The organism is Ruegeria lacuscaerulensis, assembly GCF_013033355.1.
Lineage (GTDB): Bacteria > Pseudomonadota > Alphaproteobacteria > Rhodobacterales > Rhodobacteraceae > Ruegeria > Ruegeria lacuscaerulensis_A.
Genome location: NZ_WQDY01000003.1, coordinates 57,672 through 281,088 on the forward strand (window position 1 = coordinate 57,672; position 223,417 = coordinate 281,088).

Below are 223,417 nucleotides of genomic sequence, written 5' to 3' on the forward strand. Positions count from 1 at the left end.
ATGGGCGTCGGCCAGAAGCCGGGCGGCCTCACCCTGCGGATGAACCATTTGGTCAAAGGCTTGCGCCACCCATTCACCTTTGGCCATCCCCGCCATTTCCGCGGCCATGATGACACCGCTGCCCAGTGGCTTGGTCAGGATCAAGGCGTCTTGCGTGCGGGCGCCGGACAGAGTGATCGGATCGCGCTCGCACAGCCCTGTCAACGTGAAGCCGATGGTCATTTCATCCCCCATCGAGCTGTGTCCGCCAACGATCTCGGCGCCGGCCTGTCGCATCACATCATCGGCGGTCGCCAGGATCTCGGCCATCGTGCGGTGCTGCAGGTCAGCAGACATACGAGGCAGAATAAGCGTTGCCGTCGCAGCCTGCGGCGCGGCCCCCATCGCCCAGATATCCCCCAACGCGTGAACCGCAGCTATACGGGTCATCATTGCCGGATCATCGGTCACAGCCCGCAGGTGATCCGAGGTCATCACCTGGCGCGTGCCACCGGTTGTTAGAACTGCGGCGTCGTCGCCGGGCAGCGATAAGACGTCTGGCCTTTCCGATCGGGGCAGCGCCGACAGGGCAGACCGCAATGCGCCACGGCCAACCTTGGCTCCACAACCACCGCACATGGGTTTGTTACCAGCGGTTTCGGCAAGTCCAGCCGCGTGCTGTGCCGGTAGAGCAGTCTGTGCCATTTCAGGCAGGTTGCGGAATTTGTTCATAAAAGACTGGTCGATGTGGTTTTTCCAACGCCACATCAACGGGCCGCTGAACGATGTTCCCAACCTCTCCCCCAGTGCGGATTTTCCGCCCAACGAGATTAGTTTCAAATAGTCTTTTTGGGGTGCATAGCGGCGCATTTTTCCGGCCCCAAGCGCGGCTCGGAGGTTCTTGAACAGGATTGGCGCCTCGCGGACTGCATAAACACCTGCCTTGGGACGGGGGTTTTCGGACAGATGGGCGCAATCCCCGGCCGCAAAAATAGCCGGATCGCTGGATTGCAACTGGCCGTTTACGGAAATAAATCCGTCTTGCAGATCAAGCTCTGTGTCGGCGACCCAGCTGTAAGGGCGTGCGCCTGCTGCGCCGGTTACGAAACCTGCGGGAACTATGCGCCCATCTTTCAGTGCGACATGATCGTTTGTGATCCTGTCGATTTCGGCGCCTTCAATCACGTCGACGCCAAGCTCATCCATGGTACGGCGGATAGTGGCGGCGGCCTTTTCCCCAGTCGCGGTCAGAGCTTTCGCATTGTCGATCAGGGTGACCTGCGCCGTTCGACCTTTGGCCTTTAGGGCGTGGGCCATTGCCATGACCAGTTCTACCCCTGCGACGCCGCCTCCGATCACGGTAACAGCGGCAGGGCCAGTGCCGTCCAGATAGGCCGCCCATTGTGCAGCAAAGGGGCCAAGCGGTTTCGCGGGGATGGCGTGTTCGGCAAAACCGGGCAGTGTCGGCATGTCAGAGGTGATCCCCACATTCACCGACGCCACATCGAACGCGACCGGAGGACGTCCGGGGACATGGACGGTACGGTTTTTGCTGTCGATGCCCTGAACGGCCCCCAATATAACTCGCGCGCCTGCGAAACGGGCCAGTTTAACAAGATCGATATCCAGTTCCCAACGCTCATAGTGACCGGCGACAAACCCCGGCAGCATGCCGGAATATGGCGCAGTCGGGCCGGGGTTGATCACGGTGACGCGCGCGCCGGGCAGGGGGTTCATCCCCCACATGCGCAGTAGCAGCGCATGCGTGTGGCCTCCGCCAATGAGAACCAGATCACGGGTCAGGGGCAGCGGAGGCATGTGCATGGTTATCAGGTCTTGCTGTGGTCCGGGACGTCTTCGACCTGTTCGACCGCGTGGGTGGCCCAAAGCTCATCCTCGCCAGCATCCGGCAGATCGTCAGGCTTTTCATGGCGGTGAATATGCCATTTGGCAATGAACAGGGCCGTGATCGGGGCAGTCAGGAACAAAAACAGAGTGATCAGCAGTTCATGAAGGGACAGCTTGCCTTCCAGAAGTACCGAGTGGCAGATTGAGGCCAGCAAAACGCCGCCCACCCCCAAAGTGGTCGCCTTGGTCGGTGCGTGCAGGCGCGACATCGGGTCTTTTAACTTGATCATCCCAAACGAGCCGACAAATCCAAAGATGCCCGAGATAACCAGAAAGAAGGCGATCAACAGTTCGAAAATGAATGTCATTCCGCCCTCATTCAATAATGTTGCCGCGCAGCATAAAGCGTGCGTAGGCCACGGTTGAGACAAAGCCGAGCATGGCGATGATCATGGCGGCTTCGAAAAAGATCTCGGTGCCGAGATACAGGCCGTAAAGCACAATCAAAGCGATCGTATTGATCACCATCGTATCCAAGGCCAGAACCCGGGTACCCACGCCATCAGCAGTGATGATCCGCCAAAGACACATCATGATTGCGGCCCCGAAACAGACAAAGGCAAATTGTATCGCCAAGTCGATCATTCGAAAATCTCCTTCAGCCGCCGCTCGTAACGTTGTTTGATCTGGTCGCGAACCGCGTCCGGGTCTGGCGCATCCAGGCAATGAACCAGAAGACAGTGACCCTGAGCGGACAGGTCGCTGCTGACGGTTCCTGGGGTCATCGTGATGGTGCCGGCCAGCACAGTGATCGCTTCGGGTGTGCGCAACTCCAGCGGGACACTGATCCAGCACGGTTTCCGGTCCGCGTCACGTTTAAACAGGATGATCATGGCCACTGTGACGTTGGCAACAACGATATCCCACAGCACAATCAGCATATATTCTGCGATCATTGGCCAGTTGCGCAGTTTCGGGCGGTCGGGCCAATAAGGTTGCGTGATGAAGGGGATAATAATTCCCAACAGCAGGCCAAACACGACCGAGTTCAACGAACCCGTGTTGGCAAGTAACACCCAGACGACCGTCAGCAGAAACGTCAGGTGCGGGTGGGGGAAAATCCGGCGCAGAAGTCTGATCATTCTTCTCCTCCCAATACAGCTGAGATGTAGGCGTCAGGCGTGTAAAGCTGCTCGGCCGTTTTCGTGGCATAGGTCAGGGCAGGGCCGGCAAAAAGGGTAAGCAGAACCAAACCCAAAACCAGCCCGAAAACCGAGGTCAGAGCAAGAGCAGGATTGGGTTCGGGGGCTGGCTGCTCGGCCACGTCACCCTGGCTGCCATCGCCGATATGCTGCGCGTCGTGGCTTTTCCAGAAGATCAGCGTCCCGGCACGGGCCAGTCCGACAATCGTCACGAAGGACCCGATCAGCACGACGGCCCAGATGGCGTTTGCGTCCGGTGCGCCCCGTGCTGCGTCCAGTACCAGCAGCTTGCCGATAAACCCGGACAAGGGCGGCATGCCCGCCAACGCAATCGCACCGACGAAGAACAGGGCCGAGACCAGCCCGCTTTGCGGCATTGGGGCGGTCGGGGCGATCGCCCCGCCGCGACGTTCGACGACCAGATCGGCCACAAGGAACATCAGGGCGGTTGCCAGTGTCGAGTGATATACGTAGTAGAGAGCCGCGCCAGTAGCCGCTTCGGTGAACAACGAGATAGCGACCAGCAGCGTCCCCATTGAGGCGATGGCGCAGAAGGCCACCATCCGGGCGATGTGCTGCGCGCCAAGGATACCAATCGCTCCGATGGCCAGCGTCACCAGTGCGGCGGGTTGCAACCATGTCCCGACCAGGCCCTGCGTGGCTTCGACCTCGGGGCCAAAGCCAAGCGTATACATCCTCAGGATCGAATAGGCCCCGACTTTGGTCATGATCGCAAACAAGGCCGCGACCGGCAGTGGCGCGTTGGCATAGCTGGCGGGCAGCCAGAAATGCAGGGGCAGAACAGCGGCTTTGATACAGAAGACCAGCAACAGCAGCACCGCGCCCACACGCAGCAGAGCAGTATCCTCGGCAGGCAATTCCGCAACGCGCACCGCCATATCCGCCATGTTCAGCGTGCCTGTCACCGCATAAAGCGTGCCCAGCGCGAACAGGAACAGGGTCGAGCCCAGCAGGTTATAGGCGACGTATTGCACCCCCGCCTTAAGGCGAACCGCGCCGCCGCCATGGGTCATCAGGCCATAGGACGCGATCAGAAGGACCTCGAAGAACACGAAAAGGTTGAAAGCATCACCCGTCAGGAAAGCGCCACACACACCCATGAGCTGAAAGTGAAACAACGCGTGAAAATGCTTGCCCCTGTCGTCCCAACCTGAGGCGATGGCATATAGCACGATAGGCAAGGCCAGCAGCGCGGTCAGCAGGACCATCATGGCTGACAGCCTATCCAGCACAAGAACGATACCGAAGGGTGCAGGCCAATTGCCCAGTTCATAAACCTGGATATCACCGCCTGCAGCTTGCGCCGTGATGGTCAGAGCGATCCCCAGCAGGCCCACCACACCAGCGACCGAGAAGATGCGCTGCAGGTCAAGGTGGTAGCGCAGGACCATGATAATGAATGGGGCCAGGATCGCGGGCAGGACGATCGGCGCTACGATCCAGTGGTTCATGCGTCATCTCCTGCCGCGTCGGTATTGTCTTGCGCGTTCATGTCGATGTGGTCATTACGCGCCGACAGATAGGCGGATAACGAGATCATCACGATCACCGCTGTCATGCCAAAAGAAATGACGATTGCCGTCAACACCAGCGCTTGCGGCAGCGGATCGGTGTAAGGGACATCTTCGTATTTGTTCAGCACCGCAGGCGCGTTCAGCGCCAACCGACCAGTGGCAAACAGAAACACGTTCACTGCATAGGTGATCAGCGACAGGCCCAGAATAACCGGGAATGTACGACGGCGCAGGATCAGGAAAATCCCGGCAGTGGTCATGACGCCTACGGCAGAGGCAACCAGCGCTTCCATCAGACCTGCTCCTTCTCTTGTTCTTCTTCTGGCGGATCGTCACGCAGCGGGTTGATATCCATTGGGAATTCCTGCGCCATACCCGGCTGCCACGCAAAACGAGACAGGCTGTCCAGTGCCAGCATGACCGCACCCAAAACCGCCAGGAAAACGCCCGTATCGAACAGGATTGCTGTTGCCCATTCGAACTCTTCGAGCGGGGGCCAGTGAATATAGCCGAAGTCGCTGGTCAGGAACGGCCGTTCATTGAACCAGGCGCCGATGCCTGTTGCCGCAGCGATCAGAACACCCCAACCGATTGTGCCGTGGTAGTAGAACCGCTGACGCTCGATCGCCCAAGTATAGCCGCTGGCCATGTACTGCATCAGGAAGGCGATTGCCACGATCAGGCCGGCGATGAACCCTCCACCAGGCTGGTTGTGACCGCGGAAAAAGATGTAGGCACCCACCATCAGGGCAATGGGCATCATCATACGCGTCACCACCACCATCATCAAAGGATGTGAATCCCCGGATTGAGGCCAGTGCGGCTTGCGGTTCAGCAGATAGGCCCGAACGTTGGTCGCCAGAACGGATTCCGTCAGCGCAAAGATGATCAAAGCGGCAATGCCCAGCACGATGATCTCTCCGAACGTATCAAACCCTCGGAAGTCCACGAGGATCACGTTGACCACATTGGTTCCCCCGCCACCCTTGTAGGAATTGGCCAGATGGAACTCTGAGATCGCGGGAAAGGCAAAGTCCCTCAGCATCAGTGCATAGACCAGAGCGCCTGTACCGATCCCGGCCCCGACCGAGATTGCTGCATCGCGCCACCGCCGCGCCGCGCTGCTGTCCCATGGTGTGTCCGTGGGCAGGAAGTTCAGGGACAACAAAAGCAGGATCATTGTCACCACTTCAACCGAGATCTGAGTCAGCGCAAGGTCGGGTGCCGACAGATAGTTGAACGCCATCGAAACAATCAGGCCAACGACGCCGATCAGAACCAGCGACAGCAGGCGGTTGCGGTGGAACCACATGATAGCCAGTGTCGCGGCGACCAGACAGATCCAGCCGACGACCGGAATGATCTCAAGCTTCAGCGGTTCGCGGGTGACCGGACCGATCGTGCCTGTGGCATAGGCATAATATCCCAAACCCACTGTGAACACGATCAGGATCATGGCATAGCGACTGATCACGCCATTATGCAGCGAATCCGTGATCCGGCGGCTAAGCGCAGTCATCGCTGCGATCACAGCTTCAAAGATCACCTTGGCCTCGGGGCGGGGCAGGGCGTTCCAAAGGCTTTCCGCCCGGCGATGCTGCGACAGCAGGAACAAGCCGCCCAGCGTTGCGACGACTGACATGTAAAGCGCAGGCGTGAATCCGTGCCACAGCTTGAGCGAATAGTAAGGCAGTTTTTCGCCGCCAATCACCGCGCTGGAAACCACGGCGACCAGAGGGCCAACAATCGCTGCGGAATACAGGCCGATCAGAACGACCAAAACAATCAAAAACGCAGGGGCCAGCCAAAGACCTACAGGTGGATCATGCGGATGCGCAGGATAGTCGTCGCGTTTTGGACCCAGGAACACATGGCTGACAAAGCGGAAGGAGTAGGCTGCCGAAAACAGCGCCGCCAGAAGGGCCAGCCCAGGCACCAGGTAGTGCGAATGCAGCCAGGTGGTGTGGACGGTTTCCTCCAGCATCATTTCTTTCGACAGGAAACCGTTCAACGGTGGCAGACCGGCCATAGACAGGGCCGCTATGGTGCCAATCGTGAAAGTGATTGGCATCAGGTGACGCAACCCGCCCAGCCGCTTTACGTCGCGCGTACCAGTTTCATGATCGACGATCCCGGCGGTCATGAACAGCGCGGCTTTGAACGTGGCGTGGTTGATGATGTGGAATACGGCAGCCACGGCAGCAAATTTGGTGCCAAAGCCCAGTAGCATGGTGATCAGACCCAGATGCGACACGGTCGAAAAGGCCAGCAATGCCTTTAGGTCATCCTTGAACAGCGCAATCACCGCGCCCATCAGCATCGTCACCAGCCCGGTGGTGGCCACGATATAGAACCACGCATCGGTCCCGGCCAGAACCGGCCACATCCGCGCCATCAGGAACAGCCCCGCCTTAACCATCGTGGCCGAGTGCAGATAGGCCGAAACAGGCGTCGGGGCGGCCATCGCGTGGGGCAGCCAGAAATGGAACGGGAACTGCGCCGATTTGGTGAAACACCCCAGAAGGATCAGGATCAACGCCGGCAGGTAATAGGGTGAGGCTTGGATCAACTCTTTGTTCTGAAGGATCACGCTCAGGTCATACGACCCGACGATATTGCCCAAAATCAGCATCCCGGCGATCATCGCCAGACCGCCCGAACCGGTGACAGCTAATGCCATTCGTGCGCCCTGACGGCCTTCGGGCAGATGTTTCCAATAACCGATCAAAAGGAATGAGCTTAAAGATGTAAGCTCCCAGAAGATAAGCAAAAGAAGAATGTTGTCGGAGAGGACGATTCCGACCATCGCGCCCTGAAACAGCAGCAGATAGGTGTAGAACTGACCCATTGGGTCCTCACGCGAGAGATAGAACCGCGCATAGAGAATGATCAGCAGACCAATGCCAAGAATCAGCAGAGCAAACAGGAAACCAAGCCCATCCAGCATGAAATTCGCGTTCAGGCCCAGAAGGGGTATCCAATCGAACCGAGCGGTTACGACATCCCCGCGCATAACAGACGGAATGTGGATCAGCAGACCAGCAAGGGCCAGAAACGTGGTCAAACCCGCGGCCGAGGCTGCTGCATTTCGTCCTGCCCTGATCAGCAGGGCTGGAAACACAGCGCCGAGAAAGGGAAGGGCCGCGATGAGGAATAGGGACAAGTGCGATACTCCGGTCTTGGCGGTCAATGTATTACTGTTTTTGTAAGGGAAATTTTTCGACTGTCCAGCTATTGCAAGTTTTTCACTTCGTTCTAGGGGCGCAATCAAATGCATTTTTTGAAAAAATCTCTGACAAGAACTTGATCCCTACTCGCAAATTCTGCGCGGAATTGACTGTCTCTGTGTGATAGAACGTCGAAGACCGTTCAGGAGGGTCGGACGTGACAGACAAAACAGTCAAAAACCGCAGGTGGGTATTGGTTGGCGGTGGTGCGCTCGTCGCCACCGGTTTCGCAATCCGGGAATACCGGTTGATCCCGCCTAGCTATGCTGGCGGACATCTCAGTGTCGAAGCCGCGCACCAGCAAGCCCTGTCTGGCGACATTTTACTGCTGGATATCCGAACGCCGCGGGAATGGCAGGCGACGGGCGTGGGCGAAGGGGCCTATCCGCTTGACATGCGTCGTGACGATTTCGTTGTAGCGCTGGATCAATTGACCGACGGGAACAAGAACGCGCCGGTTGCGCTGATTTGCGCGCGCGGAGTGCGGTCTGCGCGGCTCAGCAACAGGCTCAGCGAGGCGGGGTTCACCAATATTATCGACGTGTCGGAAGGTATGTTGGGCTCCGCAGCCGGGCCGGGTTGGGTACGTACGGGGCTGCCCGTCGGCGCATATCACGAGGCAGGCCAATGATCCGCGCTGTCGCGATGGCGGTGGCCGCTGTATTTGCGGGGCAGGCCAGTTATGCCGCTTGCGCGGATCAGGATGGGGCGTGTCAGACCGACTCGGGTGCGTATCACATCGAACTGCCCAAAGCAGACAACCCACCTCTGGTCGTGTTTCTGCACGGGTACGGGGGCAGCGGTACTGGCACCATGAAGAACCGCAGCATGGTCGAGCCCCTGCTTGCACGGGGATATGCGGTGATGGCGCCCGAAGGGTTGGAACGACCAAGCCGCCCCGGAATCAAAAGCTGGAATTTCTATCCCGGTTTCGGTGACCGGGACGAGACCGCCTTTCTGACCGAAGTGGTAGATGACGCTGCCGAACGATTTGGTATCGACAGGGACCGCGTAATTTTGGGCGGATTCTCGGCTGGCGGGTTCATGGTCAATTATCTGGCTTGCGATGCACCCGAGACGTTTTCGGCCTACGTGCCCGTGTCAGGCGGGTTCTGGCGGCCGCATCCTGAAACTTGCGAAGGTCCGGTGCGCCTGTTCCATACCCATGGCTGGATTGACAATGTGGTGCCGCTGGAAGGGCGGCTGCTGGGTGGGGGCCGGTTCCATCAGGGCGATATCTTTGCTGGGCTGGAAATCTGGCGCTTGGCCAATGGCTGCGTTGATACCAAACCCAGCGGTTTTTCGACCACGGGCCCCTTTATGCGCCGCTATTGGAGCGGTTGTGCAGATGGCAGCGCGCTGGAATTTGCGTTGTTCCCAGGTGGACATACCGTACCTAAAGGCTGGGCCGATATGATGGTGGATTGGTACGAGGGCTTGCCCGGCGGATGATCACTCTGCCGGGGTCATCACGCCTTTGCCCTCGATCACGCGCTTCAACTCGTCTCTGTGACGGCGGGCAGACCGGGTGATCGCGGGTTCCTTGACGTCTTCTCTCATCCCGACCATGCGGCGCGCGGATGCAGAAGATACGCCGCTGAGCGCGGACAATGGGATCGCAAAGGCCAGGCTGATCGCAATCGGGGCCAGCCAGATGGAAACCAGGCCCGACAGAATGCCCACGCTCAACGCGATGCCACTTATCGTTTCCAGTGCGTGACACAGGACCAACGTGCGCAAGCCATAGCTGCCGCCATCGCGCGTTTGCGGAGACCACCCCTTTTGAACACCGAAGGCGGTGCGGAAGACGGCAATCATCTGCTGTACCATAAGGATGGGTGCATAAAGGATTGACAGCACAACTTCGGCAAGAAACGAGGTAATGAATTTCAAGCCACCACCGAACTCGGCATAGCGCACACCGCTTAGCGGCAAGGCAAGAACGCCCAGTACCTTGGGGGCCAGCAACATGGCATACATCACCAGAATGATAAGCACATGGCGGGTTTCCGACATCTCGGGCCATTGCGGGAACAGAGGGTTGTCGGGGCTAAAGTAATAAAGGACCGACGCGTCCTCACCCTGACCGATCAGCGCCCACATCACCAGCAGGGCAAACCACAGCGGCGACATCAGATAACCGACTGCGCCGTGGAACATGTGGAAGCGGGACACCGCGCGGAACCCGGTCGAGCCCAGCAATTTCAGGTGTTGCAGGTTGCCCTGACACCAGCGCCGATCCCTCAGTGCGTGGTCGATCAGCGTAGGGGGCGTCTCTTCATACGACCCACGAATACGGGGTAGAAAGCGCACGGCCCATCCGGCACGGCGCAGCAGGCCTGCTTCGACGAAATCGTGGCTCATGATCAGCTTTTCGTGACCATTAAAGGCGCGCAGTTTGGGCAGGCCCGCGCTTGAGGCAAAGGCGCGCGTGCGGATGATGGCGTTGTGGCCCCAATAATTGCCTTCTTGCCCGCACCAACGGGCCAGTCCTTCGGCAAAGGCGATGCCGTACACGCCGTTGGCAAATTGTTGCATCCGGGCAAAGACCGATTGCGCGCCGATCAGCTGCGGATAGCTCTGGATCAGACCGGCTCCGGGGTCGCGTGCCAAAGCGTCGGTCAGGCGGGTGATGGCACGACCGGTCATCAGACTGTCAGCATCCAGCACCAGCATGGCGTCCCAATCAGCCCCCCAGCGGCTGACCCAATCGGCGATATTGCCCACTTTGCGGTCAGTGTTTTCAGGACGACGGCGGTAATACAGCTCAAGACCCGGCGCTAGGGTCGTGCGCAGCGCCTCGACACTGGCCTGTTCCTGCGCCGCGATCTCGGGGTCGCGCGTGTCGGACAGGATGAACATGGCATAGTGATGCTGACCACCGCGCTTACTCAGATCCTCCAGCATGGTGCGGGCATTGCCCAGCACGTTCCACGGCACCTCGTTGTAGACGGGCATCAAGAGCGCCACGCGCAGGGGCTGAGGGCGGCCTTCGCGTTTGGGCTGTTCCTGCCGCGATAGGGACACCATGCCCAGCAGCACGGTGCAGACCGTGAAAGAAATCCAGAAGAAGTTAAACGAGATCAACGTCAGCAGGATGCCTTCGATCAGGTTGATCCCTTCGGCCCCGAACCAGTCGGACATCACCCAAAGCAGCCCCAGAGTGGCCGCCATCGCAGGCGAAAAGGCCAGCGCACGCCAGAACCCGGCCGAGGCGCGCTTGCCATTCGGCACTTGCGCATCCCGAAACCCGGCGCTGAAATCCTGCGCGGGCATCGCCAGAGGGGCCTCGGGCGGCATGATATGCAGATCGCGGCTCATGTGGTCCAACGGTAGAGCCAAACCTCAGAGGCGGGCTGTTTGTCCTTCAGAAGCTGCGCGCGCAGCTCTACGTGGTTCCGCTCGCCCGGCTGAAACGAGAAGGCCAGCCGCAAGCCGCCGGTATCGGGGTTGCGTTGCAGCACGCCGTCCGAGGTTTCGGCATGGGGCGAGTCAACAAAGATGGTCATCGCATCGGGGTCATCGAACAGGTCCGAGGCCTCAAAATCGATCACTGCCAGACGTCCTTCGCCGAAGGTATTGTCGCCCATCGCGGTGTTGATCACGCGTGGCATGGGCGTGCGCTGGGGTTCTTCGCCCCAGATCAAACGATAGGATATGTCGATCTGGCTGCCGGCGGCATAGGGCTCGGCCGGGCGCCAATAGGCGACAATGTTGTCATAGATCTCCTGATCCGCCGGAATCTCGACCAGCGTCACGGTGCCTTTACCCCAATCGCCCTTGGGTTCGACCCACAGGCCGGGGCGCTTGTGGTAATTCGCCTCAAGATCCGCATAGTCCGAGAACTTGCGTTTGCGCTGCATCAGGCCAAAGCCCCGTGGGTTCGTATCCACGAACGACGAAATCTGCAGGCGGGTGGGATTGGCCAAAGGCCGCCACAGCACCTCACCGGCGCCATTGCGAACCATCAAGCCATCGCTGTCATGAACGGCGGGGCGGAAGTCGTCAAACCGGCTGTGGTTGGTCTGGTCGAACAGGAACATCGAGGTGCCGGGCGCGATGCCCACATGGGGCAGCTCTTCGCGGGGGAAGAGCGTTGCTTCGACATCCATGATGCAGTCGGCCCCGGCGGTGACGTTGAACCGATAGGCCCCGGTCACGCTGGGGCTGTCCATCAGCGCATGCACGACCATGTTTCGCTGGCCGGGTTTGGGGCGTTCCAGCCAGAAGCGGATAAACTCCGGGAACTCCTCCCCATCCGGATCGCCGGTTTTCAGGGCCAGACCACGCGCGGACAGCCCGTAAACCTCGTGCAGACCAATGGCGCGGAAATAGCTGGCGCCTTGCCAGACGCAGAACTCATCGGTCTTACCGGGGCGGTGCATTTCGGTGCGCAGGCGCAGGCCCGAGAACCCCAGCGTGTCGTCGATGGGCAGGGTCGGCACATCTTCGGATTTGTCGAACATCGACAGATCGAACGTCACCGGGGTGGTCATACCGTCCTCGACCGTTGAAACCTTAACAGTGCGCGGGAAATACAGGCCTGGCGTAAAGAAATCTACGTTGAACGGCGTCTGGGTTTCATACCACAGCGCACGGTCCAGCCGGAACCGGATCGAGCGATACTGTTGATACGTCAAGTCCTGCCATTCCTGCGGAACCATTTCACGCTCGGCATAGGGTTGGCTGGCCAGTTCACGGGCCAGTGCGATCACGTCATTGCGGTCAAAGGGGACCTCGCCACCGGCAGCAAATGTGGTCGGAGCGAAAGCAAGCGCCGAAGTTGAGGCCAAAAAAGCGCGACGTGTGAAATTCATTTTTTTGACTTCCAGGGCTGTGACTTGAACCAACCGGCCAGATAGGCCACGCCGATGATCATGGCAAAGCCAATCATGTTGGCGATGAAGACGCTGGCAACATCCCGCCCACTCAGGTCCAACCCAACGCCGATCAGGCGCGCTGCTGCCATGGAAAAGACGAAGACCGCCAAGGATTGCTGCCCGACCTTGGTGATGACGGTCAGCAGGAACTCCCAAACTTTCGCGGCTGCACCCTGACCGGTTGCGATCAGGCGATGGCCATGCTCACCCGCGACGACCCAGCCCAGATAGGCCAGTGAGAGGAAGTGAACATAGCGCAGCAGGCCAAACTCGGTCTTGCCCCGCAGTTCCGAGGTCAAGGGCCAGCCCTTGCGCAGCACGGCACCCAATTCCGGCGCGGCATTGTTGATCCAGGTGAAGACCTTCCACGATCCAAACGGGGCCGACAGGATCAGGAACAGTACGGCAGCCCAGATCAGGGTTTTCGATACAGGGGGGGCAGGGATCCACCCGCGCATGAAGGCAAAGCCGGTAAAGAACAGCAACTGCCAGCCGAAGGGGTTGAAGAACCACTGACGGTCTGACCAAGGCTCGGCTGGCAGGGCCAGCGCACCGGTTTGTGCCACCAGCCAAATCGCAATCGACGTGGCGGCCACGGCCCAGAACCCGATGCGATACAGGCCCATGTAAACAGGCATCAGCGCCAGAACCACCAGATACATCGGTAGGATGTCAAAGTAGTTCGGCACATAGGTCAACGTGAACAGACCGACCATCTGTGGCGCAGGATCGTTGAAGAAGTGCTGGAGGTTCAGTGAGGAAATGTATGTTTTCTCGAAGAAACCTGTCTGGTCCAGCGCCGCCATCGACATGGCCACAAAGAAGAACAGGCAGATATGCGCCCAGTAGACCTGCCAGATGCGGAACGCCACGCGAGCCGTCCCCATCCACCAACCCTTGTGTGCAAAAGCCCCGCCGAACGCAATGGCCGAGGCCATGCCCGAGCAGAACACGAAAATCTCGGTTGCATCTGAATAACCGAACCGCGCCGGAATCCATCTGGCCCAAGGGTCGTTCGGGATGTGTGCGATCAGGATGATGAACATCGCGATGCCGCGATAGAAATCCAGCCGCGGGTCGCGCACGCGGGCAGGGGCGGCTGCTTGGGCCGCCACAGGCGCAAAATCAGAAGCGGGCGATGCTGTCGCCATACGTGTTCTGTCCTTCTTTGGTCTTTTTATTTTTGTTATTCAGCCGGAACGCTTTGTGCATCCCGGTCATCGCGTGCCGCGTCGATCAATGCGCGGCGCGCAAGGGCGTAATTGTCCTCGCCACCGGCCCGTTTTGCGCGGCGATCATCTAGGATGCGCTCGACCGCATCCAGACGCCCGGCGCGCAGGCCGGAATCAATTGTGATGCGCTCGAATACATCACGTTGCGCGTGACTGCCACCTGCCATCTGCATTCCGTCACGTGCCGTCGAAAGGAAATCAAAGGCTTGGCCGTATAGGCCGTCGCCAAAGGCTTCCAACCCCTTAGCTGCCGCGATGCCCGGATCGGACATTCGGATCGGGGTGTCGCCCTGATTGCGTTGGGCGTCTTTCTGGATGCGTTTCAGCATCTTTCCGGTTGCTTCGTCCCGGTTATCGCCAGTCAGAGCCAGCAAATAGTGCAGGTCGGCAAAGATCAGGCAGCCGTCTTCGGTGCGATTGGCGCTCAGGTCAGCCAGTTCTTCCCAGCGATTGCCGACGTTTACGCCCTCAAGTTCCAGACGGGACAACAACGAGGTCGCGTTCGAGATATCGCGGTAATCGTCGGTTTTGTCCTGACGGATGTAGTTGTCATACAACTCCATCACCTGATCGACCTGGCCCAGATCCAGGTGCATCAGCGCCTTGTGCCACCAGACGTGATAGCGGAAGTTGTTACAATGCGCCCAAGCGTCCTCGCGCCCGGCCAGCCAATCCAGACCCAGCTGTGCGTTGCCGGTCATTTCATGCACGTGGGCCACCGCGTGCAGGCCCCATGCGTCATCTGACACCATCCACAGCGCCTGACGGCCTGCAATCTCGGCTTTTTCATAGGCACCGGTTTCTTCCAGCGCGAAAGAATGGCAGCCCAACAGATATCCACGGCCCGCGTGATCAGGCTCATACGCCGGCATCACACGTTCGATCGAGCGACGCATGCCTTCGGCGTCGCCCAGAACAAAGCGGGTGGCATGGCTAAGCTTCATCGCCAGCGAGTCTTGCGGATGGGCGCGCAGGATTTCCTCGAACTTCTGAACGGCTTGCGTGGGCAGATCGGACAGATACAGCTCCAGCGCTTGTACATAAAGGCGTTCGCGTGCGGTTACCGGTTGACGCTCCATCGCGGCATTGGCGGCGGCCAGAGCTTCGACGGCGACTGGCATCATCTCGCGGCGGCCCAGCAGAACCATGAACAAACCTTTGATCGCATGGCCCAGGGCAAAATCCGGCTCAAGCTCCAAGACTTTTCCCAGATGCTGAGGCGTCACCGCCGCATGCGCCATGAACCCGAGCAGCACGCCATCCCATGCCTCGGCGCTTGCCGAATGGCTCAGGGTGTTCATCTGTCCGAAAACGTCTTGTTTCATGCTCGTGGTCCGATCCGTTGAGAATTAGTACATTATTCGACTTATCAGAGACTCTAGCGGGGTCGTATCAGTATCGACCGACCTCTCGAATTGGTGAAATGCTGTGTGTGCAAAACGTGAAAAAAACCGCCGATTCAACGGCATGTTTCAGCAACATGCCGCCGAATTAGGCATTGTGTTTCAGTCTTCAAACGGGTTTTCGGCGTTCAGAACGGCCTGAGTGTCCGCGCCAAAGGTCGGTGGAGCACTGCGATATGTTACAGGCGTTTTGGACAGTTTCAGTGGATTTCCGATCAGATTCACCTGTGCCGGGTCGGCTTGCATGGCGATCTGCATCTGCCTTGCGGCGACCTGATCGGTGGCAAAAACCTGATCCAACGTCTGCACCGGGCCCACAGGCACTTTACGCGCCTCAAGCTCGGTAATGACGGTTTCGGTGTCGTAGTTTTGTATGGCTGGGCGAAGAATCGCGTTCAACGCTTCTCGATGCGCCAGACGCGACGGGTTGGTCGCAAAACGAGGATCATCAGCCAAATCAGGCTGCCCGACGAAGTCGCAGAACCGTCTGAACTGGCTGTCATTCCCAACCGCCAGGATCACGTGCCCGTCTGCTGTCTGATACACGTCGTAGGGCACAATATTCGGGTGCCCGTTTCCGCGCCGTTGAGGGACGTTGCCAGAGGTCAGGTAATTTACGCCCTCATTGATCAGCCATGCAATTTGCGCGTCAACCAGCGCAAGGTCGATCTGCTGGCCCTCGCCTGTTTGATCCCGATGGCGTAGCGCCGCCAGAATCCCGACGGTCGCGTACATGCCGCACATCACGTCAGCGATGCCCACGCCCACTTTCATGGGCGCGCCTTCGGGGTCGCCGGTCAGAGACATGATCCCGCCGTAACCCTGTGCCATCAGGTCATATCCGGGCTTCGACGCGTTTGGTCCGTCCTGTCCGTAGCCTGAGATCGAGCAATAAACGAGGCTGGGAAACTCCTGCGACAGGGTTGCAAAATCCAGCCCGTATTTCGCCAGCCCGCCGGGTTTGAAATTCTCGATCAGGATATCGGCATGCGAGGCGAGACGTCGGATTTCCGCCTGACCCTCGGGCGTAGTTATGTCGAGCGCCACTGATTTCTTGTTGCGGTTCGCCGACATGAAATAAGCGCTCAGGTCCGATGCATTCCCGTCCGCGTCCGTCACATATGGGGGACCCCACTGGCGCGTATCATCGCCGCCGGTTGCCGGGTTTTCGATCTTGATCACGTTGGCGCCCAGATCGCCCAGCAATTGCGTGCAGGTCGGTCCTGCCAGAATGCGGGACAGGTCCAGAACCTTGATGCCCTTCAGCGGCCCCTCAGATCCGGCCATCATAGCCTCCACGGTCGATCTCGGCGGCGATGACGGTGAAACTGTCAGCCTTGACCGCCGCATCCAGCGCCGCGCGCAGTTCTTCGCGGTTGCGCACCGTGTGGCCGTTACCGCCGAACGCGCGGCCCATGGCGGCAAAGTCGTGGCGGTCGAAATCTACGCCCGTATTGCCCATCTGGCGCTGGCGCTGTTTCAGCTCGATCAGCGCAAGACTGGCATCGACAAAGACCAGAAAAATCGGATTACCTCCCATCTCGGCGGCGGTCGACAGCTCTCCGGCGACCATCAGGAACCCGGCATCACCCGAGAAGCTGATCACCGGGCGGTCGGGTTCGGCCAGCTTCAGACCAATCGCCATCGGGACCGCGCAGCCCATGGTGCACAGGGCCGAGGATTGGATCAGCCCGCGTTCCTCAGAGCAATCCCACATTTGGCTCAGCAGGATGCGATGCGCGCCGCTGTCGGCGGTCGCCAGAGTGTTGGCGGGCAGGGCAGCGCGGGTTTCGGCGATCACCGCCGCGGGCCCCCAGTCGTCATCCGTGGGAAACGCCTGCGCCAAAGCGGCTTTGACTTGCGCGGGTTCGCCACCCAGCCATGTCTTGCGCGACGGGGTGCCTTTGGCGATGGCCTCCAGCGTCTCGCCGGTATGTGCCACCAAATTCAGCCCCGCCTGATGCATGTAGTGGTCATTGGGCACAGCCGAGACGTCGATCACGCGCTTTTCCGCTGGGTCCCAGATCTCACGCCAGCCGGGGCGCATTTCGATCGGGTCATAGCCCAGACACAGCACCAAATCGGCCTGTTCGACCAGCGGAACCAGATGTTTGTCAGCCAGCGGGGAAAGGCCCGCGCCACCTAGGCACAGAGGGTGATCCTCGGGGACTACGCCCTTGGCCTTGTATGTCGTCACGAAGGGGATGTCGAAATGCTCCAGAAATGCCTGCACCACGTTGCGCGAGTCGTCATAGAGAACATCCAGCCCGACAATTGCGATGGGCCGTTCGGCCTGCGAAACCCAACGGCGGGCTTTCTCGACGCAGTCGCCCGCAGGGGATACAGAGGCAATCTTGGCGCGGCGGCGCGGTTTCACGCCCGACACGCGGGTATCCGCGACCGAGATCGGCACGTCGATATGCACGGGACCGGGGCGCGGCTGATTGGCCAACGTAACCGCCTTATCGGCAATAGTGTCTGCGCCTTTGGCGGTCAGTGTAAACGTCCCTTTGGTGATCGAGCGATAGACCTGCGCGTGATCCATCACCTGATGGGTATAGGTCAGCGCCTCATCCGCATCGACGCAGCCGGTCAGCACGATCATCGGCACCCGGTCTTGCAAGGCATTGGCGACCACGTTGATCCCGTTCATCGCACCGGGGCCAAGGGTGGCGACCAGAATGGCAGGCGCGCCATCGCGGTGATGCACGGCCTCGGCCATGAAACCGGCGGCGTTTTCATGCTTGGTCAGATGAAAGGTGATCCCGGCCTGTTCCAGCGCATCGACAAGGGTCAGAACCTCACCACCGGGCATTCCAAAGGCGTGGCGACATCCGGCCTCGTACAAACGTTGGGCCAGAAGGTCCGCTGCGCGGGGCGAGAGGTCTTGCATAAGTCATGCTCCGAAAAACTGTTTCACAGCAGATTGCGGAGGACGGCCCCAGACGCAAGGCGGATCACGCCAGTGTGACTATTTGACTGCTGTTTCAGCGACAGCTTGAAACTTGCCATCTAGTTCCTCGGCGATCTCACGTAGGGGGGCTCCGCCCTCAGAAACGTAGGGCGCGAAGACAAAACTGGGAGTCTTGTAGGACAGGGTGGCGGTGCCGTCCTCATTCTCGGTGACATAAAAGCGGATCGGTGCCTCGATCATCGCGTTCACCGAGGTTTCCAGCACGCGCACGGCGTAGTCGTTGTTGAAGGCCCCGATAACCCGATTGCCGGGGATGGTGATCCCGCGCGATGCGGCGGCCTTGGTCGGGCCTGCCTGCGTGACCACGATCAGACCATTGGCCTTGATGGCATCCTTGGTGTCGGCAACCAACGCGTCATAACTTTTGTCGGTTGCATAGCTGGCCCAGCCCGAAAGGGGCTCTTCTGCCAAAGCAGGGGTCGCTATCAGGGCTATCGCAGTCCAAAGGGCTTTCATCGGGGCCTCCTGTTACGGGGTTGAGACTGTGATGCCAGAAAGCGGGACAGGGCGCACTCACAATCTTGTGCGTTTTCCCGATTGCGCCTGTGGCCGGAAACCCCCAGAAACAGGCAAATGCCACCCGATGAGGTCCGAATTGGATCAGATGCGCCTGTTGATATGTTCGTCCTGTGCCGGTGCCCGCGATTGCGGGGCTGAGGTCAAAGCTGTCGAATTAGCCCTGACCCGCGCGGGGATTGAGGGAAGGGTTTCGGTCGATCAGCACGCCTGTTTCAGCGGATGCTCTGAACCCGTGGCCATCGCGCTGCAGGCCGATGGCGGTGCGTCATATGTGTTTTCAGGGGTCGATGTCGCTTCGGACGCCGATGATATCGTGGCGACCTGCCGGACCTATCTGGAAAGCCCCAAAGGCTGGATCGAAGACGCCCGGCCTTGCGGGCGGCTCCGGATGTGTTTGCGGGCGCGTATCCCGGCGCTTTAGTCGACCTGTAGTGTGACCGCCGCGCTGACGGGGATGTTGTCGACCATCAGCGGGCTGTGGCTGTTTGCGTTCAGAGAGACCGAGACTTCGACCTCGCCCTGCGGCAGATGGTCGATATGCATCCAGTTACCGTACAGCCGGGCCAGTTTCTCTCCATTTACGTAGACATGTGCATGCCCCTCGCCGTCGACATCGGTCTTTGAGGCATTTTGTGGTGAGAACCGAAAGTTCTGCGGCATGACATGCAGGTTCCAGCCCGCCATAGGATCGGGCGTAAGAGCGATCTCAAGCCCCGGAGCATCAGCGCCAGCAGGCAGGTTGATGGCAGTCGAATGATCGTGTGCGGCTGCCTCGGCGTGAGATGAACTGTGATGTGCAGGATCGCCATGGTCATGGCCGTCGAAAGTGACGCCATTTGCAGCCGCAACCACAAATCCTGCACCACTGCCAAAAACTATGCCGATTGCAAACAAGGCAAGTGAGCGTGCCATTTTATGTTCCTTGATGGTAGTAGATACACGCCGAGCTGGTCTCGGCATGTTCATAGGCGTGCTGGTCAGGCCGCGGCTTCGGCACGCTGGCTTTCATGTCGCCAGAAGTATCCGGCGAATGCCCCGACCAGAACCCAGGCTGCCAGTCCGATGCCAAAGGCGCGTGCGGCAAACAGCGCGCCGATCTCGGTCGGAACGGGGCCGGTGAACACGTCCGGCTCGGGCGCGCCGATCAGATGTGGGGCCAACAGCAAGGCGGCTGCGATCACATAGCTGATCAGGGTGCCGCCAAAGGCAATCAGCCACATGGCAACACCTGCTGCTGCGACCGTCGCAAACCACCAGATCTGACGCGCAGCGACATCGGCTGCTGCCACGCCGGGCACTTCTGGCGCGAGCGAGAATCCGGGTGCGAGGTGCACGGCAATGAACCCCGCAAGCCCCCACAAAACGCCGGTGCGCCCGTCAATCTTGTGGCCGTTGCCCTCAGCCACGGACATCAGCGCAATCATCATCAGTGCATAACCGGTATAGATAAGCATCGTGAAAATGACGCTCAGCGCATCGCGGAACAGGTCCGAGAACATTCCCGGCAGCTCGGGGTGAGCACTTACGACGTCACCGCCGAAATGGACCAATTCGCCTGATTCATACAGTTCCGCGTGCAGCAACACAGGTTGCACAAAGACCAACTGCAGCAAGGCGGCAATCAGCCCCGCTGCAGCACCAGCGAACAACGCGCTGGTCAGGATACGGCTTAACATGGGTTTAGTGGCAGGGGAAGCCGGTCGCGTGGCGCACATCGTGGGCTGCGTCATGCAGGGCCGCGGCCTGAACGTGGCCGGTCAGCGTGATGACGCCAAGGCCCAGAACCACAGCGAACATAACCGGCAGGATACCAACGCGTGAGGTCGAAGCGGTTGTTGCTTGAGTTGCCATTTTTAGTTCTCCTTTACCGTCGCACCCGACGGTTGGTGTTTTCATTCGTGCCTGGCAGGTCTCCTGGCTCGCGGGTCGATGCCTCTGTTCGCCTTCCCCCTGAAACTCAGGAGTGGCTGGTTGAACAGGGCTCACCGCTTACAGTCGCGGGGGCGGCTGTGGATTCGATCGCGCGCGGTCTCACCACATTCCCTCTTAGCTTGCCGGTATTGCCGACAGGACCAGACAGGTTCATTTAGCCGTTACATCTGCTGTCGCGCAATCGCCATTTGCGACGTTTTAGGTCAGATCACGCGCTTTTTGAGAAGATAAATATCCATGATCCACCCATGATCAGCGCGCGCAGTCGCTCGGATGTCCAGAATCGACTGTGCAACATCGATCAGAGGGCCGTTGATCAGGATTTCTTCAGTCATGCCCACATAAGCCCCCCACCAGATGTCATAATCTGCCATCTGAAGATGTTGGAACGAGCACTCACCATCCAACATGACCGCCACGTTTGATGCACCGTCCGGCCACCCTTCGTCGCGAATCCGCCGCCCCGTGGTCACGATGTAGGGGGCACCCAGATCGTTGATCGGAATCGCGTGGGCCGCCGTCAACGCCTGTAGCGCTGTAATGCCAGGGATCACCCGCGTCGTCGGTTGAGGGTCCAACCGCGCCGCGATTCGCAGTGAGCTGTCGTATAGCGACGGATCGCCCCAGATCAGCAGCGCCACGTGCTGTGCGCCGGGATGGGCGGCAATCGCCTCGCGCCAGCGCAGCGCAATAGTGTCGTGCCATTCGTCCACCCCGCGCAGATACCCGTCTTCCGAGCGGCGCTTGGGGATGTCGAAATAGGCGATCTGCGGCGGCGTGTCGGTCACCTGCGCAATGACCTTTTCGCGCAGCCCGGCCAGATCGGCCTTATTCTCGCCCTTGCGGGGGATCAGGATCAGGTCCGCCGAGCGGATCGCCTGCGCGCCCTGAAAGGTCACGTGGTCAGGGTTCCCGGTGCCGATGCCGATCAAGGTCAGGTCAAACATCGTCAAACTCTGCCAGCGGGCCATAAAGGATCAGCGCCGGGGCGGTGCCTATCTCGTCCGCCAGTTTTTCGGACAGCGCGCCTACAGTACTGCGATGCAGCTTTTGTTCGGGGGTCGAGACGGATTCGGCCATTAGTGCTGGCGTCTCCAGCGGCAGACCGTGGGCGTTCAGCGTTTCGACCAGCAGAGGAAAAGTCCGCTTGCCCATGAAGACGACGGTGGTCGCATCCGGGTCGGCCAAAGCGGGCAGGTTCAGGTCCTCGGGCAATTTGCCGCTGACATCATGACCAGTGACAAACTGTACTCGCCGCGCGGTCAGCCTGCGGGTCAGCGGGATGCCCGCCGCCGCCGCTGCCGCCACGGCCGAGGGGATGCCGGGTATGATCTCGTATTCGATCCCAGCCGCGCGCAGGGCCACCAGTTCTTCTTCCAGACGCCCGAACATGCCGCCATCGCCGGATTTCAACCGCACGACCCGCTGCCCGGTCAGGGCGTAATCCACCAGCAACCGGCTGACATGGTCCTGCTTGGGCGAGGGGCGGCCCGCCCGTTTGCCCACGCCTACCAGATCGGCATCGTCGCGCGCATGGGTCAGGATCGGCCCGCTGCTGAGGTCATCAAACAGCACCGCATCCGCCTTCTGCATCCGGTCCACAGCCTTCAGCGTCAACAGCTCCGGGTCGCCGGGGCCTGAGCCAATGAACGAAACAAACCCACTCATGCTGAGGCCTCCGCGATCAGGTGAAAGAACGTGCCGGTCACGTTGCCACGCACCGATCCGGTCTGCGGCCCTTCGGCCCCTTCTGCGTCAAACACACGGGCCAAAGGCGCGTCAGGTTGCTCGATGATCGAGGAATAGTGGAACTCATGTCCCCGCAGGCCCGTGCCTACGGCAAAGCCGGGCATCGGGGCCAGCAGTTCGGCGCGGCGATAGCCCAGATTGAACTTGCGCTTTTCATAGGACGTCACCAGCCCCAACAACCCCGCCATCTGATGCGAAATACCCTCTTTATCGATCAGAGCCTGTCCCAGCGCCATGTACCCCCCGCACTCTCCATGCACGGGCTTGGTCCGCGCATGTTTCCGTAGCCCCTCCTGAAAGACTGATGCAGCGGCCAGAGTGCCTGCATGCAACTCGGGATATCCACCCGGTAACCAAACCAGATCGGCATCCGCCGCAGGGGCTTCATTCGCCAACGGCGAGAACGGCAACACCTCGGCCCCTGCCGCGCGCCAGCCTTCCAACAAATGCGGATAGGTAAACGAAAACGCAGAATCACGGGCCAGCGCGATCCGTTGCGCCGGGGGCCGCGGCAGCGCGGCGGACGATGGCCCACTCGGGCCTGAGGACGCCGCCCGCTTGATCGCCTCAAGATCGACATGTTCGCGCAGAAACGCGGCATAGCCCACAATTGCGCTTTCCAGATCGGGATGTTCAACCGCCTGGATCAGGCCCAGATGCCGCTCGGGCAGGGCCAGGTCTCCACGACGGGGCAGCACGCCCAGAACCGGCAGGCCCGCGCGTTCCATTCCCAACCGCGTCAACCGCTCGTGCCGGGGGCTGGCGCAGCGGTTCAGAATCACGCCCGCAAAGGGCAGATCGGGGTTATACATCTTGAACCCCAAAGCCGTCGCCGCCGCCGATTGCGCCTGACCGCCCACATCCAGCACCAGCACCACCGGCCAGCCCATCCGTAACGCGGTTTCCGCACTGGACCCATGACCCAGTTCACCGGGCTTGGCGACGCCGTCGAACAACCCCATCGAACCCTCGGCGACCACAATATCCGCGCCCTCAGCCTGCGCTGAAATCGCGTCCAATAGAGGCTCACCCATGGCCCAGCTGTCCAGATTGAACGAGGCCCGCCCCGCCGCCGCCCGGTGAAAGGCTGGGTCGATATAATCCGGTCCGCTTTTGAAGGGTTGAACGGTCAGACCATCCTCGGCCAGCGCACGTAACAAGCCCAGCATGACCGTGGTCTTGCCCGTTCCCGAGGACGGCGCGGAAATCAAAAGGCCCGGAGGGTTAGTCATCGCGTCATTCATCCTCGGGGCTCCAACTGGACCACGGGCTGTCGGCGCTTTGCGGGCGATAGCGGCGGTCATAATCCTTGGCATACAGGCAGCTTTCGTCGAACCCTTCGCCTGCCAGCGCGGGGCCGACCATGATCAGGGCGGTGCGTGCGATGCTTTCATCCAACGCGTCTTTCAGGGTGTCCAAAGTGGCACGGATGATGCGCTCATCGGGCCAACTGGCGCGATAGACCACGGCCACCGGGCAATCAGCCCCATAGGCCGGGGTCAGGTCGGCAATGACCTTGTCCAAATTGCCGATGGACAGGTGAATGGCCAGCGTAGCGCCGGTGCGGGCGAAGTTCTCAAGCGTCTCACCCTCGGGCATCGAAGACGCGCGGCCCGGCGTGCGGGTCAGCACCACCGATTGCGCAAGGCCGGGCAGGGTCAGTTCGGTCCCCAGAGCGGCGGCCGCCGCAGCGAAAGAGGGAACGCCGGGCGTGACGCTGACCGGGATACCCATTTCTTTCAACCGGCGGATTTGCTCACCCATGGCGGACCAGACCGACAAATCGCCTGAATGCAGTCGGGCCACATCCTGTCCAGCCTTATGCGCGGCTTCGATCTCGGCCATGATCTGATCCAGATCCATCGGCGCGGTGTTGATGATCTTGGCCCCCTCGGGGCAGTGGTTCAGGATCTCTTCGGGAACCAGCGAACCCGCGTACAAACACACGGGGCAGGACGCGATGATATCGCGCCCGCGCAGGGTCAACAGGTCGGCAGCGCCCGGTCCGGCGCCGATGAAATGAACGGTCATGTCTGTCCTCCGATGGCGATGGCGCAGGTGGCCAGCCGGTCGTCTGATATCTGTCGGGGTGAAAGCAGCCGCGCGCCCAGTCCGGCGGCGGCAAGGGCGGACGCTTCGGCCACGCTGCCGGTGCCGTAACTGGCGCGGCTGCGGGGCGAGCAAGAGAGCGTGCGCTGCCCGGCCAAATCGGCGGGTGCGATGAAATGCAGGGGCAGGGCGGTTTCGGCGGCGAATTCTGCAAGCGCGGCGTGACCTTCCTTGTCCGCGACGGTCGCCAAGGCGCTGACGGGGTGGAGTGCGGCGGCAGCCGTAAAGGCCGCGCGCAGGCTGTCCGCGGTCGCGGCTGAGGAAAAGCCAAGGCCGGCGACGATCATAGCGTGACGCTCCACTGAACCACTGGATAGGCAGATTTCCAACCGCGTCGGGGGCCCAAAGGCGCAGCCTGAGCCAGTTCGATCCGCAGAAGGTCGCCGCCTAATGCGTCGTGCCATTGCGCCAGTAACGTTTCGCTTTCCAGCGTCACCGCATTAGCGACCAACCGCGTGCCTTCAGGCAGCGCATCGCGCAACCATGCCAGAAGGTTTGCGTTCAATCCGCCGCCGATAAACACCACATCGGGCAACGCAAGCCCGGTCAAGTCATCTGGGGCAGTGCCGTGGACTACACTCAGCCGATCCTGTCCCAGCGCATCCGCATTGCGGCGAATACGCTCGGCACGATCTGCGCGCGGCTCGATCGTGGTGGCCGTCAGTGTCGGATCACACATAAGCCATTCTATGCTGATCGAGCCGGTGCCACCGCCGATATCCCACAAATGCTCGCCGCGCTGTGGGGCCAGCGCAGACAGGGTCAGGGCGCGGATGGGGCGTTTGGTGATCTGTCCATCAGTCTCGAATATCTCATCCGGCTTGCCCGAAGATTTCGGCAGTGCGCGCCCATCACCCGCGACCTCTAGCGCGACGCAGACCGGGTGATCGAACCCGCCCAGCAGCGCCTCGGTCAGGGACACACTGCGGGAACGCTCACGAGGGCCGCCAAGCGCCTCCATCACATGCAGGCGGGTGTCAGCAAAACCGGTCTCGGTCAGGTAAGTCGCCAGTTCCGTCACCGCAGCCCCGTTGCGCAGCAGCAGGATAGCGCGCAGGCCCGGCGACAGGTGTGGGCGCAGCCGGGTCAGAGGGGCGGCGTGCAGGCCAAAAGTCAGTGTTGCCTCCAGCGGCCAGCCCAGCCGGGCGGCGGCCAGCGAAAACGTCGATTGGCCGGGCAGGGCAGTCCATTCCCCGGCTTCGAAATTGCGCGCGATGACAGACCCCGCGCCAAACCAGAACGGATCGCCCGAGGCCAGCACCACGGTGGGCCGCCCCCGGAACCCCGTCAGCACGGGCAGCCCGTCGGCAAAAGGCACCGGCCATTCGACCCGCTGGGCCTGGCTGTCGGGGATCAGCGACAGGTGGCGCGGCGGGCCCATGATGATTTCGGCGCGGTCCAGCACTTGACGGCTTGCAGGCGACAGGCCATCAAGCCCATCCTCACCCAGGCCCAGAACGGTCAGCCACGGAGCTTCATGCATGACACATCTCCTGATCCTTGGCGGCACCACCGAGGCCAACGCCTTGGCCAAAACCGTGGCCGAGTTGGGCATCCCAGCGACCTACTCTTATGCCGGTCGCGTCGGCAACCCGCGCCCGCAGCCGCTGCCGGTGCGCGTAGGCGGGTTCGGGGGCGTTGCCGGTCTGGCCGCCTATCTGCGCGACCATACTGTAACCCATGTGATCGACGCCACGCACCCCTTCGCCGCGCAGATGAGCGCCAACGCGGTGGCCGCCTGCCATCAAAGCGGGGTGCCGCTGGCCGCGCTGACCCGCCCGGCGTGGGTGGAAAAGGACGGAGACCATTGGCAGCACGTTCCGGATATCGACGGCGCGGTGGCCGCCCTGTCCGGTGCGCCGCAGCGGGTGTTTCTGGCCGTGGGCCGGATGCATCTTCAGGAGTTCGCCACACAGCCTCAGCATCGCTACTTGCTGAGGCTGGTCGATGAACCGGGTACTCTGCCGTTGCCTAATTGCGATGTGGTTGTTTCGCGCGGGCCGTTCACTCTGGCCGATGATCAGGCGTTGATGCAGCGTCATGAGATCCAGTTGGTCGTGTCCAAGAACGCAGGCGGCCTTGGCGCGCGCGCCAAGCTGGACGCGGCGCGGGCGCTGGGCCTGCCAGTGCTGATGATCGACCGTCCGGCCCTGCCGCAGCGGGTCGAACTGTCGAGCGTCGCTCAGGTTCTGGACTGGCTGGCTCATTCTGGCGTGAACCTCGGGGTGTAGACGATCGGCGCGCCGTCACGCTCGATCACGCGAGTGCGGGACGAGCCGACGATGACCACCGTCTGCATATCTGCCATCTCGGGTGTGGCGTCGGCCAGTGTCGAAATCCCAATGGCCTCATCCGCGCGCGATACGGCGCGGGCGAACAGGATCAGCCGTTCGGGCTCGCATTCCTCACGCAGGATTTCCAGCGTCTTTACAAAGCCTTCAGGGCGGGACTTCGAGCGCGGATTGTAAAACGCCATCGAGAAATCTGCCTGCGCGGCCAGCCGCAGGCGCTTTTCGATCAAGGACCACGGCTTGAGGTTGTCACTCAGGTTGATGGCGCAGAAATCATGCCCCATTGGCGCGCCCGCACGGGCCGACGCCGCCAACATCGCCGTAATCCCCGGCAGCACGTCAATCTGGATATTACGCCACTCGGACGGGCCATTCTCCAGCGCCTCAAACACTGCCGACGCCATTGCAAACACACCGGGATCGCCCGAGGACACAACGACCACGCGTTTGCCCTCCGCAGCCATCTGCAACGCGTGCTGCGAGCGGTCGATCTCAACCCGGTTGTCACTGGCGTGCGGCGTCAGTCCTTCGCGTTCGGCCACGCGTGCCACGTACGGAATATAGCCGACCACGTCCGTGGCCTCGGCCAAAGCAGCGGTCACCTCGGGCGTCACCAGCGCCTCATCCCCCGGTCCAAGACCGGCGATCTTGACCCAGCCGCTCATGGTCTGCGCCCCTGTCCATGCACGATGATGATCGAGAAATAGGGAGTGATGCCGTCGCAGTTTTCAGACAGCTTGCAGACGCGTTGATTGGGCATCTGGGCATATTCGACGATCCACGCCCGGTCATACAGCCCAGCCGTTTTCAGCGCGCGTTTCACTTTGTCAATATTGCGGCCGATCTTCATCACCACCAGCGCGTCGGTCTGCGCCATCTGTTGGGCCAGAACGTCTTCGGACAACGTGCCTGCCAGAACAGTCAGGATGTCATCGCCCCATGTGATCGGGTCACCTGTCGCTGTCCACGCGCCGGACATGCCAGTGATGGCAGGTACGACTTCAACATCAGTTTTATCTCGCAAGCGATTGTAAAGGTGCATGAAAGAGCCGTAGAAGAACGGATCGCCCTCGCACAGAACCACTACATCCTCGCCTTTATCAGACAGCGCCTTCAGATGCGCGGCGCAGTCTTCGTAGAACGCTGCAAGCAGTTCGTTATAGCGCGGATCGGTCAATGGGATTTCGGTCGTGACCGGGTATTCCATCGGGAATTCAACGGCGTTTTCGGGGATCATCCCATTGACGATTTTGCGCGCCTGCCCACTGCGACCGGGCTTGCGGAAAAACGCCACATGGCGCGCATTGCGCAGCAGGCGATCAGCCCGCACGCTCATCAGGTCGGGATCGCCGGGGCCGAGACCCACGCCATAGATGGTACCGCTCATTCCGCGCGGCTCGCGATGGCGTTGATGGCGGCGACGGTGATGGCGCTGCCGCCCAGACGACCCTTCACGATGCAGGACGGTACCGGCTGTGCCTCCCACAAGGCGTCTTTGGATTCGACCGCGCCGACAAAGCCCACGGGACAGCCGATGATCGCGGCGGGGCGTGGGCAGTCGGGGTCTTCCAGCATGTTCAGCAGATGGAACAGGGCAGTAGGTGCGTTTCCGATGGCGACAACGGCACCTTCAAGATGGGGACGCCACAGCTCCAGCGCGGCCGCCGAACGCGTGTTGCTCATCTCGGCGGCCAAGGGGCGCACGCGTTCGTCATGCAGTGTGCAGATAACCTCATTGTCGGCGGGCAGACGGAACCGGGTCACGCCCTCGCTGACCATGCGCGCGTCACATAGGATCGGTGCGCCGTTTTCCATTGCCGCGCGGGCGGCGGCCACAAACCCGGGCGAGAAATGCACGAACTCCTCCAGCCCCACCATGCCAGCGGCGTGGATCATGCGGACAGCGACCTGTTCTTCGTCGGCGTCGAACCGAGCCAGATCAGCCTCGGACCGGATGGTGGCAAAGCTCTCCTTATAGATCGCCGCGCCATCGGTTTCATAAGTATAGGGCATCAGGTGAAGTCCATATTCATAAGTGTTTCTTCGGTCAGGCCGGTCTGGCAGGGCTCATCCCCCGCGCGGCCTTGTTTGACAAGATCAAATCTTCCGGCATTGCCGATCAGGGTCACATCGGCCGGGCCTATGCGCGCGCATCCCTTGGCGCAGCCTGAGACATGCAGGCTGCCCGGTACGCGTGCCGCCAAAGCGCGCGCGATGTCGCGGGTTTCCACCTGTGCCTGCGGGCAATATGGCGCGCCGGGGCAGGCGTCGGTGATCATCAGCGGGTCGGTGCCATCTGTGACAAAGGCTGGGGCGGGTATCGCCGCCCCGCCCTCCAACAGGATCAACCGCCACGGGGTGACGCGTAAGGCAACGGCCCCGCTTTGCGCGATCAGGTCCTTCAGTGCGTGCGCAGGCAATTGCCCGAAGGCCGCACCATAGAGCTTTCCCGGATCGCAGGGGCCGGGTCGCAACGGAGGCCCAATAGATCCCGGAGCTGCGCCCTGCCACTCCGGTGGCAGAACCGAGACCACGCGTGACATGCGTCGCGTCTCGGGCGTGTAGGTTTGGGCGAACCATGCGGCCAGGGCGATCAGTTGGTCGATGGCCTCGGGTTCTTGGACCAAACGTCCGGTGTTTGCCCCATCGGCGCGCAAAATCAAACCCTCAGGGCGTGTTTCCAGCCGGATATCGGCTGAATTCCCAGCCAGCAGGCGCTCAGGTCCGGTGTCGATGGCAAATCCGAACTTGGCGGGCAGGGCGGGCAGTTCCGCCAGCCGGTCAATAAGCTCTTGCGCCAGCCGAGCGGTCAGGTCTCCGGCTTGGTACAGAGGTGAGACCAGAATGTTGCGGCGCACCTCGATCCCCGGCTCGGCGTCCAGCAGGTTCAGCGCGGCCAGTTCGGCCAGCAGGGATTGATGATCCGCCTCGGCCACGCCCCGCAGCTGCAGGTTGGCGCGGTTGGTCAGGTCGATGGTGCCATTGCCGAAGCGTTCCGCCAGATCACACAGACCCATGGTCTGCTCAGCTGTCAGACGGGCCAGCCGCGGCCGCACCCGGACCACCAGCCCATCGCCCGACATCATCGGACGGTGCGCGCCGGGGCACCAGCCCTGTACGACGGGAGCGCTCATCCCAGCCCCTCCAGATCCGCACGGATCGAGTTGCGGCGCGTGTTCCACAGTCCCGCCTCCAGCAAGGCGCGGAACCGGTCCTGCATGGCCTGATGGGCCTTTGGGTTGGCCTCGGCCAGAAAGGCGTCGACGTCTTCGTTGCCCAACGTGGCATCGTGGTAGAGGTCGAACAGATGCGGCGCGACTGTGCCAGATAGATGCGCGAATGAGGCCATATGATCCAGCGTCGCGGCGATCTCGGCTGCGCCCCGGAATCCGTGGCGTTGCATCCCGGCGATCCAACCCGGATTGGCGGCGCGGGCGTGGACCACGCGGCTGATCTCTTCGGGCAGGGTCCGCGCGCGCGGGGTGTCGGGGTTGGTGTTGTCCAGATGATACAGCTGCGCCGTGCCGCCTGTGATCTTTTTGGCGGCGGCAAATCCGGCTTCATGCGTGGCGTAATCATTGGCCAGTAGCAGGTCGGTCTCGGTCAAATCCTGTAGGTGGACGAAACTGTCGGCATTGGCGACGCGCTGGGTGATGCCGTCCTTGTCCTGCGCGACATGCTCGCCTTCCAACGCGTAAGAGCTGGCATCCAGCCATGCCTCGCCCGCCTGTGCGCGCGCCTCATCGGTATAGATTTCGGACAATTGCGTCATGTTCACGCCATAGCTGCCTGGGGCGGGGCCATAGACGCGGGCGGAGGGTTCCTGACCGGCATAGGGGTTCCAATCGGCCGCCTCACCGCGCGCCGACAAGGCCCGGATCGCCTGACCGTACAACGCCGAAAGCGTCGGGAACACGTCGCGGAACAGGCCCGAGACCCGCAGCGTCACGTCCAGACGCGGGCGGCTGAGGTCGGTGATCGGCAGAACCTCGATGCCCGACACCCGCTCGGACCCTTTGTCCCAGACCGGTTTCACGCCCAGCAGGTGCAGCGCCATGGCGAATTCCTCACCCGCCGTGCGCATGGTGGCCGAGCCCCAGAGGTCAACGATAAGCCCCTTGGGATAATCGCCTTCCTCTTGCAGGTGTCTCCGTACCAATTCCTCGGCCAGTTTCACCCCTTGGGTATAGGCCGCGCGCGTAGGCACGGATCGCGGGTCGGTGGTATAAAGGTTCCGCCCCGTCGGCAGCACGTCCGAGCGGCCACGATAAGGCGAGCCGGACGGTCCGGCCTCAATCCGTTTTCCGGCCAATGATTCGACTAGGGCGTTGCGTTCGGCATGAGCAGAAGGCGCGGGGTCGAAATTGCCGGTCACTTCGGGCACCCGGCCAAAGATGTGCAGACCGTCGCCGAACTGGCTCTCCTTGATGTCGCAGACAAAGCGGTCGATGCGAGTAATCGCCTCGGCGGTGCAGGTGGCCTGATCCAGCCCCAGATCGCTCTCCAGCCCGATGGCCTGTGCCTCGTCGCGGATATCCTCTTGCAGGCGGTCGCGGCGTTTGGGGTCTAGACCATCGGCGTTCGAGAACTCATCCAGTAGGGATTCCAGCCGGACCATCCGGTCGGGCGTGCCGCTTTCTTTCAGCGCGGGCGGGATGTGCCCCAGCGTGACGGCTCCGATCCGACGCTTGGCTTGCGCGGCCTCGCCGGGATCATTGACGATGAAGGGGTAGATCACGGGCAGGTCGCGGATCAGCGCCTCGGGCCAGCATGTGTTGGACAGGGCGACGGATTTTCCGGGCAGCCATTCCAGCGTGCCATGGGCTCCGATATGGATCAGCGCGTCGGCGTGCAGGCTTTTGCGCAACCACAGGTAGAAGGCGACATAGCTGTGGCGCGGGGTGCGTGACAGGTCGTGATAGTCGTCATCGCGCAGCTCGGGCGTGCCGCGCTCGGGTTGCAGTGCGACCAGAGCTTTGCCCCGGCGCAGCGCGGTGAAGTGGAAGGCACCATCCGCGAAAGCGGGATCACTCTCGGGCGCACCCCAGACGGTTTGCAGGTCGATGCGTAGCTGTTCGGGTAGGTCGGCCAGCGCGGCCTGATAGTCGGCAAGGGGCCATGCAATCCGCGCGTCCAACAGCGAGTCAGAAATTGGCTCGGCGGGGGCGGTGTCATAGCCCTCGGCCTGTAGGTCGGACAGCATTGCCTCGGCCGAGGCCAGCGCGTCCAGACCGACCGCATGGGCCATCTGCCAGTCCTTGCCGGGATAGGTGGATAGAACCAGCGCGGGCACCTGATCGGATTTGGGTTTGCCTTGCAAGTTCAGCCAGCCGGTCACACGGTCAAGGATGGCCTCGATCCGTTCCTCCTCGGCCCGGTGGGCAAAGCGGGAATATTCCAGATGCTGGTCGCGCTTGCCCGGCTCCTTGAACGAGGCGATGCCTGCTGAAATCCGCCCGTCCACCTCGGGCAGCACCACATGCATGGCGAGGTCGGCGGGCGAGAGACCGCGTTCCGCTTCGGCCCAGGCTTTGCGGCGCGAGGTGGCCAGTGCGACTTGGAAAACGGGTACATTGGCGGCGTCCAAGGGCGAGGTGCCAGATGCGCCTTTACCCGAGAAGGAGGTGGCGTTGATGATCGCGGATGGGGCCAGAGATACGATGGTGTCGCTCAGCCAGTCGGCGGCGGTGGGAGCTTTCAGCGAGGGAGCGAATAGGCCTACGGCGTCCAACCCGCGTGCGCGCAGACTGCGGATTAGGGCGGCCACGGGGGCGGTGTCGGCGGATGTCAGATAAGCGCGGTAGAAGGTGACGAGGATGCGTTTCGCATCCCCGGAAAACGCCTGTTCCGCCGGGATCACACCGCGGTCCGGGCACCATGCGCCGCATTCGGGCAAGGACTTGGCGCCCATCACCGGGCCCGCATACAGACCGGCTGCTAATGCCATCTGTGCCAAAGCGGCTTGTGCTGCAACCTCGCCACCGGTGTCGCAAAGATGCGCCAAGCGGCGCAGGGTGGAGACGGGCAGGGTCGAATAGTCATCCAGCCGCGTATCCTCGCGCCCGTCGGCGGGCAGCACGGCCACAGCAATCCCTTTGGTCTGCGCAAGCGATAGAACCTGCTGCAGTCCGTAGGACCAATAGGGCACCCCGCCAATCAGTCGGATCAGGATGCCCTTTGCGCCCTCCAACGTCTGCTCGACATAGGTGTCAACGGACAGAGGATGTTTCAGCGCCGTCAGATTGGCCAGCCGCAGGGTCGGCATCCGACCTTCGGGCCCGCCGCCACGATGCCAGCCTGCCGCGAAAGCGCCAAGGTCGCTGTCGGAAAACGACAGCACCACCAAATCCGCCGGGCTCTGGCCCAGATCGGTTGGGGTTTCGGATTCCTCTAACCCGTGGCTTTCGCGGAAGACGACGTGCATGGTTTACTCGGCAGCCTCGGTGACGCCCACGAGGATGTCGCGGATTTCAGCCTCTTTGATGTCGTCATGCTCGGCAATCACCACCAGACGCGAACGGCGCTCTTCGCCGGGCTGCCACGGACGGTCATACTGGTGACGCACCCGCGCGCCGACGGCCTGAACCAGCAGGCGCATTGGCTTGCCCTGAACAGCGGCATAGCCCTTGACGCGCAGGATGTTCAGCTCGGTGGCCAGACGTTCGATCTTGGCAACTAGGTCCAGCGGGTCGGTTTGTTCCGGCAGTTCGACGATGATGCTTTCGAAATCGTCATGTTCATGATCGTGATGACCGTCATGATGCGAAGGCCGCGCCTCCATGTCATCCTCGGCGGCAGCCTCAAGACCCAGCACGACGCGCACGTCCACAACGCCTTCGGCCACTTCGACGACCGGCAGAGGGCGCGGGGCCTCTGCGGCGATGATCTCTTTGGCTTTGGCGACACCTCCGGGGCCGGCCAGATCAGGCTTGGTCAGCAGGATGATGTCGGCGCAGGAGATCTGATCCTCGAACACCTCGGACAGAGGCGTTTCGTGGTCGATGGAATCGTCGGCCATGCGCTGGGCATCCACTGCCTCGACATTCGGCGCGAACCGGCCGGCGGCGACCGCCTCGGCATCGGCCAGCGCGATCACGCCGTCCACGGTGATTTTCGACCGAATATCGGGCCAGTCGAACGCTTTCAACAGCGGTTTCGGCAGCGCCAAACCAGATGTTTCGATCAGGATATGCTCGGGGCGCGGCTCCAGCGCCATCAGCGCCTCGATCGTGGGGATGAAATCATCGGCCACGGTGCAGCAAATGCAGCCATTGGCCAGTTCCATGATGTTTTCCGCCGGGCAATCGGGGATGGCGCAGGATTTCAGGATATCGCCGTCCACGCCGACATCGCCAAACTCGTTGACCACAACGGCCAGACGCTTGCCCTGCGGGTTCTGCATCAGGTGTCGCACCAGCGTGGTCTTGCCCGAACCCAAAAAGCCGGTGATCACAGTAACGGGGAGTTTTTCCAAAGTGGACATGTCAGGCTCCAATCGGGGGAATGCGCGAGGCGCAGTTTTTGCGGAAATGTTCGGGGCGCTCGCGCCATTTGACCAGACCGTCTTCGGTGGCCAGATACTTGGTGGCACCGTCTACGATCACGTCGACATGATCGACTTCGTTCAGGTTTTCATAAACAAAGGTCCAGCGTTCCGGCCCGCCGCGCAACACGATGGAACAGCCCTGATCGCAATTCGACAGGCATTCAACAGCCTTCAGCGCCACGCCCTCGGGCAGTTCAGCCTGTTCCAACGCCTTGTGCAGCAACGTGCCTGGGCGTTGGGCGTCATCTTCAATGGGTAGGCCGCGGCGGCAGGTGGTGCAAACCAGCAGCTCGACCGGAGCGGTTTCGGTCATGTCTCTCATCCCCCTAAATCCTCATCGTGGGGGACGGGGTTTCATGCGGGTCGTGCGTGACCCGGCACCGGAACACCCCGTCCGGTTTCAATCGCGGGTGCTGGCAGGTCTCCCGGCTTGCGGATTTCAGGGCGGTTGCCCTGTCGGATGACCCGCCTTCCCGGCCTTGCTGGCCAGTGGCTTGGGCACCCTCTCCGGTCACGGTCGCGGGGGCGGCTGCGTTTGACGGATGACCCGCTGACGCATTCCCTTTTCATCCATCTGCAGATGGACACCAACGGATCGGACATGCGGCACCGGGCAGGCCCTTGTCAAGCGAGTCGCAAACATCTTTCGCACCTCGGGTTAAAAGCGACCTGACAGCGTCGCTGGGCGGCATGACTTTGGGTGGGGCGGCATGGTGCCATGAACAAAACGACGCCAAAAAAGGAGGTGTATCGCATGAAGGTGGGCTTTATCGGCTTGGGCAATGTGGGCGGCAAACTGTCAGGGTCTTTGCTGCGCAACGGGATCGAACTGACGGTACATGATTTGAACTCTGACCTCGTCGACGGCTTCGTGTCACAGGGGGCCAAGGCCGCCGAAAGCCCGGCCCAGCTGATGCGCGATTGCGACGCGGTTATTACTTGCCTGCCATCGCCTGCCGCTTCGGACGCGGTGATGCAGGAGATGCTGCCTGAGGTCAGCCCCGGCAAAATCTGGATGGAGATGTCCACCACTGATGAAGCCGAAGTCAAGCGACTTGGCGCCCAGGTGATCGAACGCGGCGGCGCAGCGGTGGACTGTCCTGTATCGGGTGGCTGTCATCGCGCCGCGACGGGCAATATCTCGATCTTCGCGGGCTGCGACCGGGCCACATTCGAGCGCATACTGCCCTTTCTGACCACCATGGGCCGACGGGTTCTGCATACCGGTGACCTAGGGACCGCTTCGGTGTTGAAAGTGCTGACCAATTACCTCGCCACCGCCAACCTGATCACCTGCGCAGAAGCACTTGTGACCGCCAAAGCCGCCGGGATGGATCTGAACACCACATACGAGGCAATCAAGATCTCATCCGGGACATCCTTCGTGCATGAAACCGAAAGCCAAGTCATTCTGAACGGCTCGCGGGACATTTCGTTCACGATGGATTTGGTGAAAAAGGACATTGGCCTGTTTCAGGATGTGGCGGACCGGGCGGGGGTGCCGCTCGAGATCAACCCGGTGATGATGCGTATCTTTGACGACGGCATCGCCCGCTATGGCGACCGAGAGTTATCACCTAATATTATCAAGCGGTTGGAAGAGGCCACCGGGCTGGATATCACGGCCCCCGGCTTCCCGTCCGAAATGGAAGACTACGAGCCGGAAGCGTCCGGATACGAGGTTATTCCTCAGGGACGTCGGGCCGAATGACGCAATTGCACTGCGCGAAAACGCTTTGCCCGGCTTGGAAAAGAGGCGGCGAGTGTTGGGCTCGCTGCCATTTTTTTAGGCCACTGAACTACCTGAACCACCGGGGCAACAGTCAATTTATGTTCGGATAAACCTAAGTATCGTCAATAGACAAACCCTAGGAAAACCTGTTCAGATACCAAGTGCCAATCATGTCGCAAGTTACGAGCTTGCATTCCCGCGAGCCGCCCGTTTTCCGTAGATCCGGTACTGCCCGCTTCGTTCATGACTGCGCGTTCAGTAGGATTTCGCCTGTTTATTTCGCGACCACAAGGTCGTGCAAGAATGTATGCCAAGTTGCTTTTTTCCAGTCGCACATCGAAAAACGCTTGTGTCTTAGTGAAAGTCAGCGTCCTTTTTTCAGATCAAAGACCGTATTTGTAACTTTCGCTTGAAAGCGGTAAGCCTAACATCAATAGGCGCACGCCAACGCGCGCAGCGTTGCCCTGAGTTCAATGGCGCACTCGGCTATCCAGATTGTCACTTATGGTTTTTAATCCATCCCGGAGGGCGTGGGCGTTGCAGAGGGCAACCCAGTAGTATTCGCTAAAGCAGCGATATTCTTAAAGATGTTCGTTTTTGTTCTATGGACGGAGGGATTGGCCACCGGGAGTAATAAACGCCATGTCTTGAGAGGGTTAGATAGGATGACAATTTCATCGTAGGTGTGCCCCACTTTGTGTCACACCCGAGCACCACAGGGCTAAGTCAATGATTTAGAATAAAATGGAGGCGAGTACCGGAATCGAACCGGTGTAGACGGATTTGCAATCCGCTGCGTCACCACTCCGCCAACTCGCCTTTTCAAGTAAAATCAAATACTTGTCGTGGTGTGACCGGCGTTTTAGCAGCTTTCGTCTGGGGCGTCCAGAGGGGTGGGCGCAAATTTCAGTCTGCTTATTTGTCACAGCAGTGCTCTTGTCCTGAATTATTGCCTGATATCGTGAGTTTGAAGGCACTGAGGCGTTGCCGGTTTCTTCTGGATATGGCACAAGCCACGCACACTAGGGAACAGAACGAGCGATCCAATGACAGATTTCGCAGCCCGTCGCCGTACAATGGTTGACACGCAAATCCGACCCTCTGACGTCACGAAATTTCCTATCATCGACGCGATGCTTACCGTCCGGCGCGAGAATTTCGTCCCGGATTCGCAGCGCGAGGCGGCGTATGTCGAGGAGCTGATCGACCTCGGGAACGGTCGCTGTATGCTTGAACCCAGAACTCTGGCTAAGATGCTGGACGTGTTGAATATTTCTAATAATGAAGCCGTGTTGGATATTGCTCCGGCCATGGGGTACTCGACAGCAATTGCAGCGCGGATGGCCGAATTGGTCGTGGCCGTGGAAGACGACGAAGACCTGGCAGCAGAGGCTCAGACCATTCTTATGGACGCAGACGCCGACAATGCCATCGTCCATGTCGGGCCGCTCGAGCAAGGCGCGACCGAGCATGGGCCATACGACGTGATCATGGTGCAAGGAGGGGTCGAGCAGATTCCGGACAGGCTGATTGATCAGTTGAAAGACCACGGTCGAATTGCGTGCGTGTTCATGGAAGGTGCACTGGGCACCGTTCGGATCGGTCATAAGTCGAATGGCCGTGTGACCTGGCGTCATGCGTTCAACGCCAATGCACCGGTTTTGGCGGCATTTTCCACAGAAAGTGTATTTTCGCTATAATTCCGTGATAGTTTTTTCTGTCGCCTTGATTAGTTGAAAACAAACACGCAAACTGTCGACAGGGCAGCGTAATTTTTGATTTGAGAGGATTTCGTGATGAGTTCCAAAGCGGGAGGTAAACTGGTCAAGGCGATGGCGCTGACGGCCGGAATTGCGCTTAGTGTTTTACCCGGGCGGTTCGCTTGGGCGGATAATCTGACGGATGCGTTCATCGGGGCATACAATACGAGCGGGTTGCTCGAGCAGAACCGGGCTTTACTGCGTGCTGCTGACGAAGACGTTGCGATTGCGCTGGCAGCTTTGCGGCCGATCATCAACTGGACTGTGCAAATCAGTCAAGACTACACTCGCTCGACTGTTGATGACGTTGTGAACCGTCAGGAACCGACTAACTTCTTTACCGGCCTGACGTTGAGCCAATTGATCTATGATGGTGGTTTTTCAGTACTGGGCAAACAGTCTGCGCAAGAAATCGTTCTGTCCACGCGTCAAAATCTGATTGATATCGAACAAGCCGTTTTGTTCCGGGCTGTGAACGCTTATCTGGATGTAGTTCTTCAAGAAGAAACCGTCCAAATTCAGTTAAACGATGTCGAAGTCTCGGCCGAAGAACTGCGTGCGTCGCAGGACCGATTTGACGTTGGTGAAGTAACTCGTACTGACGTGGCGCTGTCCGAAGCACAGCTTGCCAGTGCACAAGCAGAACTGGCGGTCGCGCGCGGTAACCTCAGCACCGCGCAGGCCGAATATGTAAACGCTGTTGGTAATGCCCCCGGCGCTACGGCGGGTCAGCCCAGTTTGCCGAGCCTTCCCAATTCAGAATCTGAGGCCATTGCTTTTGCGCAACGCAACCACCCGGCGATCCTGTCATCGCAGCACGAAGTGCGCGCTTTTGATCTGCTGGTTCAGCAGCAAAGGGCCAATTTGGGTCCGAACGTGTCGCTGAACGCCGATGCAGGTATCACCGAAAGCTTTGACAATGATGATGACCTCGAAGATGCAACGATCGCGTTGAACTTCAACCAACCTATTTACGCCGGCGGTGCGTTGGCCGCTCAGGTCCGTCGCGCTATGGCGACACGTGATGCATCCCGCGCCAACTTGCTAAACGTCCAAAAGGACATCACTCAGGGTGTTTCGGCATCTTATGCCAACTTTCAGGCTGCAGCGGCTAGTCTCCGGGCTTCGACAGAGCAGGTTCGGGCCTCGCAAGTTGCCTTTGATGGCATCCGCGAAGAAGCAACATTGGGTGCACGGACCACTCTGGACGTGCTCAATGCGCAGCAGGATCTGCTGGATGCGCAGTTGAACGAAGTTGCTTCGCGCACTGAACGGTCGCGCGCGGCATACCAGCTGCTGCAAGCGCAAGGCTTGCTTACCGCTGAACGCCTGGGTCTTGCGGTGCAGATTTATGATCCGACGCTTTACTACAATCTGGTGAAGAAAGCCCCAGCTCAGGTTAGCAGGCAGAGCAAGGATCTGGATCGCGTCCTCAAAGCATTGCGGCGTGATTAAACGCCGCGACTATCTGTTGTGAGGTTGAAAGTGTTTGGCTACACTCAATCCTGAGGAAAGAGTGGTATTCAAGAATGTCGGACAATGTCGCAAACGGGAATGTAGAGGACGTCCTGTCCTCTATTAAGCGGTTGGTAACCGAAGAAGGCCGCAAAATCCCGGATATCATGCAATCCACTCGTGCGCGTAAGCCTGGCCGGTTGGTTCTGACCGATTCCTTACGCGTAAGCGAATCCCAAGGTGATAAGGAAACTCCGTCTGATGCGAACGTATCAGGCTATGCGGCCGAGGTCTCTGTGAAGCCCATGGTTCTGCGGGCGTCCGACGCAGTGAAAGAAAACGAGCCACGCATTGAAAAGCCAACAGAACACGTAAACGATCCTGTTGAAAGCCTGAGCTCGAAGATCGAAGCGCTGGAGGCGGCGATCGCCAAGACAGAGGATCAGTGGGAACCCGACGGTGAAGGTCAAGATGCCTATGCCGGGACCTTGACTCAGTCGTTGAGTTGGCAGGCCGAGGCTGACGAAGACGAACCAGTTGCCGCTGAAGCACCGCTCGTCTCGGAAACCAAAGCCACTTTCATCCGCGATCCGAAGGTGACGGCGAAGGCTGACCCGGTGCAAGACGTTAAAACGGAGCACACACCGCTGGATGAAGACGCGCTCCGGGACTTGATCGCACAGGTGGTTCGCGAAGAACTGCAGGGCGTATTGGGTGAGCGGATCACGCGCAACGTTCGCAAACTGGTGCGGCGCGAAATCTACCGCGCGCTGGCGGAACACAAGTCCGACTAACGCTCACGCCCTGCGGGGTGTTTCGGCCAGCGAAAGCAGTCGGTCCAGGTCCATGTTCTGTTCCAAATGATCGGCCAGTGCGTCCAATGTCTTGTCGACACCGTCCTCATAGGACAGATCTGAAGTTACGCCTAGTTCCGACAAATACCGCGCGCGGAACGCATCCGATGAGAATATGCCGTGCAGGTAGCTGCCGCGGATGCGTCCGGTTGTATCAGTGGCACCTTCGGCGCGGCCTGCAACCTCGAGCCAGGCGCGCGCGCAATCGGGGCCATCCGTGCGACCCATGTGGATTTCGTATCCAGTTACCGGCTCGTGTCCCGGTAGGGCGCGCGCCGTTCGGAGTGTCACTTTTTTCTGTCCGACCATGACGGTCTCAACATTCAAAAGACCCAAACCTTCGACAGTACCGGGTCGCCCATCCACGCCCCCGGGGTCAGAGATGGTCTTGCCAAGCATCTGGTAGCCGCCGCACAGACCCAGCACATGCCCCCCGCGCCGCACATGGGCATAAAGGTCAACGTCCCAACCCTGTGCGCGGAAATAGGTCAGATCACCGATGGTGGATTTGCTGCCGGGCAAAAGCACGAGGTTCGCGTCACCGGGTAGGGGGCGACCAGCTGGAATGACCTCGACCGTGACGCCGGGCTCGGCAGACAGCGGGTCCAGATCGTCGAAGTTTGCCATGCGTTCTAGTTGCGGGACTACAACTTTGCATGCCCCACCGGTGTGAGAGCGGATGTCCATCATGTCTTCGGCGGGCAGCTTCCAGGCGTCTTGGAACCACGGCACGACGCCCAGGCATGGCCAGCCGGTACGTGCGGCGATGTCATCGCGCCCCTCGTCGAACAGGGACACATCGCCCTTGAATCGGTTCACTGCAAAGCCCTTGATCATCGTAAGGTCACCGGCATCCAGCACAGCCTGTGTACCCACAATCTGCGCGATCACGCCGCCGCGGTGAATGTCGCCGACCAGAACTACGGGTACGCCTGCAGCGCAAGCAAATCCCATATTGGCAATATCACCCTTGCGCAGGTTGGTTTCAGCCGGACTGCCTGCGCCCTCGACCAGGACAAGGTCGGCATCACCGCACAAACGGTCAAAACTTTCCAGCGCGGCGCTCAACAGCTTGGATTTGTCCTTGCGGTAGTCACCCGCCTTCATCGTGCCCGCCCTTTGACCCTGAACGATGATTTGAGCACCTGTATCGGTCTCGGGCTTCAGTAGGATCGGGTTCATGTCGGTGTGAGTTGGCCTGTTCGCAGCCCAGGCCTGCAGCGCCTGCGCACGCCCGATCTCACCTCCGTTTTCGGTTACGGCTGCGTTGTTCGACATGTTCTGCGGCTTGAACGGAGCCACTCTAAGCCCGCGCCGTGAATAAGCGCGTGCCAGGCCGGCCACGAGAACCGATTTGCCCACGTTGCTGCCAGTACCTTGAATCATGATGGCGCGAACCATGATTGATCTCCTATAACCTGACGGGCACATGACCCGATTTGACTGCAGAGGAAAAGACCGGATGAACACACCCGCCCATCTTTTGATCGGAGCCGCCCTCTTTGCCCGCCCGTCGCAAGGGCGCATTCTGCGCGCAGTGTTGATCGGATCAGTTTTGCCGGATTTGTCCCTTTACCTGATGGCTGGTGTGTCGCTGTTCGTTCTGGGTATCCCCGAGCAGGTGGTCTTCGGGCAACTGTACTATTCCGATGCATGGCAAACAGTATTCGCCATCGACAATTCGTTTCTGGTTTGGGGGTTGGCTTTAGTCGTGGCGCTGTGGGTGGGCGCGCGGCCTGTGGTCCTTGGGGCCTCGGCCGGGTTACTGCATTTGATAACCGACTTTGTATTGCATGCCGGGGATGGGCGGCCGCAGTTTTGGCCGATAAGCAACTGGGTTTTTCATAGCCCGGTCAGCTATTGGGACAGTGCCCATCATGCGCAATGGGTTGTTCCCGTCTCGATCACGGCGTGTGCGGCATCCTACGTGATACTCTGGCGGCGCGGGTTAGACGCTTCGACCAAGATGTTCTTTGGGGTGTTGCTTGGAGCGGAAATATGGGTCGCGCGGCAATGGCTGGTGTTTTTCTGAGATAGCCACTGGCCAAAAGAAAAGCGCGCTCTGCAATGCACGAGCGCGCTTTTTCTTGGAAACAGCGGCTTAGGTCAGGCGGCTTCGGCCTGCTGAGCAGCGTTACGGCGTTCGCTTTCTTCACGCGACAGTGCAACCGAGGTGCGCACACCACGGCCAACGAAATCCATTAAGCCGCTCACAACCCGTTCGTTCGGGTCGATACCGGCGCAGGACAGCACTTCGCGGCCGTCGCGCGAACGTGCCCAGCGGGCAATTTGTTCGGGGCCATTGCCATATTTCTTGTCATCGGCAATAGCATCATCCAGCGCAGCCAACACAACGGCTGCAAAAAGTTTGCGCGCACGGTTGCCTTGTTCGTTGTTAAAGGCGGTGCCGTCAACGAAATCTCTCATCTCGTTTTCCTTGTTGTTCTTGCTCTTGCATTTTCGGCGTGACGGTCCTTATGACCGATAAAGTGTGATTCGGATACAGCTAATATGCATAGTTGCGTTGCGTCATCTGCATGGCTCGCTGCACCTGCAACACAAGGTTTCGTTGTCTTGCCACGTGTTGTCCCGCCAGATATAGGAAGCGCAACTGACGCATCAACCGTTTGTGAAGGATTTATGTCATGCCCAAGATAAATGGGAACGAAATTCGCCCCGGCAATGTGCTTGAGCATAATGACGGTCTTTGGGCCGCTGTCAAAGTTGATCACGTAAAGCCCGGAAAAGGCGGCGCTTTTGCTCAGGTCGAACTGCGCAACCTGCGCAACGGGTCGAAACTGAACGAACGGTTCCGCTCGGCGGACAAGGTGGAGCGGGTGCGGCTGGAACAGAAGGATCAGCAGTTCCTCTACGAATCCGACGGGATGCTGGTGTTCATGGACTCCGAGACCTATGAGCAGATCGAACTGCCATCGGACCTGTTGGGTGAGCGTCGCCCTTTTCTGCAGGACGGCATGACAATTGTTGTCGAGTTCTACGAATCCGAGGCGCTGAACGCCTCGTTGCCCCAAAAGGTGACCTGCAAGATCGTTGAAACCGAACCGGTCGTAAAAGGTCAGACCGCGGCGAACTCGTTCAAGCCGGCCATTCTGGACAATGGCATCAAGGTCATGGTTCCCCCCTTTGTTGGTCAGGATGAGATGATCGTGGTGAACACTGAGACCATGGAATATTCCGAACGCGCCTGATCCGCGTTGAAATCACCAAGAGGCCGCGTCAGCAACGATACGCGGCCTTTTTTATGTGCGGCGCTTGATGCGGCGGTATTGCTCGGGGTTGGGGCCGAACAGTTCCAACATCAGCTCATACTTGATGCGGTTGGCGCTGACCTGTCGGTAGAAGGCGATCAGAAACGCGGTCGGTCCCTGTATCCGGGCCAACCCGCTTGTCGCAGCGACCACAGTGCCAACATCTGTGCGGCCTTCTAGGACCAGCCAGCCACCCAGCATCAATATGCCAACAGTACCTGCGCCATTGATGACGCTCAGCAGGAATTTGGCGGATAGTTTCCAGATGAACATTTTGCGCCGAGTTTCATAGATTGAATCGAATTCAGTCTCGATCTCGCGCGAGGTTTCCTCGATCTGCTCAGTGGTCAGTCGGTCGGTTGCATTGCGCAGGATGCGGACTCGTTCGGCGACAAAGACGTTCACCTTGCGCTGTGAAACCAGCACGATGACGATCTGCGGAACGATCATCGAGAACGCGATCAGCCCCAGCCCCGGTTGCGTCGATGAGATATAGCCGATCACGCTGATCAACGTCCCGATCTGCACGACGGGGTCAGAAAAGGCACCACCTGCGAATTTGCCAAGCTCTTCGGCCTCGGCGGAAATGGCGGTGGTCATGGTGCCCTTACGCACATCTTCGCCGGTTTCATTCAGATCGGCCGAACGCAACAACAGCCGTTGGCGGATCAGGCGGACCATGTCTTCGCCCAGTGTTCCGGCGCGGTAACCCAGAACCCATTTCAGGCCGAGGCTTAGCAGAATGACCGCCATCATACCGGCCCCTAGCCGTAACAGGCGGTCAGCCTTCACATCTTCGGTTGTAAGGTGATTGATAATGTCGCGCTGAAATTCAAGCGGTACAGCCGCCAAAGCGGCCACGGCGATCGAAAGAATGATAAGGATGATCTGCCGTCCGGCACTGGCACGCCAGATTGCCCTATATAGTTTGAACATGCCCGCACCCGTCTTGTGACCTGCCCGTATTGTGACAGGGCCAGGGTAGGGGGTGCAATCTATACGCGCTGTGCCGCAGTTCAGCCGTGCCGCTTGCGCAACAATTCAATCGCTTAGACCAACGTTGGCCAGATCGGCCTGCATATCCCCTGTGGCGCGATCCAGTCGCAGATAGGCAATTCCGGCGCCGCCAGATTGGGTGAACAAGGTTCCCACTGGCTTGCCGTTTGCAAAGATTTCAGTCCCGACCGGGGCGCTTCTATCTACCGTCACGCGGCGCAGTCCCTTGCGCAGCTCGGTTTTGTGCTTCATCCGAGCTGTAACCTCTTGCCCGACATAGCAGCCTTTCTTGAAATCGACACCGTTCAGCAGTTCGAACCCGGATTCAAGGATATAGCTGTCCGACGTCAGTTCGATTCCTGTTTCCGGGATGCAATGGCGAACGCGGATGTCATCCCAATCGGAGCCGTCATCACTTTCGGGAGCTGCGGTGTAGGCCCGCCAGCCCATGTCAACGTGACGCGGATCAGGTAAGGCACCTTGTGGTGCCGGGCCGGTGCCTCGCTGCAGGTTCAGCCCACTTTCCTTGATGGTGACGTCTGCACGCAGCTTGTACATCCCAAGACGTTTGACCAGCCCTTCGGCCAAAATCTCGGCCACATCCAGCAGAACAGCATCGTCCTCGCGTTTGAGGAAGAAATCGGCAAGATATTTGCCTTGCGGAGTCAAAAGCGCAGCATAGACCAGGCCATCCTCAAGCCCGCCGATGTCATTTGTCACCAGCCCTTGCAGAAAACTGTCAGTGTCTGCGCCGCTTAGGCGCAGGATGCGGCGATTGGGCATGGGGGTATCCTCGTGCTTTCCCTCGGTCCCGTGATATAGGAGTTCGCGCCGACAAGACCAGAGGGTAATCCACGTGCCAGCACCGATCTCGATTGTCATTCCGACTTTGAACGCGGCTGAGACCTTGCCTGCGACCCTTCAGGCATTGATGGAAGGACTGCACACCGGGCTGATCCGCGAATTGATCGTTACGGATGGCGGATCCACCGACCAAACTCTGGAGATTGCGGATGAGGCCGGGGCCGAGATCGTCACCGGCGCCGCGTCGCGTGGCGGGCAGTTGCGTCGCGGGTGCAAACAGGCGAGAGGCGAGTGGCTGCTGGTTCTGCATGCCGACACGGTTCTCGAGGATGGTTGGACCAAAGCTGTCGGCGATCACCTTCGATCAGGCAAGCCAGCGGTTTTCCGACTGGCGTTTCGCGCTGTGGGATTTGCGCCCGGTTGGGTTGCTGGATGGGCCAATCTGCGCAGCCGGGTGTTGGGGTTACCCTATGGGGATCAGGGGCTGCTGATCCCGCGACGGACTTATGAACAGGCCGGAGGGTTCCCGGATCAACCCCTCATGGAAGACGTTGCACTTATGCGCCGGGTGCGGGGCGTCGCGTTATTGCCTTCTCGTGCGTTTACGAGCGCGGATCGATACCAGAAGGCGGGGTGGATGCGCCGAGGGGCGCGGAATCTGTGGACTCTGTTGCGGTATTTTCTGGGGGCAGATCCTGCAAAACTGGCGCGGGCGTATCGGCGCTGAAGGCAGTGCGCAATTCTACGATCGACTTGCCCAATCGGAACGGGGCGGCGAAGCTGACAAGGCACAAAGCGATAATCTGCAGCACCAGGATATGTGCGTTGGCCTGCAGGTATTCCCATTCGTCCTTCAGCTTTCCGACTTGCGCAATCAGATCCTCATAGCTTCGGGCAAGGATCAGATAGTCACCGGCAATCGCAGGCACCTTGCGGCGCATATTGTCGATGGCAATCTGGGTCTTGTCGTCTACGGTCGTAAAAACCAGAAATTGGTCGATATCAAAAGCGTTGGCCTTTGCGGCCATCGCGCGTGCGTCGTCCATATCGTCTTTTGCCTGACGTCCGAATAGGAAGTGCAGGCCTTGCAGCGGCGCGACTTCGTTGGTCACGGCGATAAACAGGGGCAGGTCAGCGTTGCTGGCGGTTGAGGCCGATAGGAACTCCACCTTTTCGCACAGAACGCCAATGTCATCATCATAGGCTGGGTCGCAAAACCGCAGGCGAAAGCGGGCAGCGTCCCGGTCAAAGGCCAGGGTTGCGGCATAGGCTACGTCGATCTGCCGGTCCAACCGAGAACTGTCGGCGGTGTAAAGACCGGCCAAAACGGCAACCAACGCACCGATACCGCCCAACACGACCCAGACCAGATCGGCCAGTTTCCACGCCCGATGCCCCGCAGGTTTGCGGAACAGAAACCCGGTGCCCACGAGTCCGACCAGAAAGAACAGGATCAGAAGCGGCAGTTGGTTATCGGCGATAAAGCTCATGCCCATAAAGTGAACGCGCGGCCCCCAAGTGGCAACACTGATCACGGGCAGTTGTAAATTATAGCAATTTCAGATGTTAAGAACCCGAGCTTTGGCCGAATTTACGGAACAGCTTGGTGCGGTCAAAGGCGGCCTCAAGCTCGTCGGTGCGGTTCTTGACTGAGTCCCAAAGGCGTTCCTGAACCTCGGCGATGGCGCATTCCATCAGTGTCAGGATCGACGCCATCGAATCCCAAGCGGACGGCACCGCGATCCGTGCGGCAAAGGTATGTTTGGCCAGCCGGTGAATGGGGGAACGCCACTGGTCTGTGAACAGCACAATCTCGGCCCCGCGTTCCTGGCAGAGCTGACCGATCAACATGGTCGAGTTTTCATATCGTCGCACGTCCAGCGCGATCAGGACATCATCTTTGCGTACATCCAGCAGATCATGGGTCCACGACGCAGCCACCGGTAGCATTCGGACGTCGGGACGGATCATTTGCAAATGCAGGTACAGGTACTGCGCCATTGTACCCGTGATGCGCCCCCCAGTGATGAAAATGCGCCGATCGGGATCAGATAACAGGTTGCAAAAACTGTCGAATTCTTCCGGGTCAACCTCATCAATCGTGCGCTTTTGATTGGCGAGGGATTGCTGGGAGTAGCGGTTGAGTATGTGTTCCTCGGGCAAGTCGTTTTGCCAGACGTCGCGCTTGGCGATGGGCCCCGAGATCATCTCTTTCACTTCGCCCCGCAGGGCGGCCTGAAATTGCGGATAGCCGTCAAATCCGGTCTTTTGCAACATCCGCGCAACTGTGGTGGTCGAAACCGACGCGGTGCTGGCCAGTTCGGTAATGCTGCCCAGCCCGGCCATTGGATAGTCATCCAGCAGAACACTGACCAGTTGCCGTTCAGAAGGCGTCATCTTGTCCCGATGGGCCAGCAGCCTGTCCGTCACCCGCACTGAACGATCCTCCTGTATGCGACAAAGGCATAATGTGAATAATTTTTCATCAAGATCAAGTGTGGAGAAAATTATACAGGAAAATTATTGACAGGTGATCGGGCTGTGTGGAAATTTTTCCGCAATGAGGATTTTGGGAATCGCAGGGCAGTAGGTTGGATTTCGGAACAGTCGTTCACACGGATATGGCAGACGGTGCGCCAAAGGTCGTTCTTGTCTGCGAGCACGCGTCGAACCGGATCCCGGCGTTTCTGGGGGATATGGGGCTAAATGCTGAGGCACGTGAAAGCCACATCGCATGGGATCCCGGAGCTTTGGCGGTGGCCAAGCGGATGTCGGTGCAAATGGCCGCACCGCTGGTACATGGTGGTGTGTCGCGGTTGGTCTATGATTGCAACCGGCCGCCCGAGGCAAAAGGCGCTATGCCGTCGCGCAGTGAAGATATCGACATACCCGCAAATACTCGGATGACGCAGGATCAACGGCAGGCGCGGATTGAGGGCGTCTACGAACCATTTCGCCAAGCCCTCTCCAAGCTGATCTTGCAGCACCGGGGAACGCTTGAGCTGATGGTGACGGTCCATAGTTTCACTCCGGTCTATTTGGGCAAGCGCCGACAGGTCGAACTGGGTATCCTGCACGGCGCCGATGACCGGTTTGCAGCAGCGATGATGGCGCATAAGGCGGTTGAAAACCCTTATGTTACCATGTTGAACGAGCCATACTCGGCCGCTGATGGTGTTGCACACACTCTGGATGCGCAGGCTTTGCCGAATGGTTTGTTGAACGTGATGATCGAGGTTCGAAACGATCTGATCCGCACGTCCGAGCAGCAAAATGCGGTGGCGGGCTGCCTTGTTCCTTGGATATCGCGAACCCTTTCGGGGTTTGAAGAAAGGGCGGCAGAATGATCCGGGCCATGCGCGTATATGTCCGTGTTGTTGACGCCGTCAATTACAGGATCGGACGGGTGATGATGTGGGGTCTGTTCGTTATGATGGGCATCCTGCTGTGGTCGTCGGTCTCGAAAACCTTCTTCCTGCCATCGCTATGGACCTTGGAAATGGCGCAGTTTGCCATGGTGACCTATTACATCATGGGCGGGCCGTATTCGATCCAGCTGGGCTCGAACGTGCGGATGGACCTGTTCTATCACAACTGGAGCCACAAGAAAAAAGCGTGGTTCGACGCCTTCACCGTTCTGCTGTTGATCCTGTATTTGGGCGTGCTGTTTTACGGTGGGCTGGGGTCCACCGCCTATAGCCTTGGATATTGGGGGGATTCCCCGATCTCGTACTTCACTGGTTTGTTGACCGGCAGTGAAGAGATCGGGCGGCTAGAACGCTCGTCCACCGCATGGCGGCCTTACATCTGGCCGATCAAGGCGATCATGGTGCTGGGCTTCTTCCTGATGCTGCTGCAGGCAATTTCGGAATTTTTCAAAGACATTGCCCGGATCAACGGGCAGGAAATCGGGGTCGCTCGAGCATGAGCCAGGAATACATCGCCATTTTCATGTTCGCGTCGATGATGCTTATGCTGTTCACCGGTCAGCGCGTCTTTGGCGCGATCGGAGCGGTCGCCACCATAGCCGCGCTGGCCCTGTGGGGTACGGGCGGGCAGGACATCACATTCTCGGCCGCGATGAAGCTGATGAAGTGGTATCCGCTGCTGACGCTACCGATGTTCATTTTCATGGGCTACGTGCTGTCGGAAAGCCGTCTGGCCGATGACCTGTACCGGATGTTCCATGTCTGGATGGGTCCGGTGAATGGCGGGCTCGCGATTGGCACGATTGGCCTGATGGTGCTGGTATCGGCCATGAACGGGCTGAGCGTCGCGGGGATGGCCATTGGCGCGACCATTGCGCTGCCGGAACTGCTGCGGCGGGGCTATGACAAGACGATGGTCACGGGTGTCATTCAGGCGGGGTCCAGCCTGGGCATCCTTGTACCGCCCTCGGTCGTGCTGGTTCTCTATGCGATGATTGCGCGGCAACCGGTGGGGCAACTGTGGCTGGCGGGGATCGTGCCGGGGCTGCTGATGGCGGGTATGTTCATCCTCTATATCTGGATCCGTTGTCGCATTCAGCCCGAGCTTGGCCCCGCGATGAAAGACGCCCATGAAGTGCCACGCGCGGAAAAGCTGCGGCTGCTAGGCGCGGGCGCACTGCCGCTGATCATCTTTGCCGCTATGATGGTGCCCTTTGTGAATGGCTGGACCTCGCTGGTGGAAAGTTCGGCCATCGGGGCGCTGACGGCGCTGGTGGTGTCAGTCGTGAAACGCCGCATGACGTGGAAGATTTTCGAAGACTGCACCAAGCAGACACTGGCGATTTCGTGCATGTTTATGTGGATCATCCTTGCGGCTCTTGGCTTTGGCGCGGTGTTCGACGGGCTGGGTGCGGTGAAAGCCATCGACAACCTGTTCACCGAACAGCTTGGCCTGTCGCCCTGGGTGATCCTGATCCTGATGCAGCTCAGCTTTATCGTCATGGGTACGTTTCTGGACGACACAGCAATGCTGGTCATCGTGGCGCCGCTCTATGTGCCTTTGGTGGGCGTGCTCGGATTTGACCTGATCTGGTACGGGGTGCTTTATACGATCACCACCCAGATCGCCTATATGACGCCGCCCTTCGGCTATAACCTGTTCCTGATGCGCGCGATGGCCCCGCCCGAGATCACGCTGCGCGACATCTATCGCTCGATCTTCCCGTTCGTGGCGGTGATGGTGCTGGCGCTGACGATAATCATGATCTTCCCGGAACTGGCCCTGTGGCTGCCCGGATATGTCTACGGAAATTAACAAGAATGCCCGCTCAAGAGGCACGCAAACCTGCAACAGAGAGGAAATGACATGACAACAAGACGTAAGTTTCTGAAAACAGCCGGGGTCGGCGTTGCCGCTGCCCCTCTGGCCGCGCCGGCATTGGCGCAAAGCACGATCACATGGCGGATGCAGACCTATGCCGGTCCTGCGCTGGCTGCTCACGTGATCGACCCCGCGATCGAGATGTTCAACAAGATCGCTGGTGACCGGATGCAGATCGAGCTGTTCTATGCTGATCAGCTGGTTCCCACCGGAGAACTGTTCCGCGCCATGCAGAAGGGCACGATTGATGCGGTTCAGTCAGATGACGACTCGATGGCTTCGCCCACCGATGTGACCGTGTTCGGCGGCTATTTCCCATTTGCCTCGCGCTACTCGCTGGACGTGCCGGTGCTGTTCAACCAATACGGCTTGAACGAGATCTGGGATGAGGAATATTCCAAGGTCGGCGTCAAGCACATCAGCGCGGGTGCTTGGGATCCGTGCCACTTTGCCACCAAAGATCCGATCAACAGCCTGGCCGACCTGCAGGGCAAGCGCGTCTTCACCTTCCCGACAGCGGGCCGCTTCCTGTCGCAGTTCGGTGTTGTGCCAGTCACTCTGCCGTGGGAAGACATCGAGGTCGCAGTGCAAACCGGCGAGTTGGACGGCATCGCGTGGTCGGGCATCACCGAGGACTACACCGTGGGTTGGGCCGATGTGACCAACTATTTCCTGACGAACAATATCTCGGGTGCATGGGCCGGGTCGTTCTTTGCCAATATGGACCGCTGGAACGAGCTGCCCGAAGACCTGCAGACTCTGTTCCGCGTTTGCTGTGACCAGTCGCACTACTATCGTCAGTGGTGGTATTGGGGTGGCGAGGCCAGCCTGCGTGTCAATGGCGACAAGATGCAGCTGACCACGATCCCCGATGAAGAATGGGCGCAGGTCGAAGAGGCTGCCGTTGCCTTCTGGGATGAGATCGCGGCTGAATCTGAAACCAAGGCCAAGGTTGTCGAGATATTCAAGCAGTATAACGCCGACATGCTCAAGGCCGGACGGCCTTATCGCTACGGCTAAATTCCATACAATTTCGGCGCGCGGCCTCGGTCGCGTGCCGGTATTGGACCTCTGGACCCCCGATCCCTGATGCTACGCTTGCCTCTGAAACAGACAAGAACATTCTGGTCGCGCGTTGGCGTGAACCGGGCGAGGGGGGTATAGGCCAATGGCGATAGCTGGGTTCCTGATCGAGATTTTTGCGGCGACCATGTTGCTGCTGTTTGCGGTGCGGCTGGTCCGTACGGGCATCGAAAGACGTTTTGGCGCATTGTTCCAGTCGCTGCTGACGCGTCATTCCAACACGTTTGTTGCCGGTGGCGCCGGCATGGTTCTGGCAACGATCCTGCAAAGCTCGGCTGCGGTTACAGTTTTGCTGACCGGTTTTGCTGCGGCAGGCATGGTCAGCTTTGGCCTTGCATTGGCCGGGGTGCTGGGCGCGGATCTGGGTGCAGCGCTTGTCATTCAGGTTCTGTCTTATGATCTGGGCTGGCTGCAGCCCGTGCTGTTGGCGCTGGGCGGGTGGCTGTATCTCAAGTCCGACCGCGCCAATGTGCGGCTGATCGGGCGTATTGTTCTGGGCATCGCGTTCATTCTGGTTTCATTGCAGTTCTTGCGCGATGCGGTTGATCCGATCCGCGAGAGCGCCTTTTTGCCCGCCATCGCGGGCTATCTGGAAAGCGACTATTTCAGCGCCTTTATCGTGGGCGCGGTACTGGCCTTTGTCATGCACAGTTCGGTTGCGACGATCCTGATGTGCGTGACACTGGTTCAGATCGGAGCTATCCCTTTTGCTGCCGGGCTGTCGCTGGTTCTTGGGGCCAATCTGGGCTCGGCCTTTATTCCGATCTGGCTGACCCGTGACCTGACCGTTTCCGCGCGTCGTATTCCACTGGCCAACCTTCTGCTACGTGGCAGCGCGGCGCTGGTGATGCTGATTGTGGTCAACGTGACCGGCACGCATCAGACGTTGATGGTCGCGGGGGCAGGGCAGTCGTTGATCCTGGCTCATATCGGATTCAACCTCGCCGTTTTTGTGCTGGCCACAGGGTTCGTGAAGTGGATGGAGCGACCGATGGCGCTGCTGCTGCCCGAGCCCGAGGTTAAGGCGCACGCGATGGACCACTTCTCGGACGCGCTTAGCCCACTGAAAGATCCCAGCGCTTCGGGGGCGAATGTTGCGATGTCCTCGGTCCGGCATGAGCTGTTGCAGATGGTCACACAGGTTGAGCGCATGTTCCGCCCGGTTCTGGATATCTATGAGCAGGATGACAGCGATGCGATCTCGGCCCTGTGGCAGCAGGATGAGAGGGTGAACGCGCAGCTGACCGAAATCCGACGCTTTGTTGCCCGACTGCCGCGCCAGAACATGAACAAAGCGCAGATCAAGGCGGCGCGCGGCCTGGTCGAATACGCGATCCGGCTTGAGGCGGCGGGCGACGTGGTGTCGAACCGCATGACCCGAAGTGCGCAGATCAAACACACCGAACGCACCGATTTTTCGGCACAGGGCTGGAAGGAACTCAAGGATTTGCACGCGGCGGTGCTGGCCAGTTTCTCTCTGGCTCGTCATGTGCTGCTGGTGGATGACATGGATTGCGCCCGCCGTCTGGTGCTTGACAAAGCCGAGGTTAAGCGCCTGTCGCGGAACAGCCGAAAGGCGCATTTGAAGCGGCTTGAGAGGGGGCAGACCGAAAGCTTTGCCTCAAGTGATCTACATCTTGAGACGTTGCGCGCCATGCGCGACCTGCACGGGCATATCGCCGCCATCGCCTATCCGATCCTCTACCAAAGCGGGCAGGTGCTGGAGACACGCCTGGTGATGGAAATGGATAACGAAACGGTCGAGGACTAAGGCCTAGGGCAAGAGCTTGGGACAACAGTCCCGGAAAGTGACAAAGGATGAACGGGATGGGCAATGAAGCACGTTTGAACGACCTGAAAACCAAGGTCGAAGCCGGTGAGGTCGATACCGTGCTGGTCTGCATGGTCGACATGCAGGGGCGTCTGATGGGTAAGCGGTTCCACGCGGGGCATTTCGTGGCCGGTGCGTGGGAAGAAACCCATTGCTGCAACTACCTGCTGGCAACCGATCTCGAGATGGCGACGCCCGATGGCTATGCCGCAACCAGCTGGGAACGCGGATACGGCGACTATGTGATGAAGCCTGACCTAAGCACTCTGCGCCCGGTTCCGTGGCTTGAGGGCACCGCCATGGTGATGTGCGATGTGTTGGATCACCATACGCATGAGGAAGTGCCCCACGCACCTCGGTCCATCCTGAAAAAGCAGGTGAACCGGCTGAAGGCCATGGGCTATGACGCCATGTGCGCCACCGAGCTGGAGTTTTTCCTGTTCGAGAAGAGCTTTGACCAGATCCGCAAGGAAGGGTTTCGCGATCTGGAGCCGATCTCGGGCTATAACGAAGACTATCACATCCTGCAGACCACCAAGGAAGAGCATGTGATGCGCCCGATCCGCAACCATCTGTGGAACGCGGGGATTCCGGTCGAGAACTCGAAAGGTGAGGCTGAGACCGGGCAGGAAGAGCTAAACATCAAATACGCCCCCGCGATGGAGACGGCCGAGTATCACTCGATCGCCAAGAACGCGGTGAAAGAGATTGCCTGGCAGCACGGCCACGCGGCGACGTTCCTGCCGAAATGGCATCATGAGAAAGTCGGCAGCTCGTCCCACGTGCATCAGTCGCTTTGGGCGGACGGGGTGCCAGCCTTTTTTGATGAAAAAGATCCGCTGGGCATGTCCGGTATCATGAAAAGCTATATGGCGGGTTTGCTGAAATACGCCGCTGATTACACCTATTTTATGGCCCCCTATATCAACAGCTATAAGCGGTTCATGAAGGGTACTTTTGCGCCGACGCGGATCATCTGGTCGGTGGACAATCGCACGGCGGGGTTCCGTCTCTGCGGCGATGGCACCAAGGCGGTTCGGGTGGAGTGCCGGATTCCGGGTTCGGACATGAACCCCTATTTGGCGATGGCCGGGATGCTGGCTGCAGGGATTGCCGGGATCGAGGAAGCGCTGGAATTGCAGCCTCCGACACAGGGCGACGTCTACCAGGGGGAAACGGGCATGATCCCCGGCAATCTGGGTGCGGCGCGGGATGCGTTGCATGGGTCGGCCATGTTGCGCGCGGCTCTGGGGGATGACGTGGTCGATCACTACGCCCGCGCGGCAGAGGTCGAGATTGAAGAGTTCGAGCGTGTGGTGACCGATTGGGAAATTGCGCGCGGGTTTGAGCGGGCTTAGCGGTGGAAGCGAGGGGCCAGCCCCTCGCGCTCCCCGAGGTATTTTTGGCCAGATGAAGCAGGGATCCTGTTTCTTTCGGAAATGGAGTGAAGATGGGGCAGATGTTGAAATGTGTCTCGCCGATTGATGGATCGGTTTATGCAGAGCGTGAAGTGCTGTCGGCAGAAGCGGCTTTCAAGTCCGCCGCGCGGGCGCGTGCGGCGCAGGCGGAATGGGCGGCGCGCCCATTGCAGGAGCGGGTTGATCTTGTGATGGCAGGTGTGGCTGCTGTGGGTGCGATGAATGATGAGATCGTGCCCGAGCTTGCGCATATGATGGGTCGTCCGGTGCGCTATGGTGGTGAGTTCGGCGGGTTCAATGAGCGTGCCAGTTATATGGCCGAGATTGCCGCAGACGCTCTGGCCGATATCGCGGTGGGTGAGGACGAGACGTTCGAACGCTATATCAAGCGTATCCCGCATGGCGTCGTTTTTGTGGTGGCTCCGTGGAACTATCCTTACATGACGGCGATCAACACGGTCGCACCTGCGTTGATTGCGGGCAACGCGGTAGTGTTGAAACATGCCACACAGACTCTGTTGGTAGGCGAACGTATGGCGCAGGTGTTCCATGCGGCAGGAGTGCCCGAGGACGTGTTCCAGAACGTGTTCCTCAGCCATGACGTGACCAATGATCTGATCGCGGGCAAGGCGTTTGACTTTGTGAACTTCACCGGCTCGGTCGGTGGCGGGCAGGCGATGGAACGCGCGGCTGCGGGCACCTTTACCGGTGTCGGTACCGAGCTGGGCGGCAAGGATCCGGGCTATGTGATGGAGGATGCCGATCTGGATGCGGCGGTCGATACTCTGATCGACGGGGCCATGTTCAATTCGGGCCAGTGCTGCTGCGGGATCGAACGGATTTATGTGCATGAGAGCCTCTATGACGCCTTCGTCGCCAAGGCCGTTGAGGTGGTGAGAGGTTATAAGCTGGGCAACCCGCTGGACGCCGAGACGACGATTGGTCCGATGGCCAATATCCGCTTTGCCGATGAGGTGCGCGCGCAAATTTCTGAGGCGGTCGCGGCAGGTGCCGTCGCTCATATCGAGACCTCCGCCGAGGACGATGGCGGTGCCTACCTGACGCCGCAGATCCTGACCAATGTCAGCCATGACATGCGCGTGATGCGGGATGAGAGCTTTGGCCCGGTTGTGGGCATCATGAAAGTGTCCTCGGACGAAGAAGCCATCGCGCTGATGAATGACAGCGAATTTGGCCTGACTGCCAGCCTCTGGACTCGCGATGTGGATCGTGCGGCGCAGGTGGGCGATCAGATCGAGACCGGCACCGTGTTCATGAACCGTGCTGACTATTTGGACCCGGGCCTGTGCTGGACCGGCTGCAAGAATACCGGGCGCGGAGGCGGATTGTCGGTCATCGGCTACCACAACCTCACACGTCCCAAATCCTACCATCTGAAAAAGGTGACATCATGAGCCTTGTTGGAAACTGGTCTTACCCGACCGCGATCAAATTCGGCGCTGGCCGGATCAAGGAATTGCCCGAGGCCTGCGCGGCTGCTGGGATGAAACGCCCTCTGCTGGTGACCGACAAGGGGTTGGCCGATCTGCCGATCACCACGGCCACTCTGGATATCCTCGAGGCCGCAGGGCTGGGACGAGGGCTGTTCAGCGAAGTAGACCCGAACCCCAATGAAAAGAACCTCGAAGCCGGGGTTGCCGCCTATAATGTGGGTGACCATGACGGGGTGATTGCCTTTGGTGGCGGTTCGGGGCTGGATCTTGGCAAAATGGTTGCCTTTATGTGCGGCCAGACCCGCCCTGTTTGGGATTTTGAGGATATCGGCGACTGGTGGACTCGCGCGGATGCCGACGCCATCGCACCGATCATTGCCGTGCCGACCACCGCCGGGACGGGGTCCGAGGTGGGGCGCGCCAGCGTCATCACCAACTCGGAAACGCACGCGAAGAAGATCATCTTCCACCCCAAGGTGCTGCCAACGGTCGTGATCTGCGACCCCGAGCTGACCGCCGGGATGCCTAAGTTCATTACCGCCGGCACCGGTCTGGACGCGTTTGCGCATTGCGTCGAGGCGTTCAGCAGCCCGCATTATCACCCCATGTCGCAAGGCATCGCGCTGGAGGGGATGCGGCTGGTCAAGGACTACCTGCCGCGCGCCTATGCTGACGGCACCGATATCGAGGCCCGCGCCCAGATGATGAGCGCAGCGGCAATGGGGGCGACGGCGTTCCAAAAGGGCCTCGGCGCGATCCACGCGATGAGCCATCCGATTGGCGCGGTGTTCAACACCCATCACGGCACCACCAACGCGGTCTGCATGCCCGCCGTGCTGGACTTCAATGCGCCCGCCATCGCCGACCGGCTCCAGCAGGCCGCGGCCTATTTGGGCATAGAAGGCGGCTTTGACGGCTTCCGCGCTTTTGTGCAGGAGTTCAACGACAGCTTTGCCATCCCGCGCAAACTCTCTGATCTGGGCGTGACCGAAGCGTCGATCCCTGAACTGGTCAAAGGCGCGATCACCGACCCGTCCTGTGGCGGCAACCCGATTGAACTGACCGAAGACAACCTGACCGCGCTGTTCAAAGCCGCGCTGTAACAGGGTTGCAGACCCGCTCCCTCACCTCGCATACTGTGTGCAGGTGAGGGAGATTTTCATGACCAAAGAGATTGTTCTGATCCACGGGGCCTTTGCCGGGCCGTGGTGTATGGAGGATTACGCGGGCTTCTTCCGCGCGCGCGGCTGGACGGTTCACACCCCTGCGCTGCGCTACCATGGCGGCGACCCTAAGGCCGAGCCCGATCCCGGCCTGACCGACACCAGCGTCATGGACTACGCCGATGACATCGCCGCATTCGTGCAGGGGCTGGACAGCAAGCCAGTGCTGCTCGGCCACGCCATCGCGGGGGTTGTGGCGCAGCAGGTGGCGTCTCGCGGGCTGGCCAGTGCCATTGTTCTGATCAACCCGAACGCTGCCTGGGGGACGTTGCCTGAAACCGATGATGAGCGCGCCGTGCCGCGTGCGCTGATGGAGGGAGGGGCATTCTGGAAACAGCCCATGCGGGTTGATTTCGACCTGATGGCGCCCTTTGCGCTGAATAAAATGCCCGAAGCGCAGCAGCATGAGGTGTTCGACCAACTCGGCCCCGAAAGCGGGCGAGTGATGTTCGAGATGTTCTTTTGGATGTTCGACGACCACCACGCGATGAAGGTGGATATCGACAAGGTCGACTGTCCCGTCCTGATCGTTTCCGGCACCGAGGACCGGGCCGTGAACCCCAACACCTGCCGCGCGTTGGCGAAACTCTACGGCGACCGCGCAACCTTTCTACCCGCCGAGAACCACGCGCATTTTCTGTTTATGGAGCCCGGCTGGGAAGGACCGGCCGGACAGATCGCGGATTGGCTGGATCAGACGCCGGGTGTCACCGACTGATCTGAAAGCTGCTTTGGGGTTTCCAGCTGAGTGAGCCGTCGTCGTTCTTGACACAGCGCAGCAGGTGCTCTTCACGGGTACTGATCGTGTCGGTCACAGTATTGTCGCCGAAGATCACGACAAAAGCGTCCTGTGAATAGGCCATGCCTGCGTAATAGCAAAACCGGGTTTCAGCCCCGTCAGGGATCGGGGATGCGGTGGTCAGGGTTTGCTGCGCGGTCACTTGGCTGGCCAGCAGGGCCAGCGCCAGCCCAAGGGTTACTGTCTTCATGTCGTCCTCCCGTTGATAAATCAGTTGGTCAGATGGGTCGTGGACGCTCGGGAACCTCAAATGTCGTTCTTGAATGACGGGTTGAGAGTAAGTGTGAACGAGATCAACGGGTTAGGCAAGGGGGCGTATTACTATAGTATTGTTGGCTTGCACCCGACGCCCTACTCTTGTGAACTTTTAGAACTGCCGAGGGATTTTCTTGGAATGGAAAAAGCTGACGCTGCGCTTGAGTAAATCAATATCGGCTTCATCCTTTTGTTTGTGTATCATTCGATGACAAGTCGGACAAAGCACTAGGAAGTCCTCTGGAATTTGATACCTGCGCGTCTCACCTTCTGACAGCTCTCTGATGGGCTTTGTATGGTGCACATCCAGCGGAATGTTCTTAATTGGACCTTCGTAGCGATAATGCTCAATTGGCTCTAAACCGCATCCTTCGCATTTCAGCCCGCGACGCTCCAATACGCGCACTCTTACGTTTTTTGCGCGCTCAATTCGCCTTGAAAGAATGTATCTCCTAGTTTCAAGGATATCTGTAGTTCCAGCTTCCTCCATCATGGTGTCGACAGGCGTTCTGCCTCCTCGGTCTACAAGAGCCTTGTAAGCCGCTAACATCACTTCAAGATCTTCATAGAATTGCTGGGGATCAATTGCATCTGCCTGATAGACTTTTCCGAACGCATGCCCCGCAACATATCCTGTTGGAAGATTTTCGCTCGAACCGAGATCAATGGGTCAGCAGAAAATTTTTCGGAAAACTCAGGAACCCGCTCCGTCAAGTCGACAGCTCGACGAGCCAGAATTTTCCGCCCTTTATCGTTTTCTCCGAATTCTCGGTAAACCTCTGTTGTGCCCTGATTTAGCGAAAGAACGATCTCTTCAGTTTGTGCATTAATCAAGTAAACGACATAAAACCCACGTGTCGCAGTGTCCGTAATGAGTGGATCAAAGAATGCTAGCCAAGGTACCGCCGCCCAACGAGATTGGCCGACGCTCGCCTTTACCTCGACTTCGTATGGCAGAAACAAAAGTCGCTTTTTGGCTTCTATTGCAATGTCGTGTCGAACGAAGTTTCCGAATTCACTTCCTGAAAAATTTTTTGACCGTTCAAATACGTAGTCACGCGCAAGTCGCGACAAATACTCATGAAGCATTTAGGTTACTCAAACATCCAACTCCTCCACGAACCGCGCGTTCTCCTGAATATATTGGAACCGCAGTTCGGGTTTCTTACCCATCAGACGCTCGACCAGATCGCCGGTCTCGCCGGGTTCGTCCTCGTCAATCGTAACGCGGATCAGTTTGCGCGAGGCCGGGTCCATCGTAGTTTCTTTCAGGTCCTTGGCGTCCATTTCGCCCAGACCCTTGAAGCGTGAGACGTCGATTTTGCCCTTGCCGCCCAGGCCTTTTTCCAGCCACTCGTCACGCTCGGCCTCGTCCAGACAATAGACGCGTTTGGCGCCTTGGGTCAGGCGGTACAGAGGCGGGCAGGCCAGATACAGGTGGCCTGCGTCGATCATCGGCCGCATCTGGGTGAAAAAGAAGGTCATCAGCAGGGATGCGATATGCGCGCCGTCCACATCCGCGTCGGTCATGATGATGATCTTGTCATAGCGCAGGTCGTCGACGTTGAACTTGGTGCCAAGGCCGACACCCAGCGCCTGCGTCAGGTCGTTGATCTCGGCATTTGTGCCCAGCTTGGAACTGGCCGCGCCCAGAACGTTCAGGATCTTGCCGCGCAGGGGCAGCAGGGCCTGCGTTTTGCGGTCACGCCCCATTTTGGCCGAGCCACCGGCCGAGTCGCCCTCGACGATGAATAATTCGGTGCCGTCGCGTGTTGAACTACTACAGTCCACCAGCTTGCCGGGAAGACGAAGTTTTTTAGTGGCGGATTTACGTTGTGTCTCTTTCTCGGCTCGTCGGCGCAGACGCTCCTCGGCTCGGAGTATCACAAAGTCGAGGATCGCGCCGGCAGATTTCGTGTCCGCGGCCAGCCAGTTATCGAAATGGTCGCGGACCGAATTCTCAACCAGCCGCTGCGCCTCGACCGTGGCCAGACGGTCTTTGGTCTGACCCACAAACTCCGGTTCGCGGATAAAGCAGGACACCAGCGCGCAGCCGCCGGTGATCAGGTCTTCGCGGGTGATCTGCGCGGCTTTCTTGTTGTTGATCAGCTCACCATAAGCCTTGATCCCCTTGAGGATCGCGGCCCAGAATCCCGCCACGTGTGTGCCGCCTTCGGGGGTGGGGACGGTGTTACAGTAGGATTGGATGAACCCATCGCGCGAAGGTGTCCAGTTGATCGCCCATTCGACCTTGCCCGGTGTCCCGAACTTCTCGGTGAAGTCCACGGTGCCTGCAAAGGGCTGCTCGGCATAGGTGGATGAGCCATTCATCGTCTCTTTGAGGTAATCAGACAGGCCGCCGGGGAAGTGGAACGTGGCCTCGGTCGGGGTTTCGCCGTCGTCGATGGCGGATTTCCAGCGGATTTCCACGCCTGAGAACAGATAGGCCTTGGACCGGATGGACTTGAACAACCGCGCCGGTTTGAACTTGTGGTGGCCAAAGATTTCGGCATCGGCGTGGAATGTCACGGTGGTGCCGCGACGATTGGGGGCCGCACCGATTTTCTCGACCGGTCCCAAGGGGATACCGCGCGAGAACCGTTGTTCGAACAGCGTCTTGTCCCGCGCCACCTGCACGACCATCGAGTCCGACAGGGCGTTCACCACCGAGGCACCAACCCCATGCAGACCGCCCGAGGTCTGATAGGCCTTGCCCGAGAATTTACCACCCGCGTGCAGGGTACACAGAATGACTTCAAGCGCGGATTTGTCCGGGAATTTCGGATGTGGATCAATTGGGATACCGCGCCCGTTGTCGCGCACGGTCAGGGCGTAATCTGCGTGCAGCTCGACCTCGATCCGGTTGGCGTGACCGGCGACCGCCTCGTCCATCGAGTTGTCGAGGATTTCGGCCACCATGTGATGCAGCGCGCGCTCATCCGTGCCGCCGATATACATGCCGGGGCGTTTGCGAACGGGTTCCAGCCCTTCAAGCACCTCGATCGAGGAGGCGTCATAGGTGGAAGTCGCTTCAGGCGTCAACAGATCGTCGGGCATCGGTGCTGCTCTTGTTTTTGAGTTTTATCCATTATGGCAGGTGATGTGGTCCGGGGGAAGAGGGGCGCGAAGTGTTGTAGAAAAATGCGAGGATCACGCGGGTTTTCGCATATGGCCTGTTTTCGACTAAGATGGGGGCAGTTTGTATTTTTCATCAACTAGGGACAATTGGATGACCGCAAATTCCGCAGAGTTTATTGGTGACATTCCGACATATTATGACACTGGTCTTGGACCAAATATTTTCGTCGATTACGCACAACACTTGGTCGAGACATGTTGCAGCGAACCCGCTAGCGAAGTGGTCGAACTTGCAGCCGGAACCGGCATAGTCAGCAGAATGCTCCGAGATCAGTTGCCTGCAGCAGCAAACCTGCTGGTCACTGATTTGAACGCGCCGATGTTGGATGTTGCCAAGACTAAGTTTTCTAGCTCGGAAAACGTTCGTTTTGACGTTGTCAACGCGATGGAACTGCCATTCGAAACACCAAAGTTCGATTTGATGGTCTGTCAGTTTGGCGTGATGTTTTTTCCCGACAAAGTCGCCTCGTTCCGTGAGGCCGCGAGAGTGCTGAAACCCCGAGGGCGTTACGTTTTTAATGTCTGGAGTTCTATGGCTGAAAACCCGGTTTCGCAGATGGCTCAGGACGTTGTTGCGCAGGTCTTCCCGGACGACCCTCCGGGCTTTTACCAAGTTCCGTTTCACTACGGAGACCCGCAGGCCGTATTGGCTGACTTGTCCGCCGCCGGTTGGCACAATGTGACATTCCAGACGATACGGTTGAGTAAAAAGATCCTGGATCCCGCGGCATTCTCGCGCGCTTTGGTGTTCGGAAACCCTTTGGTGGACGAAATAAAAGAGCGCGGCGGTGCCGATCCCGAGGAGGTCGCGGTGGAAATGGCAAAGGCATTGGATCAGCGATTTGGTTCAGAGGACATGGTGATGCCCTTGTCGGCCACGACTTTTGTCGGACAAATGGATTAACCCCACCTTTGAAATCGAAGCTTGCCTCCTGGGGCGTCGCCGGTAACAACTCAATCTGTGATAGACGCGACCAAAATCGTAAGGAAGTGGAATGAGTTGGATCAAGACGGTGCCCTTCGAGCAGGCAACAGGTCGATTGAAGAAACTGTATGAACGGGTCACCGGGCCGGGGAACAACGTTGATAACATCATGACGGTGCATTCCCTGCGCCCGCATTCGATGGAAGGCCACATGGCGTTGTACAAAAACGTGTTGCACCATTCGGCCAACACCATTCCGAAATGGTTTCTCGAGGTTCTGGGCGTCTGGGTCAGTTCGTTGAATCGTTGTGGATACTGTGTCGAGCATCACTTCAGTGGTCTACAGCGTTTGCTGGACGATCCTGCACGCGCAGAAGCTATTCTTGCAGCGATTGAGGCCAAAGCGCCAGATACTGCCCCTTTGGATGCCGCGCAGGTCGCGGCGATGCATTATGCGCGCATGTTGACTCAGGCTCCGGCGGATATGACGGAAGCAGATATCGACGCGTTACGCGCGGCAGGGTGGGATGACGGCCAGATACTCGAGATTAATCAGGTCTGCGCCTATTTCTCGTATGCCAACCGCACTGTTCTGGGGCTGGGGTGCGACACCGATGGGGATGTTTTGGGACTATCGCCCAACAACTCCGAGGACCCGGCGGATTGGGGGCATCGCTAGGCCGTCAGGCACCGCTCCAGTCCACAATTGCCTGTGCCATTGCGTCAGGTCGTTGGTGATGCAGCCAGTGATCGGCACCGGGAATGTCGACACGCTTCAGGTCGGGTGCAAAGGTTTCGAGCCCAGAGGTCGCCTCTGGCAGCAGCGCTTTGTCTTCCGGTCCCCAAAGAAGCAGATGCGAGCATCGGACCATCAGGCGCTCTACCGGCAACTCGGGCAGGTCCGTCAAAGGCTCGCCCGGTTTGGCCACCACCAAAGGAGAAGCGCGATACCAGTTCAACATAGCGTTCAACCGACCGGGCCGGGCCCATTCGGTGCGATAGTCTTGCATCTGATGATCAGACAACCAATCCAACCCCATGCCGTATCTGAAGAAACGTTCAAGCAGGGCGAAGTTATTGGCTGAAAAACGATCGGCTGCGTCCTCGGCGCGCAGGTCATTGATATATTGCGAGGCTGCGGACTGCGCGCCTCCTGCCGCCATGGCGCGCTGAAACGGAACCGGATGAACTCCGTTCGCGATGATCAGGCGGTCGACCAGTTCGGGCCGAAACATAGCCAGACCATAAGCCACCGAAGCCCCCCAATCGTGACCCAGAACCGTTACGGGCCCGCCCTGCGTTTCGATCAGTGCGGCCATGTCCGTCACCAGGTTGGACAGGGTGTAGTGGCCAACGCTTTCCGGCACCCAGCTTTGCCCGTATCCGCGCTGATCGGGCGCAACACAATGGTAGTGCGGGGCGAGGTACGGTGCCAGATCGGCCCATGCGCCGCCATATTCTGGAAACCCGTGCAGCATCAGCAGCGTGGGCAAATTGGGATCACCCCAGCTGCGTAGAAAAAACGGCTGACCGTTGAGTGTGACAAACCTGCTGTTCATGGGACTAACCCTATGGTCTGAAATCGAAATACAGAGCACCTAAGATACAGTAATTTGACACCAATCAAAGCGCGAAGTGCCGGTCCCTGTTAGCCTTTCATGTAACAAGCTTAGCAAGGAGAAACTGAATGGAAACAGCGGCACAGATAGAAAAGACAGAAACGCCCGTTACTGTGGTGCCCGCCTCTGCAGCGCCCAGTCCCGAGAAAATTCGTCTGACCTTTGAAAGCGGCAAATACCCCTATGGTCGCAAAATGGCGCGCAGGACGTATGAGGCGCAAAAGGCCGAGTTGCAGGCCGAGTTGCTGAAGGTTCAGCTGTGGGCGCAAGAGACGGGTCAGCGGTTTGTGTTGTTGTTTGAAGGCCGCGACGCTGCTGGAAAGGGTGGTACGATCAAACGGTTCATGGAGCACCTGAACCCGCGTCAGGCCCGTGTGGTCGCGTTGAACAAACCCACCTGGGAAGAAAAGGGTCAGTGGTATTACCAGCGCTATATTCAGGAACTGCCGACCGTGGGCGAAATGGTGTTTTATGACCGCTCCTGGTACAACCGCGCGGGTGTTGAGCGGGTGATGGGCTTTTGTTCGCCCAATGAGTATCTGGAGTTCATGCGCCAGACCCCGGATTTTGAGAGGATGCTGGTGCGCTCGGGCATTCAGCTATACAAATACTGGTTCTCGGTCACGCAGGAAGAGCAACAGCGCCGGTTCAAAAGCCGTGAAACCGACCCGCTTAAACAGTGGAAATTGTCGCCGATCGACAAGGCGAGCCTTAGCAAGTGGGACGACTACACCGAGGCGAAAGAGGCGATGTTCTTCTACACCGACACGGCCGATGCGCCCTGGACGATCATCAAGTCCAACGACAAGAAACGTGCCCGTCTGAACACGATGCGCCACTTCCTGTCGACGCTGGACTATCCCGGTAAGAACCATGACATCGTAAGCGATCCGGATCCGCTGATCGTCGGGCAGGCACATCACGTGATCCATCGGTCCGAGCACATACTGGGTACGTCTCTGCATCCGGACGCTTGAAAGGGCCATTCGAAGCTGATTACCGGCTCTTGATTGAGAGTCTCACCTTGAAATTTCGTTGATCTGGTCTTGTCCCGGCTTCTGGCCGGGCATAAGGCTGGGGCAATGAATAAGGTGATGACATATCGCGGCCACTTCCGGGCCATCGCCGTGCTCGGCCTGCCGTTGGTGGGCGGGCATCTGGCGCAGTTCGCGATCGGCTTGACCGATACAATCATGCTGGGCTGGTACGGGGTCGAGGCTTTGGCTGCTGTAACCTTGGCCAGCAGCTACTATTTCGTGCTGTTTCTGTTCGGGGCCGGGTTCGGCTGGGCCGTTATGCCTATCGTCGCCACGGCCGCTGCGGAAGAGGACGAGACGAGTATTCGCCGCTCGACCCGCATGGGGTTGTGGCTGTCACTGATCTATGCGGCTCTTATGATGCCGTTGCTATGGTGGTCCTACCCGATCCTGATTGCTTTGGATCAAGACCCTGATGTTGCGCGAACGGCTTCCCAGTACCTGCGGGTCGCAGGGTGGGGCCTGTTCCCGGCGCTTATCGTGATGGTCTTGAAGTCTTATCTGGCCGCGTTGGAACGGACCCAGATCGTTCTTTGGATCACGGTAACAGCCGCCGTGGTCAACGGCCTAACTAACTATGCGCTGATCTTCGGGAACTGGGGCGCGCCCGAGATGGGCGTGATCGGCGCCGCCGTCGCCTCGGTGGTTACACAGATCGTTTCGCTGGTCTTTGTGGTGATCTATGCGGTGCGTGTCTTGCCCGAACACAGCCTGTTTCAGCGTTTCTGGCGCCCGGATTGGGAGTTCTTCTTCAGCGTCCTGCGTCTGGGCGTGCCCATCGGATTGACTACTCTGGCCGAGGTTAGCTTGTTTGCGATGTCCGCGATCATGATGGGGTGGCTGGGTCAGGTGCCGCTGGCGGCGCACGGGATCGCGCTGAATTTGGCCTCGGCCACGTTCATGGTGCATCTGGGCCTGTCGAACGCAGCCACGATCCGAGCGGGTAATGCGCTGGGCCGCAAGGACCGGGCGCATCTGGAAAAAGGCGCGATTGCCGTAACGGGCATGTCTTTGGTGATGTCGGTGCTGACGGTCATCCTGTTCCTGACCTGCGCCGAGCCGTTGATCTCGTTGTTTATGGAAACAGACGATCCGCAGCGGGGGGAAATCCTGTTGATTGGCACCGGGTTGCTGGCCATGGCGGCCCTGTTCCAACTGGTGGATGGCGCGCAGGTGATTGCGCTGGGCCTGTTGCGTGGTTTGCAGGACGCCAAAGTGCCGATGGTAATGGCAGGGCTTAGCTATTGGGTCGTGGGCATTCCAGCGTCGTATTACTTTGGCTTTGTCCGGGGGATGGACGGAATTGGAGTCTGGCTGGGTCTTGTTCTGGGGCTGGCTTGTGCGGCGGTGCTTCTGATGGCACGGTTCTGGATGCGATCGGTTCGGTCTGTGCCGGTGGCGGCTTAGCCCTTGCTGAGTCGATCCGCCTTTTTGCGCACGAGGACGCTGCGCAGGTCATGCATGGCCATCAACAATCTGTCGGTCACATCCTCAAGCTGATCATCGGTCGCCTTTGACTGTGCCCATTGAGTCGTCAGGTTCAGGTAATCCACGGCCCGGTGGATATCATCCATGTCGCGCTGGGCCAGCAAGGCCTTGCGCGCCTCCATCCAGCGCGCGATTTCGGCTTGGTCGGCTTCGGTCAGGGTGCGCTGGCCTTGCGGTTTGACCTCGCCATTTCGGATGTTGATGACGGCGATCTGGTCCATCTCGATCCGTTGCTGGCGGTTTTCCGTGTCGATCCGGAATACCGCAGCTCCATTCTCGCGGATACGGAAATAGTATTCGGGCAGTTCAGTCGCCATACGGCCTCCGGGCTCAGGTCAGTGCAGCGCAGAAATTTTGGATGCGGGTGCAAGCCTCGGTCAGCGCCTCATCCGATGTAGCATAGCTGACACGGAAATTCGGAGACAAGCCAAACGCGGCACCAAAAACAACGGCAACGTCAGCCTCTTCCAGCAACGCTGTGGCAAATGCCTCATCCGATGCGATCACGGTACCCGCCGGGGTTGTTTTTCCGATCAGCCCCGCGATCGAAGGATAGACGTAAAAAGCACCTTCGGGCGTGGGGCAGGTGATGCCGTCGATCTGGTTCAGCATCTTCACCACAAGATCGCGGCGTCGTTTGAATGTCTCGGCATTGGGGGCCAGAAAATCCTGCGTGCCGTTCAGCGCCTCGACCGCAGCCCATTGGCTGACCGAACATGGGTTCGAGGTCGATTGCGATTGGATCTTGCGCATCGCTGCGATCAACTCGGCCGGGCCTGCGGCATACCCGATCCGCCAGCCGGTCATGGCATAGGCTTTGGACACACCGTTACAGGTTAGTGTGCGCTCATACAGGCCGGGTTCGACCTCAGCCGGAGTGCAAAATTCGAACCCGTCATAGGCGAGATGTTCATACATATCATCAGACATGATCCAAACATGCGGATGGCGCATCAGGACATCGGTTAACGCCTTTAGCTCGGCCCGGCTGTAACCCGCACCAGTAGGGTTGGACGGAGAGTTGAAGATGAACCACTTGGTGTTCGGCGTGATCGCGGCCTCAAGCTGTTCGGCCGTCAGCTTGAACTGGTTTTCCAACGTTGTTTCCACCACGACCGGCGTACCGCCTGCCAGCAGAACCATATCTGGATAGCTGACCCAGTAGGGGGCGGGGATGATCACTTCATCTCCGTCGTTCATGGTGGCCATCAAGGCGTTATACAGCGTCTGCTTTCCGCCGGTACCTACCGAGATCTGGGCGGGCGAATAGTCCAACCCGTGATCACGTTTCATTTTGGCACAAGCCGCCTGTTTCAACTCGGGGATGCCATCGGGCGCGGTGTATTTCGTTTTCCCCGCGGCAATGGCGGCGACAGCCGCGTCCTTGATGTTCTGCGGCGTGTCGAAATCGGGTTCGCCCGCGCTCAGCCCGATGACGTCGCGCCCTGCGGCCTTCAATTCGGCGGCTTTCGCTGTCATTGCGATGGTCGGTGATGGTTTTACGCGTGACAGTGTCGCAGACAGGAAACTCATGATCGGCCTCGGTTTGTATGTTCAACCTGTCTGTCATAGGGTGCGCCCGAATGACGATCAAGCGATATGCACAGTGGAATTGGAGACGCGAATGAACGACGAAAGCGACTGGTACGGCCCGGAATCAGCAACTTTTGGCGACCGGCTGGCAGGCGCGCGTGAAGCGGCAGGTATGACGCAATCGCAGCTTGCGCGGCGGCTTGGCGTCAAGAAGGCCACGATCGTCGCTTGGGAAAACGACCTGTCTGAGCCGCGCGCCAACCGTTTGTCGATGATGGCTGGAATGATCAACGTCTCGATCATGTGGCTTTTGACTGGAGAGGGTGACGGTATGGATGCCCCGGTTGAAGTGGTGGAAAACGCGCCTGAGCTTGTTGAAGTCGTGACCGAGTTGCGCGCCATCCGTGGCGAGATGCGGGCCAGCGCCGAACGGGCCGCAAAGTTGGAGAAACGCGTGCGCCTGATGTTGGAGCGAAATCAATGACCGAGCCGCGTGACGTTCAGATCAAGCGATTGAAAATGCGCTCCATGCGCCGGGGGATTAAGGAAATGGACCTGATCCTGCAGGCGTATGCCGAACGCAATTTGGCGGCGATGGACAGTGCGGGGTTGGAAACCTATGACGCGCTGCTGCACGAAAATGATCAGGACCTGTATCAATGGGTGACCGGGCAGGTCGCCGCCCCAGAGCGGTTCGGGGATCTGATAACTGATATCGCGCAAACATTTCAAAAATAAAGAAAAAGACGGTTTAACCGAATTTTCGGTTTTTCGATTCATTCTGCCTGAAACAGCGCGAATGAATCGGAGGATCGGATGAGTATGGAAATGCAGGTCTCCGCGCACGGGGCCAAGGGCTTCATGACCAGTTATCTTGAGGCGCTGGCCCTTGTCGAACGGCTGCACCGTTTGCTTCTGGACGTCATCAAGGACGAGTTCGAACGTGTCGGCGTACTTGAAATCAACGCGGTTCAGGCATTGCTGCTTTTCAACATCGGCGATCATGAAGTCACGGCAGGTGAGCTGAAAAGCCGGGGATACTACCAGGGCAGTAATGTCAGCTATAACCTGAAAAAGCTGGTTGAGATGGGCTATATGCACCACCAGCGTTGCGAGATTGACCGCCGCTCGGTCCGTGTGCGTCTGACGCCGCGTGGACGTGAAATTCGTGACACTGTGTCCGAGCTGTTCGCGCGCCATGCCGATGGTTTGCAGTCACGTGGCGTCTTGGGGCTTGAGGGTATCGAGGACATCACCACCTCTCTCCGGCGGGTTGAGCGCTATTGGACGGACCAGATCCGCTACATTTACTGATCAGGGTCGAGTGTGTGGCCCGGCGTCGGACAGGACCAAGCCCTCAAGCTCGCGGATTAGCTTGCGGGCCATCGCATCCTCATAAGCTTCGCATCCGACGGCAACCTCGACAAAGGCGTCGGGGCCTAGAATAACCCAAGCATTGTAGTAAGCGGATAACTCACTAATCTGTACGTCGCGCTTGTCCCCGACATTGGCGTCATCGGGGCCGATCACTAAGCCGTTGATAGTGATTCCGCCCGCTTGCAGTGCTTGTTTCACCTCGCGGGGGTGAGGGCCAATGTTGTGCTTTCCGTCGCCAGAAAGGTCCAGCGTTTGCTTCCAGCACTCGGGCTGTTGGGACAGTAATTCAGCCCCAAACAGCATTGCCGATCCAACTGCTGTCCCCTGAGGCGCCGAGCTGCGCGTTACCGAGTTTAACAGGTTTGAAATGCCAGCTAGTTGTTCGTCGGATCGGATTTCTGTCCAGTCCAGCAGCATGCGCTGATGACTGGCCTCACTCCATTCGAATACGGCGAGCCGCACCGCAGGGCCAAGGCCCGAAAGAAGCAGTTGCTTGACCTTGGGTTGTTGCAGGGCAGCGGCCAGACCACCGAGTTGCAACCTGTATTCGGCGCTATCGACCGAGCCAGAGACATCCAGACCCAATGCAAGGGCCTGTCTGCACTCAGACAGGGCGGGTGTTCCCAAAAAGGCTGCGACAGCGGCAAGGTACCGGATCATTTTGGCGCATCACCGGACAAAGCGCCGATTTGCAGGCCCTGCAATTCCCTCTCAAGCTTCCGGCGCATGGCGCGTTCGAAGTCCTCAAACCCTTGCGCCACTTCAAGAAACGCGCCCGGGCCATGCAGGACATTGTTCTCGAAAAACGGGATAAGGAACAGCTCGCCTTCGAAATCAGCAGCGTTGATGACCAGCCCGTTTACCACGACGTCCTGAAACGGAAAGTGGCGGTAGGCCGAATCCGGCCCGTACCCGTCATTGTTCGACCCATCACCAGACAGATCAATGGTCTGGAAAAGGCAGGGCGGGGCTTGCTGCATCAGTGTCGCGCCAAAAGCCAACGCATATCCCATCGCCGTGGCCGATCCGCTGCCGGAACGAACTGATTGCTGGATCGTCTTGGCTGCAGCCAGCAAATCCGCCCGTGTACGGATCATCGACCAGTTCAGAATGACGCGCTGCGTGCTGCGCCCGCTCCATTCATAGACCGCAAGCGCAACGGGCATTGGCGATGAGAAAAACGCCTCGGTCACTTCAGGCGCGACAAGAGCCGCGGCCAGGCCCTGCCTTTGCAGTGTGTCTTCTGTGGCGTCTACCGAGGTCGATATGTCCATCGCCAAGGCTAGCGCCAGTCGGCAGGTCTCGGCCCGCAAGGGGCTGGCCAATACGGCCAAGCCCAAGGTTGCCAGCCAGCGGATCACCAATGACCGGTACTCTCCATGCTGGCCCAGGGTTCGGCGGGGTCCAGCGCGTCGCCATTTTGCAGCAGCTCGACCGAAATGTTGTCTGGCGAGCGCACAAACGCCATGCGCCCGTCACGCGGTGGCCGGTTGATCACGACGCCATTATCTTGAAGCAGTTGGCACATTTCGTAGATATTATCGACCCCGTAGGCCAAATGACCGAAATGGCGGCTATCGCCAGGTAATCCGTCGTCGCCATCCCAGTTATATGTCAGCTCGATCGGACGATCTTCTTGCCCCGGAGGCGCCATGAAGATCAGCGAAAACCGTCCCTGTTCACTGTCATACCGGCGGGTTTCTTGCAGCCCCAGCAGTTCGTAAAACGCCATGGATTTCTCAAGATCTTTCACACGGACCATGGTGTGGAGGTATGTCAGCCCCATTGCGGTTTCCTTTTTTGTTCAGGTGATGCCATGCACCTTAGCGCGCTAACGTAGTCTGTCGAGGGGCGCAGCGGACACAATTTAGAGTTTGCGCAAGTTAGCGCACATATCGCGGTTCCTGTCGTGGTTTTGCCGATATATAGTGGTCTGCGACTCATTCGCTGGAAAGGAAATTTCATGCCGCTGTCCTCTGACCAACTGACCGAGATCGAAGCGCAACGGGCGCAATCGTATCAAACGCGTCGTGTTGTTGCCCCGGGGATGGAGGATCACCTGTACACCGCGCATCAGGTTCTGGACCACGGTTTTGTGCGTGTGATCGACTATATGGGCGACGACGCGGCGATTTGTCAGGCTGCCCGTGTGTCCTATGGCAAGGGTACCAAATCCGTACAGAATGATGAGGGCCTGATCCGTTACCTGATGCGTCACTGGCACTCGACCCCTTTTGAAATGTGCGAGATCAAGCTGCATGTGAAACTGCCCGTCTTTGTGGCGCGGCAATGGATCCGGCATCGGACGGCGAATGTGAACGAATACTCGGCACGCTATTCTATCCTGGACCGCGAGTTCTATATCCCCGCGCCCGACCATGTGGCGGCGCAGTCCGAGGTGAACAACCAGGGCCGGGGCGACGCGCTGCAGGGGGAAGAAGCCGCGCGCGTTCTTGAGATGCTCAAGGCAGACAGTGCCCGGTGCTATGACAATTACGAGGCGATGATCAGTCAGGATGGTCAGCAGGGTCTGGCACGTGAACTGGCGCGGATGAACCTTCCGGCGAATATCTACACTCAATGGTACTGGAAGGTGGACCTGCACAATCTGTTCCACTTCCTGCGGCTGCGAGCGGACCCCCACGCGCAATATGAAATCCGGGTATATGCGGACACGATGTGCAAAATCGTCGCCGACTGGGTTCCTTTCGCTTACAAGGCGTTTGAAGATTACCGTCTGGGCGCGGTGAATCTGTCGGCGCAGATGGTCGACAGCCTGCGGCGGATGCTGGCCGGAGAGGCCGTGACGCAAGAAACTTCGGGCATGACCGCCCGCGAATGGCGCGAGTTCGAAGCGGTCATTCGCGAAAATTAAACGCATATCGTTTGTCTATACGTTTTGTCGTGAAGCTGTTACATTGGCTTCATGACATGTCTTTCTTACATCCGATTTGCATGCCTCTTTTGCTTGCTTGGCGGCCCGGTTTTCGCCAAGTCTCCGATTGCCGAGGTATTGTGTGAACCGACATCCCGAATGCACGAAAAGCTTGAACGTCAGTTCGGCTCGCAGCGCGCGGCCACCGGGGTGCGCAGTCCCGAACAAATCATGGAAGTCTGGACTAGCGAGAAAGGTGATTGGACGATGGTTGTCACTTATTCGACCGGCACGTCCTGCATCGTTGCGATGGGTCAAGACTGGTTCACGCACGCCGACGCAGATCCGGCGCGCGGTTAACATTGGTCGAACCATAATTGGTCAACGGCCGGAAATTGGCCGTTGCCCTGCTTTGTCTTCCCGTCGGGAGGGGGCCTTACAACGGTTTCAAATCGGCGGCCATCTGGCGACCGTCGCGTCCGTCCTGCAATTCGTATGAGACTTTCTGATTGTCTGCGAGCCCGGTCAGACCTGACCGTTCAACAGCCGAGATATGTACAAATACGTCCTTGCCACCTTCATCGGGGGCAATAAACCCATAGCCTTTAGTGGTATTAAACCATTTCACGGTGCCAGTTGGCATTTCCCGTGTCTCCTTCTACTTACACGTTGTCCCACAAATTGGTGGGGGAAGTGATTGACGCCACCGCCTTTCATCACCGCCGCGCCCACACGCTTCGGCCCGAATTGCGCATTTCGTCTTTTTCAACATTGCACGGTGAAGTAAAAAATCAAGAATTACCGGAACACCTTGGCGAATTTGCCTAAAATTCACACAAGCACAGGAAGCCCCCTAAAATGCGCCTATATGGACTAAAGAACTGTGATACCTGCCGTAAGGCACTGAAATCATTGGGAGGTGTTGATTTTGTCGACGTGCGAGCGGATGGGGTGCCCGAAATAGTGCTGTCACAGGCATTTACACAATTCGGCGAGGCTTTGCTCAACACCCGGTCCACGACATGGCGGGGCCTAAGCGAAGACGAGCGCGCGCGGGCACCGTTGGAGCTGTTGCACGATCATCCGACCTTGATGAAACGTCCTTTGATCGAGCGTGACGGGCAGTTTTTTCTTGGTTGGACGGCGGCGACGAAGGCTGCTCTTGGCGTCGACTGAGCGGATGCTTATCTGCAAAGGCGCAAGCAAGAGGGCGAAAGATGCGTAACGCAGCGATGATTTTGGGTGTGATTGCCGGGCTAATCGGCATGTTGGTCGGTTTTGTCGGCTATGGATATGTCGAACTGATCGACCGGTTCGGAGAGATCGACGGCCTTGCCGAGCAGGTCGACAACGCGCAGCTTATCCAGGCTATGTCGATCCTGGCACCTTTGCTGGCGATTGCCGGAGGGGCTATGGCCAAGGCGAGGGCATTGATTGGCGGGGCATTGTTGCTAATTTCAGCCGGCGGCATGTATTACGCGTTTGGGTTCAATGCCTTTACCATGTTCCCGGTTGCATTTGCCGGGGTGGCAGGGGCCCTTGGGCTGGCCGCAGGTAAACCGGACGAGCCCAAGGCGCATTTCTAAATCACTTTAGACGCAAGATGCGGTCTATTGAAATGGGGCCTGCACCGTTGATCACGATGACCAGGAACAGGAAAGTCCACATGACGCGTTGGTCCATCAAGGTGATGGCATTGTCGAACAGCCCACCCAGTTTCACACCGTGACCGGCGACATCAACGATGGTTTGAACCCATACGAAGCCGATCATGGCCAGGGCTGCGACGCGGGTGAGTAGACCGACCAGCAGCAATGCCGGCAGAACAAACTCGGCCACGGTGCCTAAAAAGATCACGATACGCTGGAAGAAGGTCATCTGGGTGACGTCATACAAAACGGCTTCAGCCGCTTTGGGGAAGATCTGGCCAAAGGCACCGGCTGACGCCGAGAAGATCGACCCGTCAATCTTCAGAGTGGCCGAATTCCAGTAGTAAACAAGCAATACAGCAACAAAAACAAGCCGTGCCAGGGTCGGTGTCAGCCAGTTGGCCGAGCTGTCCAGCCGTCCCAGGACATTGTTGTGAAGAGAGATCAGGGCAGTCATTGTGCCAGCCTTTCGATAGTCACAGAAGTAATGACGCCACCTTGAAGCAGAGGCGCCAGAGTGGCCCCAAGGTCAAACTCGGGGGTGGTAGCGGATACGCTTTCGAATGCTTGACCGATCGTATGACCAGTCTGCATCTTAGATATCCAATCTGCGCCGCCTGCAGGCAGCAGATGCGGCGCGGGATCAAATTCGGGGCGGGTAACCAGCACGTCTTCAGCACCGGGCTGGGGTTTGGGGGCGTCGTCTATGGTGTTGAACCGCCACAAAGAGAATATTGGCCACTCAGAGCGGACCACCTGCATTGATGGTGCGAATTCCAGCTTGGCCCGCATGACCTGTTCTGGGTCCACAGCCAGTGCATCACCCGGTGCAGGCGTGCTGTCCGCCGCGTGGTAGGAGCGACGCAGGGCCAGTTCCAACCGGGCAACGTCGGGCAAATATCCCAGGTGCGAAAGCTGCTCCATTCCCGCTAGAAATTCAGGGAACGCTTCGCCGTAGAACATCATCATCGGCGTCGTCGGGGGATGCTGGCGTAGGAAAATTCCCGACAGACCATCCATGTTCTGAGCGCCTAACAGCTTCGCGATTACCGGGAAGGCCTGATGCATTGCTTCGGTCAGGGACACCGCAACATTGTTGCGATAAACGCTGAACCGTCGGCCTGCCGGTTGGGCGCTTGCATCCACCAACCCCTCTGGAACCGCCTCAGACGGGTTCAAAAGGGCAGTGTGAAAGGTGGATTGAGACACGCTCATGCCGGGATGCGGTCCAATGCCGCTTGTGCCCGGTCAGCCTCGGCTCGAAGAACAGGCCAGTCGGGAACATCTGTATCCCATTCGATCAGGACCGGTTTCGGGCCCGATCTTTCCAGCACGTAGTCCAGCAAGGCCCAGACGGGGTCCACGACCTCGCGCCCGTGGCTGTCGATCAGCAGGGGGCGACCGTGGTCGTCCTCGTCTTCGTCGTGGCCGCCTAGATGAATTTCGCCAACTTTTTCCAGTGGATAGGCGTCAACATAGCTCTGTGGTGAAAAGTCCAGATTGGTGGCCGAGACGAAAACGTTGTTCACGTCTAGCAAAAGGCCGCAGCCAGTGCGGCGCGAGATTTCGCGCAGGAAGTCAGGCTCGGACCACGTACTTTCCTCAAACGCCAGATAACTGGAAGGGTTTTCCAGTAGCATCTGCCGCCCGACAACCTCTTGCACCTGATCGATGTGCTCGCAAATCCGGGCAAGTGTTGCGTCAGTATAGGGCAGAGGCAACAGGTCGTTCAGGAAGTGGCTGTCATGGGTTGACCACGCCAGATGCTCGGAGAAACTGGCTGGGTTCAGCCAGCCGACCAGATGTTTCAGACGGGCCAGATGATCGGGGTCCAATGGGCCTTCGCCGCCAATGGACAGGCCGACACCGTGCACAGAAACAGGAAACTGTTCCGACAGGTGGCGCAGCTGCGCCAGCGGGCGTCCGCCATCGCCCATGTAATTCTCGGCATGGATTTCCAGCCATGCCACCGGATGCGCGTGATCCAGAATCTGTTGAAAATGCTGGGGTTTGTATCCGACACCCGGCGCTGCGGGCAGTCTGTTTGATCGAATAGCGTGGTCCAGCATTACAATAGTCTCCGGTTCGCGACAAAGAGGCGGGCGACAAGGCCCGCCCCTTCGGTTTTCCTAAGCGCGGGCTTATGCCGGCAGGTCGCGGTCCAGCGGCTCGAGCGAGCCTTTGCGGTCCGAACCGTCTGCGGTCTGGGGCAGCTCGATATCGGCGCAGGTGCCTGCGTCGACCAGCGTCCATGCGTTACCCTGATAATCAACGGTCGAAGTACCGGCGCAGGTGGTGCCGGGGCCTGCTGCGCAATCGTTTTCACCTGCCAGCGAAACGCCATAGCACTTTTCTTTGGCTTGGGCGGTTGCGGTGGTGGCGGCACCGGATACGGCGGCTGCGACTGCGGTTGCGATAACCAGGGATTTAGCGGTGTTCGACATCTCGGTAATCCTTTTGATGACTGCGTATGTCCGTGTTTGACACCAACAAAGGTAGTAGCTTGCGGGGCAGAGTTGAATTCACGAGCCCGTGTCTCACAACCCCGTCAGGCACTGTCATGCCCTATTGCAAGTTAACACATTGTTTTTGAAATCTAAAAAGGAAAATATTTCAACCCGGCCCCTATCTTGGGGCCGGATCAGCGGCGAATTTTCACCGAATGTTACAGCAGATCGGGCGGAGTTGCCGACTTGGAAAGTTCAATTGTTACAGCCTCAAGTGATTGAACCTGTGTTTGTTTCTCACCCAGACGGCGAACGCTGACGGTGCGTTCCTCAACTTCACGGTGTCCGATGGCCAGAATGACAGGCACTTTGCCGACTGAATGCTCGCGAACCTTGTAGTTGATTTTCTCGTTGCGAATGTCGGCCTCGGCCCGGACACCAGCGGCGCGCAGGGTTTCGACCACTTCATTGACGTAGTCATCCGCCTCGGAGGTGATCGAGGCGACAACCACCTGACGCGGGGCGAGCCAGAAGGGCAGTTTGCCTGCGTGCTCTTCGATCAGAATGCCGATGAAACGCTCGAACGATCCCAGTGTTGCCCGGTGCAGCATGAAGGGGAGATGTTTTGCGCCATCTGCGCCGATAAAGCTGGCATCCAGACGCTCGGGCAGGTTGGGGTCAACCTGCAGCGTGCCGCATTGCCACGTCCGCCCGATCGCGTCGGTCAGGGTGAATTCCAGTTTGGGTCCGTAAAACGCGCCTTCGCCTTCGAGGATCTCATAGTCGTACCCGGCCGCCTTGCAGGCATCACCAAGGGCCTTTTCCACCAGATCCCAGCTTTCATCCGACCCGATGCGCTTTTCCGGGCGGGTGGATAGTTTAATCGTCCAGTCGTGGAAGCCCAGATCGGCATAGACCTTGGATAGGAAGGCAATGAACTTTGCGGTCTCGGATTCGATCTGATCCTCGGCACAGAAGATATGGCCGTCATCCTGCGTAAAGCCGCGCACCCGCATGATCCCGTGCAGCGCGCCCGAGGGTTCATAACGTGCGCAAGACCCGAACTCGGCCATGCGTAGCGGCAGGTCGCGATAGGATTTCAGACCCTGATTGAACACCTGCACGTGGCAGGGGCAGTTCATCGGCTTCAGCGCGTTGATCGCCTTTTCGCGGGCGTGATCTTCGTCAACCTCGACGATGAACATGTTTTCCTGGTATTTGTCCCAGTGGCCCGAGGCCTCCCACAGTTTGCGGTCAACAACCTGAGGCGTGTTCACCTCGACATAGCCGTCCCGTTCCTGCATCCGGCGCATATAGTCCTGAAGGGTGGTGTAGATTTTCCAGCCATTCGGATGCCAGAAGATCTGGCCGGGGGCCTCTTCCTGCATGTGGAACAGGTTCATCTCGCGACCCAGCTTGCGGTGGTCGCGCTTGGCGGCCTCTTCCAGCATATGCAGGTGCGCTTTCAGCTTTTCCTTGCCGGTGAAAGCCACGCCATAGATGCGTTGCAACATCGCGCGGTCGCTGTCGCCGCGCCAGTAAGCACCAGCGATGGACATCAGTTTGAACGCATCGCCGGGCAGCTGGCCGGTGTGCTGCAGGTGTGGGCCACGGCACAGGTCCTGCCAGTGGCCGTGCCAATACATGCGCAGCGGCTCATCGCCCGGAATGGATTCGATCAGCTCGACCTTATAGGGCTCGTTATTGGCTTTGTAGAATTCGATCGCGCGGTCGCGGTCCCAGACCTCGGTGGTGACGGGGTCGCGCTTGTTGATGATCTCTTTCATCTTTTTCTCGATGAGGCCGAGATCTTCGGGCGTGAACGGCTCTTCACGGTCAAAGTCATAATACCAGCCATTGTCGATGACGGGGCCGATGGTGACTTTGGTGGCGGGCCAGATTTCTTGCACGGCACGCGCCATCACATGCGCCAGATCGTGGCGGATCAGCTCATTGGCCTGTTCCTCATCCTTCATAGTATGGATGGCGATTTGTGCGTCGGCCTCAATAGGCCATTGCAAATCCCAATGCTTGCCGTCGACCGTGGCCGAGATTGCCTTTTTGGCCAGCGAGGTCGAGATATCGGCTGCCACCTGCGCAGGTGTGATGCCTGCGTCATAGGATCGTGCATTGCCATCGGGGAAGGTGAGTGAGACGGATTTTGAATCCAAGGCCATGTTGGCTCTCCTCGTCGGTTTGGCGCCCACTGAACGCCCGGTTGCGGGTTATTTGCGTTTGGCTGCTTTGGCAGGTGGGTGCGCGTGTGTCAAGTGTTGGAGCGAGGGGCGCTGCCCCTCGCGCTCCCCGGGATATTTTTAGCCAGATGAAGGGCGGATCGGGGAATTGCACTTGGGGGTGCGGCGTGCATGATGCAGGGAAGGCAAAGAGGGTTTTATGGCAGTGGCTGAATTTCTGGACACCGCGCAGGGGCGGCGGTTGGCGTATCACAAAAGCGAGGGGGCGGGGCCTACGGTCGTTTTTCTGGGTGGGCTCAAGTCGGATATGGAGGGCACCAAGGCGGTGTATCTTGAGGCTTGGGCGCAGGCGCGCGGGCAGGCGTTTTTACGGTTCGATTACTCTGGGCACGGGGAAAGTTCCGGCACGTTTGAAGAGGGCTGCATTGGGGACTGGCATGAGGATACAGTTGCAGCGATTGAGGCGCTGACCGAAGGGTCCTTGGTCGTTGTGGGATCGTCGATGGGCGGATGGCAGGCGTTACTGTTGGCAAAAGCGATGCCGGAACGGATCGCCGGGATGGTCACAATCGCTGCTGCGCCGGATTTTACCGAGGAAGGGTATTGGGCCTCGTTCAGTGATGAGCAGAAGGCAGCGCTGGAGACGGTGGGGCACGTGGAACTGCCTTCGGACTACATGGAGCCTTACGTCATTACCAAGCGGATGATTGAGGACGGACGGCAAAGGCTGGTCTTGCGCGCAGCGCTGAATTTGCCCTTCCCAGTTCGGTTTTTGCAAGGCACTGCCGATACTGCCGTGTCCACTGAAACTGCAGTTCGTCTGCTGGAGCACGCCGACGGGCCGGATATGAGGCTATTGCTGGTCAAAGACGCCGACCATCGATTTTCGGATGGCCCTTGTCTTGAGCTGATCGAACAGGCGGTACTTGACGTGATGCCATCACAATGAAGCGCGCATTGGTTTGGACTGGTCTGCTATTAGTCGCAGTAGGTGTTGGGACCTATTGGTTTGGTCCACGCGAACCGGTGGAACTCAACCCCACATTCGAGTCACGCAAGTTCGGGGAAGGTGTTCAGGTCTATTTCGAAAGCACAGAATCGGCATATGACGATATCGTACCCGGCGTCGAAAAGCGCGTGATCTGGCAGGACGGTTTCAAAGAGCAGCGCACACCTGTTTCCATTTTGTATCTCCATGGGTTTTCAGCTTCATCCGAGGAAATCCGCCCGGTCCCTGATATGGTGGCCGATGCGCTTGGGGCCAATCTGGTTTTCACGCGGCTTCAAGGTCATGGCCGCAGTGGCGAGGCTATGGCTGAGGGCACGGCCTCGGGTTGGATGCAGGATGTCGCCGAAGCATTGGCCGCAGCCCGCGCCGTTGGGGATAAGGTTGTAGTGATCTCAACCTCAACCGGCGGGACACTTGCAGCAGCAGCAGCGGTAAACCCTGAGTTAAGCCAGGATGTAGCGGGGATGGTATTCGTGTCACCGAATTTCGGTGTGAATGCGCCCGGGGCTTGGATTCCTGGTTTGCCATGGGCGCGAAGCTGGTTGCCTCTGTTGATGGGTGAAACCCGTGATGTCTCGGGGCCGGACGAAGAAAAGAACACTTATTGGTCAGCGTCCTATCCTTGGGAAGCAGTGGTTCCCATGACTGTATTGGTGGATGTGGTCTATGCGCTTGATTTTTCGGATGCGCAGGTGCCGGCATTATTCTGGTTCTCGGATGACGATCAGGTGGTGCGCCCTGATCTAACCCACAAAGTTGCGCAAGCCTGGGGCGGACCCGCTGTGGTCGAACTGGTGACTATGGGCCCCGAGGATGATCCCGCATCGCATGTCATAGCCGGACGCCTGATGTCGCCGGGGCAAACCGATGCGACCGTATCGGGTATTCTGGTATGGCTTAAAACTTTGGGGGTCGAATAACCATGCGAACACCGGGCAGCATGTGGAGCCTTGAGGCGTTGGGCCGCGTGCGACTGTCCAAACATTTCTACATGCGCGATTTCCTGTATTCCGAGATCGGGAATTTCCATGAAAAACAAAACCTTCCCGATAACCCCAACCTTGCCATAGAAACAGGTCAAGCCCTGTGCCAAACCTTGCTGGATCCTTTAGAGGAAACCTTTGGGCGTGTCGCCGTACGCTCGGGCTATCGGTCGCCGTCGCTGAACCGGTTCGGCAATGAAAACCGGCTGAATTGCGCGCGCAACGACAATCCATTGGAGTGCCACATCTGGGATCGGGGCGAAGGGGACACGCGCATAGCGGGGGCTTCGATCGTGATTCCTTGGTTTGCTGATCAGTATGACGCAGGCCGGGACTGGCGGGATCTGGCGTGGTGGATGCACGATCATCTGGACTATTCCGAGATATGGTTTTTTCCCAAACTCTGCGCGTTTAATTTGGTCTGGAGGCCGATGCCCCACAAGCGGATCGACAGTTATATTGCGCCGCGCGGATGCCTGTTGCGACCCGGCGCCGAGCCTGCAGAAAATCAGCATCGACGGCGCGCACGCTATGCAGATTTTCCGCCGTTCAAAGGGATCGCTTATCCCTGAACTTTTGCTTGCCCAGTTCAACAAAACTACGCATCTTACGGAAAACGTAACACAAAGTGGTCGATTTCAAGGAGGCCCTGTGTGATTGAACCGTTGGTATTTCTGCCCGGGTTTATGTGTGATGCAAGGTTGTTCGGCGCCCAGATTTTGCAGATTTCTGGTGCTCGTGCTGTGACGGTTGCCCCGGTATCGGGCGGCGAGCGGATCGAGGAAATAGCCTCGGGGTTGTTGGACCAGTTGCCACATCGCTTTGCGCTCTGCGGGTTTAACATGGGCGGGGTCGTTGCTTTGGAACTTGTCCGTAGGGCTCCTGACCGGGTGACGCGTTTGTGTCTGATGTCTACCGACGCACAGGCCGATACACCCCAGATTGCTGCTGACCGAGAGGAGTTGATCGTAGGGGCCAAATCAGGCCGGTTCGAAGAGGTCATGCAGCGCTTGATTGGAACGGAGACGCTTGCTCCGGGGCCGGGGCGCGTACCGATTTTGAACGAGGTTATGGCCATGGCAAAGGATCAGGGGCCAGAGCTGTTTGAACGGCAGATGCGGGCGCTGCAGAGGCGCACGGATCAGCAACCTGCGCTTAGGCATATAAACGTGCCGACACTGATCATTTGCGGGGCACATGATCAGCTTACGCCAGTCAAGCGGCACCGGTTTATGGCCGAGATGATCCCTAGCGCCGAACTGAAGATTATGGAAGACGCAGGGCACTTGCCCCCTCTAGAGACGCCCGCAGAAGTCACGCAAGCGCTGGAAGAATGGCTGAATATTAGAGTCGGGTTGCCTTACTTATAAAGTGCTGAACGTTCAGCCTTGGTTAGGATAACAGGGGTTCTGATCGGATCACCCGTGCCGATGTCAAAAAACGGAGTGTGCTTCCAGCTTCCTGTCAAAAGAGACTTGAGTACCCGTGAGACAAGCCCGAAAGCCGCGTATCCCAGCTTTTCATGCTCTTGTTTGCCGCCGGGATTGGGAACAAAGCCACGTGTGGTGATAGGGCCGAGGGCGGATGTATCCAACATGCGCGCGACAATGAATCCTGCGAATGGGAATTTCGCTGTGCGTGACGTGGTGGCCAATGGGGCATCACAACAACTGGCGTACCAGCGCAGCATTCCTTTTGGGCTGAGTTGCATCAATGCCAATTGTTCGGCACCGGTTTCGATACGAACTTCTTCGGGCAACATCTGCAGAACTTCGACCGGCCCGGGCGCTGGATCGGGTTGGTTGAAATAGAGCTGGGCCGCGCGGCAGTCGTTGCAATAGCAAACGACATGTGTCGAAGACCTTATACCTGCCGCGGTAATATGACCGCGCAGACAACCACACGAACAGGCAAAGGCTGTATCCACTGCCTTTGCCTTACGCATCTTGGTCAGGCGACTTTGTTTTTATTTGCCGGGCGACGTTGAGGCTTGCGCGTGTTGGCGTTCATGAAATCGATAACCAACGGACGAATATTGTCGCGCCAGCTTCGCCCTGCGAAGATGCCGTAGTGGCCAGCGCCGGGCTCGACGTGGCTGGCTTTTTTCGAAGCGGGCAGGCCGGTGCAAAGTTCAAGCGCTGCGATACACTGGCCAGGCGCAGAGATATCGTCATTCGCGCCTTCAACCGTTTTAACTGCTACGTCAGTGATCTTGCCGATATCTACTTTGTGTCCCGCTACAATGAATTCGTTCTTTGCAATTTCACGGTTCTTAAAGATGCGCTCCACGGTGGACAGGTAGAACTCGGCCGTCATGTCCATCACTGCAAGGTACTCATCGTAAAAGCGGTTATGTGCGTCATGGTCCGACGCCTCACCGCGCATGACGCGCTGAATTTGGTCCGAGAACGCCTTGGAGTGGCGATCCCCATTCATCGACATGAATGAGGCAAGCTGCAGCAGGCCGGGATAGACCATACGCCCGACGCCTTTGTACTTGAAGCCCACGCGTTGAATCATCGTTTCTTCCAACTGCCCCATGGTCACGCGGCGGCCAAAATCGGTGACGTCAGTTGGCGTTGCATCCGGGTCCACTGGTCCTCCGATCAGCGTCAGGGTGCAGGGTTGTGCCTTTGGCTCGACTTCGGCCAAATAGGCTGTCGCGGCCAAGGTCAAAGGAGCAGGTTGGCAGACGGCAACTACATGCGTTTCAGGGCCGAGCTCCTTCATGAAATCAACAAGATATAGCGTATAGTCCTCGACATCGAACTTGCCCTCAGACACAGGGATGTCGCGCGCATTATGCCAATCGGTGACATACACTTCGCAATTTACCAGCAAGCTTTTGACTGTGGACCGCAACAGGGTGGCGTAGTGCCCGGACATGGGCGCAACCAACAGAACCTTGCGAGGTTGTTCTTTTCGTCCGTTGACGCGGATGTGGATCAGGTCACCGAAAGGACGCTCCAACACAGGCACGATGTCTACCAAATGGTCCTTACCATCTTCGCAGGTGAAGGTGCGAATGCCCCAGTCGGGTTTGACAATCATTCGCTGAAATGTCCGTTCGGTCACTTCGCCCCAGGCAGCCATCATGCTGAACGCGGGATTGGGTACCATTGCAAACAGCGGGTACGAAGCCATCGCACTTGCTGTCGCGCCCATCCATTGGTTGGTATTGCGCATGGTTTCCATCAGATCGTAGGTCATCATGTAGCGCATGGATTGGGCTCCCTATGAGTGTCAGCCTGTACGTAAGGACTTTTCGTCGCTTTGCCTTATAGTTTCCGCGACGTTATTCTGCATAGCAGAAAATAGTAGGGGGGAATTGTTAAAATGACAACAACCGAAGACCGATCGCCAGAGCTGACCGAGGAACACCTTGAACGGCTTAAAGAAAATATGAACAAAGTCGAAGCTTTGTCGAAGCGGCTGGTTGAAGTCATGGCTGGAAAAACTGCGCATTCCCCCGCGTTAGATGGCCCGAATCAAGATCTTTTTGCAAAAGCAGCAACGGCCTATATGACCGAGGCATGGCAAAATCCTGCCAAGCTGTTGGAGCATCAGATCGAGTTTTGGGGAAAGTCAGTTCTGAACTTTGCCGAAGCGCAGCAGGCTCTTGCGTCCGGAAACCCCGATGCTGCGGAACCCGGCCCGAAGGACAAGCGGTTTTCCAATCCGATGTGGGACACAAACCCCTATTTCCGCTTTGTACGTCAGCAATACCAGACAAACGCCCAAGCGATCGCTCAGGCGGTCGCATCAGTTGACGATATGCCCGAAAAAGACAAGCAACGGCTTCAGTTTTTCTCGCAGCAGATCATCGATATGATGTCCCCTACGAATTTTCTGGCCACAAATCCCGATGCCTTGGAAAAGGCGGTTGAGACCGAAGGTCAATCCTTGATTAAAGGTCTGGAGAATCTCGTCTCAGATCTCGAAGCCAACAATGGCGAGATGGTCGTACGTCTGGCCGATGACAGCGCGTTCGAGATTGGAGGCAATATTGCCACTACACCGGGTGAGGTGGTCTACCGCAATGATTTGATGGAGCTGATCCAGTACAAACCCGCGACCGAGACCGTTTTCGAAACACCGATTATTCTCTTTCCGCCTTGGATCAACAAGTTCTACATTCTGGACCTCAAGGCGCAGAACAGCCTGATCAAGTGGGTGACTGAACAAGGCTATACGCTATTCGTTGTCAGTTGGGCGAACGCGAACGCCTCCCACGCGGATATCGGGATGGGCGACTATATCGAGCAAGGCTATCTGACCGCGATTGAGCAGGTGAAACAGATCTGCAAGGTCAAGCAGGTCAACGCTGTAGGCTATTGTATTGCGGGAACGACGCTTAGCCTGACCTTGTCGCTGCTCAAACAGCGCGGGGACAAGTCGATCAAGTCGGCCACATTCTTCACCACCTTGACCGACTTCGGAGATCAGGGCGAGTTTACCCCGTTCCTCCAGAATGACTTTGTCGACGGGATCGAGGATCAGGTCGGCAAAGACGGTGTTCTCAAAGCCTGGGTGGTTGGGCGGACGATGTCTTTCCTTCGGTCCAATGACCTGATCTATGGTCCTGCAATCCGTAGTTATATGATGGGCGAAACCCCCCCGGCCTTTGATCTGTTGTTCTGGAACGGGGATGGAGCAAACCTGCCCGGTCGAATGGCAATCGAATACCTTCGGGGTCTTTGCCAAAGCAATGATTTCGTCAATGATGGGTTCGAGCTATTGGGGCATAAGCTGCATATCCGCGATGTGGATGTGCCATTGATGGCCATAACATGCGAAACGGATCACATCGCGGCATGGAAAGCCTGCTACCGTGGCGTGCAGCAGATGGGCTCGCGGTCAAAAACGTTTGTTGTCTCGCAATCCGGCCATATCGCGGGGATTGTCAATCCGCCCAGCAAGAAGAAATACGGACACTATACCAATCCCGATCTAAAGGCGGATGCCGATGATTGGATGAACGAGGCAGATTTCCATGAGGGATCGTGGTGGCCTCTTTGGGAAGCTTGGTTGAAAAAGCGTTCTGGCAAGCAAATCCCGGCGCGTGAACCGGGCGATTCGGACCATCCGTCTTTGTGTCCGGCACCCGGAAGTTATGTTTCGGTCAAGGCAACCGATTGATTTATCAGGGAACTCGAAGTTTTTGCTGCACCGCAGCAAGAAAATTCTTGCAATGCTGCGGTGCAGCAATCATATTGTCCTCAAGCTGATGAAAACCGGGGCAGGCCCGGTTCGGCAAAAAGGATTTGGACAATGGCTAAGACACAAGACTTCACCGCTGCTCTGAAAGACATCATGGGCGCGTTTCCCGTTGACACCACCGCACTGGAAGGTGCCTTCAAGTCGACCGCAACCCTGAACGAAAAACTGTCGGGTGTTGCTCTCGAAGCTGCAGAGAAATCGGCAGAAATCTCGAACAAATGGACCAAAGACACTCTGGCCAAACTGACCGAGATGTCGAAAGCAAAAGCAGAGCCTGCTGACTACGCAAAAGCCGCAACCGACTTCGCAAGCGCGTCGGCTGAAGTTGCCGCTGAAAACATGGCTGCTTTCGCTGAAATCGCGAAAAAAGTTCAGAGCGAAACTGTCGAGCTGCTGATGGCTGCCGGTAAAGACGCTGCAGAAGACGCAACTGCTGCTGTCAAGAAAGCCACCAACGAGGTGACTGCTGCTGCCAAGAAAGCAACAGCTGCCAAGTAAGTAAGGCCGCGAGGCGCACCCATCCTCCCATCTGGTGCAATCGCGTCGGGCAGGTCGAAAGACCTGCCCTTTCTTTTTGTTCTGCAGTCGCATAATCTCTGCTGCAACGCATCATCCTTGGGGAGGGTAAACGGTGTCAGAACAAGAAAAACCGTTGTTGATCAAACGCTATGCCAGCCGTCGGCTGTATAACACCGAGACCAGCGACTACGTCACGCTAGAGGATATCGCCGTGTTCATCCGCGATGGACGCGAAGTGCAGATTATCGACCTGAAGACAGGGGATGACCTGACACGCCAATATCTGTTGCAAATCATTGCGGAACACGAAAGCCGGGGCGAAAACGTTCTGCCGGTGAACGTGCTAAACGATCTGGTCCGCAGCTACATGCTACCGGGCGGGGGTATGATGCCTCAGTTCCTGCAAAGCTCGTTCGAGATGCTGCGCGAGAGCCAGTCGAAGATGATGGAAAACATGAGCGCCATGAACCCGATGTCGCAGATGCCGGGGTTCGAAGCTATGCAGGCGCAGCAACAGGCGTTTTTGAAGGCGATGACCGGTGGACTTTCGGGCAACTGGTCCGGCCCGGACAAAGAAGACCAGCCTGCGACAGAACCCAAAGAGGATCTGGACGAAATCAAGAAACAACTGGCTGAGCTGCAGCAAAAGCTATCCAAGCTGAATTGACGCGACCGGTAATGCTCTGGCTTGTTTTGGGTGTCGCATTGGCATGGTCAAGCCCTGCGCTGTCTCAAGGTGTTTATTCGGATGATTGGTCCGAGGTTTGCCGGTTGGGCAGCGCGGCCTCACTCGGTTGCGACGCCGTGCGTGAACGACAGATCCAGGACGCGACGCAAGTGCCCTGGCGCGCAGTCGGGCGGGTCAATTTTGCAGGTCGGGACCAACGATCACATTGCACTGGCACTCTGGTGGCAGAGCGTTTGGTTCTGACTGCGGCGCATTGCCTTTTCAACACGGCACGCAACCGTTGGATCCCACCCGCCAGCATACGGTTCGCAGCTGGTTATCAGCGAGGAGAAGCGGTCGCGGTCTCGGGCGTGTCGGGCTATCGGCTGCCGCCCGGGCAGGGACCAACAACATTCAACCGGCGCGCGGATCTAGACTGGGCGCTGCTGGAACTGACCGAGCCTTTTGGACAACAGATCGCACCGGTGCCTTTAGCGAAAACCGCTGCGCCCTCATCCTATCTGGTGGGCTATCCCGGCGTGCGGCCGCATGTCCTGAGCCGCACCCCGTCATGCCCGCCAACCCGCGCAGAGCAAGGAATTTTAGTGGCTATTTGCCCCGTGATGATGGGGGATTCGGGTGCGCCGCTTTTGGTGGATGGCCCGGAGGGGCCACAGGTGGCAGCCGTTCTGTCGCGTGTTGCCGCGACCGCGCAAGGGGTCACGGCGCTGTTTGTCTCGTCGGACCTTGTTGGTCCTCAAGGGAACTAGCAGCTAGGTGCCATAGACCGGAACCGGCCCGGTTACTTCACCAACCGAAGCCAGTAGGATGTCGGCGATCACGTCTAGTTCCTCACGCGTCAGACGCACGGGCAGGCGCACGTCACACGCCTTCATCAGCATGTCACGCGTCTGCGGCAGTTCAAACTGTTCCGGCAGGAACTGCCAATTCCAAAAGGCGCGAGCGTTATCCGCGCTTTGACCAAAGACCTGAACCTTGACCCCACGCGCCTCGGAGGCTTCGGCAAAGGCGCGGATCTCGTCATCGCTGAGGCCCACCAGATTGAACTGGATCGAATCCGGTGCGCGGCGCTCGGGCGACAGGGGGGCAGGGACGTCGATGAAATCCGAGCCATTCAGACGCTCGGCCACATAGTCATGATTGGCCAAGCCATCCTTGACGCGCCGCGCCAGTTCGGGGATCTGGGGTCGGATCACGGCGGCGCTGAGGTTGCTCATCCGCAGGTTATACAGCGGCAGCTTGTTCTGCCAGCGGGCAAAGGCCTGCTCCAACTCGGGCGAGTTGTCGCCGTGAGGGGTTTTGTGTTTCTTCCAGTTATGCTCATACGCGCCTGACATGATCACGGCCTGCGCCACCAGATCGGCGTCATCGGTGATCAGAATGCCACCTTCGCCCGCGTTGATCATCTTGTAGGACTGGAACGAAAAACAACCGACCTTGCCAATCGTGCCGATATTCTTGCCGTGCCATGTGGTGCCCAGCGAATGCGCCGCGTCCTCGACAACTGGAATGTCACGCGCGTTGCACAGCGCCATGATCGCGTCCATGTCGGATGTATGGCCGCGCATATGGCTGATGATGACGGCCTGAACACTGTCCAGCTTGGCCTCGAAATCGGCCATGTCGATGCGATAGTTCTCGCCCACTTCGCACAGCACCGGGATGCAATCCGCATGAACGACCGAGGACGGCACGGCCGCAAAGGTAAATCCGGGGATCAGCACCCGCGCATCCCGAGGCAGACCCAATGCCTTGAGCGACAGGAACAAAGCGGCCGAGCAGGACGATACGGCCAGCGCGTATTTCGCGCCCAAAAGGGCCGCGAATTCGCTTTCCAGAAGCGCGACCGGCGCGTCTTGCGGCGCGGTATAGCGGAACAGGTCGCCCGATTGCATCAGGGCGTCGATGGCCTCACGCGCGGCGGCAGGGATGGGTTCGGCGTCATGAACGTTAGGAGGAAGCGTCATATTTGATTTTCCCAAATTCTATCTTTGGAAAAGATAAAGCTAAAAGAACGTCAATCCAAGCCCCTACGTGACTATGCAGCAAAATTTCACTTAACTGTCGCAATCCAGAGGATAACTTCGTTCGGACCCCGGATAGCGCCTTGCATCCGTTGGGGAATCCGGGTGGCAATGGGAAAATCTAAACATTGCATTTCACGGTTCGGATTGTTCCCATCATGCTTGCTAGACTTGCTTTTTCATTGTCCATTCTCGCTCTGCCAGCTCAGGCGCAATACGTCCTGTCCGACGGAACCGAGGTCGCCCCGCTTGAGATGTTTCAGGAATGCGACGTCTGCCCCGAGATGATCGTGTTGCCGTTGGGAGAGTTCCTGATGGGCGGGCCGCCGGGTGAATCTCGTTTGAATATTCACTTGGGCGCGAATCCTATGCGGTGGGCCACTCCTGAGGATCCCTATATCGCGTACCACGAGGGCCCTGTTCATCCTGTTAAGATTGATATGCCAATTGCTATTGGTCGAAATGAAGTGACGCATGAACAGTGGATGGCGTGCGTCAATGACGGTGGCTGTGGAGGGCATGTTCCGCGCGATTGTATATTACAGCGCGATGCTGCCTGCGTAGATGTTCGGGGCAACTACCCGGTTGTTGATGTCTCTTATTCCGACGGCGTGGCTTATACAAAATGGCTCAACGACAAGATTGGCGCCGATGTGTACCGTTTGCCAAAGGAAGCAGAGTGGGAGTATGCAGCACGCGCCGGAACGCAGACCCCATTTGCTCAGGGTGAGGAAGTAACCACCGATCAAGTCAATTTCCACGGCAAACCAACCGAAGAGATGTTGGGTGTCAAGCGTCCGGAACTGGCACGGCGTGGTCATCCGGTTCGGGTTGATGATCTCGACGCCGCCAATGCGTGGGGATTGCGCCATATGTCAGGCAATGTAGTTGAGCGTACAATGTCTTGCTGGACTTCAACTCACATAGGTTCTGCGACTGTAAGTGACTATCTGCGACACGCTATGTTGCCTGCGTGTACAGACCGCGTCGGGAGAGGTGGTGCCTATTGGACCGCTATGGATTTCTCTAGGGTCGCTTCGCGCGGGCGAGTAGATGAGGACGCAAGGCTAATGGCCGCTGGGTTTCGAGTGCTACGCGATTTTTGATAGTCTGCATGACCTCAGTTAACTGGGGGCTCGATCACACCCCCAGCCGATCCCGCAAAGCAAACCACGTCATCGCCAGCACCAGCAGGGGGCTGCGCAAGGCGGGGCCTCCGGGGAAAGGTAGGGCGGGGACGCGGGCCATGGTGTCGAACCCTTCGGCCTGCCCCTGAATGGCCAGTGCCATCAATTGCCCCGCATGGGTGGCTGTTCCGACCCCGTGACCAGAATAGCCCGAGGCTGACAGGATATTGGGCGCAACCCGCGTCAGATACGGCATCCGCCGCATGGTAATCGCCAGCGTGCCGCCCCAGGCATAGTCGATTTTGACGTCGCGCAGGTGTGGAAAAATCTCGACCATTGGTTTGCGGACCTTGGCGGCAATGTCTGCCGGGAAGCGATAGCCATAGCTTTCGCCGCCGCCAAACAGCAATCTGTTATCCGCGCTAAGGCGGAAATAGTTCACCACGAATTTCGTATCGGCCACCGCCACGTCTCGGGTCAGAACACGGGCGGTATCGGTGCCCAAAGGCTCGGTCGCGGCGATAAAATTGTTGATCGGCATGACCCGCGCGGCGACTTTGCCGTTCAGGCCGCCAAGATAGCCGTTGCAGGCCAGAACGACGTGATCGGCTGTGACCTTGCCCTGTGCGGTGTGGACTATGGCGGGTGCGGTTTCCTCGACCCCCGTCACCTCGGTGCTTTCATACATCCGCACGCCTGCCTTGGCTGCTGCCTGCGCCAGACCCAGAGCATAGTTCAGCGGATGTAGATGCGCGGCACCCGTGTCCAGATAGCCGCCGCGATAGGCGGGCGAGGGGCACAGACCGTGGCTTGCGCCTTCGTCCAGCAGTTCCATCTGGTCATAGCCATAGCGGTCGGACAGATGCGCGGCGTGGTCGTGCAATTCCTGCTGCTCGCCTGCGGACAGGCCCAGAACGGCAACGCCCGGTTTCAGGTCGCAGTCAATCTGGTGCTTGGCGATCAGGGATTTGACCAGCGCCTTCGCGTCCTCGGCCAGATCCCACAGCTTCGCCGCATCGTCGTCGCCAACCAGCCGCTCAAGATCTTCCTGATCCATCCGTTGGGCGCTGCCCAATTGCCCGCCATTGCGGCCTGATGCGCCAAAGCCCACACGATGTGCCTCAAGCAGCACAACGCTGAACCCGGCCTCGGCCAGATGCAGCGCAGCGGACAGGCCGGTATAGCCGCCGCCCACCACGCAAACATCGGCCTTTTCATCACCCGCCAGCACCGGAAAGCGGTCAATCGAATTGGCCGTGGCCGCGTACCAGCTGGCCGGGTATTCAGCCTTGCGGTCGTTGGAATAAAGCAGGTTCATCGCGGATCATACGTTCAGCAGTAGATGCTCACGCTCCCACGGAGAGATGACCTGCAGGAACTCTTCATACTCGGCGCGTTTGACGATGCCATAGACGCGGGCAAACTCGGGGCCCAGAACCTCGTGCAGGGCGGTCGCTTCATCGAACAGGTCCAGAGCATTGCCCATGACCTGAGGGATATCGCCTTCGCCTTCGTAAGCGTCGCCATAGAACTGACGGCGCGGGCGTTCCTGTTGGACCAGGCCCAGATAACCGCAGGCCAGTGACAGCGCTATGCCCAGATAGGGGTTGCAGTCCATCCCGGCGATGCGGTTTTCGACGCGCCGCGCCTCGGGCCCCGACAGAGGCACACGGATGCCGGTGGTGCGGTTGTCGCGCGCCCATTCCAGATTGATCGGCGCGGCGTGATCTTTCACATAGCGGCGATACGAGTTCACATAGGGCGCCATCACAGCCAGACCCGAGGGCAGGTGGTTCTGCAACCCGGCGATGAAGTGGTAGAACGCGTCCGTCTCGCCCCCTTGTGGACCCGAGAAGATATTTTGCCCCGTCTCCATGTCGATGATCGAATGGTGGATATGCATGGCCGAGCCCGGCTCGTCCACGATCGGTTTCGCCATGAAGGTGGCAAAACAATTGTGGCGCAGCGCGGCCTCGCGGATCAGGCGTTTGAAATAAAATACCTCATCCGCCAGCTTGACCGGATTGCCGTGGCGCAAGTTGATCTCCAGCTGGCCCGCGCCGCCTTCTTGCGTAATGCCGTCAATCTCGAATCCCTGATGCTCGGCGAAATCGTAGATGTCGTCTATCACCGGGCCGAATTCGTCCACGGCCGTCATCGAGTAGGCCTGCCGCGCCGCCGCCGGACGGCCCGAGCGTCCCATCATCGGCTTGATACTTTGTGCGGGGTCGACGTTGGGGGCGACCAGAAAGAACTCCATCTCGGGCGCCACGACGGGTTTCCAGCCCTTGTCGTGATACATCTGGACCACGCGTTTCAGCACATTGCGCGGGCTAAACGGGATCGGGTTGTCATCACGGTCATAAGCGTCGTGGATCACTTGCAACGTCCAGTCGCCCGTCCACGGCGCGGCGGATGCGGTCGTGAAGTCGGGCTTAAGGATCATGTCCCGTTCGATGAACCCGTCCTCACCCGCGGCCTCGCCCCAGTCGCCGGTAATGGTCTGGTAAAAGATGCTGTCGGGCAGGTGGAAATAGCTTTGCTTGGCGAATTTCGAAGCTGGCACAGCCTTGCCACGCGCGATGCCGGGCAGGTCCGAGATAATGCATTCGACCTCGTCCAGTCGGTGGCCTTCGAAATAGCTGCGGGCTGCCTGTGGCAGTTGGTCTGTCCAGTCGGCCATCAGGCCCTCTCTTTCTTCAAAAACTCCGCCATGAACTGCCCGATTTTGGGGTTGTCGTCATTGGCGGGCAGGCGGTCAGTGGCCGCTTGCATCAATTCATCGGGGACCACGCCCTTGCCGCGTGTCTCGATCAGGCCCTGGATAAAGCTGTCACCATATTCAGGGTGGGCCTGTACGGTCCAGATCGTGTCGCCATAAGCCACCATGGCGTTGCGACAGAAATCGTTGGTACCGGTGACGCGTGCGCCGTCGGGTAGGGCGACTACCTGATCCTGATGCCACGCATTCAGCGTAACTGTTTGGCCATCAAGGTCATAGTCGGTGCGCCCAACGGCCCAGCCTCCGGTGAACTTTTCAACCTTTCCGCCCAGCGCCTGTGCGATGATCTGGTGGCCAAAGCAGACGCCAATCAGCGGCTGGCCTTTGTCGCGGATCGCGCGGATCAGATTTTCCAGCGGGGGTATCCACGCGTGATCCTCATACGCCCCATGGCGCGAGCCGGTGATGACCCAGCCGTCGGCAGAGTCTGTGCCGTCAGGGAACTGGCCGTCCACCACGTTGTAGGTCTGAAACGTAAAGCCGTTGCCGCCCAGCAGGGTACGGAACATGCCGTCATATGTGCCGAAGTCTGAACGCAGCTCATCCGGAGGGTGGCCGGTTACAAGGATGCCGATTTTCATAGGTCACCAAATTTGATCAAATTCATTCTAACGAACCAAAAGGGGCCGGGCAAGGGGGGTCAGACGGCCTCGACGTAGCTTAGCCAGTGCTCTTCTGGGGGGCGCTCGGCGAAGCGGCGGATTTCCTGCCGTTTGGTCATCGCCAGAAAGCGGATCATATCAGCGGGGAAGATACGCGCCACGTGGGGATCGGATTCGAAGGTAGTGATCGCGGCCTCCCAATCGCCGGCCAGTTGGGGCAGGCCGTCGATATCATAGGCGTTACCGGTGATCGGGGCGGGCGGGTCGGTTGCGTCCTCGATCCCGTTCATCGCAGCACCCAGAACGGCGGCCAGCATGAGGTAAGGGTTGATGTCGCCTCCGGCCACACGATGTTCAATCCGGCGGGCGGCAGGGGCGCCGCCGGGAATGCGGAGGGCGGCAGTGCGGTTCTCATAGGCCCAGCTGGCGCCGGTGGGCGCGTGGGCGCCGGGAACCAGCCGGGTATAGGAATTGCCATGCGGCGCAAAGATCAGTGTGCTGCCGGGCATCGCCGCCAGACAGCCTGCAATGGCGTAGCGCAGCGTGTCCGTCCCCTCGGGGCCTTCATTGTCAAACACATTGCGGCCCTGATCGTCTACAACCGAGAAATGCACATGCATTCCGTTGCCTGCGTCATCGGCATAGGGTTTGGACATGAACGTCGCGGTGAACCCGTGTTTGCGGGCAAGACCGCGCGTCAACACCTTGAAAAGCCATGTATCATCAGCACAGCGCATTGCGCCCTGATGGTTCAGGTTGATCTCGAACTGGCCAATACCGCTTTCGGAAATGGCGGTCTGGGCGGGAATGCCCATCGCGGCGCAGCCATCGTAAAGCTCGGTGAAAAAGGCATCGAATGCGTCCATCTCGGCCATTGACAGCACGGCCTCATCCACCAGCCTGCGCCCGGTAATGGGGTTCATCGGCGGTTGTGGCTGCGCGCCCGAGGAATCGAGCAGAGTGAATTCCAGTTCGGTCGCCGCGATCACGGACCAACCGCGCTGGGCATAGCGGTTCAGTACAGCGCTCAGCGCGTGGCGGGGGTCTCCGGCGAAGGGGGTGCCGTGGTCGTCGTACAGACACATCGGCACCAGTGCGGTGTCCACCTCAAGCCAAGGCATAGGGACCGCACCGCGATCGGTGGGTAGCAGCACACCATCGGCATCACCGGATTCAAACACCAGCGGACTGCCGTCAATATCCGCGCCCCACAGGTCCACATTCAGCGCCGAGAACGGCATCCGCACGGAGCCTTTGTCCAGCTTGTCGGAATACGAGGGCGGCACGCGTTTGCCCCGCAACTGACCGTTCAGGTCACAGGCTGCAACGCGAAAACTGTGCAAGGCGCTCAGGTCCATCGGGGGCTCCATCATTGTGGTTCCCCCGAGGTTTAGTCGACACGACGCGCCTTGTCACGAAATTTGATCAAATTAACCCGCGCCGGGTTCAGGCGGCGCGGGGCAGAGGGTCAGGCGAAGCTGACACCGTTTTCAGCCATCGGATGCTCGGCCACCAGAATGCCCGACATCGTATGGATCGCATTTGCCAGCGCCGGTGCGGACGGGGGCGTTCCGGGTTCGCCCACGCCAGTCGGCGCTTCTGCGGACGGCACGATATGCACGTCGATGGCTGCTATATCACTGATGCGCAGCGGCTCGTAATCCGGGAAGTTGGACTGATCGACCGCCCCGCTTGTCAGCGTGATCTGGTCGCGCATCACATGGCCGATGCCATAGCCTATGCCGCCTTCCATCTGCGCTTTGACCACATCGGGGTTCACCGCGATGCCGCAATCCACGGCACAGGTGACCTTTTCGATCTTGATGCCATCTTCCGGATCGCCCGATATTTCAACGACTTCAGCCGCATAAGACCCAAACGACTTATGCACTGCGATCCCCTGCGAGCGACCGGCGGGCGCATTACCCCAACCAGCCTTCTCAGCCGCCAGTTTCAGAACGGCAGCCTTGCGTTGCTGATCTGGATTGGCGCTATCGGACAGGTGGGCCAGACGGAACTCGACCGGGTCACGACCTGCGGCTTCGGCCACCAAGTCCATCATGGTTTCCATCGCATAGGCCGTATGGGTATGACCCACCGAGCGCCACCACAAAACCGTGGTCGCCTTGGGCGTGTCGGTCAGGCCAACGGCCATGCCGGGGATGGCATAGGGGCTGTCAGCCACACCTTCGACCGAGCTGTGATCGACGCCGTCATGGACCAGAACGGCCTCGAACGCGGTGCCTTTGATCACCGATTGCCCGGCGATCTGATGTTGCCAGCCTACGATATTGCCATCCGTATCCAGACCCACACGCACTTTATGGCCGAAGGCAGGACGGTAGTAACCGCTGCGAATGTCATCCTCTCGCGTCCAGACCAGTTTCACCGGGCGCGAGCGGTCTGTGACCACAAAGGCCAGCGCGGCTTCGACCTGATAATCCGCATCGGGCGTGGCGCGGCGACCGAACGAACCACCGGCCAGCATGGTCTTGATGTGGATCTTCTCGGGCGGCAGTTGGAAGATTTGCTGATAGGCCATATGCGGGCCGGTTGGCATCTGTGCACCGTCATGCAGGACGATGTCGCCCTCGGCGGTTTGTTCGATGGTGCAGTTCAACGGCTCCATCGGTGCGTGAGCCAGCAGTGGGAAGTAGAAGGTCTTTTCGACCACCTTATCCGCGCCATCGATGGCTGCTGAAACCGCTGCAACATCCGCCTTGTTCACGTTGTAGGTGGGCTCTGCATCCAGCGCGGCCATGATCTCGGACCTGATCTGATCTGAATCGCGGGTCTCCGCGCCCGACATGTCCCAATCGACCTCAAGCGCGTCGCGGGCCTGGATCGCGGCCCAGGTGTTTTCGGCATAGACCGCAACACCCGCCTGATTGGGCAGAACAGCGGCACTGATATAGCCTTTGACCTCTTTTGATGCGCTGTCATCAAAGCCAAGTGCGATTCCGCCCTTGGATTCAGGCCGCTTGATCATCGCGACCATCTGGTTCGGCAGATGCACATCCATCGCATACATCGCCTGACCGTTGCCCTTGATGGCCGAGTCCTTGCGGCGCACGGCTGCGTTGCCGATTAGGCGGAACTCGGACGGGTCTTTCAGGCGCGGCTCGGCCGGCGCTTCTAGCTGCGCAGCGGCCGCCACGAACTCCGCAATCGGAGCGGATTTGTCACCGGCCTTGACGATGCCTTCCTCGATGGTAATGCCCGATGCGTCCACGCCCCAACTTTGGGCGGCGGCCTTGATCAGCATCTCGCGTGCGGCAGCACCGGCCTGACGATATTGCAGCCAGGAATTCGCCATCGCGGTCGATCCGCCTGTACCCTGGAACGGGCCGAACAGCAGGTTGTTATAGACATTCGGGTCCGACGGCGCAAATTCATATTCGATCTGATCCATGGTCAGGCCGATTTCCTCGGCGATCAGCGTCGGCAGGCCGGTGGCCGGGCCCTGACCCTTTTCGAAATGCTTTACGATGGCCGTCACGGTGCCATCCGCGTCGATTTTCACGAATGGGTTGAATTGAGCGGTCTCGGACGAAGCCGCAGCCAATACGCCATCGGGGCGGGCACCGACCAGCAGCACGGCACCGGCAGCAGCGGCACCTTTCAGAAATCCACGGCGAGAGGTGTTGATGGTCATGGATCAGGCCTCCAGAATCTCGGATGCGCGCTGGACGCCGGCGCGGATGCGTTGATAGGTAGCACAGCGACAGGCGTTGCCATACATGTACTCGTCGATTTCCTCGGCCGAGGGCTTGGGGTTTTCGGACAACAGCCCGACAGCCGACATAACTTGACCCGACTGGCAATAGCCGCACTGAACCACGTCCAGTTCGACCCAGGCTTGCTGGACTGCGGCGCCGATTTTGTCGTCGCCCACGGCCTCGATCGTGGTGATCTCGGCATCTTCGACGTCTTCGATGTAAGTTTGGCACGACCGCACGGGCTCGCCGTTCAGATGCACGGTGCAGGCCCCGCAGGACGCAACGCCGCAGCCGAATTTGGTTCCGGTCAGCTTAAGCTCATCCCGGATCACCCAAAGCAGGGGGGTGCCGGGCTCGGCGTCGACCGTGTGGGTCTGGCCGTTCAGTTTCAAGGTCAGTGACATGAGGGGGGATACTCCATGTTGGGCTGGCTACCTGAATCGGTAAACTTGCGGGTTTACCATAAGTGACGTTTTCAATCGTGTAAACCCGTGGGTTTACCTAGTGTTTGACCTTGTCATGTCAATGGGACTATAGCTTTCAGACATGAACGAATGCAGCGCGCCGAATGCGGCCAAACACGCTCAGATCATCGAGGCTGCGGTGGCCGAGTTCCAGGAAAAGGGGTTCGCCGCCGCCAGCATGGACCGTGTTTCCGCCCGCGCCGAAGTGTCCAAGCGGACGCTGTATAAGTATTTCGAAAGCAAGGAAAACCTGTTTCGCTCTATTGTGGTCGAGCTATCAAACCGCTTTGCCGGTGTACTGGATATCCGCTATGAAAAAGGCCGTGATATCCGGGAGCAACTGATCGAACTGGCATGGGCCGAAGGGCGCATCCTGATGTTGCCCGAGGTGATGGCGATGTCGCGTATGGTGATCAGCGAAACTTTGCGCAACCCCGATCTGGCGGCAGCGGCGCAGGGCAAACTGGATAAGACTGCGATATTTGTGTCGATGCTGAAGGACGCGGCAGAAGACGGGCAGTTGCGGATAGACGACCCTCAAAGTGCGGGGCAGGAGTTCATCGGGTTGATCAAGGCCAAGGCATTCTGGCCGATGGTCTTCACTGGCAGCGTCCTGAGTGAGGCCGAAATGACGGCTACGATTGACAGCAGTGTTGAGATGATACTTAGCCGTTATGGCATTTGACCCGCCTTTGCTGTCCGCTTGGATGGCTTTGCCTGTGGCGTTTATGGTCTAAACAGTGCTAGACGCCCCCCTCGTAAGATGTGTTTCGAGGTAAAAGCCAGGAAAATGCCAGAGGTTCAGATCGCACATTCAAACCACGCCACAACTCGGCGGGCGGCGCGGCTCTCGGTTGCGCCGATGATGGATTGGACGGACCGTCATTGCCGGTTTCTGCATCGACTGCTGAGCGGTCAGACTTTGCTCTATACGGAAATGGTAACGGCCCCGGCGTTGGTTCGGGGTGGGGCGTTGCATCTGCTGGACTACAGCCCGCAGGAACACCCTGTGGCGTTGCAACTGGGCGGCTCGGACCCGCAAGAGCTGGCGCAAGCCGCGCGGTTGGGGTCCGAGGTAGGTTATGATGAGATCAACCTGAATTGCGGCTGCCCGTCCGACCGGGTGCAATCTGGCACGTTTGGTGCGGTGCTGATGAAAGATCCCGCGCGTGTAGCCGAATGTGTTGCGGCGATGCGCGAGGCTGTAGGCGTCGAGGTCACCGTGAAGTGCCGGATCGGAGTAGATGATCAGGATCCTGACCTCGTGCTGCCAGCGTTTCTGGATGCGATCCACACTGCGGGTTGCCAGAGGGTTACAATCCACGCACGTAAAGCGTGGCTTCAAGGGCTGAGTCCAAAGGAAAACCGCGATATCCCTCCGCTGGACTATCACTTGGTGCACTGCATGAAGGCGTTGTTTCCCGACATGCATATCTCGATCAACGGTGGAATAAATTCTTTGCAGGAGGCGCGCACGCATTTGGATGCCGGCCTTGATGGGGTAATGATCGGACGCGCTGCCTATCACCAGCCTGCAGACATCCTGGCAGGGGCAGATCCGTTGATCTTTGAGGCTGGGCAACCTGCGGACCCGTTCGAGGTGGTTCATGAGATGATGCCTTACATCGAACAACACCTTGCCAGCGGCGGGCGTTTGCATCAGATCACCCGTCATATGCTTGGGCTGTTTGCAGGGCGGCCAGGGGCGCGTGCATGGCGGCGCGTCTTGTCCGAAGGTGCCGTTCACGAGGGGGCAGGCCCAGAGGTTCTGCTGCAGGCGCTGGATCGGGTCGCGCCCGACGAGCAGGTCGAAGTGAGTTAAAAAGCGGCCAACCGGCCGATATGGGGGGGGAATGCCCGAAACGTTTTTGCTGGCCCAGATGCTGGGCCTATTGCTGGTGATCGGCGCATTGGCCGGAGTTCTGGCGGGCTTGCTAGGGGTTGGCGGCGGCATCGTATTGGTGCCTGCATTTTTCTATGCGTTTCAAACCCTTGGCTACGGCGGCCCGCAATTGATGCAATTGTGTCTGGCGACGTCTCTGGCGACCATCATCGTGACCTCGGTCCGGTCCGTGATGGCCCACAACAAAAAAGGGGCCGTAGACTGGGAAATTTTGCGCGGCTGGGGGCCGGGTATCGCAATCGGGGCAGTGATCGGAGTTACCGTGGCTTCGGCCCTACGCACCGAGGCACTGCAGGCGCTGTTCGGCATTCTAGGGATGGTGATTGGTGCTTATCTGGGTTTCGGAAAATCTGAATGGCGGCTTGGGGACGCGATGCCCAAGGGGCTCCGTCGGGCCGCTTTGTCACCAGGTGTAGGGTTTCTGTCGGTATTGATGGGGATCGGAGGCGGCAGCTTTGGTGTGCCCTTGATGAGCCTGTTCAACACGCCCATTCACCGGGCCGTTGCGACGGCAGCTGGCTTTGGGGTGATCATCGCGGTTCCGTCCGTCATCGGGTTTCTGTTTTTGAATATCGCACCTGAACACCGCCCGCCAATGACCATTGGCGCGGTGAATTTGGTGGCATTTGCGATTGTTGTGGCGATGACAATGATCACCGCCCCTTGGGGGGTTAAGCTGGCCCACGCGATGGACCCCAAACCGCTCAAACGTGTTTTTGCCGTTTTCCTGACGCTGGTGGCCCTTAACATGCTGCGCAAAGCGATGGGCCTTTGACGACGTTTTGGCATAAAGGCTGGGTAAAGTTCCCCTATGACCCCGCCGTCGCTGAATGGGTAGCACACGCTCTGCCAGCTGCTCGGGCTGCAGTCGTTGATCCGTCCCATGCCGAATGGATGGACTGTGAAGGCACATGGTTCATCGGTGTTGATGCGCTGGACAATGATGCAGAGGGCAGGGTGGGGCGATCAGGGCCGCTGCAGGGCCAGGCGCTGGAATTGGTGACCGAGCATTATGGAACTCTGCCGCTGCACAAGGGGCAGGTATCTGTGATGTATCCCGGCTACCCCAAGCCACGCCGCGGCGAAAGCGAGGCAGCCGGGCGTTACCGACGCAACCGTGATGCAGCGCATGTGGATGGGTTGCGCCCTATGGGTCCTGACCGTCGCCGCAGAGTGGACGAACCGCACGCCTGGATACTTGGCCTTCCGCTGACCGAAGTGAGCGCTGATGCTTCGCCGATGGTTTTATGGGAAGGCAGCCATAAGGTCTTGCGGGCAGCTTTCGAAAAGGCTCTGCATGGTAGACCGCGTGATACGTTGCACGAGGTAGATGTTACAGACATCTATCAGTCTGCCCGCCGCGAGGTGTTCGAGACCTGCACTCGCCTGGAATTGCCCGCCAGTCCTGGTGAAACGTATCTTTTGCACCGTCACTGCCTGCATGGGGTGGCCCCTTGGTCGGACACTGCTTCGGCTGGGCCGGATGGTCGGATGATTGCCTATTTCCGCCCGGAATTCCAAGGCGGTGTGGCCGAGTGGATCGAATCCCCGTAACCTACAGCCATGTATTGGTTAGGAGGTATGGGGTCATGATTACGGTCCACACACTCGCCGACGGAGCACAGATCGAAGTCGAGCTGTCCGGCGAAGTCACCAGCGCGGATTACAGCGATACTTTAATTCCCGCCATCGAGGCCGCGCTGATCGAACATGAAACCGTTCGATTGATGGCAATCGTTCAGCCCGAATTCAAAGGGTACGACCTGGGTGCTGCCTGGGCGGACACCAAGCTGGGCCTGAGCCATTGGCGCGGGTTCGACCGGATTGCCGTGGTGGCCGATCAGAGTTGGGTTCAGACCAGCGTGCGATTGGCGGCTCCGATTTTGCCATGTCCGGTCCAGGTTTTTGAACTGTCCGAGGTCGAAACAGCGCGTCGTTGGATCCGCGAATCCCTCGGGTCGATCCATGTGACCGATCTTGGTGGGCCATGCGTTCAGATCAGCCTGTTGGGTAAGGTTGACCCCGAAGAGTATCAAAAGGCCGAGGCGCATCTGGACCAGATGCTTGCAGGGAAAACCGGTTTTCGCCTGCTGATCGACCTGCGGGAGTTTGACGGATGGCAGGGATTGTCTGCTCTGGCTGCGCATTTCCGACTAGCACGCGGTCATATCGGGTTGCTGGACCGTGCGGCGATTGTTGGCGACAAGGCTTGGCAGCATATGGCGCAACGCGTGGCCGGTCATGTGCTGGGCACCCGAACCCAATATTTCCCGTCGGAAGATATTGAACACGCGAAAACTTGGCTGGCTGCAGGGTAACAGGCGCCATCAAGTTGGCTCGCCCTTGGGTTGACGTAAGGTAAAAACGCTCGCCTCTTATTATTTCTTGATCAGTCAGTCAAAAAAGAAATAGGGTTCAAGGGTTTTCCGGTCTTACCACGTCTGGAAACACCAATGCTGAAGCGCGCCGTTGTGGGTTGCCACTCACTCACCACTTGTCTTCGAACTTGACCCCCTCGGAGTTCAGACCAACCTGCAACGGCGCAGGCTCAGCCTGTGGCTCAGGATTTGTTCAGGCGGGCCGAACGACCGCCACGCCGTTTCGCAAGCTGCGGCTTTCGTGCGGGCAGGGCTTCCATGATCTCGGCGCGCTCGGAACTGTCCATCTTGGACCAGCGTGTGATCTCGTCGATGGTCCGATAGCAACCAGTGCAGATCCGCTCGGTCGGGTGAACGACACAAATCTGGATACAGGGGCTTTCGACCTCGTTCCGTTTCCAGACCATGTTTGTCATTGGTGTCATCCGATCCTTAGAGAAAGCGCAATCTGTCCAGCGCTCCTTGCAGAATATAGCCTGCTGCAACGTGGTCGATAACCTGTCCGCGACGTTTTCGTGTCGTATCCGCCTCGAGCAGTGCCTTTTCTGCCGCAACCGTGCTGAGGCGCTCGTCCCAGAACCCGATGGGAATTTCGGTCAAACGCATCATGTTGCGGGCAAACGCGCGCGTGGATTGGCACCTCGGACCTTCTGATCCGTCCATGTTTTTCGGCAGGCCAAGAATGACCCCTCCGATCTCGCGCTCGGCGATCAATTCCAGAAGGCGCGCAGAGTCCAGAGTGAACTTTTTGCGCCGAACGGTTTCCAAAGGGCTGGCCACACCGCGCATCCGGTCCGAGACGGCCACACCGATGGTTTTTTCGCCCAAATCCAATCCCATCAATGCGGTCATCGGTGTGAGCGAAGCGGCGAAATCCTCGAACGCGTCATGGATCATTGCGCGATCCCGGCCTGCAATGCGGCGGCGTCAATGATCTCCAACGCCTCGGCATCCCCGGCAAAGACCGCGTTTGCCTCTTGCATGATGTCGATCGCGCGCTGACCTTCACCCAAAACGCCCAGTGCACTGATCAGCCGCGCCCAGTCCTCGGGCGGTCCGCCTTCGGTCGCCAGTCGATCCGAAAGCTGGTTGACCATGCCCATGATCATCTGTTGGCGTGCTTCAGGTGTCAGGTCTGCGGCGGCTTCCACGTCTTCCTGAGACGGTCCGGACGGGGCCGGGATGTTTGGTGGGTTGAAGACACCGGCGCGGAACGCCAACTCTTCCAACTGGGCGCGCATGGCCTGTGCCCAGGGCGAGTCAGCGGGCGATGCGCGCAGCGCCTCGACCCAGATGCGATATCCGATGTCAGGACGGCCCACCTGTGTCATCATCCGTCCAAGATAGTATTGCGCGGGGCCGTTTCGGGGATCACGTTGCAAGGACTGCCGAAGTGCGTCTTCGGCTTCGGGTGATATATATCCGTTAGCGGCCAGGATCATCATTTCGGCCAGATGTGCGTAAGCATCTGCAGGAACCGCTCCACCCGAGAGCTCAATCACCCGCTGCTGCGCTTTGTATGCGGCTGCAAAATTGCCAGCATTCGCCTCGTGCTGGGCAAGCAGTACGTGCCCCTGCAAATCGTCGGGACGTTCGGCAACCGTATTGCGCAGCTGTTGCAACAGGTTGGCGTATCCTTCGTCCAGCTGCTTGGGCAAGTCAGGTAGAACTTCGGCTTCGACTTCGGCCTGGCTGGGGCGTTCGGCCCGCATTGTTTCGGCCAACTCCTTACGTAGCGACAAGGGCTGGTCCGGCAATCCGGCGGCGCCCATTTGGCGGTACATCCAAAAACCGCCGCCGATCAGGACAGCGGCAACCACGACAATAGCCACCGTATTGGCCCAGACTGGAGGGCCATCCTGTGTACCCTGCGCTTGCATCTGCGCGTCGGCAGACAGAATCCGGCGCGAGATTTCGGTCCGCACCCGTTCCGCATCGGCCTCACTGATCACACCACGTGCAAGATCACGGTCCACACCAGCCAACTGCTCGCGATAAACGCGAAGGTCAAAAGCGGCTGCGGGTTCGCGGTCTTTGCGTCCCTTCAGTATGGAATATCCAAGGAACACTGCGATCAGCAGTGCGGTCAGGATCAAGAGGGCCCAGAAAGTCATGTTAGCTCCTAAATGGCTGCCTTGACTTAGACCCGCGAGCAGTCGGAAAAAAGGGGCAAATGGCCGCGAGACGACTTCATGTCGCAATATTGAGGGCTATGTCGCAATAGTGCGCTATTACGGCGTTGGATGGCAGGGGTATACTGTCGTTACACGGCATATCTGCGCACAATCACCGAACCGGATGGATTCGCTTATGAAACACTATTCAGCCTTTGCTGTGGCGCGCGAAGCGCTGCGCTATCACACAGGATGGGAGCGCGCTTGGCGCTCGCCCGAGCCAAAGAAGAAATATGACGTGATCATCGTCGGTGCTGGCGGCCATGGACTGGCCACGGCGTATTACCTTGGAAAGAACTACGGTATCCAGAATGTCGCGGTGATCGAAAAGGGTTGGCTGGGCGGTGGCAATACCGGCCGGAACACGACCATCATCCGGTCGAACTATTTGCAGGATCCGTCGGCGGCATTGTATGAAAAGGCGCGCAGCCTGTACGAAGATCTGAGCCAGGACCTGAACTATAACGTGATGTTCAGTCCGCGTGGGGTGATCATGCTGGCGCAAACCCAGCACGAGATCCGTGGCTATCAGCGCACGGCCCATGCCAACGCGCTGCAAGGCGTGAAGACCGAATGGATCACGCCCGAGCGCGTCAAAGAGCTGGTGCCGATCATCAATCTGGACGGGCCGCGCTATCCGGTATTGGGCGGTCTTTGGCAGGAACGCGGTGGCACCGCGCGTCACGATGCGGTGGCCTGGGGTTATGCCCGTGCGTGTTCGGCTATGGGGATGGATATCATCCAGCAATGCGAAGTCACTGGCGTACGTCAGGACAATGGCCGCGTTGTCGGCGTCGACACCACCAAAGGTGCGATTGACTGTGAAAAACTAGGCATCGTGGTCGCGGGCCATTCCGGTCAACTGGCTGAGATGGCGGGCTTCCGTCTGCCGCTTGAGGCCGTAGCGCTGCAGGCGCTGGTGTCCGAGCCTATCAAACCCTGCATGGACGTGGTCGTAATGGCCAACACCGTGCATGGCTATATGTCGCAATCCGACAAGGGCGAGATGGTCATCGGTGGCGGTACCGACGCCTATAACAACTTCACCCAGCGTGGCAGTTTCCACCATATTGAGGAAACCGTGCGCGCGCTGGTCGAGACCTTCCCGATGATCTCGCGCCTGAAGATGCTGCGCCAGTGGGGCGGGATCGTGGACATGACCGGCGACCGCTCGCCTATCCTTTCGAAAACGCCGCTGCAGGGCTGTTTCATCAACGCAGGTTGGGGCACGGGTGGCTTCAAGGCCATTCCGGGTTCGGGCTGGGGGATGGCGCAACTGATGGCCACGGGCCATTCGCCGCTGACCGAAGCCTTCACGCTGGAGCGTTTTAAGGAAGGCCGTTTCATCGACGAAAGTGTCGCCGCCGGGGTGGCACACTAAGGGCTCTGCCCGAAGTGACCACAACACAGAATTCTGGTCGGCCCGAGTGTCGACCAACCGAGAAAAGGATGACCATATGCTGATCCTGAATTGCCCCTATTGCGGCGTCGATGTCGAAGAAACTGAACTGGCCGCTGGCGGCGAAGCGCATCTGAAGCGCTTTGGTCCCGGCGCGTCTGATGACGAGTTCCACGACTATCTGTTCATGCGTGAAAACCCCAAAGGTGTGCACTTTGAACGCTGGCGTCACGTGAATGGCTGTGGCAAGTGGTTCCACGCCGCGCGTGCGACCGACACGCTAGAGGTATTTGGCACCTATTCGGCCCAGACCACCGAGCCGCCCAAAGAAATCCGCGAAGCGATAACCGCCAAGCGCCCCGGCTGGACCTGGAGAGAGTTCGAATGATCCGCCCAGCCACCCGTAATTCCGCCTGCGAAAGGTCCGCAACATGAGCACCCGTCTCGCAAACCAAGGCCGGCTGATCGACCGGTCGAAACAGGTCACATTCACCTTTAACGGCACCTCAATGCAGGGCTACGACGGCGACACGCTTGCCTCGGCTCTGCTTGCCAATGATCAGATGATGATGGGCCGGTCGTTCAAATACCACCGTCCGCGCGGCGTCGTCGCGAGCGGCGCGGAAGAGCCCAACGCTCTGGTCGGCCTGGGACAGGGCAACCGGTTCGAGCCGAACCAGCGCGCCACCACGACCGAGCTGTTCAATGGCTTGACCTCGATCTCGCAGAACCACTGGCCGAATCTCGAGTTCGACATTGGTTCCGTGAACACGGCGCTGGCGCGGTTCCTGCCGGCTGGCTTCTACTACAAGACGTTCATCCATCCGAAACCGTTCTGGAAACACGTCTACGAGCCGTTCATCCGTCAGTCCGCTGGTCTGGGCAAAGCGCCCGACAAGGATAACCGCGATGCGGACACCTATGAGCACTTCTATCACTTCACCGATGTTCTGGTGATCGGCGGCGGTGTGGCAGGTCTGCAGGCTGCGAAAGTGGCAGCCGCGTCCGGTGCCAAAGTCATGCTGATCGAGCAGACCGCGCATTGGGGCGGGCGTGCTCCGGTTGATGGCGGCACGATCAATGACGAGCCTGTGGATAAGTTCGTGGAACAATTGGTTTCCGAACTCGAAACAATGGACAACGTCATGATGCGCAATCGTTGCATGGGGGCCGGGGTTTATGACCACGGTTACGTGCTGGGATATGAGCGCCTGACCGATCACAAACCGGGCACCCAAGGCCCACGTCACCGGCTGTGGCGCATCCGCGCGAAACAGGTGGTAACCGCCACCGGCGCGATCGAGCGTCCGTTGTCCTTTGCGGGCAACGATGTACCGGGCGTGATGCTGGCCTCGGCCATGCGCGACTATGTGGTGAACTGGGGCGTAACCCCCGGTGAGCGTGTGATTGTGGCCACCAATAACGACGACGCCTATCGCACCGCGATCACCCTCAAGAAAGCCGGTGTGGATGTGCTGCGCGTGGTCGATGCACGCGACACGGCTGGTCCGCTGGCGAATGAGGCGCGCGAACTTGGTATCCGCGTTGACCCCGGCAAAGCGATTGCCAAGGTCAAAGGCGGCAAGCGCGTCAAAAAGGTCGAGCTGTGCAATCAAGAAGGCATCGGCGGCGCGCGTGAAGAGGTCGAATGCGACGCGGTCGCCATGTCGGGCGGCTGGTCTCCGGTCGTTCACATGTGGTCGCATTGCGGCGGCAAGCTGATCTGGGACGAGGCGCAGGCGCATTTCCGTCCTGACCCGTCGCGACCTCCGCTTGGTGCTGATGGCGAAGGGTTCGTGCTGGCCGCGGGCTCGTCGAATGGTCCGCTGGCGCTGGGCGATGTTCTGACCGACGCGGATGCGGCGGGTAAAGCAGCGGCCAAGGCGGCCGGGTTCAAAGCGAAACGCACCAAGGCCCCGGTCGGTGAGACCACGGCCGAGGCTCCGATGGCGGCGGTCTGGCTGATGCCGGCGAATGCCGAGATCGGCTTGCGGATGAAGTCGTGGCTGGATTTCCAAAACGACGTCAAAGTCTCCGACGTTCAGCTGGCAGCGCGAGAAGGTTACGAAAGCGTCGAACACACCAAGCGTTACACCACGCTGGGCATGGCGACCGACCAAGGTAAGTTGAGCAATATCAATGGCTTGGCGATCCTTGCTGATGCCCTGGATTCGGAGATTCCGAAGGTCGGCACCACCACCTTCCGCCCGCCCTATACGCCCATCTCGCTGGCGTCGATCGGTGGCGAAGCGCGCGGTGAGGTGTTCCAGCCGATCCGCCAGACTCCGATGCATGATTGGCACGACAAGAACGGCGCTGATTGGGAGCCGGTCGGCCACTGGCGTCGGACCTATGCCTATGTCCGTCCCGGTGAATCCGTGCATGACGCGGTCAATCGCGAGGTGAAGAATACCCGTGAAAACCTCGGCCTGCTGGACGCCTCGACGTTGGGTAAGCTGATCGTCAAAGGGCCCGATGCGGGCAAGTTCCTGGACATGATGTACACTAACATGATGTCCACGCTGAAGGTCGGCAAATGCCGCTATGGCCTGATGTGTTCAGAGAACGGCTTCCTGATCGACGACGGTGTTGTCGCGCGGATCGACGAAGATACATGGCTGTGCCACACCACCACCGGCGGTGCCGAGCGTATCCATGGTCACATGGAAGAATGGCTACAGACGGAGTGGTGGGACTGGAAAGTCTATGTCGCGAACGTCACCGAGCAATACGCGCAGGTTGCTGTTGTTGGCCCCAACGCCCGCAAGGTGCTGGAGAAGCTGAACGCCCAAGCAGGCGGCGGCATGGATGTCTCGAAAGAAGCGCTGCCTTTCATGGAATGGCGTGACGGCAAGATCGGCGCGTTCGATGCGCGGGCCTACCGCATCTCGTTCTCGGGTGAACTGTCCTATGAAATCGCGGTTCCCGCGTCTCAGGGTCAGGCGTTCTGGGATGCTCTGATCGACGCGGGCAAAGAGTTCGGCGTGATGCCTTACGGCACTGAATGTCTGCACATCCTGCGGGCCGAAAAGGGCTTTATCATGATCGGGGACGAGACAGACGGCACCGTGATCCCGCAAGATCTGGGGCTACACTGGGCTCTGTCGAAAAAGAAAGAGGACTATCTGGGCAAGCGCGCCCACACGCGCAGCCATATGGCCGATCCGGACCGTTGGAAACTGGTCGGACTTGAGACTGTGGATGGTTCTGTCCTTCCCGATGGTGCCTATGCGGTGGGCGAGGGCGTCAATGCCAACGGTCAGCGCAACATGATCGGGCGCGTCACCTCGACCTATTACTCGGCCAATCTGGGCAAGGGCATCGCCATGGGCCTGATCAAGCACGGTCCTGACCGAATGGGCGAGATTGTCGAGTTTCCGGGAACCGACGGCAAAACCTACAAAGCCAAGATCGTCGATCCGATCTTTTACGATAAGGACGGGGAGAAGCAGAATGTCTGAACCCATCAGCGCACTGAACCACGCCAGTTATGACGGCATCGCCAAGGTAGCGGAATGCGGCTTGCAAGGAATGATCACCCTGCGCGGCGATCTGTCCGACAAGGTACTGGCCAAGTCCGTCAAGGACGCTACCGGGCAGAAAGTGCCCGGTCAGCGCGAGGCAAGCGTCAACGGGGATACCGGCGTGTGCTGGATGTCTCCGGACGAATTGCTGGTGCTGGTGCCCTATTCAGAGGTGAACGCCAAACTGGCGCAGATGACCGAAACGCTTAGCGGCATACATGCGCTGGCCGTGAACGTCTCGGATGCCAGGGCGGTGTTCTGCGTTTCGGGATCTTCTGCGCGTGAGGTAATGGGCAAGCTGGCTCCGGTTGATTTGTCGGCAGATGCCTTCCAGCCCGGCCAGATCCGCCGCTCGCGTTTGGCGCAGGTTGCGGGCGCGTTCTGGATGGACGACGCCGAGACCTTCCGCGTGGTTTGCTTCCGATCAGTCGCAGACTACGCGTTCAAACTGCTTAAGGTTGCGGCGCAACCGGGCAGTGAGGTTGGTGTTTACTAAGCATTTTAAAACGCTAGATTTTTGGGCTGCCGGGGAACCTGGTGGCCCTTTTTGTTGCTGCGACAGCACAGTTGTGATTGATCCGATCAGCTTGGTTCGTGACGTAAGAATGGATTTCCTTCAAGCGACACTCATTGTTAGAGTGTTGGCTGATATTATCACGTATGACGTGTGGAGTGCCGATAGTGTTCAACAGTGCTGCTAGGGTAAACGGAATTAATGATTTCACTAAGAATGATTGCGGTTTGTGCCGCATAGATCGTCTCGCCAGCTGTGGTTTTGGCTGAGACATATAAAGAAACTTTGGGGTGCACATTCGGCAAAGGCCTGGCGAATCGTCCGACACCTGAGAAAGTGGTGTTTCCAGTGGACGAATTCGGGCGTTCCGCTCTGCTGCATGAGGTCGAGATTCCGGGCATCGTAACTGGCACAGGGCCGGGCCGAATCCGACGAGATTCTCCGATCAAATTGTCGATCGCGTGGGTCGGTCAGACCTGTTTGTATGCGGCTACGGGAAGAACGTATGCAGGTAATGAATCGCGTATTGATGCAATCGATTTGAGGGATCAGGAGTTCTCGATTTCTTTGGATCGCAGAACGATGAAAGCGATTACAAAGCCTTCCACTGTATCCGCATGAGCGGCGCGCGACGGTTTTGCAAAAGGACGTTGCAAAGGTATTGGAACCCCCAAATCCTGATTTAGGAGACTAGGATTTTGAAACAGTTTTTGTATTCGATCGCGGCTGTGATGTGTACGGTGTCTGCTCAAGCGGGCATCGTGAATGATGAGTGCGAGTTACACAGCTTGGAAGCGCAAGGATGGATTCCTCCGGTTGTCTTGCTGAGTGTCGATGCTGACGCTAAGCGCGCGGGCATTCGATGGCGCAATCCGCTCTGCCAATGAGCTTGCGCGGATTGATGAAAACACACCAGCAAATGCCAAGTTGAAACTCACGCGAAAAGGCGAATACCGATTGTCATGGCGCCTTACGCCGTCCTCAAACTCTACGCGCCAATACCGTGTGTCGTATACTGCGACAGTCGACCCCGAGACGAACAAGTTAAAGATGTCGGCAAGTTTCCCGCAGGCCAATTTGGGAAACCGACCCAGTGGAATTGGGCGCTGCCAGCCGATATCCGCGCCTACCTTGTTTTAGATCTACAAGCGGCTGGGAAAAAGCCTAACCGCTTAAGACAAAAGACTGAAAACCGTTCAACGACGTTGGCGCAGTCAGGGCTTGCACCCCGACCTCTTCGCCGTTGGCATTGCGGCAAGATGGGTAAAACGACAACAAATCCGCCAGTTTGGCCATTCGATCCTGACGTGGCGCCTCGGGCAAAAGCGGCGCGTGGGTAGAAAGATAAAGCGCGGGGCGGGTCACTTTCAGAAACGGGATAAGGCTGGGCAGAACCATGTATTCTGCACCCTCGATATCCATTTTAACGAGTGACACACTGGACAGGTCGGTCGCGGCTTCGAACTGATCCCAGGCAATGGTCAGCGCATCACTGCCATGAGCCGCGTCATGCAAAAGGGAACTGGTGGAATCACCGGGTTCTCCCCTTACCGAGGCCATACGTGCAACGCCGAACCGATCCGACAGGGCTACGCCAAAGGCCGAGACGTTGCGGACGTTGTTCAAATCCATGTTCCAGGCCAGGTACCGGTAAGCTGTGGGGTCAGGCTCAAAGCACCATACATGTCGCGCGCGCCGCGCGCCGTAAAGAACGGTGGGGCCGATCCATGCACCTATATCCAAATAATCGCTTTCGGGTTTCAGATGAGCATCCAACACGGCAAAAGTCTCGGGCTCCCACAAGCCAGCAGTGGCCTTGCGCCAGAATTTCGAATGGTAGGGGTCCAGTCGAAACCGTTCTCCATTCAGACTGCCTGCATAGTATCCGCGGGCGCGGTAAAACATCTTGCGCGCCTGTGTCAGCATCGCGGACCTCCGGGTTTTCTTGTCTCTGCCCTTGACCTATGGCCGTTGCCAAAGCATTTAACCTTTGGAACCGCAACAATCATTTCAACAGGGGGCCGAGATGGCTTTTGAACTTCCTGATCTTCCTTATGCACATGACGCGCTGGCAGCCAAGGGCATGTCCGCGGAAACATTGGAATATCACCACGACCTGCACCACAAGGCCTATGTCGACAACGGCAACAAGCTGATCGCCGGAACCGAATGGGACGGCAAGTCGATGGAAGAGATCATCGTGGGCACCTATGACGCAAATGCTGTCGCCCAGAATGGTATCTTCAACAACATCAGCCAGTTGTGGAACCACAACCAGTTCTGGGAGATGATGGGCCCCGGCGATAACGCCATGCCCGGTGAGCTGGAGAAGGCTCTGGTCGAAAGCTTTGGTTCGGTTGACGAATTCAAGTCGCAGTTCAGCGCTGCAGGCGCTGGCCAGTTCGGCTCGGGCTGGGCGTGGTTGGTAAAGAACGCAGACGGCTCGCTGGCTGTCACCAAGACCGAAAACGGCGTGAACCCGTTGTGCTTTGGTCAGACCGCGTTGCTGGGTTGCGATGTGTGGGAGCATTCCTACTACATCGACTTCCGCAACAAGCGTCCGGCCTACCTGACCAACTTCCTAGACAATCTGGTCAACTGGGAAAACGTCGCCTCGCGGATGTGATCGGCTGACGGGTAGTACGTTTTTGAGGGCCTGCTTGCGTAAGTGAGCAGGCCTTTTTCTTTTGAAATTAACGGTTGCTGCAGGAGGTTGAGGAATCGGCAGCATTCTTCATTTCTATGACCACTTTGAGCCCAAAGGAGACGTTTGGATCAAGCGCAGCGAATGACTGCATCAATGGTGGTTCACGCGACTTTCCACACTAGGCAAAGACGAAATCATCAGCACTTACACCGACGACTCCTAGAAGTGTAATTTCGTTCAAGTCCAAAGCGGTGCCATCAAGGTCGATGATGGTATTACCGTTTATCTCTTGAATATCCAGCGACAAGAACTCTGTCTCGGCAATACCATACCCGGAAATATCCAGCTTATCTTTTCCCACCTCAAAATCATGGATGGTATCTAGCCCACTGTCCGGTTCAAAAACGAAACTGTCGGCTCCTCCTTGGGCCTCTTCAAAGAGAGAACCATCTCCCCAGAGGTCGTCGTTTCCAGTTCCTCCGACAATGATATCGTTACCTCCGACAGTGTCGCCGTATAGGTTCGGAGCGTCGCCTACGATCAGGTCGTCGTCTGCTCCGCCGTTCAAAACATCGTCGGAGTTCTGGCCGAAGCCAACTGCCCAATCCGTATCTCCGAACAAGTAGTCGTCACCGTCATCGCCCGAGATCGTATCATTCCCATACAGTCCGACGACCACATCGTTACCTTCACCCATTTCGGCGACATCGTCCAAGTCAGTGAGAATAACATCCTCACTGACATCGCTGCCAACAACATGAACCGGAGCCTGTTTTCCTTTGGCGGAATAAAAATCGAAGTGAGGAACATTCTCCTCGTCAGTATAAAGGTGATCTATAAAGCTATCGAAGTTCTTTTTGGACGCAAGCACGTCTAAGTAAATTACAGAGCTTTCGCTATCGTTTTTCGGTGGTTTTCGCGGCATTAGACTTCCCTCGAAGATAGAAAGGAATTGCTTCTGCCTGATCTGCCGTCGGTTCACGGTACAGCATCGGTCTGACTACGTCTACCGCCATTGATTTCGGTCGACCCGAGCTTGAGGGTTTCGCGTCCCCGCCAAAGCTCAGAATTAGCAAGTGGAATTTTGAGAGCGTGGGCTAAAGGCTTTCCTCGAATGGCACCAATGTCCGTCAACCGGACGTTCATTCGGGTAAGGCGTGCTGCCGTGCGGCCAACGGCAGCTTTGTCCCGCTCGGCAGAAATTGAATTGGTTGCACTGTGCGGCAAACTTTGATTGCCGGTTCGCATATTAGCATCTTCATCCGTTTCTGGTTCGCTAGCGTACCCATCGGTAGTTTCCCGCCGATAAATTCGAATTAATCTGAATGAGTATTGTACGGGCCCCGGTCGTCCCTAGCTATATTAGGCGGAGGGAGAGAACCGCCAATCAACTGAAAAAGCTCACGTAGCGCGCTGAAAAACCGTTGGCGCGCAAAGGGATAGCTATGTCTGTTGAACAAGGGATGGTCACATAAAACCACAACAGGAGATCACGATGGTCGCACTTTCACAGGGAACTTGGATTGTCATTGCTGACGGCGAAAAAGCACTGTTCATGGAGAACATTACGGACGCGGAAGACCCGAATTTGATGATTGTTTCCGTCGAAGAGACCGACGGGCCGGCAGGCCGACCATCGGATCGGGCTGGGCGGCGCGCGGATGCTGGTCCGAACCAGAAATCCGCAGTTGAAGAACCCAAGTGGAAAGCGCAGGCGAAGTCTCTGTTCGTGCAAGACGTCGCTAACCTGTTGAACCGAAAGGGGTTGAAGGGAGCGTATAAACGCCTTGTCCTGGTCGCCAGCCCTCATGTCCTGGGCCTTTTGCGTCGGCGTCTGCACAGCGAAGTTCTGGGCAAGGTCGTGGCCGAAGTTGACAAGACTTTGACCAACCACCCACTCCATAAGGTCGAGCAGGTTTTGATTAACCGTTTGAAGCCTGCGACTTAGGCTAAATTCCGAAAGCAGGCGACGCGCTCGCCTGCTTATCCCCTGGGGGCAGCCAACAGTGTCCGCAGATTTGCCATGGCCGTTTCCGGCCCGTCGACCCACGTAATGAAATCGCCCAGCGAAGCGTCGGCAAAGCCCTGACCGATGACCTGCTGCACCAGATCGTGCAGGGCGTCCCAATACCCGTCCACGTTCATCACCAGAATGGGTTTGTCGTGCAGGCCCAACTGGCGCCATGTCAACGCTTCGAACAGCTCGTCCAGCGATCCGGGTCCGCCGGGAAGGACGACAACCGCATCCGCATTCATGATCATGACCTTCTTACGCTCGTGCATCGTTTCGGTGATCACAAATCGGGTCAGGTCGGTCTTGCCAACCTCGCGCTGTAACAGGTGAACTGGGATGACGCCGAACGTGTCTCCTCCTGCGTCTTGTGTGGCGCGGGCGACCTCTCCCATCAGCCCCACATCTCCCGCGCCGTAGACCAGACGCCAGCCTTCTTTGGCAAGGTGCTGCCCGAATGTGCGCGCAGCCTGTGCATAGGCCGAATTAACACCATTGCGTGACCCGCAATACACACAGACGGATTTCTGGGTCATTATATAGGCTCTCCGGGGTTGTAACTGCGGTTTTGACCCCTGATAGCGGGATTGATAGATTGGCTCAACCGTCACGCAGAATGTGTGGAAGTCAAAGCATTTGCGCTGCGGAGTGAAAGGAAAAAAATGGACGCCAAGTCGGGAAGCGAAAGCACCGGTCCTGTCACCTGGGGGGTGATCATCGGGATACTGGTTCTGGTCGGGGCCGCAGGGGCCTATATGTCCGGGGTGTTTGACCAAGAGCCCGAAGGGTCGGGCGCTCAAACGGATGTGGTCGATCAGCCGGTTCAAGACACCGCAACAGAGCAAAGCGCGGCCGTGTCCGAGGGTGAAGGCAGCAAACCAAGGCCTTCGGAAAACACAGAAGCGGCTGAGACCGAGGCTCCCGCAGAGCCTAAAGCCGAAACGGCCCAAGCAGAAACTGAAGCGGCGCCCGAATTGTCACCGCCGACTCTTGATCAGATATTCGTTGAACCGGACGGGAACGCGGTTCTGTCCGGCTCGGCTGAGCCAGGTGCTTTGGTGCGCGTCCTGCTGGATGGGGAAACTCTGCACAGCTTTACGGTCGACGGCAGCGGCCAGTTTGCCGTATTCGTCACGATCCCGTTCGCCAACACCGCGCGGGGGCTTGTGTTGGAGACAGACAAAGACGATCAGCCGGTCCGGTCGGATGACTACTTGATCGCCGCCTTGCCCGAGCCCAAGGTCGAAATTGCGGCGGCTGAACCCGCTGAAGACACGCCGGCAACGCCCGAAGCGCAGGAATCCTCTTCGGCAATTGCTGAAACTGCGCAGACCGAGACGTCAGCGTCCGAGGATGATCAGGTCGCGAGCGCCAGTCAGCAGTCCGACGATGAACAGAACGAGACGAGCGCCCCGACACAGGGCGGCGAACAGCGTGACACCGCGCAAGCGGAAACCGCTCCGACCGCGGATGCTGTGCTTGACGCTCCGGAAGAGCCTGTGCAGGAAGAAACCCAAAATCAACAGGTTGCGATACTGCGTTCGGGTGAAGACGGGGTTGAGCTGGTGCAACCTGCGTCTCCGCAGGACAGCGCATCGGATCAGGTTGCACTGGACACTATCGGGTATTCTGACGCTGGTGATGTCGAGTTGACGGGCCGCGTGCCTGATGGTTCGGTGGTGCGCCTTTACCTGAACAACCGATTGGTTGCGGATTTGCCGCCAACCGATGACGGTAAGTGGCGAAGCGAGCTTGAGGGGGTCGACCCCGGTGTTTACACCCTGCGGGTGGATGAGGTCGGTACGGACGGTACCGTTGTCAGCCGTCTTGAGACGCCCTTCAAGCGTGAACCGCTAGAGGTTCTGCGTGCTGCTGATACCGCCAATGGGTCTGCCGCACCCGATGCGCCGGTCATCCGTTCGGTCACTGTTCAGGAGGGCGACACGTTGTGGGCAATCTCGCGTGATCGCTATGGGGACGGGCTTTTGTTCGTGCGTGTGTTCGAAGCCAACCGCAATGCGATTCGTGATCCTGATCTGATCTATCCAGGGCAGGTCTTCACCATTCCCGAGTAATCCTGTACCTCTGGCCCTCTTGGGTCAGGGGCCAATCTCTGACCGCAGGTTTGGTACGTGATGAGACGAGCAGCCCATATGCATTCTGAAGACATGCCCAAGGTCGACGAACGCCGTTCCGGCTGGCGAACGATCCGCAAGGTCGCTCCCTATCTATGGCCCGAGGATGAGCCATGGGTGAAACGACGTGTCGTTATCGCCATGAGTATGTTGGTTATCGCCAAGCTGATCGCTGTCTACACGCCGATCCTTTACAAGGGCGCGGTTGACAGCCTTGCCGCCGAGGGGGTGCCTCCGCTCGCACTCGGAGCCGTTGGGCTGACGGTCGCTTACGGTGTTGCGCGGATGATGACGGTGGGGTTCCAGCAGTTGCGCGATGCGGCGTTTGCACCTGTCGGTCAGCGGGCATTGCGGGCCTTGGCGCTTGAGACCTTTCAGCACATACACCAATTGTCGATGCGCTATCACGTGACCCGCCGTACCGGTGGCCTTAGCCGGATCATCGAGCGTGGCGTCAAGGGGGTCGATTTTCTACTGCGATTCCTATTGTTCTCTATCGGGCCTTTGATCCTTGAGCTGCTATTGGTTGCGATCATCCTGATGTGGTTGTTCGACGTGTGGTATCTGGTTGTGGTCGCGGTCACCATCGCGCTTTACATCTGGTTCACTTTTGCGGTCACAGAATGGCGCGTAAAATTGCGCCGTGAGATGAACGATCAGGACACCGAAGCCAACCAACGCGCCATCGATAGTCTGCTGAATTTTGAAACCGTCAAGTATTTCAATGCGGAAGAACGCGAAGCTGAGCGGTATGACGTGTCGATGAAGGCTTACGCTGGGGCCGCGCTCAAAACGGCGTACTCATTGGCTTTCCTGAATTTTGGGCAGTCCTTCCTGATTACCTGTGGGTTGATCGGGGTCATGGTGCTGGCCGCGCTGGGCGTGCAGGCTGGCACATTAACCGTGGGCGATTTCGTGATGGTGAATGCCTACATGATCCAGATTACGGTGCCTTTGAACTTTCTGGGAACGGTCTATCGTGAGATCCGGCAGGCTCTGGTTGATATGGGGCAGATGTTCGATCTGTTAGAGCAGCCGGCCGAGGTAACGGATAAGCCCAATGCGCCCGCGCTGGATGTGACCGGCGGCGAGGTGACGCTGCAGGATGTCCGGTTTGGGTATGATCCTGACCGTGAAATCCTGAAGGGCGTGTCGTTGACCGTTCCTGCGGGGCAGACTGTGGCAATCGTGGGGGCAACAGGGTCGGGTAAATCCACAATAGGGCGTCTGCTGTTTCGGTTCTATGATGTGACCGGCGGGGCATTGAAAATCGACGGGCAGGACGTAAGGGACGTGTCGCAAACCAGCCTGCATTCGGCCATCGGAGTTGTCCCGCAGGATACCGTACTGTTCAACGATACGATCCGCTACAACATCGCGTACGGCCGCAATGGTGCCACACAAGAGGATGTCGAAGCCGCCGCAAGAGCGGCGCAAATCCACGACTTTATCGTTACGTTGCCCGAAGGCTATGACACCAAGGTTGGGGAACGTGGGCTGAAACTGTCAGGCGGGGAAAAGCAGCGGGTTGGGATCGCGCGCACGTTGCTCAAGAACCCTCCGATCCTCTTGCTGGACGAAGCGACATCGGCGCTGGATACCGACACCGAGCAAGAGATCAAGGACGCGTTGGCCCAAGCTGGCAAAGGACGCACGGTGCTGACCATTGCCCATCGTCTTAGCACAATCGCCGAGTCCGATCGTATTGTTGTGTTGGAACGTGGCGAGATCATCGAACAAGGCACTCATGACGAATTGCTGCAGCGTGAAGGTCGGTACGCGCAATTGTGGAACCGGCAGCAATCGGACGCGCAAGCAGCGTAATTTTGTGCTAGACTTCGGGATATTCTCCGTAGGTGTTGGAATGCGTCAGTTTTCGTGGATATCCTTCGTTTGCGTAGCAACGCTGACATGCAGTGCAGCTTGGGCCGGAGATGACCCGATCATAGGCGTCTGGAAGACCGAGCCGGATCGCAAGAACCTGACGTCGCACATCAAGATTACCGCGTGTGGCGATGCGTTTTGCGGGCAAATCCTGTCGGCGTATGACGCGTCGGGCAAAGAGGTTCAGACGCCCAACATCGGTAAGAAACTGTTTTGGGATGTGACCAGCGAAGGCAATGGCAAATACGGAGGGGGCGAATTCTGGGTTCCCCTGATTGACGTGGATGCCGTGCCGCAGATGACGCTTGAGGGCGATACTCTGCGGGTGAATGGCTGCGAGCATCATATCTGCGCTCATCAATCCTGGACGCGCCTGTAAAGAAGCGGGGCCGGCACTGCCGACCCCGATGTATTACTCAGCGGCCCTAAGAGGTGACCCCGGTGGAGTGTCCTTGCGCGGGTCTTCGGGTTTGTCGTCCCAGATCACTTCGGCCGATTGTGCTTCAAGTGCAGCCTTGTCGGTCTCCATGTCCTGGGCGACCTGACTGGACTGACCGCTGGACGCACGGACCACAAGTTTCGCAAGCAACACTGCATAGGTCGAAACCCAGACGCGCAGGGCTAGGAATGATGGCGTGACGATCAGGGTCAGGATGGTTGCAATTCCCAAACCAAAGACCACGGCTGTTGCAAGCTGCTTCCACCACAGCGCAGTCGGGCTGTCGATGGAATAACCACCGTTGATAAAGTCCAGCGACAGGCCGAACATCATCGGGGTCAGACCTGCCATAGTGGTCAGGGTGGTTAGCAGAACCGGACGAATACGGGCCTCGGCGGTGCGGATGATCGCCTCGATCCGAGGCATGTAGCGGCTGTATTCCTGATAGGTGTCGATCAGAACAATGTTGTTGTTCACCACGATCCCGGCCAAAGCTACGATCCCTGTCCCCGTCATGATGATCGAGAAGGGTTGCTGCATAACCATCATGCCCAGCAACACACCGGTGGTCGACAGCACCACCGCCAACAGCACCAGAACCGAGTTGTAGAAGCTGTTGAATTGCGCCAACAGGATCACAAACATCAACCCCAGCGCACCCAAGAATGCATTGGCAAGGAAAGCCCCGGATTCGGCCTGTTCCTCTTGGTCGCCGGTCCATTCCCAAGAGATCGCCGGACCAAAGGGGTTCGTGTCCAGCCATTCTGTCAGCACTGCAATGCGTTCGTTGGGGTTCACCGGCGAGATCGACGCGGACCCTTCGTCGATCAACGCCTGAAGGGCGCCCACGTCTTCGGACCCAGACAGCAACACAACATCGTATTCAACACCGTTGGTGCCAGTCAGGCTGAAATCCGTTGCAGTCGTGTCTTCAGCGACCTGTCGCAGCACGGCCAACCTTGTGGAGGTACCGTCAGCGGCCTGAGTTGCAACTTTGCTGAGGCCCGGTTCCACATCCGCCTTCACATCGAAGTATCGCTGCTGGTCGACACGGTTGATCTCGGCCAGTTTTGCAACCGGCTGGCGGGTGACAAAGTTGGAAAGCGGGACCAGTCCGTCGGCTGTCCGGACTTTCAGAGTATCCAGCGTCGACAAGACGCGATCTTCATCGGGCAGACGGACACGGATCTCGATCTCTTCATCGACCGTTTCGGGGCGCATTTCCCCCAGCAAAAGGCCGCGCGTGACCAGTTGCACCATCGCCCCTACGGTCGCTACATCTGCGCCAAACCGGCCCGCTTTTGCGACGTCGACGTCAATCTGCCAGTCGATACCCGGCAGCGGCAGGGTGTCCTCGATCTTGATTAGGCCGGGAGTTTCGTCGAACATCGCCCGCGCGGCGGTCGTGGCGGCTGTCAGCTGCTCTCGGTTGTCGCCCTTGAGGCGCAGGTGCACCGGTTTGGCCGAAGCCGGGCCTTGTTCCAAGGGCAGGATCTCAACCACGATCCCTGGCAACGTCGCCAGTTCCGCGTTCAACTGATCCAGAACGAAGTCACCGTCATACTCCGGAGCGATCGTCTGGCGGTCCAAAAGGCCAAAGAGGATCGGCTCGGACAGGGTAGGGCGGTCCTCCCACGGGATAATCTCGAACTGTACGCGACCGATCGTGTCGGCCGGTGCCTGTGCGCCACCGTTGTTCTGGTTCAGCCCCCCTTCACCCGCAAACGAAAACACATTGATGACCGCAGGATGGGCACCAATGATTTGCTCGGCAGCCAGCACCATCTCGTCTTTTTCTGCCAACGAGATATTGCCCCGTGCGCGGACATAGGCCGTGGCCTGCTCTGGCTCGCTTTCGACAAAGAACTCGACCCCGCGGTTGTTATTGCCGTAGGCGAACATGACCGCCATCACCAGAATGGCAACGACGACGATGGAAACGACCGGCATGATCGGGTTGCCAACCAGAAACTTGATGAAATGCCCGAACCGAGTGTGTTCGCGCACAGTATGCACGTGCTGATCCGGAGCGCGCTCGATCTTGATCGCGCTCAGCGTGATCGACCCGGCAAAAGCTCCGAGGATGAACAGAACCGCGCCCAACAAAAGGCCACCCGCAGGAATCAGGAAGGCTGGGTTCAACATTTGCATCGCGCCCAGGAACATCAGCAGAAGGGCGGGCGGCACCATCAGGGCGCGCATGTTCCATGAGAACCGCGCACGTAGCCAGTGCGAGGCGCGGTCAAACATACGGCTCAGACGGCCCGAAACACCGCCCATGACCGGCAGGTAGATTAGGGCAACGATCAACGAGGCTGACAGAACAAAGATCAGGGTGACCGGAAGCATGCCCATGAACTCACCCGGTACACCGGGCCAGAACAGCATGGGCAGAAACGCGCACAGCGTTGTCGCGGTCGAGGACACGATAGGCCAGAACATCCGCTGGGCGGCTTCGACATAGGCGTGCATTGGCCCGACGCCGTCCTTGATGCGTTTGTCAGCATACTCCACGACAACGATCGCGCCGTCGACCAGCATGCCCACCGCAAGGATCAGACCAAACATAACGATGTTTGAGATGCTGACACCCATAACTGCAAGAAAGGCGAAACACAAAAGGAACGAGGTCGGAATGGCGAACCCGACCAGCAGGGCTGCACGTGTACCCAATGCGGCCAGCACCACGATCATAACCAGTGCAATCGCCGTCAGGACCGAGCCTTCGAGCTGGCTAACCATTGATCCGACGATGCGGCTTTGGTCGTTCGATGTGCCAAGCTGGATCGCGGCCTGCATCTCGGGCGGCCATTTGGTGCGAGCCTCGGCAATGGTCTTTTTGACGTCTTCAACCGTGTCTATCAGGTTGAAGCCCTTGCGCTTGACTACCTGCAAGGCGACGGTGGATTCGCTGTTGAACCGGGCAGTGCCTTCGCGATCCTCGAACGTATAATTGATCTGCGCCAGCTCTCCCATCGTGACGACGCGGTCACCGTTCACCTTGACCGGCAGGTCATACACGTCCTGAGCCGTTTTGAACGATGAAGGAATCTTGACCGAGAAGGTACCTTGTTCGGTTTCGACCTCACCGGCTGCAATCAGTTGGTTGTTGTTCTGGACGACGTTGATCAATTCAGCGGCCGTGACGTCATAAGCCTCAAGCCGCAACGGGTCGATGATGACCTCAAGCAGTTCGTCCCGGTTGCCCGCAATGCCGGCTTCCAGAACCGAGTCCATGGCCTCAAGATCGTCCTGCAAATCTTTGGCAACGCGCGCCATCGTGCGTTCGGGGACTGCTCCGGTCAGGTTGACGATCACGATCGGGAATTCGGAAAAGTTGATCTCGGTCAGGGAATACTGTTCGGCCCCGTCCGGAAACTCGGCCTGAGCACTGTTCATCGCGTCGCGCACATCGGCCATGATGGCTGTCTTGTCCCAGCCAAAGTCGAACTCGAGCGCGACCCCGGCATAGCTTTCTGCCGCCGTCGAGGTCATCTCTTTCAGGCCGTCCAGGTCGGCCAGCTCGGTCTCCATCGGTTTGACCAGAAGGTTCTCAGAGTCTTCGGCCGAGATCCCTGGAAACTGAACCGAAACGAACAGGGCAGGGATTTCGATGTCCGGCTCGCCTTCCTTGGGCAGGCCAACATAGGCAAAACCACCGATCACCAGCGAAATCGCGATAAAGGCCAGGACCATGCGCGCCCGGCCAGCGGCCCAACTGACGATACCGGTCATTCGGAGGGTTCCTTGTATGTAGGCTCAACCGTCACACCGCTGGTTACGAATTCCTGACCAACAACAATCACGTCAACGGTTTCGGGCAACCCACCCAACCACACGCCCTCTGACGAGTCGCGCAGCAGACTGACAGGCTTGAAGTCGACCACGTTGCCACTGCCGATCGTCCGTATGCCCACTTTTCCTTCGTGGTTCAGGGTCAGGGCCGATTGCGGCAGCAGATGCGCCTTGGCGCCTTCCGCGGCAATGCGGATATCCGCAGTCTGACCGTCGCGGATCGAAAGATCGGGGTTGGGAACGGTAACTTCAACTTCGAAGGTTCGCGTGGTTTCGTCGGCCGATCGGCTCAGAAATGTGACGCGACCGGCGACCTGCAGCCCGGTCACCAATGTTGCCGAGGCCTCGGACCCGACAATCACACGGTTGACCTCGGCTTCGGGGACAAACCCAACCAACTTGATTGGGTCCAGCTGAATCACGGTTGCACACAAAGATCCCGGTTGCATCAGACTACCCAGTTCAGCCGTATCGCTTTCCAGCAGACCGTCAAAAGGTGCCTCAATGGTCTGACGATCAATTTCGCGCCGCGCGGCTTCGACTTCGGCGATGGCGGCTTCAATGCCTGCGCGGGTCGCCTCAAGCCCCGCCTCGGCGGTCTTGATCCCTGCCTCGGCTGTGCGCATGGCCGCCTGGCTTGAAATTTTGCGTGTTTCCGAGCCGAACCCGGTTTCAGACAGGCGCTCGGCGGCGGTCAGATTGATCTCGGCCTCTGCGACCAGGGCGTGCGCCTCTTCCAGACGGGCTTCGGCTTCGGGGATACGGCTTTCGGCCTCCAGCTTGCCCGCCATGGCCTCGGCCAGGCTGGCTGGACGCGTGCCCGGATCAAGCTCACACAGCAAGTCGCCGGCTTTCACAAAGCTGCCCTTACGTTTGGGATCTGAGATCACGGTCGAGGTTGTTTCGGCCAGAACTTCGACCTGCCGGTTGGCTTTCGTCTGCCCACGCAGCAGAACAGCACTGTCAATTTCGCGTGCGGATGACCTAACGGCAACAACACCGACGACGGCCTGAGAAGCCCCCGAAACAGCCTCACCTTGTGCGTCAGAAGCGACATTTTCGTCGGCTTCCGCACGGCCAGCCAAAGCGAAAAGGGCGTCGCGTTCGAAGACTAGCAGAAACAGCGCGACGACAACGAGCAAGGCATTTACCAGTGAAATCAAACGCATGTAGAATTTCTCCCAGAATTCTTCGCCAAGATTTCTTCGGCGCTCAGGCATAAATGTGGGCCTGATTATGTATCTTTTCTACGCTGAACTGAATAGTTTGGTTCACATTTTTGCGCAACCCTGACGGGATAGGGTGAAAATGTGCGAATTCCGGCCCTTGGCTTGGCAAGGGTGCCGGGGTATGACATGGCGCCATACACCACTGACACAGCCCGGAGGGCAGGGATGAGCGACGTCGACAGTTTTATTGATGAGGTGACCGAAGAGGTGCGCCGAGACCGCCTTTACCTGCTGTTGCGCCGGTGGGGGTGGATTGGTGTCCTGCTTGTGGTTCTTATCGTCGGCGGTGCCGCGTTCAACGAAATCCGCAAATCGCGGGCAACTTCGCAGGCTCAGGATTTAGGCGACGCGATTCTTGCAGCGCTGGCCAAGAACGACTCGGGTGAACGCGCGACTGATCTTGCAGCAGTCGAGAGTGCCTCGCCGGGTGGTGACGCTGTTCTAAACATGCTGCTGTCCGCATCACAGGTTGAAGCCGGATCCGAGCAGGATGCAGTGGATAGCCTGAACACGATTGCGGTTCAGGGGGACCTGCCAGAAATCTACCGTGCGATTGCCGCTTTCAAAGCGCTGCTGTTGCAAAGCGATACGATGCCCGCAGCAGACCGCCGCCAACAATTCGAGGCGCTGGCTGCGCCCGGTGCACCGCTGCGGTTGCTGGCTGAAGAACAGCTGGCGCTGATAGACGTCGCCGAGGGTAACACCGATGCGGCTATCGAACGGTTGCAGACATTGCGCCAAGATGCCGAGATCGGTGCTGACCTGCAGCAGCGCGCTGCGCAACTGATTGTGGCCCTTGGGGGCGTACCGGAACCCTTAGTGGCCCGTCAGGGCTGAACTGCGGCGCAAACAACACTGACAGACGAGTTCGGATCATCATGGTAACAAGTCTCTTTTCTCGCGTTGGAGTGTCGGTCGCATTGGCCTCTGTCACGCTTCTGGCGGCATGTGAGGAACCTCAGGTCATCCTTCCCGGCGTCCGCGAGGATATTCGTCCAGCTTCGGACAATGAAGCAGTCGAGACACGCGGATCGAAACCAATCAGCCTGCCGGCACAACAGGCCAACGCCAATTGGTCGCAAAGTCCTGGCACTGTTGCCTATCGTACAACGCACCCGCAACTGCGCGCGACCCCTCAACGGGTCTGGTCGGCGTCGATTGGCAAAGGGGATTCGCGCAAACAACGGATCACAGCAGAGCCCGTCGTCGCAGGCGGATTGATCTACACGCTTGATTCCGAGGCTAATGTGACCGCGACCTCGACTCAGGGTCAGAAAGCTTGGAGCACGAACCTTATTCCCGCAAATGATGGTGACGAGGACGCAACCGGCGGCGGAATGGCGTATGCGAACGGGGTGCTTTACGTGTCGTCCGGGTTTGGCCGTCTGACAGCACTGGATGGCAAGACTGGGGCAATCCGCTGGCAAAAGCGCTTGAACGCGACAGGAAGTGGCGCGCCACTGGTCAACGATGGGCTGCTCTATCTGGTCGCAGGGGACGAAACAGGTTGGGCGGTGGATACCAGCAACGGACGCATTGCCTGGCAGATTCAAGGCACACCGAGCGTGGGTAATGTTCTGGGGGCTCCGGCCCCTGTGATCGCTCAGGATTTTGCGGTGTTTGCATTTGGGTCCGGCGATGTGGCGGCTACTTTTCGCAAGGGCGGAATTCGTCGCTGGAATGCTTCGGTCGCCGGAGGGCGTCGTGGACGGGCGGCGGCCCAGATCGTGGATGTGACCGGAGGGCCGATGGTGGCCGGGGACACTATCTATATCGGCAACCATTCGGGCCGGACCGTGGCGTTCGAGATCGGATCGGGCGAGAGGAAATGGACCGCCGATGAAGGCGCAATCGACACTGTATGGCCGGTTGGCGGAAGCCTGTTCCAGATCAGCGACCGCAGCCAGTTGGTGCGTCTGGACTCGTCCGATGGGTCGATCATCTGGGCGCAGGATCTGCCGGGTTTTGTCAAGGACAAACCCAATCGCCGAGGACCGATCGTTGCGCATTATGGGCCCATTCTGGCTGGGGGGCGCATTGTTGTTGCCTCGAACGACGGTTTTGTACGGTTCTTCAATCCCGTCGACGGGACGCTGTTAAACCGTGCGGAAGTGCCTGGCGGGGCGACAACGGCGCCGGTTGTGGCGGGGCAGACGCTGTATGTCGTATCGACCAAAGGTGATCTACACGCTTTCCGTTGACGCAAAGATGCGCTAAATGGCGCGTCTGAGTCTTGAAAGTTTAGTATCATGTCGCTGACCCTCGCCATCGTGGGGCGCCCCAATGTGGGCAAATCCACCCTGTTCAATCGCCTTGTGGGCAAACGCTTGGCCCTGGTCGACGACCAGCCAGGCGTGACGCGAGACCTGCGCGAAGGCGAGGGGCGTCTGGCCGATCTGCGCTTTACCGTGATCGACACCGCCGGGCTTGAGGACGCGACCGATGACAGCTTGCAGGGCCGGATGCGCCGTCTGACCGAGCGTGCGGTGGACATGGCCGATGTCTGCCTTTTCATGATCGACGCGCGGGTTGGCGTGACACCGACCGACGAGCTTTTCGCTGATATCCTGCGCAAACGTTCGAAACATGTGATCCTTGCGGCGAACAAGGCCGAAGGCTCGGCCGCCGATGCCGGTGTGCTTGAGGCTTATAATCTGGGTCTCGGTGAACCCGTCCGCCTGTCGGGTGAACACGGCGAGGGGATGACGGACCTTTATACTCAGCTGATGCCTCTGGCCGACGCGGCCGAAGAGCAGGCGCAGGATGAGGCCCCGGACACCGATATCGAACTGGATGAAGATGGTGAGGGCGAAACGCCTCTGATCACTGCGGCCAAGCCGTTGCAGGTGGCCGTAGTAGGTCGTCCGAATGCCGGAAAATCTACGTTGATCAATAAAATCATGGGCGAAGATCGTCTGCTGACTGGCCCCGAGGCTGGGATTACCCGCGACGCGATCAGCCTGCGTATTGACTGGGCTGACCCGGATGGCGATAGCACGCCGATGCGGATTTTCGACACGGCGGGTATGCGCAAAAAGGCAAAAGTGCAGGAAAAGCTCGAGAAGCTATCTGTATCAGACGGCCTGCGCGCAGTGAAATTCGCCGAAGTTGTGGTGGTTCTGCTGGACGCGGCGATTCCGTTTGAACAGCAAGACCTTCGCATCGCCGACCTCGCCGAGCGTGAAGGGCGCGCGGTCGTGATCGCGGTGAACAAGTGGGATATCGAAGAGGAAAAGCAGGAGAAACTGCGCGACCTCAAGGAATCCTTCGAACGTCTGCTGCCGCAGTTGCGCGGCGCGCCTCTGATCACCGTGTCTGCGAAAACAGGCCGGGGACTGGAGCGCTTGCGCTCTGCCATCCTGCGGGCCCATGATGTGTGGAACCGCCGTGTACCGACTGCGGCGCTGAACCGGTGGCTGACCGCAATGCTGGAGCAGCACCCGCCGCCAGCGCCGCAAGGTCGCCGAATCAAACTGCGCTATATGACACAGGCCAAAACCCGCCCGCCGGGATTTGTGGTGATGTGCTCGCACCCTGACAAGATGCCCGAAAGCTATAACCGCTATCTGGTCAATGGTCTGCGAGAGGATTTTGACATGCCCGGCACACCCATCCGCCTGACGCTGCGCGGGCAGGGTGACAAGAACCCATACAAGGGACGGCGCAAGAAAAACGCTGGTGCTTTAGCCAAGCATCTCAAAGGTCGCGCGTAACTGCGCCAATTTTCAGCATTTTCAGCGGTAGGGCGTGACATGCCTCGAACTGCGCGCTAGCATTCAAGCGCGTGCATCTGTTTCTGCACGCACGGGTTGCATGCGGAGATTCCGCGCTTAATTTCATGTTGATATTGAACCGGGCCATCGTGAGGGGCGGGCTGGATGGATCTTAGGGAATACACACGACAATACGCAGTCCAGGACAATCGCCTGGCTGCACTGAGTTACTTTGGAACTTTTGCCGTTTATTTTACGTCGCTGGCGCTGGCGATTGCATATGTGGATCAATGGTTCATCATGATCCCTGCCGGAGTAGTTTTTGCCTTCTCAGCTGTGCGGCTTTACGTCTTGCAGCATGATTGCGGGCATCACTCACTGTTCGAGACGCGCCAGCAAAACGAGTGGGCGGGGCACGGGCTGTCCCCCTTCACATTTGCCCCTTTTGAAGTGATGAAGCAGAACCATAACCTTCACCACTCGGGCATAGGCAATCTGGAACATCGCGAAACCGGTGAAATCCACACCATGACCCTGCGTGAATGGAATGAGGCAGACTGGAAAACCCGTTTTTTCTATCGCCTTTATCGCAATCCGTTCATTCTGGTTCCAGTAGGTGCGTTGTTTACCTATTTCATTCGTTATCGCTGGCCCAAAAACACTGTCCGGTTTGGGGTGGCGGGGGTGGTACTGCACAACCTGTCGATCGTCGTATTTTTGGGTCTGCTTTACCTCATCGCTGGCGGTACCGGCGTTTTGGTGTGGATTGTGTTCTCATTTCTGGGCGGGATGCTGGGTGTGTTCCTTGTGTACCTCCAGCACAATTTCGAGGACACCTACTGGGACCGCCGTCCCGACCTTGACCCCAAGCTGGCAGCTTTGCATGGTTCCTCTGCGCTGGATTTCGGCTGGTGGTTCGACAATGCTGTCGCTTGCATCACGTTGCACGACATCCATCATTTCAATGCGCGTATCCCATCCTATCGGCTGCGCGAATGCCACTATAACCTTCCTGCCGAATATACGCCCCGCCGGATCAAGTTCCCCGAGGCCGTCGCGGCACTGAACCTCAAGCTGTGGGACGAGGATGCCAAACGACTGGTACCGTTCCCAAAGAAGACGCGGACAACAAATCTGGCCCATAGCAGCTAGCGTATAGATCATATTCGCTTGCGGAATTGTATATTCTGTGTATATACAATTTATTGGGCGATGAAGAAAGGACAAAGAATGACCGCAGTGACCAATGTCAAAGGTGTAGGCGAAGCGTTGGGAAAAGCGCTTGTAGCCAATGGCTTCAAAACAGCCGAAGCCATTGCCAAGGCAAACCCCGCTGATCTGGTCAAGGTCCCGCGAATTGGGGCGGCGCGCGCTCCTTTGTTGATTGCCGCCGCGAAAGAGGCGGTGTCGTCCAAACCTGCAACCAAACCAACTGCAAAACCTGCAGCCCGCCGGACGGCCGTACGCAAACCGGCCCCGCGTAAACCTGCGGCTCGCAAGACCGTGGCCGCTGCCGCCGCCGAAAAACGTGCGCAAGACGCGGCGCGTAAAGCGACCGAGGAGAAAGCAGCAGCAGAAGCTGCCGAAGCAAAGGCAAAGAAAAAGGCCAAAGCTAAGGCCAAGGCTGAAAAAGCGGCGAAGAAACGGGCAGAGATGGAAGCCGTGTTTTCGAAAGCCAAGGATAAGGTGAAGGCCAAGACGAAGAAGGGCAAAAAGTCCAAAAAGGACGACAAAGCCAAAGACAGTAAGAAAAAAGATGACAAGAAGAGCGGCAAGAAAAAGGATAAGAAAAAGGCGAAGAAGTAAGACCTCTTCGCCCTTTGATCTTGTTGTAACCGGCGGCTGCGGCGCGCCGGTTTTCTTATGCCAGCGTTCCGTCCGTTTGCAGCGTCAGCTTGCCGCCAAGATAGGGGGAGAGCACCTCGGGCAGGGTGACGGTGCCATCGGCGTTCTGCCCGTTTTCCAGCACCGCAATCAGGCAACGCCCGACCGCCAGACCCGAACCGTTCAGCGTGTGAACATATTCCGGCTTACCGCCGCCTTCGGGACGGAATCGTGCGTTCATGCGGCGCGCCTGAAAATCACCACAGGTCGAAACCGAGCTGATCTCACGATACGTGTTCTGACCGGGCAGCCACGCTTCGATGTCATAGGTGCGGCGCGCGCCAAAGCCCATGTCGCCGGTGCACAGGATCACGGTGCGATAGGGCACGCCCAGTTTCTCCAAAATGCCCTCGGCGCAGCGCAGCATGCGTTTCTGCTCGTCGTCCGAATTGTCCGGATGCGTGACCGAGACCATCTCGACCTTTTCGAACTGGTGCTGGCGCAGCATGCCGCGTGTGTCTTTGCCCGCGCTGCCAGCCTCGGACCGGAAGCACAGGGAATGCGCGGTATAGCGGCGGGGCAGGTAGCTTTCCTCGATCATTGTGTCGTTGACGATATTGGTCAGCGAAACCTCGGACGTCGGTATCAGCCACCAGCCTTCGCGGGTCTGATAGCTGTCCTCTCCGAATTTCGGCAATTGGCCGGTGCCCTGCATCATTTCCGACAGAACCAGTACGGGGCCGTTCACCTCGGTCAGTTCGTTTTCATTGATATGTGTGTCCAGCATGAACTGCGCCAACGCGCGGTGGATGCGGGCGACGCCGCCGGACAGCAGCACAAAACGCGAGCCGGACAGTTTAGCGGCGGTTTCAAAATCCATACCGGTCTGAACGGCGTCGATCTCAAAATGCTCTTTCGGGTTAAAGTCCAGCTCGCGCGGGTTGCCCCAGCGGTTGACCTCGACATTGTCGTTTTCATCCGCGCCTTCGGGCACGTCCTCGGCGGGCAGGTTGGCGATGCGGATTAGTTGATCCGCAAGCAGAGCGTCCAGGTCCTTGGCCTCGGTCTGCATTTGGGCGATCTCGGCCTTTTTCTCGGCTACCAGCGCGCGCAGGCGTTCGAACTCGGCCTCATCACCGCGCGCTTTGGCAGCACCGACCTCTTTGCTGGCCTTGTTCTGTTCGGCCTGTGCGGTCTCAGCGGCCAAAATTTTAGCGCGGCGGCTTTCGTCCAACCGCAGCAGGTCCGACGACACCGGCGCGTCCCCACGGCGCGCAAGGGCGGCGTCGAAGGCGGCAGGGTTTTCGCGAATGGCGCGGATGTCGTGCATGTCTCAGATCCTTGAATGCGTGAATCACTGAGACCGCTTATGCACCATCTGAACCGCAGGGTGTAGCACCGGTTACGACTTATCCGCGCCCTCGTGGGATTCATGCGCCAGATGGCCATCCCATTCTTCGACCGGGATCTTGGGTTCGGGTGGATCAGCCATGTAAGATGGGGTCATGATCTGTACTCCGTTTTCATTAAAAACGGCCACGATATTGCGGTGCAGGTCGGATCGGATCTTGGGAATGATGCTGCCCCGCGTGCTATAGCCGTTGATCTGGTAATTGATCGCGTAATCGGCCAAAGCCGTCCACAAAACAAAGGGTTCGGGCTTGGCTTTGATCCCTTTGGTTCGGCGGGCGGCCTCGATCAGCATGGCCTCGACCTTTTCGGGCGGTTCTTCATATCCGATGCCGACGGTGGTGTGCAGCAGCAGCCCGCTGCCATCGGTTTTCTTTGAGAAATTCACCACGTCCGAGTTCATCAGCTGCGCGTTGGGGATCGAGATCAGTTCGTTCTTGATGGATTTCAGATGTGTCTCCATCAGCTTGATCTGAACCACGTCGCCAATGTGGTCGCCAATCTGAATGCGATCCCCGATTGAGGTCGAGCGGCGGTAAATGACGAACAGCCCGGCCAGCATGTTCGACACGACCGAGTTCGCACCTAGTGACAGCATCGCGCCTACAAGAATGGTCAAGCCTTGAAAAGCAGCGGAATCTGATCCCGGAATGTAAGGAACGGCAAAGACCAGCGCGATCAGGATGACGACGACGCGTGCGATGTTGAAAGTTGGACTCACCCAGTGTTTTTCAAAATCCCCCAGATCGAATGACCCGGCCTCGACGGCGTCAAAGAACACTCGCATGCCCCGAATGATATAAAGCGTGACCCAGCTGATTAGACCCAGCATGATCAAGTTGGGTATGTAACTAAGGATGCCCTTGAAGATCAGTAGAACAGGCTCAGTCAGGTAAGTCAGCAGAAGCTGCGCAAAGTACCGGGTTTCTGCAAAGGCGAGCAGGACGAAGGACAGATAATAGTAGAAACCCAGAAAGAAGATCACCAGCAGAACGAAATTCAGGCCATATCGAACCAGTGCGGCAATTGCTTCAGCCTGAACGCTTTTGGCGGTGGCAGTCTCCACGTCCTTCAGATGCCGTTGTACGAATTTCAGCGTCTTGCGTCTGATCCTGCGATGCAGCCAAAGGATTATTGCAACAAAGATAGCAAAGCCGATTGTCCATGCGGTGGCTTCGATCGCTCCGGAAACTCGCGCTTGATCAGTTCGATTGGACCTGTAGGCCTGGATCGCTTGCTCAATGGCCTCGCCATGGAGAAAACCGAGAACTTCCAGTTCAATTTGCTCCAGTTCCGCGTCGGCGACTGTCACAACCGATACCGACAGTCCGTCGACCAGTATGCGTGTGCCGAGTTCAGTATCCTCATAAGTGATTGTGACTTCGAGGCTATCCGAAGCTTCGGCCGCTTCTATTATTTTTTCCTGTACTGCTTCGGCGCGTTCCGATGCTGGTAGTGCACTGGAACCACGTAAGAAAAACAGAGTATCACCGTCCACGATAACGGGTGCTTTGAAAGTCTCGGATTGTTCTTCATTTTCGACAGGGACTTCGACCGTTTCCTGACCAGAAGCAGGCGCCGCACAAAGGCAAACCCATACTGTCGTGACTAGTATCTGGAGTAGCAATCCCAGTTTCAGATGAATGTGCGCCATTGGACCCCCCGCGGTTCAACTATATCGACGCAAGCGCTTGTTTCTAGGACTTAACTGCAACGCTTGGCCAAATCTTTGCGCATTATCTAAGTTTGGGTGCAAAAACCTGTACCGCCATTCCTTGCAAACAGTCAGTTCAAAGAATAGGTTCTCGCAAAATTTGCGGGCCTTTCCGCAAACACCAAACCAAAAGGAATATCCCATGGAAGGTGGCGCAATCGCCCAGTTTCTCCCGCTGATCCTGATCTTTGCGATCATGTATTTCCTGCTGATCCGTCCGCAGCAGAAAAAGATGAAGGAACATCAGGCCATGGTCGAGGCCGTGCGCCGGGGCGATCAGGTCGTCACCCAAGGTGGTCTGATCGGCAAAGTGTCGAAGGTCAAGGAAGGCGAGAACGAGATTGAGGTCGAGCTGGCTGAAAACGTCAAGGTCCGTGTTGTCAAATCGACCATCGCTCAGGTTCTGAACAAGACCGAGCCTGCGAAGTAATTTCGCGCGATATCTCGTTGAAAAGGCAGGGTAATGCTGCAAATTGATACCTGGAAGCGGGTTCTGATCTGGTCGGTCTGCGTGATCGGCCTGCTCATGGCCCTGCCGAATGCGTTCTACACGCGCGTCGAGCAATCCAACGATGCCAAAGCCGCGATCGAGCTTGGCATCGACACCCCAGACATGCAGGCTGAGGCGGCGCAGTGGCCGAATTGGCTGCCGTCCTCGCTGGTCAATCTGGGGCTGGACCTGCGCGGCGGCGCGCATCTTTTGGCCGAGGTCAAGGTTCAGGACGTCTACGAATCCCGCATGGATGCCATGTGGCCGGAAATCCGCGACGCTTTGCGCGATGAGCGGGCTACGGTTGGCACGATCCGCCGTCAGGACTCGGCCCCTGACGAGATTCGCGTGCGCATAAGCCAGCCCGAGGGGATGGCCCGTGCTCTTGAGGTCGTGCGCGGTTTGGCCCGTCAGGTCCAGACGCTTTCGGGCGTCGGCGCGACGGATATCGAAGCCCGCGCCGAGGGCGACTCCATCGTTGTGCAACTGTCGGATGCCGAAAAGCTGGCCTCAGACGACCGCACCGTGCGCCAATCGCTTGAGATCATCCGCCGCCGGATTGACGAAGTTGGCACCCGCGAGCCCACGATTCAACGCCAGGGCGCGGATCGTATCCTGATTCAGGTGCCAGGCATCGGCTCGGCGGGTGAGCTGAAGGACATCATCGGCACGACCGCCCAACTGACCTTCAATCCCGTCGGCGGTCGCACCACCGACGCAGATGCAACGCCGGGTATCGGGCAGGAAGTTGTGCCCTCGATTGACGAAGAGGGCGTGTATTACATCATCGACTCGGCCCCTGTTGTAACGGGTGAGGAGCTGGTCGATGCCCAGCCCGCGTTCGACCAGAACGGCCGCCCGGCAGTCAGCTTCCGGTTCAACACCTCGGGCGCGCGTAAATTCGGCGACTATACGCTGGAAAACATCGGTGCGCCGTTTGCGATTGTGCTGGATGATGAGGTGATCTCGGCCCCTGTGATCCAGAGCCACATTCCGGGCGGGTCGGGCATCATCACCGGTAATTTTACCGTCGAGGAAAGCACTAATCTGGCCGTCCTGCTTCGCGCAGGCGCGCTGCCTGCTGGGTTGGATTTCCTGGAAGAGCGCACCATCGGCCCAGAGCTTGGGCAAGATAGCATCGACGCTGGCAAAGTGGCGACCATCGTGGCCTTTGTGGCTGTGCTGGTCTTTATGGCGCTCAGCTATGGTTTGTTCGGTATCTTCGCCAATATCGCGTTGATCCTGAACGTCGGGCTGTTGTTTGGCCTTCTATCACTAATCGGGGCGACGCTGACTCTGCCGGGGATCGCGGGGATCGTGCTGACGGTCGGCATGGCGGTGGATGCCAACGTGCTGATCTTTGAACGTATCCGCGAGGAACTGAAATCCGCCCGAGGTCCGGCCCGTGCAATTGAACTGGGTTATGAAAAGGCACTGTCGGCCATTCTGGACGCGAACGTCACCACATTCATCACGGCGACGATCCTGTTTGCCATGGGTAGCGGCCCGGTACGCGGCTTTGCCATTACTCTGGGTCTGGGTATCCTCACCTCGGTCTTCACCGCGATCTTCGTGACGCGCCTGATGATCGTGATGTGGTTCGAACGCCGCCGCCCGAAAACGATCGAGGTTTGATCATGAGACTGAAACTTGTCCCGCAGGAAACTTCGTTCGATTTCTTCAGCCGCTGGAAGGTCTGGCTGGGCATTTCCGGCCTGATGATGGTCGTGGCCTTCACGTCCTTCATGCTGCAAGGTCTGAACTTCGGCATCGACTTCCGGGGCGGCACCACGATCCGCACCCAATCCGCGCAAGAGATCGACGTCGGTGCCTATCGCGACGCCATCGCGCCGCTGGAATTGGGAGATGTCACCATCACCGAGATTTTCGACCCGACCTTTGGCGAGGACGAAAACGTCGCCATGATCCGCATTCAGGCGCAAGCCGACGCCGAGGCGGTCTCGGCCGCGACGGTAACGGCTGTGGAAGAGGCATTAAAGGCGGCAACCCCCGATATTCAATTCGTGTCGGTCGAATCCGTCGGCCCCAAAGTTTCGGGTGAGTTGATCCAGACCGCCGTGATCGCCGTTGTCCTCGCGATCGGGGCCGTGCTGGTCTATATCTGGCTACGGTTCGAATGGCAGTTTGCCCTGGGGGCGGTTGCGGCCCTTGTGCATGACGTGATCCTGACCATCGGCATCTTTTCGGAACTGCAAATCCGCTTCGATCTGGCGATCATCGCCGCTCTGCTTACCATCGTGGGCTATTCGCTGAACGACACGGTGGTTGTCTTTGACCGGGTGCGTGAAAACCTGCGGAAGTACAAGAAGAAAGACCTGAAAGAGGTGTTGAACATCTCGATCAATGAGACCCTCAGCCGGACGGTCATGACCTCGGTCACAACCTTGCTGGCGCTGATCTCGCTTTATGTGCTGGGCGGAGACGTCATCCGTGGCTTTGTCTTCGCGATGATCTGGGGCGTGATCGTGGGGACGTATTCCTCGGTCTTTGTGGCCTCGACCATCCTGCTGTGGCTGGGTGTCAAACGCGACTGGTCCAAGCCGTCGAATACGGCGGGCAACCAGTTTGCAAACGTCGACGCCTGATTTTATCGGCCAGTCCCCGGCGGGGCTGGCCGTTATTCTTTTTGCGGCCTTCCTCAGCGGTATCGTGCGCGGGTTTTCCGGCTTTGGCACCGCTCTGATCTTCTTGCCCATCGCGACACCTTATCTCGGCCCGTTCGGCGCGCTGATCGGCCTGACCATCATGGACATCTTCGGGCCGCTCCCCAACCTGCGCCGCGCGTGGCGCGAGGTTGAGCGGGGCGATCTGATCCGCCTTGTGGCCGGATGCGCGCTGATCTTGCCCGTTGGCCTTTGGGTGCTGACGCAGGTCGACCCGGATGTGTTTCGATACGCTGTCAGCCTGTTGGCCCTCGCGATGCTGGCCATCCTGATCCTGGGCCTGCGCTACCACGGTCCTGTCGGCCGCGCGATGGTGGTCGGGATCGGCTGCGCGGCGGGGTTCCTGGGCGGAGTAGCGGGCTTGCCAGGCCCCGCCGTGATCCTGTTCTACATGTCGCGCCCTCTGCCTGTTACCGTCATCCGCGCAACGATCCTGCTATTTCTGTTCGCGTTTGACTTCCTGCTGTTCGGCTATCTGACCGGAATGGGCCGCGTAACCCTCGCGGCCGCGCTGCTGGGCCTCATGCTTGCCATCCCCAATCTGATCGGCAACTGGCTGGGCGGGAAATTGTTCCGCCCCGAATACGAGCGGCTATACCGTGCCGCCGCATATGTTGCGATTGCACTTGCCGCCTTGTCGGGCCTGCCAGTTTGGGGCTAAAAACCCCTCTATGCGCCTTAACGAGATCACCTATACCAACGCCACCCCGATAGACGGCTACGGCCCCGGCTTTTTTCGCATCGGCGGACAGGTCCACGATGGTCCGGTTCTAACCGGCCCAAACGGAACAACCGGGTGGAACGGGTATGACGACCAAACACCTCTGCTAAACCTTGCCGATCATATCGACGTGCTGTTCATCGGCACCGGTGCCGAGCTGACCCATATCTCGGCCACCCTGCGCCGTACGCTCGAAGACGCAGGCATCGGCGTCGAGATCATGAATTCTCCGGCCGCCTGCCGCACCTACAATGTGTTGCTTTCTGAGGGTCGCCGTATCGCGATGGCCGCACTCCCTGTCTGAAGGATCCTCCTTCATCTGGCCATAAATACCTCGGGGAGCGTGAGGGGCTGGCCCCTCACTCCTGACCTGACCACACAAAGCCACCGTCAAAGCTCTGCGGCAATTCCCACCTTTTGTCCGCCTCCACAATCCGTTAAGCGGGCGCTATGACACTGACCGTGACCGATCTGGCCATCACCCGTGGCGGCATTCCCGTGCTCGAAGGGCTCAGCTTTACGCTGCCTGCCGGCAAAGCGCTGATCCTGCGTGGGCCAAACGGAATCGGCAAGACCACTCTTCTGCGTACGCTGGCCGGGCTACAGCCTCCGTTGCAAGGGCGCATTGAAGGGGCCGAGGATCAGATCGCCTATGCCTCGCATTCCGACGGGCTGAAACCCACGTTGACGGTTGTTGAGAACCTTAACTTCTGGGCCTCGGTATTTGGAACTCAAGGCATCCAGCCCGCGCTGGACGCTTTTGCCCTGAATGATCTGGCCGACCGCCACGCGGGCAACCTGTCGGCTGGGCAGAAGCGGCGTCTCGGGCTGGCGCGGATGCTGGTTACGGGGCGGCCGATCTGGATGCTGGACGAACCGACCGTCTCGCTGGACCAAAACGCGGTGAAGATGTTCGCCGACGCGGTACGCACGCATCTGGGGCAAGGGGGCTCGGCCCTGATTGCCACCCATATCGACCTCGGCCTGGACGGAGAAGTTCTGGATGTCGGCCCCAACAAGGCCAAACCCAAACCCATCGACGATTTCGACGGAGGTTTCCTGTGATAGCGCTTCTGCTGCGGGACCTGAAACTGGCGCTGCGTGCGGGCGGCGGGTTCGGCCTTGGTCTAGCCTTCTTCCTGATTGTCACGGTGCTGGTGCCGTTCTCAGTGGGGCCGCAATCCTCGCTGCTCTCGACCATCGCGCCGGGTATCCTGTGGCTGGGCGCTCTGCTAGCCTGCCTGCTGTCGTTGGACCGCCTGCTGGCGCTGGATTGGGAGGACGGCTCGCTCGACCTGCTGGCCACGGCACCACTGCCACTGGAATCGGTGGTCACGATCAAGGCGTTGGCCCATTGGCTGACCACCGGCCTGCCACTGGTACTGGCCGCGCCTTTTCTGGGCGTGCTGCTGAACCTGCCGGTGCCGGGGTTTTCGTGGCTTGTGATCTCGCTGCTGATCGGCACCCCGGCCATGAGCGTCATCGGCACCTTCGGTGCCGCGCTGACCGTCGGCCTGAAGCGCGGCGGTTTGCTGCTGTCGCTGCTGGTCCTGCCGCTTTACGTCCCCACGCTGATCTTCGGCGCCGAAGTGGCCCGCCGTGGCGCCATGGGGATGGAAACCCAGACCCCGCTGCTCATGCTGGCGGGGATCACTGCCGCCACTATTGCGTTGCTGCCGTTTGCCAGCGCCGCCGTTTTGCGTATCAACCTTCGGTGACTTGCTCAAACTTTGACTGAGGTCAATTGAGAACACGCCCGACTCGGACTAGATAAGGCCCATGTCTATCGCAGCCAAAGCCAACGCCCTCTGGGAATACGCCAATCCGCGCAAGTTCCTTGCCACAAGTGAACGGGTGATGCCGTTTTTCTGGATCACGTCCATCGCCTGCATCGTCGTGGGGCTGATCTGGGGGTTCTTCTTCACGCCGGATGATTACAAGCAAGGATCAACCGTCAAGATCATCTACTTGCATGTTCCCGCAGCGCTGATGGCGATCAATTGCTGGCTGATGATGTTGGCGACCTCGCTGGTTTGGCTGGTGCGTCGCCACCATGTCAGCGCATTGGCTGCGCGCGCTGCCGCCCCCATCGGTATCGTCATGACGCTGATCGCGTTGGCAACCGGTGCAATCTGGGGTCAGCCAATGTGGGGCACGTGGTGGGCCTGGGACCCGCGCCTGACCTCATTTCTGATCCTGTTCCTGTTCTACCTGGGCTACGTCGCCCTGTGGGAAGCGATCGAAGACCCGGATACCGCCGCCGATCTGACCTCTGTTCTATGTCTAGTGGGATCCGTCTTTGCGCTCCTCAGCCGCTATGCGGTGAATTTCTGGAATCAGGGGCTACATCAGGGTGCGTCTGTTATGCGGGCTGCCGCAGTGACCGGTGCAGATACCGAGGAAAAGGTCAGCAATATCTATTTCTATCCGCTGCTTCTGTGCATGATCGGGTTTGTCCTGCTGTTCATTGCGCTGGTGCTGTATCGCACGGGTACGGAGATCCGCGCGCGCCGGATCAAGGCGCTGCTGGCGCGAGAAAGGGTAAACGGATGATCCCTGATCTTGGAAAATACGCCGACACGGTGATGTGGTCCTATGTCGTCTCGATTGCTTTGCTGGTCGCGTTGATCGTGTTCAGCGTGATGCGAGGCCGCAAAGTCCGCGCCGAGATGGAGAAGGTCGAGCAAAGGATGACGCGCAATGGCTAAAATCTCACCTCTGATGGTTGCGCCACCGCTGATCTTTGGGGCGTTCGCCGTGCTGGCCGCCGTGGGAATGTTTCGCGACGATCCGAACGCGCTCCCCTCAGCCCGCGAAGGACAACCCGCGCCGCCGGTTGTATTGACACAGTTCGAGGGCAAGCCAAATTTCGACGATGCCACCCTGCGCGATGGTGAAGTCAAGCTGGTCAACTATTGGGCCAGTTGGTGCGCGCCCTGCCGGGTTGAGCATCCGAACCTGCAGGCGCTGTCCGACGAAGGCATCCCGGTCTACGGCATCAACTACAAGGACCAGTTGGACAATGCCGAAGGTTTCCTGGCTGAACTGGGTGATCCCTATGCAGGGATTGGACGAGATGAACAGGGCCGCATGGGGCTGGACTGGGGCGTCTACGGCGTGCCGGAAACCTATGTGATCAACGGCGAGGGTACGATCATCCTGCGCTTTGCCGGTCCGATCACGCAGCGGGTGATCGAAAGTACGATCCGCCCGGCTTTGGAAAAGGCGGCAGCCAACTAGAACCCGCCCCTTCTTCTGCTCAAAATCATTTCGGAGCGGGGGGCAGAGCCTCGGAAAGCAAAAAAGGACGCCTGCTGGCGTCCTTTCTGGTTTCAAACCTGGCCTTAGATCACCCCACTTTGGCGAGGTTCCGCAGCACATATTGCAGCACACCACCGTTCTCGATGTATTCGATCTCGGGCGCGGTATCGATGCGGCATTTCAAGGTGATGGTCTTCTCGGACCCGTCCGCATAGGTGATGGTGCAGGGCACCTCTTGCAGCGGCTCAACACTGTCCAGCCCGGTGATCGAGACCGTCTCATCCCCCGTCAGACCCAGCGACTTGCGGGTATCGCCGCCGGTGAATTCCAGCGGTATAACACCCATCCCCACAAGGTTCGAGCGGTGGATACGCTCAAAGCTTTCGGCGATCACCGCCTTAACACCCAGCAAAGCAGTCCCCTTGGCGGCCCAGTCGCGGCTGGAGCCTGCGCCATATTGCTCACCGCCAAAGACCACCAGCGGCGTTCCCTGCGCCTGATAGGCCATCGACGCCTCATAGACCGAGGTCTGCTGACCATCCGGCCCCTTGGTGTAGCCGCCCTCGACGCCATCCAGCATCTCGTTCTTGATGCGGATATTGGCGAAGGTGCCGCGCATCATGACCTCGTGATTGCCCCGGCGCGACCCGTAGGAGTTGAACTCGCGCGGTTGCACCTGACGGTCGGTCAGATATTTGCCCGCAGGCGTCTGCGTGGCAAATGACCCGGCGGGCGAGATGTGGTCGGTCGTCACCATATCGCCAAGGATCAGCAGCACCTTGGCCCCGTCGATGTTCGAGATTGTTCCCGGTTCTGGGCTCATGCCCTGAAAATAGGGCGGGTTCTGGATATAGGTCGATGTGGGCGGCCAGTCATAGGTTTCCTGCTGGGGCACCTCGACGTCTTGCCATTTCTCATCGCCTTTGAAGACATCGGCATATTTCGATTGGAACGCCTCGCGGGTGACGGTCTGCTGCACCAGCTCGGCAATCTCGCTTTGGGTTGGCCAGATGTCTTTCATGAAGACGTCGTTGCCGTCGTTGTCCTGTCCAATCGGTTCCGAGGTCAGGTCGATATCCATCGTTCCTGCAAGCGCATAGACCACCACCAGCGGCGGCGAGGCCAGATAGTTGGCGCGCACATCCGGCGAAATCCGCCCCTCAAAGTTGCGGTTGCCCGACAGGACCGAGGTGGCGACCAGATCGCCCTCGGCAATTGCCTCGGACAGTTCTTTCTGGATGGGCCCCGAGTTGCCAATACAGGTGGTGCAGCCATAGCCTACAAGGTTAAAGCCGATCTTGTCCAAATCGGCCTGCAGACCGGCGGCCTCAAGATAGGCCGACACAACCTGCGACCCGGGTGCGAGGGAAGTTTTGACCCATGGCTTGCGGTCCAGCCCCAGCGCGGCGGCCTTACGCGCCACAAGCCCCGCGCCGATCATCACATAGGGGTTCGAGGTGTTGGTACAAGAGGTGATCGAGGCGATCACGACCTTGCCCGATTCCAGCGTATAGTCTTCGCCCTTGACAGCCACTTCCTTGCCCATCGGGCGCTTGAACGTCTCGGCCATTTCACGCTCGAACGCCGATTTGGCGTCGGTCAGGGCGACGTAATCCTGCGGTCGTTTGGGCCCCGAGATCGCCGGAACGATGGTGCCCATATCAAGGCTCAGCGTGTCGGTGTAGATCGGGTTGTAATTCTCATCCCGCCAGAGCCCGTTTTCCCAGGCATAGGCTTCGACCAGCGCCAGACGGTCTTCATCCCGGCCGGTATTGCGCATATAGCGCAGGGTCTCGCGGTCGATCGGGAAGAACCCGCAGGTCGCACCATATTCCGGGGCCATGTTTGCAATGGTGGCCCGGTCGGCCAGCGGCAGACGGTCCAGACCTTCGCCAAAGAACTCGACGAATTTGCCCACCACACCCTTTTCGCGCAGCATCTCGACGACTTTCAGAACCAGATCGGTGCCGGTGGTGCCTTCGACCATTGCGCCCGTCAATTCAAAGCCCACAACCTCGGGGATCAGCATCGAGATCGGCTGACCCAGCATCGCGGCCTCGGCCTCAATCCCGCCGACGCCCCAGCCCAAAACGGCCATGCCGTTGACCATCGTGGTGTGACTGTCGGTGCCGACCAGCGTGTCAGGGTAGGCGACCTCATCCCCGTTTTGGTCGGTGTCCGTCCAGACGGTTTGGGCCAGATATTCAAGGTTCACCTGATGGCAGATGCCGGTGCCGGGGGGCACAACGCGGAAGTTGTTGAACGCCGACTGGCCCCATTTCAGGAACTGGTAGCGTTCCATATTGCGTTCATATTCGCGGTCCACATTCATCTGGAACGCGCGCGGGTTGCCGAATTCGTCAATCATGACCGAGTGGTCGATGACCAGATCGACCGGGTTAAGCGGGTTAATCTTTTGCGCGTCACCGCCCAGCCCTTTGATCCCGTCGCGCATCGCGGCCAGATCGACCACCGCAGGAACGCCGGTGAAATCCTGCATCAATACGCGGGCCGGACGATAGGCGATCTCGCGTGGGTTTTTGCCGCCATTGCTGGCCCATTCGCCAAACGCCTTGATATCATCGACCGAGACGGAAAAGCCCGCATCCTCGAACCGCAGCATATTTTCCAGCACCACTTTCAGGGCGGCAGGCAAGCGCGAGAAATCGCCAAGCCCGGCCTCTTGCGCGGCGGGGATTGAATAATAGGCAATGGACTTGCCATTCACGCTTAGACTGCGGCGTGTCTTGGCGGTGTCCTGTCCGGTTTTGATGGGCATCAGGTGGCCTCCCTTTCAAATGACTTGGAAATTGGGAATCGCTATGGGTTTTCTGTAGCATGATTGTTTCCTGTATGGGCGCAGGAAACCCTTACCATTTATTTTGTATGCGGTGGTATGCAATTCAAGAGGCTTCTGTTGCGGTTTCTCAAGAAACCTTGATTGGTGGGTGAAGCGCAAAGAATGGTACACCATTCACGCAGGTTATCGCATCCAGACATAATAGTTATCAGCCCGAGGTCAGATATGATCAGAACCGCCGCCGTTGCCTCTTTGCTTTCACTTGTTTTGACCGCTCCTGTAGCGGCCGAAAGCGACCCGGTCGTGATCGAGCTGTTCACCTCACAAGGTTGTTCGTCCTGCCCGCCTGCCGACAAGCTGATGCACGAGCTGGTCAAGCGCGATGATGTGATCGGTCTGGCCCTGCATGTGGACTACTGGGATTACATCGGTTGGGAGGATGAATATGCCAAGCCCGACCACACCTTGCGCCAGCGGGCCTATGCCCGTTGGGGGGGGCGCTCGATGATTTACACGCCGCAGATGGTCATCAACGGTCAGCAAGATGTTGTCGGCGCGAAATCGCAAGAGCTTGAACGGATCATCGACGCCCATCTGACCGCCGCGCCCGAGGCCGAGGTCGTGGCCGCACGTGTTGGAAACGAAGTGACTGTGGATGTCACCCCAGTCGACCTGCCAGGTGGCGGGACCTACGACGTGCGGGTGGTCCAGTATTCACCCATGCGCCATGCCTCGATCCGTCGCGGAGAGCTGGCGGGGCATGAGCTTGACTATGCCAATGTGGTCGAATCCTGGCAGATGGCCGGGAAATGGGAAGGGGTCGCGCCGCAGCAGTTTTCGGCTCAGCTGACATCGGATTTGCCTGCAGTCGTTCTGGTGCAGATGGCAGGTCACGGCCCGATTGTTGCGGCGGCTAAGGTCAAGTAATCAGGGCATGTCCTCGGGCTGGACCCCCAGCCCATTCCAGGTTTTCCACCGGCGGTGAATCCAGAACCACTGACCCATGTTCTTGCGAACCATGGCCTCAAGATCGTCATTAGTGAACTGAGTCATGGTTCTGGGGTCGGTGTGCTCGACCGGGTCGTGCAGGACGATTTCGAAATCAATACCGTTAGGTTGGCGTACAGCATAGCAAGGGATCAAAACGGCGTTGTATTTCATCGCCAATTCCGCGTTCAGCACCGAGGTGACAGCGGGCTTGCCGAAAAACGTCAACTCTTCACCGCCATGCGCGTGGAGATCGGACACAATCGCAATGATCCCGCCTTTCTTAAGCGTGCGAACCATTTCGACCATTCCTCGGCGACCCTGTTCGAACATCGGGGCACCGGTTTTGTAGAAAGCATCGACATACATATCGTTGAAGTACGGATTCGCCATACGGCGATACAGGCATCCAATGGGTTGCCCACTGCGGGTTTGTAGAGCTATCCGCGCGGCAAGGTAATGCCCAAAATGCGCCGTGATCATCATCACTGGCTTGCCATGTGCAACCGCGTCGTCAAACGCGGCGATACCAGGACCAGAAATCTTAGCGTGGCTTTGGCGTTCGGTGAAGCCTTCGGGTGAAAAATGCTCCATGATTGCTCGCCCAGCGTTGTCGGGTACTGCCTTGCAGATCCGACTGACCTCTTCTTCCGGCAGCTCTGGGCAGGTCAGCTTGAGGTTGGTTCTCACGCGTTTTGTAAAGCCGACCACAGGTGCCAGAGCGCGCATGAGTGCGCCCATGGTTGCTATCCGCCGCTCGTAGGGCAACAGCCGCATTGCGCTGATTACGCCCCTCAGAAAAAGACCGGTCACATAGTATTTGCCAAGCTCAAAACGGCTGAGTTCAGACTTTTCAACGGGCATTCGGGGTCTCGGCAGCTGCTTCGAATTGGATGTCAGACATACAAGCCGACGGTCGCAACCACAAGCGTCCAGCGAAACACGCTGAAGGCGGGGTCATTCTTCGGTTTCGTCTTCCACCAAAGAGATCGCACCGTCGTTTACCAGGGCGCGAATGGCCCCGACAATTTGTGTCATGGCGTCTTCACCCTCTGCCTGCTTGACCTTGCCGCGCTCAGCCATTTCCTCACGCAGATTGTCTGCCATCCGCGAAGACATGTTGGTCAGAAGATATTCGACCGAGGCCTTGTCGCCTTCGGTATCGGCCCCTGCAAGGGCGGTGACAAGCACGGTTTGGTCGAAACCCCGCAAGACTGCGGGAACATCCCTAGGCAAGATGCGGGCAGGGATATGAGCAAAGGTGAAAATCGATTGTCGCACAAGGCTGGCAAAATCGGAATCTTCTTCGTCCAATGCCGTTAGCAGGCCTTCGCGGGTAGAGGCCGCAGATTGATTTAGGATAGCGCCGACCCGTTCTCCGGGCCCTTCGTTAAAGGCGGTTGCTGGTCGTTGATCAAGCTGCGCCGCCAGAGACCAGCCAATCCGTTCAACAGCCTCGGGCGTGATATTGGTGGTTTTTGACACGGCGTAAGTGATGCGCCGCGCCACGGGGCCGGGCAGATGCCCCAGCATTTGCGCAGCCTTGGCGGTTTCCAGTTTGGACAGCATGACAGCGGCGATTTCGATGCTTTCGGCCTGCGCGATCTGAGCCAGATCTTCGGTCGGAATTTCCCTGAGACGCTGCCACGGATCACCGACCTGGCGTACACCGGCCACTTTGCGCAATCGTGCCGCTGTTGCCGGAGCGATCTTGCCGTTCACGGCGTCCAATGCGCCCGCCAATCCGTGAGGGAAGGACAAGCCGATACTTTCCAGAGCCTCGGCAAACTCGGCAGCGACGGCGTCCAGTGTTACGCGATCCACCAGCCCCATTTGCCCCAGCTGATGAGTCAGTTTTTCCTGTAGCTCGTCGGGAAGCTCCTCCAGCGGAATGTCGGCCCCTTCGTTCAGCAATAGCCTGACAACGACGGCAGCCTTTTCCCGGCCGCTGAGTGCGCGTGGTACAACGCGCGGGGCATCGTCAGCACTGTCGCTTGCGGAAGGTGTGGCCCCCGGTGCCACCTGTATCAATGTGTTTGTGTCCTGCATCTGCCTGCGGTGCCAAATTGCTGTTCCGCAGGCAGACTACAGAGAGTCGGGTAAAGAAAAGCTGAAGCTTAGTAGTTGAAGGTCAGCCCGGTGCGGATCGCCTCGCGCAGGGATGCCTCGGCCCAAGTACCCTCACCACCGCGTGCCTTGATCTCGCGCCATTGTTCGATGGCCAGATCAGTTTTACCCGCGGCCACAAAGCCCTGCGCCATATAGGACCGTGCAAGAATGTTGTCAGGGTTCGTCTTGATGGCGTCTTGGTAATAGGCATTTGCCAGTTCCAGCTTACCCATCTTGCGGAAGGTAAAGCCCCAATAGGTCTGCACGCGATCATCGTCCTGATCCATGATGCGCAGAATGCTTTGGGCATTTTCAAATTGTCCGTCATACGCAAGTTCGCGCACTGCACTATACAGTTCGTCTTCCGAAAAGCTGGTTTTGTCGGGCTTTACGCAACGGCCACGGTCTTTGTCGTACACCCGTCCAAACAGGCATTTCTTTGTCGTGTTCGTTGTTTTGGGGGGACGGGTGTCGTTTCCACCCGCTGCATATACGGCGGGTGCGAATGCAAATGCCTGAAGGGCAATGGCAGAAGCTAGTACGAGGCGCATATTCCTACTCCGTTCTCTGGGCTGTTCTGATCAATCATAGTGCGATCTGACAAAAAGCTAACAACCGCAGGCTCGCTTTTATTCACGAGTAGGAAATAATTTCTTAGCCGCTGACGTTTTCTTTACAGCTGTGGCTTACCGCGTCCCAAGAGGTTCCGGGCGCACAGGACTGTGTTTGTTCCGTGTGCGCACCGCAAGCCAAAGCGGCGGTGGTCGAACTTGCCAGCGCCAACGCGCAGATAAGAGATCGGATCATCGTGTTTCTCCTGATTGGAAATACACGAGCATACTATCTGAATTTGGTCGAATTTTCAAAAGAACAAGGCCCGGATCCGCCAATGCAGTCCGGGCCTTTAAAAGGATTGATAATAGTCAGCTCACTCGCCGAAGACGCGGGCGAAGATCGTGTCTACATGTTTGGTGTGATAACCAAGGTCGAATTTCTCTTCGATCTCGGCGGGGCTGAGGGCGGCAGTGACATCCGCATCGGCCAGCAGTTCTTCTTTGAAATCAGTGCGATGTTCCCAAACCTTCAACGCGTTGCGCTGAACCATGGCATAGGCGTCCTCGCGGCTGACACCCGCTTGGGTCAGGGCCAGCAGAACCCGTTGGCTCATGACCAGACCGGGGAACTTGTTCATGTTCTCCAGCATGTTTTCAGGGAAGATCAGCATCTTGTCGATCACACCGGTCAGACGGGCCAGCGCAAAGTCCAGCGTGATCGTCGCATCCGGGCCAATCATTCGCTCAACCGAGGAATGTGAGATATCGCGTTCGTGCCAAAGCGCTACGTTCTCCATCGCGGGGATCACGGCGGCGCGGACCATGCGCGCCAGACCAGTCAGGTTTTCGGTCAGGACAGGGTTCTTCTTATGCGGCATAGCAGACGAGCCTTTTTGGCCCATCGAGAAGAACTCGGCCCCTTCCAGCACCTCGGTCCGCTGCATATGGCGGATTTCGATAGCGATGTTTTCGATGCTGCTGGCGATCACGCCCAGTGTGGCAAAGAAGGCCGCGTGACGGTCGCGGGGGATGACCTGCGTGCTGATCGGCTCGGGCACCAGACCAAGCTTGTCGCAGACATGTTCCTCGACTGCGGGATCGACATTGGCAAAGGTGCCGACCGCGCCGCTGATTGCGCCGGTTGCAATCTCGGCCCGCGCGTCGCGCATCCGGGACAGGTTGCGGTCCATCTCGGCGTAGAAACGCGCGAAGGTCAGACCCATGGTGGTGGGCTCGGCGTGGATGCCGTGGCTGCGGCCGATGCGTACGGTGTTCTTATGTTCGATCGCGCGGCGTTTCAGGGCGGCCAGCAGACCTTCGAGATCGGCGATCAGCAGGTCAGCAGCGCGGGTCAGCTGCACGTTCAGGCAGGTGTCCAGCACGTCGGACGAGGTCATGCCCTGATGCACAAAGCGTGCCTCTTCACTGCCGACATGTTCGGCTAGGTGGGTCAGAAAGGCGATGACGTCATGTTTGGTGACGGCTTCGATTTCATCAATCCGTGCTACGTCGAACTCCACATCCTTGGCTTTCCACACTGCCTCGGCGTTTTCGCGCGGGATCACGCCCAGATCGGCCATGGCGTCACAGGCATGGGCTTCGATCTCATACCAGATGCGGAACTTGCTTTCGGGCGACCAGATGGCAACCATTTCAGGGCGGGAATAACGTGGAATCATTGGCAGCGGCACCTTATTGTGATTTGGCAGGAGGCGTTGCGGCGGGGTTTAAACCCGACCCGCCACAGGAACAAGGTGCGAGTGCGCAGATGAGACGGTTTGCCCTGATTTTGGCTCTCTGGCCCGGTTTTGCCGCCGCGACCGAGTTCTGGCCGCTGACCGGAGATGAGATTCAGTCGACGTTGGCCGAGCAGACACTCAGCTACGCAGAGGGCGTAACGCAGAACTTCGAAGCAAGCGGAGTGACGCATTACTTCTCGGGGCGACCCAGTGCTGGACGTTGGGCGGTGCGAGAGGACAAGTATTGCTCGACCTGGCCACCGTCCGAGCTGTGGGCTTGTTATGACGTTTTGCAAAGTGGTTTGATCATTCGTTTCATTGATGACAATGGCGAAATCACGGATGGGTATCTGTCCGAATGAACGCACCCGGCGATTTGTTTGATTTTGAAGGCCAATGGACCTTAACCCGGACAATCCGCGATGCGCGGGCAGGGCAGGTGGTGCAGGCTGACGGAACAGCCGTTCTGCGCCGCGCCGATCACGGATTGGTCTATGACGAAGAGGTCACGCTGCGCATTCCCGGTCAGGCCGAGATGAAGGGGACACGTCGCTATATGTGGCACGCGGATCGTGATGGGATCGCGATACATTTCGACGACGGACGGTATTTTCACCGGTTGAAACTAGGTTTGCAGCAGGTTGCCGATCACCATGATTGCGCACCTGACAGCTATGACGCGACCTATGATTTCGAGGACTGGCCGCGCTGGAATGTGCGTTGGGTCGTATCCGGGCCGCGAAAATCCTATGAAATGGACACGCAATACGTCCCACGATAACGTAATCACCTTGAAGTGATCGCCCGGATTGGGCATTGCTGTAGCGGAATTCCGATCCGAATTGGGGAGAAGTGAAGATGAATGCAAACGTATTGGCCAACGCGATTGGCCCGCGTGAGGGCACAGCACTGCGCGTCAAGCAAGTGGTTCTGGTCGCGCTGGGCATCGTTGCTCTGGCAGTTGCCGCGAAAATCAAAGTACCGATGTTTCCGGTACCGATGACAATGGGCACCTTTGCAGTGCTGAGCATCGGCACCGCATATGGCGCGCGTCTGGGTCTTGTGACCATGCTGGGCTATCTGCTGATTGGTGCGTTAGGCTTTGATGTATTCGCGGGATCGTCGGCCGAGAAATTTGGCCTGACCTACATGATGGGTGGCACTGGCGGCTACCTTGTCGGCTATCTGATGGCGACCGTTCTGTTGGGCGCTTTGGCAGCACGCGGTTGGGACCGTTCGGTCGGAAAGCTGGCGCTGGCGCTGGTTCTGGCGAACGTCCTGATCTACGTTCCGGGCCTGCTGTGGCTGGGTCAGCTTTATGGCTGGGACCAACCGATTCTGGAGTGGGGTATGACTCCGTTCCTGGTGGGCGATGCGGTTAAACTGGCGCTTGCAGCCCTGTTGATCCCCGCTTTGTGGAAGCTGGTGGGCGACGCCCGCGCCTGATTTTCAGCGCAACTCACATTTACGACCCGCGCTCGGAGCAATCCTGGCGCGGGTTTTTTGTTGTGCCAAGACTGGACAAACCCGAAGATCACAGGTCAGTCTACGTTAAAAGAAACAATAGGTTATTTGGATATGTTTTTGCGATTGAGCTCTGCTTTTGCGGCGATATGGCTAAGCGCTGTTCCGGCCTTGGCCGAAACGCCGGTCACGTATACCGATAACGGGCGCGCGCTGTTCAGCTTTTCTGTGCCCGACTTTTGGGCGGTCCGCACCGGTGGCCCGCGCGAGATCGAGGATACCGAACTGGGTGATCCGCGTGCTGTCGCGCGGGTGATGGGCGTCCGGCCTGTGACCGATGATACGGTCTGGATCGGGTTCGTATCCCCGGCCGGGGTCGCCTCTATAGATGGCGGGCTGCGGTATTTGCAGGACATTGACAAGTTTCTGGTTAAGTCCCCGGTTGTATCCGATACCGTCTCGACGCGGATCGGCGGGCTGCCGGCACAAGTTATCCGTGGCACCGGAACCCGTGAAGGACGGGGGGTCAACTTTACCGCAACGGTAATCGACCTGCCGCGCGACCGTGTGGCCGTTGCTGTCGCTGTTCTGCGCGACGGCGCGGATCCGGCTTACGTGGACGACCTGAACGCGGTGTTCGACTCGTTCCAGGCAGCGCGGTGAGGAGAGTGGACATGACCAGTAAACTGATCAGAAGAACCTTTCTGGCGCTGAGCCTGGGCGCCGCCAGTTTCACGCTCTCGGCTTGCGACGGAGTCACCGTAGGCGTCGGCTACGGGTATGACCCGTTTTATGACTCGCTGCTTTGGAACGACTATTATCACGATGTCGACGTCGATATTGATGTTGATCGCCCTGTTCGTCCAAGACCGCCTGAGGGGCGTCCCCCTGCGCGACCCGTGCCGCCAATTGGTAAACCACCCGCACGGCCCCGTCCGCCGGTTGCGAAACCTCCGGCACGACCGCGCCCGCCGGTCGCGCGACCGCCAACCGCGCGCCCACCGATTCATCGCCCGTCGCCGCGACGGTAACGGGCGTCAAGCCAGCAATTCAGTGGTGATCTGAGCCGTTCCTTCAAGTGTCCTGTGAACGGGGCACTTGTCGGCAATCTCAAGCAACCTTGCGCGTTGTTCCTGATCCAGTGGGCCTTCCAACCGGATTTTGCGCCGGAACAGATCGACTTTGCCGTCGCCTATCAATCCGGCGTCCTGCGCGTGGACCTTGTTGTGACAGACATCGACCGTGATACCAGTCAAGGGCCACCGTTTACGGCGCGCATACATCCGTATGGTCATCGAGGTGCAGGCCCCCAAACCTGAAGACACGAAACCGTAGGGCGACATGCCCCGGTCAGTGCCGCCATAGGACGCGGGTTCGTCCGCGATTGCGTGGTGTCGGGGGCCGGACTGAATATCCTGCAAAAAGCCATTCGGATCAGCCTCGGTCACGCGGACGATGCCTTCAGGCGCGCCGGGCGGCGGGGCAGGCGGGTGGAGCGCGACATAGCGCGTCACCCAGGCTGCGATAACGTCCGCAGCATATTCAGCGTCCGAGGCGCGGGTGATCAGGTGGTCGGCGTCGTCCAGCGTGACAAAGCTTTTGGGATGCTTGGCAGTCAGGAAAATCGTGCTGGCGTTGTCGATGCTGACCGTTTCGTCCAGTGGGGCGTGCAGGATCAACAGCGCAGCCTTCAGCTCTTTGATGGCAGGCGTCATCGCGGATTCCGAGATATCGTCAACAAACGCTTTGCCAATGCGGAAGGGTCGCCCACCCAATGTCACCTCGGCCGAGCCTTCTTGTTCGATCTCGGGCAGCGCTGCTTGGAAATGGTGCGATACATGGCCCGGATCGGCAGGCGCACCCAGCGTAACTACGGCCTTAACGCTGGGAATTCCTGCGCGCGCGCGCAGAACAGCGGCGCCGCCCAGCGAATGTCCGATCAGCAGAGACGGTGGCATGTCGCGCCTTGCTAAGTAATGCGACGCCGCGATCAAGTCCTCGACATTGGATGAGAACGTGGTGTTGGCAAACTCGCCATCGGAATGGCCCAGCCCGGTGAAGTCGAAGCGCAGAACAGCAATACCCATCCCAGCCAGACGCGCAGCGATCCTGCGGGCTGCAGGGATGTCTTTGGAACAGGTAAAACAGTGTGCAAACAAAGCGGTGGCCAGAACCGGACCGTCCGGCAGGTCAAAGCGCGCAGCAAGTTGGTTGCCGTCGTGACCGGCAAAAGTAATACGTTCGGTGGGCATGGCAGTTCCTTACGTCGCGAGTTGCCTTAATACTGTGGGCTTACTTGGGGTCGCTCAACCCATTTGTCGTGGCCGTCACGGGAAGGTGAGGAAAGATCGCCCCTATAGATCATGGCAGTTAAAGCAGAGAAGTTGAAGCATCACCGATTGTGATGAATAGACTTTCAAATATTCGTTTTATTAAAGGAAGGACCTTCCCCATCTTGGGCTTGTGAAGCAAAGCAGCCAAGGAGGCAATCATGGCACATGTCACTTCCGCACCCCGTGGCGCAACACCGCGCCCAGACATTCTGATCGTTATCGCGTTGGCAGGGGTTATCGGTTTTTCAGCCGGTCAGAACTGGCCTAATACGCACTCGGCCAGCGCAGTGATGGCCGAGGACTGGCATGGTAACGTCAAGCGTTCGACCTGGCCGGATTAAAAGGTCAAACGAACCCCATCAATTGGGCATCAAAGGGATAGGTCGAAAGGTTCTCATACCCGTCTTCTGTGATGAGAACCTGATCTTCCAGTTTGATCGAGAAGTCCCCGCCCACTTCGCCGACGGCGGCTTCGACGCAAAGGACCATGCCGGGCTCAAGAGGGTAATCATACGCGCCCGGCACTGCCTTGTCCGGATAAGCGACCAGAGGCCATTCGTCACACAGCCCCACCCCATGCATCAGGCAACCATATTTCTGCGCCTGAAACTTGTCGTCCAGTCGATGACTGTTGGCGGTCAGTTCTGGGATCATGACGCCGGGTTTCAGCATCTCCATATTGGTCATGATATGCTCATGGGCGTGCTGCATGGCATAGATCATGTCGGGTCGCGGTTTTTGATCACCGACCCACCATGTGCGTGAAATGTCGATGCAAATCCCGTACGAGCCGATAAGATCCGTGTCGAAGGCGATGATCTCGTTGGCTTGCGTAATGCGCGGACCACATTCCTGAAACCAAGGATTCGTACGCTGCCCCGAGGCCAGCAGTCGGGTTTCGATCCATTCGCCGCCGCGCCGGATATTTTCAGCGTGAAGAATAGCCCAGATGTCGTCCTCGGACGTCTTGCCGTCGCCCACATTGGCACGGGCAAATTTCTCCATCTCGGCGACGGCTGTTTCGCAGGCGTGGTTCGCGCAGCGCATCGCCAGAATCTCATCCGGTCCTTTGATGGCGCGGGTTTTTTCGGTGACCTCTTCGCCTTCCATGATCTCGAACCCTTGCGCTTCCAAAGCGCGCAGCCCGTGCAACATGATTTTGTCGACAGCCAGCCGCATGTTGCCGCCACTATGTTCTTCGATCAGGGCGCGTACTTCGTTCGAGAACACATCTGCCGCCACATCCACCTTGTCGCCACGGTCGAAATAGAACAGATCCGCGCCCGAGCGCTGTTCGCGTACCAAGGGGTTGAAAGTCGAAAGAAACGGAGAATTCTTGTAGTCCCAGATCACCATGTAGCCGTCCGCACAGAGCAGCACGGCACGAAACGGGTTATGTGTGTTCCACAGCTGCATGTTTGTGCTGTCGGTCGCATAGCGGATGTTGAGCGGGTCAAACATCAGCAAGCCGCCGTAACCACGATCAACGACAGCTTGGGTCAGACGTTTCCATCGATATTCGCGCATTGATGCCAGATTGGGCAGGGTCAGGCCAGCGGCCTCCCATTCGGCAAAGGCCAGTTGTGTTGGGCCTATCTCAATCCGGTCCAAGTCGTTTGGCGTACCGTCGCCAAGGGTCGCGCCCTTTGTCGGGTCGATCTTTCGACCATCGCGGTAGTGAGTGTTCATGGCGGCCCTCCCTGCCTATTTATTAAGCGTGGAGAATCATTGCGCTGTCGTCTTGATATTTTGCGACGGTCGGCCCGTCGCTTTTTGACCGACAACAGAATGGCATGGTGGTAAGTCGACCTCATGACGATTTTGCAAAGCTCGATCCCGTACGACCCTCTTTCGGAAAGGCCCCTGCCGGGCATCCAACCTGCCAGCATGGAGACGTGGCTGCATCGTGATGATGCCTTCGCCGCACAGATGCAACATCGAGGGGCGTTGCTGCGTGATCGCCGCGCTGACGTTTTGGCGCTGGATCCCGCCGCCGAGCCTGCCGCGCAAGAAGTGTTGGATCTGGTGCTTCACCACGCTTATCCGGGGGGTTCTGGCACTGTCATTCGACCGGATGGGCAAGAGGTTTGCATTGATCGCAAACACCCGTTGGAGACTCTTTGCAATTTGGTGCAGGAAGATATTTGCATCCTGCAAAAGCGGGGTGAAGAGCACGTTCTGACCGGTGCGATCCTGTGCTTTCCGGCCAGTTGGCGATTGTCCGAGAAATTCATGCGTCCGTTGATCGACATCCACCTGCCAGTGGACAGATATGACGAAAACGTTGCGCGCCGCGTGCAACGCCTGTTTGATGGAATTCAACCCGGCCGACCACTGTGGCGTTATAATGCTTTGTGGTACGACAACGCCGAGTTGTACCAGCCGCGCAGTGCTCAAGAACCACGCCACATCAAGGACCCTGGTACTGCACCTTATTTACGAAGTGAGCGCCAAACCCTGCTGCGCCTTCCCAAATCGCAGTCAGTCATATTTTCGATCCACACATACGTTTTGGCAGCAGAGCGTCTGCGCAAAATAGAAAACCCCGCCTGATGGCGGGGCCTCCTAGGAGGGTCTTGTTTTGTGAGTTACATGCCCAAAGCGTTGGCAACGCCCGCGAAAGCCCCGCTTGTGCTGAGAGCAGAGATCGCTACGGAATAGGCAAGTACCTGGGTGTTCAGGCGAAAGTCTTCGCCCCTTATCAGGTTCACAGCGGCCATTGAGGCCGCGATCGGGACAGACACACTGGCCACGGCACCGGTTAGTCCCCAACTGGTCAGTCGCAGGATGTCACTTGGTTGTTCGTGGTCGAGGGGGGGCGTGTCCTCCCGATCTATTGGCTGCTCGATAGGTTCTGTCCGAAAAGCGATGCTGAGCAACTGCTCATCCGACAACTGGATCGGCCGGGCTGCCGGAGGCGGCGCCTTTTTTTGTGGCTCGTCCAGTGGGTCTTCCTCAATAGTGTCCAGCTCCGCAAATGGGCCAGAAACCGCCTCGAAAACTTGCTTTCTATTCCTCTTTTTTTTAGCGGGGGGCAGAGTGTCAAATGCACTCATGAATTGTTCGATGGTCAGAACCGTGTTGGGCGATAGCCACTCGACCCGTTTGGTCGCGCAAATGTCGACCATGCGATACAGGATCACCACCAGCATTAGTTCTGAGATTTCAGTGTCATCCAGCAATTCTGAGACCGGAGACACAGTTATTGTCAGCCGATTTTGCGGCAAGGTCACGGCGGGGCGTTTAATCGTTTTCAATCCGGCCGCGCGGTCCACACGTTCGATCCGCGTCTCGCTTGCTGGCACCTGAGTGTCCAGTGTCAGCCGCACAAGATACTGGCTACAAACGATGCTGGCTTCGGTGGAATCGAGAACGCTTTTACGCTCTACCAGATGGCCATAATCTTCCAAAGTCGCAGCCACAATCGCGCTGAAACGTTCGATCGCGCCATCGGTCTCGCCGTCAAACTGCAGGCCACCATGATAGCTGTTCTTCGGAGTCACTGCGCATTCCTCTGCCGCATGTTGTGTTGAAATACAGCCTAGCAAGGAAAATAGGGCAGATTTGGGCGGTAATGGAAAAAAATCACAAATTGCAAAGATTGATTACGCTCAGGAAACCTAGGCATTTTGGGGGCCGTTTAATGTTCATGGCAAGAATGTGACCAAAATGTGGGGCAGTTGCGCGGAAATGTGGCCAGGGTCAGCCGTCGATTCGGGCGGCCATTATCGCGATCGATTGTTGGTACACGGTGGCGGCATTCCATTGCTGGATGACCGCAAAGTTCGGCTGCCCCGGTTGGTAGCCGCGCCCCGGTTTCCAACCCTTTTTGCGCAAAAAGTTGGCTGTCGATGCCAGCGCGTCAGTCATGTTGTAAAAGTCGACGTTACCGTCACCTGTTGCGTCGACTCCATAGGTCAACGCATTGCCGGGTAGAAACTGTGTGTGCCCCAATTCGCCATGTTTCGCGCCCTTGGTAGCTGTCGTAATGCTGCCTTGATCGACCAGTTTTAGGGCACCAATTGCGTGGGGAATAAAGAACTCGGACCGACGACAATCATAGGCCAGCGTGGTGATAGCCGATACAACCTGACTGTCGCCCATAAAACCACCAAAGCCCGTTTCCATCCCATGGATGGCAATAAGTACACCTGCGGGCACTCCGTATTGCCGTTCGAGAGCGGCGTAAAACTGAGGGTTTCGTGCTTTTCGTTTGCGCCCTTGCGCGACGATTGTATCTGCTCCGCGCACTTGCATGAATTTGTCTAACGAGTACTTAAAGCTTTTTTGATTGCGGTCTGCGGCAATTGTTCGGGTGGCATAGGTCGTTTGGGCCAATGCCTGAAGCCCCTTTTTCTTGACGCCAGCACGTTTTGCCTGTCGTGAGAAGTCCTTTTTCCAGGCTTCAAACCCGGCGCTGGTGTTTCCGCATTGGGCAGCAAGCCCAGCTGTAGGAAGGAAAACGGTCAGAGCAATTGCCAAGCGCAACATCATAATAATCCCAAAATACACACCCCAACCTTACGATGCGTCTTTGGTCTGGCAAAGGGCTTAGTACAGGTCCAACTCTCCGCTGTGCTTGAGGGCCTCAAACCACTCATCCGGCGTTTTGTTGATCTTGGCATGTTTGACCATCATGGCGTTCATGTTCGGAAGGTTGGACGAGTCCGGCCAGTCCTCGGGGCTCCACAGGTTCGCGCGGATCACGCATTTAGGGCAGTGCGCAAAAACAGTTTGCACCTTAATCAGAAGTGCAAGTTTAGGCGGTCGGGCTTGCACAGTCATCGAGGCCAGTAGTTTTGGATCAGCGCATATTTGGGCAGTTCCTCGGATACGCAGCGTCTCCATCTTTCCTGGCACGAAGAAGATAACACTGGCGCGTGGGTCTTTCAGGATGTTGTGAAAGGTATCCACCCGTTTGTTGCCGGGGCGGTCAGGGATGGCGATCAAGTTGTCCGACAGCACCTGAACAAAGCCACATGGATCCCCACGCGGGGATACATCCAGATACCCGTCCGGATTGGCCGAGGCGATCAGGCAGAACGGCGAGGTCGCGATGAAGTCGCGGCACATCTGGTCAAGTGCCGGCAGTTCTTTGGCGATGATCTGGGGCAGGGGCGCGCCGGTGATCCGTTCCAGTTCTTCGGGTGTGGTCACGAAGTTGGTGAATTCGGTGTCCATGCGATCTCCTCCTAATCGTTAGTGTGGAAGATCACCCGGAATGAGACAAGGGCGCCCGGTTGGACGCCCTTGAAAGAATTTTCATCGAAAATTCTTGGATCAGCAGCTGTAGTACATGCCGTATTCTACAGGGTGCGGTGTGTGCTCGTAGGTTTCGACCTCTTCCATCTTCAGCGCGATGTAGCCGTCGATCTGGTCTTTGGTGAACACGTCGCCTTGCAGCAGGAAGTCGTGATCGGATGCCAGAGCTTCCAGCGCTTCGCGCAGCGAACCACATACGGTCGGGATGTCGGCCAGTTCTTCGGCCGGCAGATCGTACAGGTTCTTGTCCATAGCTTCGCCCGGATCGATCTTGTTCTTGATGCCGTCCAGACCAGCCATCAGCAGAGCAGCAAACGCCAGGTAGGGGTTCGCGGCTGGGTCGGGGAAGCGGGCCTCGACGCGCTTGGCTTTCGGGCTTTCGGTCCACGGAATACGGACACAACCCGAACGGTTACGGGCCGAATAGGCGCGCAGAACAGGGGCCTCAAAGCCCGGGATCAGGCGCTTGTAGCTGTTGGTCGAGGGGTTGGTGAAGGCGTTCAGGGTCTTGGCGTGCTTCAGGATGCCGCCAATGAAGTAGATCGCTTCGTCCGACAGGTCAGCGTACTTGTCGCCAGCGAACAGAGGTTTGCCGTCTTTCCAGATCGACATGTTCACGTGCATACCGGTGCCGTTGTCACCTGCGATCGGCTTCGGCATGAAGGTGGCCGATTTGCCGTAGGCATGTGCAACGTTGTGGATGACGTACTTGTACTTCTGCAGCTCGTCGGCCTGCTTGGTCAGGCTGTCAAAGATCAGACCCAGCTCGTGCTGGCAGGACGCAACCTCGTGGTGGTGCTTGTCCACTTTCATGCCCAGACGCTTCATGGTCGACAGCATTTCCGAGCGTAGGTCTTGCGCTTCGTCAACGGGGTTCACGGGGAAGTAGCCGCCCTTAACGCCCGGACGGTGGCCCATGTTGCCCATCTCGTACTCGGTGTCGGTGTTCCACGACGCGTCGGTCGCATCAACTTCGTAGGATACCTTGTTGATGCTGTTGGAGAAGCGGACATCGTCAAACAGGAAGAATTCTGCCTCGGGGCCCATGTAGGCAACGTCACCAATACCCGATGCTTTCAGGTAGGCTTCGGCTTTCTGGGCGGTGCCGCGTGGGTCACGCTCATAGGCTTCGCCGGTGTCGGGCTCAACGATCGAGCAGTGCAGGCAGATGGTCTTTTCCGCGTAGAACGGATCGACATAGGCGCTTTCTGTGTCGGGCATCAGTTTCATGTCCGATGCTTCGATCGACTTCCAGCCAGCGATCGACGAGCCGTCGAACATGAAGCCTTCTTCCAGGAAGTCTTCGTCAACCTGGTCCGACATGATGGTGACGTGCTGAAGCTTGCCGCGCGGGTCGGTGAAGCGGATGTCGACGTATTCTGCGTCTTCATCACGGATCAGCTGAAGAACTGCGTCCTTGCTCATACTCTATTTTCCTCTGATTGGAGTGTTCGATTACAGCGCTTCCGAGCCGGTTTCACCGGTCCGGATGCGAATGGCTTGCTCAACGGGCGACACAAAGATCTTGCCGTCGCCGATTTTGTCGGTCTTAGCGGCCGAGACGATGGCGTCGATGGCAGCATCGACCTGATCGTCGTCCAAAACGACTTCGACCTTCACTTTGGGCAGAAAGTCGACCACGTATTCCGCACCGCGGTACAGTTCGGTGTGGCCTTTCTGGCGACCAAACCCTTTAACCTCGATCACGCTCAGACCCTGGACGCCAACGTCCTGCAGTGCCTCTTTTACCTCATCGAGTTTGAACGGTTTGATGATCGCTTCGATCTTCTTCATCCCGGGCTCCCTTTAACTCTTGTCAGGATGGCAGTGACCACGTCTAAGATCGGGCGGCAATCGGATTGCGAATTTGGTCCCGTTTGGCCGCTGGGAAAATAGGCTTAGGTTTAAATTTTAATCAGGTTGCACAAAAAGTAATCGAAATTGAATCGACTGGGAATTTTGAGATGACGGAACTGCTGACGGCTGCTCAGATGCGGGCCATCGAACAGGCCGCGATTGAGTCTGGTGAGGTGACCGGACTGGAGCTAATGGAGCGGGCCGGGCAGGGCGTTGTCGACGCGATTTATGAGGAGTGGCCCGAGTACAAGGATCGAGGGGCCAGCCCCTCGAGCTCCCCGAGGTATTTGGGGCCAGATGAAGGGGATCCACTGCGCGCTGTGGTGTTGTGCGGGCCGGGGAACAATGGCGGTGATGGGTTTGTTGTTGCGCGTCTGCTGCATGCGTTGGGGTGGAACCTTGAGGTGTTTCTGTACGGGGATGCTGAGAAGCTGCCGCCGGATGCGCGAGTGAATTATGAGCGGTGGATCGAGTTGGGGGCTGTCAAAGCTCGAAAGATTGATCCACCACCCTTGGGGGATGAGTATCTGCCTTTCCCGGATCATTTGGACCTGATTGTCGATAGCTTGTTTGGAACCGGTTTGACTCGTCCTTTTGGGGGGGCGTTTAGCCTTTTGGCTCAAGAGGCGGTGAAAACTTTGCTAACAGAGAAAGGTGTTCGGGTTGTGTCCGTAGACACACCGAGTGGATTGTGCGCAGACAGCGGTCGGGCGATAGGCTCCGCAATTTCGGCTGATTTGACCGTTTCATTTCATACTAGAAAGATTGGTCATCTAATCGCGGATGGTCCCCGATATTGTGGAAAGACTGTTGTGGCTGGCATTGGGCTGCCGTCACTGGAAAAGCCTGATTCAGCGGCCCGAAGTGCTTTGGTTAGGCTCCACGATCAGGAAAAACTGGTTCGGGTGCTGTGTACGGAAGCAGATCAAAGCAACTTGCCACAGTATCTCTTCAAAAAGCTTTACGAGCATAAATACTCCCACGGTCACGCCCTGATCCTCTCAGGCGGCGCTGCGCAAACTGGAGCTGCGCGGTTAGCGGCGAGGGGGGCTTTGCGGATTGGGGCTGGGTTGGTGACGCTTGGGGTGCCGGGCTCGGCTCAGATGGAGGTGGCGGCGCAGGTGACGGCCCTGATGGTGCAACGCGTTGATGGGGCCGAGGGGTTTGCGGATGTGCTGGGCGACGAGCGGTTGAATGCGCTGTGTCTTGGGCCTGGAATGGGGTTGGAGCGGGCGCGCGAACTGGTGCCGGTTGCGTTGCAGGCCAAGCGGTCGACCGTGCTGGATGCGGATGCTCTGACGGCGTTTGCAGATGATCCGGCGGCCCTGTTTGGGCAGTTGCACGAGAATTGCGTTCTGACCCCGCATGGGGGCGAATTTGCGCGCCTGTTCCCGGATATTGCCCAGAAATTGGCGGCTACGCCAACCAAAGGCCCGGCCTATTCCAAGGTGGACGCCACGCGCGAAGCCGCCAAGCGGGCGAGGTGTGTGGTTCTGTTCAAGGGGCCAGACACGGTGATTGCCGCGCCGGATGGGCGATGTTCGATCAATGCTGCTGTCTATGATCGTGCGGCACCTTGGTTGGCTACGGCCGGGTCAGGGGATGTTCTTGCAGGGTTCATCACGGGCCTTTCGGCGCGCGGGTTCAGTCCGATGCAGGCGGCGGAAACGGGCGCTTGGCTGCATGTGGAATGCGCGCGCAACTTTGGGCCGGGTCTGATCGCCGAGGATTTGCCCGAGCAGTTCCCTGCTGTTTTGAAACAGATCGAAGCCTGATCCGCTTTGAGGCAGGCCTGTATTGCTGTCTGTCTCTTCCGCGTCGCGGGAAACTAGTCACCAACAATTTTAGACAAAAGACGGTCAAAACAAGGCTGATCGGGCAGTTGCCTCTTGCACGCGGGGGGCTGGGCAAATAGAAGGCGTCAAATTTGCCCGGCGCGCCGTTTTGCGCGCCCCGAATCCTATGGGGACTACCATAATGCAGGTTACCGAGACGCTGAACGAAGGTCTGAAACGCGGCTATAACATTGTCGTATCCGCCGCCGAGCTGGACGACAAAGTGAATGAGAAACTGGTTGAAGCGCAGCCAGAAGTCGAAATGAAGGGTTTTCGCAAAGGCAAGGTGCCGATGGCGCTGCTGAAAAAGCAGTTCGGCCAGCGTCTGCTGGGTGAAGCGATGCAGGAAAGCATCGACGGTGCGATGAACAAGCATTTTGAAGACAGCGGCGATCGTCCGGCTCTGCAGCCCGAGGTCAAGATGACCAACGAGGACTGGAAAGAAGGCGACGACGTCCATGTCGAAATGTCCTATGAGGCTCTGCCCGCGATCCCCGAGGTTGACCTGAAATCAGTCGAGCTGGAAAAACTGGTCGTCAAAGCCGATGACGCAGCCATCGAAGAGGCGCTGAACAACCTGGCCGAAACCGCGCAGGATTTCAAAGCGCGCCGTAAAGGCTCGAAAGCCAAGGATGGCGACCAGATCGTATTCGACTTTGTCGGCAAGGTTGACGGCGAAGAATTCGAGGGTGGCTCGGCCGAAGACTACCCGTTGGTTCTGGGCTCAAACAGCTTCATTCCCGGTTTCGAAGAGCAGCTGGTTGGCGTTAAAGCCGAAGAAGAAAAAGACGTTAACGTCACCTTCCCGGCTGAATACGGTGCCGAGCATCTGGCCGGAAAAGACGCTGTTTTCACCTGCACCGTGAAAGAGGTGAAAGAACCCGTCGCTGCAGAAGTGAACGACGAGCTGGCCACCAAGTTTGGCGCTGAAGACCTGGAAGCCCTGAAGGGCCAGATCGCCGAGCGTTTGGAAGCCGAATATGCTGGCGCTTCGCGCGCAGTCATGAAACGTGCCCTGCTGGATGCGCTGGACGAGAAAGTCTCGTTCGACTTGCCGCCGTCGTTGGTTGAGGCGGAAGCCAAACAGATCGCACACCAGCTGTGGCACGAAGAAAACCCGGACGTTGAAGGTCATGACCACGATCCGATCGAACCCACCGACGAGCACAACACATTGGCCGAGCGCCGCGTGCGTTTGGGCCTGCTGTTGGCCGAGCTGGGGCAGAAAGCCGAAGTTGAAGTCACCGATGCCGAGATGACTCAGGCGATCATGAACCAGGCACGTCAGTACCCGGGTCAGGAACGTCAGTTCTTTGAGTTCGTGCAGCAGAACGCTCAGATGCAGCAGCAACTGCGTGCCCCGATTTTTGAGGACAAGGTCATCGACTACATTGTCGAGCTGGCTCAGGTCACCGACAAGGACGTCAGCAAAGACGACCTGCAGAAAGCTGTCGAGGCTTTGGAAGAGGAATAATTCTCTTTCGCCCCTTTCGGGCAAGCAAGATAAAACGCGGAGCCGTCTGGAAACAACGGCTCCGCTTGAGTGGCTTACGCTATGAGGTGAGGGGGTCAGGCCTCATGAGCGAAAGCGCGGGGGGTACTCAGCAGAGCGAACTTCTGCTCTGGCGTAAACTTATCCGAAAGTTCTTCAATCAGCCTCAGAACAGCGTCAACTTCGTCTTTCGAGGTGGCTGCACCCATTTGTTCCACAAAGTACTTTTCGAGCTGATTGAGCGGCTTACGGTCGTAGTTTGCAGCCTTGGGCGCTGCTTTGGTCGTGTCGAACAACGTGCGTGCTTGTTCGTCGCTTAGAAACACATCGTGCGCGATTCCTGCATATTTCCGAATTCCGGAAATCCTTTCGTCCGAGCAATCCATAAGTGCGGCCATGGCAACAACTTTGCCCATTGGTTTGGCAGAGCCTAAATAGTCATACGGAGCGTTACCAGACCGTTGCAGAACCCGGTTCATGACAGGATCAATCACAGCGATCGAATCCAGCACTCCTGCCATCTTTGCGTATTCGAACGACCCTATCATGACCTCGCTGGTTACGTACGAGACCGAATTTTCGCCCCTGCCACGCCCCAGTTTCTTTGTGTCGACGCAAAAACGGGTTGCTTCCCACACTTGCGCGCTGCGCAGAGGCGGTTCGCCGTCCAGAATCGAGTTAAACACGTCTGCCAGCATATGTGGCCCCGTGGTCTGCAGCAACCGCATGCAGCCTACGACGTCCCCCTCGTCGTTTAGGCTGACCACGTGTGCAGGATTAAGCGTATCAAATTTGTCGACTTCCCGACCGTCGCGGATGTTCACATCCCATCCCAAGCGGTCGCCGAAAACGCGCGCGCGCAGTTGATACATTTCGTCCAAGACGTCTTTGAATTTATGTTGGTTTATACCATCAATCACGATGATCATTTCCATCCCCCTACAGATTGGTTACCGTGAATGGAAAATTAACCAAGTTATGATCTGAGACTATTGGGGGTTTCCCGTAGAGAAGCGGTTTTTTGGTTAACCAGGGGCGATTATTCCAAGTCCTATGGCGCGACCAATCGCCTGTGGCGTGGTCAAAGCCCCGAGTTTCTCGCGGCCGGACCTAACGTGAACTTCAACTGTGCGGTGCGAGATCGAAAGAATATCGCCGATGTCCTGTTGCGACTTCCCTTCCGCTACCCATTGCAAAATCTCTTTCTCACGCGTGGACAGGGTTGGCAGATACAGGGCTTTTGCCAAAAGCCCGGACTGCATGACGGTGTCATGCGCCTGGACTGCCGCCAACTGCAGGTCTCCCATAACGTGTCGCTTCAGTCTTTCCCATTCCTCATCCGAGCAGTTGCGGGTCACGTTCAGCAAGCCACATTCGCCATAGGGACCCCGGACCGGAACGGTCAGCCCCCGCGGGGTAATTCCAAAGTCGTGGGCATCTTTGAAAACCGTGTGAAACTTTTCATCTTGGCTAAAACGACTCCAGTCCACCGGTGCGATGCTAAGCATGGATTGGTACAAAGTTGGATCGAAGTGATGAAACCCTTGGCTTCCGTAGTGGATCTTCCATTCGTCGGGGTAATTTGCATAGCCCTGAACATCCCCTTTGACGGGGTTGAAAGTTGCATAGGATGCGTAATCAAAGCCAAGTTCGTTGCAAACGGCATTGATAATGTCCGCCGCAGACCTTTCTTCTTGTTCGATCCTGGCTAGGTCGATGAGCTTCAAGTGTCTAACCTTCGTGATAACTATCCTCTCCCCAGAGCATAGTCGTATCTGTCCAAATTAAAGCATACGTTGCGTCACCTTGATGATGTGACGCAAGCAAATAGTTCGCTTTGCATGGTGTTAATGCAGTGAAATGGCAATAGATACGTAGGAATTGGCCTGTTTTTGCAGCGGTATTTTGCGGATTGTTGCCGACTGCAGGACAAGTTGTCTCACTCGGGTTTCAACCCAGTCTCGACCAGCAATCCGCGGGCCTTGGCCTCAGGCCAATAGCCCTTGGCATAAAGGAAAATCGCGCGCTGCTGATCGCCGTCGGACAATAACCATGCTCCGCGTAGGTATTTGCCCGCAAATTCCAGATTGGTATCGGCGTCCAACAGGCCCTGTGGGTCACCACTGTAACCCATGGACCGGGCTGTTGCCGGAAGGATCTGCAACAGGCCATAATAGGGACGGTTCACCGCCCACGGCCGGTGTGTGCTTTCTCGGATGGCGAGCTTGTGAACCAACTCTCGCGGGAGCTCGTAGTGATCGGCCCATTTGTTGATCGAGGCCCGCAACTCGGGCGTCTCATTGGGATAAAGCGGAGGATCAAATGCGGCACGTGTCGGGGTGTCCGGGCTTCCGCATGCAGCAAGAGGCGCGGCGAGCAACAGGGCAATCAGATTACGGCGCATGATTTTGGTCATCGAGATCTCCGGCGTTTGTCGCGATACTAGGAAACTTGGTTTCGTCCGCAAGGGTAGCGGAAGATTCCGGCTGAAATATGCCGTTGGGACCTTGAATGAAAAAAGGCCGCGCATGATGACGCGGCCTTTCTCAAATCCAGTGAAGAAGATCAGGCTTTTGCTTCGTCTTCTTCCGCAGCTGGTGCTTCGTCAGCAACCAGGTCATCGTCGTCCGACGCGGCCGAACCGATGTCGTCGAACAGCTCGGCGATTTCGAATTCAGCGGCTGCTTCTTCTTCGGCAGCCAGTTCCTGGATCGACTTGCCCGAAGCTTGCAGTTCGGCTTCTTCTTCCGAACGGGCGACGTTCATCTGAATCTCGACTTCGACCTCGGGGTGCAGTTTGACTGCGAGCGAGTGCAGACCCAGTTCCTTGATCGGTGCGATCAGGGCGATCTGTTTCTTGTCGACGGTGAAGCCAGCTTCGGTCGCGGCCTCTGCGGCGTCACGCGGAGTGACCGAGCCATACAGAGCGCCAGCATCCGATGCCGAGCGAATCACGATGAACTGCTGACCGTCCAGCTTTTCAGCCAGTGCTTCAGCTTCTTTCTTGGTTTCCAGGTTGTGCGCTTCAAGCTGCGCCTTGCGGGCTTCGAACGAGGCGATGTTCGACTCGGACGCGCTCAGGGCTTTGCCTTGGGGCAGCAGGAAGTTGCGGGCGTAGCCAGGCTTGACGTCAACGACGTCGCCCATCTGACCCAATTTCGCAACGCGTTCCAGCAGGATAACTTGCATGTCAGTCTCTCCTTACTTCACGGCGTAGGGCAGCAGGGCGAGGAAGCGGGCGCGCTTGATAGCACGGGCCAGTTCACGCTGCTTTTTCGCCGAAACGGCGGTGATGCGCGAAGGTACGATCTTGCCACGCTCAGAGATGTAGCGCTGCAGCAGACGGGTGTCCTTATAGTCGATCTTCGGCGCGTTATCGCCCGAGAACGGGCAGACCTTGCGGCGGCGGAAAAATGGTTTTGCGGCCATGGTTTAATGTCCTTTCGTCAGGCGTTGATCAACGGCGCTCGCGGCGGCCTTCGCGCTCGTCGCGCTTCTGCATCTGGACCGAGGGGCCCTCGGCATGTTCGTCGACCTTGATGGTCAGAACGCGCATGACGTCTTCGTGCAGGCGCATCAGGCGCTCCATTTCCTGAACCGCGCCAGCAGGCGAGTCGGTTTTCAGGAAGGCGTAGTGGCCTTTGCGGTTTTTGTTGATCTTGTAGGCCATCGTCTTGACACCCCAGTACTCGCTTTCGACGACGTTGCCGCCGTTGTCAGCCAGAACGGTGCCGAAGTGTTCGACGAGGCTTTCTGCCTGCGCGTTGGACAGATCCTGACGCGCGATCATTACATGCTCATACAGTGGCATGTGCACTCCTGTTTATATCAAGGCGCATTTCATAGGCGGGGCCATCTGGTCCTTCGCGACCCTGCCACGAGAGGCTGCGCGATTCATACGGTTAGCGAAGGATGGCCCCGTATACACGTTTATTGCGACGGGGCAAGTCCCGTCACATATGCCTTGGTGAAGTCGTGCTATTTTCACTGCGACGCCCAATTCCTGACGCTTTTCAATTCGATCTTAACTCTCATACCGGGACAATAACCGGACACACCGGACCCAAGTCGGCAACCTGAGAAACAGGGTGAGAGAAATGACCGCGATTAATACGAATACACTCGAACAGACCGCGTCAAACGCGAGTTTTGAGAAATCCGTTCCAGTTCTGATCGCGTTCGCGCCGAACTGGAAAGTCCGCATGATCCTGGCGCGCATGGTTGGTGCGTTCCTGATTGTGATGGCATTTTCAATGTGGCTCGCTCCGGGCTCTGCCATGGCTACCGAAGTCTGGCCGATCAAACTGGCCGCGTCGCTTGCCTTTCTTGTTGTCGGTGTCAGTCTTCTGACCATTCAGGTGATGGATGCCCGTCCTGATGCGTATTTCGATCCGATCCGCCGTGAGGTGCGCGTTTTGCAAAAGAACGAAAACGGTCGGCCCCAGACTGTTCTGCGCCGCAGCTATGACACGCTGGGCGGTGCCAAGTTCAGCGATGACCAGGTCGAGCTGTTCGACGTGGACGGCAGCTTGTTGATGAAGCTGCCGTTGCAATCGGCGGATGTCAGCCGAGCGCTGAAGGGTCAACTGAGTGGAAGTGTAACAATCTTCGCCTGATTTTTATTCTGTTCATATAGGAACAGAAGTTGTGAGAGAATAAAGCTTGTGTGCCGCCCTTGGGCGGCACATTTTTGTTATCGAGCAACCCAACAGGTTTGCATCCACAACAATGCGGAGTTTGTCATGAAATCCACCCTTCTTGCTGCTGCACTGGCCGTGTCGGCGACTTCGGCGTTTGCCAGCGCCGAGAAATACGTTCTGGACCCAAGCCACAGCCAGGTCATCTTCAACTACAATCACCTTGGTTTCTCGACGACCTATGGCATGTTCTCGGGTTTTGAAGGCGAGATCATGTTCGATCAGGAAAACCCGGCAGCGTCCAGCGTGTCTGTGTCTATGCCAGTCGTTGAGATGTTCACCGGTTGGAAACCGCGTGAAGATCACTTTATGACCGAAGATTTCTTTGGCGTGACCGAAGGCGACTTGATCTCATTCACGTCGACCGGGATCGAAGTTACCGGTGAGAACACCGCCAACATCACCGGAGATCTAACCATGAACGGCGTTACCAAGTCGGTCGTGCTGGACGCCAAACTGAACCAAGTCGGAGAACACCCGATGGCTGGCAAACCTTGGGCCGGTTTCGACGCAACAACCACTCTGATCCGCAGCGATTTTGATCTTGGCCAGTTTGCCCCGTTCGTCAGCGACGAAGTTCAAATCCAGATTTCGGTTGAGGCGCAAAAAGCAGAATAAACCGCTTTTATCTGTTGAAATCGAAACCGCCGGAGCGCAAGCTCCGGCGGTTTTCTTTTACTCGCCGCGTGTCGCGATCAAGTCTACCAAAACGATGACCGTGAACCCCAGTGAGTCCTCGGTAGGCTGCGAGGTTCCGACGTCGAAATCCATTCGGTTCAACTCCAACTTGCCGGACACTGTGGCGGTATCTTCCTGCAGATCCAGAGTGAAGGGCAACACCACGTCGACAGATTTGTCGCGAATGGTCAGAGGCCCGCGTGCCTCGTACCCGGTTTCGGTCTTGAACAGATCGGCTGTGAATTGCGCCGTAGGGAATTGCGCGCTGTCGAAGAAATCAGCCCCCATTGCCTGTCCGCTTACTGTGCCGAGGCTTAGAGAAGGGATTGAGATCGTTACATTTGCCGATCCAGCCAAACCGGGTTCCGCTGGGTCGTCAAACGCGATTGCAGCAGTCCAGTCGGCGAAACTGCCAGTTACGGGACTGCCTAATTGGCTAATGGTGATACCCAATGTGCCTTCTTGTACCTGCCACTCCGATTGTACCTCGGCCAGTTCGGCGGTGTCGGTATGGGCGCGAGAGTGATGGCTGAATGCGCCGATTCCCCAGCCGCCGATCAACACGGCACCCCAGACAACCAGCGCGGCAAACGCCGGTGTTGCCGAATGATGCTGAGCTGGAGGTTCCGGTGACTGCGTAGAACCGGGCAACATACGCCTCAACGTGCTGTCCTTGTCGATGACATGGTGTTTCACCGCCCCGGCAATGTGCAGCACCAGAGAACCGCCAAGCGTCCATACGAAAAGCCAATGTAGGCTGGCGGTGAATTCGGCCAGATGCTCGGATTTGGGGACCAAAGGCAGGTTTTGCCCAAATGGCCAAAGGATCGGCGCAAATCCCTCGGCCGCCGCGTGGTGAATCCATCCGGTCAGCGGCACCAATACCAATGAGCCATACAGTAGCCAGTGTACGGTTTCCGCGGCAAAAGCTTCGGGCTTGTTGTCGGCGTTCAGAAGGCCGGGTTTGGTTTGCGTCAGGGCCCACAGGATGCGTGCGAGGGCGACGAAAAAGACGGCCACGCCGACAGTCTTGTGTAGCGAGAACAGGCGCGCTGCGCGTGAGATGTCATCTTCTGTCGTTGGGACGTTCGGATCATAGATCGCCTGAGCCAGTTCGTTGGCAAAATACCCCAGAGGGAACGCGGTAAAGATCAGCAATGCGGTCAGCCAGTGGAAGGCCTTGGTGACACTGCCATAGCTTGAGAATGTATTGGTCGAGGGCATCTGGCGCTCCGGGGGTTAGGTGGCTTTGCTCAAACTAAAGCCATGGGATCAGGACTCAAGGGGGCAGGGCGCACAGCTACGGTGCCTTTGTGCAGAGATCAGGCAGTGCTTGTGCCGCGCGGTTACACAGTTTACACCCCGCCGCAACCTAACGTCATCCAAGAGGTTGCAATGACACGCGCATTTGTTTTCCCGGGGCAAGGTGCCCAGACCATCGGAATGGGCAAAGCTCTGGCCGAGGCTTACCCTGCCGCACAGGCGGTTTTTGACGAGGTGGACGAAGCCTTGGGAGAAAAATTGAGCAGCCTGATCTGGGACGGTGATATTGCCGAGCTGACCCTGACGCAAAACGCACAGCCTGCACTGATGGCCTCGTCCATGGCGGCGATGCGGGCGCTGGAGGCCGAGGGCGTCTTGATCACCGATGCAGCCTTTGTTGCCGGGCATTCGTTGGGGGAATATTCCGCGCTGGCCGCTGCTGGTGCGCTGACGGTTGCGGATACTGCGCGTCTTCTGCGCACCCGTGGTCAGGCGATGCAAAGCGCCGTGCCAGTGGGCGAAGGTGCGATGGCCGCGATCCTTGGGCTGGACCTTGAGGCCGTGCGCGCCGTGGCGGATGAGGCCGCACAGGGTGAAGTCTGTCAGGCCGCAAACGACAATGACCCGACACAGGTTGTGGTCTCGGGCGCGAAGGCTGCTGTGGAACGCGCGGCCGAGATTGCCAAGGAAAAGGGCGCCAAGCGCGCAGTCATGCTGCCTGTCAGCGCGCCCTTCCATTGTGCCTTGATGCAGCCTGCTGCTGACGTGATGGCCGAAGCTTTGGCAGGGGTTGAAATCAAATCGCCTGCCGTGCCGCTGATTGCCAATGTGCGCGCCGAGGCGGTCAGTGACCCCGATCTGATCCGTCAGTTGCTGGTCGAGCAGGTCACCGGCTCGGTCCGCTGGCGCGAAAGCGTGCAGTATATGGCCGCGCAGGGCGTTACCGACACGTGGGAGATCGGGGCAGGGAAAGCTCTGTCCGGGATGATCCGCAAAATCGACCGTTCGATCGCGGGTAAAGCTGTCGGCACGCCGGATGACGTGCAGAATGTGACCCAGGCCGAATCGTAAGATACCGCGCGTCGCGTGGCGCGTAGCTAAAGGATAAGAGAATGTTTGATTTGACAGGTAAGAACGCACTGATCACCGGTGCCTCGGGCGGGATCGGTGGTGAGATCGCGCGCTCTCTGCATGCTGCAGGCGCTACGGTGGCGCTTTCGGGCACGCGTGTTGAACCTCTGGAGGCGCTAGCCGCCGAACTCGGCGATCGTGCCCATGTGCTGCCCTGTAATCTGAGCGACCCTGAGGCTGTGGTCGCCCTGCCAAAGCAGGCGACGGATGCGATGGGGTCGGTCGATATTCTGGTCAACAACGCGGGTATCACGCGTGACAACTTGTTCATGCGCATGTCGGATGACGAATGGCAGAGCGTAATCGACGTTAACATGACCTCGACCGCGAAACTCTGCAAAGGCGTGCTGCGCGGCATGATGAAGGCGCGTTGGGGCCGGATCATCAACATCTCGTCCGTGGTGGGCGCGACGGGCAACCCCGGTCAGGCGAATTATGCCGCGTCCAAGGCGGGGATGGTCGGGATGACCAAGTCGCTGGCATACGAGGTCGCAAGCCGCGGAATCACGGCCAATGCGGTGGCGCCCGGCTTTATCACCACGGCGATGACCGACAAGCTGACTGACGATCAGAAGTCGGGCATCCTGGGTCAGGTTCCGGCCGGACGTATGGGGGACGCGTCGGAAATTGCCGCGGCAGTTCTGTACCTTGCCAGCCCCGAGGCCGGATATGTGACCGGAACCACCTTGCATGTAAACGGCGGTATGGCCATGTTGTGACCACCTGTCGGGGCAGGCGCGAAAGCGTTTGCCTTAGGCGTTGTCTGTGCTATAGGCGGCGCATCAATTCGGGGGTCGGCCGTAGGGTCGGCCTTCTAGTTACCCGGCAATCGGGAACCCAAACCGCCCAGACGGGCACATCAAGGCCAGCCTGAGCGGGCAAGGGCAGAACCGGGCACTATGCCCTGAAATGGAATGAGGAATAGACATGAGCGACGTCGCAGATCGCGTTAAGAAGATCGTTGTTGAGCACCTGGGTGTTGAAGAAGATAAAGTAGCGGAAAACGCTTCCTTCATCGACGATCTGGGCGCAGACAGCTTGGACACTGTTGAGCTGGTCATGGCCTTCGAAGAAGAGTTCGGCATCGAGATCCCCGATGACGCAGCCGAGACCATCCAGACCTTTGGCGACGCCGTCAAATTCATCTCTGAAGCGTCCTAAGACCTTAGAGAATCCTAAAAAGCGGCGCTTCCGGGCAACGGAGGCGCCGTTTTTTGTTGCGTGGACGCTATTCGGGCTTGTCAGAGGTTGTTTTCGTCCGCACCCTTTCCACTGAGGCAAAAAATTCAGAGCGGGCAGGGCATGATACGATCCACCCCGATGATAAACACGGCACGCTTGACGCTCTGCGCCATGCGGCCTGAGGATTTCAACCGGTTCGCCGAGATCTGGCGCAATCCGTGTGTCGTGCGGCATATCGGGGGCAAGCCACGGTCGCGCGGCGAAGCCTGGGATTCGTTCTTGCGCAATGCGGGGCATTGGCAGATGGCCGGATTCGGCCAATGGGCTGTAATTCAGCAATCGAATCGGCAGATGATCGGACAGGCCGGGTTTTTCTATGGCAATCGCGCGCTGGGCGAGGATTTCGACGACTTTCCCGAAGCGGGTTGGGTGCTTGCCCCAGAAGCCCAAGGGCAGGGCATGGGCCTTGAGGCCGCGCAGGCCGCCCATGACTGGTTCGACCGGATTATGCCCGGTCCATTGGTTGCAATGGTAAATTCCGACAATTTGGCTTCGCAAAAACTGGCGGCGCGGTTGGGATATGTCGAAATGCGCGAGGATGATTATCAGGGGTCTCGCGTGTGCCTGTTGCGGCGAAACGGTCCTCCGACGCGGCACTGACAGTGCGGTTTGCGATGCCGCAAAAAGTCCGCAGTTTGCCGAAACTGGTAATTTCGCGGACCGGTACTGCGTGTATGCTGATCTCATGTGCAAAGGATTGAGCGGAGGATCAGGCTCATGAGGATTTACCCCACTATGGAATTGCAGAACGGCCGGTGTGTCACGCTGGACAAGGGCCGTCTGGACGAAGCTATGATCTGGCATGTGAACCCTGCCGAAACAGCCCGCAGCTGGGCGGCCGCAGGGGCGGAATGGATGCACCTGACGGATTTCGACGCCATCGAAGGGCGTGATACCAATTCGGAACTGGTCGAAGAGATCATCCGGTCAGCCGAAATCCCGGTGCAGTTGGCTGGCGGTATGCGCACGCGCGAACAGGTCGAACGCTGGATTGACAAGGGAGCGGGCCGGATCGTCATCGGGACGTTAGCTGCCTGGGACCCCAATCTGGTGAAGGAATTGGCCAAGCTGTATCCGGATCAAATCGTTCTGGCTGTTGATGTCTGGCAGGGCTTCGTCATGACAGAGGGGTGGCGCAGCCAAAGCGCCTTTACGCCGGACGCATTTGTCGAAGCATTTGCAGACACGCCTTTTGCGGCCATTCTGGTGACCGATATTGATAGCGATATGAACGATGTCGAAGCTCAGCTGGGTCTGATTTCCGGGTTGGCAGAAAAGTCACGCACGCCGATTATTGCCAGTGGCGTGGTGCGCTCTGCCGACGATATCTCACGGCTGGCCTACATCCCGAATATCTCGGGTGCGCTGGTTGGGCGCGCGCTATTCCGTAAGACATTGGAACTGTCCGATGCGTTGGAGGTTGCCACCGCTGCGCATGAACCGGTCGCAGAGTTCCAATAATCGAAGACCAACCCAAGGACGCCGCCCTTTCAAGCTATAGCAAGGGCGGTTTTCCGCCTTTTATGCTGTTTGCCAGTGTGCCGATACCAAGATGGCGCGAACAGCTTTCCGGCGGAATGTACCCTTGCTCTTGCCCCCACACCCCGGGCCGGGGTATGAGCGTTTCTTAAACACGAAGCAGGCAAGAGGCACTTCATGCGCAGAGTCGTTGTAACCGGTCTGGGATTGGTCACTCCGTTGGCCAGCGGGGTCGAGGAAACCTGGTCGCGGCTGCTGGATGGAGAATCCGGCGCTGGTCCGATCACTCAGTTTGATGCCGAAGGCAGTGGGGTCACAACGACCTACGCCTGCGAAGTCCCGCGCGGGGACGGCACCAATGGGACGTTTAACCCTGACGATTGGATGCCGCCGAAAGAGCAGCGCAAGATCGAGGATTTCATCCTGTATTCCATCGCAGCGGCCGATATGGCCTGCGAAGATGCGGGTTGGATGCCCGAAGATGAAGAAGCGCGCTTACGCACCGGAGTCCTGATCGGCTCCGGGATTGGCGGTCTTGGGTCCATTGCGGAAACAGCCAATCTGATCCGCGACAAGGGTCCGCGCCGCGTCTCACCATTCTTTATTCCGGGTGCACTGATCAACCTGGCCTCTGGGCAAGTGTCGATCCGACGTGGGTTTAAGGGGCCAAACCATTCGGTTGTAACGGCCTGTTCGACTGGTGCGCATGCCATCGGTGATGCAAGCCGCATCATCCGTACAGGTGATGCGGATGTCATGGTTGCTGGCGGTGGCGAAGGCTGCATCTGCGAGATCGGCATCGCGGGCTTCAATTCGTGCAAGGCGCTTTCCACTAAATTTGCCGATGACCCCAAGAAAGCCAGCCGTCCGTATGACATTGATCGTGACGGTTTTGTCATGGGTGAAGGCTCTGGGATCGTGGTCCTGGAGGAATACGAGCACGCCAAGGCGCGTGGTGCAAAGATTTATGCCGAGGTTCTGGGCTATGGCATGTCTGGTGACGCCTATCACATCACCGCGCCTAGCGAAGATGGCGATGGGGCTGAACGCTCGATGCAGGCCGCGCTGCGCAGCGCGGGCCTTGAGCCCAAGGATCTGGACTATATCAACGCGCATGGCACATCGACCATGGCGGATACCATTGAATTGGGCGCGGTCGAGCGTTTGCTGGGCGATCATGCGGCGAATGCCACGATGAGCTCGACAAAATCCGCGACGGGCCACTTGTTAGGTGCTGCGGGCGCGATCGAGGCGATCTTCTCGATCCTCGCAATCCGTGACCAGGTTGCGCCTCCGACGATCAACTTGGATAACCCGGCGGTTGAAACTCCGATCGACCTAGCCCCTAACGCCAAGCGCGAACGCAAGATCGATGTGGCGCTTTCAAACTCTTTCGGCTTTGGCGGCACCAATGCCAGCGTGATCTTCGGAAAGGTCAGCTAAATGTGGCGGGCCCTGGCATCTAACATGCTGACCATTCTAGTGGTCGGCTTGTTCTTGATGGGTGGTCTGATCCTGTGGGGGCAGTCGCGGTACAAAAGCGAAGGCCCGTTGGAAACGGCGATCTGTTTGAGGGTCGAACGCGGATCGAATATGGGGGAGGTCAGCCAGCTTCTGCAGGATCAGGGTGCAATTAGCAGTGCCACGGTTTTTCGTATGGCGGCGGATTACACTGACCGGTCCCAGCAGTTGAAGGCTGGCAGCTTTCTGGTGCGCGAAGGCGCGTCGATGGAACAGATCATCGACGAAATCACCAGCAGTGGCGCCAGTACCTGCGGATCTGAGATCGAATATCGCATCGGTGTGACCCGTATCCAGACCCGTGTACGTGAACTGAATCCTGCCACTCTGGCCTTTGACGAAATTGCATCTTTTGACGTCACCGATGAAGACGTGCCCGCCGCGTATACTGAGAAAAGCGAAGATTCGGACACGCGCTATCGCGTTTCAGTTGCCGAGGGCGTGACCTCGTGGCAGGTGGTTGAAGGTTTGAAACAGATTGGGGCCTTGACCGGCGAAGTGACTGAGATTCCGGCCGAAGGGATGTTGGCGCCTGACAGCTACGACATCGCGCGCGGAACTGATCGGATGGCCGTGCTGAAGGGGATGCAGGACAAGCAGCAACTTCGGATCAACGCGATCTGGGAAAGCCGTCAAGGTGATCTACCGATCTCGAACCCCGAAGAAATGCTGATCCTTGCTTCGATCATCGAAAAAGAAACCGGTGTTCCACATGAGCGTGGGCAGGTGGCCAGTGTGTTCGTCAACCGTTTGGAGCGCGGCATGAAGCTGCAAACCGACCCGACGGTGATCTATGGCGTTACCAAGGGACAAGGCACGTTGGGACGCGGATTGCGTAGGAGTGAACTTCGTCGGGCAACCCCTTGGAATACTTATGTGATTGACGGTTTGCCGCCGACGCCAATTGCCAATCCGGGGTTGGCCAGTCTTGAGGCCGCCGTAGCACCGGAGGAGACAGACTATGTGTTCTTCGTGGCGGACGGAACAGGGGGGCACGCTTTCGCGGAAACGCTGGACGAGCACAACCGAAACGTCGCCAAGTGGCGCGAGATTGAAGCCCAGAGGAACAGCTCGGGCAACTAAAAAAGGGCCGCGTCCGAAACGCGGCCCTTTTTTTATTATGCTGCTGGACGCCTGCGTGGGCGGCGCCGTTTAGAGGCGGCGGGTTTGGGCCCGGACTTAGCCCCTTGTGGCTTACGCGCCCGGAAACCGCCCTGTTTGCGTGGCTTCTTGGGCTCGGCGAATTCAGGCATAGTTCCGCTGGCGACCGGAATGTCGATTTTCATCAGCTTTTGTATTTGCTTCAGCTGGTCCAACTCATCCGGGGCGCAGAAAGCGATGCCCTCACCCTCGCGCCCTGCGCGGGCCGTGCGGCCAATGCGGTGGACATAATTGTCAGGCACTTCTGGCAGGTCATAGTTGATCACGTAAGCGACGCCTGGAATGTCGATGCCACGCGCGGCAACGTCGGTTGCGACCAGCACATTGACCTCGCCAGCGCGGAAGGCCTTGATGGCGCGATCCCGCTGACCTTGGCTTTTGTTGCCGTGGATCGATGCCGCGTTGAACCCGTCTTTGACGAGGTCTTTCATCAGCCGCTCGGCCCCGTGTTTGGTGCGCGAGAAGACCAACGTCAGAGCGTCCATATCGGCGGAGAGGATTTCACGCAGCTTGCGAGGCTTGTCCGCCCGCGACAGAAAGTGAACGGACTGAGTGATCTTGTCCGCTGCTTTACCCGGGGGCGAGACCTGAATGCGCTGCGGGTTGGTGAGGTAAGATTGGCTCAGCTCTTCCATCTGTTTCGGCATGGTGGCCGAGAACAGCATCGTCTGGCGCGGCGTGCCCAATGCGGGTGCGATTTTTCGGAGCGCATGGATAAAGCCCATGTCCAGCATCTGGTCGGCCTCGTCCAGCACCAGATGGCGCACTGAACCAAGGTCGACGGCTCCGCGCTCCATCAGGTCGATCAAACGGCCGGGGGTGGCGACCAGAATATCGGTGCCGCGCGACAGGAAGGAAATCTGCTTACCGATGGATTGGCCACCGACAACGGTGGCGACGCGTAGTTTTGTCTTTTGCGTGAGGGCACGCAGGCTGTCCGCGATCTGGTTCACCAGTTCGCGCGTCGGAGCAAGGATCAGAGCCTTGACCGTCTTGGGTGCAGGTTTGGCCGGTTGCGCAAGCAGGTGATCAATCAGCGGCAGGCCAAAGGCCAGCGTTTTACCGGTGCCGGTCTGGGCCAGACCAAGAATGTCATGTCCATTCAGCGCCATCGGGATGGCCTGGTTTTGGATCGGGGTAGGTTGGGTAAAGTTCGCCCGTTTCAGGGCGTCGTTCAAAGCCGGGGCAAGGCCCAGCATGTCAAAGTCGAACACGTAATAATCCTTTGATATCCGCAGCTTTGAGCGCGGATGCGTGTGACCGCGCAAAAGCACGGCAGGCAGGGTTTAGCGAGACCTCGGGACGCACAGGCGTATCCTGCACCGTCCGGCCGTCGCATCAAGAACCCTGCGTGAAGGGGAACCAGGAGAGATATGGTGCGCCGGTGGGGCTAAGGCCCGAATGCTCACGCGGCGGCGCTGATGGCGTGCACATGAGGGTTGGCGCGGGCATTGTCAAGTATTTGTCTGATGGACTGGCTGTCGGAGTTCTAAATTCTGCTGGCGTTCTCAATCAGTTTGAGCCATCGATTTCCGAGTGGCGGTTTAGCGCGTCGTAACACTACGGGGCGAAGTTTGGGGTTGGGAATGAAGGGAAGTGCACAGCAGGGCGATAGCCTGAAGCTCGCCAGCGGTGCCCTGGTTCTGGGCGGTATGATGTGGGGGCTGTACTGGATCCCTGTCCGCTACTTCGTGGATCAGGGGCTGGACGGGGCTTGGCCGGGGATTGTGATGTATTCGGTCGCGCTGCTTGGCCTTTTGCCGCTTTTGTGGCGCGACCGGCACGATCTGGCACGGCGCTGGCAGGATTTGATGTTCAGCGGCATGTTCACCGGTGCGGCCTTTGGTCTGTTCACGATCAGTCTGGTCTATACGGATGTCGTTCGAGCCATCCTGCTGTTCTACCTGACGCCGGTTTGGGGCACGATCTTAGGCCGGGTTTTTCTTGGCGAGCGTCTGACCAGAGCCCGCGTTTTGGGGTTGATATCCGGTCTTGGCGGCATGGCGATCGTCCTTGGCAGCGGCCACGGCATCCCTTGGCCCAGCAATGTCGGAGATTGGGCGGCGCTGGTATCCGGCATGGCCTGGGCGGTGGGCACGCTGGGTTTGTATCGCTCCTCGGGCATTTCGGTTCCGGGGCAGGTGTTTGCGTTTATTACTGGGGCTCTGCTGCTGTCGCTGATCAGCCTGGTGTTCAGCGCAGGCGGGGTGCAACAGCAAAGCGCGATTGTTGTCGGTGTGCTGCCCATTGCGATGCTGTCGGTGCTGTACACTCTGCCGATGATCTTTCTGACGATCTGGCCCGCGACTTTACTGACACCGGCCCGGGTGGGGTTGTTATTGATGAGCGAGGTTGTGGTTGGCCTAATTTCGGCTGCTGTGTTTTCGGGCGAGCCCTTTGGGCTGCGCGAGGCCGCGGGGGCGGTACTGATTGTGAGTGCTGCAGTGCTGGAGATCGCTCGGGGTTGAGCGAGTTTACCGGTGGATAGACAGGTTAAACGCTAAAAGTCTTAACGAGCAGTTCGGTTCCCGTTGCATGGGTGTTGCGCAACATATTGACTTTGCGCGCTTTTTCACCTATAAGTTGTGTCATGCTAGGAGAGATGGGCAGCGGCCCCGGGGTGACCCCGGAGGCCGTTTTTCGTTTCTGTCGTGCGGAGAAAATTCACGCATGAGGTCACAGGCACACATGACTTTGATTACCCCGGAAGAGCGGATGTCCCAGACGGCGGAACTGTTGCAGTCGCTGGAAACATCCATTCGCGGTTTGCGCCAAGCAGCAGAAGAACTGCGCAGGCAAATCGGAACCGGGGAGGATGCAGATCTTGCCGGAACGGCAAAACAACTGGGTCAGTTAGAGGGGCTGATCCGAAGTTGTCAGAAAGTGGAGACAAGCTTTGTCGAACAACATCACAGACAAGCCGGAATTGCCCAAGGGGGATATGCGCTCGACCTTGAGCGCGCTCGATTTGAAATCGGGTGCAGGCTGGCTCGCCTCCGCCGATGCTGCGGTGCGGGACAGGTTTCTGAGTGAGATCGGGGAGGGGGGGCTGTGTGCCCTCCCTTTCCTGTTCGAGTTCTGGGCGCTGCCGCACCAACTGCCGCCCGAAGGCGACTGGCGGTCCTGGGTGATCATGGGAGGGCGCGGCGCAGGCAAGACGCGCGCAGGGTCCGAATGGGTGCGGTCGATGGTCGAAGGGCCCAAGCCGCTGGATCGCGGTGAGGCCAGCCGGGTGGCGCTGGTGGGTGAGACCTTCGATCAGGTGCGCGATGTGATGATCTTTGGCGACAGCGGCATAATGCAATGCTCGCCTCCGGATCGCCGGCCGGTCTGGAAGGCGTCGGAACGCAAGCTGGTCTGGCCCAACGGAGCCGAAGCGCAGGCGTTTTCGGCACATGATCCCGAGGGGCTGCGTGGCCCGCAATTCGATGCGGCCTGGGTGGATGAACTGGCCAAATGGAAAAAGGCCGGGGAGACCTGGGATATGCTGCAATTTGCCCTGCGTCTGGGCGAGCGTCCGCGTGTCTGCGTGACGACCACGCCCCGCAATGTGAAGGTTTTGAAGGAGTTGCTGGTGTCGCCCTCCACCGTACAAACCCACGCGCCGACCGAGGCGAACCGCGCCAATCTGGCCGACTCGTTTCTGGCCGAGGTCCGCGCACGTTACGCAGGCACGCGGCTGGGGCGGCAGGAATTGGAAGGCGTGCTGTTATCGGATGCGGAAGGCGCGCTGTGGACCGGCTCGATGCTGGATGCGGCGCGGGTGGAGACTGTGCCTGAACTGGACCGTATCGTGGTGGCTTTGGACCCGGCGGTGACGGCGGGGTCCAGCGCGGATGCCTGCGGGATCATGGTTGTCGGCGCGCAGCTACAGGGGCCGCCCGAACAGTGGCGGGCCTATGTGCTGGCCGACCGGACGGTGCAGGGTGTTGGCCCGGCGGGCTGGGCGCAGGCGGCGATTGACGCGATGGACGAGTTCGGGGCCGAACGGCTGGTGGCCGAGGTCAATCAGGGCGGGCAACTGGTGGAAGAGGTCGTACGGCAGGTGGACCCTCTGGTCCCTTACCGGGCGGTGCGGGCGTCACGCGGCAAGGTTGCGCGGGCTGAACCCGTTGCAGCACTCTACGAGCAGGGGCGAGTGAGCCACGTGGCCGGTCTAACCGCGCTGGAGGAGCAGATGTGCCAGATGACCGCGCGCGGGTTCGAGGGGCAGGGCTCGCCCGACCGTGTGGATGCGCTGGTATGGGCTCTGCATGAGTTGGTTGTGGGGCCTGCGGGGGTCTATCGGCGGCCGAGGGTGCGGAGTTTGTGAGAGTATATTCGCGCTAATCTAAGTCGAATTCGTTCTCATCCTTAAGACCGCGAATGAAGCTCTCAAAATCTGGGGCCACCAAAGTAACACGATAGTCATACGCTTGATCTACGTGAACGACAGTCGGTTGGCTGTTGCCGAAAACATTTCGGTAGTCCAGGCAAAGCATATCATGGCCAGCCGACGGACAGTCTGCGAAATAAACTCCTATGGGTGGATAGCCCCATTCCTCCATCCAAAATTTGGTGCTGTAGTAGCCACAGAGTGAGCAGTCCAGATTTCTGTCGATTCCATAGATTCCAGAAATTGCTATGTGGTCCTTGGCCCATGATGTTGGAGAACTTGTATAGTGAGAGTTCTTAGAAGGGGTCCCGCCATTCTGAACTTTCATCAATTCAACATAGCTTTCGGGTAATTTTACGCCCAACTCTTGTTCGACGGATCGCAGCAAGCTCTCATTCAGTTCCGCGCTGACGTAGGTCTTCCGTTCGTATTCTCCACCCGACCAAAAATCCGTCAGGTCGAAATCGCCAAATACAATCACTTGATGTCCTTTTCTTCCGCCAGGGAATTTGCCTTCTTCGACCTAAGCTTAGCAATGAAAGCAACTTATTGAAGAGTTTTCGACCATCGAGAATAGGACAAGTTGTTGGTGCGAATCCGGTGCCATTAAACACGGTATTCAACCGTTGCCCAACCCCCGTACGCCGCATTCCCAAGCCCTAAACTTCTTTCCGTCATAACTCCTTTCAACAAGCCGGGCAGAGCGGCGGCAGAAAGGAGCACAGATGGTATTCGATTTCTTGCGTCGTGGAGCGGCCGGGGAAGCGCCCGAGGCGAAAGCCAGCGCGGCGGGTCCCGTGGTGGCGTGGCAGACGGGCGGACGCGTGGCGTGGAGCCCTCGGGATGCGGTGTCGCTGACCCGCACGGGGTTCTCGGGCAACCCGGTGGGGTTCCGGTCAGTCAAGCTGATTGCCGAGGCGGCGGCGGCGCTGCCTCTGGTCCTGCAGGATCAGGCGCAGCGCTATGATGCGCATCCGATCCTGTCGCTGATGCGCCGCCCGAACGCGGCTCAGGGGCGGGCCGAGTTGATGGAGGCTCTGTTCGGTCAGCTTTTGCTGTCGGGCAATGCCTATGTCGAGGCCGTGCAGGCTGAAGGGGGCTTGCCGATTGAGCTACACGTCCTGCGTTCGGACCGCATGAGCGTGGTTCCGGGCGCGGATGGCTGGCCCAAGGCGTATGACTACACGGCGGGCGGCAAAACGCACCGATTCCCGGCGGATGCGATCTGTCACATCAAATCCTTCCACCCTCAGGACGACCATTATGGGTTCTCACCCATGCAGGCGGCGGCGATGGCGATTGACGTGCATAACAGCGCGTCGCGGTGGTCGAAATCTCTGCTCGACAACGCGGCGCGGCCTTCGGGAGCGCTGGTGTGGAAGGGTGATTGCCATGGGGTGATGGCCGAGGATCAGTTCCGCCGTCTGTCCGACGAGATCGAGCAGAACTATCGCGGGGCGCGGAATGCCGGGCGACCGATGGTTCTGGAAGGGGGGCTGGATTGGAAACCGATGGGGTTCTCACCCTCGGATATGGAGTTTCAGAAGACCAAAGAAGCCGCCGCCCGCGAGATCGCGTTGGCCTTCGGTGTCCCGCCGATGTTGCTGGGGATACAGGGCGATGCGACCTATTCGAACTATCAGGAGGCCAACCGGGCGTTTTACCGCCTGACCGTGCTGCCTCTGGTGACGCGGGTGGCGGCGGCGGTGTCGGAATGGCTGGCCGGGTATTCGGGCGAGGATCTGATGCTGAAACCCGATCTGGATCAGGTACCTGCGCTGTCCGCCGAGCGCGACGCGCAGTGGTCGCGGGTGAGTGGGGCCGAGTTCCTGACGGATGCCGAAAAGCGATCTCTGTTGGGCTTGCCGGCGCTGGCGGAGGATGCGGATGACTGAGGGGTATCCCCCGTTCGATTGCGCGCCGGGCCTGCGTCTGGCCGCGCATGAGAGGGTGGCAGAGATCCAGCACGCACATCTGTGCCGCAGGCTGGATCAGATCGAAGAGATGATGGAACGGCTGGAGAAACGGTTGTGGCTGACGGTCTATGGTGTCGCGGCAGCGATCCTGGCGCAGGTGTTTCAGTCCTTCCTTGCAGCAACGCCGTGAAATCAGAAGTTTACGAGGAGGTGTTCATGGATTTGGAACACAAGTTCGCACGGTTCGGAGATGGGCCTTCGGTAACGGATGGTGCAGTGATCGAGGGTTACGCCAGCCTGTTCGGCCAGGTGGATCAGGGCAGCGACGTTGTGCAACGAGGGGCGTATCGAGGCTCGCTTGACGGTCTGGCGAAAGCTGGGCAGCGGGTCAAGATGCTGTGGCAGCATGATCCGGCGCAACCCATCGGTGTCTGGGATGAGGTGCGTGAGGATGACCGGGGCCTTTGGGTCAAGGGACGTCTGCTGGAGGCCACGCAAAAGGGCCGTGAGGCGGCGGAACTGATCCGGGCGGGCGCTATGGATGGCCTGTCGATTGGCTTTCGCACCAAGCGGGCCGTGAAGAATGACAAGGGCCAGCGGGTCCTGACTGAACTGGAGCTTTGGGAAGTGTCCTTGGTGACGTTCCCGATGCTGCCCAGTGCGCGGGTGGCGGCGAAGGGCGTGGAGCCTGAGGCCGAGAACACCTGGCGCAGTATTGCCGAGGTGTTCGACGACGCCCGGCAGGAGCTGGCGCGGACCTAGCGCGCCTCAACCCCCACCCAAGAAATGGAAGTGCTGATGAGCAAGACCGAAACCCCGGCCTTGACCGGAGAGGGTGCGCCCCTGGTTCAGGAGGTGAAGCAGGCGATGGCTGGCTTCGTGAATGAATTCAAGGGCCTCAAGGCCGAAGTGAAAACCCAACTGCAACAGACAGAAGAGCGACTGACCATGCTGGATCGTAAATCAACCATCGCGGCGCGTCCGCACCTTGCGGCCTCGATTGAGGACGGTGCACCGCATCAAAAGGCGTTCGACGCCTATGTGCGTTCGGGCGAGGATGACGGCCTGCGCGGGCTTGATATGGAATCGAAATCCCTGTCCAGCGCCGTGAACAGCGATGGCGGCTATCTAGTCGACCCGCAGACCGCCGAGATCATCAAATCGGTGCTGAAATCCACCGCCTCGATCCGCTCGATTGCGTCGGTGGTGAATGTCGAGGCGAACTCGTTCGACGTGCTGATCGACCACACCGATGTGGGCGCTGGCTGGGCCGATGAGAACGCCGCCGCGACCGAGACGGCGACCCCGTCCATTGACCGTATCTCGATCCCGCTACACGAGCTGAGCGCGCTGCCCAAAGCCTCGCAGCGTCTGTTGGATGATAGCGCCTTTGACGTCGAAGGCTGGCTGGCAGGTCGTATTGCGGACAACTTCGCCCGAGCTGAGGCTTCGGCCTTTATTAACGGTGATGGTGCGGACAAGCCCAAGGGTATCCTGAACCACACGAAGGTCGACAATGACGTTTGGGACTGGGGCAACATTGGTTATGTGCCCACCGGCATCGACGGCGGTGTCGAGGCGGATGCGATTGTCGATGTGGTCTATGCGCTAGGCGCGCAGTACCGCGTGAACGGCACCTTCGTGATGAACTCGAAAACCGCCGGTCTGATCCGCAAGCTCAAGGACAGCGATGGCCGCTTCCTGTGGTCGGATGGTCTGGCAGCGGGTGAGCCTGCGCGCCTTATGGGCTATCCGGTGCTGATCGCCGAGGACATGCCGGATGCGGGCACCGACAGCTTCTCGATTGCCTTTGGCGATTTCCAGGCGGGCTACACCATTGCCGAGCGCCCCGACCTGCGCGTCCTGCGCGACCCGTTCAGCGCCAAGCCGCATGTCCTGTTCTATGCCACCAAGCGCGTTGGCGGCGACGTGAGCGACTTTGCCGCGATCAAGCTGGTGAAATTCGGCACCGCCTAAAGCGGGCCGAATCCTTGGGGGGTTTCGGTCCCCCAAGGCGGCGGGCGCGGGCCGGGGTGAGATCCCTTGCGTTGTCTAGCTGCTCCCCTCCGTCCGAGCAACGTGGGGCGGCGCGTGCCCGTCAATTCCTGAAGTTACGGCCCCGGAGGGGGCCGAGATTGCGGAGTGTATGGATGATGTTGATCGAAGAAACCGCCATCGCGGATGCGGCGCTGCCGGTGGATCAGTTCAAGGCTCATCTGCGGCTGGGAACGGGTTTTACCGAAGACAGCTTGCAGGATGAAGTGTTGAAAGGCTTTCTGCGGGCGGCGATTGCAGCGATTGAAGCGCGTACCAGCAAGGTGCTGATCACGCGCGGATTTTCATGGGATCTGAACAGCTGGCGCGATACGGCGGGCGAGGTGCTGCCGGTGGCCCCGGTCACAGCGATCAGCGCAGTGACTGTGACCGACGCGGCTGGCACCGATGCGGTTTTGGATAATGCCCGTTATCGTCTGGCCCAAGACAGCCAGCGCCCGCGTCTGCGTCCGGCGGGTGCAACCCTGCCGACCATTCCCACGGGCGGCTCGGTCAAGATCGCCTTTACCGCAGGGATGGCTGCGGATTGGGGGGCTCTGCCCGCTGATCTGGGGCAGGCGGTGCTGTTGCTGGCCGCGCATTACTATGAATACCGGGATGAGACGGCTTTAGGCGCGGGCTGTATGCCCTTTGGCGTCACCAGCCTGATCCAACGCTACCGGATTGTGCGCTTTGGTGCCGGGGTGGCGCAATGAAGACGCCCCGATTGAACAGAAAGCTGGTGCTTGAGGCACCGGTGCGCAGCGCGGATGGGGCTGGTGGGTATACCGAGACATGGGCTGCGGTTGGAACGGTTTGGGCCGAGGTCACGGCGCGCAGCGGGTCCGAACGGTCTGTTGCAGGCATCCCGGTTTCGCGCGTTGGCTATCGCATCGTGGTGCGCGGCGCGCTCGAGGGGGCGTCCATGCGTCCACGCCCGGATCAGCGGTTCTCTGAGGGCCCGCGCCGGTTCGTGATCCGCGCCGTGGCCGAACGCGACCCACGCGGCCAGTACCTGACCTGTTTCGCAGACGAAGAGGTGGCGGCATGAGTTACGGCGTTTCAGCCGCGTTGCAGGCGGCGGTGTTTCAACAGCTGTCGGGCGATGCGCGGGTCAGCACGCTGTCGGGCGGCGCGATTTATGACGCAGTTCCGGCGGGCGCGGTGCCCCAGACCTATGTGACGCTGGGCCCGGAAGAGGTGCGCGATGCCTCGGACCGGTCAGGCGCGGGCGCCGTGCATCGGTTCACCGTGTCGGTGGTGTCCGAGGCCGCAGGCTTTGGCGCGGCCAAGACGCTGGCGGGCGCAGTCTGTGATGCGCTGGAAGGCGCGGCACTCAGCTTGGATCGGGGCCGCCTTGTGGGGCTGTGGTTCGAACGCGCCAGTGCCCGGCGCACCGGAACGGGCGGCGCGATCCGCCAGATCGACCTGAGATTCCGCGCCCGCGTGGAAGACGACTAAGCAATCAACGGAGAGAGCATATGGCTGCCCAGAACGGAAAAGACCTGTTGGTCAAAGTGGATATGAACGGCTCGGGCCTGTTCGAGACCATCGCAGGCCTGCGCGCCACGCGGGTCAGTTTCAACGCGGAAAGTGTGGATGTTACCAGCCTTGAAAGCCAGGGCGGATGGCGCGAGCTGCTGTCGGGGGCGGGGGTCAAATCGGCCTCGATCTCGGGCTCGGGCGTGTTCAAGGACGCGGGCACCGATGAACGCGCGCGTCAGTTGTTCTTTGATGGTGAGACGCCGGATTTTCAGGTGATCATCCCCGATTTCGGCATTGTTGAAGGCGCGTTTCAGGTGACCGGTATCGAATATGCGGGCTCGCATAACGGTGAGGCCACCTATGAGATGAGCCTGGCCAGCGCCGGGGCTCTGACCTTTACGGCGCTGTAATCCGATGGCCAATCCGTGGACGGGTGAGGTGGCATTGACCATCGACGGTAAGCCTCGGGCACTCAAGCTGACGCTGGGGGCTTTGGCGGAATTGGAACAGGAGCTGGGCACCGGGACTTTGGTGGAATTGGTCCAGCGGTTCGAAGGCGGGGCCTACTCCAGCAGTGATGTGCTGGCGCTCATCGTGGCGGGGCTGCGCGGCGGTGGGGCGGATGTGACCCGCGCCAACTTGATGCGCGCCGAGATCGAGGGTGGCCCCATGGAAGGGGCCCGCGCGGCGGCCGAGCTGCTGGCCCGCGCCTTCATGGTGCCGGATCGTTGAGCGGGTTCGACTGGCCCGCCCTGATGCGGGCCGGGATGACCGGCTTGCGTCTGACGCCGGATCAATTCTGGCGTCTTACCCCGGCCGAGCTGCGGCTGATGTTAGGGCAGGGCGCTGGGATGCCCGCGATGAACCGGGCGGGGCTGGACGCATTGTTGGCGGCTTACCCGGACAAAGAACAAGGAGAGCGTGATGGCGACGGATCGTGACGGGTTGGACGACCTGCAGGAACGGGGTGAGGCGTTGGGTGATGCGCTGGGGGATGCCGCGTCTATGGCGGCGGCATTTGACAGCCAGATGAAACGCATCAGTGCGGCGTTTGAGGAAACCGGCAAGGATGTGGCGACGCTGGAGCGCGGCATGTCCGGAGGCTTGCGCAAGGCGTTTGACGGTGTGGTGCTGGACGGGATGAACCTGTCAGATGCGCTGGATGTGTTGAAGAATTCGATGATCCGCACGGCCTATTCGGCGGCGATCAAGCCGGTGACGGATCATTTTGGTGGCCTCATTGCTGGTGGCATCGGAAGTTTTGTCCAAGGCATCTTGCCCTTTGCCGACGGCGGCAGCTTTAGTCAGGGCCGGGTGATGCCTTTTGCCAATGGCGGCGTCATTAGCGGCCCAACTACGTTTCCGATGCGCGGTGCGACCGGTCTGATGGGCGAGGCGGGTCCCGAGGCGATCATGCCTTTAGCGCGCGGACCGGATGGCAAGCTGGGTGTGCGCACCTCGGGCGATGGCGGCGCGGTGAACGTGGTGATGAACATCACCACGCCTGACGTGCAGGGCTTCCGCCGCAGCCAAAGCCAGATCGCCGCACAGATGAGCCGCGCCTTGGGTCGCGGCAATCGCAACAGATAAGGGGAGCAGGTCATGAATTTCCACGAAGTCAGATTTCCCGCCAGCCTCAGTTTTGGCTCGGTCGGTGGTCCGGAACGGCGTACGGACATCGTAACGCTGGCAAACGGGTTTGAAGAGCGTAACACCCCGTGGGCGCATTCACGCAGGCGCTATGATGCGGGTTTTGGAATGCGGTCTCTGGACGACATCGAAACGTTGATTTCGTTCTTCGAGGCGCGGCAAGGGCAGATGTTCGGGTTTCGCTGGAAAGACTGGTCGGACTATAAATCCGGCGCGGCGACCGCTGAGGTCGACAAGGCTGATCAGGTCATCTCGCGTGGCGATGGGGTCACGACCGTATTTCAATTGGTCAAAACCTACACGTCTGGTGGGTTTGAGTATATCCGGCCGATCCTCAAACCCGTTCTGGGAACTGTAAAGCTTGGGCTTGAACAGGATGAGGTTCGCGAAGGTGTGGATTTCGAGGTCGATCTGGCGCGCGGCCTAGTGACATTTGCCGACCCGCCTCCGGAAGCGGTCGAAATCACTGCTGGGTTCGAGTTCGATGTTCCGGTCCGGTTTGACACCGACAAGATTCAAACCAGTGTCGCCAGCTTTCAGGCCGGTGACGTACCGAATGTTCCAGTGGTCGAGGTGCGGGTCTGATGAACAGCGCAAAAGATACCCTTGAGGCCCACTTGAAAACAGGCCTGACCACGACTTGCCGATGCTGGGCGATCCAGCGCGCGGATGGTCAGGTCTTTGGCTTCACGGATCACGACAGGGAACTAGGTTTTGAAGGGCTGACCTTCAAGGCAAGTTCGGGGTTGACGGCTGCAGCAATCGAACAGGCGACTGGCCTGTCTATCGATAACTCGGAAGCCATGGGTGCACTGTCGGATGCAGCCGTTACGGAAGATGATGTCGAGGCCGGACGTTTTGATGGCGCTGAGGTCCGGGCCTGGCTGGTCAACTGGGCCGCGCCGGAACAGCGCGTCCTGCAGTTTCGCGGGTCGATCGGGGAAATACGCCGCTCGGGCGGGGCTTTTCATGCCGAATTGCGCGGGTTGACGGACTTGCTGAATCGCCCTCTGGGAAGGATTTATCAAAAACCCTGTACGGCTGTACTTGGCGACAGCGCCTGCCGGTTCAATGTATCTGCTGCGGGCTATCAGGCTGAGGCCGAGGTTGCCGAGTTGACCGCAGGCAGTGTGTTGGAACTGAGCGGCGCTTTGGGGCCGGATTCAGCGTGGTTCGAACGGGGACGACTGGACGTTATCTCGGGTCAGGCCATCGGCTTGTGGGCGTCGATCAAGCAGGATAGCCTCAAGCCGGGTGGCCGCATTGTTACCTTGTGGTCTGGGATCAGTGGTGGTCTGGCCGTGGGTGACAGAGTCCGGTTGACCGCCGGGTGCGACAAACGCATGGAAACATGCCGAAAGAAGTTCAACAACTTTCTGAACTTTCAGGGATTTCCCGATTTACCCGGCGAAGATTGGGTCATGGCGGTTCCCAAAAAGGGCAATCCCAATACAGGGGGCAGCCTGCGATGAGCACGATCCGCGATCAAATAGTGGCGGAAGCCCGAACATGGCTGGGGACGCCGTATGTGCATCAAGCTTCGTGCAAAGGCGCGGGCAGTGACTGCCTTGGGTTGCTGCGCGGTGTCTGGCGCGCGGTCTTGGGGCCCGAACCCGAATCCGTTCCGAGCTACAGTATGGATTGGTCCGAGCCGCAAGGGGATGAGCGCATGTGGCAGGCCGCAAGGCGACATCTGACAAGCAAGGCTGTTGAAGACATGGAACCCGGCGATGTGTTGTTGTTTCGGATGCGTGCCGGGCGCGTTGCGAAGCACGTGGGTATCGTCAGCGAGGGCGGTGAAGCCCCGCGTTTCATTCATGCCTATTCCGGGCACGGCGTTGTTGAAAACACGCTGAGCGACCCCTGGCGCCGCCGGGTTGTCGCTTGTTTCGGTTTCCCGCTGGAGGATTTCTAGATGGCTACAATTGTACTCTCGGCAGCAGGGGCTGCGATTGGTGGCGCGATTGGCGGAACGGTCGCTGGTCTTTCGACGGCTATCATTGGCCGTGCCATCGGCGCGACGCTGGGTCGGGTCATCGACCAGCGTTTAATGAGCCAGTCCGTTATGGGCGGCGGCAGTGAAGTTGTTGAGACCGGCCGGCTGGACCGCTTTCGCCTGACTGAAACCGGCGAGGGAGCACCCGTCTCGACCCTGTTCGGACGGATGCGCGTTGGTGGGCAAGTGATCTGGGCCTCGGATTTTCTGGAAACGCGCAGCACCTCTACGACGACGCAATCGGGAGGAGGTGGCAAGGGCGCACCCAAAGCGCCCGAAGTCACGACGACCACCCATAGCTATAGCTATTCCGTTTCACTGGCGATTGCGGTTGGCGCGGGACAGATTGCTGACGTGCCCCGTATCTGGGCCGACGGTGAAGAGCTTGAACGCGCAGGCCTGAACATGCGCGTGTATCATGGAACGGATGATCAGTTGCCCGATCCGCTTATCGAAGCGGTTGAGGGCGCGGGAAATGTTCCGGCATATCGCGGGACGGCGTATGTCGTGATTGAAGATCTGCAGCTGGCGGCTTTCGGAAACCGCGTTCCACAGTTCTCATTCGAAGTCGTGCGCCCCGATCAGGCGGGTCTGCCGGAAACACATGATGCGTTGTCCCTTATCGTGAAAGGCGTAGCGCTGATGCCGGGCACCGGCGAATACGCATTGGCGAGCACACAGGTGAATTATACCAAAGGTCCCGGCCAAAGCTGGGCGGCGAATGTGAACTCGGCCTCGGGCGTGCCGGATCTTGTGACCTCGACCAGAGCTTTAAGCAAGGAACTGCCTGCCTGCGACGCCGCTTCGCTTATCGTTTCATGGTTCGGTGATGATCTTCGTTGCGGCGCATGCCAGGTGAAGCCGAAGGTTCTGCATAAAGAACTGGAAGGTGAAAACATGCCATGGCGCGTGGCTGGCGTGACACGCGGCGCTGCCGAGGTGGTGAAGCACGAACAGGATCGTCCTGTCTATGGCGCCACCCCAACAGACCAGTCGGTGATTCAGGCGATTCAGCATTTGAAGCAGACCGGCAAGCGCGTGATGTTCTACCCGTTCATTCTGATGGACCAGTTGCGCAATAACGGTCTACCGGATCCTTGGTCCGACGCGGCGGATCAACCACATCTTCCGTGGCGGGGGCGTATCACTCTCAGTCGGGCTCCGGGGCGCAGCGGCTCGCCGGACGGAACAGCCGCGGCGGACCTTCAGGTGGCTTCGTTTTTTGGAAACGCCCGTGCGGACCATTTTACCGTCGTCAACGGCGAAGTGGTCTATTCCGGCCCGCAAGAATGGGGCCTGTTCCGTTTCATCCTGCACTACGCAGCGCTGTGCCAAGCAGCGGGGGGCGTTGACTCGTTCTGCATCGCGTCCGAGATGCGTGGATTGACACAAATTCGCGGTGCATCAGGCTTTCCGGCGGTGGCGCAGATGCGTATTCTCGCAGCCGAAGTGCGCAGGATTTTGGGATCACAGACCAAGATCGGCTACGCTGCCGACTGGAGCGAGTATTTCGGCTATCAACCCGCGGATGGCAGTGGCGATCGATACTTCCATCTGGACCCGCTTTGGGCAGATACCAATATCGACTTTATCGGTGTCGATAACTACATTCCGTTGTCCGACTGGCGTGATGGCGAAGGTCATGTGGACGCCCGCGACGGGGCAAAGTCCATCTATGACCTCGACTACCTTCGCGGCAACATCGAGGGTGGTGAAGGGTACGACTGGTTCTATGCGTCACCCGAAGAGGCCCATGCGCAAATACGGGCCCCGATCGAGGATGACGCTCATGGCGAGCCATGGATATGGCGGTACAAAGATCTGCGGAATTGGTGGTCGCAGCCACACCACGAACGGATCGGTGGCGTCCGCCAAACAGATCGCACCGCTTGGGTGCCTGGGTCCAAACCGATCTGGTTCACGGAATTGGGTTGTGCCGCGATAGACAAAGGAACAAACCAGCCGAACAAATTTCTGGACCCAAAGTCGTCGGAGTCGAGTTTGCCCGTGTATTCCAACGGCCAGCGTGACGATTTTATGCAAGTTCAATACCTACGAGCGGTTCTGGGGTATTGGTCCGACCCAAAGATCAACCCGATCTCAGACGTGTATGGCGGCCCGATGGTGGACATGTCCAATGCCTATGTCTGGGCCTGGGACGCGCGCCCATTTCCCGCTTTTCCGAACCAGCGCAGTCAATGGAGCGATGGCAAAAACTATGCCCGCGGCCATTGGCTGAATGGGCGCTCGGGATCGCGAACTTTGGCCTCTGTGGTCGCCGAGATCTGTCATGGCGCGGGCGTCACGGATATCGACACCACGGAGTTGCACGGGATCGTGCGTGGATACGTGATCGAACAGGTTTCGGACGGGCGCGCCGCGTTGCAGCCACTGATGCTTCGGTATGGCTTTGACGCCATCGAACGCGACGGTGTGTTGCGTTTTCAGATGCGTAACGGGCGGGCTTCGGTTCAGCTCGAAAGCGACCTGCTTGCGACCAATTCTGAGATCGATGGCACTATCGAACATCGCCGCGAAGCCGAGGCGGAGATGACCGGTCGTGTCCGACTGCGATTTGTCCAGTCTGATGCGGATCATGATATCGTCTCGGAAGAGGCCGTTTTGCCGGATACCAGTACCCATTCGGTTTCCGTCAATGAGATGCCGTTGTCGATGACACGCGCCGAAGGCCGTCAAACCGCCGAGCGGTGGCTGAACGAATCCCGCGTGTCGCGAGAGAGCGTCCGGTTTGCATTGCCGCCTTCGATGCTGAATGTCGGTGCGGGTGATATCATCACCCTGTCCGGCGAGCAGGGCGCGCGGTATCGTATCGACCGGCTCGAACAGGCCGAAATGCAGATGGCAGACGCTGTTCGCGTTGAACCGGGTGTTTATACGCCTTCCGATTTGCCAGACGACGACGTCTCGGAAAACCCGTTTGTGGCACCAGTCCCCGTATTTCCAGTTTTCTTGGACTTGCCGCTTATCACAGGATCCGAGGTGCCCCACGCACCTTATCTGGCGATCTCGGCTGATCCATGGCCGGGAAGTGCAGCGGTCTACTCCTCTGCGACTGATGAGGACTATGCTTTGCAAGAGGTGGTCAGCGGGCAAGCTGTTGTCGGATTCACGCAGTCGCCGATGCGCTGGGCAGGTGCCGGGCTGTGGGATGAGGGGGCACCCCTGACTGTCGAACTGATTGCGGGTGTTCTGGAATCCCGACCGCGCGACGCGTTGCTGAACGGCGCAAACCTTGCGGCAATCGGCGATGGATCACCGGATAACTGGGAACTGTTTCAGTTTGAACGCGCCACTCTGCAAGAACGCGGTATATACACTCTGTCAGGCCGTCTTCGCGGACAACTGGGGACAGAAGCCAAAATACCGGAGGTATGGCCTGAAGGCTCGACTTTTGTGCTTTTGGACCAACGGGTGTATCAAACCAACCTGCTGAGGTCTGAGCGCCGTGTGGCCAAGCACTACCGGATAGGCCCTGCGGCGCGCAGTTATGACGATCCGTCTTTCGTAAATAGGGTCGAGGCATTCAACGGCAATGGTCTACGCCCTTATGCGCCATCCCACCTGCGTGTTGCCAAATCTGCGGGTGACGATCAGCTGTCGTGGATACGTCGCACGCGCATCGACGGTGATGATTGGTCGGGTATCGACGTGCCATTAGGCGAAGAAACGGAATCCTATCTGGTGCAAGTGCGCGCCGAAGGCGCATTGGTGCGCGAACTGATCTCACCCAATCCAAGTTGGATATACACGGCCGCAATGAAATCAGCCGACGGTGTAAGCGCAGGATACACCGTGCAGGTTGCGCAGGTCTCGGCCAGTTATGGTCCGGGTCTACCTGTCAGCCTTGACGTAAGCTAAGTCATACGTCCGGCTCTTCACAGAGATGTAAGTGCTGCGGCGCGCATGCTTACCGAGGCCGAGTTGGCAGATCGGTACATGCGTCGAACCGGTCATCTTCATCCGGTATTCAGCAATGGATTGCTGGCAACCGCAGCATGTATCCGTCCCTTGGACGTTGAACCCAGTTTTGACGATCTACAATACTGTCAGTGTTTCGCGATGGTTTTGAACAGTCTGGTACGGCTTCATCTTAGCCAGACGCGCAGCTGACGCATTTTGTGGCCGCCAGATCCAGTTTTAGCCGACCTGCAGGAATCTCTTCTCCGCAATCTTCGCAGAAACCATACTCGCCGTCCCGAATCCGGTTCAGGGCGGCGGTTAGTCTGCGCCGTTCCAGATCGCGACTGGCTTGATGTGCTTTGGCCATAGCCTGGTTTTGCAACGCGTCCATCCGGCTTAGGCGGCCAACAGCCTGCTGATCCAACTCAACAACAGCCTGCGCGCTTTTGCCCGATGCAGTGCTGTCTGCCAACTCGTCCAGACGAGCGAGGATCAAAGCGCTAAAATGTACCAGTTCCGAGTCATTCATTTTCGTTATCGTGCGGATCACGGGTTTGCGTTTGGCGTTTTTGCCACTAAATGGCATCTTAGGCGCAGCAAAGGATGAAAAGCCATGTTGGAAAAGCGCAGTCACGTGACCCCCGTCGATCCCGTTTGGGATCGTATCACGACCGAAGCTCAGGCGGCCGTCGAGAATGAACCGCTGATGGGCGGGCTTGTCCATGCATGTGTCCTTCATCACAAAAGTCTTGAGCGGGCGTTGTCATATCGTGTTTCCGCCAAGCTGTGCTCGAACGAGATGTCGATGATGGTTCTGCGTGAAATCGTGGACGAGGCTTATGCCGACGACCCATCACTGATCGAAGCCGCGCGCGCAGACCTGATGGCCGTATATGAACGTGATCCGGCCTGCCACCGGTTGCTGCAGCCGATTCTTTATTTCAAGGGTTATCAGGCGATGCAGGCCTATCGTGTGGCGCATTGGCTGTGGCGTAAGGGTCGTTATGATCTGGCTTACTTCTTCCAGATGCGCTCATCCGAGATTTTTGGCATCGACATTCACCCTGCAGCGAAGATTGGCAAGGGGATCATGATCGACCATGCGCATTCCATAGTGATCGGTGAAACTGCCGTGGTGGGCGACAACGTCTCGATGTTGCACTCGGTGACGCTGGGCGGAACCGGCAAAGAAGAGGAACAACGTCACCCTAAGATCGGGAACGGAGTTCTGATTGGTGCGGGTGCCAAGGTGCTTGGGAATATCGAAGTCGGCCATTGCAGCCGCATAGCGGCCGGTTCGGTTGTTCTGCAGGAGGTCCCCCCCTGCAAAACCGTTGCGGGTATTCCTGCCAAGATCGTGGGCGAGGCCGGGTGCGATCAGCCCTCGATCTCAATGGACCACATGCTGGGTAAAAACCAGTAAACAGTCTTAGTTCGAGCGGTTGTTCTTTTCGTTCAACCGCTTGAGACGACGTTCTTCCCGGCGCTGTTTACGCTCTTCAATGCGTTTGGCACGTTCGGCCTCCCATTTGCCAACCGCACTCTTGGAATTGAACTTCGAGTTCTCTCCTGGATAGCTGTTTGGTTTGGCGTAGGCGTCCGCAGGGGCAAGCGCCGCCAGCATCAGAAGAACCAGAAATGTGCGTGTAATTTGAGTGATGGTCATATGGCACCTGTGCGTCCTTGAATGTCGTGCCACCAATCTGGAGCCCCACAGGTCCCCGAGCAATAGTACGCCTGATCACGTCGGCTCACATCCCGTCAGGCCATAAAAAACCGCGCCGGGGTCGCCCGACGCGGCCTCTGCGAGTTTGCGGGAATCAAGCCAGCATAACCATAGAATTTTCAAGGTTTTCCACGATGGCCTGCAACAATTCAGCCCCAAGCGCACCGTCGATAACCCGGTGATCCACTGACATGGTGACAGACATAACGGTTGCTACGGTCAGCTCTCCGTCGTCTCCGACAACCGGTTTTTTGACGCCCGAGCCCACAGCCAGAATTCCGGCGTGAGGCGGGTTCACAATGGCGTCAAAATTGTCGATGCCGAACATACCCAGGTTCGAGATCGCAAAGGTGCCGCCTTGATATTCATGAGGCGCCAGCTTGCGTTCGCGCGCGCGAGCGGCCAGATCTTTCATCTCGGTCGATAGCGCCGACAGCGATTTGGTGTCGGCGTCCTGCAGAACCGGAGTGAACAGCCCGCCCTCGATGGCAACCGCAACGGCCACGTCCGAGGGTTTCAGTTGCAGCACCCGATCACCGGCCCATACCGCGTTACAGGCCGGAACCTGTTGCAGCGCGTTGGCGACGGCTTTGATGATGAAGTCATTGACGCTGAGCTTGACGCCCCGACCTTCCAGCTGTTTGTTCAACTGGCTGCGGAATTTGAGCAGCGCGTCCAGTTTGATATCGCGACGCAAATAGAAATGCGGGATCGTCTGCTTGGCCTCGGACAGGCGCGCGGCAATAGTTTTGCGCATGCCGTCGAGCTTGATTTCCTCGTAGTCGCGGCCTTCGTACATCTTGGCTACGGCATCTGCCGACGGGCCAGCCGGAGCTGCCGCCGCCGGAGCCGCTGCTGCAGCTGAGGGCGCTGCCGTTGGGGCCGTCGCCGTTGCGCCTTCCACATCTGCTTTGACGATACGTCCATGCGGACCCGAGCCGGTGATCTGCGCCAGATCAAGACCCTTTTGCGCGGCAATCCGGCGGGCCAGAGGCGAGGCAAAGATACGACCGCCATCGGCCTTGACCGGAGCAGCCGGGGCAGGGGCGGGTGCCTCGGACGCCGCTGGGGCGGCCTCGTTACCCGCGGCGACTGTCGGGGCAGCCGCGGGCGCTGCGGCAGGTGCTGCGCTGATGTCGTCAGCGCTTTCGCCATCTTCCAGCAGAACCGCGATGGCGGTGTTTACTTTGACCCCTTCAGATCCTTCGGGGATCAGGATTTTGCCAATGGTGCCTTCGTCAACGGCTTCGAATTCCATCGTAGCCTTGTCGGTTTCAATCTCGGCCAGCAGGTCGCCAGACGACACGGTGTCGCCCTCTTTGACAAGCCATTTGGCAAGTGTGCCTTCTTCCATGGTCGGCGACAGGGCGGGCATCAGAATTTCTGTGGGCATCTGTGTCGCTCCTTACCGGTAGGTCACTTGTTTGACGGCCGCGATCACCTCATCCGTGGTGATCAGCGCCAGCTTTTCGAGGTTCGCAGCATAGGGCATCGGAACGTCCTTACCGGTGCAGTTGATGACCGGAGCGTCGAGATAGTCGAACGCTTCCTGCATCACGACCGAGCTGATGTAACTACCGACCGAGCCTTGCGGCCAGCCTTCCTCGACCGTCACCAGACGGTTGGTTTTCATCACCGAGTTGATGATCGCGCCTGTGTCCATCGGGCGGATGGTGCGCAGATCTATGACCTCGGCGCTGATACCTTCTTCGGCCAGCTTGTCGGCGGCTTCCAGCGCGTATTGCATGCCGATGCCAAAGCTGACGATGGTCACGTCCGAGCCTTCACGCCAGATGCGTGCTTTGCCCAGTGGGATGGTCAGATCATCCACTTGAGGCACGTCGAAGGAGCGACCGTAGAGGATTTCGTTTTCCAGGAAAATCACAGGGTTGGGGTCGCGGATGGCCGATTTCAGAAGACCTTTGGCATCAGCAGCCGAATAGGGCATGACGACTTTCAGGCCGGGGATTTGCATATACCATGCGGCGTAGTCTTGGCTGTGCTGCGCGGCCACGCGGGCAGCGGCACCGTTGGGGCCGCGGAATACGATGGGGCAGCCCATCTGGCCGCCGGACATATAGAGCGTCTTGGCGGCGGAGTTGATGATCTGGTCAATCGCCTGCATGGCGAAGTTGAAGGTCATGAACTCGACAATTGGTTTCAAGCCGCCAAAGGCAGACCCCACGGCGATACCGGCAAAACCATGTTCGGTGATGGGGGTGTCAATGACGCGCTTGCTGCCGAATTCGTCCAGCAGACCTTGGGAGATTTTGTAGGCACCCTGATATTCGGCGACTTCTTCGCCCATCAGATAGACGTCTTCGTCGCCGCGCATTTCTTCTGCCATCGCATCGCGAAGTGCTTCGCGGACGGTTTCGGACTTCATCTCGGCATCGGCTGGCCAATCGGGCGACAGGTCAACGACCGGTGCCGCTGGTGCGGCGGCGGGAGCGGGGGCCGGGGCCGCCGCAGGGGCGGCCTCGGTCACCGCTGCTGCTGCGGGCGCAGCCGCGGGCAGGGCGGAAGCGTCTTCGCCTTCTTCCACAAGGACCGCGATAGGCGTGTTGACCTTTACGCCTTCGGTGCCTTCAGCGATCAGGATCTTGCCGACGATGCCTTCGTCGACGGCCTCAAACTCCATCGTGGCCTTGTCGGTTTCAATCTCGGCCATGATATCGCCGGATGATACAGTGTCGCCTTCTTTGACCAGCCATTTGGCCAGCGTGCCCTCTTCCATTGTGGGCGAAAGGGCGGGCATGAGAATTTCGGTTGCCATGTCTTAGTCGTCCTCTCAGGCGTAAATGTCGGTCCAGAGCTCTTCGACGGAAGGCTCGGGGCTTTCTTTCGAAAATTCGGCGGCCTGGTTGACGATCTCTTTAATCTCTTTGTCGATCGCCTTCAGGTCGTCTTCGGTCGCGTGTTTGCCGGTCAGCAGCAGTTCGCGCACGTGTTCAATGGGGTCGCTTTGTTCGCGGACCTTCTGAACCTCTTCACGGGTGCGGTATTTGGCCGGGTCGGACATCGAGTGGCCACGATAGCGGTAGGTCTTGACCTCAAGGATATAAGGGCCTTTTCCGGAGCGGCAGTGTGCGACGGCTTTCTCACCAGCGGCTTTGACCGCAAGCACGTCCATACCGTTGACCATTTCGCCCGGGATTCCGAATGCTTGTCCGCGGTGATAGATATCCGCTGAAGAGGTGGAGCGCGCTTGCGCTGTACCCATGGCGTATTGGTTGTTCTCGATCACGAATACTACCGGTAGGTCCCACAGGGCAGCCATGTTGAACGTCTCGTAAACCTGACCTTGGTTCGCCGCGCCGTCGCCAAAATAGGTGAAGGTGACGCCGCCGTTTTCCTTGTACTTGTCGGCAAAAGCCAGACCTGCCCCTAAGGGAACCTGCGCGCCAACGATGCCGTGGCCGCCATAGAAATGCTTCTCTTTCGAGAACATGTGCATCGAGCCGCCTTTACCTTTGGACAGGCCGCCAATACGTCCGGTGAGTTCCGCCATCACGCCGCCCGGGTCCATGCCGCACGCTAGCATGTGGCCGTGGTCGCGATAGGAAGTAATCCGCTTGTCGCCTTCTTCAGCAGCCGCCTCAAGTCCGACGACAACAGCCTCTTGCCCGATATACAGGTGGCAGAACCCACCGATCAGGCCCATGCCATATAGCTGACCAGCCTTCTCCTCGAATCGGCGGATCAGCAGCATTTCCCGGTAGTATGTGGTGAGTTCTTCCGCAGAAACATTTGGTTTCTTTGTGGTTTTTCGCGCAGCCATATCGGCGATCTCCCCCTCTCGGCAAGATAGTTTAGCGTTAAACTATTTAATAAAGCATTTGTCGCTTTGTGGCGAGGAGAAATGTGACGCCGCGTCGAAACCTGCGGAAATCGTCGCGAAGGTGTTTTGGGTTTACTCAGTAGAAAGGGTCACTGAATAACGATCTCATCCGAACGGATCATGCCCAATACTGAACGCGCCTGCTGATCCAAAAGGTCCAGATCCAGATATGTATCTGACAGACGGCGTGTGAGGTTTTCCATCTGAGCAATCTCGGCTTCCAGCTTCCCAAGATCTCGCGACAGGGCGTCCCGTTCCGCTGCAATCTCGACCCGTCGGAACAGGCCATAGTCACCCTGAACGGCAGCAAAGGTGAAATACACACCCAGCATAAAAGCTACCATAAAGAATGCGACTGCGCCCAAACCGGGCCGATGGGAACGGGACACTCTGTTTACCGCCGTATGAAACGCCTCAATAACGGGCCCTTTTTGGACCTCTGAAAGCACTATGTCACAGGCGATTCGGGTTGTGAATCCCCTGATTCGCAAAAATGCGTCAGAGGTCGAGTTTTTATTGATCCAGCGCGGCGACGCCCGGCAGGGTTTTGCCTTCCATCCACTCCAAAAACGCGCCGCCTGCGGTCGAGATATACGAGAAGTCCTTAGCGGCACCCGAAGCGTTCAGCGCCGCGACCGTGTCGCCTCCACCAGCGACTGACACCAACTTACCCGAGCGGGTCAGGGCGGCGGCTTTCAGGGCGGATGCGTTGGTGGCGGCGTCGAAGGGTTCAATCTCGAATGCGCCCAGCGGGCCGTTCCATATCAGCGTCTGGCTTTGGTCGAAGATATCCGAGATCGCTGCGACACTGTCGGGGCCTGCGTCTAGGATCATGCCCTCGTCAGTGCACTGGTCCGCAGGCAGGATCTGGTGCGGCGCGCCGGCCTCAAACTTTTCGGCGACAACGATGTCAGTGGGCAGAACGATGGTGCAGCCCGCGCCGTCGGCCTTGGCCATGATTTCGGCCGCGGTGCCCTTCATCGCGGTTTCGGCGAGGGAGTTGCCGACATTCACGCCTTTGGCCACGAGGAAGGTGTTGGCCATGCCACCGCCGATCACAAGATAATCCACCTTGGTGATCAGATTGCCCAGCAGCTCCAGCTTGGTCGACACTTTGGCCCCGCCCACGACCGCCGTCACTGGCCGTTTAGGCGCACCCAGAGCGCCCTCCAGCGCCTCAAGCTCGGCCTGCATCAGGCGCCCGGCACAGGCGGGCAGCAGCCGGGCAATTGCCTCGGTCGAACTGTGGGCGCGGTGTGCGGCGGAAAACGCGTCGTTGCAATAGACCTCACCCAGACGCGCCATACCTGCGGCCAGATCAGCGTCATTCTTGGTTTCAGCCGCATGGAAGCGAGTGTTTTCCAGCAGCAGCACCTGACCGGGCTTCAGCTGCTCGGCGGCCAGTTCAGCCTCGGTGCCGACGCAATCAGCCGCGAACAGAACATCAGCCTCGAAAGCGGTGTTCAGGGTGGGGATCAGCTGTTTCAGCGACAGGTTCTCGCGGCGCTCGCCACCCGGACGGCCGAAATGCGCCAGCAGGATTGGTTTGCCGCCTGCTGCGAGGATATCGCGCACGGTGGGCACGATGCGCTGAATACGGGTGGCGTCGGTCACAACGCCGTCAACGACCGGCACGTTGATATCCACGCGCACCAGCACGCGCTTGCCGTTCAGGTCCATATCGTCCAGCGTTTTCCAGCCCATCGTTCCATCCTTGCCGTTAAATACGATTTAGGCGGTTCTTTTCCTGCATTTTGCCCTCAGGTCAATGCGTCACTTGGCATTCACGCCCATGCCGCATAGGTATTTGCGCAAGACAAACGACAGGAGGGCCTCATGGCCGAGATCAAGGATCCCGAAAACACCATCATCATCGAACTCAAAGGCGGCAATGTCGTCATCGAGCTGCTGCCCGACGTGGCCCCTCAGCACTCGGCCCGGATGAAGGAACTGGCCCGTGGCGGTGAGTATGACAACGTGGCCTTCCACCGTGTGATCGACGGTTTCATGGCCCAGACCGGCGACGTTCAGCACGGCGACATGGAAGACGGGTTCAACATCCGTATGGCAGGCACAGGTGGGTCGTCGCTGCCCAACGTTCCGGCTGAGTTTTCGAAACTGCCGCATGACCGGGGCACGCTGGGCGCCGCGCGGTCGCAGAACCCGGACTCAGCCAATTCTCAGTTCTTCATCAACTTCAAGGACAATCACTTCCTGAACGGCCAATACACCGTTTACGGGCGCGTCGTCGACGGGATGGAGCATGTAGACGCGATTGTTCGCGGCGAGCCGCCGATGAACCCCGACCGGATGATCAGCGTCAAGGTGGCGGCCGATGTATAAGCTAGCCGCCGCATTTGCCGTTTTGGCCAGCCCCGCGCTGGCCACTGGCCTTGAGATCGAGATTGAAGGTGAGGGCGCCAATGGCACCGTGACTGTTGATCTGTTTGATGACCTTGCCCCGAAACATGTCGAGCAGATCAGCGCTCTGGCGGCTGAAGGCAAATATGACGGGGTGGTCTTCCACCGCGTGATCGAGGGGTTCATGGCGCAAACCGGCGATGTTGAACATGGCCGTCTGGGCAGTGACCTGCGCCGCGCCGGGACAGGCGGGTCGGATCGTCCCGATCTGGCAGCCGAGTTTTCGGACTACAATTATGATCGTGGCGTGATCGGTATGGCGCGAGCCCAGGACCCTAACAGTGCAAATTCGCAATTCTTCATCATGTTTGCACCCGGGCCGTTCCTGAACGGCCAATACACGGTTGTAGGTCAGGTAACTGGCGGGATGGACGTCGTCGATGCGATCAAGCGTGGTGACGGACCTAACGGTGCAGTGATCGGACAGCCGGATGTTATGAAAAAGGTCACAGTGACCGAGTAACAGAAAAGGCCCCGTGGCAATGCGCTTCGGGGCCTTTCTTTTAAAGGCTCAATCGTCGCCGATCACATTCCAGATGATTGCGCCAATGATGCCCCCCGCCAATGGGGCCGCCCAGAACAGCCATAGCTGCTCCATTGCGGGGCCTTCGGCAAACAGAGCAACTCCGGTTGATCGGGCCGGATTGACCGAAGTGTTTGTGACCGGGATAGAGATCAGGTGGATCAGTGTCAGGCCAAGCCCGATGGCAATCGGCGCAAACCCGGCAGGCGCAAATTTCGATGTCGAACCCAGAATGATCAACAGGAAGAAAGCGGTCAGCGTGATCTCGATCACCAGCGCCGATGCCATCGAATACCCCTGTGGCGAGGCCTCATCGAAACCGTTGGTGGCAAAACTGCCGACCCCTTCGAAACCGGGCGCGCCGCTGACGATCACGTATAGGACGGCAGCGGCAGCGACAGAGCCCGCAACCTGAGCGATCCAATACGGGATGAGAAGCTTTGGTGAAAACCGGCCACCAACCGCAAGGCCGAGACTGACTGCCGGGTTGAAGTGCCCGCCCGAGATTTGACCGACCGCATAGGCCATGGTCAGAACCGTCAGGCCAAAGGCAAAGGATACACCCAGCCAGCCGATGCCCACATCGGCCACACCAGCTGCCAGAACGGCGCTGCCGCATCCGCCCAGAACCAGCCAGAACGTGCCGAAGAATTCGGCCATGAGTTTTGATGACATGAAAAGCCCTCCCAAAAACAATGGGTTCACTATAATTCAAAAATGAATTTTTGTGAAACTGTACTGTCAGGCCCAGCTCGCAGGGTCCAGTTGGAATAATTTGGCCAGTTGTTCGTAGACCTCGGGCGCCTCGGACTTGAGCGCGACGGGCCGCTCAAAGAAAACTTCGACAGAGACTGCAAAGAACTCCTCATGCCCGGTAGCGCCATATGGGTCGATAACGGTGTGTCGACCATGTTCGACCGCGCTGACATGCGCGTCGTAGGCGGTCAGGAACACCCGTTCCCATTCTGCAAAACTCTGCCCGTTGTTAAGGATTGGCACTCCGTTCGTGCCCCCCGAGAGGTCGTCGACCTGATGCGCGAACTCGTGCAACACGACATTCTGCCCGTCGCGATCATTCAGCGCGCCTTGCTGACTGTGCGTCCAAGACAAGATCACCGGGCCGCGATCCCAACTTTCGCCCGTGCGCACGATCTCTTTCTCGCTGATAACGTAGCCATCCTGCCTGCGCTGACGCGACTTGAATGCAGTGGGGTAGATCAGAATGGTGGTCAGGTTGTCGTACCAGATATCCCGATTGACCAGTAACAGACTGGCCTGTACGGCGATGGCCAATTCCATATCTTCGGTGACGTCCAGCCCGTCACAACCAAAAAAGCGGACCTGGTCTAGGAACAGATTGACCTTGCCGTCCAGCTTGGCCCTCAGATCTTTCGGTAGGCGGCGTATCAGAGGCACCTGAGCGTCGATCACACGACGCTGATGATCGGACAGCGGGGCGGCCAGCAGCGCATTGCGCGCCTGAGTCTTGGACCAATGACGATAGGCAAAAAAGCCGATGACCAACAGCAGAACCGAGAAAAAAATCAGCATTCGCAAAGACTACTATGCGCAGCCGGGGCTTGAAACCAAAAACGCCGCAGGTTTCCCCGCGGCGTTCATAGAATAAGGCAGAGCCTGCTTTACTGTTTGACCTCTGCAGCCGGGTTTGCACCACCCTTGGCGCTGCGGCCGGGGTTCAGCGGGTCGTCCTGACGCTGAACCGAACCTTCGAAATGCGCGCCGCTTTCGATCGCGATGGTCTTGTGGATGATGTCGCCTTCGACACGTGCGGTCGAGGTCAGGCGGACTTTCAGACCGCGCACGCGGCCTACGATGCGGCCGTTGATCACGACATCATCTGCGGTGACCTCACCCTTGATGGTCGCAGTTTCACCGATGGTCAGCAGATGGGCGCGAATGTCACCTTCGACAGTGCCTTCCACCTGAATATCGCCGGATGTTTTCAGGTTGCCGGTGATGTGCAGATCTGACGACAGAACCGATGCCGGGGGCTTGGGCTTGGGCGCAGTGCTGGCCTTGGCTTCTGACGGCGCAGGCGCGGCAGGCGTCGCGGGGGCAGCCGGTTTTGCGGCCTCTGTGTCTTTGGTTCCGGGCTCGTTGATTTTGCTCTTAGAAAACATTTCTCGCAGCCTTGATGTAAGTCATTGGGTTAACAGGTTTTCCATTCACGCGTACCTCGTAATGAAGATGCGTGCCGGTCGACCGTCCGGTGCTACCCATATCAGCAATATGATCCCCGCGCGAGACCCTTTGACCAACCTTTACGCGTATCTTGGTGTTATGAGCATAAAGTGTCTCAATTCCAAAGGCATGCTTAATTTTTACCAATCGCCCGAACCCTGACTGCCAGCCAGCATGGGTGACCACACCATCGGCGGTCGCGAAGATATCCGTTCCATGCGCCCCAGCGAAATCGGCACCGTTGTGCATGCGCCGGCCACCTGTCTTGGGGTCCCGGCGGGTGCCGAAGCCACTGGTATAACGCACGACCGCGTTCACAGGGCTTGCAAACGGCGCCTTTTCGGCGGCAATGCGATAGAGGTTCAGCTGGTCCATCTGCTGCAGCAGAGTATTTGCGCGGACTTCGTCGGGGGTCAGTTCCTCGCCGCGCGTGCTGAAGGATATGGGGGTTAGGGGGCCGCCCATGCCGCTGTACCCGCGCCGTACTTCTTCAATGATACGGTCTGTGGGCATTCCTGCTTGACGGAACATCTTGTCGAGCGGCTCGACCGAGATAACCATCGCCTCTTCCAGCTGACGGAAAATCTCGTCACTACGTTCCTGCATGAGCCGGATTTCCAGCTCAAGGTCATCACGTTGTTCAAGCGCGTCCTTGGCGTCGGCTGCGATCTGGTCCCGTTCCAAGGCCGTGCGGGCCAAAGCCTGGGTCATGAAATCCATCTGAGCCGGGTTGCTCACGTTTGCCATGTAAGCGTCCGCGCCATCCTCCTGCTTGAGGCTGGCCAACTCTAGCCGCGCGTCTTCGCGCTGCTTCATGGTCGCGCGCAGAGTGGTTTGAATGACTTCAATGCCCGTTTCCAACTCGCGGCGGCGGTTTTCCGACGCCAGCAGCTCGGATTGCATCGTCGAAATTTGTTCAAGCGCCGTGTTGAAACGGTCCTGCGCCATTAGCGCCTCAGAGGCACGCATATCCCGCTCGGCTGAAAGTACGTTCAGACGTTCCTGATAGGTTGCTTGATCCCGCTTGGCTTGCTCGCGGAAATTACCTGATCCAATGCTGTCCATCAGCAGGATTGCGGTTGCGACGGCAGTCCAGCCAACGAAGACGGCGACGCCCGCAACGGCAATCACCTGCGTCTCGGAACTGAGCCGGATAAACCGCGTATCATTATCAGATTTCAGAAAAACCCGGCGTTCCGGAAAGTGCCGTTCGAGCAGTGAGTGTAGTTTGATTGCCAGACGTGTTCGCACGCGTCTTCCCTCTGTCCATCCCCAAATTCGGGACCGGTTGTGAGTGATCTCCGTCCCTTGGAGCAACTGCATAGAGGGGACATGTGATTTGGGCAAGTTTGTTAACCAGTTCACACATGAAACCGGTTTTTTCCCGCCAGTTTTAGGCGGGAAGTTGCCGATAGCGTCAACTTGCGCATGTTTAATGGGCTTGTCCTGGCGCAGGCAGGTCTTCGGTCAAAGGCCAGTAGAAGTCGGGTGGCAACCCGGCTTCAGCGCGTTTTTCCTCGTTGAACGGAGGTTTAAGGACCCCGTGGAAATAGCGCCGTACAAGCTCATGAAACACATCCTTGGGATCTGCATTCTCTCTTCCGCACAAAAAGTGGAACCATTTTGATCCATAGGCGACATGTCCCACCTCTTCGGCATAGATGACCTCAAGCGCGGCGATGGCGTGGTCGTCCTTGGCTTTGCGGAAGATGTCGATCATGCCCGGCGTGACGTCTAGCCCGCGAGCTTCAAGCACCATTGGAACAACCGCTAGACGGCCCATCAGGTCCTCGGCCGTGTCTTCTGCGGCGCGCCACATGCCGGCATGGGCGGGCAGGGCGCCATAGTGACTGCCCATGCGTTCAAGGCAATCGCAAACCATTTCGAAATGGCGCGATTCTTCTTCGGCGCATTTGACCCAGTCGTCATAGAACCCAATTGGCATGGGAACATGCCCGAACCGCGCCATGATGTCCCAATGCAGGTCAACCGCATTCAACTCGATATGGGCGACTGCATGCAGCAGAGCGATCCGTCCCGCTTCGGTGCCAGGTTTGCGTTTGGGTACTTCGCGGGGAGACAGCAGTTCAGGCCGTTCCGGCCGCGCCGGTTGTAGCGGAGGCGTCGAGGTACCGACCTTGATCTCGGGTGCATCGCCTTTTCGCGCAGCGAACCATTCGGCAGCATAGCGTTTGGACAGGGCGGTCTTGGCCCGCCCATCCGCCGTGGTCAGAACTTCGGTTGCCATCATGGTCAGTGTTTTGGGCACAGGTCCGCTCCGTTCAGGTTTGGGCGGGTCTTAAACCGGATGGCAACCGCAGGAAAGAGCCGTCAGAGCGCGCGCACCGCCTCAAGCACCTCGTCCACATGACCGGGCACTTTGACTTTGCGCCAAGCGCGGGCAATTTTGCCCTCGGCGTCGATCAGAAATGTAGACCGTTCGATCCCCATCGACTTGCGGCCATACATGTTCTTTTCGACCCAGACGCCATAGTCTTCGCATACGGTTGATCCTTCGTCGGACAAAAGCGGTGTGGTCAGGCTGTGTTTGGCGACGAATTTGTCATGCTTGGCGACGCTGTCGCGCGAAATGCCGAAAACGTGAGCCCCGGCATCGGCAAAGGCCTGAAGTTGTTCCGAGAAACCGATGGATTCCTTGGTGCAGCCCGGCGTATCATCACGGGGATAGAAAAACAAAACGACGGCACCTCCGCGCAGATCCGACAACGTGACCTCGCCACCGCCGTCACGGGGCAAAGTGAAATCAGGGGCGATGTCTGTAACGTCGGGCATTGGAAACTCCGTTAAAGGTTTTTATGTGCTGCTCGGGATCATAGGGCGGTACGAGCGGGTTGAAAGGCGTGGATAGCAATTTGGTGCAGCACGACGAAAAAAGTGCAGACCAGAGCCAGACACCTCGGCGTCGCAGGTCGCGTCGTCGGTTGGCCGCCTATGTGACCCTTGGCGTTACTTTGACACTCGGTGGGTTGGCTGTTGCCGGTTGGTTCTTTCTGATCGGTCACCAGTTGCACGCGCCGCAATGGATGCGCACTCAGGCTGAAAATCGGCTGGATCAGACGTTGGGCGGTTTGAAGGTCAGGTTTGGAGAGGCGACGTTTTTTGTTAATGAGCAGTGGCTTCCTCGCCTCAAATTAAGTGACGTGACGATCAGCGACGCGACCGGGCAACAGATCGCTCAGGTCGGAGATCTGCGCACGCGCCTGTCAATGCGGGGCCTTCTGCGTGGGCAAATCCGGCCCCGCCGCATCATCCTGCAAGATGCGCAGATCGCGCTGACGCGTAACAAGGACGGAGCGCTGTCGCTGACGGTCGGGTCCGGCAGCTCTCCGGTGCAAGAAGCGCCGACGCTGGCCGAGTTGATTGAAGAATCGGATGACGTGTTCTTGTCACCGATCTTGTCCGGTTTGCGCTCGGTCGAGCTGCAATCGCTGACGTTGGATTATCAAGACCTGCGGCTGGGACGGGCTTGGGTGTTTGATGGCGGTCATATCAACGTAACGCGCGATGGGGAAGAGATGCGCCTTGCCACGGGGTTTTCGGTTCTGACGGGGCGGGACTATGCCAGTTCGATTGAGGCAAACTACACAAGCCTTCTAGGCAGCCCACAGGCGAGTTTCGGGTTTTCGATCACAGACTTACCAGCTGAAGATATAGCGGGGCAAAGCCTCGCCCTGTCGTGGTTGCAGGTTCTGAAAGCCCCGATTTCAGGATCTTTGCGTGGCAGCGTCGATGACCAGGCGTCTCTGGGCCCACTATTCGCGACACTGAACCTTGGTGCGGGTGCAGTTCAGCCGACGCCCGAGACGCGCCCAATACGGTTCGACTCGGCCCGTACATATTTCACCTATGACCCGAGCCAGCACGTACTGGACTTCAACGAAGCATCCGTGGTCTCGGATCTCGGGGCGGTTCAAGCTGAAGGCAAAGCGTTTCTGGAGGGCATCGAAGATGGTACGCTAGAGAGCCTGACCGCTCAGTTGAAACTGAACGACATCGACATCTATCCCGGTGGTCTTTTCCCGGAATCGTTGGAATCAGCCCGAGCTGAGTTGGACTTTCAGATGAAGCTCCTGCCTTTCGAATTGCGCCTGGGGCAAATGACGCTTGTCGAAGCTGGTCATACGCTGCGGGCCTCGGGGCGCTTGCTGGGTCGCCCGGACGGATGGGTGGCGGCGCTGGATGCTGATCTGGACAATATGACCGCGGACCGATTGCTAAACTATTGGCCCGAAATTCTGGCTCCTAAGCCGCGCTTGTGGGTGTCTGAGAACCTGTACGAAGGCGATTTTTCGGGCGTAGAATTCTCGCTGCGCCTGCGCCCTGAAACTAAGCCAGATATCTATTTGGGGTTCGGTTTCGATAACGCAAAGATAAGATACGCCAAGACCTTGCCGCCCATCCAGAACGCGCAAGGGCGGGTGAGTTTGTTGGAAAACCGGTTTACGGCCTCGGCAGAAAGCGGCGTTGTGATCGCCGATCAGGGTGGCGCCGTGGATGCGTCGGGGACGTCGTTTATCATCCCTGACACGACACTTAAAAAGAACTCGCCCGCGATTGTGCGGATCAAGGCCAAGGGTAAAGCCACTGCCGCGCTGTCGCTGCTGGATCTGCCGCCACTGGAGTTGCTGAGTAAAGCCGGGTTGCCGGTAGACCTTGCAGCAGGAGATGTCAGCCTTTCAGGCACGCTGTCGCTGCCGATGAAGAAGGGGCTAAAGTTCGAAGACACCGAGTTCCACTTTACCGGTGACATAGACAACGTGGAAAGCGATCGTCTGGTTCCGGGGTTCGTCGTCAGCTCCGACCGGCTGACCCTGTCCGGAGATCAGACTGCCGTCGAGATCGGAGGGTACGGCCTGTTTGGCGACGTTCCAATGCATGCAACATGGCGACAGCCCATCGGAGGGGCAGCTCCGCAACGCAGCGAACTCTCAGGCGAAATCGAGCTGTCTCCACGTCTGATGACCGAGTTGAAGGCCGGGTTGCCGCAAGGGATGCTGACCGGAGAAGGGACGGCTGACATCACATTGGGCATCGGCGCGGGCGAGCCCATAGAACTCACCGCGACTTCTGATCTAGTGGGGGTGGGCCTGTCGATCCCCGAACTGGGTTGGAGCAAAGGCCGTCGGACCGAAGGCGCAATGACCCTCGACGCGACCTTGGGCGATCAGCTGCGGGTCAACTCGTTGAAACTGGATGCGGCTGGACTTCGCAGCACCGCGTCGATTTCGTTCCGCGAGGGTGGTGAGTTCGATAAGGTCGAATTCAGCTCGTTCGATCTGGGCAACTGGCTTGCAGTTCCGGCGGAACTGGTCAGCCGCGGTGCATCCGTGCCCGATATCCGGGTACAGGGCGGGGTGATGAATCTTGGGGCGGCCACCTTCGGAGGAAGTGGCGGCAGTGGCAGCGGAGGGGCTGGAAACGGGCCGAACCTGGATGTGGTATTGGACCGCCTGCAAGTGACAGACAGCATCGCCTTGACGGGTTTCAAAGGCGACTTCCGAACTACGGGCGGCGTCGCCGGTGCGTTCACGGCACGTATCAACGGTGCTGCGCCGGTTCGGGGTACTATCACCCCCAGAGGTGCACGCAGCGCGGTCGAATTGACATCAGAAGATGCCGGTGAGGCGTTGCGATCTGCCGGGGTGATTACGCAGGCCCGCGGCGGGACCTTGACCATGACATTGGAACCAGTAGGCAACGGCAGCGACTACGACGCCAACCTGAAAATTTCGAACACCCGCATAACCGACGCTCCGGCGATGGCGGCGCTGCTGAACGCCATCAGCCTTGTCGGTTTGATCGACGAAATGGCCGGGCAAGGCATCTTTTTCTCGACTATCGAAAGTCGGATGCGAATTACGCCGACCGAGATCAAGGTCCTAAGTGGCAGCGCCGTTGGTCCCTCAATGGGGCTGTCGTTCGACGGTACGGTTGATCTGGCAAACGGGCTTCTGAATCTGCGGGGGGCGATCTCGCCGATCTACCTGGTCAACGCGATCGGCAGTGTTTTTACCAAGAAGGGGGAAGGGGTGATCGGCTTTAACTATACGCTTACCGGCCCGTTGAGTGCGCCTAAAGTGTCGGTCAATCCACTGTCCGGTCTGGCCCCTTTGTTTTTACGTAATCTGTTACGTGCACCGGCGCCGACCGTGGTAGATGGCCCGAATGCGCAACCCGTTCGACCCGACAAGCCGAAAAAGACCTTTGGGTCTCCGTCCGGCGATCGGTGAATTGGGCTGTTGCTGAATCCACTGGGGCCTTGTAAGGCGCGCGCATGAAACTGAGCGATTTTGATTTCCACCTGCCTGAAGACTTGATTGCCACGCGGCCTGCGACCCCTCGGTCATCGGCGCGTCTGTTGGTTGCAAACGGCGACGAGACTTCGGATGCGCATGTTTTCGATCTGCCCGACTGGCTGCAACCCGGAGATCGCCTTGTTCTGAACGACACCCGCGTGATCCCCGCACGGTTGAGCGGCCGCCGTCATCGGGACAGTGCGCAGGGGCCGGTCTCAGCCGCGATCGAGGCGACCCTGCTGGAGCCGCAGGCGGATGGGACATGGACCGCTTTGATCAAGCCGTTGAAAAAGGTCAAACCCGGTGAGGATATCAGGTTTTCGGATGAGTTGAGCGCGACGCTGGACCGGGTCGAAGACGGGCAGGCCCACCTGCGGTTCAACCTGACGGGTGAGGATTTCGACACCGCACTGGAGCAGGCCGGAGCGATGCCTTTGCCGCACTATATCGCTGCCAAGCGCCCGGCAGATGAACAGGACAAGACCGACTATCAAACCATCTGGGCGCGCAATTCTGGCGCAGTCGCGGCCCCTACGGCATCGTTGCACTTCGACTCGGCGGTGATGCAGGCACTTCAAGCGCGGGGCGTGGCGATCACTCATGTTACATTGCATGTCGGGGCGGGGACTTTCCTGCCGGTCAAGGTCGAGGATGTAACAACTCACAAGATGCATGCGGAATGGGGCCGGGTCAGCGAAGCGGCCGCGCAAGAAATCCGTGACACCAAGGCTGCTGGTGGCCGGGTGATCCCGGTCGGCACAACGGCTTTACGACTGATCGAAAGCGCGGCGCGCGGTGGCGACATTCAGGCATGGGAAGGTGAGACAGACATTTTCATCTACCCAGGATTTCAGTTCAACGTGACCGACGCGTTGATGACGAACTTTCACTTGCCGAAATCTACATTGTTGATGCTGGTATCGGCATTGATGGGGCAAGATCGGATGCGCGACGTCTATGCCCATGCGATTGAACAGAAATATCGCTTCTTCTCGTATGGGGATGCGTCGCTGCTGGTCCCAAAGTGACGTAAGTGTCGGGATCACGTCATCGTAATGTCGTAGACAAACACGACGGATACCCGCTTTCATATCAAAACGAACCTAAACGTCAGGTTGGCACAATTCGGAGGCCCCAATGATTCAGGTCCTTTCCAGCGCATGGGCGCTTCTTCTTGGGATGGGTCTTCTTATGATCGGCAACGGCCTGCAGGGGACGATCCTCGGTGTCCGTGGCGAGATCGAGGGGTTTTCGACCCTCCAAATGTCATTCGTGATGTCGGCCTATTTCGTGGGATTCCTCGGCGGATCCCGCCTTGCGCCCGAGATGATCCGGCGCGTCGGACATGTCCGTGTCTTTGCTGCGCTGGCCTCATTCATTTCGGCAGTGATGATCATGTATCCACTGCTCACCAACGAGATTGCGTGGATTCTGGGCCGGGTGGTGATCGGGTTTTGCTTTTCTGGCGTGTATGTCACCGCTGAAAGCTGGCTGAACAACGCGGCCAACAACGAAAACCGCGGGCAAGCACTGTCGCTTTACATGATTGTGCAGATGACCGGGATCATCTCGGCGCAGGGGCTTGTTCTGATTGGTGACCCGTCCGGCTATGAGACGTTCGTGATCGCCTCGATTCTGGTTTCGGTTTCTTTTGCACCGATCCTGCTGTCGATCTCGCCGACACCGGCCTTCGATACCACCAAACCGATGACCCTGCGCGAGTTGATGGGGAAATCTCCGTTGGGATGTGTTGGGATGTTCCTTCTGGGCGGCGTGTTCTCGGCGCAGTTTGGCATGGCTTCGGTCTATGGCGCGCGGGCGGGTTTGTCGTTGGCCGAAATCTCGACCTTCGTGGCTGCGTTCTATGTCGGAGCGGTGCTGCTGCAATACCCTCTGGGATGGTTCTCGGACCGGATGGACAGGCGATTTCTGATCATGCTGGTGGCGATCACTGGGGCTGCCGGGGCGGTCTGTGGCATGCTGTTCGGCGTGTCATTCCCGATCCTGTTGGTCTCGGCTTTTGTCATTGGCGGCATGTCTAACCCGCTTTACTCGATGCTGATCGCCCATACGAACGACTTTCTGGAGCATGAAGATATGGCAGCTGCGTCCGGAGGGCTGGTGTTCATTAACGGTATGGGCGCAATCTCGGGGCCGCTGATTACAGGTTGGTTGATGGGGGACAAAGTCTTGGGACCGCCGGGCTTTTTCCTGATCATTGCTGCGTTGCTGGCCATGACGGCTGTTTATGCGATGTACCGCATGACACAGCGCGCCGCGATTCCCGTCGACGAGACCGGTACAATGTCTCCGATCTATCCAACATCCTCGCCCGTTGCCTTCGAGGTCGCGCAGGAAGTAGCCATCGAAGCTGCCGAGGAAGCGGCAGAGGCCGAGCAGGATACGCAGAATGTTGCCTAAAACACGGAATTATTGCGTAAATGTTGCAATATGTTACTGTCACAAATCTGTAAAACGCCCTTAAATGACGTTACGTCCCTGGGGAGGCGAACATACGGAGTTAAGGGCAATGGCAGGGCCTGAAGACGTACTGAGTTATTGGTTGGATGAAGTCGGCCCCAAGGGTTGGTATCTGCAGGATGAGGCGCTGGATGCCGAAATCCGGGAAAAATTCCTGACCACGTGGGAAGCCGCGAGTGAGGGCAAGTTCTCACTTTGGCTTACCTATCCCAGCGGCGCGCTGGCTTATATCATTCTGATGGATCAGTTCCCGCGCAACATGTTCCGAGGCAGCGCCAAGGCGTTTGCGTCTGATCGTGCGGCGTTGTCGGCCGCGAAATGTGCCGTCGACAAGGGTTGGGATCTTAGGATCGACGAACCCGCCAGGCAGTTCTTCTACCTGCCACTGATGCACTCTGAGAACCTGTGCGATCAGGAACGCTGCGTGCGACTGATGTGTCAAAACATCCAAGGCGATGCCAGTAATCTGTTGCACGCCCGAGCCCATCGTGAGGTGATCCGCCAATTCGGTCGTTTCCCGTATCGGAACGAGGCGCTGTCGCGCCCCATGACCGAACACGAAGCAGCCTATGTGGACATGGGTGGCTATGGGGCGACGGTGCGGGAATTGCAGGCTGCTGGTTAACTACCCGGTACGCACCCACGGATAGCGATAATTCGGTCGGCGGCAACGTCGGCCGTGGTTGTAATAGCGGTTTGTATCAGCTCATCCGGTGCTTCGGTCAGGTCTGCGATGCGTGTCTGAGCTGCTTGCAGTTTAGTTTCGAGCCCGTCGAGTTTACCTAGTGCCGCTGAAATCTGTTGCGCTGTGGCGCTGTCGAAAAGGATTGTATTGTCTCGCAGCGAGGAAAGCTCGCTGCGCAAGGCCGTCAATTCTCCGCGCACGCCCTGAACCTCGTCTTTAAGCGGGGCAACGATGTGAAGGTTCTCTGCGAAGGCTGTCGTGACGCCTTCGACGGTCGATGCTAGTTTCCAGCCCAAAAACAGACACAAAGCCACCAGGATCAGCGTTGCGTTCAACATAGCAAGCAACAGGTCGGAGAGTGTTCTGGCCATGATAAGTCATTCCAATTCGTCGTGAAAAAATAATGGGTCGGGTTGCCCCGGTATCTATGTTCTAGCCATTAGCAACTGTGCGGTATAGGCTGAAAAATGCGCGATGAGCGCGAATTGACCCGCCGTTAGTAATGTCGCGGGCAATTTCGTTGATGCATGTCTAAATATAGTTTAATGGTGAACTAATTTCTGCATCGACCTGCGCCGAGAGGGAAACATGGCTGCAAAATCTTTTGATCTTATCGTAATTGGCGCCGGCCCTGGCGGCTATGTGGCCGCCATTCGTGCGGCGCAGCTTGGGCTGAAGGCTGCTGTGGTAGAGCGCGAGCATCTGGGCGGCATCTGCTTGAACTGGGGATGCATCCCGACCAAGGCGCTTCTGCGCTCGTCTGAGGTGTTCCATTTGATGGAGCGGGCAAAGGATTTCGGCCTCAAGGCCGAGAAGATTGGCTATGATCTGGATGCGGTGGTTAAACGATCACGCGGAGTCGCGGGCCAGTTGTCGGGTGGCATTGGCCACCTGTTGAAAAAGAATAAAGTGACCGTAGTGATGGGCGAGGCGACGATCCCCGCCAAGGGCAAGGTTTCGGTAAAAACCGAAAAGGGAACTGAAGAACTGACGGCCAAGAACATCGTTCTGGCCACCGGCGCCCGCGCGCGCGAGCTGCCGGGGCTTGAAGCAGACGGTGATCTGGTCTGGACTTACAAGCACGCGTTGCAGCCACCACGGATGCCGAAGAAGCTTTTGGTTATCGGTTCGGGCGCGATCGGTATCGAATTCGCCAGCTTCTATAACACGCTTGGGGCTGATACGACCGTGGTCGAGGTGATGGATCGCGTATTGCCTGTCGAGGACGCGGAAATCAGCGCCTTTGCCAAGAAAGCTTTTACCAAACAGGGCATGACCATCATGGAAAAAGCGATGGTTAAGCAGTTGGATCGCGCCAAGGGCAAGGTTGCCGCGCATATTGAGGTCAAAGGTAAAGTCGAAAAACACGAGTTCGACACCGTGATCTCGGCCGTTGGAATCGTTGGTAACGTCGAAAATCTCGGGCTGGAGGCTTTGGGTGTCAAAATCGACCGAACCCACGTTGTGACGGATGAATTCTGCCGAACCGGGGTCGATGGTCTTTACGCGATCGGGGATATCGCGGGCGCGCCTTGGTTGGCGCATAAGGCAAGCCATGAGGGCGTCATGGTTGCTGAGTTGATCGCTGGCAAACATGCGCATCCGGTCAAACCGGAAAGCATCGCGGGTTGTACTTATTGCCAGCCGCAGGTCGCCTCGGTCGGCTATACCGAAGCTAAGGCGAAAGAGCTGGGCTATGACGTCAAAGTGGGTCGCTTCCCCTTTATCGGAAATGGCAAAGCAATCGCGTTAGGTGAACCAGAGGGGATGATCAAAACCATCTTTGACGCCAAAACCGGTGAATTGCTGGGCGCGCACATGATCGGCGCAGAAGTCACAGAGTTGATTCAGGGCTACGTGGTCGGACGTCAGTTGGAAACCACGGAAGAGGATCTGATGAACACGGTTTTCCCGCATCCAACCCTGTCGGAAATGATGCACGAAAGCGTGTTGGACGCTTATGGCAAGGTCATTCACATGTGATCGACCAGGGTGGGGGCGCTGCCCCCGCCGCCCTTTGGGCGACTCCCCCGAGGTATTTCCGGCCAGATGAAGAGACGAATCCTTCATTCATCTGGCCAAAAATACCTCGGAGCGCGAGGCAGAGCCTCGCTGAAAACCTAGCGCGTTAGCGCGTCCAGGATGCGGGCCCAGGACCGGATGCCTTTGTGAAAGCTTTTGACGTCGTATTTCTCATTCGGCGAGTGAATTGCGTCATCATCGTTGGCAAAGCCGACAAGCATCGAGTCCAAACCCAGCTCGGTATTGAAATATCCGACCACAGGGATTGAGCCGCCCATACCAGTGAACACGGCTTCGCGGCCCCATTCATCAGACAATGCGCCGCGGGCGGCTTCGAATTCAGGCCGTTCTAGATTCATGACCGAGGCTGGAGAGCCTTCCAGATCATTGTCCCATTCGACATTTGCGTCGGCGGACAGACGGGCTTCGACATGTTTGCGGATTTTGTTGCGCAAATCATCAGGATCCATGTCGCCAACCAGACGACAAGTAATCTTGCAGTGCGCGCGTGACGGAATCACCGTTTTTGAACCTGCGCCGTTGTATCCCCCCCACAGGCCGTTGACTTCGAGCGTTGGCCGGGCCCATTGCTGTTCGAGTGTTGAGTACCCTTTTTCACCGTGCGGTTGAGAATAGCCCACGGAGTTAAGATAGTCTTCCTCGTCAAACCCGCAGCCTTGCCACTGACGAAGTTGGTCAGCTGGAACTTCGTGGACGCCATCATAAAAGCCTTCGACAGCAACGCGGCCGGACGCGTCGTCATAGAAAGAAGCAACGATCCTTGACAATTCGCGCAGTGGATTCAGACCGGGGCCGCCGTAATGCCCCGAGTGCAGATCGATACGCGGACCAATGATGGTGAATTCGTCCTTGAGCATCCCGCGCAGTTGCGAAGCAATCGAGGGCACTCCGCGTGAGACCATCGAGGTATCGCAGACCAAAGCCAAGTCGGCTTTCAATTCGGCGGCGTTCTCGCGCAGGAAAGGCACCAGAGAAGGTGAGCCAGACTCTTCCTCGCCTTCGAAGAAAAATGTGATGCGACAGGGCAGGGTACCGTGCACCGCTTTCCACGCGCGACAAGCTTCGACAAAGGTCATCAATTGGCCCTTGTCGTCAGATGATCCGCGACCGCGGATGACAGGGCCGTTTTCTGTGTCTTCGATTGCGGGGTCAAACGGATCACGGTTCCACAGGTCTAACGGGTCCACCGGCTGCACATCATAATGCCCGTAAAAGAGAACATGAGGGGCGTCTCTGTCTTCTCCGATGTGACCAACGACCATCGGATGACCTGTTGTTTCGCGCTTTTCGGCATGAATGCCGATTGTTTTCAGATCGGCGACCAACCAATCGGCGGCCTGGCTGACCTGAGCGTCAAACGCGGGATCCGTCGAGATGGAGGGGATGCGCAACAGCTCCATCAGGCGGTCGATTGAGGTTTGCAAATCGGCGTCGATACGGTTCAGAACTGCGTCAAGCGTCATGGAAGGCTCCTGCCAATGGGATTTATGGCCGAACCCTATCAGCGCGGATGGCGCCGTCCAGCCCATATGCAGGCGAATATTGGGTAATATCGGAAACATGGCGCGCTGCCCTGCGTCGTTTCCCCACGTCCGATAGCCGTAACTTTACTTGTCGCGTCACAAGTGAAGCGATATTTGATGCAAATCAAATAAGCATTCCCGGACTCGGTTATATGGTCCGAGCACTTGGGAACACATCGGCGTCGTTCGAAAACGGGGTCGTGGAATGTGTCCGGTCAATGTGGATTGGCTGGGCTGTTAAGGAGAAACCGGTGGACTATACTGCTCAGCTCGATACTGCGATTGCCAGGCTGCACGACGAAGGACGCTACCGGACCTTCATCGACATTGAACGTCGCAATGGTCATTTCCCGCATGCGGTTCACACCCGCCCAGACGGGTCCCAGCAAAACATCACGGTATGGTGCGGCAACGACTATCTTGGCATGGGGCAAAACCTTGTTGTCCTGAACGCCATGCACGAGGCCGTGGAGTCCGCCGGTGCCGGCTCAGGCGGTACACGCAATATTTCGGGTACGACGGTTTACCATAAACAGCTTGAGGCCGAGCTGGCCGATTTGCACGGCAAGGAAGCCGCGCTGCTGTTCACGTCTGCTTATATCGCCAACGACGCGACGCTGAGCACTTTGCCCAAACTGTTCCCCGGGCTGATCATCTATTCGGATGCTTTGAACCACGCCTCGATGATCGAAGGTGTACGCCGCAATGGTGGGGCGAAACGTATTTTCCGTCACAACGACGTTGCGCATCTGCGCGAACTTCTTGAAGCCGACGATCCTGCCGCACCCAAGCTGATCGCGTTCGAATCCGTCTATTCGATGGATGGTGACTTTGGTCCAATCGAAGAGATCTGTGATCTCGCCGATGAGTTTGGCGCTCTGACATATATCGATGAGGTCCACGCGGTAGGCATGTATGGCCCTCGGGGCGGTGGCGTGACCGAGCGGGACCGTCTGGCCCACCGGATCGACATCATCAACGGCACGCTGGCAAAAGCCTTTGGCGTCATGGGTGGTTATATTGCGGCAAGCGCGAAAATGTGTGATGCAGTGCGTTCTTACGCGCCGGGTTTCATCTTTACCACGTCTCTGCCGCCAGCCGTCGCAGCGGGTGCCGCGGCGTCGGTCGCTTATCTGAAGAATGCTCCTGAACTGCGCGAGCAGCACCAGACGCAGGCCAAAATTCTCAAACTGCGGCTCAAGGGGTTGGGCCTTCCATTGATCGACCACGGCAGTCACATTGTCCCGGTGATTGTTGGCAACCCGGTTCACACCAAGAAGCTGAGCGATATGTTGCTGGATGACTTTGGCATCTATGTCCAGCCGATCAATTTCCCGACCGTTCCACGCGGAACGGAGCGCTTGCGGTTTACGCCGTCACCTGTTCACGGACCCAATGAAATGAACAGTCTGGTTCAGGCGATGGACGAACTTTGGTCACATTGTGCGCTAAATCGCGCCGAACTCGCAGGTTAACCTCACGCCAAAGTGTGCAACGTGTGTTTCACGTGTTAGGCTTAAGCTAACAAAAGAAGTGACCGAATCGTGTAGGATTGATTCGGTTCTTGCGTGAAACACGCGTAGGCAGAATGGGGCAGCAGGGATGATTGGGCGCAGATCTCAGCGCGAATCCGAAGATGAAACCGACGTCCGGCCAAAGGGCTTTGACGATTACGAGGTGAGTCTGGGAGATCGGATGCGCGGGGAACGCGCAACGATGGGCAAGTCCTTACTGGATGTCCAACGCGAGCTGCGGATCAAAGCCAACTACATTGCAGCCATAGAAGACGCTGACCCTGACGCGTTTGATACACCGGGTTTTATCGCAGGGTACGTCAGATCTTACGCGCGTTACCTGGGTATGAACCCGGATGAAACCTTTGCCACCTTTTGTGCCGAAAGCGGGTTTGAAGTTGCCCATGGCATGTCAGCCGAAGCATCGGTTGTACGCAAACCAAATGGAGGGCTGCCCGCGCGCGGTCCCATGGGGCGCGATCCCTTTACCTCTCCTAACACGCCGTTTGTTCCCGGACGTGAGTCGTTTGTCAGCCAGATCGAGCCGCGTGCAATCGGGTCTTCGCTGGTTTTGCTGGCTGTAATATGTGGCATAGGATACGGCGGATGGGCGGTGCTGAACCGCATTCAGCAAGTTCAAGTCAGCCCGGTTGAGCAAGCACCTGTTGTTCTGTCCGACCTCGATCCGTTGGACGTTGCGCGCAGTGCGACACCAGACGAACAAGTGGCGGCGACCGATTTGCCAAGCGCTGAAGCTCTGGACCGGCTGTATCGTCCCCAGGCGTTGGACCTGCCGGTATTGGTGGCCCGAGACGCGCCGATTTCTACGCTGGACCCTCGTACAGTTGGAACATTCCAGCCGCCCGAGCCGCCTCAGATTGAAGTGGCCGAGGTGCACACGGTCGAACGTCCCGCCTTGCCGCAGGTTGTTGAAAAGCTGGATACGACGCTGAAGATTGTGGCTGTGAATCCTTCGTGGATGCGCGTAACTGCTGCGGATGGCAGTATCATCTTCGAAGGCACATTAGGAACGGTAGAGCAGGGCAACACTTTTGAGGTGCCTCTGACGGAAGAACCTCCGCAACTTCGGGCCGGCGCGTCGGGTTCTGTTTACTTTTCAATGAACGGTGAACACTTCGGCCCGGTAGGCGCGCCGGGAACAGTTGCTAAAGGCGTAATTCTATCCAAGGACGCTGTGGCCGAAACCTACAGTGTTGCGGATCTGGAAGCCGAGCAGAACAGCGCGCTCAAGCGCCTTGTGGCCGAGCTTCAGGCGCAGGAACCTGTTGCCGCATCTGAGTGATCTAGCCATTGCGATAGTGGGTTAAGCGAACTATCTAAAGGCGCAACCTAGTCTGTCTTGGACCTGTTCCCATGTCGCTCAATCACGTTCGTCCGTGGCGCAATATCTATCGCCGCAAATCCCGTCAGATCATGGTTGGCGATGTTGCCATCGGCGGCGATGCCCCGATTGCCGTGCAGACCATGACCAACACTCTGACAACCGACGTTGCAGCAACGGTGGCGCAAGTGCAGGCCGCAGCCGAAGCAGGGGCGGATATCGTGCGGGTTTCGGTCCCGGATGAGGCGTCTTCGAAAGCGTTGAAAGGGATCGTGCGCGAAAGCCCTGTACCGATCGTGGCCGACATCCATTTCCACTATAAACGCGGCATTGAGGCTGCTGAGGCAGGAGCTGCCTGCCTGCGGATCAATCCGGGCAATATCGGCGACGAAAAGCGCGTGCAGGAGGTGATCAAGGCCGCCCGCGACCACAATTGCTCGATACGGATCGGGGTCAATGCGGGGTCGCTGGAGAAGCACCTGCTTGAGAAATACGGCGAGCCGTGCCCCGAGGCGATGGTCGAAAGCGGGCTCGAACATATCCGCATTCTGGAAGACAACGACTTTCACAACTTCAAGATCAGCGTGAAGGCCAGTGACGTGTTCCTGTCGGCGGCGGCCTATCAAGGTATTGCCGAGGCCACAGATGCCCCTATCCATCTGGGCATCACCGAGGCTGGGGGGCTGGTCAGCGGCACCATCAAATCCGCCATTGGGTTGGGCAATCTGCTGTGGATGGGGATCGGCGATACGATCCGCGTCAGCCTGTCCGCGGACCCGGTGGAAGAGGTCAAGGTGGGCTATGAGATCCTGAAATCTCTGGGCTTGCGCCATCGCGGTGTGAACATCATCTCATGCCCGTCTTGTGCGCGGCAGGGGTTCGACGTGATCAAGACGGTCGAAGCGCTGGAACAGCGGCTGGAACACATCAAGACACCCATGAGCCTGTCGATCATCGGCTGCGTCGTGAACGGCCCCGGTGAGGCGCTGATGACCGATGTTGGCTTTACCGGCGGCGGTGCGGGGTCTGGCATGGTCTATCTGGCGGGCAAAGCCAGCCACAAGATGTCGAACGATCAGATGATCGACCACATCGTTGAGCAGGTCGAAATGAAAGCGGCCGAACTGGACGCGGCAGCTGAGGCTGCGGAATAGCGCAGCCAGGCGGTTCCAGGCAGGCCGGGGTTCTCGACAGGGTGAAGAGGTCTGTGTTGACAGGCCGCGCCGTTCTGGGGCCAAGTCGGTGCTATGAAGGCTATAATCGTCGTTGTTTTACTGATGTGGACTGCCCCCATTGGCGCGGCGCGTGCGTGTGAGTTGGCCTTGGCCTTTGCGTTGGATGTGTCGGGGAGCGTCGATGAGGCCGAACATCAGTTGCAGCGCGATGGCGTCGCCGCCGCCTTATTGGACCCTGACGTGGTAACGGCAATTTCGGCCCAACCCGGTGGCGTGGCGCTTATGGTGTATGAGTGGTCAGACTCACGACAGCAGACGCAGATTTCGGCCTGGCGTCTGGTCACTGGGGTGGCAGGGTTAAAATCGATTGCCGCCGAAGTGCTGGCGGCCCCTCGAAGTGCAACGGGTGGAACCGGCATCGGCCCGGCGGTGGCGTTCGGAGCGTTGATGTTCGACTATGGGCCTGATTGCCGTCGGCGCGTCATTGATGTGTCGGGGGACGGCAAACACAACAACGGCTTTCGTCCCCATGTCGCGCGCGAAATGCAGGTGATGCAAGATGTCACCGTGAACGCACTGGTGATCGAAGGGGCCGAGCCCGAAGTGCTGGCCTATTACCTCGATCACGTCATTTCAGGGCACGGTGCGTTTGTGGAAATCGCCGCTGGGTATGAGAACTATGCTGCAGCGCTTCGGCGTAAATTGCTGCGTGAAATTCCGATGGCTGTGGCCGATCGGTAAGAGATAGGGCGGCGCACAAATGCGCACCGCCTGCGTTCAAACTTAACCCTGTTCGGCCCGCACGGCGTCTGCGATCTGCAGCATCTGATCGGCAGTCAGGTAGCCGCGCAGCATTTCTGAGCCCAAAACGAAAGAGGGCGTACCCGAAATCTGCATCCGACGCGCCAATTCACGGGTCTGATTGATCTCGTCGGTCACACGATCGCTGTCCATCGCCTCCATGATTGCATCGCTGTCCAGCCCAAGGCCATCTGACAGGCGGCGCAGGGTGACTTCGTTGGGCTCTCCGCCAAATTCCATCAAGGCGTCGTGGACTTGTTTATAGGCGTCGTCGCCAGCTACGTGTTTTGTCGCCACGGCAAAGCGGGACGAGACGACGGACGCGTCGCCGAGGATCGGAAACTCTTTGATGACAAACCGGATGTTGCCATCCTCGGCTAGCAATTCGGCCACTTCAGGCACGGCTCGACGGCAATAGCCACACCGATAGTCCATGAACTCGACAAGGGTGATATCGCCGTCCGGGTTTCCGCCAACCCAGCTATAGCCGTCGTTGAACAACTCATCTGCATTGACGGCCACCAGTTCCTGGTCGGCAGCGGCCTCGGCAACGGCGTTGCGTTGTTCAAGTACGTTTATGGCTTCGATGATCACTTCGGGGTTTTCTAGAAGATATTCCCGAATCTGAGCGCCGAACTGCTCTTTCTCGGCATCGCTCATGGCGTTCAGGTCCAGCGCCTGTGCAGGACCGGTGATCAGGGAAAGACCCAGAAGGGCCGGTGCAGCATGTCTGAGGATCATTTCCGTTTCCTTTTCTTTTTTTCTGCTTGTTCCGAGGCAATCAGCACATCCTGTGCGCGTTGCCAACCAGGGGATCCCTCGGGCAATTGCCCGACGGCGCGTCTTGCGTGAATACCTGCATCTGCCAGCTGGCCTTGCAAGGCAAATCGTTCGGCGGTGACTGTAGATGCCATGCCGGTATTGCCGGTTTGTGAATAGGCAATGCCCAGATCGCGTAGTAGGCGCGCGTTCTTGAAGTCCCTTGCCCGTGCCTTTTCAAGCACTTGCAGGGCGTTCTTCGTTTCACCATGCGCCAAAAGGGCGCGACCGTATCCTGCCAGAATTAAAGGATCATTGGGCGTCATCTCGACCGCGTGGCGGTATGCCGCGACAGCTGCCTCCACTTGCCGATTTTCAAGCAGGATCTGCCCTTTCAATTCGTAGTAAAACGGATCGTCAGGACGGATAGCCAGTGCTGCGTTTATTGCAGCACGCGCGTTATTCAGGTCCCGATCCTGGTGATAGGCGGCGGCCTCGCGCATCAGGCGAATGTCCTGAGCGGTTTCCTCTTTGGCGCGGCGCATTGTCCAGCTTGGGGATCTGAGAAAGGCGGATAGTTTGCCTTTAACACGGGCAAACCAATAATTGGCGTTCTGATCTGGAAGCGCACTATCCCCGAACGCGTCCAAAAAGGTTTGGGCGGCCCGCAAGCGTTCGCGGCTTGTGGGATGCGAACGCATATAAGGGTCCTGGTTGATCTCGCTCAGCAACTCCTGCCCTGCGAATTTCTGGTGTAGGGCAACCATGCCGCTTGGTGAAATGCCAGCCCACCTGAGGTAGCTGGCAGCGCTTTGGTCGGCCGAGGATTCTTCGGCCCGCGTGTGCCCCAGAAAGCTGCGCAAGGCTGAACCTGATGTGCCCGCGGCGATACCAGCCGCAGCCTCGCCGCCGCCTGCGGCCGCGACGACCAAAGCAAGGGCTGTTCCCAATTGCGAATTGCGTTGTGCGGCCTTTAGGTTTTCAACACGGCGCGCCAGATGGCCATTGGCGATATGCGCGGCTTCGTGGGCGATCACGGCCTGCAGCATCTCGGGGGACTCAACGTTAAGGATCAGGCCGTAGTTCAGATATATGGTATTGTAATCAATGACAAAGGCGTTGAACGTGCTGTCATTCACCACCAG

Annotated in this window: 228 protein-coding genes, 1 tRNA gene, 1 pseudogene and 2 riboswitches (2 of these 232 only partly in view); of the genes and pseudogenes, 119 read left to right on the forward strand and 111 right to left on the reverse strand. The window is 58.5% G+C overall.

Translation table 11 applies throughout. The annotated features are described in order from the left end of the window. The 7 genes in view from selD to GOW48_RS06420 are tightly spaced (at most 7 nt apart) and all read right to left on the reverse strand, a layout consistent with a single transcriptional unit that may run on beyond the window. Positions 1 to 1,803, reverse strand: partial view of a selenide, water dikinase SelD gene (gene selD / locus GOW48_RS06390; protein ID WP_170752329.1) — the 5' portion only. It extends 354 nt beyond the left edge of the window; only the first 1,803 of its 2,157 coding nucleotides appear in the window; its start codon is at positions 1,801 to 1,803; its stop codon lies off the left edge, out of view. A gap of 5 nt (positions 1,804 to 1,808) precedes the next feature. Then, the gene (locus GOW48_RS06395) at positions 1,809 to 2,195 is read right to left on the reverse strand and encodes a Na+/H+ antiporter subunit G (protein ID WP_170354691.1); all 387 of its coding nucleotides are present in this window, start codon (positions 2,193 to 2,195) and stop codon (positions 1,809 to 1,811) included. Between the two features lie 7 nt (positions 2,196 to 2,202). Continuing rightward, the gene (locus GOW48_RS06400) at positions 2,203 to 2,472 is read right to left on the reverse strand and encodes a K+/H+ antiporter subunit F (protein ID WP_170354690.1); all 270 of its coding nucleotides are present in this window, start codon (positions 2,470 to 2,472) and stop codon (positions 2,203 to 2,205) included. Then, a complete protein-coding gene (locus tag GOW48_RS06405; protein WP_174821829.1) occupies positions 2,469 to 2,969 on the reverse strand; it encodes a Na+/H+ antiporter subunit E in 501 nt (166 codons plus the stop codon). The genes GOW48_RS06400 and GOW48_RS06405 overlap by 4 nt, the downstream gene beginning before the upstream one ends. Then, complete coding sequence (locus GOW48_RS06410) at positions 2,966 to 4,501, reverse strand: monovalent cation/H+ antiporter subunit D (protein WP_170752331.1); 1,536 nt, start codon at positions 4,499 to 4,501, stop codon at positions 2,966 to 2,968. Before GOW48_RS06410 ends, GOW48_RS06405 begins: the two co-directional genes overlap by 4 nt. Beyond that, complete coding sequence (locus GOW48_RS06415) at positions 4,498 to 4,857, reverse strand: Na+/H+ antiporter subunit C (protein WP_170752333.1); 360 nt, start codon at positions 4,855 to 4,857, stop codon at positions 4,498 to 4,500. The genes GOW48_RS06410 and GOW48_RS06415 overlap by 4 nt, the downstream gene beginning before the upstream one ends. Beyond that, complete coding sequence (locus tag GOW48_RS06420; RefSeq protein WP_170752335.1) at positions 4,857 to 7,727, reverse strand: monovalent cation/H+ antiporter subunit A; 2,871 nt, start codon at positions 7,725 to 7,727, stop codon at positions 4,857 to 4,859. The genes GOW48_RS06415 and GOW48_RS06420 overlap by 1 nt, the downstream gene beginning before the upstream one ends. Before the next feature lie 221 nt (positions 7,728 to 7,948). On the opposite strand from GOW48_RS06420, the gene GOW48_RS06425 reads away from it, so the two are divergent. Next, positions 7,949 to 8,422: a rhodanese-like domain-containing protein gene (locus GOW48_RS06425; protein WP_170752337.1), complete on the forward strand. Its 474-nt coding sequence runs from the start codon at positions 7,949 to 7,951 to the stop codon at positions 8,420 to 8,422. Continuing rightward, the gene (locus GOW48_RS06430) at positions 8,419 to 9,243 is read left to right on the forward strand and encodes a CE1 family esterase (protein WP_170752339.1); all 825 of its coding nucleotides are present in this window, start codon (positions 8,419 to 8,421) and stop codon (positions 9,241 to 9,243) included. Before GOW48_RS06425 ends, GOW48_RS06430 begins: the two co-directional genes overlap by 4 nt. Here the strand turns inward: GOW48_RS06430 and mdoH are convergent, their stop codons facing one another. The 7 genes from mdoH to GOW48_RS06465 all read right to left on the reverse strand — a co-directional run bounded on the left by mdoH (position 9,244) and on the right by GOW48_RS06465 (position 18,736). Next, entirely contained in the window at positions 9,244 to 11,112 is a 1,869-nt protein-coding gene (gene mdoH, locus GOW48_RS06435; RefSeq protein ID WP_170752341.1) for a glucans biosynthesis glucosyltransferase MdoH, read from the reverse strand. It abuts the gene before it with no gap. Continuing rightward, on the reverse strand, positions 11,109 to 12,608 hold the full coding sequence (locus GOW48_RS06440) for an OpgD/OpgG family glucan biosynthesis protein (protein ID WP_170752342.1): 1,500 nt from the start codon (positions 12,606 to 12,608) through the stop codon (positions 11,109 to 11,111). The genes mdoH and GOW48_RS06440 overlap by 4 nt, the downstream gene beginning before the upstream one ends. After that, positions 12,605 to 13,822: an OpgC family protein gene (locus GOW48_RS06445; RefSeq protein WP_170752344.1), complete on the reverse strand. Its 1,218-nt coding sequence runs from the start codon at positions 13,820 to 13,822 to the stop codon at positions 12,605 to 12,607. The genes GOW48_RS06440 and GOW48_RS06445 overlap by 4 nt, the downstream gene beginning before the upstream one ends. A gap of 35 nt (positions 13,823 to 13,857) precedes the next feature. Next, a complete protein-coding gene (locus tag GOW48_RS06450; protein ID WP_170752346.1) occupies positions 13,858 to 15,228 on the reverse strand; it encodes a tetratricopeptide repeat protein in 1,371 nt (456 codons plus the stop codon). A 180-nt stretch (positions 15,229 to 15,408) separates the two neighbouring features. Then, the gene (locus GOW48_RS06455) at positions 15,409 to 16,593 is read right to left on the reverse strand and encodes a CaiB/BaiF CoA transferase family protein (RefSeq protein ID WP_170752348.1); all 1,185 of its coding nucleotides are present in this window, start codon (positions 16,591 to 16,593) and stop codon (positions 15,409 to 15,411) included. Beyond that, positions 16,580 to 18,199 (reverse strand): thiamine pyrophosphate-binding protein, encoded by a 1,620-nt coding sequence (locus GOW48_RS06460; RefSeq protein ID WP_170752350.1) that lies wholly within the window; start codon positions 18,197 to 18,199, stop codon positions 16,580 to 16,582. Before GOW48_RS06460 ends, GOW48_RS06455 begins: the two co-directional genes overlap by 14 nt. Positions 18,200 to 18,277: 78 nt before the next feature. Continuing rightward, positions 18,278 to 18,736, reverse strand: coding sequence for a DUF302 domain-containing protein (locus tag GOW48_RS06465; protein WP_170752352.1), 459 nt, complete (start codon positions 18,734 to 18,736; stop codon positions 18,278 to 18,280). A gap of 127 nt (positions 18,737 to 18,863) precedes the next feature. On the opposite strand from GOW48_RS06465, the gene GOW48_RS06470 reads away from it, so the two are divergent. Continuing rightward, complete coding sequence (locus GOW48_RS06470; RefSeq protein ID WP_234899339.1) at positions 18,864 to 19,220, forward strand: DUF1636 family protein; 357 nt, start codon at positions 18,864 to 18,866, stop codon at positions 19,218 to 19,220. On the opposite strand, the gene GOW48_RS06475 is transcribed toward GOW48_RS06470, so the two are convergent. The 9 genes from GOW48_RS06475 to cbiE form a co-directional block, all read right to left on the reverse strand. Next, positions 19,217 to 19,711 carry a hypothetical protein gene (locus tag GOW48_RS06475; RefSeq protein WP_170752354.1) on the reverse strand — a complete coding sequence of 165 codons (495 nt, stop codon included), beginning with the start codon at positions 19,709 to 19,711 and terminating at the stop codon, positions 19,217 to 19,219. The genes GOW48_RS06470 and GOW48_RS06475 overlap by 4 nt on opposite strands. A 65-nt stretch (positions 19,712 to 19,776) precedes the next feature. Continuing rightward, complete coding sequence (locus GOW48_RS06480) at positions 19,777 to 20,475, reverse strand: CbtA family protein (RefSeq protein ID WP_170752356.1); 699 nt, start codon at positions 20,473 to 20,475, stop codon at positions 19,777 to 19,779. Between the two features lie 4 nt (positions 20,476 to 20,479). Next, on the reverse strand, positions 20,480 to 20,650 hold the full coding sequence (locus GOW48_RS06485) for a CbtB domain-containing protein (protein WP_170354675.1): 171 nt from the start codon (positions 20,648 to 20,650) through the stop codon (positions 20,480 to 20,482). A 36-nt stretch (positions 20,651 to 20,686) separates the two neighbouring features. Further along, a riboswitch (cobalamin riboswitch) is annotated at positions 20,687 to 20,891 on the reverse strand. 43 nt (positions 20,892 to 20,934) lie between these two features. Next, the gene (gene cobF / locus GOW48_RS06490) at positions 20,935 to 21,678 is read right to left on the reverse strand and encodes a precorrin-6A synthase (deacetylating) (protein WP_170752358.1); all 744 of its coding nucleotides are present in this window, start codon (positions 21,676 to 21,678) and stop codon (positions 20,935 to 20,937) included. Further along, a complete protein-coding gene (gene cobA, locus GOW48_RS06495; RefSeq protein WP_170752361.1) occupies positions 21,671 to 22,399 on the reverse strand; it encodes a uroporphyrinogen-III C-methyltransferase in 729 nt (242 codons plus the stop codon). Before cobA ends, cobF begins: the two co-directional genes overlap by 8 nt. Next, the gene (locus tag GOW48_RS06500) at positions 22,396 to 23,724 is read right to left on the reverse strand and encodes a cobyrinate a,c-diamide synthase (protein WP_170752362.1); all 1,329 of its coding nucleotides are present in this window, start codon (positions 23,722 to 23,724) and stop codon (positions 22,396 to 22,398) included. Before GOW48_RS06500 ends, cobA begins: the two co-directional genes overlap by 4 nt. Further along, a complete protein-coding gene (gene cobM / locus GOW48_RS06505; protein WP_170752364.1) occupies positions 23,717 to 24,511 on the reverse strand; it encodes a precorrin-4 C(11)-methyltransferase in 795 nt (264 codons plus the stop codon). The genes GOW48_RS06500 and cobM overlap by 8 nt, the downstream gene beginning before the upstream one ends. After that, positions 24,508 to 24,876: a cobalamin biosynthesis protein gene (locus GOW48_RS06510; protein WP_170752984.1), complete on the reverse strand. Its 369-nt coding sequence runs from the start codon at positions 24,874 to 24,876 to the stop codon at positions 24,508 to 24,510. Before GOW48_RS06510 ends, cobM begins: the two co-directional genes overlap by 4 nt. Continuing rightward, positions 24,873 to 26,072: a precorrin-6y C5,15-methyltransferase (decarboxylating) subunit CbiE gene (gene cbiE, locus GOW48_RS06515; protein WP_170752366.1), complete on the reverse strand. Its 1,200-nt coding sequence runs from the start codon at positions 26,070 to 26,072 to the stop codon at positions 24,873 to 24,875. The genes GOW48_RS06510 and cbiE overlap by 4 nt, the downstream gene beginning before the upstream one ends. On the opposite strand from cbiE, the gene GOW48_RS06520 reads away from it, so the two are divergent. Next, positions 26,071 to 26,820, forward strand: coding sequence for a cobalt-precorrin-6A reductase (locus GOW48_RS06520; RefSeq protein WP_170354669.1), 750 nt, complete (start codon positions 26,071 to 26,073; stop codon positions 26,818 to 26,820). The genes cbiE and GOW48_RS06520 overlap by 2 nt on opposite strands. On the opposite strand, the gene cobJ is transcribed toward GOW48_RS06520, so the two are convergent. From cobJ to GOW48_RS06555, 7 genes are read right to left on the reverse strand one after another with little or no spacing between them, the layout of a single operon-like run. Continuing rightward, positions 26,793 to 27,545 (reverse strand): precorrin-3B C(17)-methyltransferase, encoded by a 753-nt coding sequence (gene cobJ / locus GOW48_RS06525; protein WP_170354668.1) that lies wholly within the window; start codon positions 27,543 to 27,545, stop codon positions 26,793 to 26,795. The genes GOW48_RS06520 and cobJ overlap by 28 nt on opposite strands. Continuing rightward, positions 27,542 to 28,267 carry a precorrin-2 C(20)-methyltransferase gene (locus GOW48_RS06530; RefSeq protein WP_170752368.1) on the reverse strand — a complete coding sequence of 242 codons (726 nt, stop codon included), beginning with the start codon at positions 28,265 to 28,267 and terminating at the stop codon, positions 27,542 to 27,544. Before GOW48_RS06530 ends, cobJ begins: the two co-directional genes overlap by 4 nt. Continuing rightward, positions 28,264 to 28,893: a precorrin-8X methylmutase gene (locus GOW48_RS06535; RefSeq protein WP_170752370.1), complete on the reverse strand. Its 630-nt coding sequence runs from the start codon at positions 28,891 to 28,893 to the stop codon at positions 28,264 to 28,266. Before GOW48_RS06535 ends, GOW48_RS06530 begins: the two co-directional genes overlap by 4 nt. Next, positions 28,893 to 30,014, reverse strand: coding sequence for a cobalamin biosynthesis protein CobG (locus tag GOW48_RS06540; RefSeq protein ID WP_170752372.1), 1,122 nt, complete (start codon positions 30,012 to 30,014; stop codon positions 28,893 to 28,895). Before GOW48_RS06540 ends, GOW48_RS06535 begins: the two co-directional genes overlap by 1 nt. Next, positions 30,011 to 33,304 (reverse strand): cobaltochelatase subunit CobN, encoded by a 3,294-nt coding sequence (gene cobN / locus GOW48_RS06545; RefSeq protein ID WP_170752374.1) that lies wholly within the window; start codon positions 33,302 to 33,304, stop codon positions 30,011 to 30,013. The genes GOW48_RS06540 and cobN overlap by 4 nt, the downstream gene beginning before the upstream one ends. A gap of 3 nt (positions 33,305 to 33,307) precedes the next feature. Next, positions 33,308 to 34,363 carry a cobalamin biosynthesis protein CobW gene (gene cobW / locus GOW48_RS06550; RefSeq protein WP_170752377.1) on the reverse strand — a complete coding sequence of 352 codons (1,056 nt, stop codon included), beginning with the start codon at positions 34,361 to 34,363 and terminating at the stop codon, positions 33,308 to 33,310. A 1-nt stretch (position 34,364) separates the two neighbouring features. Continuing rightward, positions 34,365 to 34,739 (reverse strand): DUF1636 family protein, encoded by a 375-nt coding sequence (locus GOW48_RS06555; RefSeq protein WP_170354662.1) that lies wholly within the window; start codon positions 34,737 to 34,739, stop codon positions 34,365 to 34,367. Between the two features lie 85 nt (positions 34,740 to 34,824). Next, positions 34,825 to 35,033: riboswitch (cobalamin riboswitch) on the reverse strand. A gap of 111 nt (positions 35,034 to 35,144) precedes the next feature. Between GOW48_RS06555 and GOW48_RS06560 the strand changes: the two genes are divergently transcribed. Beyond that, a complete protein-coding gene (locus tag GOW48_RS06560) occupies positions 35,145 to 36,137 on the forward strand; it encodes an NAD(P)-dependent oxidoreductase (protein WP_170752378.1) in 993 nt (330 codons plus the stop codon). Positions 36,138 to 36,903: 766 nt separating this feature from the next. Here GOW48_RS06560 and GOW48_RS06565 read toward each other — a convergent pair. Continuing rightward, positions 36,904 to 36,977, reverse strand: a tRNA-Cys gene (locus tag GOW48_RS06565). 227 nt (positions 36,978 to 37,204) lie between these two features. Here GOW48_RS06565 and GOW48_RS06570 point away from each other — a divergent pair. The 3 genes from GOW48_RS06570 to GOW48_RS06580 all read left to right on the forward strand — a co-directional run bounded on the left by GOW48_RS06570 (position 37,205) and on the right by GOW48_RS06580 (position 40,167). Further along, entirely contained in the window at positions 37,205 to 37,858 is a 654-nt protein-coding gene (locus GOW48_RS06570; protein ID WP_170752379.1) for a protein-L-isoaspartate O-methyltransferase family protein, read from the forward strand. A gap of 96 nt (positions 37,859 to 37,954) precedes the next feature. Continuing rightward, entirely contained in the window at positions 37,955 to 39,373 is a 1,419-nt protein-coding gene (locus GOW48_RS06575; RefSeq protein WP_170752381.1) for a TolC family outer membrane protein, read from the forward strand. Positions 39,374 to 39,447: 74 nt separating this feature from the next. Beyond that, entirely contained in the window at positions 39,448 to 40,167 is a 720-nt protein-coding gene (locus tag GOW48_RS06580; protein ID WP_170752383.1) for a hypothetical protein, read from the forward strand. A 3-nt stretch (positions 40,168 to 40,170) separates the two neighbouring features. Here GOW48_RS06580 and GOW48_RS06585 read toward each other — a convergent pair whose 3' ends face one another. Then, a complete protein-coding gene (locus tag GOW48_RS06585; RefSeq protein WP_170752385.1) occupies positions 40,171 to 41,628 on the reverse strand; it encodes a cobyric acid synthase in 1,458 nt (485 codons plus the stop codon). A gap of 61 nt (positions 41,629 to 41,689) precedes the next feature. Between GOW48_RS06585 and GOW48_RS06590 the strand changes: the two genes are divergently transcribed. After that, positions 41,690 to 42,259 carry a cobalamin biosynthesis protein CobQ gene (locus tag GOW48_RS06590; RefSeq protein WP_170752386.1) on the forward strand — a complete coding sequence of 190 codons (570 nt, stop codon included), beginning with the start codon at positions 41,690 to 41,692 and terminating at the stop codon, positions 42,257 to 42,259. Positions 42,260 to 42,333: 74 nt separating this feature from the next. Here the strand turns inward: GOW48_RS06590 and GOW48_RS06595 are convergent, their stop codons facing one another. Continuing rightward, a complete protein-coding gene (locus GOW48_RS06595; RefSeq protein ID WP_108785849.1) occupies positions 42,334 to 42,654 on the reverse strand; it encodes a DUF6280 family protein in 321 nt (106 codons plus the stop codon). Between the two features lie 218 nt (positions 42,655 to 42,872). On the opposite strand from GOW48_RS06595, the gene efp reads away from it, so the two are divergent. Continuing rightward, positions 42,873 to 43,436 carry an elongation factor P gene (gene efp / locus GOW48_RS06600; protein WP_170354655.1) on the forward strand — a complete coding sequence of 188 codons (564 nt, stop codon included), beginning with the start codon at positions 42,873 to 42,875 and terminating at the stop codon, positions 43,434 to 43,436. Positions 43,437 to 43,487: 51 nt separating this feature from the next. Here the strand turns inward: efp and GOW48_RS06605 are convergent, their stop codons facing one another. Beyond that, complete coding sequence (locus GOW48_RS06605) at positions 43,488 to 44,432, reverse strand: ABC transporter transmembrane domain-containing protein (RefSeq protein WP_170752388.1); 945 nt, start codon at positions 44,430 to 44,432, stop codon at positions 43,488 to 43,490. A 105-nt stretch (positions 44,433 to 44,537) separates the two neighbouring features. Next, positions 44,538 to 45,275, reverse strand: coding sequence for a CAF17-like 4Fe-4S cluster assembly/insertion protein YgfZ (gene ygfZ, locus GOW48_RS06610; RefSeq protein ID WP_170752390.1), 738 nt, complete (start codon positions 45,273 to 45,275; stop codon positions 44,538 to 44,540). Between the two features lie 73 nt (positions 45,276 to 45,348). Here ygfZ and GOW48_RS06615 point away from each other — a divergent pair, with 73 nt between their 5' ends. Continuing rightward, on the forward strand, positions 45,349 to 46,023 hold the full coding sequence (locus GOW48_RS06615) for a TIGR04283 family arsenosugar biosynthesis glycosyltransferase (RefSeq protein ID WP_170354652.1): 675 nt from the start codon (positions 45,349 to 45,351) through the stop codon (positions 46,021 to 46,023). Between the two features lie 7 nt (positions 46,024 to 46,030). Here the strand turns inward: GOW48_RS06615 and GOW48_RS22770 are convergent. Continuing rightward, a pseudogene (locus tag GOW48_RS22770) lies at positions 46,031 to 46,786 on the reverse strand (hypothetical protein); the annotation flags it as partial. A gap of 76 nt (positions 46,787 to 46,862) precedes the next feature. Next, on the reverse strand, positions 46,863 to 47,732 hold the full coding sequence (locus GOW48_RS06625; protein WP_170752392.1) for a MurR/RpiR family transcriptional regulator: 870 nt from the start codon (positions 47,730 to 47,732) through the stop codon (positions 46,863 to 46,865). 155 nt (positions 47,733 to 47,887) lie between these two features. On the opposite strand from GOW48_RS06625, the gene GOW48_RS06630 reads away from it, so the two are divergent. From GOW48_RS06630 to GOW48_RS06670, 9 genes are all read left to right on the forward strand, one after another. Then, positions 47,888 to 48,643, forward strand: coding sequence for an N-formylglutamate amidohydrolase (locus GOW48_RS06630; RefSeq protein ID WP_234899341.1), 756 nt, complete (start codon positions 47,888 to 47,890; stop codon positions 48,641 to 48,643). Beyond that, positions 48,640 to 49,224, forward strand: a complete 585-nt coding sequence (locus GOW48_RS06635; protein ID WP_170752394.1) for a TRAP transporter small permease subunit — start codon at positions 48,640 to 48,642, stop codon at positions 49,222 to 49,224. The genes GOW48_RS06630 and GOW48_RS06635 overlap by 4 nt, the downstream gene beginning before the upstream one ends. Further along, positions 49,221 to 50,540, forward strand: a complete 1,320-nt coding sequence (locus tag GOW48_RS06640) for a TRAP transporter large permease (RefSeq protein WP_170752396.1) — start codon at positions 49,221 to 49,223, stop codon at positions 50,538 to 50,540. Before GOW48_RS06635 ends, GOW48_RS06640 begins: the two co-directional genes overlap by 4 nt. 51 nt (positions 50,541 to 50,591) lie before the next feature. After that, the gene (locus tag GOW48_RS06645) at positions 50,592 to 51,626 is read left to right on the forward strand and encodes a TRAP transporter substrate-binding protein (RefSeq protein ID WP_170752398.1); all 1,035 of its coding nucleotides are present in this window, start codon (positions 50,592 to 50,594) and stop codon (positions 51,624 to 51,626) included. Positions 51,627 to 51,774: 148 nt separating this feature from the next. Beyond that, positions 51,775 to 53,460 carry a Na/Pi cotransporter family protein gene (locus GOW48_RS06650; RefSeq protein WP_170752400.1) on the forward strand — a complete coding sequence of 562 codons (1,686 nt, stop codon included), beginning with the start codon at positions 51,775 to 51,777 and terminating at the stop codon, positions 53,458 to 53,460. A gap of 56 nt (positions 53,461 to 53,516) precedes the next feature. After that, positions 53,517 to 54,878, forward strand: coding sequence for a glutamine synthetase family protein (locus tag GOW48_RS06655; RefSeq protein ID WP_170752402.1), 1,362 nt, complete (start codon positions 53,517 to 53,519; stop codon positions 54,876 to 54,878). Positions 54,879 to 54,970: 92 nt separating this feature from the next. Continuing rightward, positions 54,971 to 56,353 carry an aldehyde dehydrogenase family protein gene (locus GOW48_RS06660; protein WP_170752403.1) on the forward strand — a complete coding sequence of 461 codons (1,383 nt, stop codon included), beginning with the start codon at positions 54,971 to 54,973 and terminating at the stop codon, positions 56,351 to 56,353. Next, positions 56,350 to 57,495 (forward strand): iron-containing alcohol dehydrogenase, encoded by a 1,146-nt coding sequence (locus GOW48_RS06665; RefSeq protein ID WP_170752405.1) that lies wholly within the window; start codon positions 56,350 to 56,352, stop codon positions 57,493 to 57,495. The genes GOW48_RS06660 and GOW48_RS06665 overlap by 4 nt, the downstream gene beginning before the upstream one ends. A gap of 58 nt (positions 57,496 to 57,553) precedes the next feature. Beyond that, positions 57,554 to 58,333, forward strand: coding sequence for an alpha/beta hydrolase (locus GOW48_RS06670; protein ID WP_170752407.1), 780 nt, complete (start codon positions 57,554 to 57,556; stop codon positions 58,331 to 58,333). Here the strand turns inward: GOW48_RS06670 and GOW48_RS06675 are convergent. From GOW48_RS06675 to parE, 4 genes are all read right to left on the reverse strand, one after another. Continuing rightward, positions 58,323 to 58,604, reverse strand: a complete 282-nt coding sequence (locus GOW48_RS06675; protein ID WP_170354642.1) for a hypothetical protein — start codon at positions 58,602 to 58,604, stop codon at positions 58,323 to 58,325. The two genes, GOW48_RS06670 and GOW48_RS06675, sit on opposite strands and share 11 nt — an antisense overlap. 177 nt (positions 58,605 to 58,781) lie before the next feature. Continuing rightward, positions 58,782 to 59,162: an HNH endonuclease gene (locus GOW48_RS06680; RefSeq protein WP_170752409.1), complete on the reverse strand. Its 381-nt coding sequence runs from the start codon at positions 59,160 to 59,162 to the stop codon at positions 58,782 to 58,784. A 56-nt stretch (positions 59,163 to 59,218) separates the two neighbouring features. Next, positions 59,219 to 59,758: an MrcB family domain-containing protein gene (locus GOW48_RS06685; protein ID WP_170752411.1), complete on the reverse strand. Its 540-nt coding sequence runs from the start codon at positions 59,756 to 59,758 to the stop codon at positions 59,219 to 59,221. A 9-nt stretch (positions 59,759 to 59,767) separates the two neighbouring features. Beyond that, complete coding sequence (gene parE / locus GOW48_RS06690; RefSeq protein WP_170752413.1) at positions 59,768 to 61,726, reverse strand: DNA topoisomerase IV subunit B; 1,959 nt, start codon at positions 61,724 to 61,726, stop codon at positions 59,768 to 59,770. A gap of 172 nt (positions 61,727 to 61,898) precedes the next feature. On the opposite strand from parE, the gene GOW48_RS06695 reads away from it, so the two are divergent. Further along, complete coding sequence (locus tag GOW48_RS06695) at positions 61,899 to 62,711, forward strand: class I SAM-dependent methyltransferase (protein ID WP_170752415.1); 813 nt, start codon at positions 61,899 to 61,901, stop codon at positions 62,709 to 62,711. A 91-nt stretch (positions 62,712 to 62,802) separates the two neighbouring features. Further along, positions 62,803 to 63,411: a carboxymuconolactone decarboxylase family protein gene (locus tag GOW48_RS06700; protein WP_170752417.1), complete on the forward strand. Its 609-nt coding sequence runs from the start codon at positions 62,803 to 62,805 to the stop codon at positions 63,409 to 63,411. A 4-nt stretch (positions 63,412 to 63,415) separates the two neighbouring features. On the opposite strand, the gene GOW48_RS06705 is transcribed toward GOW48_RS06700, so the two are convergent. Continuing rightward, positions 63,416 to 64,291, reverse strand: a complete 876-nt coding sequence (locus GOW48_RS06705; protein WP_170752419.1) for an alpha/beta fold hydrolase — start codon at positions 64,289 to 64,291, stop codon at positions 63,416 to 63,418. Between the two features lie 128 nt (positions 64,292 to 64,419). On the opposite strand from GOW48_RS06705, the gene ppk2 reads away from it, so the two are divergent. Together ppk2 and GOW48_RS06715 are read left to right on the forward strand one after the other, a co-directional pair. After that, entirely contained in the window at positions 64,420 to 65,328 is a 909-nt protein-coding gene (ppk2, locus tag GOW48_RS06710; protein WP_170752421.1) for a polyphosphate kinase 2, read from the forward strand. A gap of 105 nt (positions 65,329 to 65,433) precedes the next feature. Beyond that, positions 65,434 to 66,795, forward strand: coding sequence for an MATE family efflux transporter (locus tag GOW48_RS06715; RefSeq protein WP_170752423.1), 1,362 nt, complete (start codon positions 65,434 to 65,436; stop codon positions 66,793 to 66,795). On the opposite strand, the gene GOW48_RS06720 is transcribed toward GOW48_RS06715, so the two are convergent. Next, a complete protein-coding gene (locus GOW48_RS06720; RefSeq protein WP_170752425.1) occupies positions 66,792 to 67,193 on the reverse strand; it encodes a hypothetical protein in 402 nt (133 codons plus the stop codon). The two genes, GOW48_RS06715 and GOW48_RS06720, sit on opposite strands and share 4 nt — an antisense overlap. A 13-nt stretch (positions 67,194 to 67,206) precedes the next feature. Next, positions 67,207 to 68,409 carry a pyridoxal phosphate-dependent aminotransferase gene (locus GOW48_RS06725; RefSeq protein ID WP_170752428.1) on the reverse strand — a complete coding sequence of 401 codons (1,203 nt, stop codon included), beginning with the start codon at positions 68,407 to 68,409 and terminating at the stop codon, positions 67,207 to 67,209. Positions 68,410 to 68,500: 91 nt separating this feature from the next. On the opposite strand from GOW48_RS06725, the gene GOW48_RS06730 reads away from it, so the two are divergent. From GOW48_RS06730 to GOW48_RS06740, 3 genes are all read left to right on the forward strand, one after another. Next, positions 68,501 to 68,893 (forward strand): helix-turn-helix domain-containing protein, encoded by a 393-nt coding sequence (locus tag GOW48_RS06730; RefSeq protein ID WP_170752430.1) that lies wholly within the window; start codon positions 68,501 to 68,503, stop codon positions 68,891 to 68,893. Then, a complete protein-coding gene (locus tag GOW48_RS06735) occupies positions 68,890 to 69,147 on the forward strand; it encodes a succinate dehydrogenase assembly factor 2 (protein ID WP_170354631.1) in 258 nt (85 codons plus the stop codon). Before GOW48_RS06730 ends, GOW48_RS06735 begins: the two co-directional genes overlap by 4 nt. Before the next feature lie 78 nt (positions 69,148 to 69,225). After that, positions 69,226 to 69,723 carry a MarR family winged helix-turn-helix transcriptional regulator gene (locus tag GOW48_RS06740; protein ID WP_170354630.1) on the forward strand — a complete coding sequence of 166 codons (498 nt, stop codon included), beginning with the start codon at positions 69,226 to 69,228 and terminating at the stop codon, positions 69,721 to 69,723. Here GOW48_RS06740 and GOW48_RS06745 read toward each other — a convergent pair whose 3' ends face one another. From GOW48_RS06745 to GOW48_RS06755, 3 genes are read right to left on the reverse strand one after another with little or no spacing between them, the layout of a single operon-like run. Further along, complete coding sequence (locus GOW48_RS06745; protein WP_170752432.1) at positions 69,724 to 70,446, reverse strand: DUF1194 domain-containing protein; 723 nt, start codon at positions 70,444 to 70,446, stop codon at positions 69,724 to 69,726. After that, complete coding sequence (locus tag GOW48_RS06750) at positions 70,443 to 71,147, reverse strand: DUF1194 domain-containing protein (protein ID WP_170752434.1); 705 nt, start codon at positions 71,145 to 71,147, stop codon at positions 70,443 to 70,445. Before GOW48_RS06750 ends, GOW48_RS06745 begins: the two co-directional genes overlap by 4 nt. After that, positions 71,144 to 71,572: a VOC family protein gene (locus tag GOW48_RS06755; protein ID WP_170752437.1), complete on the reverse strand. Its 429-nt coding sequence runs from the start codon at positions 71,570 to 71,572 to the stop codon at positions 71,144 to 71,146. The genes GOW48_RS06750 and GOW48_RS06755 overlap by 4 nt, the downstream gene beginning before the upstream one ends. 177 nt (positions 71,573 to 71,749) lie before the next feature. On the opposite strand from GOW48_RS06755, the gene thyX reads away from it, so the two are divergent. Next, positions 71,750 to 72,661 (forward strand): FAD-dependent thymidylate synthase, encoded by a 912-nt coding sequence (gene thyX, locus GOW48_RS06760; protein WP_170752439.1) that lies wholly within the window; start codon positions 71,750 to 71,752, stop codon positions 72,659 to 72,661. Between the two features lie 159 nt (positions 72,662 to 72,820). Next, entirely contained in the window at positions 72,821 to 73,021 is a 201-nt protein-coding gene (locus GOW48_RS06765) for a hypothetical protein (protein ID WP_234899342.1), read from the forward strand. Positions 73,022 to 73,097: 76 nt separating this feature from the next. Here GOW48_RS06765 and GOW48_RS06770 read toward each other — a convergent pair whose 3' ends face one another. Further along, the gene (locus tag GOW48_RS06770; protein WP_008758035.1) at positions 73,098 to 73,304 is read right to left on the reverse strand and encodes a cold-shock protein; all 207 of its coding nucleotides are present in this window, start codon (positions 73,302 to 73,304) and stop codon (positions 73,098 to 73,100) included. A 50-nt stretch (positions 73,305 to 73,354) separates the two neighbouring features. Here GOW48_RS06770 and GOW48_RS22615 point away from each other — a divergent pair, with 50 nt between their 5' ends. From GOW48_RS22615 to GOW48_RS06780, 3 genes are read left to right on the forward strand one after another with little or no spacing between them, the layout of a single operon-like run. After that, on the forward strand, positions 73,355 to 73,489 hold the full coding sequence (locus tag GOW48_RS22615; RefSeq protein ID WP_269149578.1) for a hypothetical protein: 135 nt from the start codon (positions 73,355 to 73,357) through the stop codon (positions 73,487 to 73,489). 30 nt (positions 73,490 to 73,519) lie between these two features. Next, complete coding sequence (locus GOW48_RS06775) at positions 73,520 to 73,837, forward strand: ArsC/Spx/MgsR family protein (RefSeq protein WP_170752443.1); 318 nt, start codon at positions 73,520 to 73,522, stop codon at positions 73,835 to 73,837. Positions 73,838 to 73,878: 41 nt separating this feature from the next. Further along, a complete protein-coding gene (locus GOW48_RS06780) occupies positions 73,879 to 74,247 on the forward strand; it encodes a hypothetical protein (RefSeq protein ID WP_170752445.1) in 369 nt (122 codons plus the stop codon). 1 nt (position 74,248) lies between these two features. Here the strand turns inward: GOW48_RS06780 and GOW48_RS06785 are convergent, their stop codons facing one another. The 5 genes from GOW48_RS06785 to thrS all read right to left on the reverse strand — a co-directional run bounded on the left by GOW48_RS06785 (position 74,249) and on the right by thrS (position 78,934). Next, on the reverse strand, positions 74,249 to 74,767 hold the full coding sequence (locus GOW48_RS06785; protein ID WP_170354610.1) for a DoxX family membrane protein: 519 nt from the start codon (positions 74,765 to 74,767) through the stop codon (positions 74,249 to 74,251). Then, positions 74,764 to 75,525 (reverse strand): HvfC/BufC N-terminal domain-containing protein, encoded by a 762-nt coding sequence (locus GOW48_RS06790; protein WP_170752447.1) that lies wholly within the window; start codon positions 75,523 to 75,525, stop codon positions 74,764 to 74,766. Before GOW48_RS06790 ends, GOW48_RS06785 begins: the two co-directional genes overlap by 4 nt. Further along, the gene (gene bufB / locus GOW48_RS06795) at positions 75,522 to 76,379 is read right to left on the reverse strand and encodes an MNIO family bufferin maturase (RefSeq protein WP_170752449.1); all 858 of its coding nucleotides are present in this window, start codon (positions 76,377 to 76,379) and stop codon (positions 75,522 to 75,524) included. Before bufB ends, GOW48_RS06790 begins: the two co-directional genes overlap by 4 nt. Positions 76,380 to 76,451: 72 nt before the next feature. Continuing rightward, positions 76,452 to 76,754: a BufA1 family periplasmic bufferin-type metallophore gene (locus tag GOW48_RS06800; RefSeq protein ID WP_170354607.1), complete on the reverse strand. Its 303-nt coding sequence runs from the start codon at positions 76,752 to 76,754 to the stop codon at positions 76,452 to 76,454. A gap of 221 nt (positions 76,755 to 76,975) precedes the next feature. Next, positions 76,976 to 78,934, reverse strand: coding sequence for a threonine--tRNA ligase (gene thrS / locus GOW48_RS06805; RefSeq protein WP_170752451.1), 1,959 nt, complete (start codon positions 78,932 to 78,934; stop codon positions 76,976 to 76,978). 217 nt (positions 78,935 to 79,151) lie between these two features. Between thrS and GOW48_RS06810 the strand changes: the two genes are divergently transcribed. The 4 genes from GOW48_RS06810 (at position 79,152) to GOW48_RS06825 (ending at position 82,314) form a co-directional block, all read left to right on the forward strand. Continuing rightward, a complete protein-coding gene (locus GOW48_RS06810) occupies positions 79,152 to 79,901 on the forward strand; it encodes an alpha/beta fold hydrolase (protein WP_170752454.1) in 750 nt (249 codons plus the stop codon). After that, positions 79,898 to 80,881, forward strand: a complete 984-nt coding sequence (locus GOW48_RS06815) for an alpha/beta hydrolase (RefSeq protein WP_170752456.1) — start codon at positions 79,898 to 79,900, stop codon at positions 80,879 to 80,881. The genes GOW48_RS06810 and GOW48_RS06815 overlap by 4 nt, the downstream gene beginning before the upstream one ends. Before the next feature lie 20 nt (positions 80,882 to 80,901). Next, positions 80,902 to 81,516, forward strand: a complete 615-nt coding sequence (locus tag GOW48_RS06820; RefSeq protein WP_170752988.1) for a hypothetical protein — start codon at positions 80,902 to 80,904, stop codon at positions 81,514 to 81,516. 81 nt (positions 81,517 to 81,597) lie between these two features. Next, positions 81,598 to 82,314: an alpha/beta fold hydrolase gene (locus GOW48_RS06825; protein ID WP_170752458.1), complete on the forward strand. Its 717-nt coding sequence runs from the start codon at positions 81,598 to 81,600 to the stop codon at positions 82,312 to 82,314. Here GOW48_RS06825 and GOW48_RS06830 read toward each other — a convergent pair. After that, on the reverse strand, positions 82,305 to 82,889 hold the full coding sequence (locus GOW48_RS06830; protein ID WP_170752460.1) for a DUF6151 family protein: 585 nt from the start codon (positions 82,887 to 82,889) through the stop codon (positions 82,305 to 82,307). The two genes, GOW48_RS06825 and GOW48_RS06830, sit on opposite strands and share 10 nt — an antisense overlap. 5 nt (positions 82,890 to 82,894) lie before the next feature. Then, complete coding sequence (gene phaZ, locus GOW48_RS06835; RefSeq protein WP_170752462.1) at positions 82,895 to 84,166, reverse strand: polyhydroxyalkanoate depolymerase; 1,272 nt, start codon at positions 84,164 to 84,166, stop codon at positions 82,895 to 82,897. Between the two features lie 114 nt (positions 84,167 to 84,280). On the opposite strand from phaZ, the gene GOW48_RS06840 reads away from it, so the two are divergent. The 4 genes from GOW48_RS06840 (at position 84,281) to GOW48_RS06855 (ending at position 88,120) form a co-directional block, all read left to right on the forward strand. Beyond that, positions 84,281 to 86,083: a PHA/PHB synthase family protein gene (locus tag GOW48_RS06840; protein ID WP_170752464.1), complete on the forward strand. Its 1,803-nt coding sequence runs from the start codon at positions 84,281 to 84,283 to the stop codon at positions 86,081 to 86,083. Between the two features lie 132 nt (positions 86,084 to 86,215). Beyond that, positions 86,216 to 86,662, forward strand: a complete 447-nt coding sequence (locus GOW48_RS06845) for a phasin family protein (protein ID WP_170354599.1) — start codon at positions 86,216 to 86,218, stop codon at positions 86,660 to 86,662. 133 nt (positions 86,663 to 86,795) lie between these two features. Beyond that, positions 86,796 to 87,350, forward strand: a complete 555-nt coding sequence (phaR, locus tag GOW48_RS06850) for a polyhydroxyalkanoate synthesis repressor PhaR (RefSeq protein WP_170354598.1) — start codon at positions 86,796 to 86,798, stop codon at positions 87,348 to 87,350. 11 nt (positions 87,351 to 87,361) lie between these two features. Beyond that, positions 87,362 to 88,120: a trypsin-like serine peptidase gene (locus GOW48_RS06855; RefSeq protein WP_170752466.1), complete on the forward strand. Its 759-nt coding sequence runs from the start codon at positions 87,362 to 87,364 to the stop codon at positions 88,118 to 88,120. A 3-nt stretch (positions 88,121 to 88,123) separates the two neighbouring features. Here GOW48_RS06855 and GOW48_RS06860 read toward each other — a convergent pair whose 3' ends face one another. Further along, positions 88,124 to 89,338 carry a DegT/DnrJ/EryC1/StrS family aminotransferase gene (locus tag GOW48_RS06860; protein ID WP_170752468.1) on the reverse strand — a complete coding sequence of 405 codons (1,215 nt, stop codon included), beginning with the start codon at positions 89,336 to 89,338 and terminating at the stop codon, positions 88,124 to 88,126. A gap of 215 nt (positions 89,339 to 89,553) precedes the next feature. On the opposite strand from GOW48_RS06860, the gene GOW48_RS06865 reads away from it, so the two are divergent. Then, a complete protein-coding gene (locus GOW48_RS06865; protein WP_170752469.1) occupies positions 89,554 to 90,501 on the forward strand; it encodes a formylglycine-generating enzyme family protein in 948 nt (315 codons plus the stop codon). Between the two features lie 34 nt (positions 90,502 to 90,535). Here GOW48_RS06865 and GOW48_RS06870 read toward each other — a convergent pair whose 3' ends face one another. From GOW48_RS06870 to GOW48_RS06895, 6 genes are all read right to left on the reverse strand, one after another. Further along, positions 90,536 to 91,840, reverse strand: coding sequence for an NAD(P)/FAD-dependent oxidoreductase (locus GOW48_RS06870; protein WP_170752471.1), 1,305 nt, complete (start codon positions 91,838 to 91,840; stop codon positions 90,536 to 90,538). Positions 91,841 to 91,846: 6 nt separating this feature from the next. Continuing rightward, complete coding sequence (locus GOW48_RS06875) at positions 91,847 to 93,205, reverse strand: glutamine synthetase family protein (RefSeq protein WP_170752473.1); 1,359 nt, start codon at positions 93,203 to 93,205, stop codon at positions 91,847 to 91,849. Further along, a complete protein-coding gene (locus GOW48_RS06880) occupies positions 93,205 to 93,885 on the reverse strand; it encodes a type 1 glutamine amidotransferase (protein ID WP_170752475.1) in 681 nt (226 codons plus the stop codon). Before GOW48_RS06880 ends, GOW48_RS06875 begins: the two co-directional genes overlap by 1 nt. Positions 93,886 to 93,944: 59 nt before the next feature. Beyond that, the gene (locus GOW48_RS06885; RefSeq protein ID WP_170752990.1) at positions 93,945 to 95,264 is read right to left on the reverse strand and encodes a glutamine synthetase family protein; all 1,320 of its coding nucleotides are present in this window, start codon (positions 95,262 to 95,264) and stop codon (positions 93,945 to 93,947) included. A 110-nt stretch (positions 95,265 to 95,374) separates the two neighbouring features. Beyond that, entirely contained in the window at positions 95,375 to 97,561 is a 2,187-nt protein-coding gene (locus tag GOW48_RS06890; protein WP_170752477.1) for a xanthine dehydrogenase family protein molybdopterin-binding subunit, read from the reverse strand. Positions 97,562 to 97,564: 3 nt separating this feature from the next. Next, entirely contained in the window at positions 97,565 to 98,029 is a 465-nt protein-coding gene (locus GOW48_RS06895) for a (2Fe-2S)-binding protein (RefSeq protein WP_170752479.1), read from the reverse strand. A gap of 142 nt (positions 98,030 to 98,171) precedes the next feature. On the opposite strand from GOW48_RS06895, the gene GOW48_RS06900 reads away from it, so the two are divergent. The 5 genes from GOW48_RS06900 (at position 98,172) to GOW48_RS06920 (ending at position 102,310) form a co-directional block, all read left to right on the forward strand. Beyond that, a complete protein-coding gene (locus tag GOW48_RS06900) occupies positions 98,172 to 98,774 on the forward strand; it encodes a TetR/AcrR family transcriptional regulator (protein WP_170752481.1) in 603 nt (200 codons plus the stop codon). 105 nt (positions 98,775 to 98,879) lie between these two features. After that, entirely contained in the window at positions 98,880 to 99,911 is a 1,032-nt protein-coding gene (gene dusA / locus GOW48_RS06905; RefSeq protein ID WP_170752483.1) for a tRNA dihydrouridine(20/20a) synthase DusA, read from the forward strand. A gap of 31 nt (positions 99,912 to 99,942) precedes the next feature. Continuing rightward, positions 99,943 to 100,767, forward strand: a complete 825-nt coding sequence (locus tag GOW48_RS06910; RefSeq protein ID WP_170354587.1) for a sulfite exporter TauE/SafE family protein — start codon at positions 99,943 to 99,945, stop codon at positions 100,765 to 100,767. Next, on the forward strand, positions 100,764 to 101,546 hold the full coding sequence (locus GOW48_RS06915; RefSeq protein ID WP_170752485.1) for a hypothetical protein: 783 nt from the start codon (positions 100,764 to 100,766) through the stop codon (positions 101,544 to 101,546). Before GOW48_RS06910 ends, GOW48_RS06915 begins: the two co-directional genes overlap by 4 nt. 35 nt (positions 101,547 to 101,581) lie before the next feature. Next, positions 101,582 to 102,310: a SpoIIAA family protein gene (locus GOW48_RS06920; RefSeq protein WP_170752487.1), complete on the forward strand. Its 729-nt coding sequence runs from the start codon at positions 101,582 to 101,584 to the stop codon at positions 102,308 to 102,310. 242 nt (positions 102,311 to 102,552) lie between these two features. On the opposite strand, the gene GOW48_RS06925 is transcribed toward GOW48_RS06920, so the two are convergent. The 3 genes from GOW48_RS06925 to ccmI are packed head-to-tail and all read right to left on the reverse strand — an operon-like array spanning position 102,553 to position 104,484. Further along, positions 102,553 to 102,786, reverse strand: a complete 234-nt coding sequence (locus GOW48_RS06925) for a DUF1289 domain-containing protein (protein WP_170752489.1) — start codon at positions 102,784 to 102,786, stop codon at positions 102,553 to 102,555. Positions 102,787 to 102,802: 16 nt separating this feature from the next. After that, a complete protein-coding gene (gene ruvX, locus GOW48_RS06930; RefSeq protein ID WP_170354583.1) occupies positions 102,803 to 103,267 on the reverse strand; it encodes a Holliday junction resolvase RuvX in 465 nt (154 codons plus the stop codon). Continuing rightward, positions 103,264 to 104,484 (reverse strand): c-type cytochrome biogenesis protein CcmI, encoded by a 1,221-nt coding sequence (gene ccmI / locus GOW48_RS06935; RefSeq protein WP_170752490.1) that lies wholly within the window; start codon positions 104,482 to 104,484, stop codon positions 103,264 to 103,266. The genes ruvX and ccmI overlap by 4 nt, the downstream gene beginning before the upstream one ends. 196 nt (positions 104,485 to 104,680) lie before the next feature. On the opposite strand from ccmI, the gene GOW48_RS06940 reads away from it, so the two are divergent. The 4 genes from GOW48_RS06940 (at position 104,681) to GOW48_RS06955 (ending at position 109,963) form a co-directional block, all read left to right on the forward strand. Next, positions 104,681 to 105,925, forward strand: coding sequence for a sarcosine oxidase subunit beta family protein (locus GOW48_RS06940; protein WP_170752492.1), 1,245 nt, complete (start codon positions 104,681 to 104,683; stop codon positions 105,923 to 105,925). A 76-nt stretch (positions 105,926 to 106,001) separates the two neighbouring features. After that, positions 106,002 to 106,331: a sarcosine oxidase subunit delta gene (locus GOW48_RS06945; RefSeq protein WP_170752991.1), complete on the forward strand. Its 330-nt coding sequence runs from the start codon at positions 106,002 to 106,004 to the stop codon at positions 106,329 to 106,331. Positions 106,332 to 106,374: 43 nt separating this feature from the next. Next, on the forward strand, positions 106,375 to 109,404 hold the full coding sequence (locus GOW48_RS06950) for a sarcosine oxidase subunit alpha family protein (RefSeq protein ID WP_170752494.1): 3,030 nt from the start codon (positions 106,375 to 106,377) through the stop codon (positions 109,402 to 109,404). Further along, positions 109,397 to 109,963: a sarcosine oxidase subunit gamma gene (locus tag GOW48_RS06955; RefSeq protein ID WP_170752496.1), complete on the forward strand. Its 567-nt coding sequence runs from the start codon at positions 109,397 to 109,399 to the stop codon at positions 109,961 to 109,963. Before GOW48_RS06950 ends, GOW48_RS06955 begins: the two co-directional genes overlap by 8 nt. 1,182 nt (positions 109,964 to 111,145) lie before the next feature. Here GOW48_RS06955 and GOW48_RS06960 read toward each other — a convergent pair. Beyond that, complete coding sequence (locus tag GOW48_RS06960; RefSeq protein ID WP_170752498.1) at positions 111,146 to 111,907, reverse strand: FkbM family methyltransferase; 762 nt, start codon at positions 111,905 to 111,907, stop codon at positions 111,146 to 111,148. 100 nt (positions 111,908 to 112,007) lie between these two features. On the opposite strand from GOW48_RS06960, the gene GOW48_RS06965 reads away from it, so the two are divergent. Then, positions 112,008 to 112,607: a superoxide dismutase gene (locus tag GOW48_RS06965; protein ID WP_170354575.1), complete on the forward strand. Its 600-nt coding sequence runs from the start codon at positions 112,008 to 112,010 to the stop codon at positions 112,605 to 112,607. A gap of 199 nt (positions 112,608 to 112,806) precedes the next feature. Here the strand turns inward: GOW48_RS06965 and GOW48_RS06970 are convergent, their stop codons facing one another. After that, the gene (locus GOW48_RS06970; RefSeq protein WP_170752500.1) at positions 112,807 to 113,553 is read right to left on the reverse strand and encodes a calcium-binding protein; all 747 of its coding nucleotides are present in this window, start codon (positions 113,551 to 113,553) and stop codon (positions 112,807 to 112,809) included. Between the two features lie 570 nt (positions 113,554 to 114,123). Between GOW48_RS06970 and GOW48_RS06975 the strand changes: the two genes are divergently transcribed. Continuing rightward, positions 114,124 to 114,576, forward strand: coding sequence for a host attachment family protein (locus GOW48_RS06975; protein ID WP_170354573.1), 453 nt, complete (start codon positions 114,124 to 114,126; stop codon positions 114,574 to 114,576). A 35-nt stretch (positions 114,577 to 114,611) separates the two neighbouring features. Here the strand turns inward: GOW48_RS06975 and GOW48_RS06980 are convergent, their stop codons facing one another. Then, complete coding sequence (locus tag GOW48_RS06980) at positions 114,612 to 115,175, reverse strand: LOG family protein (RefSeq protein WP_170752502.1); 564 nt, start codon at positions 115,173 to 115,175, stop codon at positions 114,612 to 114,614. A gap of 126 nt (positions 115,176 to 115,301) precedes the next feature. On the opposite strand from GOW48_RS06980, the gene GOW48_RS06985 reads away from it, so the two are divergent. The 3 genes from GOW48_RS06985 to GOW48_RS06995 all read left to right on the forward strand — a co-directional run bounded on the left by GOW48_RS06985 (position 115,302) and on the right by GOW48_RS06995 (position 119,037). After that, entirely contained in the window at positions 115,302 to 116,714 is a 1,413-nt protein-coding gene (locus tag GOW48_RS06985) for a LysM peptidoglycan-binding domain-containing protein (protein WP_170752504.1), read from the forward strand. A 78-nt stretch (positions 116,715 to 116,792) separates the two neighbouring features. After that, positions 116,793 to 118,598: an ABCB family ABC transporter ATP-binding protein/permease gene (locus GOW48_RS06990; protein WP_170752507.1), complete on the forward strand. Its 1,806-nt coding sequence runs from the start codon at positions 116,793 to 116,795 to the stop codon at positions 118,596 to 118,598. A gap of 40 nt (positions 118,599 to 118,638) precedes the next feature. Next, complete coding sequence (locus GOW48_RS06995; protein ID WP_170752509.1) at positions 118,639 to 119,037, forward strand: DUF2147 domain-containing protein; 399 nt, start codon at positions 118,639 to 118,641, stop codon at positions 119,035 to 119,037. 33 nt (positions 119,038 to 119,070) lie between these two features. Here GOW48_RS06995 and GOW48_RS07000 read toward each other — a convergent pair whose 3' ends face one another. Both GOW48_RS07000 and GOW48_RS07005 read right to left on the reverse strand, forming a co-directional pair. After that, complete coding sequence (locus GOW48_RS07000) at positions 119,071 to 122,832, reverse strand: efflux RND transporter permease subunit (RefSeq protein ID WP_170752511.1); 3,762 nt, start codon at positions 122,830 to 122,832, stop codon at positions 119,071 to 119,073. Then, the gene (locus GOW48_RS07005) at positions 122,829 to 124,061 is read right to left on the reverse strand and encodes an efflux RND transporter periplasmic adaptor subunit (protein ID WP_170752513.1); all 1,233 of its coding nucleotides are present in this window, start codon (positions 124,059 to 124,061) and stop codon (positions 122,829 to 122,831) included. The genes GOW48_RS07000 and GOW48_RS07005 overlap by 4 nt, the downstream gene beginning before the upstream one ends. Positions 124,062 to 124,286: 225 nt before the next feature. Between GOW48_RS07005 and GOW48_RS07010 the strand changes: the two genes are divergently transcribed. From GOW48_RS07010 to GOW48_RS07030, 5 genes are all read left to right on the forward strand, one after another. Further along, on the forward strand, positions 124,287 to 124,958 hold the full coding sequence (locus tag GOW48_RS07010; protein WP_170354566.1) for a hypothetical protein: 672 nt from the start codon (positions 124,287 to 124,289) through the stop codon (positions 124,956 to 124,958). Between the two features lie 41 nt (positions 124,959 to 124,999). After that, entirely contained in the window at positions 125,000 to 126,322 is a 1,323-nt protein-coding gene (locus GOW48_RS07015; protein ID WP_170752515.1) for a PQQ-like beta-propeller repeat protein, read from the forward strand. 48 nt (positions 126,323 to 126,370) lie between these two features. Continuing rightward, positions 126,371 to 127,834, forward strand: a complete 1,464-nt coding sequence (der, locus tag GOW48_RS07020) for a ribosome biogenesis GTPase Der (protein WP_170752517.1) — start codon at positions 126,371 to 126,373, stop codon at positions 127,832 to 127,834. A gap of 165 nt (positions 127,835 to 127,999) precedes the next feature. Beyond that, positions 128,000 to 128,986 carry a fatty acid desaturase gene (locus GOW48_RS07025; protein ID WP_170752519.1) on the forward strand — a complete coding sequence of 329 codons (987 nt, stop codon included), beginning with the start codon at positions 128,000 to 128,002 and terminating at the stop codon, positions 128,984 to 128,986. A 78-nt stretch (positions 128,987 to 129,064) separates the two neighbouring features. Then, positions 129,065 to 129,640, forward strand: a complete 576-nt coding sequence (locus GOW48_RS07030; RefSeq protein ID WP_170752521.1) for a helix-hairpin-helix domain-containing protein — start codon at positions 129,065 to 129,067, stop codon at positions 129,638 to 129,640. A gap of 55 nt (positions 129,641 to 129,695) precedes the next feature. Here the strand turns inward: GOW48_RS07030 and serS are convergent, their stop codons facing one another. Together serS and GOW48_RS07040 are read right to left on the reverse strand one after the other, a co-directional pair. After that, positions 129,696 to 130,988, reverse strand: coding sequence for a serine--tRNA ligase (gene serS, locus GOW48_RS07035; protein ID WP_170752523.1), 1,293 nt, complete (start codon positions 130,986 to 130,988; stop codon positions 129,696 to 129,698). 72 nt (positions 130,989 to 131,060) lie between these two features. Beyond that, complete coding sequence (locus tag GOW48_RS07040) at positions 131,061 to 132,722, reverse strand: mechanosensitive ion channel family protein (RefSeq protein ID WP_170354560.1); 1,662 nt, start codon at positions 132,720 to 132,722, stop codon at positions 131,061 to 131,063. Between the two features lie 202 nt (positions 132,723 to 132,924). Here GOW48_RS07040 and yajC point away from each other — a divergent pair, with 202 nt between their 5' ends. From yajC to GOW48_RS07090, 10 genes are all read left to right on the forward strand, one after another. After that, the gene (yajC, locus tag GOW48_RS07045) at positions 132,925 to 133,212 is read left to right on the forward strand and encodes a preprotein translocase subunit YajC (protein ID WP_170325331.1); all 288 of its coding nucleotides are present in this window, start codon (positions 132,925 to 132,927) and stop codon (positions 133,210 to 133,212) included. A 33-nt stretch (positions 133,213 to 133,245) separates the two neighbouring features. Beyond that, positions 133,246 to 134,907 (forward strand): protein translocase subunit SecD, encoded by a 1,662-nt coding sequence (gene secD / locus GOW48_RS07050; RefSeq protein WP_170752524.1) that lies wholly within the window; start codon positions 133,246 to 133,248, stop codon positions 134,905 to 134,907. A gap of 2 nt (positions 134,908 to 134,909) precedes the next feature. Next, positions 134,910 to 135,878 (forward strand): protein translocase subunit SecF, encoded by a 969-nt coding sequence (gene secF / locus GOW48_RS07055; RefSeq protein WP_170752525.1) that lies wholly within the window; start codon positions 134,910 to 134,912, stop codon positions 135,876 to 135,878. Beyond that, positions 135,859 to 136,617 carry a TSUP family transporter gene (locus GOW48_RS07060; RefSeq protein ID WP_170752526.1) on the forward strand — a complete coding sequence of 253 codons (759 nt, stop codon included), beginning with the start codon at positions 135,859 to 135,861 and terminating at the stop codon, positions 136,615 to 136,617. The genes secF and GOW48_RS07060 overlap by 20 nt, the downstream gene beginning before the upstream one ends. A gap of 10 nt (positions 136,618 to 136,627) precedes the next feature. Beyond that, positions 136,628 to 136,981, forward strand: a complete 354-nt coding sequence (locus tag GOW48_RS07065; protein ID WP_170752527.1) for an Mth938-like domain-containing protein — start codon at positions 136,628 to 136,630, stop codon at positions 136,979 to 136,981. A gap of 146 nt (positions 136,982 to 137,127) precedes the next feature. Continuing rightward, positions 137,128 to 137,742: a heme ABC exporter ATP-binding protein CcmA gene (gene ccmA / locus GOW48_RS07070; RefSeq protein ID WP_170354555.1), complete on the forward strand. Its 615-nt coding sequence runs from the start codon at positions 137,128 to 137,130 to the stop codon at positions 137,740 to 137,742. Continuing rightward, entirely contained in the window at positions 137,739 to 138,395 is a 657-nt protein-coding gene (ccmB, locus tag GOW48_RS07075; protein ID WP_170752528.1) for a heme exporter protein CcmB, read from the forward strand. The genes ccmA and ccmB overlap by 4 nt, the downstream gene beginning before the upstream one ends. 61 nt (positions 138,396 to 138,456) lie before the next feature. Next, positions 138,457 to 139,230 carry a heme ABC transporter permease gene (locus tag GOW48_RS07080; protein ID WP_170752529.1) on the forward strand — a complete coding sequence of 258 codons (774 nt, stop codon included), beginning with the start codon at positions 138,457 to 138,459 and terminating at the stop codon, positions 139,228 to 139,230. Further along, positions 139,227 to 139,385, forward strand: a complete 159-nt coding sequence (gene ccmD / locus GOW48_RS07085; protein ID WP_170354552.1) for a heme exporter protein CcmD — start codon at positions 139,227 to 139,229, stop codon at positions 139,383 to 139,385. Before GOW48_RS07080 ends, ccmD begins: the two co-directional genes overlap by 4 nt. Then, the gene (locus GOW48_RS07090; RefSeq protein ID WP_170752530.1) at positions 139,378 to 139,917 is read left to right on the forward strand and encodes a DsbE family thiol:disulfide interchange protein; all 540 of its coding nucleotides are present in this window, start codon (positions 139,378 to 139,380) and stop codon (positions 139,915 to 139,917) included. Before ccmD ends, GOW48_RS07090 begins: the two co-directional genes overlap by 8 nt. A gap of 109 nt (positions 139,918 to 140,026) precedes the next feature. Here GOW48_RS07090 and acnA read toward each other — a convergent pair whose 3' ends face one another. Next, positions 140,027 to 142,717, reverse strand: coding sequence for an aconitate hydratase AcnA (gene acnA / locus GOW48_RS07095; protein ID WP_170752531.1), 2,691 nt, complete (start codon positions 142,715 to 142,717; stop codon positions 140,027 to 140,029). 246 nt (positions 142,718 to 142,963) lie between these two features. Between acnA and GOW48_RS07100 the strand changes: the two genes are divergently transcribed. Continuing rightward, positions 142,964 to 143,665 (forward strand): DUF1223 domain-containing protein, encoded by a 702-nt coding sequence (locus GOW48_RS07100; RefSeq protein WP_170752532.1) that lies wholly within the window; start codon positions 142,964 to 142,966, stop codon positions 143,663 to 143,665. Here the strand turns inward: GOW48_RS07100 and GOW48_RS07105 are convergent, their stop codons facing one another. The 5 genes from GOW48_RS07105 to purB all read right to left on the reverse strand — a co-directional run bounded on the left by GOW48_RS07105 (position 143,666) and on the right by purB (position 148,067). Beyond that, positions 143,666 to 144,589 carry a lysophospholipid acyltransferase family protein gene (locus GOW48_RS07105; protein WP_170752533.1) on the reverse strand — a complete coding sequence of 308 codons (924 nt, stop codon included), beginning with the start codon at positions 144,587 to 144,589 and terminating at the stop codon, positions 143,666 to 143,668. It lies immediately after the preceding gene. 93 nt (positions 144,590 to 144,682) lie between these two features. After that, a complete protein-coding gene (locus GOW48_RS07110) occupies positions 144,683 to 145,774 on the reverse strand; it encodes a flagellar motor switch protein FliG (RefSeq protein WP_170752534.1) in 1,092 nt (363 codons plus the stop codon). Positions 145,775 to 145,842: 68 nt separating this feature from the next. After that, positions 145,843 to 146,385 (reverse strand): tetratricopeptide repeat protein, encoded by a 543-nt coding sequence (locus GOW48_RS07115; RefSeq protein WP_170354546.1) that lies wholly within the window; start codon positions 146,383 to 146,385, stop codon positions 145,843 to 145,845. Positions 146,386 to 146,488: 103 nt separating this feature from the next. Continuing rightward, positions 146,489 to 146,641 carry an adenylosuccinate lyase gene (locus GOW48_RS07120; RefSeq protein ID WP_170752535.1) on the reverse strand — a complete coding sequence of 51 codons (153 nt, stop codon included), beginning with the start codon at positions 146,639 to 146,641 and terminating at the stop codon, positions 146,489 to 146,491. Between the two features lie 121 nt (positions 146,642 to 146,762). Beyond that, the gene (gene purB, locus GOW48_RS07125; protein WP_170752536.1) at positions 146,763 to 148,067 is read right to left on the reverse strand and encodes an adenylosuccinate lyase; all 1,305 of its coding nucleotides are present in this window, start codon (positions 148,065 to 148,067) and stop codon (positions 146,763 to 146,765) included. 89 nt (positions 148,068 to 148,156) lie between these two features. Between purB and GOW48_RS07130 the strand changes: the two genes are divergently transcribed. The 5 genes from GOW48_RS07130 to GOW48_RS07150 all read left to right on the forward strand — a co-directional run bounded on the left by GOW48_RS07130 (position 148,157) and on the right by GOW48_RS07150 (position 150,622). Beyond that, positions 148,157 to 148,489: a hypothetical protein gene (locus GOW48_RS07130; protein ID WP_170752537.1), complete on the forward strand. Its 333-nt coding sequence runs from the start codon at positions 148,157 to 148,159 to the stop codon at positions 148,487 to 148,489. Further along, the gene (locus tag GOW48_RS07135; protein WP_170752538.1) at positions 148,486 to 148,908 is read left to right on the forward strand and encodes a DUF6314 family protein; all 423 of its coding nucleotides are present in this window, start codon (positions 148,486 to 148,488) and stop codon (positions 148,906 to 148,908) included. Before GOW48_RS07130 ends, GOW48_RS07135 begins: the two co-directional genes overlap by 4 nt. Positions 148,909 to 148,985: 77 nt before the next feature. Continuing rightward, entirely contained in the window at positions 148,986 to 149,573 is a 588-nt protein-coding gene (locus tag GOW48_RS07140) for a biotin transporter BioY (RefSeq protein ID WP_170354541.1), read from the forward strand. Positions 149,574 to 149,705: 132 nt separating this feature from the next. Continuing rightward, a complete protein-coding gene (locus tag GOW48_RS07145; RefSeq protein ID WP_170752540.1) occupies positions 149,706 to 150,254 on the forward strand; it encodes a hypothetical protein in 549 nt (182 codons plus the stop codon). Positions 150,255 to 150,265: 11 nt separating this feature from the next. After that, positions 150,266 to 150,622, forward strand: a complete 357-nt coding sequence (locus GOW48_RS07150) for a hypothetical protein (protein ID WP_170354539.1) — start codon at positions 150,266 to 150,268, stop codon at positions 150,620 to 150,622. Positions 150,623 to 150,628: 6 nt separating this feature from the next. Here GOW48_RS07150 and GOW48_RS07155 read toward each other — a convergent pair whose 3' ends face one another. Then, on the reverse strand, positions 150,629 to 151,843 hold the full coding sequence (locus tag GOW48_RS07155) for a bifunctional alpha/beta hydrolase/OsmC family protein (protein WP_170752542.1): 1,215 nt from the start codon (positions 151,841 to 151,843) through the stop codon (positions 150,629 to 150,631). Positions 151,844 to 152,082: 239 nt separating this feature from the next. Here GOW48_RS07155 and GOW48_RS07160 point away from each other — a divergent pair, with 239 nt between their 5' ends. Next, positions 152,083 to 152,265: a hypothetical protein gene (locus GOW48_RS07160; RefSeq protein ID WP_170752544.1), complete on the forward strand. Its 183-nt coding sequence runs from the start codon at positions 152,083 to 152,085 to the stop codon at positions 152,263 to 152,265. Between the two features lie 4 nt (positions 152,266 to 152,269). Here GOW48_RS07160 and dddP read toward each other — a convergent pair whose 3' ends face one another. Next, positions 152,270 to 153,613 (reverse strand): dimethylsulfonioproprionate lyase DddP, encoded by a 1,344-nt coding sequence (dddP, locus tag GOW48_RS07165; protein WP_170752547.1) that lies wholly within the window; start codon positions 153,611 to 153,613, stop codon positions 152,270 to 152,272. A gap of 123 nt (positions 153,614 to 153,736) precedes the next feature. On the opposite strand from dddP, the gene GOW48_RS07170 reads away from it, so the two are divergent. Then, a complete protein-coding gene (locus GOW48_RS07170; RefSeq protein ID WP_170752549.1) occupies positions 153,737 to 154,477 on the forward strand; it encodes a heme-dependent oxidative N-demethylase family protein in 741 nt (246 codons plus the stop codon). Between the two features lie 35 nt (positions 154,478 to 154,512). Here the strand turns inward: GOW48_RS07170 and GOW48_RS07175 are convergent, their stop codons facing one another. From GOW48_RS07175 to GOW48_RS07195, 5 genes are all read right to left on the reverse strand, one after another. Beyond that, entirely contained in the window at positions 154,513 to 155,427 is a 915-nt protein-coding gene (locus GOW48_RS07175) for a hypothetical protein (protein WP_331251755.1), read from the reverse strand. A gap of 199 nt (positions 155,428 to 155,626) precedes the next feature. Next, a complete protein-coding gene (locus GOW48_RS07180; RefSeq protein WP_414478906.1) occupies positions 155,627 to 156,418 on the reverse strand; it encodes a lytic murein transglycosylase in 792 nt (263 codons plus the stop codon). Positions 156,419 to 156,475: 57 nt separating this feature from the next. Further along, positions 156,476 to 157,105, reverse strand: a complete 630-nt coding sequence (locus GOW48_RS07185; protein WP_170752553.1) for an MSMEG_1061 family FMN-dependent PPOX-type flavoprotein — start codon at positions 157,103 to 157,105, stop codon at positions 156,476 to 156,478. A 99-nt stretch (positions 157,106 to 157,204) separates the two neighbouring features. Then, on the reverse strand, positions 157,205 to 158,611 hold the full coding sequence (gene glnA, locus GOW48_RS07190) for a type I glutamate--ammonia ligase (RefSeq protein WP_170354533.1): 1,407 nt from the start codon (positions 158,609 to 158,611) through the stop codon (positions 157,205 to 157,207). A gap of 30 nt (positions 158,612 to 158,641) precedes the next feature. After that, entirely contained in the window at positions 158,642 to 158,980 is a 339-nt protein-coding gene (locus tag GOW48_RS07195; protein ID WP_170354532.1) for a P-II family nitrogen regulator, read from the reverse strand. Positions 158,981 to 159,150: 170 nt separating this feature from the next. Here GOW48_RS07195 and GOW48_RS07200 point away from each other — a divergent pair, with 170 nt between their 5' ends. Continuing rightward, the gene (locus GOW48_RS07200) at positions 159,151 to 160,818 is read left to right on the forward strand and encodes an NAD(P)H-hydrate dehydratase (protein WP_170752555.1); all 1,668 of its coding nucleotides are present in this window, start codon (positions 159,151 to 159,153) and stop codon (positions 160,816 to 160,818) included. Between the two features lie 202 nt (positions 160,819 to 161,020). Further along, positions 161,021 to 162,352: a trigger factor gene (tig, locus tag GOW48_RS07205; protein ID WP_170752995.1), complete on the forward strand. Its 1,332-nt coding sequence runs from the start codon at positions 161,021 to 161,023 to the stop codon at positions 162,350 to 162,352. A 95-nt stretch (positions 162,353 to 162,447) separates the two neighbouring features. Here the strand turns inward: tig and GOW48_RS07210 are convergent, their stop codons facing one another. The 6 genes from GOW48_RS07210 to rpsF form a co-directional block, all read right to left on the reverse strand. Continuing rightward, positions 162,448 to 163,299: an acyl-homoserine-lactone synthase gene (locus tag GOW48_RS07210; protein WP_170752557.1), complete on the reverse strand. Its 852-nt coding sequence runs from the start codon at positions 163,297 to 163,299 to the stop codon at positions 162,448 to 162,450. Positions 163,300 to 163,395: 96 nt separating this feature from the next. Continuing rightward, positions 163,396 to 164,097: a helix-turn-helix transcriptional regulator gene (locus GOW48_RS07215; RefSeq protein ID WP_170354529.1), complete on the reverse strand. Its 702-nt coding sequence runs from the start codon at positions 164,095 to 164,097 to the stop codon at positions 163,396 to 163,398. Between the two features lie 212 nt (positions 164,098 to 164,309). Next, positions 164,310 to 164,786, reverse strand: coding sequence for a transglycosylase SLT domain-containing protein (locus GOW48_RS07220; protein WP_170354528.1), 477 nt, complete (start codon positions 164,784 to 164,786; stop codon positions 164,310 to 164,312). A gap of 149 nt (positions 164,787 to 164,935) precedes the next feature. Continuing rightward, complete coding sequence (gene rplI / locus GOW48_RS07225) at positions 164,936 to 165,559, reverse strand: 50S ribosomal protein L9 (RefSeq protein ID WP_170354527.1); 624 nt, start codon at positions 165,557 to 165,559, stop codon at positions 164,936 to 164,938. Positions 165,560 to 165,571: 12 nt separating this feature from the next. Continuing rightward, positions 165,572 to 165,799, reverse strand: coding sequence for a 30S ribosomal protein S18 (rpsR, locus tag GOW48_RS07230; protein WP_005982441.1), 228 nt, complete (start codon positions 165,797 to 165,799; stop codon positions 165,572 to 165,574). Between the two features lie 28 nt (positions 165,800 to 165,827). Beyond that, positions 165,828 to 166,181, reverse strand: coding sequence for a 30S ribosomal protein S6 (rpsF, locus tag GOW48_RS07235; RefSeq protein ID WP_170354526.1), 354 nt, complete (start codon positions 166,179 to 166,181; stop codon positions 165,828 to 165,830). A 286-nt stretch (positions 166,182 to 166,467) separates the two neighbouring features. Between rpsF and GOW48_RS07240 the strand changes: the two genes are divergently transcribed. Next, on the forward strand, positions 166,468 to 166,986 hold the full coding sequence (locus GOW48_RS07240; RefSeq protein ID WP_170724420.1) for a hypothetical protein: 519 nt from the start codon (positions 166,468 to 166,470) through the stop codon (positions 166,984 to 166,986). A gap of 126 nt (positions 166,987 to 167,112) precedes the next feature. After that, positions 167,113 to 167,685: a YceI family protein gene (locus tag GOW48_RS07245; protein ID WP_170354524.1), complete on the forward strand. Its 573-nt coding sequence runs from the start codon at positions 167,113 to 167,115 to the stop codon at positions 167,683 to 167,685. A gap of 57 nt (positions 167,686 to 167,742) precedes the next feature. Here GOW48_RS07245 and GOW48_RS07250 read toward each other — a convergent pair whose 3' ends face one another. Further along, positions 167,743 to 168,969, reverse strand: a complete 1,227-nt coding sequence (locus GOW48_RS07250; RefSeq protein WP_170752559.1) for a cytochrome b/b6 domain-containing protein — start codon at positions 168,967 to 168,969, stop codon at positions 167,743 to 167,745. Between the two features lie 171 nt (positions 168,970 to 169,140). Here GOW48_RS07250 and fabD point away from each other — a divergent pair, with 171 nt between their 5' ends. The 7 genes from fabD to mltG all read left to right on the forward strand — a co-directional run bounded on the left by fabD (position 169,141) and on the right by mltG (position 175,464). After that, positions 169,141 to 170,079, forward strand: coding sequence for an ACP S-malonyltransferase (gene fabD, locus GOW48_RS07255; protein WP_170752562.1), 939 nt, complete (start codon positions 169,141 to 169,143; stop codon positions 170,077 to 170,079). 41 nt (positions 170,080 to 170,120) lie between these two features. Beyond that, complete coding sequence (gene fabG / locus GOW48_RS07260; RefSeq protein ID WP_170752564.1) at positions 170,121 to 170,858, forward strand: 3-oxoacyl-[acyl-carrier-protein] reductase; 738 nt, start codon at positions 170,121 to 170,123, stop codon at positions 170,856 to 170,858. Between the two features lie 208 nt (positions 170,859 to 171,066). After that, positions 171,067 to 171,300, forward strand: coding sequence for an acyl carrier protein (locus GOW48_RS07265; RefSeq protein WP_008756330.1), 234 nt, complete (start codon positions 171,067 to 171,069; stop codon positions 171,298 to 171,300). Between the two features lie 141 nt (positions 171,301 to 171,441). Next, on the forward strand, positions 171,442 to 171,981 hold the full coding sequence (locus GOW48_RS07270) for a GNAT family N-acetyltransferase (protein WP_170752566.1): 540 nt from the start codon (positions 171,442 to 171,444) through the stop codon (positions 171,979 to 171,981). A 117-nt stretch (positions 171,982 to 172,098) separates the two neighbouring features. Beyond that, positions 172,099 to 172,842: a 1-(5-phosphoribosyl)-5-[(5-phosphoribosylamino)methylideneamino]imidazole-4-carboxamide isomerase gene (locus GOW48_RS07275; RefSeq protein WP_170752567.1), complete on the forward strand. Its 744-nt coding sequence runs from the start codon at positions 172,099 to 172,101 to the stop codon at positions 172,840 to 172,842. A gap of 195 nt (positions 172,843 to 173,037) precedes the next feature. Further along, positions 173,038 to 174,303 carry a beta-ketoacyl-ACP synthase II gene (fabF, locus tag GOW48_RS07280; RefSeq protein ID WP_170752570.1) on the forward strand — a complete coding sequence of 422 codons (1,266 nt, stop codon included), beginning with the start codon at positions 173,038 to 173,040 and terminating at the stop codon, positions 174,301 to 174,303. Then, positions 174,304 to 175,464: an endolytic transglycosylase MltG gene (mltG, locus tag GOW48_RS07285; protein ID WP_170752572.1), complete on the forward strand. Its 1,161-nt coding sequence runs from the start codon at positions 174,304 to 174,306 to the stop codon at positions 175,462 to 175,464. It begins immediately after the preceding gene. A 35-nt stretch (positions 175,465 to 175,499) separates the two neighbouring features. Here mltG and GOW48_RS07290 read toward each other — a convergent pair whose 3' ends face one another. Continuing rightward, entirely contained in the window at positions 175,500 to 176,756 is a 1,257-nt protein-coding gene (locus GOW48_RS07290) for a DEAD/DEAH box helicase (protein ID WP_170354516.1), read from the reverse strand. 372 nt (positions 176,757 to 177,128) lie between these two features. Here GOW48_RS07290 and GOW48_RS07295 point away from each other — a divergent pair, with 372 nt between their 5' ends. Both GOW48_RS07295 and GOW48_RS07300 read left to right on the forward strand, forming a co-directional pair. After that, positions 177,129 to 178,010, forward strand: coding sequence for a DMT family transporter (locus tag GOW48_RS07295; RefSeq protein WP_170752574.1), 882 nt, complete (start codon positions 177,129 to 177,131; stop codon positions 178,008 to 178,010). A gap of 473 nt (positions 178,011 to 178,483) precedes the next feature. After that, positions 178,484 to 179,854, forward strand: coding sequence for a DNA-packaging protein (locus GOW48_RS07300; protein WP_170752997.1), 1,371 nt, complete (start codon positions 178,484 to 178,486; stop codon positions 179,852 to 179,854). Positions 179,855 to 179,867: 13 nt separating this feature from the next. Here GOW48_RS07300 and GOW48_RS07305 read toward each other — a convergent pair whose 3' ends face one another. Beyond that, positions 179,868 to 180,398: an SMI1/KNR4 family protein gene (locus tag GOW48_RS07305; RefSeq protein ID WP_170752576.1), complete on the reverse strand. Its 531-nt coding sequence runs from the start codon at positions 180,396 to 180,398 to the stop codon at positions 179,868 to 179,870. A gap of 244 nt (positions 180,399 to 180,642) precedes the next feature. Between GOW48_RS07305 and GOW48_RS07310 the strand changes: the two genes are divergently transcribed. From GOW48_RS07310 to GOW48_RS22855, 16 genes are all read left to right on the forward strand, one after another. Further along, complete coding sequence (locus GOW48_RS07310) at positions 180,643 to 181,812, forward strand: phage portal protein (RefSeq protein ID WP_170752577.1); 1,170 nt, start codon at positions 180,643 to 180,645, stop codon at positions 181,810 to 181,812. After that, positions 181,805 to 182,023, forward strand: coding sequence for a GTA head formation protein, RCAP_rcc01685 family (locus GOW48_RS07315; RefSeq protein WP_170752579.1), 219 nt, complete (start codon positions 181,805 to 181,807; stop codon positions 182,021 to 182,023). The genes GOW48_RS07310 and GOW48_RS07315 overlap by 8 nt, the downstream gene beginning before the upstream one ends. A 26-nt stretch (positions 182,024 to 182,049) precedes the next feature. Next, on the forward strand, positions 182,050 to 182,595 hold the full coding sequence (locus GOW48_RS07320) for an HK97 family phage prohead protease (RefSeq protein ID WP_170752581.1): 546 nt from the start codon (positions 182,050 to 182,052) through the stop codon (positions 182,593 to 182,595). A gap of 36 nt (positions 182,596 to 182,631) precedes the next feature. Further along, the gene (locus GOW48_RS07325) at positions 182,632 to 183,810 is read left to right on the forward strand and encodes a phage major capsid protein (protein WP_170752583.1); all 1,179 of its coding nucleotides are present in this window, start codon (positions 182,632 to 182,634) and stop codon (positions 183,808 to 183,810) included. Positions 183,811 to 183,983: 173 nt separating this feature from the next. Then, positions 183,984 to 184,583, forward strand: coding sequence for a head-tail connector protein (locus GOW48_RS07330; RefSeq protein WP_170724436.1), 600 nt, complete (start codon positions 183,984 to 183,986; stop codon positions 184,581 to 184,583). Continuing rightward, entirely contained in the window at positions 184,580 to 184,918 is a 339-nt protein-coding gene (locus GOW48_RS07335) for a phage head closure protein (protein ID WP_170752585.1), read from the forward strand. The genes GOW48_RS07330 and GOW48_RS07335 overlap by 4 nt, the downstream gene beginning before the upstream one ends. Then, positions 184,915 to 185,328 carry a DUF3168 domain-containing protein gene (locus GOW48_RS07340; RefSeq protein WP_170724440.1) on the forward strand — a complete coding sequence of 138 codons (414 nt, stop codon included), beginning with the start codon at positions 184,915 to 184,917 and terminating at the stop codon, positions 185,326 to 185,328. Before GOW48_RS07335 ends, GOW48_RS07340 begins: the two co-directional genes overlap by 4 nt. Before the next feature lie 20 nt (positions 185,329 to 185,348). Then, entirely contained in the window at positions 185,349 to 185,762 is a 414-nt protein-coding gene (locus tag GOW48_RS07345) for a phage major tail protein, TP901-1 family (protein WP_170724442.1), read from the forward strand. A 4-nt stretch (positions 185,763 to 185,766) separates the two neighbouring features. Then, positions 185,767 to 186,084: a gene transfer agent family protein gene (locus tag GOW48_RS07350; RefSeq protein ID WP_170752587.1), complete on the forward strand. Its 318-nt coding sequence runs from the start codon at positions 185,767 to 185,769 to the stop codon at positions 186,082 to 186,084. After that, positions 186,081 to 186,293: a rcc01693 family protein gene (locus tag GOW48_RS07355; RefSeq protein ID WP_170752589.1), complete on the forward strand. Its 213-nt coding sequence runs from the start codon at positions 186,081 to 186,083 to the stop codon at positions 186,291 to 186,293. The genes GOW48_RS07350 and GOW48_RS07355 overlap by 4 nt, the downstream gene beginning before the upstream one ends. Further along, on the forward strand, positions 186,277 to 186,942 hold the full coding sequence (locus GOW48_RS07360) for a phage tail tape measure protein (RefSeq protein ID WP_170752591.1): 666 nt from the start codon (positions 186,277 to 186,279) through the stop codon (positions 186,940 to 186,942). The genes GOW48_RS07355 and GOW48_RS07360 overlap by 17 nt, the downstream gene beginning before the upstream one ends. Positions 186,943 to 186,954: 12 nt before the next feature. Continuing rightward, positions 186,955 to 187,587 (forward strand): DUF2460 domain-containing protein, encoded by a 633-nt coding sequence (locus GOW48_RS07365; protein ID WP_170724450.1) that lies wholly within the window; start codon positions 186,955 to 186,957, stop codon positions 187,585 to 187,587. Beyond that, positions 187,587 to 188,474, forward strand: coding sequence for a DUF2163 domain-containing protein (locus tag GOW48_RS07370; protein ID WP_170752593.1), 888 nt, complete (start codon positions 187,587 to 187,589; stop codon positions 188,472 to 188,474). The genes GOW48_RS07365 and GOW48_RS07370 overlap by 1 nt, the downstream gene beginning before the upstream one ends. Next, positions 188,471 to 188,917 carry an NlpC/P60 family protein gene (locus GOW48_RS07375; RefSeq protein WP_170752595.1) on the forward strand — a complete coding sequence of 149 codons (447 nt, stop codon included), beginning with the start codon at positions 188,471 to 188,473 and terminating at the stop codon, positions 188,915 to 188,917. The genes GOW48_RS07370 and GOW48_RS07375 overlap by 4 nt, the downstream gene beginning before the upstream one ends. Next, positions 188,918 to 192,877: a baseplate multidomain protein megatron gene (locus tag GOW48_RS07380; RefSeq protein ID WP_170752597.1), complete on the forward strand. Its 3,960-nt coding sequence runs from the start codon at positions 188,918 to 188,920 to the stop codon at positions 192,875 to 192,877. A 3-nt stretch (positions 192,878 to 192,880) separates the two neighbouring features. Continuing rightward, entirely contained in the window at positions 192,881 to 193,129 is a 249-nt protein-coding gene (locus GOW48_RS22855) for a DUF7742 family protein (protein WP_462362596.1), read from the forward strand. Here the strand turns inward: GOW48_RS22855 and GOW48_RS07385 are convergent. Continuing rightward, positions 193,110 to 193,448: a TraR/DksA family transcriptional regulator gene (locus GOW48_RS07385; RefSeq protein ID WP_170752600.1), complete on the reverse strand. Its 339-nt coding sequence runs from the start codon at positions 193,446 to 193,448 to the stop codon at positions 193,110 to 193,112. The two genes, GOW48_RS22855 and GOW48_RS07385, sit on opposite strands and share 20 nt — an antisense overlap. An 84-nt stretch (positions 193,449 to 193,532) precedes the next feature. Between GOW48_RS07385 and cysE the strand changes: the two genes are divergently transcribed. Next, a complete protein-coding gene (cysE, locus tag GOW48_RS07390) occupies positions 193,533 to 194,342 on the forward strand; it encodes a serine O-acetyltransferase (RefSeq protein ID WP_170354513.1) in 810 nt (269 codons plus the stop codon). 6 nt (positions 194,343 to 194,348) lie between these two features. Here cysE and GOW48_RS07395 read toward each other — a convergent pair whose 3' ends face one another. The 6 genes from GOW48_RS07395 to GOW48_RS07420 form a co-directional block, all read right to left on the reverse strand. Beyond that, positions 194,349 to 194,585, reverse strand: a complete 237-nt coding sequence (locus GOW48_RS07395; protein ID WP_170354512.1) for a hypothetical protein — start codon at positions 194,583 to 194,585, stop codon at positions 194,349 to 194,351. Positions 194,586 to 194,739: 154 nt separating this feature from the next. Beyond that, positions 194,740 to 196,038 (reverse strand): pyruvate dehydrogenase complex dihydrolipoamide acetyltransferase, encoded by a 1,299-nt coding sequence (locus tag GOW48_RS07400; RefSeq protein WP_170752602.1) that lies wholly within the window; start codon positions 196,036 to 196,038, stop codon positions 194,740 to 194,742. 12 nt (positions 196,039 to 196,050) lie between these two features. Further along, positions 196,051 to 197,421: a pyruvate dehydrogenase complex E1 component subunit beta gene (locus GOW48_RS07405; RefSeq protein WP_170752604.1), complete on the reverse strand. Its 1,371-nt coding sequence runs from the start codon at positions 197,419 to 197,421 to the stop codon at positions 196,051 to 196,053. 15 nt (positions 197,422 to 197,436) lie between these two features. Next, the gene (gene pdhA, locus GOW48_RS07410; protein ID WP_170752606.1) at positions 197,437 to 198,426 is read right to left on the reverse strand and encodes a pyruvate dehydrogenase (acetyl-transferring) E1 component subunit alpha; all 990 of its coding nucleotides are present in this window, start codon (positions 198,424 to 198,426) and stop codon (positions 197,437 to 197,439) included. A gap of 149 nt (positions 198,427 to 198,575) precedes the next feature. Next, positions 198,576 to 198,875, reverse strand: coding sequence for an FtsB family cell division protein (locus tag GOW48_RS07415; protein WP_170354508.1), 300 nt, complete (start codon positions 198,873 to 198,875; stop codon positions 198,576 to 198,578). Positions 198,876 to 198,999: 124 nt separating this feature from the next. Beyond that, positions 199,000 to 200,190, reverse strand: a complete 1,191-nt coding sequence (locus GOW48_RS07420) for a phosphoglycerate kinase (protein ID WP_170752607.1) — start codon at positions 200,188 to 200,190, stop codon at positions 199,000 to 199,002. A 132-nt stretch (positions 200,191 to 200,322) separates the two neighbouring features. Here GOW48_RS07420 and GOW48_RS07425 point away from each other — a divergent pair, with 132 nt between their 5' ends. Continuing rightward, on the forward strand, positions 200,323 to 200,829 hold the full coding sequence (locus tag GOW48_RS07425; RefSeq protein ID WP_170752609.1) for a peptidylprolyl isomerase: 507 nt from the start codon (positions 200,323 to 200,325) through the stop codon (positions 200,827 to 200,829). Continuing rightward, entirely contained in the window at positions 200,822 to 201,370 is a 549-nt protein-coding gene (locus GOW48_RS07430; RefSeq protein WP_170752611.1) for a peptidylprolyl isomerase, read from the forward strand. The genes GOW48_RS07425 and GOW48_RS07430 overlap by 8 nt, the downstream gene beginning before the upstream one ends. Before the next feature lie 48 nt (positions 201,371 to 201,418). On the opposite strand, the gene aqpZ is transcribed toward GOW48_RS07430, so the two are convergent. The 6 genes from aqpZ to GOW48_RS07460 form a co-directional block, all read right to left on the reverse strand. After that, positions 201,419 to 202,105 carry an aquaporin Z gene (gene aqpZ / locus GOW48_RS07435; RefSeq protein ID WP_170354504.1) on the reverse strand — a complete coding sequence of 229 codons (687 nt, stop codon included), beginning with the start codon at positions 202,103 to 202,105 and terminating at the stop codon, positions 201,419 to 201,421. A 66-nt stretch (positions 202,106 to 202,171) separates the two neighbouring features. After that, positions 202,172 to 202,981, reverse strand: a complete 810-nt coding sequence (locus GOW48_RS07440) for a M90 family metallopeptidase (RefSeq protein ID WP_170752613.1) — start codon at positions 202,979 to 202,981, stop codon at positions 202,172 to 202,174. Between the two features lie 89 nt (positions 202,982 to 203,070). Beyond that, positions 203,071 to 203,571, reverse strand: a complete 501-nt coding sequence (locus GOW48_RS07445) for a bactofilin family protein (RefSeq protein WP_170354502.1) — start codon at positions 203,569 to 203,571, stop codon at positions 203,071 to 203,073. Next, a complete protein-coding gene (locus GOW48_RS07450; RefSeq protein WP_170354501.1) occupies positions 203,561 to 204,883 on the reverse strand; it encodes a DUF5930 domain-containing protein in 1,323 nt (440 codons plus the stop codon). The genes GOW48_RS07445 and GOW48_RS07450 overlap by 11 nt, the downstream gene beginning before the upstream one ends. A gap of 181 nt (positions 204,884 to 205,064) precedes the next feature. Continuing rightward, a complete protein-coding gene (locus tag GOW48_RS07455; RefSeq protein ID WP_170752999.1) occupies positions 205,065 to 205,883 on the reverse strand; it encodes a ferritin-like domain-containing protein in 819 nt (272 codons plus the stop codon). A gap of 80 nt (positions 205,884 to 205,963) precedes the next feature. After that, on the reverse strand, positions 205,964 to 206,425 hold the full coding sequence (locus GOW48_RS07460) for a peroxiredoxin (protein ID WP_170354500.1): 462 nt from the start codon (positions 206,423 to 206,425) through the stop codon (positions 205,964 to 205,966). Positions 206,426 to 206,493: 68 nt separating this feature from the next. On the opposite strand from GOW48_RS07460, the gene GOW48_RS07465 reads away from it, so the two are divergent. The 4 genes from GOW48_RS07465 (at position 206,494) to GOW48_RS07480 (ending at position 213,055) form a co-directional block, all read left to right on the forward strand. Next, positions 206,494 to 209,883, forward strand: coding sequence for a YhdP family protein (locus GOW48_RS07465; protein ID WP_331251751.1), 3,390 nt, complete (start codon positions 206,494 to 206,496; stop codon positions 209,881 to 209,883). A 44-nt stretch (positions 209,884 to 209,927) separates the two neighbouring features. Then, positions 209,928 to 210,977, forward strand: coding sequence for a tRNA preQ1(34) S-adenosylmethionine ribosyltransferase-isomerase QueA (gene queA, locus GOW48_RS07470; RefSeq protein ID WP_170752617.1), 1,050 nt, complete (start codon positions 209,928 to 209,930; stop codon positions 210,975 to 210,977). A gap of 109 nt (positions 210,978 to 211,086) precedes the next feature. Next, positions 211,087 to 212,370 carry an MFS transporter gene (locus tag GOW48_RS07475; RefSeq protein WP_170354497.1) on the forward strand — a complete coding sequence of 428 codons (1,284 nt, stop codon included), beginning with the start codon at positions 211,087 to 211,089 and terminating at the stop codon, positions 212,368 to 212,370. Between the two features lie 109 nt (positions 212,371 to 212,479). Further along, complete coding sequence (locus tag GOW48_RS07480) at positions 212,480 to 213,055, forward strand: DUF924 family protein (RefSeq protein WP_170752620.1); 576 nt, start codon at positions 212,480 to 212,482, stop codon at positions 213,053 to 213,055. Here GOW48_RS07480 and GOW48_RS07485 read toward each other — a convergent pair. Continuing rightward, complete coding sequence (locus GOW48_RS07485; RefSeq protein WP_170752621.1) at positions 213,052 to 213,486, reverse strand: hypothetical protein; 435 nt, start codon at positions 213,484 to 213,486, stop codon at positions 213,052 to 213,054. The genes GOW48_RS07480 and GOW48_RS07485 overlap by 4 nt on opposite strands. 217 nt (positions 213,487 to 213,703) lie before the next feature. Between GOW48_RS07485 and lpdA the strand changes: the two genes are divergently transcribed. Then, a complete protein-coding gene (gene lpdA / locus GOW48_RS07490; protein ID WP_170752623.1) occupies positions 213,704 to 215,098 on the forward strand; it encodes a dihydrolipoyl dehydrogenase in 1,395 nt (464 codons plus the stop codon). A gap of 137 nt (positions 215,099 to 215,235) precedes the next feature. Here the strand turns inward: lpdA and GOW48_RS07495 are convergent, their stop codons facing one another. Continuing rightward, complete coding sequence (locus tag GOW48_RS07495) at positions 215,236 to 216,621, reverse strand: M20/M25/M40 family metallo-hydrolase (protein ID WP_170752625.1); 1,386 nt, start codon at positions 216,619 to 216,621, stop codon at positions 215,236 to 215,238. Between the two features lie 311 nt (positions 216,622 to 216,932). On the opposite strand from GOW48_RS07495, the gene hemA reads away from it, so the two are divergent. The 4 genes from hemA (at position 216,933) to GOW48_RS07515 (ending at position 221,453) form a co-directional block, all read left to right on the forward strand. Next, positions 216,933 to 218,156 (forward strand): 5-aminolevulinate synthase, encoded by a 1,224-nt coding sequence (hemA, locus tag GOW48_RS07500; RefSeq protein ID WP_170752627.1) that lies wholly within the window; start codon positions 216,933 to 216,935, stop codon positions 218,154 to 218,156. 127 nt (positions 218,157 to 218,283) lie between these two features. Continuing rightward, positions 218,284 to 219,498, forward strand: a complete 1,215-nt coding sequence (locus GOW48_RS07505) for a helix-turn-helix domain-containing protein (protein WP_170354492.1) — start codon at positions 218,284 to 218,286, stop codon at positions 219,496 to 219,498. Positions 219,499 to 219,569: 71 nt separating this feature from the next. Beyond that, a complete protein-coding gene (gene ispG, locus GOW48_RS07510) occupies positions 219,570 to 220,691 on the forward strand; it encodes a flavodoxin-dependent (E)-4-hydroxy-3-methylbut-2-enyl-diphosphate synthase (RefSeq protein WP_170752629.1) in 1,122 nt (373 codons plus the stop codon). Positions 220,692 to 220,784: 93 nt separating this feature from the next. Continuing rightward, a complete protein-coding gene (locus GOW48_RS07515) occupies positions 220,785 to 221,453 on the forward strand; it encodes a DUF1194 domain-containing protein (RefSeq protein ID WP_170752631.1) in 669 nt (222 codons plus the stop codon). Between the two features lie 42 nt (positions 221,454 to 221,495). Here GOW48_RS07515 and GOW48_RS07520 read toward each other — a convergent pair whose 3' ends face one another. Continuing rightward, the gene (locus GOW48_RS07520) at positions 221,496 to 222,254 is read right to left on the reverse strand and encodes a DsbA family protein (protein ID WP_170752633.1); all 759 of its coding nucleotides are present in this window, start codon (positions 222,252 to 222,254) and stop codon (positions 221,496 to 221,498) included. After that, a protein-coding gene (locus GOW48_RS07525) for a M48 family metalloprotease (protein WP_170752635.1) crosses the window boundary here: on the reverse strand, positions 222,251 to 223,417 show its 3' portion. Its footprint extends 216 nt past the window's final position; the window shows 1,167 of its 1,383 coding nt (coding positions 217-1,383); its start codon lies beyond the right edge, outside the window; the stop codon is at positions 222,251 to 222,253. Before GOW48_RS07525 ends, GOW48_RS07520 begins: the two co-directional genes overlap by 4 nt.

Excerpts from the sequence above, each read along its gene's own strand:
- GOW48_RS06830 (WP_170752460.1), bottom strand. The coding sequence starts at position 82,889 with ATGCGTAAGGCAAAGGCAGTGGATACAGCCTTTGCCTGTTCGTGTGGT.
- GOW48_RS07240 (WP_170724420.1), top strand. The coding sequence starts at position 166,468 with ATGACCGCGATTAATACGAATACACTCGAACAGACCGCGTCAAACGCG.
- GOW48_RS06485 (WP_170354675.1), bottom strand. The coding sequence starts at position 20,650 with ATGGCAACTCAAGCAACAACCGCTTCGACCTCACGCGTTGGTATCCTG.
- GOW48_RS06775 (WP_170752443.1), top strand. The coding sequence starts at position 73,520 with ATGCGCCTATATGGACTAAAGAACTGTGATACCTGCCGTAAGGCACTG.
- GOW48_RS07265 (WP_008756330.1), top strand. The coding sequence starts at position 171,067 with ATGAGCGACGTCGCAGATCGCGTTAAGAAGATCGTTGTTGAGCACCTG.
- GOW48_RS07245 (WP_170354524.1), top strand. The coding sequence starts at position 167,113 with ATGAAATCCACCCTTCTTGCTGCTGCACTGGCCGTGTCGGCGACTTCG.
- GOW48_RS06585 (WP_170752385.1), bottom strand. The coding sequence starts at position 41,628 with ATGGTTCGCGCCATCATGATTCAAGGTACTGGCAGCAACGTGGGCAAA.
- queA (WP_170752617.1), top strand. The coding sequence starts at position 209,928 with ATGAAACTGAGCGATTTTGATTTCCACCTGCCTGAAGACTTGATTGCC.
- GOW48_RS07445 (WP_170354502.1), bottom strand. The coding sequence starts at position 203,571 with ATGTTTTCTAAGAGCAAAATCAACGAGCCCGGAACCAAAGACACAGAG.
- GOW48_RS06900 (WP_170752481.1), top strand. The coding sequence starts at position 98,172 with ATGAACGAATGCAGCGCGCCGAATGCGGCCAAACACGCTCAGATCATC.
- cobM (WP_170752364.1), bottom strand. The coding sequence starts at position 24,511 with ATGACCGTTCATTTCATCGGCGCCGGACCGGGCGCTGCCGACCTGTTG.
- glnA (WP_170354533.1), bottom strand. The coding sequence starts at position 158,611 with ATGAGCAAGGACGCAGTTCTTCAGCTGATCCGTGATGAAGACGCAGAA.
- GOW48_RS07380 (WP_170752597.1), top strand. The coding sequence starts at position 188,918 with ATGGCTACAATTGTACTCTCGGCAGCAGGGGCTGCGATTGGTGGCGCG.
- GOW48_RS06655 (WP_170752402.1), top strand. The coding sequence starts at position 53,517 with ATGGGCAATGAAGCACGTTTGAACGACCTGAAAACCAAGGTCGAAGCC.
- cobA (WP_170752361.1), bottom strand. The coding sequence starts at position 22,399 with ATGAGTGGGTTTGTTTCGTTCATTGGCTCAGGCCCCGGCGACCCGGAG.
- GOW48_RS06955 (WP_170752496.1), top strand. The coding sequence starts at position 109,397 with ATGTCTGAACCCATCAGCGCACTGAACCACGCCAGTTATGACGGCATC.
- GOW48_RS07440 (WP_170752613.1), bottom strand. The coding sequence starts at position 202,981 with ATGCTGATTTTTTTCTCGGTTCTGCTGTTGGTCATCGGCTTTTTTGCC.
- phaZ (WP_170752462.1), bottom strand. The coding sequence starts at position 84,166 with ATGCGCTACATGATGACCTACGATCTGATGGAAACCATGCGCAATACC.
- GOW48_RS06745 (WP_170752432.1), bottom strand. The coding sequence starts at position 70,446 with ATGATCCGGTACCTTGCCGCTGTCGCAGCCTTTTTGGGAACACCCGCC.
- GOW48_RS06415 (WP_170752333.1), bottom strand. The coding sequence starts at position 4,857 with ATGGAAGCGCTGGTTGCCTCTGCCGTAGGCGTCATGACCACTGCCGGG.
- cobW (WP_170752377.1), bottom strand. The coding sequence starts at position 34,363 with ATGTCCACTTTGGAAAAACTCCCCGTTACTGTGATCACCGGCTTTTTG.
- GOW48_RS06440 (WP_170752342.1), bottom strand. The coding sequence starts at position 12,608 with ATGAATTTCACACGTCGCGCTTTTTTGGCCTCAACTTCGGCGCTTGCT.
- GOW48_RS06920 (WP_170752487.1), top strand. The coding sequence starts at position 101,582 with ATGATTACGGTCCACACACTCGCCGACGGAGCACAGATCGAAGTCGAG.
- GOW48_RS07485 (WP_170752621.1), bottom strand. The coding sequence starts at position 213,486 with ATGGCCAGAACACTCTCCGACCTGTTGCTTGCTATGTTGAACGCAACG.
- GOW48_RS07325 (WP_170752583.1), top strand. The coding sequence starts at position 182,632 with ATGAGCAAGACCGAAACCCCGGCCTTGACCGGAGAGGGTGCGCCCCTG.
- GOW48_RS07140 (WP_170354541.1), top strand. The coding sequence starts at position 148,986 with ATGAATGCAAACGTATTGGCCAACGCGATTGGCCCGCGTGAGGGCACA.
- GOW48_RS06520 (WP_170354669.1), top strand. The coding sequence starts at position 26,071 with ATGACACATCTCCTGATCCTTGGCGGCACCACCGAGGCCAACGCCTTG.
- GOW48_RS06950 (WP_170752494.1), top strand. The coding sequence starts at position 106,375 with ATGAGCACCCGTCTCGCAAACCAAGGCCGGCTGATCGACCGGTCGAAA.
- GOW48_RS07345 (WP_170724442.1), top strand. The coding sequence starts at position 185,349 with ATGGCTGCCCAGAACGGAAAAGACCTGTTGGTCAAAGTGGATATGAAC.
- GOW48_RS06465 (WP_170752352.1), bottom strand. The coding sequence starts at position 18,736 with ATGAAAGCCCTTTGGACTGCGATAGCCCTGATAGCGACCCCTGCTTTG.
- dusA (WP_170752483.1), top strand. The coding sequence starts at position 98,880 with ATGCCAGAGGTTCAGATCGCACATTCAAACCACGCCACAACTCGGCGG.
- GOW48_RS07515 (WP_170752631.1), top strand. The coding sequence starts at position 220,785 with ATGAAGGCTATAATCGTCGTTGTTTTACTGATGTGGACTGCCCCCATT.
- GOW48_RS06865 (WP_170752469.1), top strand. The coding sequence starts at position 89,554 with ATGCTTGCTAGACTTGCTTTTTCATTGTCCATTCTCGCTCTGCCAGCT.
- GOW48_RS06470 (WP_234899339.1), top strand. The coding sequence starts at position 18,864 with ATGAGGTCCGAATTGGATCAGATGCGCCTGTTGATATGTTCGTCCTGT.
- yajC (WP_170325331.1), top strand. The coding sequence starts at position 132,925 with ATGGAAGGTGGCGCAATCGCCCAGTTTCTCCCGCTGATCCTGATCTTT.
- GOW48_RS07110 (WP_170752534.1), bottom strand. The coding sequence starts at position 145,774 with ATGCAGGACACAAACACATTGATACAGGTGGCACCGGGGGCCACACCT.
- ispG (WP_170752629.1), top strand. The coding sequence starts at position 219,570 with ATGTCGCTCAATCACGTTCGTCCGTGGCGCAATATCTATCGCCGCAAA.
- ppk2 (WP_170752421.1), top strand. The coding sequence starts at position 64,420 with ATGGAAACAGCGGCACAGATAGAAAAGACAGAAACGCCCGTTACTGTG.
- GOW48_RS06895 (WP_170752479.1), bottom strand. The coding sequence starts at position 98,029 with ATGTCACTGACCTTGAAACTGAACGGCCAGACCCACACGGTCGACGCC.
- GOW48_RS07360 (WP_170752591.1), top strand. The coding sequence starts at position 186,277 with ATGGCGACGGATCGTGACGGGTTGGACGACCTGCAGGAACGGGGTGAG.
- GOW48_RS06475 (WP_170752354.1), bottom strand. The coding sequence starts at position 19,711 with ATGGCACGCTCACTTGCCTTGTTTGCAATCGGCATAGTTTTTGGCAGT.
- GOW48_RS07250 (WP_170752559.1), bottom strand. The coding sequence starts at position 168,969 with ATGCCCTCGACCAATACATTCTCAAGCTATGGCAGTGTCACCAAGGCC.
- GOW48_RS06530 (WP_170752368.1), bottom strand. The coding sequence starts at position 28,267 with ATGAGCGGTACCATCTATGGCGTGGGTCTCGGCCCCGGCGATCCCGAC.
- GOW48_RS06685 (WP_170752411.1), bottom strand. The coding sequence starts at position 59,758 with ATGCTTCATGAGTATTTGTCGCGACTTGCGCGTGACTACGTATTTGAA.
- GOW48_RS06665 (WP_170752405.1), top strand. The coding sequence starts at position 56,350 with ATGAGCCTTGTTGGAAACTGGTCTTACCCGACCGCGATCAAATTCGGC.
- GOW48_RS06640 (WP_170752396.1), top strand. The coding sequence starts at position 49,221 with ATGAGCCAGGAATACATCGCCATTTTCATGTTCGCGTCGATGATGCTT.
- GOW48_RS07220 (WP_170354528.1), bottom strand. The coding sequence starts at position 164,786 with ATGACCAAAATCATGCGCCGTAATCTGATTGCCCTGTTGCTCGCCGCG.
- GOW48_RS07005 (WP_170752513.1), bottom strand. The coding sequence starts at position 124,061 with ATGCGTTTGATTTCACTGGTAAATGCCTTGCTCGTTGTCGTCGCGCTG.
- ccmI (WP_170752490.1), bottom strand. The coding sequence starts at position 104,484 with ATGACTTTCTGGGCCCTCTTGATCCTGACCGCACTGCTGATCGCAGTG.
- GOW48_RS07455 (WP_170752999.1), bottom strand. The coding sequence starts at position 205,883 with ATGATGGCAACCGAAGTTCTGACCACGGCGGATGGGCGGGCCAAGACC.
- GOW48_RS07370 (WP_170752593.1), top strand. The coding sequence starts at position 187,587 with ATGAACAGCGCAAAAGATACCCTTGAGGCCCACTTGAAAACAGGCCTG.
- GOW48_RS06660 (WP_170752403.1), top strand. The coding sequence starts at position 54,971 with ATGGGGCAGATGTTGAAATGTGTCTCGCCGATTGATGGATCGGTTTAT.
- GOW48_RS07275 (WP_170752567.1), top strand. The coding sequence starts at position 172,099 with ATGAGGATTTACCCCACTATGGAATTGCAGAACGGCCGGTGTGTCACG.
- GOW48_RS06770 (WP_008758035.1), bottom strand. The coding sequence starts at position 73,304 with ATGCCAACTGGCACCGTGAAATGGTTTAATACCACTAAAGGCTATGGG.
- GOW48_RS06405 (WP_174821829.1), bottom strand. The coding sequence starts at position 2,969 with ATGATCAGACTTCTGCGCCGGATTTTCCCCCACCCGCACCTGACGTTT.
- GOW48_RS06650 (WP_170752400.1), top strand. The coding sequence starts at position 51,775 with ATGGCGATAGCTGGGTTCCTGATCGAGATTTTTGCGGCGACCATGTTG.
- acnA (WP_170752531.1), bottom strand. The coding sequence starts at position 142,717 with ATGCCCATCAAAACCGGACAGGACACCGCCAAGACACGCCGCAGTCTA.
- GOW48_RS07385 (WP_170752600.1), bottom strand. The coding sequence starts at position 193,448 with ATGAATGACTCGGAACTGGTACATTTTAGCGCTTTGATCCTCGCTCGT.
- GOW48_RS06870 (WP_170752471.1), bottom strand. The coding sequence starts at position 91,840 with ATGAACCTGCTTTATTCCAACGACCGCAAGGCTGAATACCCGGCCAGC.
- GOW48_RS06455 (WP_170752348.1), bottom strand. The coding sequence starts at position 16,593 with ATGGCCGGATCTGAGGGGCCGCTGAAGGGCATCAAGGTTCTGGACCTG.
- GOW48_RS06645 (WP_170752398.1), top strand. The coding sequence starts at position 50,592 with ATGACAACAAGACGTAAGTTTCTGAAAACAGCCGGGGTCGGCGTTGCC.
- fabG (WP_170752564.1), top strand. The coding sequence starts at position 170,121 with ATGTTTGATTTGACAGGTAAGAACGCACTGATCACCGGTGCCTCGGGC.
- GOW48_RS06725 (WP_170752428.1), bottom strand. The coding sequence starts at position 68,409 with ATGAGTTTCCTGTCTGCGACACTGTCACGCGTAAAACCATCACCGACC.
- ccmA (WP_170354555.1), top strand. The coding sequence starts at position 137,128 with ATGACACTGACCGTGACCGATCTGGCCATCACCCGTGGCGGCATTCCC.
- ccmD (WP_170354552.1), top strand. The coding sequence starts at position 139,227 with ATGATCCCTGATCTTGGAAAATACGCCGACACGGTGATGTGGTCCTAT.
- GOW48_RS07015 (WP_170752515.1), top strand. The coding sequence starts at position 125,000 with ATGGTAACAAGTCTCTTTTCTCGCGTTGGAGTGTCGGTCGCATTGGCC.
- GOW48_RS06605 (WP_170752388.1), bottom strand. The coding sequence starts at position 44,432 with ATGTTCAAACTATATAGGGCAATCTGGCGTGCCAGTGCCGGACGGCAG.
- GOW48_RS07520 (WP_170752633.1), bottom strand. The coding sequence starts at position 222,254 with ATGATCCTCAGACATGCTGCACCGGCCCTTCTGGGTCTTTCCCTGATC.
- GOW48_RS07270 (WP_170752566.1), top strand. The coding sequence starts at position 171,442 with ATGATACGATCCACCCCGATGATAAACACGGCACGCTTGACGCTCTGC.
- GOW48_RS06980 (WP_170752502.1), bottom strand. The coding sequence starts at position 115,175 with ATGACCCAGAAATCCGTCTGTGTGTATTGCGGGTCACGCAATGGTGTT.
- GOW48_RS07185 (WP_170752553.1), bottom strand. The coding sequence starts at position 157,105 with ATGGACACCGAATTCACCAACTTCGTGACCACACCCGAAGAACTGGAA.
- GOW48_RS06535 (WP_170752370.1), bottom strand. The coding sequence starts at position 28,893 with ATGCCCTATACTTATGAAACCGATGGCGCGGCGATCTATAAGGAGAGC.
- der (WP_170752517.1), top strand. The coding sequence starts at position 126,371 with ATGTCGCTGACCCTCGCCATCGTGGGGCGCCCCAATGTGGGCAAATCC.
- GOW48_RS06940 (WP_170752492.1), top strand. The coding sequence starts at position 104,681 with ATGAAACACTATTCAGCCTTTGCTGTGGCGCGCGAAGCGCTGCGCTAT.
- GOW48_RS07480 (WP_170752620.1), top strand. The coding sequence starts at position 212,480 with ATGGCAGGGCCTGAAGACGTACTGAGTTATTGGTTGGATGAAGTCGGC.
- rpsR (WP_005982441.1), bottom strand. The coding sequence starts at position 165,799 with ATGGCCGCAAAACCATTTTTCCGCCGCCGCAAGGTCTGCCCGTTCTCG.
- GOW48_RS06480 (WP_170752356.1), bottom strand. The coding sequence starts at position 20,475 with ATGTTAAGCCGTATCCTGACCAGCGCGTTGTTCGCTGGTGCTGCAGCG.
- rpsF (WP_170354526.1), bottom strand. The coding sequence starts at position 166,181 with ATGCCACTGTATGAGCATGTAATGATCGCGCGTCAGGATCTGTCCAAC.
- GOW48_RS07080 (WP_170752529.1), top strand. The coding sequence starts at position 138,457 with ATGTCTATCGCAGCCAAAGCCAACGCCCTCTGGGAATACGCCAATCCG.
- GOW48_RS06960 (WP_170752498.1), bottom strand. The coding sequence starts at position 111,907 with ATGCTGACACAGGCGCGCAAGATGTTTTACCGCGCCCGCGGATACTAT.
- GOW48_RS07420 (WP_170752607.1), bottom strand. The coding sequence starts at position 200,190 with ATGGGCTGGAAAACGCTGGACGATATGGACCTGAACGGCAAGCGCGTG.
- cobF (WP_170752358.1), bottom strand. The coding sequence starts at position 21,678 with ATGTTTGACCTGACCTTGATCGGCATCGGCACCGGGAACCCTGACCAC.
- GOW48_RS07405 (WP_170752604.1), bottom strand. The coding sequence starts at position 197,421 with ATGGCAACCGAAATTCTCATGCCCGCCCTTTCGCCCACAATGGAAGAG.
- GOW48_RS07065 (WP_170752527.1), top strand. The coding sequence starts at position 136,628 with ATGCGCCTTAACGAGATCACCTATACCAACGCCACCCCGATAGACGGC.
- GOW48_RS06540 (WP_170752372.1), bottom strand. The coding sequence starts at position 30,014 with ATGAGCGCTCCCGTCGTACAGGGCTGGTGCCCCGGCGCGCACCGTCCG.
- GOW48_RS06815 (WP_170752456.1), top strand. The coding sequence starts at position 79,898 with ATGAAGCGCGCATTGGTTTGGACTGGTCTGCTATTAGTCGCAGTAGGT.
- GOW48_RS06880 (WP_170752475.1), bottom strand. The coding sequence starts at position 93,885 with ATGAAAATCGGCATCCTTGTAACCGGCCACCCTCCGGATGAGCTGCGT.
- GOW48_RS07090 (WP_170752530.1), top strand. The coding sequence starts at position 139,378 with ATGGCTAAAATCTCACCTCTGATGGTTGCGCCACCGCTGATCTTTGGG.
- cobN (WP_170752374.1), bottom strand. The coding sequence starts at position 33,304 with ATGCACGTCGTCTTCCGCGAAAGCCACGGGTTAGAGGAATCCGAAACC.
- GOW48_RS07475 (WP_170354497.1), top strand. The coding sequence starts at position 211,087 with ATGATTCAGGTCCTTTCCAGCGCATGGGCGCTTCTTCTTGGGATGGGT.
- GOW48_RS07155 (WP_170752542.1), bottom strand. The coding sequence starts at position 151,843 with ATGCCCACCGAACGTATTACTTTTGCCGGTCACGACGGCAACCAACTT.
- GOW48_RS07030 (WP_170752521.1), top strand. The coding sequence starts at position 129,065 with ATGACCGCAGTGACCAATGTCAAAGGTGTAGGCGAAGCGTTGGGAAAA.
- GOW48_RS06680 (WP_170752409.1), bottom strand. The coding sequence starts at position 59,162 with ATGATGGAGGAAGCTGGAACTACAGATATCCTTGAAACTAGGAGATAC.
- dddP (WP_170752547.1), bottom strand. The coding sequence starts at position 153,613 with ATGAACACTCACTACCGCGATGGTCGAAAGATCGACCCGACAAAGGGC.
- GOW48_RS07310 (WP_170752577.1), top strand. The coding sequence starts at position 180,643 with ATGGTATTCGATTTCTTGCGTCGTGGAGCGGCCGGGGAAGCGCCCGAG.
- GOW48_RS06945 (WP_170752991.1), top strand. The coding sequence starts at position 106,002 with ATGCTGATCCTGAATTGCCCCTATTGCGGCGTCGATGTCGAAGAAACT.
- GOW48_RS06855 (WP_170752466.1), top strand. The coding sequence starts at position 87,362 with ATGCTCTGGCTTGTTTTGGGTGTCGCATTGGCATGGTCAAGCCCTGCG.
- GOW48_RS07460 (WP_170354500.1), bottom strand. The coding sequence starts at position 206,425 with ATGCCCGACGTTACAGACATCGCCCCTGATTTCACTTTGCCCCGTGAC.
- GOW48_RS07010 (WP_170354566.1), top strand. The coding sequence starts at position 124,287 with ATGAGCGACGTCGACAGTTTTATTGATGAGGTGACCGAAGAGGTGCGC.
- GOW48_RS07145 (WP_170752540.1), top strand. The coding sequence starts at position 149,706 with ATGTTTTTGCGATTGAGCTCTGCTTTTGCGGCGATATGGCTAAGCGCT.
- fabF (WP_170752570.1), top strand. The coding sequence starts at position 173,038 with ATGCGCAGAGTCGTTGTAACCGGTCTGGGATTGGTCACTCCGTTGGCC.
- GOW48_RS06925 (WP_170752489.1), bottom strand. The coding sequence starts at position 102,786 with ATGACAAACATGGTCTGGAAACGGAACGAGGTCGAAAGCCCCTGTATC.
- GOW48_RS07315 (WP_170752579.1), top strand. The coding sequence starts at position 181,805 with ATGACTGAGGGGTATCCCCCGTTCGATTGCGCGCCGGGCCTGCGTCTG.
- fabD (WP_170752562.1), top strand. The coding sequence starts at position 169,141 with ATGACACGCGCATTTGTTTTCCCGGGGCAAGGTGCCCAGACCATCGGA.
- GOW48_RS06430 (WP_170752339.1), top strand. The coding sequence starts at position 8,419 with ATGATCCGCGCTGTCGCGATGGCGGTGGCCGCTGTATTTGCGGGGCAG.
- pdhA (WP_170752606.1), bottom strand. The coding sequence starts at position 198,426 with ATGGCTGCGCGAAAAACCACAAAGAAACCAAATGTTTCTGCGGAAGAA.
- GOW48_RS07320 (WP_170752581.1), top strand. The coding sequence starts at position 182,050 with ATGGATTTGGAACACAAGTTCGCACGGTTCGGAGATGGGCCTTCGGTA.
- GOW48_RS06570 (WP_170752379.1), top strand. The coding sequence starts at position 37,205 with ATGACAGATTTCGCAGCCCGTCGCCGTACAATGGTTGACACGCAAATC.
- GOW48_RS06705 (WP_170752419.1), bottom strand. The coding sequence starts at position 64,291 with ATGAACAGCAGGTTTGTCACACTCAACGGTCAGCCGTTTTTTCTACGC.
- GOW48_RS07100 (WP_170752532.1), top strand. The coding sequence starts at position 142,964 with ATGATCAGAACCGCCGCCGTTGCCTCTTTGCTTTCACTTGTTTTGACC.
- GOW48_RS07200 (WP_170752555.1), top strand. The coding sequence starts at position 159,151 with ATGACGGAACTGCTGACGGCTGCTCAGATGCGGGCCATCGAACAGGCC.
- GOW48_RS06410 (WP_170752331.1), bottom strand. The coding sequence starts at position 4,501 with ATGAACCACTGGATCGTAGCGCCGATCGTCCTGCCCGCGATCCTGGCC.
- GOW48_RS06840 (WP_170752464.1), top strand. The coding sequence starts at position 84,281 with ATGACAACAACCGAAGACCGATCGCCAGAGCTGACCGAGGAACACCTT.
- GOW48_RS06700 (WP_170752417.1), top strand. The coding sequence starts at position 62,803 with ATGAGTTGGATCAAGACGGTGCCCTTCGAGCAGGCAACAGGTCGATTG.
- GOW48_RS06990 (WP_170752507.1), top strand. The coding sequence starts at position 116,793 with ATGCATTCTGAAGACATGCCCAAGGTCGACGAACGCCGTTCCGGCTGG.
- GOW48_RS07505 (WP_170354492.1), top strand. The coding sequence starts at position 218,284 with ATGATTGGGCGCAGATCTCAGCGCGAATCCGAAGATGAAACCGACGTC.
- GOW48_RS07210 (WP_170752557.1), bottom strand. The coding sequence starts at position 163,299 with ATGATCATCGTGATTGATGGTATAAACCAACATAAATTCAAAGACGTC.
- GOW48_RS06890 (WP_170752477.1), bottom strand. The coding sequence starts at position 97,561 with ATGACCATCAACACCTCTCGCCGTGGATTTCTGAAAGGTGCCGCTGCT.
- GOW48_RS07495 (WP_170752625.1), bottom strand. The coding sequence starts at position 216,621 with ATGACGCTTGACGCAGTTCTGAACCGTATCGACGCCGATTTGCAAACC.
- GOW48_RS06885 (WP_170752990.1), bottom strand. The coding sequence starts at position 95,264 with ATGGACCTGAGCGCCTTGCACAGTTTTCGCGTTGCAGCCTGTGACCTG.
- purB (WP_170752536.1), bottom strand. The coding sequence starts at position 148,067 with ATGATTCCACGTTATTCCCGCCCTGAAATGGTTGCCATCTGGTCGCCC.
- GOW48_RS06720 (WP_170752425.1), bottom strand. The coding sequence starts at position 67,193 with ATGGCGACTGAACTGCCCGAATACTATTTCCGTATCCGCGAGAATGGA.
- GOW48_RS06500 (WP_170752362.1), bottom strand. The coding sequence starts at position 23,724 with ATGAATGACGCGATGACTAACCCTCCGGGCCTTTTGATTTCCGCGCCG.
- GOW48_RS07170 (WP_170752549.1), top strand. The coding sequence starts at position 153,737 with ATGACGATTTTGCAAAGCTCGATCCCGTACGACCCTCTTTCGGAAAGG.
- GOW48_RS07340 (WP_170724440.1), top strand. The coding sequence starts at position 184,915 with ATGAGTTACGGCGTTTCAGCCGCGTTGCAGGCGGCGGTGTTTCAACAG.
- thrS (WP_170752451.1), bottom strand. The coding sequence starts at position 78,934 with ATGGCCTTGGATTCAAAATCCGTCTCACTCACCTTCCCCGATGGCAAT.
- GOW48_RS06450 (WP_170752346.1), bottom strand. The coding sequence starts at position 15,228 with ATGAAACAAGACGTTTTCGGACAGATGAACACCCTGAGCCATTCGGCA.
- GOW48_RS06995 (WP_170752509.1), top strand. The coding sequence starts at position 118,639 with ATGCGTCAGTTTTCGTGGATATCCTTCGTTTGCGTAGCAACGCTGACA.
- GOW48_RS06635 (WP_170752394.1), top strand. The coding sequence starts at position 48,640 with ATGATCCGGGCCATGCGCGTATATGTCCGTGTTGTTGACGCCGTCAAT.
- GOW48_RS06800 (WP_170354607.1), bottom strand. The coding sequence starts at position 76,754 with ATGTCGAACACCGCTAAATCCCTGGTTATCGCAACCGCAGTCGCAGCC.
- GOW48_RS06860 (WP_170752468.1), bottom strand. The coding sequence starts at position 89,338 with ATGACGCTTCCTCCTAACGTTCATGACGCCGAACCCATCCCTGCCGCC.
- ruvX (WP_170354583.1), bottom strand. The coding sequence starts at position 103,267 with ATGATCCATGACGCGTTCGAGGATTTCGCCGCTTCGCTCACACCGATG.
- efp (WP_170354655.1), top strand. The coding sequence starts at position 42,873 with ATGCCCAAGATAAATGGGAACGAAATTCGCCCCGGCAATGTGCTTGAG.
- GOW48_RS06670 (WP_170752407.1), top strand. The coding sequence starts at position 57,554 with ATGACCAAAGAGATTGTTCTGATCCACGGGGCCTTTGCCGGGCCGTGG.
- GOW48_RS06560 (WP_170752378.1), top strand. The coding sequence starts at position 35,145 with ATGAACAAAACGACGCCAAAAAAGGAGGTGTATCGCATGAAGGTGGGC.
- tig (WP_170752995.1), top strand. The coding sequence starts at position 161,021 with ATGCAGGTTACCGAGACGCTGAACGAAGGTCTGAAACGCGGCTATAAC.
- cobJ (WP_170354668.1), bottom strand. The coding sequence starts at position 27,545 with ATGAGCGGCTGGGTCAAGATCGCCGGTCTTGGACCGGGGGATGAGGCG.
- GOW48_RS07400 (WP_170752602.1), bottom strand. The coding sequence starts at position 196,038 with ATGCCCACAGAAATTCTGATGCCCGCCCTGTCGCCGACCATGGAAGAA.
- GOW48_RS06785 (WP_170354610.1), bottom strand. The coding sequence starts at position 74,767 with ATGACTGCCCTGATCTCTCTTCACAACAATGTCCTGGGACGGCTGGAC.
- GOW48_RS06965 (WP_170354575.1), top strand. The coding sequence starts at position 112,008 with ATGGCTTTTGAACTTCCTGATCTTCCTTATGCACATGACGCGCTGGCA.
- GOW48_RS07330 (WP_170724436.1), top strand. The coding sequence starts at position 183,984 with ATGATGTTGATCGAAGAAACCGCCATCGCGGATGCGGCGCTGCCGGTG.
- GOW48_RS06695 (WP_170752415.1), top strand. The coding sequence starts at position 61,899 with ATGACCGCAAATTCCGCAGAGTTTATTGGTGACATTCCGACATATTAT.
- GOW48_RS06780 (WP_170752445.1), top strand. The coding sequence starts at position 73,879 with ATGCGTAACGCAGCGATGATTTTGGGTGTGATTGCCGGGCTAATCGGC.
- GOW48_RS07395 (WP_170354512.1), bottom strand. The coding sequence starts at position 194,585 with ATGACCATCACTCAAATTACACGCACATTTCTGGTTCTTCTGATGCTG.
- GOW48_RS07180 (WP_414478906.1), bottom strand. The coding sequence starts at position 156,418 with ATGATGTTGCGCTTGGCAATTGCTCTGACCGTTTTCCTTCCTACAGCT.
- GOW48_RS06715 (WP_170752423.1), top strand. The coding sequence starts at position 65,434 with ATGAATAAGGTGATGACATATCGCGGCCACTTCCGGGCCATCGCCGTG.
- GOW48_RS07115 (WP_170354546.1), bottom strand. The coding sequence starts at position 146,385 with ATGCGCCTCGTACTAGCTTCTGCCATTGCCCTTCAGGCATTTGCATTC.
- GOW48_RS07120 (WP_170752535.1), bottom strand. The coding sequence starts at position 146,641 with ATGATCCGATCTCTTATCTGCGCGTTGGCGCTGGCAAGTTCGACCACC.
- GOW48_RS07195 (WP_170354532.1), bottom strand. The coding sequence starts at position 158,980 with ATGAAGAAGATCGAAGCGATCATCAAACCGTTCAAACTCGATGAGGTA.
- lpdA (WP_170752623.1), top strand. The coding sequence starts at position 213,704 with ATGGCTGCAAAATCTTTTGATCTTATCGTAATTGGCGCCGGCCCTGGC.
- GOW48_RS07135 (WP_170752538.1), top strand. The coding sequence starts at position 148,486 with ATGAACGCACCCGGCGATTTGTTTGATTTTGAAGGCCAATGGACCTTA.
- rplI (WP_170354527.1), bottom strand. The coding sequence starts at position 165,559 with ATGCAAGTTATCCTGCTGGAACGCGTTGCGAAATTGGGTCAGATGGGC.
- GOW48_RS07300 (WP_170752997.1), top strand. The coding sequence starts at position 178,484 with ATGCGCTCGACCTTGAGCGCGCTCGATTTGAAATCGGGTGCAGGCTGG.
- serS (WP_170752523.1), bottom strand. The coding sequence starts at position 130,988 with ATGCACGACATCCGCGCCATTCGCGAAAACCCTGCCGCCTTCGACGCC.
- GOW48_RS06575 (WP_170752381.1), top strand. The coding sequence starts at position 37,955 with ATGAGTTCCAAAGCGGGAGGTAAACTGGTCAAGGCGATGGCGCTGACG.
- GOW48_RS06970 (WP_170752500.1), bottom strand. The coding sequence starts at position 113,553 with ATGCCGCGAAAACCACCGAAAAACGATAGCGAAAGCTCTGTAATTTAC.
- GOW48_RS06845 (WP_170354599.1), top strand. The coding sequence starts at position 86,216 with ATGGCTAAGACACAAGACTTCACCGCTGCTCTGAAAGACATCATGGGC.
- GOW48_RS06985 (WP_170752504.1), top strand. The coding sequence starts at position 115,302 with ATGGACGCCAAGTCGGGAAGCGAAAGCACCGGTCCTGTCACCTGGGGG.
- cysE (WP_170354513.1), top strand. The coding sequence starts at position 193,533 with ATGTTGGAAAAGCGCAGTCACGTGACCCCCGTCGATCCCGTTTGGGAT.
- GOW48_RS06460 (WP_170752350.1), bottom strand. The coding sequence starts at position 18,199 with ATGCAAGACCTCTCGCCCCGCGCAGCGGACCTTCTGGCCCAACGTTTG.
- GOW48_RS06765 (WP_234899342.1), top strand. The coding sequence starts at position 72,821 with ATGCACGAAAAGCTTGAACGTCAGTTCGGCTCGCAGCGCGCGGCCACC.
- GOW48_RS07130 (WP_170752537.1), top strand. The coding sequence starts at position 148,157 with ATGAGACGGTTTGCCCTGATTTTGGCTCTCTGGCCCGGTTTTGCCGCC.
- GOW48_RS07350 (WP_170752587.1), top strand. The coding sequence starts at position 185,767 with ATGGCCAATCCGTGGACGGGTGAGGTGGCATTGACCATCGACGGTAAG.
- GOW48_RS06730 (WP_170752430.1), top strand. The coding sequence starts at position 68,501 with ATGAACGACGAAAGCGACTGGTACGGCCCGGAATCAGCAACTTTTGGC.
- GOW48_RS06790 (WP_170752447.1), bottom strand. The coding sequence starts at position 75,525 with ATGAGCGTGTCTCAATCCACCTTTCACACTGCCCTTTTGAACCCGTCT.
- secD (WP_170752524.1), top strand. The coding sequence starts at position 133,246 with ATGCTGCAAATTGATACCTGGAAGCGGGTTCTGATCTGGTCGGTCTGC.
- GOW48_RS06510 (WP_170752984.1), bottom strand. The coding sequence starts at position 24,876 with ATGATCGTCGCCGGCCTTGGCTTTTCCTCAGCCGCGACCGCGGACAGC.
- GOW48_RS07335 (WP_170752585.1), top strand. The coding sequence starts at position 184,580 with ATGAAGACGCCCCGATTGAACAGAAAGCTGGTGCTTGAGGCACCGGTG.
- GOW48_RS06445 (WP_170752344.1), bottom strand. The coding sequence starts at position 13,822 with ATGGCGACAGCATCGCCCGCTTCTGATTTTGCGCCTGTGGCGGCCCAA.
- GOW48_RS06735 (WP_170354631.1), top strand. The coding sequence starts at position 68,890 with ATGACCGAGCCGCGTGACGTTCAGATCAAGCGATTGAAAATGCGCTCC.
- bufB (WP_170752449.1), bottom strand. The coding sequence starts at position 76,379 with ATGCTGGACCACGCTATTCGATCAAACAGACTGCCCGCAGCGCCGGGT.
- GOW48_RS06820 (WP_170752988.1), top strand. The coding sequence starts at position 80,902 with ATGTGGAGCCTTGAGGCGTTGGGCCGCGTGCGACTGTCCAAACATTTC.
- parE (WP_170752413.1), bottom strand. The coding sequence starts at position 61,726 with ATGCCCGACGATCTGTTGACGCCTGAAGCGACTTCCACCTATGACGCC.
- GOW48_RS07150 (WP_170354539.1), top strand. The coding sequence starts at position 150,266 with ATGACCAGTAAACTGATCAGAAGAACCTTTCTGGCGCTGAGCCTGGGC.
- ygfZ (WP_170752390.1), bottom strand. The coding sequence starts at position 45,275 with ATGCCCAATCGCCGCATCCTGCGCCTAAGCGGCGCAGACACTGACAGT.
- GOW48_RS06810 (WP_170752454.1), top strand. The coding sequence starts at position 79,152 with ATGGCAGTGGCTGAATTTCTGGACACCGCGCAGGGGCGGCGGTTGGCG.
- GOW48_RS06555 (WP_170354662.1), bottom strand. The coding sequence starts at position 34,739 with ATGACCGAAACCGCTCCGGTCGAGCTGCTGGTTTGCACCACCTGCCGC.
- GOW48_RS07040 (WP_170354560.1), bottom strand. The coding sequence starts at position 132,722 with ATGGCGCACATTCATCTGAAACTGGGATTGCTACTCCAGATACTAGTC.
- thyX (WP_170752439.1), top strand. The coding sequence starts at position 71,750 with ATGCCGCTGTCCTCTGACCAACTGACCGAGATCGAAGCGCAACGGGCG.
- GOW48_RS07375 (WP_170752595.1), top strand. The coding sequence starts at position 188,471 with ATGAGCACGATCCGCGATCAAATAGTGGCGGAAGCCCGAACATGGCTG.
- GOW48_RS07000 (WP_170752511.1), bottom strand. The coding sequence starts at position 122,832 with ATGACCGGTATCGTCAGTTGGGCCGCTGGCCGGGCGCGCATGGTCCTG.
- GOW48_RS06580 (WP_170752383.1), top strand. The coding sequence starts at position 39,448 with ATGTCGGACAATGTCGCAAACGGGAATGTAGAGGACGTCCTGTCCTCT.
- GOW48_RS07160 (WP_170752544.1), top strand. The coding sequence starts at position 152,083 with ATGGCACATGTCACTTCCGCACCCCGTGGCGCAACACCGCGCCCAGAC.
- secF (WP_170752525.1), top strand. The coding sequence starts at position 134,910 with ATGAGACTGAAACTTGTCCCGCAGGAAACTTCGTTCGATTTCTTCAGC.
- mltG (WP_170752572.1), top strand. The coding sequence starts at position 174,304 with ATGTGGCGGGCCCTGGCATCTAACATGCTGACCATTCTAGTGGTCGGC.
- GOW48_RS06755 (WP_170752437.1), bottom strand. The coding sequence starts at position 71,572 with ATGGGGCTGACATACCTCCACACCATGGTCCGTGTGAAAGATCTTGAG.
- GOW48_RS06675 (WP_170354642.1), bottom strand. The coding sequence starts at position 58,604 with ATGAAGACAGTAACCCTTGGGCTGGCGCTGGCCCTGCTGGCCAGCCAA.
- GOW48_RS07025 (WP_170752519.1), top strand. The coding sequence starts at position 128,000 with ATGGATCTTAGGGAATACACACGACAATACGCAGTCCAGGACAATCGC.
- cbiE (WP_170752366.1), bottom strand. The coding sequence starts at position 26,072 with ATGCATGAAGCTCCGTGGCTGACCGTTCTGGGCCTGGGTGAGGATGGG.
- GOW48_RS06590 (WP_170752386.1), top strand. The coding sequence starts at position 41,690 with ATGAACACACCCGCCCATCTTTTGATCGGAGCCGCCCTCTTTGCCCGC.
- GOW48_RS06910 (WP_170354587.1), top strand. The coding sequence starts at position 99,943 with ATGCCCGAAACGTTTTTGCTGGCCCAGATGCTGGGCCTATTGCTGGTG.
- GOW48_RS06875 (WP_170752473.1), bottom strand. The coding sequence starts at position 93,205 with ATGGCCGACTGGACAGACCAACTGCCACAGGCAGCCCGCAGCTATTTC.
- GOW48_RS07430 (WP_170752611.1), top strand. The coding sequence starts at position 200,822 with ATGTATAAGCTAGCCGCCGCATTTGCCGTTTTGGCCAGCCCCGCGCTG.
- mdoH (WP_170752341.1), bottom strand. The coding sequence starts at position 11,112 with ATGAGCCGCGATCTGCATATCATGCCGCCCGAGGCCCCTCTGGCGATG.
- GOW48_RS06395 (WP_170354691.1), bottom strand. The coding sequence starts at position 2,195 with ATGACATTCATTTTCGAACTGTTGATCGCCTTCTTTCTGGTTATCTCG.
- GOW48_RS06400 (WP_170354690.1), bottom strand. The coding sequence starts at position 2,472 with ATGATCGACTTGGCGATACAATTTGCCTTTGTCTGTTTCGGGGCCGCA.
- GOW48_RS06595 (WP_108785849.1), bottom strand. The coding sequence starts at position 42,654 with ATGAGAGATTTCGTTGACGGCACCGCCTTTAACAACGAACAAGGCAAC.
- aqpZ (WP_170354504.1), bottom strand. The coding sequence starts at position 202,105 with ATGTCATCAAAACTCATGGCCGAATTCTTCGGCACGTTCTGGCTGGTT.
- GOW48_RS07365 (WP_170724450.1), top strand. The coding sequence starts at position 186,955 with ATGAATTTCCACGAAGTCAGATTTCCCGCCAGCCTCAGTTTTGGCTCG.
- GOW48_RS06740 (WP_170354630.1), top strand. The coding sequence starts at position 69,226 with ATGAGTATGGAAATGCAGGTCTCCGCGCACGGGGCCAAGGGCTTCATG.
- GOW48_RS07105 (WP_170752533.1), bottom strand. The coding sequence starts at position 144,589 with ATGCCCGTTGAAAAGTCTGAACTCAGCCGTTTTGAGCTTGGCAAATAC.
- GOW48_RS07295 (WP_170752574.1), top strand. The coding sequence starts at position 177,129 with ATGAAGGGAAGTGCACAGCAGGGCGATAGCCTGAAGCTCGCCAGCGGT.
- GOW48_RS07425 (WP_170752609.1), top strand. The coding sequence starts at position 200,323 with ATGGCCGAGATCAAGGATCCCGAAAACACCATCATCATCGAACTCAAA.
- GOW48_RS06975 (WP_170354573.1), top strand. The coding sequence starts at position 114,124 with ATGGTCGCACTTTCACAGGGAACTTGGATTGTCATTGCTGACGGCGAA.